At 49.2% G+C, this 230,686-nt stretch carries 214 protein-coding genes, 5 tRNA genes, 8 pseudogenes and 2 CRISPR repeat arrays (1 of these 229 cut by a window edge); of the genes and pseudogenes, 146 read left to right on the top strand and 81 right to left on the bottom strand.

Features of this window, described 5'->3' with window-relative positions; translation table 11 throughout:
- The 5 genes in view from FQZ95_RS17110 to FQZ95_RS17090 are tightly spaced (at most 60 nt apart) and all read right to left on the bottom strand, a layout consistent with a single transcriptional unit that may run on beyond the window.
- On the bottom strand, window positions 1–161 hold the beginning of the coding sequence (locus tag FQZ95_RS17110) for a VOC family protein (protein ID WP_001546974.1). The gene continues 232 nt to the left of window position 1, outside the view; only the first 161 of its 393 coding nucleotides appear in the window; its start codon is at window positions 159–161; the stop codon falls past the left edge of the window.
- Between the two features lie 9 nt (window positions 162–170).
- Window positions 171–1,442 (bottom strand): multidrug efflux MFS transporter MdtM, encoded by a 1,272-nt coding sequence (locus FQZ95_RS17105; protein WP_001546973.1) that lies wholly within the window; start codon window positions 1,440–1,442, stop codon window positions 171–173.
- Window positions 1,443–1,481: 39 nt separating this feature from the next.
- On the bottom strand, window positions 1,482–2,054 hold the full coding sequence (locus tag FQZ95_RS17100) for a DUF1349 domain-containing protein (RefSeq protein ID WP_001546972.1): 573 nt from the start codon (window positions 2,052–2,054) through the stop codon (window positions 1,482–1,484).
- A gap of 40 nt (window positions 2,055–2,094) precedes the next feature.
- The gene (locus FQZ95_RS17095) at window positions 2,095–2,913 is read right to left on the bottom strand and encodes a GNAT family N-acetyltransferase (protein ID WP_001546971.1); all 819 of its coding nucleotides are present in this window, start codon (window positions 2,911–2,913) and stop codon (window positions 2,095–2,097) included.
- A gap of 60 nt (window positions 2,914–2,973) precedes the next feature.
- Entirely contained in the window at window positions 2,974–3,408 is a 435-nt protein-coding gene (locus FQZ95_RS17090) for a VOC family protein (RefSeq protein WP_001756912.1), read from the bottom strand.
- Between the two features lie 865 nt (window positions 3,409–4,273).
- On the opposite strand from FQZ95_RS17090, the gene FQZ95_RS17085 reads away from it, so the two are divergent.
- The gene (locus FQZ95_RS17085) at window positions 4,274–5,083 is read left to right on the top strand and encodes a MerR family transcriptional regulator (RefSeq protein ID WP_001546968.1); all 810 of its coding nucleotides are present in this window, start codon (window positions 4,274–4,276) and stop codon (window positions 5,081–5,083) included.
- A gap of 46 nt (window positions 5,084–5,129) precedes the next feature.
- Here FQZ95_RS17085 and FQZ95_RS26190 read toward each other — a convergent pair.
- Window positions 5,130–5,356 (bottom strand): annotated as a pseudogene (locus FQZ95_RS26190) (hypothetical protein).
- A 300-nt stretch (window positions 5,357–5,656) separates the two neighbouring features.
- On the opposite strand from FQZ95_RS26190, the gene FQZ95_RS17080 reads away from it, so the two are divergent.
- On the top strand, window positions 5,657–6,265 hold the full coding sequence (locus FQZ95_RS17080) for a DUF1062 domain-containing protein (RefSeq protein WP_001546966.1): 609 nt from the start codon (window positions 5,657–5,659) through the stop codon (window positions 6,263–6,265).
- 219 nt (window positions 6,266–6,484) lie between these two features.
- On the opposite strand, the gene FQZ95_RS17075 is transcribed toward FQZ95_RS17080, so the two are convergent.
- Together FQZ95_RS17075 and FQZ95_RS17070 are read right to left on the bottom strand one after the other, a co-directional pair.
- Window positions 6,485–6,694, bottom strand: coding sequence for a helix-turn-helix transcriptional regulator (locus tag FQZ95_RS17075; RefSeq protein WP_001546965.1), 210 nt, complete (start codon window positions 6,692–6,694; stop codon window positions 6,485–6,487).
- Window positions 6,695–6,801: 107 nt separating this feature from the next.
- On the bottom strand, window positions 6,802–7,380 hold the full coding sequence (locus FQZ95_RS17070) for a YagK/YfjJ domain-containing protein (RefSeq protein ID WP_001546964.1): 579 nt from the start codon (window positions 7,378–7,380) through the stop codon (window positions 6,802–6,804).
- A 416-nt stretch (window positions 7,381–7,796) separates the two neighbouring features.
- On the opposite strand from FQZ95_RS17070, the gene FQZ95_RS17065 reads away from it, so the two are divergent.
- Complete coding sequence (locus FQZ95_RS17065; RefSeq protein WP_001546963.1) at window positions 7,797–8,714, top strand: hypothetical protein; 918 nt, start codon at window positions 7,797–7,799, stop codon at window positions 8,712–8,714.
- Window positions 8,715–9,030: 316 nt separating this feature from the next.
- On the opposite strand, the gene FQZ95_RS17060 is transcribed toward FQZ95_RS17065, so the two are convergent.
- The gene (locus FQZ95_RS17060; protein WP_001546962.1) at window positions 9,031–10,812 is read right to left on the bottom strand and encodes an ATP-dependent helicase; all 1,782 of its coding nucleotides are present in this window, start codon (window positions 10,810–10,812) and stop codon (window positions 9,031–9,033) included.
- Window positions 10,805–12,589 (bottom strand): ATP-dependent nuclease, encoded by a 1,785-nt coding sequence (locus FQZ95_RS17055; protein ID WP_001546961.1) that lies wholly within the window; start codon window positions 12,587–12,589, stop codon window positions 10,805–10,807. Before FQZ95_RS17055 ends, FQZ95_RS17060 begins: the two co-directional genes overlap by 8 nt.
- A gap of 344 nt (window positions 12,590–12,933) precedes the next feature.
- On the opposite strand from FQZ95_RS17055, the gene FQZ95_RS17050 reads away from it, so the two are divergent.
- From FQZ95_RS17050 to FQZ95_RS16935, 25 genes and pseudogenes are all read left to right on the top strand, one after another.
- Complete coding sequence (locus FQZ95_RS17050; RefSeq protein ID WP_001546960.1) at window positions 12,934–13,809, top strand: GTPase family protein; 876 nt, start codon at window positions 12,934–12,936, stop codon at window positions 13,807–13,809.
- A gap of 243 nt (window positions 13,810–14,052) precedes the next feature.
- Window positions 14,053–14,769, top strand: a complete 717-nt coding sequence (locus tag FQZ95_RS17045; RefSeq protein WP_001546959.1) for a helix-turn-helix transcriptional regulator — start codon at window positions 14,053–14,055, stop codon at window positions 14,767–14,769.
- A 35-nt stretch (window positions 14,770–14,804) separates the two neighbouring features.
- Window positions 14,805–15,257 carry a hypothetical protein gene (locus FQZ95_RS17040; RefSeq protein ID WP_001546958.1) on the top strand — a complete coding sequence of 151 codons (453 nt, stop codon included), beginning with the start codon at window positions 14,805–14,807 and terminating at the stop codon, window positions 15,255–15,257.
- A gap of 69 nt (window positions 15,258–15,326) precedes the next feature.
- The gene (locus tag FQZ95_RS17035) at window positions 15,327–15,800 is read left to right on the top strand and encodes a hypothetical protein (RefSeq protein ID WP_001546957.1); all 474 of its coding nucleotides are present in this window, start codon (window positions 15,327–15,329) and stop codon (window positions 15,798–15,800) included.
- Between the two features lie 119 nt (window positions 15,801–15,919).
- On the top strand, window positions 15,920–16,741 hold the full coding sequence (locus FQZ95_RS17030; protein WP_001546956.1) for a DUF932 domain-containing protein: 822 nt from the start codon (window positions 15,920–15,922) through the stop codon (window positions 16,739–16,741).
- 30 nt (window positions 16,742–16,771) lie between these two features.
- On the top strand, window positions 16,772–17,215 hold the full coding sequence (locus tag FQZ95_RS17025; RefSeq protein WP_001546955.1) for an antirestriction protein: 444 nt from the start codon (window positions 16,772–16,774) through the stop codon (window positions 17,213–17,215).
- A gap of 12 nt (window positions 17,216–17,227) precedes the next feature.
- The gene (radC, locus tag FQZ95_RS17020; RefSeq protein WP_001546954.1) at window positions 17,228–17,770 is read left to right on the top strand and encodes a RadC family protein; all 543 of its coding nucleotides are present in this window, start codon (window positions 17,228–17,230) and stop codon (window positions 17,768–17,770) included.
- The gene (locus tag FQZ95_RS17015; protein WP_001546953.1) at window positions 17,767–17,988 is read left to right on the top strand and encodes a DUF987 domain-containing protein; all 222 of its coding nucleotides are present in this window, start codon (window positions 17,767–17,769) and stop codon (window positions 17,986–17,988) included. The genes radC and FQZ95_RS17015 overlap by 4 nt, the downstream gene beginning before the upstream one ends.
- Before the next feature lie 25 nt (window positions 17,989–18,013).
- Complete coding sequence (locus tag FQZ95_RS17010) at window positions 18,014–18,370, top strand: type IV toxin-antitoxin system YeeU family antitoxin (protein WP_001546952.1); 357 nt, start codon at window positions 18,014–18,016, stop codon at window positions 18,368–18,370.
- 20 nt (window positions 18,371–18,390) lie between these two features.
- Complete coding sequence (locus tag FQZ95_RS17005) at window positions 18,391–18,714, top strand: TA system toxin CbtA family protein (RefSeq protein WP_001546951.1); 324 nt, start codon at window positions 18,391–18,393, stop codon at window positions 18,712–18,714.
- Between the two features lie 440 nt (window positions 18,715–19,154).
- On the top strand, window positions 19,155–20,765 hold the full coding sequence (locus FQZ95_RS17000; RefSeq protein ID WP_160530455.1) for a glycoside hydrolase family 15 protein: 1,611 nt from the start codon (window positions 19,155–19,157) through the stop codon (window positions 20,763–20,765).
- Window positions 20,766–20,830: 65 nt separating this feature from the next.
- Entirely contained in the window at window positions 20,831–21,010 is a 180-nt protein-coding gene (locus tag FQZ95_RS16995; RefSeq protein WP_001352966.1) for a GhoT/OrtT family toxin, read from the top strand.
- Window positions 21,011–21,355: 345 nt separating this feature from the next.
- Window positions 21,356–22,105, top strand: a complete 750-nt coding sequence (gene eivF, locus FQZ95_RS16990; protein ID WP_000568778.1) for a type III secretion system transcriptional regulator EivF — start codon at window positions 21,356–21,358, stop codon at window positions 22,103–22,105.
- The gene (gene sctC, locus FQZ95_RS16985; RefSeq protein WP_160530454.1) at window positions 22,102–23,805 is read left to right on the top strand and encodes a type III secretion system outer membrane ring subunit SctC; all 1,704 of its coding nucleotides are present in this window, start codon (window positions 22,102–22,104) and stop codon (window positions 23,803–23,805) included. The genes eivF and sctC overlap by 4 nt, the downstream gene beginning before the upstream one ends.
- A 4-nt stretch (window positions 23,806–23,809) precedes the next feature.
- The gene (locus FQZ95_RS16980; protein WP_160530453.1) at window positions 23,810–24,955 is read left to right on the top strand and encodes a YopN/LcrE/InvE/MxiC type III secretion system gatekeeper; all 1,146 of its coding nucleotides are present in this window, start codon (window positions 23,810–23,812) and stop codon (window positions 24,953–24,955) included.
- Window positions 24,948–27,008 (top strand): EscV/YscV/HrcV family type III secretion system export apparatus protein, encoded by a 2,061-nt coding sequence (locus FQZ95_RS16975; RefSeq protein WP_160530452.1) that lies wholly within the window; start codon window positions 24,948–24,950, stop codon window positions 27,006–27,008. The genes FQZ95_RS16980 and FQZ95_RS16975 overlap by 8 nt, the downstream gene beginning before the upstream one ends.
- Window positions 27,009–27,039: 31 nt before the next feature.
- A complete protein-coding gene (sctN, locus tag FQZ95_RS16970) occupies window positions 27,040–28,332 on the top strand; it encodes a type III secretion system ATPase SctN (RefSeq protein ID WP_000734320.1) in 1,293 nt (430 codons plus the stop codon).
- The gene (locus FQZ95_RS16965) at window positions 28,322–28,780 is read left to right on the top strand and encodes a type III secretion protein (RefSeq protein ID WP_001354951.1); all 459 of its coding nucleotides are present in this window, start codon (window positions 28,322–28,324) and stop codon (window positions 28,778–28,780) included. Before sctN ends, FQZ95_RS16965 begins: the two co-directional genes overlap by 11 nt.
- Window positions 28,758–28,988 (top strand): annotated as a pseudogene (locus tag FQZ95_RS26465) (type III secretion system needle length determinant, SpaN/EivJ family); the annotation flags it as partial. The gene FQZ95_RS16965 and the pseudogene FQZ95_RS26465, both read left to right, overlap by 23 nt.
- A 75-nt stretch (window positions 28,989–29,063) precedes the next feature.
- The gene (locus FQZ95_RS26840; RefSeq protein ID WP_001360946.1) at window positions 29,064–29,633 is read left to right on the top strand and encodes a SpaN/EivJ family type III secretion system needle length determinant; all 570 of its coding nucleotides are present in this window, start codon (window positions 29,064–29,066) and stop codon (window positions 29,631–29,633) included.
- Window positions 29,593–30,580 (top strand): annotated as a pseudogene (locus FQZ95_RS16955) (YscQ/HrcQ family type III secretion apparatus protein). The gene FQZ95_RS26840 and the pseudogene FQZ95_RS16955 overlap by 41 nt, the downstream one beginning before the upstream one ends.
- Entirely contained in the window at window positions 30,570–31,235 is a 666-nt protein-coding gene (locus FQZ95_RS16950; RefSeq protein WP_160530450.1) for an EscR/YscR/HrcR family type III secretion system export apparatus protein, read from the top strand. Before FQZ95_RS16955 ends, FQZ95_RS16950 begins: the two are co-directional and overlap by 11 nt.
- A gap of 9 nt (window positions 31,236–31,244) precedes the next feature.
- Window positions 31,245–31,505, top strand: coding sequence for an EscS/YscS/HrcS family type III secretion system export apparatus protein (locus FQZ95_RS16945; RefSeq protein WP_000341004.1), 261 nt, complete (start codon window positions 31,245–31,247; stop codon window positions 31,503–31,505).
- A gap of 1 nt (window position 31,506) precedes the next feature.
- On the top strand, window positions 31,507–32,274 hold the full coding sequence (gene sctT, locus FQZ95_RS16940) for a type III secretion system export apparatus subunit SctT (RefSeq protein ID WP_000503296.1): 768 nt from the start codon (window positions 31,507–31,509) through the stop codon (window positions 32,272–32,274).
- Window positions 32,275–32,282: 8 nt separating this feature from the next.
- Complete coding sequence (locus FQZ95_RS16935) at window positions 32,283–33,395, top strand: EscU/YscU/HrcU family type III secretion system export apparatus switch protein (protein WP_001284723.1); 1,113 nt, start codon at window positions 32,283–32,285, stop codon at window positions 33,393–33,395.
- A gap of 69 nt (window positions 33,396–33,464) precedes the next feature.
- On the opposite strand, the gene FQZ95_RS16930 is transcribed toward FQZ95_RS16935, so the two are convergent.
- Window positions 33,465–33,758: an invasion protein gene (locus tag FQZ95_RS16930; RefSeq protein WP_000060687.1), complete on the bottom strand. Its 294-nt coding sequence runs from the start codon at window positions 33,756–33,758 to the stop codon at window positions 33,465–33,467.
- A 1-nt stretch (window position 33,759) separates the two neighbouring features.
- Window positions 33,760–34,260 (bottom strand): helix-turn-helix transcriptional regulator, encoded by a 501-nt coding sequence (locus FQZ95_RS16925; protein WP_160530449.1) that lies wholly within the window; start codon window positions 34,258–34,260, stop codon window positions 33,760–33,762.
- Between the two features lie 258 nt (window positions 34,261–34,518).
- Between FQZ95_RS16925 and FQZ95_RS16920 the strand changes: the two genes are divergently transcribed.
- The 7 genes from FQZ95_RS16920 (at window position 34,519) to FQZ95_RS16890 (ending at window position 39,137) form a co-directional block, all read left to right on the top strand.
- On the top strand, window positions 34,519–35,700 hold the full coding sequence (locus FQZ95_RS16920; RefSeq protein WP_001354949.1) for a PrgH/EprH family type III secretion apparatus protein: 1,182 nt from the start codon (window positions 34,519–34,521) through the stop codon (window positions 35,698–35,700).
- A 13-nt stretch (window positions 35,701–35,713) separates the two neighbouring features.
- Window positions 35,714–35,953: a type III secretion system needle complex protein gene (locus FQZ95_RS16915; protein ID WP_000796272.1), complete on the top strand. Its 240-nt coding sequence runs from the start codon at window positions 35,714–35,716 to the stop codon at window positions 35,951–35,953.
- A gap of 19 nt (window positions 35,954–35,972) precedes the next feature.
- Entirely contained in the window at window positions 35,973–36,305 is a 333-nt protein-coding gene (sctI, locus tag FQZ95_RS16910) for a type III secretion system inner rod subunit SctI (RefSeq protein WP_000116717.1), read from the top strand.
- The gene (locus tag FQZ95_RS16905; protein WP_000875228.1) at window positions 36,302–37,036 is read left to right on the top strand and encodes an EscJ/YscJ/HrcJ family type III secretion inner membrane ring protein; all 735 of its coding nucleotides are present in this window, start codon (window positions 36,302–36,304) and stop codon (window positions 37,034–37,036) included. Before sctI ends, FQZ95_RS16905 begins: the two co-directional genes overlap by 4 nt.
- Window positions 37,037–37,051: 15 nt before the next feature.
- Window positions 37,052–37,633 carry a type III secretion apparatus protein OrgA/MxiK gene (locus FQZ95_RS16900; protein WP_001389479.1) on the top strand — a complete coding sequence of 194 codons (582 nt, stop codon included), beginning with the start codon at window positions 37,052–37,054 and terminating at the stop codon, window positions 37,631–37,633.
- Window positions 37,575–38,282, top strand: a complete 708-nt coding sequence (locus tag FQZ95_RS16895) for a hypothetical protein (protein WP_160530448.1) — start codon at window positions 37,575–37,577, stop codon at window positions 38,280–38,282. The genes FQZ95_RS16900 and FQZ95_RS16895 overlap by 59 nt, the downstream gene beginning before the upstream one ends.
- A 222-nt stretch (window positions 38,283–38,504) precedes the next feature.
- Entirely contained in the window at window positions 38,505–39,137 is a 633-nt protein-coding gene (locus FQZ95_RS16890; RefSeq protein ID WP_000516283.1) for a LuxR C-terminal-related transcriptional regulator, read from the top strand.
- A 17-nt stretch (window positions 39,138–39,154) separates the two neighbouring features.
- Here the strand turns inward: FQZ95_RS16890 and FQZ95_RS16885 are convergent, their stop codons facing one another.
- The 5 genes from FQZ95_RS16885 to FQZ95_RS16865 all read right to left on the bottom strand — a co-directional run bounded on the left by FQZ95_RS16885 (window position 39,155) and on the right by FQZ95_RS16865 (window position 43,046).
- A complete protein-coding gene (locus tag FQZ95_RS16885; RefSeq protein ID WP_160530447.1) occupies window positions 39,155–39,658 on the bottom strand; it encodes a lytic transglycosylase domain-containing protein in 504 nt (167 codons plus the stop codon).
- Window positions 39,659–39,741: 83 nt separating this feature from the next.
- A complete protein-coding gene (locus tag FQZ95_RS16880) occupies window positions 39,742–39,960 on the bottom strand; it encodes a hypothetical protein (protein ID WP_000184104.1) in 219 nt (72 codons plus the stop codon).
- Window positions 39,961–40,126: 166 nt separating this feature from the next.
- Window positions 40,127–41,503 (bottom strand): HilA family transcriptional regulator YgeH, encoded by a 1,377-nt coding sequence (gene ygeH / locus FQZ95_RS16875; protein ID WP_000362672.1) that lies wholly within the window; start codon window positions 41,501–41,503, stop codon window positions 40,127–40,129.
- A gap of 334 nt (window positions 41,504–41,837) precedes the next feature.
- Window positions 41,838–42,329: a tetratricopeptide repeat protein gene (locus FQZ95_RS16870; RefSeq protein ID WP_000102383.1), complete on the bottom strand. Its 492-nt coding sequence runs from the start codon at window positions 42,327–42,329 to the stop codon at window positions 41,838–41,840.
- Between the two features lie 225 nt (window positions 42,330–42,554).
- Complete coding sequence (locus tag FQZ95_RS16865; protein WP_039020558.1) at window positions 42,555–43,046, bottom strand: hypothetical protein; 492 nt, start codon at window positions 43,044–43,046, stop codon at window positions 42,555–42,557.
- 430 nt (window positions 43,047–43,476) lie between these two features.
- Here FQZ95_RS16865 and yqeK point away from each other — a divergent pair, with 430 nt between their 5' ends.
- Window positions 43,477–43,902, top strand: a complete 426-nt coding sequence (gene yqeK / locus FQZ95_RS16860; RefSeq protein ID WP_160530446.1) for a protein YqeK — start codon at window positions 43,477–43,479, stop codon at window positions 43,900–43,902.
- A 35-nt stretch (window positions 43,903–43,937) separates the two neighbouring features.
- On the top strand, window positions 43,938–44,018 hold the full coding sequence (locus tag FQZ95_RS16855; RefSeq protein ID WP_072132081.1) for a hypothetical protein: 81 nt from the start codon (window positions 43,938–43,940) through the stop codon (window positions 44,016–44,018).
- 32 nt (window positions 44,019–44,050) lie between these two features.
- Here the strand turns inward: FQZ95_RS16855 and yqeJ are convergent.
- The 4 genes and pseudogenes from yqeJ to FQZ95_RS16835 all read right to left on the bottom strand — a co-directional run bounded on the left by yqeJ (window position 44,051) and on the right by FQZ95_RS16835 (window position 47,991).
- Window positions 44,051–44,534, bottom strand: a pseudogene (gene yqeJ, locus FQZ95_RS16850) (protein YqeJ).
- A complete protein-coding gene (locus FQZ95_RS16845; protein ID WP_088542177.1) occupies window positions 44,527–45,336 on the bottom strand; it encodes a winged helix-turn-helix domain-containing protein in 810 nt (269 codons plus the stop codon). The pseudogene yqeJ and the gene FQZ95_RS16845 overlap by 8 nt, the downstream one beginning before the upstream one ends.
- 333 nt (window positions 45,337–45,669) lie before the next feature.
- Window positions 45,670–46,302, bottom strand: a complete 633-nt coding sequence (locus FQZ95_RS16840) for a helix-turn-helix transcriptional regulator (RefSeq protein WP_001305805.1) — start codon at window positions 46,300–46,302, stop codon at window positions 45,670–45,672.
- Between the two features lie 459 nt (window positions 46,303–46,761).
- Window positions 46,762–47,991 (bottom strand): amino acid permease, encoded by a 1,230-nt coding sequence (locus FQZ95_RS16835; RefSeq protein ID WP_000065947.1) that lies wholly within the window; start codon window positions 47,989–47,991, stop codon window positions 46,762–46,764.
- 254 nt (window positions 47,992–48,245) lie between these two features.
- Here FQZ95_RS16835 and FQZ95_RS16830 point away from each other — a divergent pair, with 254 nt between their 5' ends.
- From FQZ95_RS16830 to ygeA, 5 genes are all read left to right on the top strand, one after another.
- The gene (locus FQZ95_RS16830; RefSeq protein ID WP_000656039.1) at window positions 48,246–49,427 is read left to right on the top strand and encodes an acetyl-CoA C-acetyltransferase; all 1,182 of its coding nucleotides are present in this window, start codon (window positions 48,246–48,248) and stop codon (window positions 49,425–49,427) included.
- 286 nt (window positions 49,428–49,713) lie between these two features.
- Entirely contained in the window at window positions 49,714–50,550 is an 837-nt protein-coding gene (kduI, locus tag FQZ95_RS16825) for a 5-dehydro-4-deoxy-D-glucuronate isomerase (protein WP_000383251.1), read from the top strand.
- Window positions 50,551–50,579: 29 nt separating this feature from the next.
- Window positions 50,580–51,341 (top strand): 2-dehydro-3-deoxy-D-gluconate 5-dehydrogenase KduD, encoded by a 762-nt coding sequence (gene kduD, locus FQZ95_RS16820; RefSeq protein ID WP_160530445.1) that lies wholly within the window; start codon window positions 50,580–50,582, stop codon window positions 51,339–51,341.
- A 314-nt stretch (window positions 51,342–51,655) separates the two neighbouring features.
- Window positions 51,656–53,074, top strand: a complete 1,419-nt coding sequence (araE, locus tag FQZ95_RS16815) for an arabinose-proton symporter AraE (protein WP_000256438.1) — start codon at window positions 51,656–51,658, stop codon at window positions 53,072–53,074.
- Between the two features lie 128 nt (window positions 53,075–53,202).
- On the top strand, window positions 53,203–53,895 hold the full coding sequence (gene ygeA / locus FQZ95_RS16810; RefSeq protein ID WP_000848650.1) for an amino acid racemase: 693 nt from the start codon (window positions 53,203–53,205) through the stop codon (window positions 53,893–53,895).
- On the opposite strand, the gene lysR is transcribed toward ygeA, so the two are convergent.
- On the bottom strand, window positions 53,882–54,817 hold the full coding sequence (gene lysR / locus FQZ95_RS16805) for a DNA-binding transcriptional regulator LysR (protein WP_032185040.1): 936 nt from the start codon (window positions 54,815–54,817) through the stop codon (window positions 53,882–53,884). The genes ygeA and lysR overlap by 14 nt on opposite strands.
- Before the next feature lie 121 nt (window positions 54,818–54,938).
- Between lysR and lysA the strand changes: the two genes are divergently transcribed.
- The gene (gene lysA, locus FQZ95_RS16800) at window positions 54,939–56,201 is read left to right on the top strand and encodes a diaminopimelate decarboxylase (RefSeq protein ID WP_160530444.1); all 1,263 of its coding nucleotides are present in this window, start codon (window positions 54,939–54,941) and stop codon (window positions 56,199–56,201) included.
- 6 nt (window positions 56,202–56,207) lie between these two features.
- Here the strand turns inward: lysA and galR are convergent, their stop codons facing one another.
- Window positions 56,208–57,239 carry an HTH-type transcriptional regulator GalR gene (galR, locus tag FQZ95_RS16795; RefSeq protein WP_000201064.1) on the bottom strand — a complete coding sequence of 344 codons (1,032 nt, stop codon included), beginning with the start codon at window positions 57,237–57,239 and terminating at the stop codon, window positions 56,208–56,210.
- A 585-nt stretch (window positions 57,240–57,824) separates the two neighbouring features.
- Here galR and aas point away from each other — a divergent pair.
- Window positions 57,825–59,984: a bifunctional acyl-ACP--phospholipid O-acyltransferase/long-chain-fatty-acid--ACP ligase gene (aas, locus tag FQZ95_RS16790; protein ID WP_160530443.1), complete on the top strand. Its 2,160-nt coding sequence runs from the start codon at window positions 57,825–57,827 to the stop codon at window positions 59,982–59,984.
- Entirely contained in the window at window positions 59,977–61,170 is a 1,194-nt protein-coding gene (gene lplT / locus FQZ95_RS16785; protein WP_000004624.1) for a lysophospholipid transporter LplT, read from the top strand. The genes aas and lplT overlap by 8 nt, the downstream gene beginning before the upstream one ends.
- Window positions 61,171–61,208: 38 nt before the next feature.
- On the opposite strand, the gene FQZ95_RS16780 is transcribed toward lplT, so the two are convergent.
- From FQZ95_RS16780 to mutH, 5 genes are all read right to left on the bottom strand, one after another.
- On the bottom strand, window positions 61,209–62,864 hold the full coding sequence (locus FQZ95_RS16780) for a DUF4139 domain-containing protein (RefSeq protein WP_160530442.1): 1,656 nt from the start codon (window positions 62,862–62,864) through the stop codon (window positions 61,209–61,211).
- A gap of 157 nt (window positions 62,865–63,021) precedes the next feature.
- Window positions 63,022–64,062, bottom strand: a complete 1,041-nt coding sequence (locus tag FQZ95_RS16775) for an NADP(H)-dependent aldo-keto reductase (protein ID WP_001199299.1) — start codon at window positions 64,060–64,062, stop codon at window positions 63,022–63,024.
- Window positions 64,063–64,169: 107 nt separating this feature from the next.
- Window positions 64,170–64,388, bottom strand: coding sequence for a lipoprotein YgdR (gene ygdR, locus FQZ95_RS16770; protein ID WP_000758655.1), 219 nt, complete (start codon window positions 64,386–64,388; stop codon window positions 64,170–64,172).
- Between the two features lie 136 nt (window positions 64,389–64,524).
- The gene (locus tag FQZ95_RS16765; protein WP_000895624.1) at window positions 64,525–65,238 is read right to left on the bottom strand and encodes a TerC family protein; all 714 of its coding nucleotides are present in this window, start codon (window positions 65,236–65,238) and stop codon (window positions 64,525–64,527) included.
- Window positions 65,239–65,306: 68 nt separating this feature from the next.
- Entirely contained in the window at window positions 65,307–65,996 is a 690-nt protein-coding gene (mutH, locus tag FQZ95_RS16760) for a DNA mismatch repair endonuclease MutH (RefSeq protein WP_000082180.1), read from the bottom strand.
- Between the two features lie 185 nt (window positions 65,997–66,181).
- Between mutH and ygdT the strand changes: the two genes are divergently transcribed.
- The 13 genes from ygdT to recD all read left to right on the top strand — a co-directional run bounded on the left by ygdT (window position 66,182) and on the right by recD (window position 85,024).
- A complete protein-coding gene (gene ygdT, locus FQZ95_RS26735) occupies window positions 66,182–66,328 on the top strand; it encodes a protein YgdT (protein WP_269218580.1) in 147 nt (48 codons plus the stop codon).
- Window positions 66,329–66,680: 352 nt separating this feature from the next.
- On the top strand, window positions 66,681–67,211 hold the full coding sequence (gene rppH, locus FQZ95_RS16755) for an RNA pyrophosphohydrolase (RefSeq protein WP_000564486.1): 531 nt from the start codon (window positions 66,681–66,683) through the stop codon (window positions 67,209–67,211).
- 12 nt (window positions 67,212–67,223) lie between these two features.
- The gene (ptsP, locus tag FQZ95_RS16750) at window positions 67,224–69,470 is read left to right on the top strand and encodes a phosphoenolpyruvate--protein phosphotransferase (protein WP_000957914.1); all 2,247 of its coding nucleotides are present in this window, start codon (window positions 67,224–67,226) and stop codon (window positions 69,468–69,470) included.
- A gap of 150 nt (window positions 69,471–69,620) precedes the next feature.
- Entirely contained in the window at window positions 69,621–70,496 is an 876-nt protein-coding gene (gene lgt / locus FQZ95_RS16745) for a prolipoprotein diacylglyceryl transferase (protein ID WP_000204658.1), read from the top strand.
- Window positions 70,497–70,502: 6 nt separating this feature from the next.
- Window positions 70,503–71,297: a thymidylate synthase gene (gene thyA, locus FQZ95_RS16740; protein ID WP_000816232.1), complete on the top strand. Its 795-nt coding sequence runs from the start codon at window positions 70,503–70,505 to the stop codon at window positions 71,295–71,297.
- Between the two features lie 184 nt (window positions 71,298–71,481).
- Complete coding sequence (locus FQZ95_RS16735; protein WP_000857045.1) at window positions 71,482–71,952, top strand: prepilin peptidase-dependent protein; 471 nt, start codon at window positions 71,482–71,484, stop codon at window positions 71,950–71,952.
- Entirely contained in the window at window positions 71,943–72,506 is a 564-nt protein-coding gene (locus tag FQZ95_RS16730; protein ID WP_039020550.1) for a prepilin peptidase-dependent protein, read from the top strand. Before FQZ95_RS16735 ends, FQZ95_RS16730 begins: the two co-directional genes overlap by 10 nt.
- Window positions 72,503–72,910: a DUF2509 family protein gene (locus FQZ95_RS16725; protein WP_001078401.1), complete on the top strand. Its 408-nt coding sequence runs from the start codon at window positions 72,503–72,505 to the stop codon at window positions 72,908–72,910. The genes FQZ95_RS16730 and FQZ95_RS16725 overlap by 4 nt, the downstream gene beginning before the upstream one ends.
- Window positions 72,895–73,218, top strand: a complete 324-nt coding sequence (locus tag FQZ95_RS16720; RefSeq protein WP_001276462.1) for a prepilin-type N-terminal cleavage/methylation domain-containing protein — start codon at window positions 72,895–72,897, stop codon at window positions 73,216–73,218. The genes FQZ95_RS16725 and FQZ95_RS16720 overlap by 16 nt, the downstream gene beginning before the upstream one ends.
- 12 nt (window positions 73,219–73,230) lie before the next feature.
- Window positions 73,231–76,599 carry an exodeoxyribonuclease V subunit gamma gene (recC, locus tag FQZ95_RS16715; RefSeq protein WP_160530441.1) on the top strand — a complete coding sequence of 1,123 codons (3,369 nt, stop codon included), beginning with the start codon at window positions 73,231–73,233 and terminating at the stop codon, window positions 76,597–76,599.
- Window positions 76,600–76,774: 175 nt separating this feature from the next.
- On the top strand, window positions 76,775–79,663 hold the full coding sequence (ptrA, locus tag FQZ95_RS16710; protein ID WP_032185030.1) for a pitrilysin: 2,889 nt from the start codon (window positions 76,775–76,777) through the stop codon (window positions 79,661–79,663).
- Window positions 79,656–83,198 (top strand): exodeoxyribonuclease V subunit beta, encoded by a 3,543-nt coding sequence (gene recB / locus FQZ95_RS16705; protein WP_160530440.1) that lies wholly within the window; start codon window positions 79,656–79,658, stop codon window positions 83,196–83,198. Before ptrA ends, recB begins: the two co-directional genes overlap by 8 nt.
- Window positions 83,198–85,024 carry an exodeoxyribonuclease V subunit alpha gene (recD, locus tag FQZ95_RS16700; RefSeq protein ID WP_032185028.1) on the top strand — a complete coding sequence of 609 codons (1,827 nt, stop codon included), beginning with the start codon at window positions 83,198–83,200 and terminating at the stop codon, window positions 85,022–85,024. Before recB ends, recD begins: the two co-directional genes overlap by 1 nt.
- A 237-nt stretch (window positions 85,025–85,261) precedes the next feature.
- Here the strand turns inward: recD and argA are convergent, their stop codons facing one another.
- Window positions 85,262–86,593 (bottom strand): amino-acid N-acetyltransferase, encoded by a 1,332-nt coding sequence (argA, locus tag FQZ95_RS16695; RefSeq protein ID WP_000237940.1) that lies wholly within the window; start codon window positions 86,591–86,593, stop codon window positions 85,262–85,264.
- A 230-nt stretch (window positions 86,594–86,823) separates the two neighbouring features.
- Here argA and amiC point away from each other — a divergent pair, with 230 nt between their 5' ends.
- The 6 genes and pseudogenes from amiC (at window position 86,824) to FQZ95_RS16665 (ending at window position 93,562) form a co-directional block, all read left to right on the top strand.
- Window positions 86,824–88,077, top strand: coding sequence for an N-acetylmuramoyl-L-alanine amidase AmiC (amiC, locus tag FQZ95_RS16690; protein ID WP_000016907.1), 1,254 nt, complete (start codon window positions 86,824–86,826; stop codon window positions 88,075–88,077).
- Between the two features lie 257 nt (window positions 88,078–88,334).
- Window positions 88,335–89,159, top strand: coding sequence for a PRD domain-containing protein (locus tag FQZ95_RS16685; RefSeq protein ID WP_001352978.1), 825 nt, complete (start codon window positions 88,335–88,337; stop codon window positions 89,157–89,159).
- Window positions 89,160–89,190: 31 nt separating this feature from the next.
- Window positions 89,191–90,771: a PTS transporter subunit EIIC gene (locus tag FQZ95_RS16680; RefSeq protein ID WP_000810571.1), complete on the top strand. Its 1,581-nt coding sequence runs from the start codon at window positions 89,191–89,193 to the stop codon at window positions 90,769–90,771.
- Window positions 90,771–91,946, top strand: coding sequence for a MalY/PatB family protein (locus FQZ95_RS16675; RefSeq protein WP_000382401.1), 1,176 nt, complete (start codon window positions 90,771–90,773; stop codon window positions 91,944–91,946). The genes FQZ95_RS16680 and FQZ95_RS16675 overlap by 1 nt, the downstream gene beginning before the upstream one ends.
- 2 nt (window positions 91,947–91,948) lie before the next feature.
- A complete protein-coding gene (locus FQZ95_RS16670) occupies window positions 91,949–92,545 on the top strand; it encodes a KpsF/GutQ family sugar-phosphate isomerase (RefSeq protein WP_001089172.1) in 597 nt (198 codons plus the stop codon).
- Between the two features lie 70 nt (window positions 92,546–92,615).
- Window positions 92,616–93,562 (top strand): annotated as a pseudogene (locus FQZ95_RS16665) (phosphoglycerate dehydrogenase).
- Window positions 93,563–93,640: 78 nt separating this feature from the next.
- Here FQZ95_RS16665 and FQZ95_RS16660 read toward each other — a convergent pair.
- From FQZ95_RS16660 to FQZ95_RS16650, 3 genes are all read right to left on the bottom strand, one after another.
- Window positions 93,641–93,717: transfer RNA gene (locus FQZ95_RS16660), tRNA-Met, on the bottom strand.
- A gap of 33 nt (window positions 93,718–93,750) precedes the next feature.
- Window positions 93,751–93,827, bottom strand: a tRNA-Met gene (locus FQZ95_RS16655).
- Between the two features lie 33 nt (window positions 93,828–93,860).
- Window positions 93,861–93,937: transfer RNA gene (locus FQZ95_RS16650), tRNA-Met, on the bottom strand.
- Between the two features lie 208 nt (window positions 93,938–94,145).
- On the opposite strand from FQZ95_RS16650, the gene mltA reads away from it, so the two are divergent.
- Together mltA and tcdA are read left to right on the top strand one after the other, a co-directional pair.
- Complete coding sequence (mltA, locus tag FQZ95_RS16645; RefSeq protein WP_000678652.1) at window positions 94,146–95,243, top strand: murein transglycosylase A; 1,098 nt, start codon at window positions 94,146–94,148, stop codon at window positions 95,241–95,243.
- A 76-nt stretch (window positions 95,244–95,319) separates the two neighbouring features.
- The gene (gene tcdA / locus FQZ95_RS16640) at window positions 95,320–96,126 is read left to right on the top strand and encodes a tRNA cyclic N6-threonylcarbamoyladenosine(37) synthase TcdA (protein WP_000117724.1); all 807 of its coding nucleotides are present in this window, start codon (window positions 95,320–95,322) and stop codon (window positions 96,124–96,126) included.
- Between the two features lie 50 nt (window positions 96,127–96,176).
- Here the strand turns inward: tcdA and csdE are convergent, their stop codons facing one another.
- On the bottom strand, window positions 96,177–96,620 hold the full coding sequence (csdE, locus tag FQZ95_RS16635) for a cysteine desulfurase sulfur acceptor subunit CsdE (RefSeq protein ID WP_032185027.1): 444 nt from the start codon (window positions 96,618–96,620) through the stop codon (window positions 96,177–96,179).
- The gene (gene csdA, locus FQZ95_RS16630) at window positions 96,620–97,825 is read right to left on the bottom strand and encodes a cysteine desulfurase CsdA (RefSeq protein ID WP_032185026.1); all 1,206 of its coding nucleotides are present in this window, start codon (window positions 97,823–97,825) and stop codon (window positions 96,620–96,622) included. The genes csdE and csdA overlap by 1 nt, the downstream gene beginning before the upstream one ends.
- Window positions 97,826–98,016: 191 nt before the next feature.
- Between csdA and FQZ95_RS16625 the strand changes: the two genes are divergently transcribed.
- From FQZ95_RS16625 to rlmM, 4 genes are all read left to right on the top strand, one after another.
- Window positions 98,017–98,244: a YgdI/YgdR family lipoprotein gene (locus FQZ95_RS16625; RefSeq protein WP_000750398.1), complete on the top strand. Its 228-nt coding sequence runs from the start codon at window positions 98,017–98,019 to the stop codon at window positions 98,242–98,244.
- 350 nt (window positions 98,245–98,594) lie between these two features.
- Window positions 98,595–99,512, top strand: coding sequence for a glycine cleavage system transcriptional regulator GcvA (gcvA, locus tag FQZ95_RS16620; RefSeq protein ID WP_000044401.1), 918 nt, complete (start codon window positions 98,595–98,597; stop codon window positions 99,510–99,512).
- Between the two features lie 18 nt (window positions 99,513–99,530).
- The gene (locus tag FQZ95_RS16615; RefSeq protein ID WP_000203905.1) at window positions 99,531–99,926 is read left to right on the top strand and encodes a DUF423 domain-containing protein; all 396 of its coding nucleotides are present in this window, start codon (window positions 99,531–99,533) and stop codon (window positions 99,924–99,926) included.
- A complete protein-coding gene (rlmM, locus tag FQZ95_RS16610; protein ID WP_062875741.1) occupies window positions 99,919–101,019 on the top strand; it encodes a 23S rRNA (cytidine(2498)-2'-O)-methyltransferase RlmM in 1,101 nt (366 codons plus the stop codon). Before FQZ95_RS16615 ends, rlmM begins: the two co-directional genes overlap by 8 nt.
- A 43-nt stretch (window positions 101,020–101,062) precedes the next feature.
- Here rlmM and fucR read toward each other — a convergent pair whose 3' ends face one another.
- The 5 genes from fucR to fucP form a co-directional block, all read right to left on the bottom strand.
- Window positions 101,063–101,794: an L-fucose operon activator gene (gene fucR, locus FQZ95_RS16605; protein WP_010378533.1), complete on the bottom strand. Its 732-nt coding sequence runs from the start codon at window positions 101,792–101,794 to the stop codon at window positions 101,063–101,065.
- Window positions 101,795–101,851: 57 nt separating this feature from the next.
- Entirely contained in the window at window positions 101,852–102,274 is a 423-nt protein-coding gene (gene fucU, locus FQZ95_RS16600) for an L-fucose mutarotase (RefSeq protein WP_000920840.1), read from the bottom strand.
- Between the two features lies 1 nt (window position 102,275).
- Window positions 102,276–103,694 (bottom strand): L-fuculokinase, encoded by a 1,419-nt coding sequence (gene fucK, locus FQZ95_RS16595; RefSeq protein WP_032185025.1) that lies wholly within the window; start codon window positions 103,692–103,694, stop codon window positions 102,276–102,278.
- Between the two features lie 108 nt (window positions 103,695–103,802).
- Window positions 103,803–105,578, bottom strand: coding sequence for an L-fucose isomerase (gene fucI / locus FQZ95_RS16590; RefSeq protein ID WP_000724148.1), 1,776 nt, complete (start codon window positions 105,576–105,578; stop codon window positions 103,803–103,805).
- A 32-nt stretch (window positions 105,579–105,610) separates the two neighbouring features.
- Window positions 105,611–106,927 (bottom strand): L-fucose:H+ symporter permease, encoded by a 1,317-nt coding sequence (gene fucP / locus FQZ95_RS16585; RefSeq protein WP_000528581.1) that lies wholly within the window; start codon window positions 106,925–106,927, stop codon window positions 105,611–105,613.
- Window positions 106,928–107,473: 546 nt separating this feature from the next.
- Between fucP and fucA the strand changes: the two genes are divergently transcribed.
- Together fucA and fucO are read left to right on the top strand one after the other, a co-directional pair.
- Window positions 107,474–108,121 (top strand): L-fuculose-phosphate aldolase, encoded by a 648-nt coding sequence (fucA, locus tag FQZ95_RS16580; RefSeq protein ID WP_000440775.1) that lies wholly within the window; start codon window positions 107,474–107,476, stop codon window positions 108,119–108,121.
- Window positions 108,122–108,148: 27 nt separating this feature from the next.
- Window positions 108,149–109,297 carry a lactaldehyde reductase gene (gene fucO, locus FQZ95_RS16575; RefSeq protein WP_032185024.1) on the top strand — a complete coding sequence of 383 codons (1,149 nt, stop codon included), beginning with the start codon at window positions 108,149–108,151 and terminating at the stop codon, window positions 109,295–109,297.
- Between the two features lie 54 nt (window positions 109,298–109,351).
- Here the strand turns inward: fucO and xni are convergent, their stop codons facing one another.
- The 5 genes from xni to queF all read right to left on the bottom strand — a co-directional run bounded on the left by xni (window position 109,352) and on the right by queF (window position 115,814).
- Window positions 109,352–110,107, bottom strand: a complete 756-nt coding sequence (gene xni / locus FQZ95_RS16570; RefSeq protein ID WP_001352986.1) for a flap endonuclease Xni — start codon at window positions 110,105–110,107, stop codon at window positions 109,352–109,354.
- Window positions 110,108–110,218: 111 nt separating this feature from the next.
- Window positions 110,219–111,586: an L-serine ammonia-lyase II gene (gene sdaB / locus FQZ95_RS16565; protein WP_000626401.1), complete on the bottom strand. Its 1,368-nt coding sequence runs from the start codon at window positions 111,584–111,586 to the stop codon at window positions 110,219–110,221.
- Window positions 111,587–111,643: 57 nt separating this feature from the next.
- Window positions 111,644–112,933: an HAAAP family serine/threonine permease SdaC gene (gene sdaC / locus FQZ95_RS16560; protein ID WP_000450486.1), complete on the bottom strand. Its 1,290-nt coding sequence runs from the start codon at window positions 112,931–112,933 to the stop codon at window positions 111,644–111,646.
- Between the two features lie 556 nt (window positions 112,934–113,489).
- Window positions 113,490–114,854, bottom strand: a complete 1,365-nt coding sequence (gene ppnN / locus FQZ95_RS16555; RefSeq protein WP_000627995.1) for a nucleotide 5'-monophosphate nucleosidase PpnN — start codon at window positions 114,852–114,854, stop codon at window positions 113,490–113,492.
- 111 nt (window positions 114,855–114,965) lie between these two features.
- Complete coding sequence (gene queF / locus FQZ95_RS16550; RefSeq protein WP_000100430.1) at window positions 114,966–115,814, bottom strand: NADPH-dependent 7-cyano-7-deazaguanine reductase QueF; 849 nt, start codon at window positions 115,812–115,814, stop codon at window positions 114,966–114,968.
- Window positions 115,815–115,881: 67 nt separating this feature from the next.
- On the opposite strand from queF, the gene syd reads away from it, so the two are divergent.
- From syd to gudD, 7 genes are all read left to right on the top strand, one after another.
- Window positions 115,882–116,427 (top strand): SecY-interacting protein, encoded by a 546-nt coding sequence (syd, locus tag FQZ95_RS16545; RefSeq protein ID WP_000342437.1) that lies wholly within the window; start codon window positions 115,882–115,884, stop codon window positions 116,425–116,427.
- A gap of 621 nt (window positions 116,428–117,048) precedes the next feature.
- The gene (locus FQZ95_RS16540; protein ID WP_032185022.1) at window positions 117,049–117,378 is read left to right on the top strand and encodes a YqcC family protein; all 330 of its coding nucleotides are present in this window, start codon (window positions 117,049–117,051) and stop codon (window positions 117,376–117,378) included.
- A complete protein-coding gene (gene truC / locus FQZ95_RS16535; RefSeq protein ID WP_032185021.1) occupies window positions 117,378–118,160 on the top strand; it encodes a tRNA pseudouridine(65) synthase TruC in 783 nt (260 codons plus the stop codon). The genes FQZ95_RS16540 and truC overlap by 1 nt, the downstream gene beginning before the upstream one ends.
- Window positions 118,161–118,177: 17 nt before the next feature.
- On the top strand, window positions 118,178–118,627 hold the full coding sequence (locus FQZ95_RS16530; RefSeq protein ID WP_160530439.1) for a flavodoxin: 450 nt from the start codon (window positions 118,178–118,180) through the stop codon (window positions 118,625–118,627).
- A gap of 434 nt (window positions 118,628–119,061) precedes the next feature.
- Window positions 119,062–120,414 carry a galactarate/glucarate/glycerate transporter GudP gene (gudP, locus tag FQZ95_RS16525; RefSeq protein WP_160530438.1) on the top strand — a complete coding sequence of 451 codons (1,353 nt, stop codon included), beginning with the start codon at window positions 119,062–119,064 and terminating at the stop codon, window positions 120,412–120,414.
- 1 nt (window position 120,415) lies between these two features.
- Window positions 120,416–121,756, top strand: a complete 1,341-nt coding sequence (locus FQZ95_RS16520; RefSeq protein WP_032185020.1) for an enolase C-terminal domain-like protein — start codon at window positions 120,416–120,418, stop codon at window positions 121,754–121,756.
- Window positions 121,757–121,776: 20 nt separating this feature from the next.
- Window positions 121,777–123,117: a glucarate dehydratase gene (gene gudD / locus FQZ95_RS16515; RefSeq protein WP_032185019.1), complete on the top strand. Its 1,341-nt coding sequence runs from the start codon at window positions 121,777–121,779 to the stop codon at window positions 123,115–123,117.
- Window positions 123,118–123,348: 231 nt separating this feature from the next.
- Here the strand turns inward: gudD and barA are convergent, their stop codons facing one another.
- The gene (gene barA, locus FQZ95_RS16510; RefSeq protein ID WP_000186438.1) at window positions 123,349–126,105 is read right to left on the bottom strand and encodes a two-component sensor histidine kinase BarA; all 2,757 of its coding nucleotides are present in this window, start codon (window positions 126,103–126,105) and stop codon (window positions 123,349–123,351) included.
- A gap of 56 nt (window positions 126,106–126,161) precedes the next feature.
- Here barA and rlmD point away from each other — a divergent pair, with 56 nt between their 5' ends.
- From rlmD to eno, 7 genes are all read left to right on the top strand, one after another.
- Window positions 126,162–127,463: a 23S rRNA (uracil(1939)-C(5))-methyltransferase RlmD gene (gene rlmD / locus FQZ95_RS16505; protein ID WP_032185018.1), complete on the top strand. Its 1,302-nt coding sequence runs from the start codon at window positions 126,162–126,164 to the stop codon at window positions 127,461–127,463.
- Window positions 127,464–127,510: 47 nt separating this feature from the next.
- Complete coding sequence (gene relA, locus FQZ95_RS16500) at window positions 127,511–129,745, top strand: GTP diphosphokinase (protein WP_000226815.1); 2,235 nt, start codon at window positions 127,511–127,513, stop codon at window positions 129,743–129,745.
- A 77-nt stretch (window positions 129,746–129,822) separates the two neighbouring features.
- Window positions 129,823–130,071, top strand: a complete 249-nt coding sequence (gene mazE, locus FQZ95_RS16495) for a type II toxin-antitoxin system antitoxin MazE (RefSeq protein ID WP_000581937.1) — start codon at window positions 129,823–129,825, stop codon at window positions 130,069–130,071.
- A complete protein-coding gene (gene mazF, locus FQZ95_RS16490) occupies window positions 130,071–130,406 on the top strand; it encodes an endoribonuclease MazF (protein WP_000254750.1) in 336 nt (111 codons plus the stop codon). The genes mazE and mazF overlap by 1 nt, the downstream gene beginning before the upstream one ends.
- 71 nt (window positions 130,407–130,477) lie before the next feature.
- Window positions 130,478–131,269 (top strand): nucleoside triphosphate pyrophosphohydrolase, encoded by a 792-nt coding sequence (mazG, locus tag FQZ95_RS16485; protein ID WP_032185017.1) that lies wholly within the window; start codon window positions 130,478–130,480, stop codon window positions 131,267–131,269.
- 227 nt (window positions 131,270–131,496) lie between these two features.
- Complete coding sequence (gene pyrG / locus FQZ95_RS16480; protein WP_000210878.1) at window positions 131,497–133,134, top strand: glutamine hydrolyzing CTP synthase; 1,638 nt, start codon at window positions 131,497–131,499, stop codon at window positions 133,132–133,134.
- Between the two features lie 87 nt (window positions 133,135–133,221).
- Window positions 133,222–134,520 (top strand): phosphopyruvate hydratase, encoded by a 1,299-nt coding sequence (gene eno, locus FQZ95_RS16475; RefSeq protein WP_000036723.1) that lies wholly within the window; start codon window positions 133,222–133,224, stop codon window positions 134,518–134,520.
- A gap of 59 nt (window positions 134,521–134,579) precedes the next feature.
- Here the strand turns inward: eno and FQZ95_RS16470 are convergent, their stop codons facing one another.
- The 4 genes and pseudogenes from FQZ95_RS16470 to FQZ95_RS16455 form a co-directional block, all read right to left on the bottom strand.
- The gene (locus FQZ95_RS16470; protein WP_123057339.1) at window positions 134,580–135,482 is read right to left on the bottom strand and encodes a TPM domain-containing protein; all 903 of its coding nucleotides are present in this window, start codon (window positions 135,480–135,482) and stop codon (window positions 134,580–134,582) included.
- The gene (locus FQZ95_RS16465) at window positions 135,479–136,627 is read right to left on the bottom strand and encodes a TPM domain-containing protein (protein ID WP_032185015.1); all 1,149 of its coding nucleotides are present in this window, start codon (window positions 136,625–136,627) and stop codon (window positions 135,479–135,481) included. Before FQZ95_RS16465 ends, FQZ95_RS16470 begins: the two co-directional genes overlap by 4 nt.
- 248 nt (window positions 136,628–136,875) lie before the next feature.
- A pseudogene (locus FQZ95_RS16460) lies at window positions 136,876–137,547 on the bottom strand (TPM domain-containing protein); the annotation flags it as partial.
- A 13-nt stretch (window positions 137,548–137,560) separates the two neighbouring features.
- Window positions 137,561–138,163 carry a LemA family protein gene (locus FQZ95_RS16455; protein ID WP_032185013.1) on the bottom strand — a complete coding sequence of 201 codons (603 nt, stop codon included), beginning with the start codon at window positions 138,161–138,163 and terminating at the stop codon, window positions 137,561–137,563.
- Window positions 138,164–138,335: 172 nt separating this feature from the next.
- Between FQZ95_RS16455 and queE the strand changes: the two genes are divergently transcribed.
- A complete protein-coding gene (gene queE / locus FQZ95_RS16450) occupies window positions 138,336–139,007 on the top strand; it encodes a 7-carboxy-7-deazaguanine synthase QueE (protein WP_001199973.1) in 672 nt (223 codons plus the stop codon).
- Window positions 139,008–139,345: 338 nt separating this feature from the next.
- Window positions 139,346–140,044: a CRISPR direct-repeat array (repeat unit 28 nt; unit sequence GAGTTCCCCACGTCAGCGGGGATAAACC).
- A gap of 639 nt (window positions 140,045–140,683) precedes the next feature.
- On the opposite strand, the gene FQZ95_RS16445 is transcribed toward queE, so the two are convergent.
- Window positions 140,684–142,162: an FGGY-family carbohydrate kinase gene (locus tag FQZ95_RS16445; protein WP_032185012.1), complete on the bottom strand. Its 1,479-nt coding sequence runs from the start codon at window positions 142,160–142,162 to the stop codon at window positions 140,684–140,686.
- 26 nt (window positions 142,163–142,188) lie between these two features.
- Window positions 142,189–143,466, bottom strand: a complete 1,278-nt coding sequence (locus tag FQZ95_RS16440; protein WP_032185011.1) for an MFS transporter — start codon at window positions 143,464–143,466, stop codon at window positions 142,189–142,191.
- A 317-nt stretch (window positions 143,467–143,783) separates the two neighbouring features.
- Here FQZ95_RS16440 and FQZ95_RS16435 point away from each other — a divergent pair, with 317 nt between their 5' ends.
- From FQZ95_RS16435 to FQZ95_RS16415, 5 genes are all read left to right on the top strand, one after another.
- Window positions 143,784–144,569 (top strand): SDR family oxidoreductase, encoded by a 786-nt coding sequence (locus FQZ95_RS16435; RefSeq protein WP_000021336.1) that lies wholly within the window; start codon window positions 143,784–143,786, stop codon window positions 144,567–144,569.
- 69 nt (window positions 144,570–144,638) lie between these two features.
- Window positions 144,639–146,093: an FAD-binding oxidoreductase gene (locus FQZ95_RS16430; RefSeq protein ID WP_032185010.1), complete on the top strand. Its 1,455-nt coding sequence runs from the start codon at window positions 144,639–144,641 to the stop codon at window positions 146,091–146,093.
- Window positions 146,094–146,114: 21 nt separating this feature from the next.
- Complete coding sequence (locus FQZ95_RS16425; RefSeq protein WP_160530436.1) at window positions 146,115–147,524, top strand: MFS transporter; 1,410 nt, start codon at window positions 146,115–146,117, stop codon at window positions 147,522–147,524.
- Window positions 147,502–148,281 (top strand): electron transfer flavoprotein subunit beta/FixA family protein, encoded by a 780-nt coding sequence (locus FQZ95_RS16420; protein WP_088542146.1) that lies wholly within the window; start codon window positions 147,502–147,504, stop codon window positions 148,279–148,281. The genes FQZ95_RS16425 and FQZ95_RS16420 overlap by 23 nt, the downstream gene beginning before the upstream one ends.
- Window positions 148,278–149,138, top strand: coding sequence for an electron transfer flavoprotein subunit alpha/FixB family protein (locus FQZ95_RS16415; protein ID WP_088542145.1), 861 nt, complete (start codon window positions 148,278–148,280; stop codon window positions 149,136–149,138). The genes FQZ95_RS16420 and FQZ95_RS16415 overlap by 4 nt, the downstream gene beginning before the upstream one ends.
- Window positions 149,139–149,284: 146 nt before the next feature.
- On the opposite strand, the gene FQZ95_RS16410 is transcribed toward FQZ95_RS16415, so the two are convergent.
- The 4 genes from FQZ95_RS16410 to queD form a co-directional block, all read right to left on the bottom strand.
- Window positions 149,285–149,860, bottom strand: coding sequence for a glycerol-3-phosphate responsive antiterminator (locus FQZ95_RS16410; protein ID WP_001130280.1), 576 nt, complete (start codon window positions 149,858–149,860; stop codon window positions 149,285–149,287).
- A 16-nt stretch (window positions 149,861–149,876) separates the two neighbouring features.
- On the bottom strand, window positions 149,877–150,137 hold the full coding sequence (locus FQZ95_RS16405; RefSeq protein ID WP_000109507.1) for a ferredoxin family protein: 261 nt from the start codon (window positions 150,135–150,137) through the stop codon (window positions 149,877–149,879).
- On the bottom strand, window positions 150,128–151,399 hold the full coding sequence (locus FQZ95_RS16400; RefSeq protein ID WP_088542144.1) for an FAD-dependent oxidoreductase: 1,272 nt from the start codon (window positions 151,397–151,399) through the stop codon (window positions 150,128–150,130). The genes FQZ95_RS16405 and FQZ95_RS16400 overlap by 10 nt, the downstream gene beginning before the upstream one ends.
- A gap of 77 nt (window positions 151,400–151,476) precedes the next feature.
- On the bottom strand, window positions 151,477–151,839 hold the full coding sequence (gene queD, locus FQZ95_RS16395; RefSeq protein WP_171766270.1) for a 6-carboxytetrahydropterin synthase QueD: 363 nt from the start codon (window positions 151,837–151,839) through the stop codon (window positions 151,477–151,479).
- 318 nt (window positions 151,840–152,157) lie between these two features.
- Here queD and cysJ point away from each other — a divergent pair, with 318 nt between their 5' ends.
- The 12 genes and pseudogenes from cysJ (at window position 152,158) to cas2e (ending at window position 165,651) form a co-directional block, all read left to right on the top strand.
- On the top strand, window positions 152,158–153,957 hold the full coding sequence (gene cysJ, locus FQZ95_RS16390) for an NADPH-dependent assimilatory sulfite reductase flavoprotein subunit (protein WP_160530435.1): 1,800 nt from the start codon (window positions 152,158–152,160) through the stop codon (window positions 153,955–153,957).
- The gene (gene cysI, locus FQZ95_RS16385; RefSeq protein WP_160530434.1) at window positions 153,957–155,669 is read left to right on the top strand and encodes an assimilatory sulfite reductase (NADPH) hemoprotein subunit; all 1,713 of its coding nucleotides are present in this window, start codon (window positions 153,957–153,959) and stop codon (window positions 155,667–155,669) included. The genes cysJ and cysI overlap by 1 nt, the downstream gene beginning before the upstream one ends.
- Window positions 155,670–155,742: 73 nt before the next feature.
- Window positions 155,743–156,477: a phosphoadenosine phosphosulfate reductase gene (gene cysH, locus FQZ95_RS16380; RefSeq protein ID WP_115187058.1), complete on the top strand. Its 735-nt coding sequence runs from the start codon at window positions 155,743–155,745 to the stop codon at window positions 156,475–156,477.
- Between the two features lie 263 nt (window positions 156,478–156,740).
- Entirely contained in the window at window positions 156,741–156,893 is a 153-nt protein-coding gene (locus FQZ95_RS16375) for a Hok/Gef family protein (RefSeq protein WP_000956457.1), read from the top strand.
- 195 nt (window positions 156,894–157,088) lie between these two features.
- Window positions 157,089–159,789: pseudogene (cas3, locus tag FQZ95_RS16370) on the top strand (CRISPR-associated helicase Cas3').
- A gap of 97 nt (window positions 159,790–159,886) precedes the next feature.
- Window positions 159,887–161,449, top strand: a complete 1,563-nt coding sequence (gene casA, locus FQZ95_RS16365) for a type I-E CRISPR-associated protein Cse1/CasA (protein ID WP_105288363.1) — start codon at window positions 159,887–159,889, stop codon at window positions 161,447–161,449.
- A complete protein-coding gene (gene casB, locus FQZ95_RS16360) occupies window positions 161,446–161,982 on the top strand; it encodes a type I-E CRISPR-associated protein Cse2/CasB (protein ID WP_000029337.1) in 537 nt (178 codons plus the stop codon). Before casA ends, casB begins: the two co-directional genes overlap by 4 nt.
- Window positions 161,983–161,996: 14 nt before the next feature.
- Complete coding sequence (gene cas7e, locus FQZ95_RS16355; protein ID WP_032303665.1) at window positions 161,997–163,052, top strand: type I-E CRISPR-associated protein Cas7/Cse4/CasC; 1,056 nt, start codon at window positions 161,997–161,999, stop codon at window positions 163,050–163,052.
- A gap of 10 nt (window positions 163,053–163,062) precedes the next feature.
- Window positions 163,063–163,809 (top strand): type I-E CRISPR-associated protein Cas5/CasD, encoded by a 747-nt coding sequence (gene cas5e, locus FQZ95_RS16350; RefSeq protein ID WP_160530432.1) that lies wholly within the window; start codon window positions 163,063–163,065, stop codon window positions 163,807–163,809.
- Window positions 163,791–164,441 carry a type I-E CRISPR-associated protein Cas6/Cse3/CasE gene (cas6e, locus tag FQZ95_RS16345; RefSeq protein WP_160530431.1) on the top strand — a complete coding sequence of 217 codons (651 nt, stop codon included), beginning with the start codon at window positions 163,791–163,793 and terminating at the stop codon, window positions 164,439–164,441. Before cas5e ends, cas6e begins: the two co-directional genes overlap by 19 nt.
- Window positions 164,438–165,361 carry a type I-E CRISPR-associated endonuclease Cas1e gene (cas1e, locus tag FQZ95_RS16340; protein ID WP_160530430.1) on the top strand — a complete coding sequence of 308 codons (924 nt, stop codon included), beginning with the start codon at window positions 164,438–164,440 and terminating at the stop codon, window positions 165,359–165,361. Before cas6e ends, cas1e begins: the two co-directional genes overlap by 4 nt.
- Entirely contained in the window at window positions 165,358–165,651 is a 294-nt protein-coding gene (gene cas2e / locus FQZ95_RS16335; protein ID WP_000063171.1) for a type I-E CRISPR-associated endoribonuclease Cas2e, read from the top strand. Before cas1e ends, cas2e begins: the two co-directional genes overlap by 4 nt.
- A gap of 96 nt (window positions 165,652–165,747) precedes the next feature.
- A CRISPR array of direct repeats spans window positions 165,748–166,631; the repeat unit is 29 nt; unit sequence GTGTTCCCCGCGCCAGCGGGGATAAACCG.
- Between the two features lie 82 nt (window positions 166,632–166,713).
- Here cas2e and iap read toward each other — a convergent pair.
- Window positions 166,714–167,751 carry an alkaline phosphatase isozyme conversion aminopeptidase gene (iap, locus tag FQZ95_RS16330; RefSeq protein WP_000490406.1) on the bottom strand — a complete coding sequence of 346 codons (1,038 nt, stop codon included), beginning with the start codon at window positions 167,749–167,751 and terminating at the stop codon, window positions 166,714–166,716.
- Between the two features lie 251 nt (window positions 167,752–168,002).
- Between iap and cysD the strand changes: the two genes are divergently transcribed.
- The 12 genes from cysD to rpoS all read left to right on the top strand — a co-directional run bounded on the left by cysD (window position 168,003) and on the right by rpoS (window position 177,773).
- A complete protein-coding gene (gene cysD / locus FQZ95_RS16325) occupies window positions 168,003–168,911 on the top strand; it encodes a sulfate adenylyltransferase subunit CysD (RefSeq protein ID WP_000372392.1) in 909 nt (302 codons plus the stop codon).
- Between the two features lies 1 nt (window position 168,912).
- Window positions 168,913–170,340, top strand: a complete 1,428-nt coding sequence (gene cysN, locus FQZ95_RS16320) for a sulfate adenylyltransferase subunit CysN (RefSeq protein WP_160530429.1) — start codon at window positions 168,913–168,915, stop codon at window positions 170,338–170,340.
- Window positions 170,340–170,945 carry an adenylyl-sulfate kinase gene (cysC, locus tag FQZ95_RS16315; protein WP_039021008.1) on the top strand — a complete coding sequence of 202 codons (606 nt, stop codon included), beginning with the start codon at window positions 170,340–170,342 and terminating at the stop codon, window positions 170,943–170,945. The genes cysN and cysC overlap by 1 nt, the downstream gene beginning before the upstream one ends.
- A 49-nt stretch (window positions 170,946–170,994) precedes the next feature.
- Window positions 170,995–171,318, top strand: coding sequence for a DUF3561 family protein (locus tag FQZ95_RS16310; protein WP_001246111.1), 324 nt, complete (start codon window positions 170,995–170,997; stop codon window positions 171,316–171,318).
- 193 nt (window positions 171,319–171,511) lie between these two features.
- Entirely contained in the window at window positions 171,512–171,823 is a 312-nt protein-coding gene (ftsB, locus tag FQZ95_RS16305; RefSeq protein ID WP_000517477.1) for a cell division protein FtsB, read from the top strand.
- Window positions 171,824–171,841: 18 nt separating this feature from the next.
- Entirely contained in the window at window positions 171,842–172,552 is a 711-nt protein-coding gene (gene ispD / locus FQZ95_RS16300) for a 2-C-methyl-D-erythritol 4-phosphate cytidylyltransferase (protein WP_032185000.1), read from the top strand.
- Window positions 172,552–173,031 carry a 2-C-methyl-D-erythritol 2,4-cyclodiphosphate synthase gene (ispF, locus tag FQZ95_RS16295; RefSeq protein ID WP_001219242.1) on the top strand — a complete coding sequence of 160 codons (480 nt, stop codon included), beginning with the start codon at window positions 172,552–172,554 and terminating at the stop codon, window positions 173,029–173,031. The genes ispD and ispF overlap by 1 nt, the downstream gene beginning before the upstream one ends.
- Window positions 173,028–174,077 (top strand): tRNA pseudouridine(13) synthase TruD, encoded by a 1,050-nt coding sequence (truD, locus tag FQZ95_RS16290; RefSeq protein ID WP_032184999.1) that lies wholly within the window; start codon window positions 173,028–173,030, stop codon window positions 174,075–174,077. Before ispF ends, truD begins: the two co-directional genes overlap by 4 nt.
- Window positions 174,058–174,819: a 5'/3'-nucleotidase SurE gene (surE, locus tag FQZ95_RS16285; RefSeq protein ID WP_001295182.1), complete on the top strand. Its 762-nt coding sequence runs from the start codon at window positions 174,058–174,060 to the stop codon at window positions 174,817–174,819. Before truD ends, surE begins: the two co-directional genes overlap by 20 nt.
- The gene (gene pcm, locus FQZ95_RS16280) at window positions 174,813–175,439 is read left to right on the top strand and encodes a protein-L-isoaspartate O-methyltransferase (RefSeq protein WP_000254708.1); all 627 of its coding nucleotides are present in this window, start codon (window positions 174,813–174,815) and stop codon (window positions 175,437–175,439) included. Before surE ends, pcm begins: the two co-directional genes overlap by 7 nt.
- Before the next feature lie 184 nt (window positions 175,440–175,623).
- Window positions 175,624–176,718, top strand: coding sequence for a murein hydrolase activator NlpD (gene nlpD, locus FQZ95_RS16275; protein WP_337190675.1), 1,095 nt, complete (start codon window positions 175,624–175,626; stop codon window positions 176,716–176,718).
- A gap of 62 nt (window positions 176,719–176,780) precedes the next feature.
- A complete protein-coding gene (gene rpoS / locus FQZ95_RS16270) occupies window positions 176,781–177,773 on the top strand; it encodes an RNA polymerase sigma factor RpoS (RefSeq protein ID WP_000081550.1) in 993 nt (330 codons plus the stop codon).
- Window positions 177,774–177,893: 120 nt separating this feature from the next.
- Here the strand turns inward: rpoS and FQZ95_RS16265 are convergent, their stop codons facing one another.
- Complete coding sequence (locus tag FQZ95_RS16265; RefSeq protein ID WP_001208080.1) at window positions 177,894–178,301, bottom strand: MarR family winged helix-turn-helix transcriptional regulator; 408 nt, start codon at window positions 178,299–178,301, stop codon at window positions 177,894–177,896.
- A 146-nt stretch (window positions 178,302–178,447) separates the two neighbouring features.
- Here FQZ95_RS16265 and FQZ95_RS16260 point away from each other — a divergent pair, with 146 nt between their 5' ends.
- The 3 genes from FQZ95_RS16260 to FQZ95_RS16250 are packed head-to-tail and all read left to right on the top strand — an operon-like array spanning window position 178,448 to window position 180,715.
- Window positions 178,448–179,041: a non-oxidative hydroxyarylic acid decarboxylases subunit B gene (locus tag FQZ95_RS16260; protein WP_000767723.1), complete on the top strand. Its 594-nt coding sequence runs from the start codon at window positions 178,448–178,450 to the stop codon at window positions 179,039–179,041.
- Complete coding sequence (locus FQZ95_RS16255; RefSeq protein ID WP_088542241.1) at window positions 179,041–180,468, top strand: non-oxidative hydroxyarylic acid decarboxylases subunit C; 1,428 nt, start codon at window positions 179,041–179,043, stop codon at window positions 180,466–180,468. The genes FQZ95_RS16260 and FQZ95_RS16255 overlap by 1 nt, the downstream gene beginning before the upstream one ends.
- 10 nt (window positions 180,469–180,478) lie before the next feature.
- Window positions 180,479–180,715 carry a non-oxidative hydroxyarylic acid decarboxylases subunit D gene (locus FQZ95_RS16250; RefSeq protein ID WP_000562982.1) on the top strand — a complete coding sequence of 79 codons (237 nt, stop codon included), beginning with the start codon at window positions 180,479–180,481 and terminating at the stop codon, window positions 180,713–180,715.
- 38 nt (window positions 180,716–180,753) lie between these two features.
- Here FQZ95_RS16250 and FQZ95_RS16245 read toward each other — a convergent pair whose 3' ends face one another.
- The 5 genes and pseudogenes from FQZ95_RS16245 to ltnD all read right to left on the bottom strand — a co-directional run bounded on the left by FQZ95_RS16245 (window position 180,754) and on the right by ltnD (window position 185,789).
- A complete protein-coding gene (locus FQZ95_RS16245; RefSeq protein WP_000104457.1) occupies window positions 180,754–182,118 on the bottom strand; it encodes a GntP family transporter in 1,365 nt (454 codons plus the stop codon).
- An 88-nt stretch (window positions 182,119–182,206) separates the two neighbouring features.
- Entirely contained in the window at window positions 182,207–182,983 is a 777-nt protein-coding gene (locus FQZ95_RS16240; protein WP_105267249.1) for an HPr family phosphocarrier protein, read from the bottom strand.
- 4 nt (window positions 182,984–182,987) lie between these two features.
- Window positions 182,988–183,626: a 3-oxo-tetronate 4-phosphate decarboxylase gene (otnC, locus tag FQZ95_RS16235; protein WP_160530427.1), complete on the bottom strand. Its 639-nt coding sequence runs from the start codon at window positions 183,624–183,626 to the stop codon at window positions 182,988–182,990.
- Window positions 183,623–184,884, bottom strand: a pseudogene (otnK, locus tag FQZ95_RS16230) (3-oxo-tetronate kinase). The gene otnC and the pseudogene otnK overlap by 4 nt, the downstream one beginning before the upstream one ends.
- Window positions 184,881–185,789 carry an L-threonate dehydrogenase gene (ltnD, locus tag FQZ95_RS16225; protein ID WP_000847985.1) on the bottom strand — a complete coding sequence of 303 codons (909 nt, stop codon included), beginning with the start codon at window positions 185,787–185,789 and terminating at the stop codon, window positions 184,881–184,883. Before ltnD ends, otnK begins: the two are co-directional and overlap by 4 nt.
- 195 nt (window positions 185,790–185,984) lie before the next feature.
- Between ltnD and ygbI the strand changes: the two genes are divergently transcribed.
- A complete protein-coding gene (gene ygbI, locus FQZ95_RS16220; RefSeq protein ID WP_033549717.1) occupies window positions 185,985–186,752 on the top strand; it encodes a DNA-binding transcriptional repressor YgbI in 768 nt (255 codons plus the stop codon).
- A gap of 50 nt (window positions 186,753–186,802) precedes the next feature.
- Here the strand turns inward: ygbI and pphB are convergent, their stop codons facing one another.
- Window positions 186,803–187,459, bottom strand: a complete 657-nt coding sequence (gene pphB, locus FQZ95_RS16215) for a protein-serine/threonine phosphatase (RefSeq protein WP_160530425.1) — start codon at window positions 187,457–187,459, stop codon at window positions 186,803–186,805.
- A gap of 105 nt (window positions 187,460–187,564) precedes the next feature.
- Window positions 187,565–190,126, bottom strand: coding sequence for a DNA mismatch repair protein MutS (gene mutS / locus FQZ95_RS16210; RefSeq protein WP_160530424.1), 2,562 nt, complete (start codon window positions 190,124–190,126; stop codon window positions 187,565–187,567).
- A 75-nt stretch (window positions 190,127–190,201) separates the two neighbouring features.
- On the opposite strand from mutS, the gene FQZ95_RS16205 reads away from it, so the two are divergent.
- A complete protein-coding gene (locus FQZ95_RS16205; protein WP_160530423.1) occupies window positions 190,202–190,381 on the top strand; it encodes a hypothetical protein in 180 nt (59 codons plus the stop codon).
- 31 nt (window positions 190,382–190,412) lie between these two features.
- Complete coding sequence (locus FQZ95_RS16200) at window positions 190,413–190,766, top strand: nitrous oxide-stimulated promoter family protein (RefSeq protein ID WP_032303650.1); 354 nt, start codon at window positions 190,413–190,415, stop codon at window positions 190,764–190,766.
- 38 nt (window positions 190,767–190,804) lie between these two features.
- Here FQZ95_RS16200 and flhA read toward each other — a convergent pair whose 3' ends face one another.
- From flhA to hypA, 6 genes are all read right to left on the bottom strand, one after another.
- A complete protein-coding gene (gene flhA / locus FQZ95_RS16195) occupies window positions 190,805–192,883 on the bottom strand; it encodes a formate hydrogenlyase transcriptional activator FlhA (RefSeq protein WP_032184993.1) in 2,079 nt (692 codons plus the stop codon).
- Between the two features lie 73 nt (window positions 192,884–192,956).
- Window positions 192,957–193,967, bottom strand: a complete 1,011-nt coding sequence (gene hypE / locus FQZ95_RS16190; protein WP_001059968.1) for a hydrogenase maturation carbamoyl dehydratase HypE — start codon at window positions 193,965–193,967, stop codon at window positions 192,957–192,959.
- On the bottom strand, window positions 193,964–195,085 hold the full coding sequence (hypD, locus tag FQZ95_RS16185) for a hydrogenase formation protein HypD (protein ID WP_001212982.1): 1,122 nt from the start codon (window positions 195,083–195,085) through the stop codon (window positions 193,964–193,966). Before hypD ends, hypE begins: the two co-directional genes overlap by 4 nt.
- Window positions 195,085–195,357 (bottom strand): hydrogenase 3 maturation protein HypC, encoded by a 273-nt coding sequence (gene hypC / locus FQZ95_RS16180; RefSeq protein ID WP_000334881.1) that lies wholly within the window; start codon window positions 195,355–195,357, stop codon window positions 195,085–195,087. The genes hypD and hypC overlap by 1 nt, the downstream gene beginning before the upstream one ends.
- Window positions 195,348–196,220: a hydrogenase nickel incorporation protein HypB gene (gene hypB, locus FQZ95_RS16175; protein WP_000337665.1), complete on the bottom strand. Its 873-nt coding sequence runs from the start codon at window positions 196,218–196,220 to the stop codon at window positions 195,348–195,350. Before hypB ends, hypC begins: the two co-directional genes overlap by 10 nt.
- A 3-nt stretch (window positions 196,221–196,223) precedes the next feature.
- Window positions 196,224–196,574 carry a hydrogenase maturation nickel metallochaperone HypA gene (gene hypA, locus FQZ95_RS16170; protein WP_001299100.1) on the bottom strand — a complete coding sequence of 117 codons (351 nt, stop codon included), beginning with the start codon at window positions 196,572–196,574 and terminating at the stop codon, window positions 196,224–196,226.
- Between the two features lie 211 nt (window positions 196,575–196,785).
- Here hypA and hycA point away from each other — a divergent pair, with 211 nt between their 5' ends.
- The 12 genes from hycA to FQZ95_RS16110 all read left to right on the top strand — a co-directional run bounded on the left by hycA (window position 196,786) and on the right by FQZ95_RS16110 (window position 206,336).
- On the top strand, window positions 196,786–197,247 hold the full coding sequence (gene hycA / locus FQZ95_RS16165; RefSeq protein ID WP_000158081.1) for a formate hydrogenlyase regulator HycA: 462 nt from the start codon (window positions 196,786–196,788) through the stop codon (window positions 197,245–197,247).
- Window positions 197,248–197,371: 124 nt separating this feature from the next.
- Window positions 197,372–197,983 carry a formate hydrogenlyase subunit HycB gene (gene hycB / locus FQZ95_RS16160; RefSeq protein WP_001079186.1) on the top strand — a complete coding sequence of 204 codons (612 nt, stop codon included), beginning with the start codon at window positions 197,372–197,374 and terminating at the stop codon, window positions 197,981–197,983.
- Window positions 197,980–199,806: a formate hydrogenlyase subunit 3 gene (gene hycC, locus FQZ95_RS16155; RefSeq protein WP_160530422.1), complete on the top strand. Its 1,827-nt coding sequence runs from the start codon at window positions 197,980–197,982 to the stop codon at window positions 199,804–199,806. Before hycB ends, hycC begins: the two co-directional genes overlap by 4 nt.
- A gap of 2 nt (window positions 199,807–199,808) precedes the next feature.
- Window positions 199,809–200,732 carry a formate hydrogenlyase subunit HycD gene (gene hycD, locus FQZ95_RS16150; RefSeq protein ID WP_000115224.1) on the top strand — a complete coding sequence of 308 codons (924 nt, stop codon included), beginning with the start codon at window positions 199,809–199,811 and terminating at the stop codon, window positions 200,730–200,732.
- A gap of 17 nt (window positions 200,733–200,749) precedes the next feature.
- Entirely contained in the window at window positions 200,750–202,459 is a 1,710-nt protein-coding gene (hycE, locus tag FQZ95_RS16145; RefSeq protein ID WP_001288122.1) for a formate hydrogenlyase subunit HycE, read from the top strand.
- A 9-nt stretch (window positions 202,460–202,468) separates the two neighbouring features.
- Window positions 202,469–203,011, top strand: a complete 543-nt coding sequence (hycF, locus tag FQZ95_RS16140) for a formate hydrogenlyase subunit HycF (protein WP_000493782.1) — start codon at window positions 202,469–202,471, stop codon at window positions 203,009–203,011.
- Window positions 203,011–203,778: a formate hydrogenlyase subunit HycG gene (gene hycG, locus FQZ95_RS16135; RefSeq protein WP_000067390.1), complete on the top strand. Its 768-nt coding sequence runs from the start codon at window positions 203,011–203,013 to the stop codon at window positions 203,776–203,778. The genes hycF and hycG overlap by 1 nt, the downstream gene beginning before the upstream one ends.
- Window positions 203,775–204,185 (top strand): formate hydrogenlyase assembly protein HycH, encoded by a 411-nt coding sequence (hycH, locus tag FQZ95_RS16130; RefSeq protein ID WP_001291919.1) that lies wholly within the window; start codon window positions 203,775–203,777, stop codon window positions 204,183–204,185. Before hycG ends, hycH begins: the two co-directional genes overlap by 4 nt.
- Entirely contained in the window at window positions 204,178–204,648 is a 471-nt protein-coding gene (gene hycI / locus FQZ95_RS16125; RefSeq protein WP_000132961.1) for a hydrogenase maturation peptidase HycI, read from the top strand. The genes hycH and hycI overlap by 8 nt, the downstream gene beginning before the upstream one ends.
- Window positions 204,649–204,690: 42 nt before the next feature.
- Window positions 204,691–205,446 carry a hypothetical protein gene (locus FQZ95_RS16120; protein ID WP_160530473.1) on the top strand — a complete coding sequence of 252 codons (756 nt, stop codon included), beginning with the start codon at window positions 204,691–204,693 and terminating at the stop codon, window positions 205,444–205,446.
- A gap of 162 nt (window positions 205,447–205,608) precedes the next feature.
- On the top strand, window positions 205,609–205,920 hold the full coding sequence (locus FQZ95_RS16115; protein WP_000547560.1) for a type II toxin-antitoxin system HigB family toxin: 312 nt from the start codon (window positions 205,609–205,611) through the stop codon (window positions 205,918–205,920).
- Entirely contained in the window at window positions 205,917–206,336 is a 420-nt protein-coding gene (locus FQZ95_RS16110; protein WP_000126291.1) for a helix-turn-helix domain-containing protein, read from the top strand. The genes FQZ95_RS16115 and FQZ95_RS16110 overlap by 4 nt, the downstream gene beginning before the upstream one ends.
- A 96-nt stretch (window positions 206,337–206,432) precedes the next feature.
- Here FQZ95_RS16110 and ascB read toward each other — a convergent pair whose 3' ends face one another.
- Window positions 206,433–207,857, bottom strand: a complete 1,425-nt coding sequence (gene ascB / locus FQZ95_RS16105; RefSeq protein ID WP_160530421.1) for a 6-phospho-beta-glucosidase AscB — start codon at window positions 207,855–207,857, stop codon at window positions 206,433–206,435.
- 8 nt (window positions 207,858–207,865) lie between these two features.
- The gene (gene ascF / locus FQZ95_RS16100) at window positions 207,866–209,323 is read right to left on the bottom strand and encodes a PTS cellobiose/arbutin/salicin transporter subunit IIBC (RefSeq protein ID WP_160530420.1); all 1,458 of its coding nucleotides are present in this window, start codon (window positions 209,321–209,323) and stop codon (window positions 207,866–207,868) included.
- A gap of 259 nt (window positions 209,324–209,582) precedes the next feature.
- On the opposite strand from ascF, the gene ascG reads away from it, so the two are divergent.
- The 3 genes from ascG (at window position 209,583) to hypF (ending at window position 213,674) form a co-directional block, all read left to right on the top strand.
- On the top strand, window positions 209,583–210,593 hold the full coding sequence (gene ascG / locus FQZ95_RS16095) for a DNA-binding transcriptional regulator AscG (RefSeq protein ID WP_202384162.1): 1,011 nt from the start codon (window positions 209,583–209,585) through the stop codon (window positions 210,591–210,593).
- Window positions 210,594–210,741: 148 nt separating this feature from the next.
- Entirely contained in the window at window positions 210,742–211,269 is a 528-nt protein-coding gene (gene hydN / locus FQZ95_RS16090) for an electron transport protein HydN (RefSeq protein ID WP_001078777.1), read from the top strand.
- A gap of 152 nt (window positions 211,270–211,421) precedes the next feature.
- Window positions 211,422–213,674 carry a carbamoyltransferase HypF gene (gene hypF / locus FQZ95_RS16085; RefSeq protein WP_160530418.1) on the top strand — a complete coding sequence of 751 codons (2,253 nt, stop codon included), beginning with the start codon at window positions 211,422–211,424 and terminating at the stop codon, window positions 213,672–213,674.
- A gap of 126 nt (window positions 213,675–213,800) precedes the next feature.
- Here the strand turns inward: hypF and norW are convergent, their stop codons facing one another.
- Window positions 213,801–214,934: an NADH:flavorubredoxin reductase NorW gene (gene norW / locus FQZ95_RS16080; RefSeq protein WP_160530417.1), complete on the bottom strand. Its 1,134-nt coding sequence runs from the start codon at window positions 214,932–214,934 to the stop codon at window positions 213,801–213,803.
- On the bottom strand, window positions 214,931–216,370 hold the full coding sequence (gene norV / locus FQZ95_RS16075) for an anaerobic nitric oxide reductase flavorubredoxin (RefSeq protein ID WP_000029632.1): 1,440 nt from the start codon (window positions 216,368–216,370) through the stop codon (window positions 214,931–214,933). Before norV ends, norW begins: the two co-directional genes overlap by 4 nt.
- Before the next feature lie 186 nt (window positions 216,371–216,556).
- Here norV and norR point away from each other — a divergent pair, with 186 nt between their 5' ends.
- A complete protein-coding gene (gene norR, locus FQZ95_RS16070) occupies window positions 216,557–218,071 on the top strand; it encodes a nitric oxide reductase transcriptional regulator NorR (RefSeq protein ID WP_088542231.1) in 1,515 nt (504 codons plus the stop codon).
- Here norR and gutQ read toward each other — a convergent pair.
- The 7 genes from gutQ to srlA form a co-directional block, all read right to left on the bottom strand.
- The gene (gene gutQ / locus FQZ95_RS16065; RefSeq protein WP_032184984.1) at window positions 218,068–219,033 is read right to left on the bottom strand and encodes an arabinose-5-phosphate isomerase GutQ; all 966 of its coding nucleotides are present in this window, start codon (window positions 219,031–219,033) and stop codon (window positions 218,068–218,070) included. The genes norR and gutQ overlap by 4 nt on opposite strands.
- Entirely contained in the window at window positions 219,026–219,799 is a 774-nt protein-coding gene (gene srlR, locus FQZ95_RS16060; protein ID WP_000804546.1) for a glucitol operon DNA-binding transcriptional repressor SrlR, read from the bottom strand. The genes gutQ and srlR overlap by 8 nt, the downstream gene beginning before the upstream one ends.
- Window positions 219,800–219,865: 66 nt before the next feature.
- A complete protein-coding gene (gutM, locus tag FQZ95_RS16055) occupies window positions 219,866–220,225 on the bottom strand; it encodes a transcriptional regulator GutM (RefSeq protein WP_000252910.1) in 360 nt (119 codons plus the stop codon).
- A 105-nt stretch (window positions 220,226–220,330) separates the two neighbouring features.
- A complete protein-coding gene (gene srlD / locus FQZ95_RS16050) occupies window positions 220,331–221,110 on the bottom strand; it encodes a sorbitol-6-phosphate dehydrogenase (RefSeq protein WP_001077351.1) in 780 nt (259 codons plus the stop codon).
- Window positions 221,111–221,113: 3 nt separating this feature from the next.
- Window positions 221,114–221,485, bottom strand: coding sequence for a PTS glucitol/sorbitol transporter subunit IIA (srlB, locus tag FQZ95_RS16045; protein ID WP_000216201.1), 372 nt, complete (start codon window positions 221,483–221,485; stop codon window positions 221,114–221,116).
- A gap of 10 nt (window positions 221,486–221,495) precedes the next feature.
- On the bottom strand, window positions 221,496–222,455 hold the full coding sequence (gene srlE / locus FQZ95_RS16040; protein WP_000196932.1) for a PTS glucitol/sorbitol transporter subunit IIB: 960 nt from the start codon (window positions 222,453–222,455) through the stop codon (window positions 221,496–221,498).
- Window positions 222,452–223,015 (bottom strand): PTS glucitol/sorbitol transporter subunit IIC, encoded by a 564-nt coding sequence (gene srlA / locus FQZ95_RS16035; RefSeq protein WP_000573321.1) that lies wholly within the window; start codon window positions 223,013–223,015, stop codon window positions 222,452–222,454. The genes srlE and srlA overlap by 4 nt, the downstream gene beginning before the upstream one ends.
- 255 nt (window positions 223,016–223,270) lie before the next feature.
- Between srlA and mltB the strand changes: the two genes are divergently transcribed.
- The 8 genes from mltB to FQZ95_RS15995 all read left to right on the top strand — a co-directional run bounded on the left by mltB (window position 223,271) and on the right by FQZ95_RS15995 (window position 230,684).
- A complete protein-coding gene (gene mltB / locus FQZ95_RS16030; protein WP_001352999.1) occupies window positions 223,271–224,356 on the top strand; it encodes a lytic murein transglycosylase B in 1,086 nt (361 codons plus the stop codon).
- 459 nt (window positions 224,357–224,815) lie between these two features.
- Window positions 224,816–225,313: a nicotinamide-nucleotide amidase gene (pncC, locus tag FQZ95_RS16025; protein WP_032184981.1), complete on the top strand. Its 498-nt coding sequence runs from the start codon at window positions 224,816–224,818 to the stop codon at window positions 225,311–225,313.
- Between the two features lie 79 nt (window positions 225,314–225,392).
- Window positions 225,393–226,454 (top strand): recombinase RecA, encoded by a 1,062-nt coding sequence (gene recA / locus FQZ95_RS16020; protein ID WP_000963143.1) that lies wholly within the window; start codon window positions 225,393–225,395, stop codon window positions 226,452–226,454.
- A gap of 67 nt (window positions 226,455–226,521) precedes the next feature.
- The gene (gene recX / locus FQZ95_RS16015) at window positions 226,522–227,022 is read left to right on the top strand and encodes a recombination regulator RecX (protein ID WP_032184980.1); all 501 of its coding nucleotides are present in this window, start codon (window positions 226,522–226,524) and stop codon (window positions 227,020–227,022) included.
- Window positions 227,023–227,149: 127 nt separating this feature from the next.
- The gene (gene alaS, locus FQZ95_RS16010) at window positions 227,150–229,780 is read left to right on the top strand and encodes an alanine--tRNA ligase (protein ID WP_160530416.1); all 2,631 of its coding nucleotides are present in this window, start codon (window positions 227,150–227,152) and stop codon (window positions 229,778–229,780) included.
- Between the two features lie 234 nt (window positions 229,781–230,014).
- On the top strand, window positions 230,015–230,200 hold the full coding sequence (gene csrA, locus FQZ95_RS16005; protein ID WP_000906486.1) for a carbon storage regulator CsrA: 186 nt from the start codon (window positions 230,015–230,017) through the stop codon (window positions 230,198–230,200).
- Window positions 230,201–230,514: 314 nt separating this feature from the next.
- A tRNA-Ser gene (locus tag FQZ95_RS16000) sits at window positions 230,515–230,607 on the top strand.
- A gap of 3 nt (window positions 230,608–230,610) precedes the next feature.
- Window positions 230,611–230,684: transfer RNA gene (locus tag FQZ95_RS15995), tRNA-Arg, on the top strand.
- The last annotated feature ends 2 nt before the right edge of the window (window positions 230,685–230,686 follow it).

Below are 230,686 nucleotides of genomic sequence, written 5' to 3'. Positions count from 1 at the left end.
CCGACGCACAATCCGATGGTATGGTTATCGCTGAACGTCCCCCAGGATGCGCCTTCTTCATTCCGGCCTGCCTTAGGATGCCCAAGCAATTCCATCAACGGATCGTAGAATCGGATGGCGCGTGGTAGATCGTTAGTACCCAGCATCACGTAAGAAAACATAAATCCACCTTACTCACTTTTGTATTTTTGTTGCAGACAGCCTGCCGGTGATACTGACTGGCTTTGATGCTGCCCACGCAGTTTAAGCAGGCGGGCAACTGATATGATGACGGCTATACCGGCCAGCTGCGCCGCGCCGTGGAAAGCAATCCTGCCGCCGGCATGGAAGTAAACCCAGCGAGTTATTTCAATGCTAAGGGCAATTATGCCGAGCGCCAGAATATTCAGCGTGGCAGAAACGGTGCCTTTTGGCAGGTTATGAGAAAAGAGCGTGAAGCGAAACAGCACCGGATAGAGTAGTCCAATACCCAGGGCATAAAAGCTCGTTCCCAGTACTGACCATAGCCAGACGTGTGGCCATAGCAGGTTGCCGACAAGCAAAGTCAGCAAGCCAGCAAGCTGTATCGGGACTGTACCCCAGATAAAACGCGGTGAAGTCGGGTCTTTGATAAAATTCGCTACGATCGCACTGGCGATAATGATCCCACTAAACACGGGCACCTGTGTCCAGGCATAGGTACCGGGAGACATACCCCCGTGCTCAATCAGGATCACGGGGGAGAGCGCCACCCAGGTGATGATTGGCAGGTTACCAAAAGCGACTGCCAGTGAGCCGGTCAGCACCACTGGATGGCGAAATGCCGCGATGAAATCTGACAGCACTTCACCCGGTTTGAATTCTCTTCCCTGAGATATAACTGTTTCCGGCATTTTGAAAAGTAGTAAGAACCATGCTACCAGACCAAACACACCGATGATGGCAAAGAGCAGTTTCCAGTGAATGAACGCCATCAGCGCAGCTCCGGCCACCGGCCCGATAACCGGGGCGAGCAGAACAATAGAGGTCAGCGCAGCCATGATCCTGATGGAATCCTTTTCATCAAAGGCCTCCTGTATTGATACATAACCCACGGTGGAGATGAAGCAGATACTGGTTCCCTGTATAAAACGGGCAATAAAATACTGTTCGATCGAGGTGACAAACAGCATGCTCAGGCATGCCAGGGCAAAGATCATTGCACCCGTGAGCAGGACGGGGCGGCGGCCAACCCGGTCGGAGAGAGGACCCAGGAGCCACTGGAGCGCCAGTCCGCCTGCCATATACAAACTGACTGATACTGGAGCCAGCGTAACATCCGCCTGTAACTCATTTATAATGTTAATGACGCCCGGCTGAATAAGGTCCGTTGTCAGGTAAGCTGAAAAATCGTATATGATCATCGCCAGTGGAAATAATAGTACGCTGCCATACCTGCTAAGGCGTCCCGAAAATGGCGTCATAAACGGGTTCTCCGTTTTTTATTATTGAATGGTTATTTATCAACTTAGATCGTGCAGTTCCTTATCCATCGCAGGAGTCAGTCTGAGATCAAGAAATGCTACCTCCAACCCCTTGCGCTGAGGTGTACAACACATGATGCCCGTTTTGACAGGGCCCGTAGGGAAATGGCTTAAGCGAAGTAATGGCCAGTGCTGTCCATCTGAGGAGTACTGCAGTCGTAACGCATCTTTTTTACGGGTCAGACGCAGCCAGAATTCCTTCGGATCCCCAGGAAAGAGTCCTGTAGCCCAGTCGGAATTTCTCATCGTGAGTACACTCCCGATTGCAGGTGCTCCATCGTTAAATTCGATGCCAGCTTTGAGCCAGTGCTGTTCGTCAGAGAGCATTATAATTCCGGCCTGGTCATAGAGTGTGGTGAAGTTTGCGCGGATCCTGACCTGAAAAGTAAAATCACCTGTTACATCAGTAGCGTAGATGTGGCCGGTAAAACGCTCAAACCCGTACCAGGTACGGCACCAGAAATCAGTATGCTCATCAGTGATTACCGACAGGGCGTTATTTTCGTAGCACCATACGGCGGGCTCATTGATCCATTCAAACTTGCAACTCATCATTGTTCTCCTGTCATGCGGAATGCAGCATAACGATAGTTTAAAATGTCAGTTCCATTTCAAACTGGCATAACGGTTCAGCCTGATAACCCGCCGCAGTAAATATTGGTGCCAGCGTTTCTGGGATCGCGGCTGATGTACCTATGCCAGGCCATCTGGCATTGATTTTCTGAAGCATTCTTTTAGCCCGTCCCTGGTAACGATGCACCGGTTCCACAAACAAACAGCGGAGCTGAGGTTGTCCCATGAACTCCGCGACAGCACACCATGCATGTTCGTTATCCCTGAGGATGTCGCAGGGAATAGACAAGAGCTGCAGGGGGCTGGCCAGCCAGGGAAGATCATCATCTGGTGCAGACCAGACGGTACGCAGGAAGTCATCAGCAGACTTGGATTCCATATCCCCTGAAGGTATTTCCAGACGAGACTGTGGATCTCCCCGGTATTTGCACAGATGTCGGCGAACCTGAAAACCGAGCGCGTGATAGAGAGCGATGGCCCGGGTATTTTTGCGCATCACTTCCAGCCTCACGCTGGATAACTTTTTCTCTTTTAAGGAGGTAAACAGAGGAGTAAGCATCTGTTTTGCCAGTCCCTGGCTCCGGTACTCGGGCAACACACCAAATGCTGCCAGACGCGCTTTGTCCATTCTGCGGGTTACGATGGCTATTGCCGCCGGGTTATCATTGACCAGCCAGACAAACGAGTCTTCAAGGCTGAGTCCTTCGGAAATGAAACGTGAGGCAAACATTTCCGGTGGCAACGCAAACGGTGTCAATGATTCATTAAAGCTGTCTGCAAGAATACGGCACAGCTCAGTAATGCTGCATTCAAGGGCTGATACCGGTATAACGGTCATAGATAAAGCTCTCCATTGCGGTTACCGGGAGCTACAGGGGAAAATATGCTCCCTGTTTTCTCAGACGGTGAAGCTGATTTCTACAGAGCGGGCACTGCGATCGCCCTCACCATGGTAAACAGCTTCGATGTTGTTACCGTCCGGATCCAGAACAAAAGCGGCATAGTATCCGGGATGATAGGTTCGTTCGGCAGGTGCGCCGTTATCACGTCCGCCATGATTTAGTGCTGCGTGGTAAAACGCGTTCACCGATTCACGGTCTGCGGCCTGAAAGGCCAGATGGTGCCGTCCTGTAGGCACTCCGCCAGACTCCGAACTTTTTACTGACGAAATGACCAGTTCGTCAGCCCAGATATAATCGTCATCGGTAATAACCATGGGGATCTTAAGTTCCGCCAGAACAGCAGTGTAAAACGCTTTGCTTGCGGCAAAGTCGTTTACCACAAGCTGGATATGGTCGATAAGTCTGCCACGATGCAGCGTATAGTTATCCATGGTTCATTTCCTTATTCAGATTCTGTCAGTCAGGTCTTTACCTGTGAAACTCAACAGAGCACAACTCTACGTAATGATTGTGTTATTGGAAAAAAATACATTAAGTTTTGTGCTCTGAATCCGACAGATATCAGAAAATCATTCCAGATTTGGTCTTTGTACAGGAATTGCTATTCCGTTATTCGCTTATGACCAGGCTCTCAATTGCCAGTTGTAATATAACGAGCAGGGATGAGATAAGAGCAAGCCATTTTAAGGGGCGTAGTTTACGTTCAGGTATAGAGAGCGTGTGGAGTATGGCATGACGCTTCATTTTATTGAGTGGCATGCTGCCTCCTGAAAAAGAGCCGCCTGCACAGGCTGCTACACAATGAAAAAAGAATCATTCCACAAGCAAGGCACTTATGAGCAAGGTTAGTTGCCCTGGTGCTAACGTAACGGTTAAGGCGGTAAGAACAAGCCACTAGCGGCTAAACGTTTTCCTTCCGGGTTGACAGTTTCCTGCTTGAGAGCTGTTCGTTTGTTAGCCAGAACAGGTTAACGGATAAAAACAGTATATCCATATCAAATGAGTGGTTGTTTAGCATTTATTTAAACAATACTAATCGAATAATGTGTGCTCAAATAATAATCAATCAGGAACTATCCAGAAACGCTAATTGATAGGCGCTTATGAGAACTGGAGAGATGACTCCTTCTGATGAGCCACAATGCAATCACACCCCGGTCAGTTGATTCTCAGGTTTAATAAGCGTGATTAACCAGTACTATAATGATGGCTCAACGTAAGACGCGTCAGTTTGTTGTTGACTCTCCTGTAAGGTAAGACTGTAAGGTTCACATACTCATTCAGGGAGATAGTTACATGTATCAAATAGGGCTGTTTTCAAAGATCTGCCGTGTGACGATAAAAACGCTTCATTACTATAATAAAATTGGTTTACTTGTTCCTGCCTATATTAATCCTGAGAATGGTTATCGATTTTATACTTCTGACCAATTAATGAAATTCCATCAGATTGCGAGTTTACGTCAGCTTGGATTTACCATAACAGAAATAGTTACTCTTACTCAGGATGAAAACTCCTGCCACATAATTGAACGGCGACGTCTTGAAATACAGAAACAAATTCGAGACATGGACGATATTCTCTCCCGAATTAACCACTATCTGCAACATAAAAAAAAGGAAGGAATTATGTTATATCAAGCTGTTTTGAAAGAGATCCCGGAATGTATTGTTTACTCCAGGCGTTTCATTGTTCCTGATTTTTCCTCATATCTCAAATTAATTCCGCATATAGGACAAGAGGTTGTGAAGGCAAATCCAGATTTAACTTTAGCAACCCCAGCTTATTGCTTCACTCTTTATCATGATAAAGAGTACAAAGAGAAAAACATGGATGTGGAGTTCTGTGAAGCTGTTGATGATTTTGGTAAGAATGAAGGGAGTATTTTTTTTCAGGTAATCCCTGCCATAACAGCTGTAACTGTAATACATAAGGGACCATATGATTCATTAAGAAATGCTTACATTTACCTTATGCAATGGGTTGAAGATAATGGTTACTTGTTAACAAATTCACCAAGGGAAAGCTACATCGACGGCATCTGGAACAAACAAGACTCCGCAGAGTGGATGACTGAAATACAGTTCCCTGTAGAGAAAGTTTAATCGAGATGCAGGCTGGCCCGGTTAAGGGCCACCAGCTGATAACCATTCAGATTGGAAATTCCCAGGCGGGCATTGCCGTCAGGTAACGTTTTGCCTGCTTTTGTGCCCGACTTTTTGCCAGCAATCAAGGAAACCCTGCATCGCCTATGACCAGTGTTTAAGATTGCCGTTGCCGTCGCTGCGGTACGCACAATATTTATCACTGGCACTGTGTGCATCGGGTGAATACATCGCCATTCCGCAGGCCTGATTAAACCACTTGTTCTGTGTCATCATGTGCTCCTTCAGTCAGTTGATTGTCTGCTAAACATACAAACTTACTGCACTGTCTTTAACGGGTCAGATCAACAGCTCCTGATGGAACGGAACCACTATGAACATTGATTGAGCTCATTTACCAGATAAGTTCCATTTTGATAGGCTCGACTTAACTCGTTGACCATTTACAGGATTGTAACGTTGGAAATCTTTTTTTAACCCGCTGAAAAATATCTCTTAAATATTTTTCATACACAAACATTCATGGTCCGTTCAGTACGGATCCGATTTTGTATGGGTTAAAAAAGGTACGTTATGAAAGTTACATGGACCGTCACGCCTGTGGGATATCAGCGCATCGCGAAACGATGCCCTTCATGCAACATTAAACGGGACTTCACGCCGTCAGGTGCATTTCGGGTTAATTCGCAAAAGAAGCTTCTGGATGTATGGAGTATCTATAAATGCACGCACTGTGATTACACCTGGAATATCTCCCTGTTTTCTCGCCTGCACGTTAGCAAAATTGACCGCCAGCTTTATCATCGGCTAATGACAAATGATGCCGCCACGGTACAGCACTTTGCCTGTGATATCGCGACGCTGAAGCGGAACAACGCAGAGCTATCGGGTCGGCTTGGCTTTACCGTTCAGGAGCGCTGGCCGTTAAGCATCACCGCCCACCAGCGGGTTCGCGTTAGTGTCAGGATCTCCCGTTCATTTCAGGTAAGTCTGCTGTCGATTTTGAAGCAACAGCTCATGCTGAGTGCAGGTGAAATTCTGAAAGGGGTTGAGGTAGGTCAGATCAGCGGCGTTACGATGAAGATGCTTAAATCGAGAAAGCTGAAGGCAGCGGAATATGAATTCCAGCTGTCTGCGGAAACGTTATATGCCAGGCGCAGGATTGTTCTGACGCATCGTTAAAAACATGAAGCTCCCCTGAGGTAATAAACGCCCGTGTGGTAGCGGTTCAACATAATGCCAAATAGGCCGGGGATAGGGGAGCTTCAGTTTTTACAGCTTCAGAATGGAGAACTTTAGTGAATGGGGTGATAAACGATATCGCTTGAATTGAGCCGAGTCTGAATGGTGCTTTAAGGATTGGGGTATCGGCAATGGCGTAGCTTAATTGAATGGGCTGTATCATTGGCCGCGCGAATCCGTAATGCGCTGCTGTAACCATAATTCGACTTCGCTTTGCTTCCAGCGGGAACGGCGGCCCAGCTTAATTGGTCTCGGAAACAGACCATCTTTTATCAGCTTGTAAAACCATTTATCTGTCAGCCCCGTTAGCTTCGTGATGAACCGCATATCCACCAGTTGATCATCGAGCAAAGAAATATTTTCTGTCATGATGCTGTCTTCCATTGTGGGATTAGCCCGAGTTGGTGGGTGATTGCTCGTTACCACCAGCCCTTCCACATCAATGGATTGATACGTAAAAAAGTGCAGAACGTGAGTTATACCGCGCGAGGACGCCCCAGTCCGCTGGGCGACGGTACCTCACTGGCTCCGTAGTGATAGTGACCGTGCTTTTGTTCTTCTTTGGCAAGGTAGCTGAGGATGTAGCGCAGGTTATCAATGGCTTCGGTATCATCGTAGTTCACCGGCTTATCAATACTGACGTCATAAGTAGGTTTGTATTCGCAGCGGTTGTAATAGCCTTCTCGTTGCGTTATTTCCCGCCATATTGTTCCAACTCTCTCAGCTATTGGGTAGGTAGCCTGGTTAAGGTGCCTGTCGAGATAGAACACGATATGAGCATGGCAGCCGTGGTCTACAGAGCTCTCCAGTACCCAGAAATATCCTGACAGATTTGTGTTCTGCAGGGTGCGTTCAACCAGCATACGTACTTCTCGTTCGGTTTCGTTCCATGAATGACGTTTATAACGCTCTGTACCTTTTTGATAGAACAGGTCGAGTCTGAGTGCCTGTATTCGGGAGTACCGGTTCAGTAGCTGATTCAGGTGGTCATTGATCAGAGACAGTAGAAACCAGTTCATCGTGTATCTGGAATTAAAAGGGTAAGGTGTGTGCATTGATTTATCCTTTGTCAGGTGGAGTACAAAGGATTGGGATGAGATGTAATTTTTAAGAGAAGCGGGGATACGGCAGATACAGGGTGCTGTGTATCCGGGGCAATACAGGCAGGGTTGCTTGTTGGGTGAGGGCGCTGTGAACAAAGTGGTATAGAAACAGGGAGTGCCCCCTTAATTATACTAAAAACCCAAATGTTCATATCTGCTGTTGAACGATTCTAATGAGGTGAACAGAGGAGATTCGAAGAGTACAAACCACAGGAATAATGCAGTAATAAGTCAGAGTATTATCACAACAAAATCAGCAGGATATCAGAAAAAAATCAGTCATCCCTCAGCCTGTGACCCGAGTCCCTCTACCTAAAAGATGCTCATGCTAATCTGTGTTCAGGAGCCAGAATTAGAGGGAAGAGACGATGTTGCATTACGATATGATCCGCTACGAGATAATGTATCTAAAAATGCTTGGTGCGCTTTCCAACACTGATTACTCCTTACAGTGGAGTACTTATGATTCGCCGGATCAGTTTCGACGTTTAATCTCTGAGATCCTTGAACGGCATTTCCTGGGCGATCAGGACAGGATCAAAGTTGGCCGGAAAACTCTTAAAGAATGGGCTGAGCTGCTACTGATTGATAAAGATTATTTTGATTGTTTCAAAGGTACACCAAGAGCATTGTGGTTTGCTCACCATTATATTTTTGAATACCCAGTATTATCTGCAGGGCTGACGCTTGGTGGGTTGGGGAATGACCTCGGTTGTTCAGGAAGATTTAATTCTCTTTTAATGGACGATAATATCATCACAAATCTTGATTTCTCTAATTTGAATATCGATTTAGATGATATTGATTGGGACCTGATAACAAATCCACAGGCCACTGCTTCGAAAAAACCGAAACGTGTTTTCTCCCGTTTTTATCTGAACGCGGGAGCAAGTACCGATCGGTACAACCCCACTCCGGTAACTGAGCGTGAACTGATCAACGGTGTGATGAGATACATTGATGAAGCTCCATGCTCACTTGGAGATAAGATCTCTTATTTCAGAAAACTGCATGAGCGTTGGCTTGAGCAATATGACTTTTTTCTGACAGATTTTGACTGGATATCACGTGATGATGAAACTCAGTTAGTCTATCTCTGGGACTATCTCAAGGGAAAAGAACGAATAGCAGGCTATCTTCGCCCATATAACACGTCTATGCGTTATGACATGATTATTGCTGCTATAGATGTGTGGAACGTCCAACCTGAAGAGAAGCTGGAGTTTATTGAGAAGATGAAACATGCCTGGCAGTCATCAAAATCTTATCGGCGATCTGCTAAATAGCTTTGTGTCCCCCGTGGTTTTATCGTCTGATATCTCAATATAGTGATTGATTCTGAGTCGATTCGGGGGCCTCTTACAACTGCCCTCATAGCTCGTTATTTTATAGCTCCTACTCATAAACGATTACCATGGCCATGTTGAGCGGTTGCCAGGCGCTATTGGAGCATCTACCTGTGACACCAAGCGGACAATATGTTAAAGCTTAAGGTCAGCTTTGAGCGAGAAGCAGATATTCATAGTCTTTTACAGCCAGATGGAGGTATCGCTAACTTCGCCGTTTATCAATAAAGTAGGAGCAGGTCAGGTGCATAATGTTCTATATCTGCTGGCTGCGATGATACAGTTCCGCAATCCAAGGTGAATGTTTACCCTTTTCATAAACCATGTGCAGTTCTTTTCGAGGACGGGTGACGCCTACATAAAAGAGGCGACGGGCCTCGCGAAGGGCATTATCTGAAGCTAGATCTCGCTTACTCGGGAAGTCATATTTATTTACCCCAAACATTATGGCTACATCAAATTCTCGGCCTTTTGCACTATGAAGAGTGCTAAGGGTGATGCGTCCAGTTCCTTCTACTTTACCAGCGAATATATCCAGAGCCACATCCAGTCCCCTAAGGGGATCGGTTCGTTTCAGTAACTCAGAGATGACATCCCATTCCTGCTGAGTATTCTGTGAGATAGCCATCCAGTCGGTGATAATCTCATCATTTAAACGTCTCAGCCATTCGTGAGCACTTTCCGCTTTATCAATTCCGTTTCGTAAAAAAGTGATGAGCTGTAAGGTCAGTAATTGTTCTTCAGCACGGCTTGCGCGGCGGCCATAAACAAGAAAGAGCGCCTGACCCAGTAAGAGGTTAAATGGCGGAGAGGCTTCTTTCCATCCCCCAGTTACCCACTGACTGCAGGCTTCGATGAAACGGGCAAGACGAGAATTGCGCTTAATGAGAGCATTACTGTCAGCACGTATTATGGCAATATTTTTGGCCTTGAACTCATCCGCAACTTTATCGCCAAGCCAGGCTGCCCGGTAAAGAACCCCGATACGTTCAGGCTGAAACCCTCTTTCAAACAACGAGGGAATTAGATCATGAGCGATAAAATGCGCCTGTGCGTCATAATCGCCATTAATCCCATGAAATCCTAACTCTCCCTCTGGATTACCATCGGGGCCAACATAATCGCGGTCTTCTCCCAGCGCCCCTAGTGATGCCCTGATAATTTTCGCGCCAGATCGATAGTTGAAGCGAAGACGGAACGGTCTTACATCTGCCCGTGAAACAAGACTATCCAGTAGCCCTGGATTTGCACCATTAAATCCGTAAATGGACTGATCTGCATCACCGACCGCAAATAATCGTATTCCACCATTAAAGCACAGCAGCAGAACCAGCTCATGAAGAGCGTGCCCCAGATCTTGGTATTCATCGACAAATAAAACAGGATAGCGCGACCGAATAGCATTACGTACCCATTCATGCTCGCTAATAATACGAAAAGCGATGAGTGGCATATCATCATAGTCAATCAGTCCTAAGCGCCGAAGTTCTGCCTCATAACCATCAATAAAATCTGCCAGCTCCGGGTTGTTATTCCGCCAAGCCGGTAGGAGCCGGTTCACATCCCGGCGTCGTTTCTCTTCTGCAAATTTCCACCGAGCATGAGGATCTCCGACAGCTCCGAATCTAGCCTGATAAGCCACTTCAACAGCCGCGCGACTCTCATCTCTGGTCGCCACACGAAAACCATCCGGCAGCAAACCAGGTATACATCGTGAGTAGGGGATTAAAACCTGATTTAATGCAAAGCTATGCACGGTACCAATAAAGTTCCGATCATCGCCAATGACGTTAAAGCATGCTAGCCGTCCTTCAAGTTCAGAAGCGCATTCATTGTTGTAAGTAATACAGGCTACGCCTCGGGGGTCAGCGACCTCTTCAATCAGGGCTCGTGCCATTGCGGTTGTAAGTGTTTTGGTTTTCCCGCTGCCTGGCCCAGCAATAACTACGCAGTGGCCGGGGTATGTGGCCGCAGCGTATTGCTCTCTGTTCGGCAATAGCTCATTCAGAGCCTCTGAAAGTGCACGCCGGTCAGACATTCGACACCACATATTGAATAGCTGAAGCAATATACTCCGGCGGCGCAAGCCCAGGTGCTTTTTGCTTCAGCTTGGCAGCCAACCGTCCTTTACCTATGTCAGATATCATCGCGAGAAGTTGCGTCGGGTCTGGAACCATACCGGCACGCCATGAAGCAATCCTTGATGAACGTAACACACCAAATCCCTGCTCATCGAGGATATCCAGCAGCGCTTCTTTGAGGCCAGTCGTATTGGCAACGGCGACCTCAAACGTCTGATCGTTTAAAAAAATACCAATCTTTTCAAATGCAGTCTTACACTCTTCATAAGATCGATTATTGAGCCAATTAATATTCCCAGGAGTTAGTTTTTTTAGTTTTCCCGATACATCGCTAAATGCCTGCCAGATACCAATTGAACGTGTTTTACCCATCGGTTGTTTCGTACCATCCAGTGGGTCCCAGTCGGTTACGACGGAAAAGGGTAGTCCGAGGCTGGCTGCCAGCTTCACGTATGGTTCAAAATTAACTCCCGCTACGTTACATACCGTAATCCCAAGCTGGTCGAGATTGATCCCCATAGCCTGCGCGAAACCTGGAAGTAAAACCTCCTCTGCATCGCCTTCAACAAATATTACACCGTTAGCAAAAAGCAGCTCCGATCTGGTTGCTGTTAGATACCGTTCAATGTCGTCGAGTTCTTCACTGCTTACTGGCAGTTTAGCTAGGGAAAAAGCTCGTGATCGCCCTTCAGGATCCCTGCAAATGCGAACGATAGAACGAAGAGGAGCAATGGTTGCCAGCGTGGGAGAATGGCTCGTTACAATCAATGACTGATCTTTATCGACATTATTGAAGAGTTTGTCAAAAACAGCGCGCTGAAGCTGTGGGTGAAGGTGTGCTTCGGGTTCTTCAATACAAAGCAGGGAGAAATTACGTTCATTCTTTTCACGTCGCCATGCAAACTCTGCTAGCTTGAGTGATATCAGAGCCACGTTCGCAGAACCTAGGCTCGCTTCAATAATGCCTCTCTTTCCATCATCAATGAACATAGAGATAGAACGCATCAATCTGAGCGGGTCAGCAGGTGCAAAACGGAGGCGGGCATCTAAATCGTGAGCAGTTCCAGCTAGGTCAAGAATGCCACCACGCAGAGAATCTTCGAGCTCCTTAATTGATGGGAACTTCTCCATGGTTTCCGTTGCGGTCTGAAGCTCAGTTGCTACGCGATCCAAATCGGCTCGGCTTAGTGAAGAGAAGGCATCTTCCAATAAGGGGCGTAGCGGAGAGCTTCGCCAGGAAGCAAGTTGTGCTTCTGCATCGCGTAACGCGTCCAGCATATCAATGGAGATCCGCCGCCTGACGCGTCCAGGAATGGTTCGCGATTCCTGACCTCCGCCAAAAACAATAAATTCACAGTCATCACCCGAACGTGGAGCCCCACCTACTTCTTCCTTTTTACGAAATATGTAGCTCAACCTTGCTACGGTAGGGTCCTCTGCTATGCGAAAATCGGTCAACAGAGCTGAGAGGGAAGGGTCACTGTCAAAATCGGCAAATTCAAGGTGCACCTCAATTTGAGGGTTTAATTCAAGGCTGCAGCCATCCCAGAAATCTGACAGCTTAAGCTGCCTGGCTGAATCAGGCAGAGTAGGATCAATAACCAGTCGAATTGCGAAAAGCAGATTACTTTTACCGACACGATTTTCCCCCAATAACACAACATTACCTGCTAGGGGAATATCAGCCGCCTCAAAATTTCTAAAGTTGCGGATTCCGAGTTTTGATAAATACATAAAACTCCCTCTAAATGCATTACACAGGCTTTGGAAAGGCGTGTTCTGTCAAAAGCTCATAAAATTTAACAGCGAAGGTTCTGGGCAATCTTACTTCATTTTTTTCTTATCATCGGCTGTTAATTGCAAGAGTTCAACACTTGGATTTATGACTTACTGTAGTGGGTGCAGCTCACTACGTCTGCTTATGGCACGCCAGCGGACATCGTACAGTCCTGGACTGCGCAAGGTTCTTTGCATGTTATCTACAATTCCAAGTCATTTCAGATAGATATTATCTCCGTGAATGCCCGCCTTCCTGACTGGATCGCGGGGTTTTTAATTTTTCACGCTGAGACTATTGTATGAATAAACCTGACGGCCTTCAGGCCTTTGAACAACCGCTTGCGTCGCTTCCGTGCACACTTCGCCAGCTTATTCTTGAACGTATCCAGAACCTGACCCATTACGAGCCGGTGATTGGAATCATGGGCAAAAGTGGTACAGGTAAATCCTCTCTCTGCAACGAACTTTTTCAGGGCGAGGTGTCCCCGGTGAGTGATGTGAACGCCTGTACTCGCGACGTACTGCGCTTCCGGTTGCGCAGCGGTCGTCACAGTCTGGTGATTGTCGATTTACCGGGTGTAGGTGAAAACGGGCGACGGGATCATGAGTACCGGGCCCTGTACCGTCGAATGCTGCCGGAGCTGGACCTGGTGCTGTGGGTCATCAAGGCCGATGATCGGGCGCTGTCGGTGGACGAGCAGTTCTGGCGAGGTGTGATGCAGCCTTACCAGCAGCAGGTGCTGTTCGTGCTGAACCAGGCCGACAAAATCGAACCCTGTCACGAATGGGATACCCGAACCAGCACGCCTTCAGCGCAGCAACGGACAAATCTTCAGGAAAAGCAGACCGCCATTACCGCAATGTTTAAGCCGCATCACCCGGTCTGCGTGGTATCCGCCTGCAGCGGCTGGGGCGTGGAGGAGATGGTGGCAACCATGATGCGCTGTCTGCCTGACCGCGCCACCAGCCCGTTGGTGACACAACTGCAAGGGAGATTCTGCACAGAGCCGGTAAAGTCGCAGGCCCGTGACAGTTTCGGTGAAGCTGTGAGCCGGGTTTTCGATACGGCTGAGTCATCGTCATTCCTGCCTGCGCCATTGAAAACGGTGATTCGTACCGTGCGTGATGCGGTGGTGTCGGTCGCACGGGCCGTCTGGGACTGGATATTCTTCTGATATCGCAATTTTCTCTGCGAACGATGAACTGGTTGTTAATGATGTGTTGATTGTGGACACGTCCTTTCCACTGCGTTTTATCATCAACTAAATCAGGAGAAGCATCATTATTTGTCAGACGAGCGCTCATAAGGCCGGGCTGCTCATAAAAAATAGTTCCGATGTTGTCCATACCCTGTCCACCCCTTCCTTTAAAGTAATCATTATTAATTCAGATAGTTAACTTCTCAGGAGAAATCTTTCATGACGCTTCAGGAGCGGCGACATGACCGGCTTGCCGTCAGGTTGTCGTTGATTATCAGCCGCCTGGTGTCCGGTGAAACTCTGTTTATTCGCAAACTGGCAACTGAATTCGGGGTGTCAGAGCGCACGCTGCGTCGTGACTTTCGGGAACGTCTGATGTATCTCGACCTGGATTACTACCAGGGGCAGTGCAGTCTGCGCTCGGATATTCACAGTACACGGCAGGAAATAGATATTCTGACCTTTGCTCACCGCACGGGGCTGGCCGGGGTTTTCCCAGGCTTTGACCGGCGACTGGTCAGCAGCCTGCTGGACTGTGATGATCGACCCTGTCTGGTATGGCATCAGGACAGACCTCATCCCCCGGCAGGAAAGCTCTCCTTCTACAGGCTGGTCAGAGCTATTTCGGGATGTCAGCGCATCACCGTTCTGACAGAAGGGGAGCGTCATGAGGCCATCGCACCTTACCGGCTAATCGCTCTTGACGGTTACTGGTACCTTGTCGCTGAACATAACAGGCAATTACGTGTCTTCCGGCTGGATGAGATTCATCTGGTAAGGCCATCGCGGGAAACATTTATTCGCAGTGAGCTTCTCTATCAGCTGTCGGAGGATAAGCATTTTATCTCTGCCTTACCTCATTTCCGTTTTATTCAGCAGTCGCTGAATTCATTTTCTCCCTCAGAAAGTCGGGGGCAATCCGGACAAACTGATTAGAGATGGTCTCCATAATTAAATGTAAGGTTAATGCAATGATAAAATTGAACTTATTATCTTTACTGCCAGTCATGTTGTTCCCCTTACTTATCGCAGGTAATGCTCACGCAGCACGTCCTTATAACGGGTTCCTGCCTGCGGCAGTGAATAATAAGAGTGGGAATATATTCTGGTGTGATGCCCACCGCCAGGTCAGAAAACTGTGTACAGCGACGGAAGTGGATTCAATGGGATGGTTTATTGTTGTTCGCTCGAAACCTTCCAGAGATTGTCCGGGTGGCATATGGGGGTGGATCACTCCCAGTAAAGACGATGTGGCAACAGGTTATACCATTACGCCAGGTAAAGAATTCAACCTCACCATGAAGGATATGTGCAGTCCCGATATGAAAGTAACGTTCCGCCCGAATAAAAAGGACCCTCGTTATGACGATCTCGTCGGGATTTATGCCGGGAAAGAAGCGTTTCGCTACAAACAAATAAAATAATCCAACTTTTTTCATTACTTTATTGTTTTAAAGAACAAAAGCTTTATTACATGATTTGAGGACAACATTATGCGACTGCCTTACGTAATAGTTACATTAGCTATGCTGGCTTCTGTATCAACAGCACAGGCTATTCCCAATATGTGGACGAGTGGTTTTGGGATGGGCGTGACCGAATATATCATTACCAGCCCGGATAAGGTGGTGTTTAATCTGAACTGTACTGGCAATCCGGATGCGCAGAATATTCTGCAACACGGCGTTAATCTCACCCTGCCTGATGGAACATCAGTAAGTTCTCATGACGACGGGACGGAAATAACGGTCGTCATGGATAACAGTCAGTTCCCATTACCTTCATCCCTCGGCTGGAGGAATGGCGATAATGCCTGGGTGTCATTTATTGACGCACTGGGGCAGGCAGCTAATTTCGATGTTTATGTCAGCGATAAAAAAGTAGGCACTTTCAGTCCGGGTCTGAAGAATACGCAAAAAGAGCTGTCTGACCTCAGTGAGTGCCGGACCACACACTACAGCGATTAGTTACTTACATTTCAGACCTCTCCACCCCACAACATACCAACACCAGATAGCAACAGGCCATGCTCCTTCGGGAACATGGCCTTTTTGTTTTTAATTCATTATCAGATAAGGAGTTAGCCATGCGATTAGCCAGCCGCTTTGGTCGTATAAATCAGATACGCCGTGACCGGCCTCTGACCCACGAAGAGCTGATGAATCATGTCCCCAGCGTGTTCGGGAGTGACAAGCATGAATCTCGTTCAGACAGGTACACCTACATCCCGACCATCACCATCCTCGAAAACCTGCAGCGTGAAGGCTTTGAGCCGTTCTTTGCCTGCCAGACAAAGGTTCGCGACCAGAGCAAGCGGGAACACACCAAACATATGCTTCGCCTGCGTCGTGCCGGTCAACTGACCGGACATCAGGTGCCGGAAATCATTCTTCTTAACAGCCATGACGGCTCATCAAGCTACCAGATGCTGCCGGGGCTGTTTCGAGGCGTCTGTACCAACGGTCTGGTCTGCGGACAGTCATTTGGCGAAGTGCGGGTACCACATAAAGGGAATGTTGTTGAGAAGGTGATTGAAGGGGCTTACGAAGTGCTCGGGGTCTTTGACCGGGTGGAGGAGAAGCGCGATGCAATGCAGTCACTGGCACTGCCAGAACCAGCCCGTAATGCCCTGGCGAATGCCGCGCTGAAGTATCGCTTTGGTGAAGACCACCAGCCGGTCACGGTATCGCAGTTGCTGACCCCACGTCGCCGGGAGGACTACAGCGATGACCTGTGGACCGTATACCAGCGCGTGCAGGAGAACCTGATGAAAGGTGGATTGTCAGGGCGAACCGCTCAGGGGAAAAGCAGCCGCACCCGTGCTGTTACCGGTATTGATGGCGATGTGAAGCTCAATCGCGCCCTGTGGGTAATGGCAGAAAACATGCTCGATTTTTTCGGGCGTTAAACAACAGTTCCGGCATAAGGAGATAGTTTAATGAATACACAAAACCTTCAGTTCGCTGAGCAGGCAGCAATTATTGCCTCAGTCGTCCCTGACGAGCTACGCATCGGCTTCTGGCCGCAGCACTTTGGCTCCATCCCACAATGGATAACCCTTGAACCCCGCATTTTCGCCTGGATGGATCGGCTGTGTGCCGATTACCAAGGTGGTATCTGGCGCTTTTCGACACTCAGCAACGGCGGCGGTTTTATGGCTCCCGAGTCAGATCATGATGAGAAGTGGACATTGTTCAACAGCATGAACGGCAATGGCGCAGAGCTTACCAGTGAAGCTGCAGGGATGGTCGCCTGTCTGATGGCTTACAACCACCACGCCTGTCGCACCGAGTGTGACGCGATGACTGAGCACTATTATCGCTTACGAGACTTCGCGTTGAACCATCCAGAGTGCAGCGCCATTATGCATCTCATCGACTGAGTCATACCGAACATGAATACCACAATATCCCCACTGTTATCGCAGCCTGAGCTTTTTCCGGTGTCGGTCATGGCTCAGCATGGCTGTTTACTCCCTACGACTTCCGGACTGACACCCTACGCCCAACGGACCATTCGCCGCGCTATCAACCTGCTGGATAAATATCTGCGTCAGCCAGGTATAGCCTTTACCTCAAGCACTGCAGCCCGTGACTGGCTCCGGTTACAGCTGGCCAGACAGGAGCGGGAGGTGTTTATGGTGTTCTATCTCGATAATCAGCATCGTTTACTGGAGAGTGAAACGCTGTTCGCCGGTTCGGTAAACCATGTGCAGGTTCATCCTCGAGAGGTAGTGAAGTCAGCGCTTCGTTTCAATGCCGCTGCTGTCGTGCTGGCGCATAACCATCCCTCCGGTGATCCGGAGCCCAGCCAATGCGATCGCAACATTACTGGCAGGCTTAAAGATGCCCTAGCACTGGTTGATGTGAACACGCTCGACCATCTGGTTATCGGATCAGATGGCATTGTGTCGTTTGCTGAGCGAGGCTGGATATGAAAATCATCAGCAAACGCCAGGCAATGACCCTGTACCGGCAACATCCTGGCTCCCGACTGTTTCGCTTCTGTACCGGCAAATATAAATGGTCCGGCAGTATCTGCCATTATGCTGGCCGGGAAGTTCAGGACATACGCGGCGTTCTGGCTGTATTTGCTGAACGTCGTCAGGACCGCAATGGTCCCTATGTCATTCTTCGAAGCATTACTCTTAATTAATCCTTCCCTTTAATCAGGAACAATAATGAACAATCACTCAGAATCCGGTACAAAGCCGGAGAATCCCGCCTGCCAGCAGTGGGGGCTAAAGAGTACGATTACACCCTGTTTTGGAGCTCGGCTGGTACAAGAAGGCGACCGCCTGCATTTTCTTGCTGATCGGGCCGGATTTAACGGTGCTTTCTGCGACGATGACGCGCTATACCTGGATCAGGCCTTTCCGTTGATTCTCAAACAACTGGAGCTGATACTCACCAGCGGAGAACTCTCCCCCCGCCATCAGCACTGTGTCACCCTCTATCACAACGGACTCACCTGCGAAGCCGATACGCTTGGTAGTTGTGGCTACGTATATATCGCCATTTATCCCACTCAACGTTAATTACTTTCACGAGAAAAAAAATGAAATTTCTACCTACAACAAATATGCGGGCGGCGAAGCCATGCCTGTCGCCCGTGACTATCTGGCAAATGCTACTTAGTCGTCTGCTGGAACAGCATTATGGCCTGACACTAAACGATACACCTTTCTGTGATGAAACCGTCATACAGGAACATATCGATGCCGGTATCACTCTCGCTAATGCCATTAACTTTCTAGTGGAAAAGTACGAACTGGTTCGTATCGATCGCAGAGGGTTTAGCTGGCAAGAACAAACGCCATATCTCACGATTATTGATATCATGAGGGCCCGTCGCGATCTGGGTTTAATGAATCGTAATTAGTCTGATGCTAACGGTATCGCTGCTTTTGAGTATGCCTGCCATTTGGTATCATCTCGCTTCCTGCTGATTTATCGACAAAGGTAATTGCTTGAATTCAAAGCCTCTGTGCTTTGGGGGTATCTTTGGGGGTATAAGTAAAGTTATAACTTGAAAACTTTATATTTTTCAATTTATTGAACGGATTGTTCTAATCCCTTCGCCCGCTCCAATTTATCTTCACCTCATCAACCTGCCATTTTTGTTGTATCTGATTTTCTATATTATCTTAATTCAATCGCTTCAGACTTTTCGCAATCGCCGTAATACTTCCCCATTTTTTTGTAAATAAAAGCGTTTACGCAATGCAATCCATTTGTAACAACCCAGGTAAAATACCTTATTTTCAAGTTGTTAAATAAGTGGTTATCTACGCTTTTAACAAACGATTGATGGAATCTTTTATGAAAGGGAAATCTGCATTAACTCTTCTGCTCGCTGGTATATTTTCATGCGGCACATGCCAGGCGACAGGGGCAGAAGTGACGAGTGAATCTGTATTTAACATTCTTAATTCCACGGGGGAAGCAACAGATAAAAGTTATTTATCGTTAAATCCAGATAAGTATCCTAATTATCGTCTTCTGATTCACTCAGCCAAATTACAAAATGAAATAAAGAGCCACTATACCAAAGACGAAATTCAAGGATTGCTAACATTAACAGAAAACACACGAAAGTTAACGTTGACGGAGAAACCCTGGGGAACGTTTATTCTTGCTTCTACTTTCGAAGATGACAAAACAGCGGCAGAAACCCACTATGATGCTGTCTGGCTGAGGGATAGTCTATGGGGCTATATGGCATTAGTATCAGATCAGGAAAATAGGGTAGCTGCAAAAAAGATTCTGCTCACCCTGTGGGATTATATGTCTACGCCCGACCAGATTAAGCGGATGCAGGACGTCATTAGCAACCCAAAACGACTGGATGGAATTCCCGGGCAAATGAATGCTGTGCATATCCGATTTGACAGCAACTCCCCCGTGATGGCAGATGTGCAGGAAGAAGGCAAGCCGCAGCTGTGGAACCATAAACAAAATGATGCGTTAGGTCTTTATCTTGATCTCCTTATACAAGCAATCAATACTGGTACTATTAACGCTGAAGATTGGCAAAAAGGTGACCGATTAAAATCGGTTGCGCTGCTGATTGCTTATCTGGATAAAGCCAATTTCTATGTTATGGAAGATTCCGGAGCGTGGGAGGAAGATGCCCGATTAAACACATCTTCCGTTGCACTGGTGACCTCTGGACTGGAACGTTTGTCAAACCTACTCTCGAAGAAAGACTCTGTTTTTATCTCTGATTTACTACGCGAAGCTAAAGCCAATGAACTGGATGAACCACTTTCAACAACGAGGTTGAACCACCTCATAGATAAAGGTTATGAAAGAATAACGCTACAGCTTGATTTAGGGGGAGAATCTCCTGGTTATCTGGAAAAAGATAAACATTACAGAGAAGCTGATGCGGCCTTACTTAATGTTATTTATCCTGCAAATCTTTCAAAGATAAATACCAGAAGAAAAGAGCAAGTTTTAAAAATAGTTAAAAAACTAGCAGGTCCGTATGGCATAAAAAGATACGAGAAGGATAATTATCAGTCGGCAAATTTTTGGTTCAATGATATTAAAACTGATACTGATGAAAATTCACATGCGAAAAGAGAAAAGAGCTTCATTCCATCAACAGAAGCAGAATGGTTTTTTGACTCATGGTATGCAAAATCAGCAGCAATTGTTTATAAAGAATCAAGAAAAGAAGAATATTTGAATGACTCAGTGCAATTTATGAATAGATCATTGGCCCAAATAACAGGCGAGAATATGATTGGTGCAAATGGCAGGAGCGTACCTGAAATGGCACTTCCCGAAAGCTATAACTATATCCACAAGTCAGGAACTTTGCATGAAGCGCCAAGCCCTATCATTCCGCTAAACTGGTCGAAAGCCTCAATGACTCTTATGTTGAAAGAAATGTCCAACCTTATCAATGATGAGGGAATTAAATAGTTTTCATAATGAGGCGGTCCTGGATTAAAAGGACCGCTCAAAGAGAAATCGTAAGGGAGGTAAAAGTGATCAATAAATTACTGTTAGCTTACCTGATAGGTCTGGTTGTGACATCGACCTTAATATTTATCTTCTCGGAAGAAAAAGTAACATATCGGTTGTTTGCTGCAGTAATTACAGGGTTGACCTGGCCGCTTAGCCTCATTCCATCCATCATAAGTATCATAATTCGTAAATCCGACTAACAAGAAAATTATATGAACGATTAAGAAAAATATAATCGATAAAGAGAATAAAATATATGCGGGGAGTAACAAAACACTCGCAGTGCGTTAATGTGTAACTAACAAATATGATTTTTTTTGAAAATAGTCACCAAACAAGTGTTATAAGAAATACGGGGTATGTTTAAGTAAAACATATCAACAGTTGCAATTCTGTATATGGACAGGATGACTTACTACTGTAAGTGGCTGATAGCTATTCGCTCATAACAAAATCATTATTTTATAAATAGGAATCATCATTTTTTAATCATGTTTTTATTGCAAGTTTATGGAGAATGAGAATATGGAATAAGGAGATGAAACATGATTGAAGAAGGGCTGTTACTTCCAATGAATGTTTTGCTTCAAGGACAGAAGTTAACCCTACTGGACCCTGAAATGTGGTTCTTACGGGGAAATGAAAACAAGGATGTAACCCTTGTTATTACGATTGGTAATAACCATCAAAAATTAATGGTAGTGGAAGACATATTACTGCTCATTGACCGAAGCCAAATTGAGGTAACTGCAGGGAAAGTAATTTATCATCCACTTCGCATTGATATCCTGAGTAAATTATTAGCTTTTATAGATGAATCAACGGGGAGTGTGGAAAGGGAACACCATGACTTGTTTGCTGATGCCTTGCCCTTTGCATCAGAAGTTGTGCTATTCAGTAAAGTTGCAAGTGAAGCTTGGTTTTTAGCCACTTATCTGAGCAGCGATAATATTAATGAAATTCTGTTTCAGCATCTAAGAAAAACAGAATGCTATAAACTGGTTCGCTATTTATTATCGCAATCGCTCATACAGACTTCACTCTATGATCTTGGTGAGCTTTACGGCGTATCGTATTCACATTTTCGCCGTTTATGTAGTTATGCATTGGGTGGTAAAGTTAAAACGGAATTATGTGGCTGGAGAGTTGCCAGAGCCGTGTTGGAAATCATTGAAGGAAACAGTGATATGACAACTATTGCGCATAAATATGGCTACTCATCCTCATCACACTTTTCAGCCGAAGTAAAAAGCCGGTTAGGAAAAACACCGAGAGAACTATGTAAAAAGTTATGAAAATAAAATTACGTATTACTATTATATTAATTTCAGTCTTATGCATTTTTAATGGATTATTGACTCCTGGTGCATATGCCGCAGCAGCGAATGGATACGTAGCAAATAAAGAAAATCTACGTAGTTTTTTTGAAACGGTTTCATCATATGCGGGTAAGCCTACAATAGTAAGTAAGCTTGCCATGAAGAAACAGATCAGCGGAAATTTTGATTTAACCGAACCCTATGCCTTGATTGAACGCCTGTCGGCGCAGATGGGACTTATTTGGTACGATGATGGCAAAGCTATTTATATCTATGACTCATCAGAGATGCGTAATGCGCTGATTAATCTGAGAAAGGTATCGACGAATGAGTTTAATAATTTTTTAAAAAAATCGGGGCTGTATAACTCTCGTTATGAAATTAAAGGGGGCGGCAATGGTACTTTCTATGTATCGGGGCCACCGGTTTATGTTGACCTGCTCGTTAATGCTGCAAAATTAATGGAGCAAAACAGTGATGGCATTGAGATCGGACGCAATAAAGTAGGTATTATTCACCTGGTCAACACATTCGTTAATGACCGGACTTATGAATTACGTGGCGAAAAGATAGTTATTCCTGGCATGGCAAAAGTACTATCGACGTTGTTAAATAATAACATTAAGCAAAGCACTGGGGTTAACGTACTTTCTGAAATTTCAAGTCGTCAACAACTAAAAAACGTATCACGTATGCCTCCTTTTCCTGGTGCTGAAGAAGATGATGACCTACAAGTAGAGAAAATAATATCGACAGCTGGAGCGCCAGAGACTGACGATATACAAATTATTGCATATCCAGATACCAACAGTTTACTTGTTAAAGGAACAGTATCTCTGGTTGATTTTATCGAGAAGTTAGTAGCTACGCTCGATATTCCAAAGCGACATATTGAATTATCTTTATGGATAATAGATATTGATAAGACTGATCTAGAACAGTTAGGAGCTGACTGGTCGGGCACGATAAAAATTGGATCCAGCCTAAGTGCATCATTTAATAATTCAGGTTCAATTAGTACCCTGGATGGGACACAGTTTATTGCAACAATACAGGCACTTGCGCAAAAAAGAAGAGCCGCCGTTGTTGCTCGTCCTGTCGTTTTAACACAGGAGAATATTCCTGCTATATTTGATAATAACCGTACTTTCTATACTAAATTAGTCGGCGAGCGTACTGCGGAGTTGGATGAAGTAACCTATGGTACGATGATTAGCGTGCTACCACGATTTGCTTCGCGAAATCAAATTGAATTACTCTTGAATATTGAAGATGGCAATGAAATCAATTCCGACAAGACCAATGTTGATGACCTGCCTCAGGTTGGTAGAACGCTTATAAGTACTATTGCGCGCGTGCCTCAAGGGAAAAGTCTTTTGATTGGTGGATATACACGAGATACCAATACCTATGAAAGTCGCAAGATCCCGATATTAGGCAGTATTCCATTTATTGGTAAATTATTTGGATATGAAGGAACAAATGCGAATAACATCGTTCGTGTCTTTCTTATTGAGCCAAGAGAGATCGATGAGCGCATGATGAATAATGCGAATGAGGCTGTGGTTGACGCCAGAGCAATAACACAGCAAATGGCAAAAAATAAAGAAATCAACGATGAATTACTGCAGAAATGGATAAAAACTTACCTGAATCGTGAAGTCGTCGGAGGATAGTGAAATGGCGATTCATGTAGAGCATGTCGGTGTATTAGAAAGAGCCAGAGAAGTTTCTCGCTTAGAGGACATTATCACAGAAGATAATGAAGATATTGAAGCTGAAATGCCTAAAATGGGAGATGATCCCGCCGGTAAAGAAGCTCGATTCTTACAAGCTACTGACGAGATGTCAGCAGCGTTAACGCAGTTTATGAAGAAAAAAATCTACGAAGAACAACTGGCCAACTTTCTGGACGGAGAAGAATATGTCCTGGAAGATCAGCCAATAGAAAAAACCGATAAAATCATGGAGGCGCTTAAGGCAGCAACTACCCATGACTATGAAGTGTATAGCTTTGCTAAAAAATTATTTCCAGATGAAAGCGATCTGGTGGTTGTATTACGTGCAATTTTACGTAAAAAACAAATATCTGAAAATGTGCGGCTAAACGCTGAAGCATTACTTAGAAAAGTTAATCAAGAGACTACTAAAAAATTCATTAATAGTGGCATTAACTCGGCATTAAAAGCAAAGTTATTTGGCCAGGCGTTGTCATTAAATCCAAAATTACTAAGGGCAAGTTATCGACAATTTTTAATGGCAGAAGACGATGCTGTAGATACTTATGTAGAATGGATTGGTAGTTATGGCTATCAAAATAGAATGCTAGTGACAAAATTTATCAAAGAGACGCTTTTCTCAGATATAAATGCACTTGATGCGAGTTGTTCATCATTGGAATTTGGTATGTTTCTCAATAAGTTGTCACAACTATTGTCTCTTCAGTCGGCAGAGGCTTTATTTCTGAAAACTTTAATGAATAACCCAATAATTAAAAAATTTATTAGCGCAGAAGATTACTGGATATTTTTTCTGATATCGTTAATAAAATTTCCTGAGACTGCAGAGGAACTCCTGAAAAATGCACTGGTAACCCTACCCGCAGATGCTAATTATAAAGACAAAACGTTACTCCTGAAGGCGATTTACAGCGGATGTACAAATCTTCCATTTTCACTTTTTATTAATAATGAACAATTATTAGAGATTAGGGAGTGTTGTAAACAGGCAATAAAAGTAACATTTGCAGTAGAGCTCTTTGATACACAAAACAGTAATAAAAAACAAAATAAAAAACCATGGAAGAAGGTAATGTTCAATGTTTAACAAAGTTTTGATAGGGTTAAGGAGTCATCCAGAATTAATAATTCTTGGATTAATGGTGATGATTATCGCCATGCTCATAATTCCATTGCCCACTTACTTAATCGATTTTTTGATTGGGCTGAACTTAACATTGGCAATACTTGTGTTTTTAGGATCATTCTATGTTGATAGGATCTTAAGTTTTTCTTCATTCCCATCAATTCTCCTCATCACAACGTTATTTCGTTTGGCGCTGGCGATCAGTACCAGTCGACTTATACTTCTTGAGGCGGACGCCGGAGAAATTATAACGAGTTTTGGTGAATTCGTTATTGGAGATAGCCTGGTAGTTGGTTTTGTTATTTTCTCCATTGTTACTATTGTTCAGTTTATCGTGATTACTAAAGGTTCGGAACGTGTGGCTGAAGTTGCTGCCCGCTTTTCGCTTGACGGTATGCCAGGTAAACAAATGAGTATTGACGCCGATCTACGCGCCGGGATCATTGATGCAGATTTAGCAAAAGAACGTCGTAGCGTATTAGAACGAGAGAGTCAGCTGTATGGTTCCTTTGATGGTGCGATGAAATTTATCAAAGGTGATGCTATTGCAAACATCATTATTATCTTTGTTAATATTATCGGTGGGCTATCAGTAGGAGTAGGCCAAAATGGAATGGATTTCTCGACAGCGTTGACCGTCTACACAATTCTTACCGTCGGTGATGGTCTTGTTTCTCAAATTCCAGCTTTATTAATTGCTATTAGCGCAGGGTTTATCGTAACGCGCGTGAATGGCGATAGTGATAATATGGGGCAAAATATAATGTCCCAGTTATTAAGTAATTCTTTTGTCATTATTGTGACATGTGTCCTCGCGCTAAGTATTGGGTTGCTTCCAGGTTTTCCCCTTCTTGTTTTTTTATGTTTGGCAGTAATCTTAGGAATTTATTTTTACTTTAAATTCAAAAAGAAAGGGGTTGAAGAAACGGTTGTTAAGGGAGATATCACCGTTGGGTTGGAACCCTATAATCAGGATGATGATATTTCATTAGGTATTATTAATAAACTTGATCAGGTTATTACCGAAACGGTACCCTTGGTTTTGATTATGAATAGTGTACAGGCTAAAAAATACACTGAAATCAATCTTGCTGATAGGATTCGTAGTCAGTTTTTTATTGAGTATGGTATCCGTATTCCCGGTATTGTCATTCGCGAGGGGGAAGGCCTTAATGATGAAGATGTCATATTAATGCTAAATGAAGTCAGAGCCTCGCAATTTAAAATTTATCATGATCTTGTCTTGTTGGTTGAATATTCAGATGAAGTGGTTTCGACTTTGATCAAGAAACCTGTCATCGTAAATAGTAATGGTGAACAATATTATTGGGTTACAAAAAGTGATGCCCAAAAATTAACAAAAATTGGCTGTTATACTCGCACGGCCATGGATGAAATGTACAATCATTTATCTGTATGTCTGGCTCATAATATTAATGAGTATTTTGGTATACAAGAAACCAAATATATTCTTGATCAATTAGAGATGAAGTATCCTGATCTATTAAAAGAAATATTAAGATATATAACCGTGCAGCGCATTTCAGAGGTAATTCAGCGTCTGATCCAGGAGCGAATTTCAGTGCGCAATATGCGTTTAGTTATGGAGGCTTTAGCATTATGGAGCCCACGAGAGAAAGATATAATTACACTCGTTGAGCATGTACGAGGTGCATTAGGTCGCTACATTTGCCATAAGTTTTCATATTCTGGAGAAATTAAAGCAATTGTGATTTCGCCTGAAATAGAGGACAGAATCAGAGATGGTGTCAGGCCTACCGCTGGCGGTACTTTTCTTAATCTCGATGCATCCGAAGCTGAGATGATTCTGGATAATTTTAAACTGGCACTTTCTGGAATCAATATTCCTATTAAAGACATTATTTTACTGGGATCTGTGGATATTCGTCGTTTTATCAAAAAACTTATTGAATCTAGTTATCGAGACCTCGAAGTACTTTCGTACGGGGAACTAACGGAAAATGTTCCCGTTAATATTCTGAAAACTATTTAGGATAATGTCTTGCGATATGGAGCATGCTGGTATGAAAAAATTAAAACTATTAAATAAATACAGCTACTTACATAGCATAAACGGCTCGCTGATTGAAGCAGAGCTTGACGACGTTTCAGTGGGCGAAGTATGCGAAATTTATGCGAGCTGGCAAGCAAATGAACGTATAGCCAGGGCTCAGGTCGTTGGCTTTCGCAATGGAAAGACATTATTAAACCTTATAGGCAGCTCTGTGGGGCTTACACGTACTGCAGTATTGAAACCAACGGGAGAGCAGTTAACCATACAGATCAGTGATGCCTTTCTTGGTTCAGTTTTGAATGCTTCTGGTCAAATTATGGAAAGGTTTGTCCCGGTCACTCCAGGGGATAGGGGAAATTTACGCCTGATTGATGAACTGCCACCGTCGTATCAGGAACGTCGAGTTATTAATACACCACTAGAGACACGGATAAGAGTCATTGATGGCGTACTGACATGTGGCATTGGTCAACGTGTTGGGATTTTCGCATCGGCTGGCTGTGGCAAAACGGTTTTAATGCATATGCTTGTAAACAACACTGAAGCTGATGTGTTTGTTATTGGCTTGATTGGCGAACGTGGAAGGGAAGTTACGGAATGCGCGGAATCGCTGAAAAAATCAGTAAATGCAGCAAAATGTGTTTTGGTTTATGCCACCTCTGATTTTTCGTCAGTAGATCGGTGTAATGCCGCCCTGATGGCGACAACCGTGGCAGAGTATTTTAGAGATCGAGGAAAGAGAGTTGTACTTTTTATCGACTCAATGACGCGCTATGCACGAGCACTACGCGATATGAAGCTGGCAGCGGGTGAACCACCTGCCAGACGTGGTTATCCTGCTTCTGTTTTTGACAGCTTACCTCGCTTACTGGAGAGGCCGGGACCAACACTAAAAGGAAGTATTACTGCCTTTTATACCGTATTACTGGAGGGGGAGGATGAATCAGACCCACTGGGGGATGAAATTCGCTCAATCCTTGATGGCCATATCTATCTAAGTCGCAAACTCGCTGGGCAAGGTCATTATCCGGCAATAGATGTTCTAAAAAGTGTGAGTCGAGTATTTGGTCAGGTCACTGATGAAAAACACAGAGATAATGCTGCACGGGTAAGGAAGATCCTCACCACTTTGGAAGATCTACAGGTGTTTATTGATTTAGGGGAATATCGCGCTGGGCAAAATGCTGAAAATGATTTTGCTATGAATGCCCGGCCTAAACTCACAAATTGGTTAAAACAGTCAGTTAATGAAAAAATGCCAATGAGTGAAACGCTAAAAGAGCTTGAACGAATTGTTAAGTAAAGTTAATCGACTTATCAGAAGAACAGCGCAGAGCCTGGCTGCATGTGAAGCATCATTACAAAAGTTAAATGCAGAAAAAGAAAAGTTAGTCGAAAAGGAACGCCTGTATGATATGCAACTTAAAAACCTACAGTCACTGTTAGATATGAAGGAGTTACTCGGCGAAGTAGTATTTCGCCAGGATATATTTTACTCGTTACGTAAAGTTGCAGTCATTCAGCAGCAGATCGCTGAGATAAATCTTGAAAAGCAAAAAATAGCAGAGCGGCGAAAAATACTTAACAAGGAAATAGTTCAACAGCAAGCACAAAGAAAACACTGGTGGCTAAAAGGAGAAAAGTACGATCTACTAAAGAAGCGCATCAAAAAACAACTTTTAAATCAGATGCTTTATCAAGACGAGCTTGAACAGGAGGAGAAATATAATGGACGAAGTCAAGAAAATTGAACATTATAAAAATTTAAACACAGACACATCCGAGAATTCTGCTGCGTATTTAGACAGTTTCGTAAAGAAAAACAAAAAAAATAAAGAAATGAGTGAGATTGTTGCTGGATCCATTCTCCAGTTATTACGTCAGGCTCAGGATAGCCAATTCCCTACGTTTGGGAAAAAGAATGGGCAAATGAAGTCTATTGATAACAAATCGTCTCTCCAGGTTGACAGGAATTCATCTTTTTCTTTGCAAACAAATGGAATAGAGCAACTTTCTACAAAGAAAGTCCTCAATATGACTTCACGAGATCAGGGTCTTAATTCTGAACTATCTGATAAAACGATACAATTTAAGGGGGGAATCCATAATGGTATCCATACAGAAAAAATCACGGTTCAAAACCACAGTAATAATAAAGAGCGTGAAAAAAAATATCGCGATGGAGACAAAAAAAATGGAGAGCAGGCCCATTTATTAGATATTACTAACGAAAGAAGGTTTGCTGATAACAAAACCATGTTTACTCAACATATCGAAAAGCAAAGGAATGTTCATACGCTCAATCAGAATGATATAAATAATTCTGTTAATAGTGCCAATGTACCCGAAAATGAATTGACATATCAGTTTCAGCGTTGGGGACAGAATCATACAGTTCGGATTCTGGAAAGTAGTGAAGGGATACGACTAAAACCATCAGACACGATTGTCTCCGACAGACTCCATGAAGCCCAACACAATGATGTTACAGCACAACGTTGGGTATTGACTGAGCAAGATGAACGACAAGGACAACGACATCAGCCTCATGATGAGCAAGAAAATGAAGGTAAATTCGAAAACGATCAGAAGGACGAAAGTTAATGTTCGGTCTGAGAAAAGTAAATGGAAACACTCATTCCTTTGAAACCACTTTTCAAAACTGGAAAGAAAATGGTGAAGATGTTGCGTTATTAATGCCCGAATTTAGTGCTAAATGGCTACCGATAGCGGAAGAGAGTGGCAGCTGGTCTGGATGGGTGTTGCTTCGAGAAATATTTCCCTTAATTTCTGCCGAGCTCGCTGGGATGGCTTTAATGCCAGAAACGGAAAGGTTAATAGGGGAATGGCTCAGTTTATCCAGTTCCCCGATAAATCTAAATCATCCTGAACTAAAATATAATCGTTTGTGCGTAGGTAAAGTATTTGATGGAGTATTGAGTCCAGCTCAACCACTGATAAGAATATGGACAGGGGATTTGAATCTTTGGTTGGATAAAGTCACAGTCTGCCAATACGAAAACGCTCTAACGCTAGACAAAAAAACATTATATTGGCCCATTCATTTTGTAATTGGGTTTAGTAAAACATGTTATAGAACCATTGTTGATATTGAAGTTGGTGATGTTTTATTAATTTCAGATAATTTTGCTTATGCGGTTATTTATAATACAAGGATTTGTGATCTGATTTATCCAGAGGAGTTAAAAATGGCTGATCATTTTGAGTACGAGGAAGATTTTGAAACAGATGACTTTGATATCAAAAAAAGCGAGAGTGAGATTTATGATGAAAATGATGAACAGATGATTAATAGTTTTGAAGAGTTGCCTGTAAAAATTGAGTTTGTTCTTGGAAAGAAAATAATGAATCTATATGAAATAGACGATCTCTGTGCAAAAAGAATAATATCTCTGCTTCCTGAATCTGAGAAAAATATAGAGATACGTGTAAATGGCGCGCTAACTGGCTATGGCGAACTTGTTGAAGTGGATGATAAATTGGGCGTAGAGATTCATTCTTGGTTATCAGGGTATAATAATGTCAAATAGCATTTCGCTGATAGCGATACTATCATTATTTACACTTTTGCCGTTTATAATAGCATCCGGGACATGTTTTATTAAATTCTCGATTGTTTTTGTTATTGTCCGAAACGCGCTGGGACTTCAGCAAGTGCCATCAAATATGACACTTAATGGGGTTGCTTTGCTATTGTCAATGTTTGTAATGATGCCGGTTGGGAAGGAAATATATAATAACAGTCAGAATGAGAATCTTTCATTCAATAATGTAGCGTCGGTTGTTAATTTTGTTGAGACAGGCATGAGTGGTTATAAATCATATTTGATAAAATATTCTGAACCGGAGTTGGTTAGCTTTTTTGAAAAGATTCAGAAGGTGAATAGTTCTGAAGACAATGAAGAGATAGTCGATGATGAGAATATTTCAATTTTCTCGTTACTCCCGGCATATGCGTTGAGTGAGATAAAAAGTGCATTTATTATAGGTTTCTATATCTATTTACCCTTTGTTGTAGTTGATCTGGTTATATCCAGCGTTCTGTTAACGTTAGGTATGATGATGATGAGTCCGGTAACCATATCTACACCGATAAAATTAATTCTGTTTGTCGCGATGGACGGTTGGACAATGTTATCGAAAGGACTCATTTTACAATATATTGACCTATCCATTAATCCCTGAGGAAAAAATATGGACGACATTGTTTTTGCGGGGAATAGGGCGCTGTATCTGATTTTAGTTATGTCTGCAGGACCTATTGCAGTTGCGACATTTGTTGGTTTATTGGTAGGGCTTTTTCAAACGGTAACACAGTTGCAAGAACAGACTTTGCCATTTGGCGTCAAATTATTGTGCGTAAGTATTTGCTTTTTTTTAATGAGCGGATGGTATGGTGAAAAATTATATTCGTTTGGTATCGAAATGCTTAATTTAGCATTCGCGAGAGGATAGCATGGGGGAGGCGATACTCTATCAGTTGCATAGTCTGCTGGCTGCTACAGCGCTCGGTTTTTGCCGATTGGCACCAACTTTCTATTTGTTACCATTTTTCGCCAGTGGGAATATACCAACAGTAGTCCGCCATCCAATAATAATAGTGGTATCATGTGCATTAGTTCAGCATTACCACTATGAATTATCTACCCTAAATGAAATAGATATCGCTTTGTTTGCTGCCAGAGAAATTATCATAGGGTTGTTTATTGCTTGCTTATTAGCATCCCCATTTTGGATTTTCCTTGCTATAGGCAGCTTTATCGATAACCAACGTGGTGCAACGTTAAGTAGTACTTTGGATCCGGCTACAGGTGTCGATACATCGGAATTAGCAAGATTATTTAACCTTTTCTCTGCAGCAGTTTATCTTACTAACGGTGGATTGAACTTTATTCTGGAGACTCTATGGCAAAGTTATAACTTATGGCCTTCAGGAAATTTTAATTTTCCTAAATTAGAGCCTTTATTCTCATATATTAATAATATAATGACTCATACTATCGTTTACGCAAGCCCCGTGATTGCGGTTATGCTGGGCGGTGAAGCTGTCCTGGGATTGCTGGCACGCTATGCTTCACAACTAAATGCTTTTGCCATCTCACTGACTGTCAAAAGTGCGCTGGCATTTTTAATATTAATTATTTATTTTGGCCCAATACTCGCTGAACGAGTTATGCCGTTATCCTTTTTCCCAGAACAATTGCAATTATACATTGATAAATAGAGTGTTTCATGGCAAATAAAACTGAAAAGCCAACACAAAAGAAACTCCAGGATGCTTCTAAAAAAGGGCAAATTCTAAAAAGTAGAGACTTAACAGTTTCTGTAATAATGCTTGTGGGTACTTTATATCTCGGATATGTATTTGATGTGCATCATATTATGTCGATTCTTGAATACATCCTTGATCATAACGCTAAACCGGATATTTGGGACTATTTTAAAGCTATGGGGATAGGTTGGTTGAAAACGATCATTCCTTTTTTGCTGGTTTGCATGTTTACAACAATACTTGTCTCATGGTTTCAAAGTAAAATGCAATTAGCAACTGAAGCTATTAAGTTTAAGTTTGATTCATTAAATCCAGTAAATGGCTTAAAACGTATATTTGGCTTAAAAACCGTAAAAGAATTTGTCAAAGCAATACTTTATATTATTTTTTTTGCATTGGCGATCAAAGTATTTTGGAGTAACCATAAATCACTGCTTTTTAAAACTCTTGATGGAGATATCATATCTTTATTATCAGATTGGGGAGAGATGCTATTCCTTCTCATACTATATTGTCTTGGCAGTATGATAATTGTTCTAATATTTGATTTTATCGCTGAGTATTTTTTATTTATGAAAGATATGAAAATGGATAAACAAGAAGTTAAAAGAGAATACAAGGAACAAGAAGGAAATCCAGAAATTAAGTCTAAACGCAGAGAACGCCATCAAGAAATTCTGTCAGAGCAATTGAAATCTGATGTCAGTAATAGCCGTCTGATGATTGCCAACCCTACGCACATTGCCATAGGGATATACTTTAAGCCACATCTGTCACCTATACCATTGATTTCTGTAAGAGAAACTAATGAGGTCGCATTAGCCGTAAGGAAATATGCAAAAGAAATCGGAATACCAATTATTACAGATAAAAAATTAGCACGAAAAATTTATGCTACCCATCGTCGCTACGATTATGTTAGCTTCGAAAATATAGATGAGATCTTGCGTCTTCTGCTGTGGCTTGAAGATGTGGAGAATGCTGGACAACCTATTCCAGATGAACTGCTCCCCTCAGAAGATAAATTCAAAGAAGGTGAAGACACAAAAAGTGAGAATAAAGACAATAATTAAAAAAATTAAACATCTATCATAGTCGGAAATTTATAAGAATCTACACGCAAAAAGCGTGTAGATTCTTATTTAATGTGTTAAACGATCTTGCGAAATGACAAGCAATTGATACATACTCATCTCTTTATAAGCTGGAACAGTCGTAACCTGTGCAAATTCGCGATATAGTTTCTGCTCTAGTTCTGCTGATGATATATATTCCGGGTGTTCGCTAAAGAACTGTCTTGCATCTACTATCGCCTGAGATTCGCCACTTCTTTTATTCTGAGTATCCTTTAATGAATTTTCTCTGGTGCATGCAGAGAGCAACGATATCAGCGCGACAGTTATTATGATTTTACTATTATATCTTACTAATGACATATCAACTTTCTCTTATGCAAGATTGGAGTTTAAAATAATGTTTATCCCATTCACAGAGTGCTATAAACAACTCAACAGTACCTTTTATGTTAAGTTTATTTAGGGCTCTTATTTTGTGATATGATACTGTTTTATAATCAATTCCTTTGATAATGGCTATTTGTTTTAACGAATAAGAAACACATAACCGCAGGATATCTATCTCATCATGGGTAAGTGGTTCTTGAGTGGAATACACATTTCGTGTATGAAGATTCGAAACCAGGAAATGCGTTAAATCAGATAATGTAATATTCTTATTGATCCTGATGAAATTGTTGCTCAAAAGGGTGTTTACAGGTTCTGTATTTGGTTTGAGATTTCGATGTTGGTGCTCATCAATAACAACGAACGAATGTCCAAGATCAACCAACGCAACCAAATCGCTGTAATATTCCTTTTGGGATGCTAATAATGCATTAGTGCCTACAGTGAAGTAGACATCACTGGAAAAGACTTGCATATGCCAACCTGCACTCTAAAATCATTTAGGGTAAATATTACGTGTAAAATTTAAAATAATGGTAATTGTTATATTTGCATATCAATGAGGGAATAGGGTGAATACCTTAAATTGCAAATAAAGTTATGTATGTAGGCATTTAAAATGGTTCTCGAAAATTATAATCTTTTTATTGTGTGTCATCATAATTTGATCATGAAATTTCCGTCTTGTTACACTACTCTAAACTAGAGCTTATGGAATTAGCGGGTGGTATTCATGGGAAATAATGATAAATTCTTATCACAAGACTTATTGGAATCTTATGCCATTCGTTTATTGAGCGGACCATTGAATGGATGCGAGTATGAAATACTTAATGGGCGTGTACTCGTTATCGTTGGTAATGATGTTTCGTTAGGAAGAAGTGATTCTTTTTCTGAGTTACCAGAGAATACGATAGTCATTCCTTATGGAGAGCTTACAGGCAGTTTTGAGGTAATAATCACTACCGACCCTGATCTGGTTGTAACAATCAGAGAATTAACAGCACAAGAACCTGAAGATAGAACGTTAACATTGAATCAGCAAATAGAAGTTTTAGGCCTCAAATTTGCTGTAAAAGGAAAAAATGAAGTTTGGCAGTATTCAATACCAGGTATTGTTGAAAATAACATTACTTCAACAAGACAACATTTCTTTAGTAGTACGCTGTTTAAATATGTAACGCTATTTTTTCTTTTTGCTATCATTTTTATAGCTTTTTATATTGTTAATGCCAGTAATGATCCGCAGCTGAGACATATCGATAAAATTCTTGTAAACAAAAATAGAAATTATGAAATTTTATATGGTAGGGATCATGTCATCTATATCAATACCAATAGTTTGGATGAAGCTGTCTGGGTCAAACAAGCACTGGAAAAAAATCAACCAGGAAAGCCAGTACGGGTGATAAATCCTGATGATGAATCGATACGAATTTTTTCATGGCTTGCTGATAATTTCCCAGATCTACAATATTTTAAACTACAGCTATTAGATGCCAGTAATCCAAGACTGACAGTGAGTAAGCAACGGAATGCTATCACACAGCAACTAATCGATAATCTTATTAAAGGATTACTGCAAACTATGCCATATGCCAGCAATATAAGTATTGCGGTATTAGATGATAATGTATTGGAAAGTCAGGCAATTGAAACATTGTCGGCAATAGGTCTTTCTTATGAAAAATATAAAACAGCTAACAATGTATATTTCAATATCATTGGTACGTTAAGCGACAGTGAATTAAATAAAATTAATAATTATGTTGACGAATATTATAAACAATGGGGTAAACAATATGTAAGATTTAATGTGAATTTGAAAAATCAGGACACAAATAATAGTTCATTTAGCTACGGAGATAACCGATTCGAGAAGTCTCAAGGTAGCAAGTGGACATTTCAGGAATAATTGAGGAGGACTTATGGCAGATTGGAATGGTTATATTATGGATATCAGCAAACAATTTGATCAGGGCGTTGATGATCTTAACCAACAAGTTGAAAAGGCGTTGGAGGATTTAGCAACCAATCCTTCCGACCCGAAATTCCTTGCCGAATATCAGAGTGCATTAGCTGAGTATACATTATATCGAAATGCGCAATCTAACGTTGTAAAAGCGTATAAAGATCTTGATTCGGCAATCATACAAAACTTCCGCTAAACTGGATAAGGATTTTATTATGTCAGTAAGCAATATGCCACCTATTGATAGAGCTGAGCAATCAACTGCTCATGAAATACAGCAAGCGAAAGTTATTGATTTAAATGACCGGGTTCTCAATCTTGATAACCCGGATGATAAAATGATCTCCGCTTTTGCTAACTATGCGGTACAAACTGAAAATTGGCAGCAAAATGCGTTACAAGCATTAAGGTCTGATAAAAAGGGGTTAACTCCTGAAAAATTATTAGTCTTGCAGGATCATGTGCTTAATTATAATGTCGAGGTTTCATTGGTGGGAACATTAGCAAGAAAAATTGTCGCTGCAGTTGAGACGTTGACTCGCTCATGAAATATATATCATTATTCTTGTTTATCCTGCTGTTGTGCGGTTGCAAGCAGCAGGAATTACTGAACCATCTTGATCAACAGCAAGCTAATGATGTCCTTGCTGTTTTACAAAGACATAATATTAATGCTGAGAAGAAGGATCAAGGCAAAACTGGATTTTCAATCTATGTAGAACCAACGGATTTTGCTTCTGCGGTGGATTGGCTAAAAATCTACAATCTCCCGGGTAAGCCTGATATTCAAATATCGCAGATGTTCCCTGCAGATGCACTCGTTTCCTCTCCACGAGCGGAAAAAGCAAGATTGTATTCTGCTATTGAACAGCGTTTAGAGCAATCTCTCAAAATTATGGATGGCATTGTTTCTTCAAGAGTACATGTTAGTTACGATGTTGATACAGGTGATAGTGGCAAAACTGCTTTACCAATTCATATTTCTGTACTTGCTGTATATGAAAAAGATATCAATCCAGAAATAAAAATAAATGACATTAAGAGATTTATTGTTAATAGCTTTGCAAGCGTACAATATGAGAATATTTCAGTCGTATTGTCAAAACGAAGAGATATTATTGAACAAGCACCAACATATGAAATTAACGAACCTGTTTTTGCTTATGATAAGACTATGCCGGTTTCTATCTTACTTGCATTAATGTCCATTGCGACTTGCTGGCTGTTATGGAAGTACAGGGCTATTCTAACTAATTTAATCAGGTTAAAAAATAAGTAGACATATGAGAACGTTATGAATCTTGCCCTAAGAAAGATTATATATGATCCAATTAGTTATATTCATCCTCAACGAGTAAGTTTGAATAATGCACGTATTAGCAATCCGGTACTTAGATCTATTACCAATGAAATGATACTCCTACAGTACAATCTTTCAGTTGAGCATTTCAGTCTGAATAGTTCACTTATTTACTACATAAACAATTGGAAATTATTTCCATTGATCTGTTTACTCAGTGGTTGTCACTTTTATCGAGAAAGGTTTGCAGAACGGGGATTTTTTTACAAGGTTCCTGATGTGCTAAGGAATTATTTATCAGCGATACCGGTGGAAATAAATGAAAAGGCACGATATAAACCTGGCATCGTTAACTATCAGAATATCATCACATGTGGTTTTTCAACGTTGTTGCCCTATGTAAGGCAACAACCGTTGGCAATGCAGCAACGATTTAATTTATTATTTCCTGATTTTGTTGACCACATACAATTGCCGTTACCACTTGCGTCTACTCTTTTGGAGAGAATTACATTTTATGCGAAAAAAAATAGAGATGAGCTTGATAAACTCTCCTGCAAATGGTGTTGTGATTAAAAGAATAATTTCTGATGGATTGAAAGAAATAGTCTCTCTAAAAGAACAGATCCTTCTTGAAACCACCGCAAAAATTCAGAGTATTGAGGAAAAGAGAGAAGAAAAAGTTATTCAAGGTTATTATGATGGCTATGCGAAAGGCATTATTGATGTGATGGATAATTTTATACCCTTGATAAGTTTGCTGAGCTCAGAATTAGAAAAAAACAGAATAAACATGATAAACGATCTGAAGAGCATATTGTTAAAATCTTCAGAGGAAGTTGAAGTTTTTATCAAACTTTTTGAAAGTTGGGTAACAAAATTACCGTCAATATCAGGCCCTTTAAATCTCTATATACCTACCAGTTTCAAAGATAAGTCTATTGAAGTAGAGTCATATTTTGTCGACAAGTCAATATGGAATGTCCATATTTCATATCATGATGACAAACGTTTTATTTTTTTTACAGATCAATTTATTGCTGAATTTAGTCCGCAGGAATTTGTGGATAATTGTGAGCAATATTTAATTAGCAATCACTGTTTTTCCCCTGATAAGGTTAATGAAATCTGTGAACATGCCAGACATTATTTAGTTGAAAGAATGTGTGAAATAGATTCTTTGGCTATAAATAACTCTGATTTGACGAACCCAGAGGACTTATAGATCACTGTCTCCAGTTTAATGACTTGAATATAATCTAATTCTAATATTTTAAACGCCTAATGATTTTTCAACACTGGTCTTATTTTGCTTACACAAAAATTTTATTTTTAATTATATTTCATTATTATTTCATCAATGTATTCTTTGGATTTTGCTTATAATAATAATGGAAGGGATGATTATAAATGAATGCGTTATAGCATTTACACTCAGGATGAATATATGGGAAAGATTAAAATTGTAGTTTCAGATCAGCAGCCGTTTATGATTGATGGGATAATTGGATTTCTCGGACATTATCCCGATTTATATGAGGTTGTTGGGGGCTATAAAGATCTGAAGAAAGCTATAGCGGAGTGTAACAAATCTGCAGCCCAAATATTTATTTTAGGAGAATTTGCAGGTGGAATGATGGGGTCCGAACTCATAAAATGGGTTAAATCGCATAAAATAGATGCTCATATTATTACATTTGTAGCAAAAATGCCGTATATTGATTCAATAAAATTGCTTGAAGCCGGTGCGAAAGGATGCGTATGGAAAACCAGTCACCCGGCGAAACTAAATCGCGCTATTGATTCGATTAGTAATGGTTACACTTATTTTGATAGTGTACATATGGATTGTGAAAAAATATCTTCAAGATATTCCTCTGATAATCAACTTACAAATCGTGAGTCTGAAATACTACAACTCATAGCTGATGGAAAAACAAACAAAGAAATCGCTAATTTCTTGCAGTTAAGCAGGAAAACAGTCGAAACTCATAGACTCAATATCATGAAGAAATTAGATGTTCACAGTGGTATCGAGTTGATCAAAACAGCTTTACGTATGGGTGTTTGCACTATATAAAAAAAGAGGCTTTAGGCTCATTTTGCTAAAGCCTTACGCTTGTCTATTTCATTAAGTCTGGTATATACAACATATATTTTTTTTGCATATTGCAGCCTCTTTTTTTGGTTTTCCATTGCAAAACCCGCGTTATAAGTCCCCAGACATTGCCACGTTACCCCACAACGTGAAAAATGATTATATAAAATCTCGGTCCCTATTTTAATGTTCAGACAGGGGTTATCTAACAAATCTCGTTCATCTTTTATTATTCCACGTTTTTTTAACATGGGAATGTGCATCTGGTTTATCTGCATTAAACCATAATCAAAACTCATTATATTGTTTTTCTTATCCCTGTTCTTGCCGATGCTATCATTTTTTAAATTACTTTCAACAAGAGCGATAGCTTTGATCAAATTTGGTTCGATTCTGAAAATTGATCCTGCTTCATTAAAGCAAGCGCTACTGGCGAAAGACATTTTTGTAATTAATATAGAAAATATGAAGATGGATAAGATTTTAACTTTGGGTAAGCGCATATATTTTTATGTGTAGGATTGAAGGAAAGGAACGAGATACTAATGTAATCAGTATCTCGTTAAACATTTAAGTGGTCAATTGTCTACCATTCAAGTTCATAGTAAGGAGAGATAGGATTATCTTTCGAATACATATCATTTTGAAAAGATGCCATCCATGTTGAAACTATAAATGCTTGTATTTGATCTGTATCAGTAGCACTGGTGGTGATGTGTTTATCTAATGAAACTACTTCATCACCCGTTGCAGTTGCTATATTTAAACTTTGAGAAAAATTATTCATATTGATTGGATTAGTCATAAAGTTCCCTTTTTATTTGTCCAGGCCAATAGCCTATACACAATACTTTTTAATCTAGAGTATTTGATATATATTGCAATAAGGTAAATATCTTAGATATTTTCATCTCTGTTGCTTAAATAACTAGTTGCATACATCTAAACAATAAAATTGCGACAATAAAGATTTATCGCATACAAATTCTCGTCAGTTGCTTTAGTTTCAAAATGTTGTCAATTATAACTCGATGGCTTTCACTCGAAGTTTCTTTATAGTAGAGTTTCATGTTGCTTTTGAGCGGGTTAGGCACATACATATCTACACACTCTTTTATCACAACTGCTTTTCGTCTTCTGGGTTCGAGTTGTAGTGATTTGTCTATACAAATCCTTGCCTCTTCAATTCTTTCATTATGAAAGTTGACAAGTGCTCTATAGTAGTAGAGAGAGGCTATATCAGTTGTGTGTATCTTCGCCTGTTCAAATAAGATATGAGATACTTTTGCTTGTCCAGACAGGCCAGTTATCAGTCCCATAATAGCTAAAATTTTTCCATCGACATTGGTTATTTCTGATACATAATGTAAAAGCTCTAATGCTTTTTGAGCAGCAAGTTCAAGTTCATATTTTCCATGAAGTGCCAAAGACATATGGCATTCCGCTAGCAGACAATAACATTCTGTTTTTAGCGTCTGTATATCACTTTTATTTTGTAATCCATCAAATATAGTCATAGCCCTGTAAATGCTTTCAGGAGTAAACTCGTAAAGTTCTTTCTTACCAGCCAACAGTTCATCTGATAAATAATGATTCTTGTAACCTTGATCCGGTTTAGCTAATCTTACAGAACGCTCTGGATTATGTACCGTTTGAAGGATATTATCTATAATAAATTGTGATGTGTTATGTAGTTCATCAACAGGAAGATGATTACTGGCGATGAGGAAAAGATTTTTAGCGTCGATCAGTTCAATGTATAAAGTTTTCACCGCGTTATTCTGGTTTATTCTTCCTGTAACGAAATAATCTGGCTTGAATCTTCTCAAAAATGAATTTTGCGATATGTGATCATTACAAAAATTTGTCGCAGCCATCGGATAGGTATAAAGGCCCTCGATTTTTTTATTTGAAATGTTTTGCACTAATTCCTGATTAAGTATTAATGGATCCAGGGTATTCAATGAAGTGGTGAAAGGAAATATAGCTATGGAATAGTCTGAAGTGTTATCTTCATTTATTCTAGTTTTGAAAACCTGTCCACTGAAACGATAACCTTTCCGGTAGATTGTTTCTATGCAACGATCATAGCCAATTTTTTCAAAAATGCAGCGCAAAGAATAGATACATCTTGTCAGGGACTCGTCACTTACAATAATATTTTTCCATACTGATTCGATGATCATATCTTTCAGGACAACATGACCAGCGGATTCAAGTAATACGATCAATACTCCTAACTCTTTCGGTGGAATATAAATTTGCTCATTTCCTTGAGTAAGAATTCCATCTTCCGTGAGCGTTAATCCCTCAAGAAAATGATATGAGAATTTATTTTCTAAGTCCATTAGTTAACCTCTATGAAAAAATTGGTTTCTTGCATCCTGCATAAGCAATAGAAATAGTGGCTATTCATATTTATGTGTCATTAATGCTATAGGAGTTTACATTCGACATATCTATGGTTGTGTTCACTAATTTATCTTAGGAATTCAGTGATGTAATCTGAAATAGCCTTATTCAATTTTGATAAAATAGATTGTTCTCTAACGCGTTGAAAAATAATAATTTATAGTGTGTTCTTAACTGTTTTAAGATGTTGATTTAAGAAAACATAAGAGAAGCTGGTCATAGTGGTTAACTGCACTATAACCAGCAATTTTAACCAAAAGATTGTAATGCTTAGCCATTATCTTCTGAATTATCAGTTAAGAGTTCAATATATGCCTGCGCTTTGCTCTTAACACTTTCATCCTCACAATTGTTAATAATATGATAGAAACATTGCATTGCATTATCGATATTTTTAGCCCCAATTTGACATTGACCCATACGATAAATAACTGAATAGTCATCATACGGGGAGTAATTGTAACTTAGTTTGTAAAGGTCATATGCTTGTTGATATTTCTTTTTTGACTGGCATACTGATGCAAAACCTTTTAGATATTCATGATTTTCGAACGCATAAATGCACAGAAATTTATAATAAATTTCTGCGTCCGTTATATTACCTTTTTCATGGTAGTCGAATGCATATGCATATATTCTATCAAGGATATCAGGAGTCAATCCATGTAGTAATGCCAGATTTTCTCCTTGCGATAATGCGTGTTTTAGTTGACTTGCCCATTCATCACTGTTATTGAATATTTCAAGTGTATCTGTGCTCATAATATTCCTCTGTGATGTGTTTCGTGATGCTAAATTATTATTGATTGACTCATTAATTTTTTTGTATTTATCTTTTTTGAATTATGAGTTTTAAGCTTGCATTGCTTATGGGTATATTGGTTCATTATTAGTAAAAATATTGACCACTATAAACCAATAATGTCATTAGTTGTTTTCTAATATTCACCTTATTAGTTATCTTATTTACGATATTTCATAAATGCCTTAATATGCATGACCTTGATTCATATTATCAATTTCCATTTTTTCGATGAAAATTAAAAAGGGGATTTTTGCGAAGGGTAGTAAGTCGTCTGGTTTTTTTTCTTTATTATGTCTGATGACGAGGGGGGATAGTACGTCGGTGCATATAGTAGAGAATTTATTCAGGTCTAAATTATTCTCTATTTTGGCCAGTTTTATGAGTTCATTTGTAGCCATACTCATTAAATCATCTGTTATCGGAAATTTATATATGCTCATAGCAGATAATATTGCTTGCTGAATTATTTCTTCAGAAATATCCGCTATCTTTATTGACAAATCATGTGTTAGATATTTTCCTCCAAGAGATTCTTGTTCAATATAATTTAAACCAGACCTCATCGTAATTTTAACTGGATTCACGAATTTCTCTTCGTTTTTCTTATTTTTGTTCTCCTGATCAGGAACTAATGGTTGCAGTGGTAGGCTATTATTAATATTTCGTGGCTTCATTTTACATTTCTCTCATTTGATTAGAGCAAAATCCGAATTCGCAGCTTCTGATAATGTCAAATATCACCTTTTCTAATGCTTTATTCTATCAAAAATCGCTCATTTTTACTTTTTTTACCATAATGTTACTTAGTAGCATCGGCAATTTACATAACTTACATGTTGTTTTTTATATCCTGAAAAAACAGATAGATAGTGTGCACACTCGAAATGATATTGGTAACATAAATAGCTTTATTCGTGACAAACATCTCAAAAGATTTCCTTTTATTATTTTTGAAATTCATTTGATCAAGGTTATCACCTTATGGAGACGTTACGTAGAATGACTATATTTGTTATCGGCACATTAGGGGTATTAAATTTAGTATTGATGGAAGGTGATTATTGAACAGTAACATCGAGTCACGGTAAAAATGTGAGGTATATAATGGACATTGAGTTTTCGCAGATTCATGAAATGGTCTATATGCATGATATTGTAAATTCGGACTCGAAAAAGAAACCAAGGATTCCGTTAAAAAAAATCCTTAATGCTGAGAAGGTTCTCACGCAAACAACATCATGGGCACTAAATTCAAGATATGTGAATGTTAATTCTGTCAGTAAAGTCAACGTAAAGAGTAAAGTTAAAAACAGTTATATCTCACGATCTGTCAATGATGAGTTTAGTTTAACAGATGATGAAATCAATTCTTTTAAAGAAACGTTAGTCCTTTCCTCTATTGATTCACTAAGTAAACTGGTTCTTAATAATCCTCTTTCTGTATTGTTTACATCGACTGTACGAAGGAATAATAATAGAGCTAAGATGAATGTTGAGTTCGACTCATGGATTTGCACCAGATGTTGTTGATACATGATATTTTACATTGCAAGGTGATGTCTAAAATGAAAGATGTTGATCAAAACTTTGATGCTTTATACTGGCATATACTACAAGCATATTTAATTTTATTGTTTTATGATTAACGAGGTTCCATCTTTTTGTTATCTATTTAAGTTTACCTTGCACAATGCATGATTGCTCTGTTACCAATACTCAAAATAAAAGCATGCTTACCTTGCTTTAGTATATTATAGCTTACACTTTTTTCTGGAAAGACATAAAAATCAGGAATAAGTTCTGCAAGTCTATCATCATCGACTTGATCCATGATCTCAAATTTATTAACTTTCTTTGATGTTAAATGGGCTGTGTCATAGTTTTCAATCCATGTGTATTCAATATTTCGCCGTATTGATTTACTTTCTCTGTTGCCTTGTTGCCAGGTTCCGCTCAACGCAACAGTTCCTGTTTTATTTTTTTTGGTTATACATAAAGTCGATGGTAAGATTTGCTCGCCCCTTGTCATTAAAAATTACCCAATTTGCAGTGCATGTTTCATTATATATCATTTTTTCTGCAGTATAAGAGTAAACAATGAAGAGAATAAACCCACTGATGAAAACTAAAATAAATAATAAGTTTTTTTTATAATCAATCACGATTAACCTCACGGTAAGACAGGGTTAAACAGCCTGCCACTTCATGTTGGTTATAATTTTTATTGCATGCCATAACAATCATCCTTGGTGAGGATTTTGCAAGAGGGAAGTATAACCACGGATATTTTTTACAGTTAATCCCCGAATCCAGTATCCGTGTCTTATATTTATCGAACTCTTTCAACCCATCAATTGTATCTTCTGTCACATTAAAATGGCAGCCATTAATTTCCGCAACAGTCTTGTAATCCTTGAAGAATGGCTTCGGTTGATTATTATTCCATAGCCAATGTGCAGAATATACGCCTATAGCAAATATGCTCAACATAATTAGATAACTTTTTATATGTTTGAGGATTTTGTTATTGAAATTGTTTGCGCTACCAATGCTCTCTTTGTACCCCGCATTACCTTTTACGGCAGGTGGGGTATTGTGTGTATGTGCGTCTGTTGAAGAGTTTATTGCATGATTTTGTATGTTAATGTCATTATGAATCTTGAATCCTCTTCTCGGCACGGTTGCAATAAGCGAGTGGGTGGTATCACCAACAGCGCGAAATCCGCGTCTGATAATGGATATGTTCTGATATAACGTGTTAGTTGGCACACGCATACCTTCTTCTTCCCAGACTCTGGTGAAAAAATCTTGTTGTGCAACCACATCAGGAAAAGCTTCAAGTAGAAGTGATAAACAACGACTGGCTGGCGTTGTCAGAACGACGTTAAGATCGGCGTTATGTACCGATATTAATTTTCGGTGCTCAGGCCAGAACTCGATATTATCGTTAATAATCCAGTACATACGTCAATAGACACTAAATCAATCGAAATGGAAATCACATAGTTTGCTAAGTATATTGGTATTTACGGCATAAATATATATTAATTTTATATTTATCATAATGATTGAAATGAGGCTTTAATGTCGCAACGTAAAACTTTACGTAAATTAACATGATTAACATTTACGCCACTATTGTTTGTAAATTCATATTTCGTAATGCTTCTGAATTTTTCGTGTGATGGTTTTAAATACCATGTTGTTTACTCTTGGGGTTACTGCTTATTTATAAAATACGGGCATTTCAATAGATGCCCGTATAAGCAGAGTATGATTCTGGCAGATTGTTGAGTATCAATGTTGGACCGAATGTGAACGAATAAATAACTCGTTTATTTTACCACCCATTCTCTTTTCGATTCGTTGCTTGTACGCGTAGATGCTACGGATATCCATATCCAGAACTTCAGCAATCTGATATGGATTATAACCAGAAACCATATACCCCATTATGGTGAATTCCATCTGAGTTAATGTGTTCCCTCTGGTAAATGATAAATAACGACCAATAAATAGTTGTCTGATCTTTTCATTGGCAACATCAAGACCATCATCATTATATATGACAGCAGATATTGCAGAGTTGTGTTTTCGCCAGTAGTTAGCTAACGATTGCATATTGCGGTCGCTGACTAAAACAATCCCCATGTCAGTACTTGCAAGATAGTCAATCCAGTCTTTTTCAAGGAATAGACGTAAAAAACTTACTGAAAAATCGACAAAAATATATCCGCTTAATCTCGCATTGTGGTTTTTTGTTAAGATACCTTCCACCACACCACGATTAAAATATGAACTTTCTTCGGGCCACATACAAAAACACGAGTTTGCGCAATACTGCAAACGCGGTGACTCTTCTGGCATTATTTGGCAATGCATTGAGCAACTATTGCATGTAAGACTTTTATAACGACTACAAAGCCCCATGTTAAGAACCTCCCTATCCGTATATAATTGCATAATTTCATTGGTTATTGATGATGTCAATACACCATGATTTTGTAATTTTGCTGGGAAAAATTGCGATTAATCTGTATTTGCTATAATTCTGAGTAAGGCATTTAAAAATGCATTTCTCGTTATCAAATATGATTATGTTTCACTGATTTAATCTTGCATGGTTGAGAACGGTTCAGATAACTATCTCATGGTATAAGAATATCTATATCGCAAATTGTTTTTGAATGACCAGAAGATATCTTGCGAATCTAAGTTATGCATCTTAAATAGTCTTATTTAAGATGTTCAGATCTCTTTGTGTGTTTAACTAACTGATAATACTACGATATGACGAGAGAAGTGATAGAGCGGAATAATAACAAATGAACATTATGAAAACTGGAATGGTTCAAAATTGTAGCAATTTTGAACCATTCACAACGGATATTAGCTAAAGAACATTACCGATACGCACAGGATACCCACGATCAGCGTAATCAGATTTCCGATGGAACGCCAGGGTTTAAGCGCCGGGATGAGATATGTTGACAGCGTAGGCATGATGAAAAGTATCATGGCAATGAGCGGGCCGCTGATCGCGTAAATCATCGAAATCGCGTTCGGGTTAATGCAACAAACAAAGAAGGTAATGAGCGATACCAACATAATTGATAGTGCGCGGTTAAATGCACGACTTTTCTTTACACCAACCTGCTGTAGTGTTGTTTTGACGACCTCCGTGGCACCTTCAATAACGCCAAAGTACGTACCCAGGAATGATTTCGACATCGCAACTACTGCGACAATAATCCCGGAAATTGACAACCATGCTGGGGCGTTCGGCAGCATAGAAAGTGCCGATAAAATGGTAACCCCTTCTTCTTTAGCCGCTTCAATATACGAAGGTGGAATAGAAAGCAGGCAGCTAAAGACAAAGAACAATACACTTATGCAGATGATGAGATAAGCGACTTTCATAATTTTTTTGCATTTATCCATAGCGTGTTCGCCATATTTTTCACGTCTGTCTATGGCAAACGTAGAAATAATGGGCGTATGGCTAAAGGCGAAAACCATCACGGGAATCGATATCCATATCTGGTGAAGGGTATTCTGATTGAACTCTACCTGGGTAGTTAATAGATCAGGTTGCCAACTACCGACCAGGTAAATAGATAGAAATAGGAAATAGGCAATCAATGGGAATACCAAAAATCCCATTACCCGAATAGTGGCATGGCGTCCCATCAGAAAAATGAGATTCAGGATTAATACAACACCCAGACTCACCAACATACGGATGCGAAGATCAATAACCATATGCTTTGCCAGCTGTTCCGTAAGTGAGTTGGTAATTGCCACGGCATATATCAACACGACGACAAAAAAGGCGATGAAGTACAGCGTGGTAATCAGATTACCAATCTTCTTGCCATAGTAGTGTGTTACCGCGCCCGTTATTCCTTCACCTGCTGATGTTTTTGATGAGAGGATGAATTGGCATAAGGCTTTATGTGGCCAATATGTTAAAGGCCAGGCGACCAGAGCAGTAATAAACAGGACCACAGCCCCTGCCGAACCTAACTGAATAGGAAGGAAGAGCGTGCCTGCACCAACGGCTGTGCCGTAGAGCGCGAAACTCCACAGAGTTTCTTCTTTTGACCAAATATTAGACATTATCTGAACGTATCATCTACAAATTAAACAAAATGGAGGGCAATTTACCATAAACCAGGTTAAGTATGGGAGATTAACGCCCTTTCTACCTCTCTATTGGTGGGTTAGTGGTTGCAAACCTTACGTGCCAGTTATGTCTCTGACTGCTGGTCAGGCGTATTTCCTTTGTGATAAAAATCACTTTTTTTAAACAATTAAGATAACTGTAATTAACAATCATTTACTATTGCACTGTTAATTGGTGCGAGGTTGTGATGAAAGACGTTGTGATTGTCGGGGCGTTACGGACACCTATCGGCTGTTTTCGTGGTGCGTTAGCGGGTCATTCCGCCGTGGAACTTGGCAGCCTGGTCGTGAAAGCGTTAATAGAACGTACCGGTGTTTCTGCATATGCGGTGGATGAAGTGATTCTTGGTCAGGTGTTGACTGCAGGGGCAGGGCAGAATCCGGCAAGGCAATCGGCTATTAAAGGTGGTCTTCCTAACAGCGTTTCTGCAATCACTATTAATGACGTTTGCGGTTCCGGGCTTAAAGCACTGCATCTGGCTACTCAGGCGATCCAGTGTGGCGAGGCGGATATTGTCATCGCCGGTGGCCAGGAAAACATGAGCCGCGCACCACACGTTCTTACAGATAGCCGCACCGGTGCACAGCTTGGCAATAGCCAGTTGGTTGATAGTCTGGTGCATGACGGCTTGTGGGATGCCTTCAATGATTATCATATTGGTGTCACCGCCGAAAATCTGGCTCGCGAATATGGCATCAGCCGTCAGTTGCAGGATGCTTACGCACTTAGCTCGCAACAAAAAGCGCGAGCGGCGATTGACGCCGGACGATTTAAAGATGAAATCGTCCCGGTAATGACCCAAAGTAACGGTCAGGCGTTGGTTGTTGATACCGATGAACAGCCACGCACTGACGCCAGTGCAGAAGGCTTGGCCCGTTTAAATCCTTCATTTGATAGTCTCGGTTCTGTGACAGCGGGTAATGCATCATCCATAAACGATGGCGCAGCTGCGGTAATGATGATGAGCGAAGCCAAAGCGCGAGCGTTGAATTTACCCGTGCTTGCCCGCATTCGCGCATTTGCCAGCGTTGGTGTAGATCCGGCATTAATGGGCATTGCGCCGGTGTATGCGACACGCCGTTGCCTGGAACGTGTCGGCTGGCAGTTGGCTGATGTCGATCTTATTGAGGCTAATGAAGCGTTTGCTGCTCAGGCGCTTTCGGTTGGCAAGATGCTTGAATGGGATGAGCGTCGGGTCAATGTTAATGGTGGCGCGATCGCGCTCGGTCACCCAATAGGCGCGTCCGGTTGCCGAATCCTGGTTTCTCTGGTTCATGAAATGGTGAAACGTAATGCCCGCAAAGGACTGGCTACGCTTTGTATCGGCGGGGGCCAGGGCGTGGCATTGACCATTGAACGTGACGAATAGCTCTGCATTTCCTCCTTACCGATAAATATCAGCCGTCATTAATCTGTTGAATAATGGTGGCTGGCGAGTCGACATACATTTTCAGGGCTCCCTGATTTTTCCATTCTCATGACATATTCGTGATCGACACTGCACTTTTTTCAGTCCTTACCTTAAAAATGAAACATTGTTTTATTTTTAATTGAAAACCCTATCCCGTGGGCATATCATCCCCTTATAGAGAAAACGAAACAGCGTTTCACTATCGTTTTCTATTTTCACGCTTCACTGATTATCGGAGGTTGATGTGGACGTAAGACAGAGCATCCACAGTGCGCATGCAAAAACGCTGGATACCCAGGGGTTGCGCAATGAATTTTTGGTTGAAAAGGTATTTGTCGCCGATGAGTACACCATGGTTTACAGCCACATTGACCGTATTATTGTTGGCGGCATTATGCCGGTAACTAAAACGGTTTCCGTTGGCGGGGAAGTTGGTAAACAACTCGGGGTAAGCTATTTCCTGGAACGTCGCGAGCTAGGTGTTATCAATATTGGCGGTGCCGGTACGATTACCGTCGATGGTCAATGCTATGAAATCGGTCACCGCGAAGCCCTGTATGTTGGTAAAGGCGCAAAAGAAGTTGTCTTTGCCAGTATTGATACCGCTACTCCGGCGAAGTTTTATTACAATTGCGCACCTGCGCATACGACGTATCCCACCAAAAAAGTCACACCGGACGAAGTATCTCCAGTCACGTTAGGCGATAACCTCACCAGCAACCGTCGCACGATTAACAAATATTTTGTCCCGGATGTGCTGGAAACCTGCCAATTGAGTATGGGGCTGACGGAGCTGGCTCCGGGTAACTTGTGGAACACCATGCCGTGTCACACCCACGAGCGCCGGATGGAAGTTTATTTCTATTTCAATATGGATGATGACGCCTGCGTTTTCCACATGATGGGGCAGCCGCAAGAAACGCGTCATATTGTGATGCATAACGAGCAGGCGGTGATCTCCCCGAGCTGGTCGATCCATTCCGGTGTCGGAACCAAAGCTTATACCTTTATCTGGGGCATGGTCGGTGAAAACCAGGTCTTTGATGATATGGACCATGTGGCCGTTAAAGATTTGCGCTAGTTGTGGGCATAAACGAATAAGGTATTGTTATGATTTTAAGTGCATTTTCTCTCGAAGGTAAAGTTGCGGTCGTCACTGGTTGTGATACTGGACTGGGTCAGGGGATGGCGTTGGGGCTGGCGCAAGCGGGCTGTGACATTGTTGGCATTAACATCGTTGAACCGACTGAAACCATCAAGCAGGTCACGGCGCTGGGGCGTCGTTTTTTAAGCCTGACCGCCGATCTGCGAAAGATTGATGATATTCCTGGACTGCTGGATCGCGCGGTAGCTGAGTTTGGTCATATTGATATCCTGGTGAATAACGCCGGATTGATTCGGCGCGAAGATGCTCTCGAGTTCAGCGAAAAAGACTGGGACGATGTCATGAACCTGAATATCAAGAGCGTATTCTTCATGTCTCAGGCAGCGGCGAAACACTTTATCGCACAAGGCAATGGCGGCAAGATTATCAATATTGCGTCAATGCTCTCCTTCCAGGGCGGGATCCGTGTGCCTTCTTATACCGCATCAAAAAGCGGCGTGATGGGCGTGACGCGATTGATGGCGAATGAATGGGCTAAACACAACATTAATGTTAATGCGATAGCTCCGGGTTACATGGCGACCAACAATACTCAACAACTACGGGCAGATGAACAACGTAGCGAGGAAATTCTCGACCGCATTCCAGCTGGCCGTTGGGGACTGCCGAGTGACCTGATGGGGCCGGTAGTGTTTCTTGCCTCCAGTGCTTCAGATTATGTGAATGGTTATACCATTGCCGTGGATGGCGGTTGGCTGGCTCGTTAATCCATTCTTCTTACTTTTATGACCCTGCCGCATGGCAGGGTTTTTTATACCTGTAGATCATCATAATCCATATCATGGTTATGAAATAATCCATATCAATTATCAATTAGTGAACTTTATGAATTTTATCTGCTTTAAAATTAGTTGGTTAATAATAATCTCAATAATTCAACTTAATTTGAAAATTGGAATATCCATCACATAACGACATGTCGCAGCAATTTAATCCATATTTATGCTATTTCCGACCTGACACCTGTTTGAATTGTTCACGTATTTTTTCACTATGTCTTACTCTCTGCTGGCAGGAAAAAATGGTTACTATCAATACGGAATCTGCTTTAACGCCACGTTCTTTGCGGGATACGCGGCGTATGAATATGTTTGTTTCGGTAGCTGCTGCGGTCGCAGGATTGTTATTTGGTCTTGATATCGGCGTAATCGCCGGAGCCTTGCCGTTCATTACCGATCACTTTGTGCTGACCAGCCGTTTGCAGGAATGGGTGGTTAGTAGCATGATGCTCGGCGCAGCAATTGGTGCGCTGTTTAATGGGTGGCTGTCGTTCCGCCTGGGGCGTAAATACAGCCTGATGGCGGGGGCTATCCTTTTTGTGCTCGGTTCGATAGGGTCCGCTTTTGCGACCAGCGTAGAGATGTTAATCGCCGCTCGTGTGGTGCTGGGCATTGCTGTCGGGATCGCGTCTTACACCGCTCCTCTGTATCTTTCTGAAATGGCAAGTGAAAACGTTCGCGGTAAGATGATCAGTATGTACCAGTTGATGGTCACACTCGGCATCGTGCTGGCGTTTTTATCCGATACAGCGTTCAGTTATAGCGGTAACTGGCGCGCAATGTTGGGGGTTCTTGCTTTACCAGCAGTCCTGCTGATTATTCTGGTGGTCTTCCTGCCAAATAGCCCGCGCTGGCTGGCGGAAAAGGGGCGTCATATTGAGGCGGAAGAAGTGTTGCGTATGCTGCGCGATACGTCGGAAAAAGCGCGAGAAGAACTCAACGAAATTCGTGAAAGCCTGAAGTTAAAACAGGGCGGTTGGGCACTGTTTAAGATCAACCGTAACGTCCGTCGTGCTGTGTTTCTCGGTATGTTGTTGCAGGCGATGCAGCAGTTTACCGGTATGAACATCATCATGTACTACGCGCCGCGTATCTTCAAAATGGCGGGCTTTACGACCACAGAACAACAGATGATTGCGACTCTGGTCGTAGGGCTGACCTTTATGTTCGCCACCTTCATTGCGGTCTTTACGGTAGATAAAGCAGGGCGTAAACCGGCTCTGAAAATTGGTTTCAGCGTGATGGCGTTAGGCACTCTGGTGCTGGGCTATTGCCTGATGCAGTTTGATAACGGTACGGCTTCCAGTGGCTTGTCCTGGCTCTCTGTTGGCATGACGATGATGTGTATTGCCGGTTATGCGATGAGCGCCGCGCCAGTGGTGTGGATCCTGTGCTCTGAAATTCAGCCGCTGAAATGCCGCGATTTTGGCATCACTTGTTCGACGACGACAAACTGGGTGTCGAATATGATTATCGGCGCGACCTTCCTGACTCTGCTCGATAGCATAGGTGCGGCAGGTACGTTCTGGCTCTACACTGCGCTGAACATTGCGTTTGTGGGCATCACTTTCTGGCTCATTCCGGAAACCAAAAATGTCACGCTGGAACATATCGAACGCAAACTGATGGCAGGCGAAAAGTTGAGAAATATCGGCGTCTGATTTCACGGGCCGGATGTGCTGTACATCCGGCCCTTTTTTCGTTAATAGAGATTGGGCACCTGGCCGTTGAGGCGTTTGTCTCGTTCCTTATTCAGCCTTGTTGCGGTAACACACATCAGGAGAGAGGAATGAAAACAATTGGTTTGCTGGGAGGAATGAGTTGGGAATCCACTATTCCTTATTATCGTCTGATTAATGAAGGTATTAAACAGCGGCTTGGTGGGCTTCACTCTGCGCAAGTGCTGCTACATAGCGTCGATTTTCATGAAATAGAAGAGTGCCAGCGTCGCGGCGAGTGGGACAAAACCGGGGATATTCTGGCTGAGGCGGCGCTTGGCTTACAGCGGGCGGGCGCAGAAGGCATTGTGTTATGTACCAATACGATGCACAAAGTGGCGGATGCCATTGAGTCTCGTTGCTCTCTGCCTTTCTTACATATAGCGGATGCCACTGGACGTGCAATTATCCGGGCTGGGATGACTCGTGTGGCGCTGCTGGGTACACGTTACACCATGGAACAGGATTTTTATCGCGGGCGGCTGACGGAACAATTTTCCATCAACTGTCTCATTCCTGAAGCGGATGAACGGGCGAAAATTAATCAGATTATTTTTGAAGAACTGTGTCTGGGGCAATTTACCGAAGCGTCACGCACTTATTATGCGCAAGTGATTGCTCGCCTTGCAGAACAGGGCGCACAGGGTGTCATTTTTGGCTGTACGGAAATTGGTTTACTGGTGCCAGACGAGCGCAGTGTTCTGCCTGTGTTTGATACCGCGGCGATCCATGCCGAGGATGCTGTCGCTTTTATGCTGTCGTAGCTGACGACAAAATAGCGTCAAGAGAAGTGACCAGTTTCGGTAATCCCGCTTGTAAATGCTCACTAAACGCCTGAACCAGCGCTGATGACGGGCGGTGCAGGGGGCGGATCAGGCTGACGGTGAACGGAACCGCAATACTGAACCGCCGCACTACTAAACCGCTTGCCGCATAATCCAGTGCGGTGAGCGGGTTAACCACCGAAACACCTACCCCCGCCCGTACCATTGCGCAGACTGACGCGGCGCTGTGGGTTTCTACGATCATGCGTCGTTTAACCTGATTCTCAGTAAACAATTGATCCAGCAACTGGCGATAGCTGTCAGTACGGGAAAGGCTGATGTAGTTCTCACCCTGAAAATCTTCCGGCGTTAATATCTCTTTTGCTGACAGCGGATGATCCGGGGGTAACACACATACTTCATCTAAAGAGAGTAATTCGGTACGTTCTGTTCCCGCAGGCGTATGGAGCGTCTCGGTGAGTCCTAAATCATGACGCTGGGCCGAGAGCCACTCTTCAAGTAGCGGTGATTCCTGGGGCACGATATTTAAGCTGACATCGGGATAACGTGCCAGAAAGGGTTGCAGGAGCTGCGGTAAAAAAGATTGCGAAAAGACCGGCAGGCAGGCAATAGACAGTTCTCCCTGGCGAAACTCGCGCAGACTTTCTGCGGCACTGACAATGCGATCCAGTCCGTACCAGGATCGTTGCACTTCTTCAAACAGACGCAGTCCTTGCACGGTAGGATGTAATCGTCCACGTATGCGCTCAAACAATTTCAGCCCGATCACCTTCTCAAAGCGCGCCAGTTCGCGGCTGACGGTTGGCTGTGAGGTGTGTAGCAGGTGTGCCGCCTCAGTCAGGCTTCCGGCGGTCATTACCGCATGAAAAATTTCAATATGACGTAAGTTAACGGCGGCCATTAGCGCTCTCTCGTAATCCGGTAATCCATATCATTTTTGCATAGACTCGACATAAATCGATATTTTTTATTCTTTTTATGATGTGGCGTAATCATAAAAAAGCACTTATCTGGAGTTTGTTATGCCACATTCACTGTTCAGCACCGATACCGACCTCACCGCCGAAAATCTGCTGCGTTTGCCCGCAGAATTTGGCTGCCCGGTGTGGGTCTACGATGCGCAAATTATTCGTCGGCAGATTGCAGCGCTGAAACAGTTTGATGTGGTGCGCTTTGCACAGAAAGCCTGTTCCAATATTCATATTTTGCGCTTAATGCGTGAGCAGGGCGTAAAAGTGGATTCCGTCTCGTTAGGCGAAATAGAGCGTGCACTGGTGGCGGGTTACAATCCGCAAACGCACCCCGATGATATTGTTTTTACGGCAGATGTTATCGATCAAGCGACGCTTGAACGCGTCAGTGAATTGCAAATTCCGGTGAATGCGGGTTCTGTTGATATGCTCGACCAACTGGGTCAGGTTTCGCCAGGGCATCGGGTATGGCTGCGTGTTAATCCGGGGTTTGGTCACGGGCATAGCCAAAAAACCAATACCGGTGGCGAAAACAGCAAGCACGGTATCTGGTACACCGATCTGCCCGCCGCACTGGACGTGATACAACGTCATCATTTGCAGCTGGTCGGTGTTCACATGCATATTGGTTCTGGCGTTGATTATGCCCATCTGGAACAGGTATGTGGTGCTATGGTGCGTCAGGTCCTCGAATTCGGTCAGGATTTACAGGCTATTTCTGCGGGCGGTGGGCTTTCTATTCCTTATCAACAGGGTGAAGAGGCGGTTGATACCGAACATTATTATGGTCTGTGGAATGCCGCGCGTGAGCAAATCGCCCGCCATTTGGGCCATCCTGTGAAACTGGAAATTGAACCGGGTCGCTTTCTGGTAGCGCAGGCTGGCGTATTAATTACTCAAGTGCGGAGCGTCAAACAAATGGGTAGCCGCCACTTTGTGCTGGTTGATGCCGGGTTCAACGATCTGATGCGCCCGGCAATGTACGGTAGTTACCACCATATCAGTGCCCTGGCATCTGATGGTCGTTCTCTGGAACACGCACCAACGGTGGAAACCGTCGTCGCCGGGCCGTTATGTGAATCGGGCGATGTCTTTACCCAGCAGGAAGGGGGAAATGTTGAAACCCGCGCCTTGCCGGAAGTGAAGGCGGGTGATTATCTGGTACTGCATGATACGGGGGCATATGGCGCATCAATGTCATCCAACTACAACAGCCGTCCGCTGTTACCAGAAGTTCTGTTTGATAATGGTCAGGCGCGGTTGATTCGCCGACGCCAGACCATTGAAGAATTACTGGCGCTGGAATTGCTTTAACTGCGGTTAGTCGCTGGTTGCATGATGACTTGCCTCCAGCGACGGAGTTGACACTGAATGGCGACGTACCAGCGTCGGACTAAAGACATTAGTGATTTCCGGGAGAGGGCGATTATCAGCCAGCGCCAAAGCCAGTTCGGCAGCCTGGGTCGCCATCGTCACGATTGGGTAACGCACGGTGGTCAGGCGCGGACGCACATAGCGTGACACCAGCACATCATCAAAGCCAATTAACGAAATCTCACCCGGTACATCAATACCATTATCATTGAGAACGCCCATCGCACCCGCCGCCATTGAATCGTTATAACAGGCTACCGCAGTGAAATTCCTTCCGCGTCCCAAAAGCTCGGTCATTGCCTGTTCGCCGCCGCTTTCGTCTGGTTCGCCAAATGTCACCAGCCGGTCATTGGCCGGAATACCACTTTCAGCAAGGGCATCGTAATACCCTTGCAGACGATCTTCGGCGTCAGAAATAGAGTGGTTAGAGCACAGATAACCAATGCGGGTATGACCTTGTTGAATTAGATGACGCGTTGCCAGCCAGGCACCGTAACGGTCGTCCAGAGCAATACAACGGTTTTCAAAGCCAGGCAGGATACGGTTGATCAGCACCATACCGGGCATTTGTTTCATTAATGAGGCTAAATCGGCATCCGGGATCATTTTGGCATGGACGACCAGCGCAGCGCAGCGATGGCGGATCAGTTGCTCAATGGCCTGACGCTCTTTTTGCTCGTTGTGGTAACCGTTGCCAATCAATAAGAAATTACCGGTGTGATAAGCCACCTGTTCGACCGCTTTCACCATTGCACCGAAAAACGGATCGGAAACATCACCAACGACCAGACCGACCGTTTCAGTGGTCTGTTGCGCCAGCGCACGGGCGTTGGCGTTCGGGTGATAACTAAGAGACTCCATTGCACTATGCACAGCCAGCCGGGAGGCTTCGCTGGCTTTGGGTGAATTATTAATGACGCGGGAAACGGTGGCGACTGAAACGCCTGCCAGTCGGGCTACATCCTTTATGGTCGCCATGAAAATACCTTAGTGGGTAAACGCTTACATTCTGTCAGTGTTACGGAAAATACCTGTTGGTTCAAGTGGCGACGTGTTTTCATCGTGGGAATGTGAGCCAAACGCAAATAAGTAAGACAAAAAAAGAGATTGCAAACCTTTGGTTACACTTTGCGAAACGCTGTTGCGATTGACCGCTGGTTGCGTTTGGCTTCAGGTTGCTAAAGTAGTGGTCCCAGAGGTATTGATAGGTGAAGTCAACTTCGGGTTGAGCACATGAATTACACCAGCCTGCGCAGATGCGCAGGTTTTTTTTTGCCGGTCATCAATCTGTAACAGTAACCGACAATTTACACACCTCGTTGCATTTCCCCTCATTCCTTTGCGTTTTCTCGCTGGCGAAGAGTCGTCGTGCAGACCACAATCAAGATCCCAGAGGTATTGATTGGTGAGATTATTCGGTACGCTCTTCGTACCCTGTCTCTTGCACCAACCTGCGCGGATGCGCAGGTTTTTTTTCGCACCTAATTTACTGTCGCTCGCGTCCTTTATCTCGTGTAATCTCCCTCCATTCGCTTTTACTGAATCAGAGCAAAGGGAGTTGGAATGCTTTTTAGCTTTTTTCGAAATTTGTGCCGTGTTTTGTATCGCGTTCGCGTTACGGGTGACACCAAGGCACTGAAGGGCGAGCGCGTTCTAATTACGCCTAATCACGTCTCTTTTATTGATGGCATACTGCTGGCATTGTTTTTACCCGTACGTCCGGTATTTGCCGTTTACACCTCAATAAGCCAACAGTGGTATATGCGTTGGCTGAAATCATTTATCGACTTTGTTCCTCTCGACCCGACGCAACCTATGGCGATTAAACATCTGGTACGTCTGGTGGAACAGGGCCGACCAGTGGTGATTTTCCCTGAAGGACGCATCACCACCACTGGCTCGCTGATGAAAATCTACGATGGCGCGGGATTTGTCGCGGCGAAGTCTGGTGCAACGGTTATTCCTGTGCGTATTGAAGGGGCGGAACTTACGCACTTCAGCCGCCTGAAAGGTCTGGTTAAACGTCGCTTGTTTCCGCAAATTATTCTGCATATTTTGCCACCAACGCAGGTGGAGATGCCGGATGCGCCGCGTGCCCGTGACCGTCGCAAAATCGCTGGCGAAATGCTGCATCAAATAATGATGGAAGCGCGTATGGCGGTGCGCCCGCGTGAAACGCTGTACGAATCTTTACTGAGCGCAATGTACCGCTTCGGAGCCGGGAAGAAATGTGTCGAAGACGTTAACTTTACCCCGGACTCCTATCGCAAATTGCTTACGAAAACGCTGTTTGTTGGACGCATCCTTGAAAAATACAGTGTTGAAGGCGAACGCATCGGCTTAATGCTGCCCAATGCAGGCATCAGTGCGGCAGTGATTTTTGGGGCCATCGCCCGTCGCCGCATTCCCGCAATGATGAACTACACCGCCGGGGTAAAAGGGTTGACCAGTGCTATTACGGCGGCTGAAATCAAAACCATCTTCACTTCCCGTCAGTTTCTCGATAAAGGCAAACTCTGGCATCTGCCAGAGCAACTTACTCAGGTGCGCTGGGTCTATCTGGAAGATTTAAAAGCGGACGTCACCACTGCTGACAAAATATGGATCTTTGCCCATCTGTTGATGCCGCGTCTGGCCCAGGTAAAACAACAGCCAGAAGAAGAGGCGCTTATCCTCTTTACCTCCGGCTCTGAAGGCCATCCAAAAGGCGTGGTCCATAGCCATAAAAGCATTCTGGCGAACGTCGAGCAGATTAAAACGATTGCCGACTTCACTACCAACGATCGCTTTATGTCGGCGTTACCGCTGTTTCACTCCTTTGGGCTGACAGTAGGCCTGTTTACGCCCCTGCTCACAGGTGCAGAAGTGTTTCTTTATCCAAGCCCGCTGCATTACCGCATTGTGCCGGAGCTGGTGTATGACCGCAGTTGCACCGTGTTGTTCGGCACCTCGACTTTCCTCGGTCATTACGCGCGTTTCGCCAACCCATATGACTTCTATCGTCTACGCTATGTGGTGGCAGGCGCAGAGAAATTGCAAGAAAGTACCAAACAGCTTTGGCAGGATAAATTTGGCCTGCGCATCCTTGAAGGTTACGGTGTGACCGAGTGCGCGCCAGTCGTTTCCATCAACGTACCGATGGCGGCGAAACCCGGTACGGTAGGGCGTATTCTACCAGGAATGGATGCGCGCCTGTTGTCGGTTCCTGGTATCGAAGAGGGCGGACGCCTGCAACTGAAAGGGCCGAACATAATGAACGGCTATCTGCGGGTGGAGAAGCCAGGTGTACTGGAAGTGCCCACCGCCGAGAATGTTCGCGGCGAAATGGAGCGCGGCTGGTATGACACTGGCGATATTGTGCGTTTCGACGAGCAGGGCTTTGTGCAGATTCAGGGCCGCGCAAAACGCTTTGCCAAAATTGCAGGCGAAATGGTATCGCTGGAAATGGTGGAACAACTGGCAATTGGTGTTTCGCCAGATAAAGTCCATGCCACTGCGATTAAGAGCGATGCCAGCAAAGGCGAGGCGCTGGTGCTTTTCACCACAGATAACGAACTGACGCGCGATAAGTTGCAACAGTATGCCCGCGAGCACGGCGTGCCGGAGCTTGCTGTACCGCGCGATATTCGCTATCTGAAACAGATGCCATTACTTGGCAGTGGCAAACCTGACTTTGTCACGTTGAAAAGCTGGGTAGACGAAGCGGAACAACACGATGAGTGAGTCAGTGCACACTAACACTTCGTTGTGGTCGAAGGGGATGAAAGCGGTTATCGTGGCGCAGTTTCTCTCTGCGTTTGGCGATAATGCGCTGCTATTTGCCACTCTGGCGTTACTGAAAGCGCAGTTCTATCCGGAGTGGAGCCAGCCCATCCTGCAAATGGTGTTTGTAGGTGCTTACATTCTGTTTGCGCCGTTTGTCGGGCAGGTGGCGGATAGCTTCGCCAAAGGCCGGGTGATGATGTTTGCCAACGGCCTGAAGCTGCTGGGCGCAGCCAGTATCTGCTTTGGTATCAATCCGTTTCTCGGCTATACGCTGGTGGGTGTTGGTGCTGCAGCCTATTCACCGGCGAAATACGGTATTCTCGGCGAATTAACCACGGGTAGTAAGTTAGTGAAAGCTAACGGTTTAATGGAAGCGTCTACCATAGCGGCGATTTTGCTCGGTTCCGTAGCCGGTGGTGTACTGGCTGACTGGCATGTCCTGGTCGCCCTGGCCGCATGCGCACTGGCCTACGGTGGTGCGGTCGTTGCCAATATCTACATTCCTAAACTGGCGGCGGCGCGTCCGGGGCAGTCCTGGAATCTCATCAGCATGACCCGCAGTTTCCTGAATGCCTGCACATCGCTATGGCGCAATGGTGAAACGCGTTTTTCGCTGGTGGGTACCAGTTTATTCTGGGGAGCGGGTGTCACGCTGCGTTTCCTGTTGGTGCTGTGGGTACCGGTGGCGCTGGGTATTACCGATAACGCTACGCCCACCTATCTCAACGCGATGGTAGCGATTGGTATCGTGGTTGGTGCAGGTGCGGCAGCGAAGTTAGTTACGCTGGAAACCGTGTCACGCTGTATGCCAGCCGGGATTTTGATTGGCGTGGTGGTACTGATTTTCTCCCTGCAACACGAGCTGCTGCCAGCCTATGCTTTGTTGATGCTGATTGGCGTGCTGGGAGGCTTTTTTGTCGTTCCGCTCAATGCGTTGCTACAGGAGCGGGGTAAAAAAAGCGTCGGGGCGGGGAATGCGATTGCAGTACAAAACCTTGGCGAAAACAGCGCCATGTTGTTGATGCTGGGCATTTACTCGCTGGCGGTAATGGTAGGCATCCCGGTCGTGCCCATTGGCATTGGCTTCGGTGCGCTATTTGCGCTGGCAATAACGGCGCTGTGGATCTGGCAGCGCCGTCATTAAGCTTTCACCAGATGGCATATTCAGCCATCTGGTGAAGATCACATTCCCGAAGGGTGCATACCTTTCGGATACTTCACGCTGTATGAGAATGGCAGACTCACGTTCTCTTTGCCTGACAGTTTCAGCGTCCAGGACAGTTCACCCGTTTTCGCATCAAACTGTGCCTGGCCATATTGCATTTTTTCCACCGTAATATCACTGTTAGCACTGACTGGGATCTGGTCGAGTAGAGTGATATCCACCGCTTCGCCGTAGCTGTTCTTTACATTGAGGGTGTAACTGAAGTTGCGTACCGCGCTGTCGTTAAAGATAGATAACGCATTCTCTTTTTTGAGTACGGCTTTACGCTGAATAATCAGCTTAGGATCGCGGTTAAGCTGAATATCCAGCGACTTACCATCTTCTGGCGGCTGCAAATAGCCCACGCCGGTACGGTTGTTACCAAAGAAGATCTGACTTTCGCCGGGGATTAAATTTAACTGTTCCCACTCTTTAATTTGCACCTGGAGATACGCGTCATTACTGATCTTCGGAATAGCAAAGAAGCGATATTTACCGCTGACCGACTCTTCCTTAATGACCACCGTGCGCGCGGTATTATCGCTGTCGATTTGCCACGGCAGCGAAAGCGCATAGCGGACATTTTGCGCAGTGAAACTTTCTGGTCGAGCCGAAGCTGGCACTGCCTGTTCGGCATACTTGCGCCCGGCTTGTCGCTCCCTTGTTTTTTGCATCTCTGCCTTCAGGGTTTTCTGCAATTCTGAGGCATCCTGGTTAGACGAATATTCCGAACGCTGTTCCATCACGGGTGATGCTGAAAGCGAGCCGCTTACACCACCATACTCCGGAACATCCACATACAGGGTTTCCAGGTGTGGCAACGTAAGATGAGTATCAGGTTCACTGGTCGAGAGCACGAGATTAACGCCTTTCCAGGGCAACCCCGTATACTGGCGAATATTAGCCTTGTAAACCAGACGCAGCGGCTGGTTTATGGCAGTGGCGTGAATATCATAGATCGGCGTCCAGGTAGCATCAGGGGTCATATAACGTACCACCGCTTTCGCTGTGACGGCTTTTGGGGCATAGACCTTAGCGATAATAACCTGCTGATCATTGGCTGCCACCGAATCGCCGTTACTCATGCTCTCGCGTTGCTCCAGCTTTTCAATTTCAAGCTGCTTATCAGCAAGTTTCTGCGTCAACTCATTGTCGACTTGTAATAACTCACCATTTTTCTCTTTCACCATTTGCAGATACTTGCCAACTTCGGCGGCACTTTTATTGGTTAATGTGCTATTTGCCTCTAATACCTTAATTTGAGCCGCGATATTGTTTTTCTCGGCGGTCAGTTTTGCCTGTTCCACCTTTGCTGCTTTTAACTGTTGCTGAATATCTGACGGCAGCGCATTCGGCTGTGTTTCCATTAGCGCGATACGTGAGGAAAGCACCGTCACTCCGTTATCGATAGAAATGGCGATGCTGTCGTCGGTTACTGAATTGGCGATATTAGTAAAGATAATTTCGCTTTCACCTGCCGGTAAGTGGAGTATCTCTTCACCTTGCAGGCTGGCACCATGCAGATAAACAGTGACGTCTTTAAGTGTTAGCGGTTGGGTTACCTGCGCCCCCCAAGCGGAGGACAGGCACCCGGTAAGCAACATGGCGAGGGGAATAGGTTTGAAAATCAACATGGTTATCCTTAACAATGGGCACAGACATTGAAACGCGCGCTGGCGTTGACCAAAAGAGTCTATTGCGCTTTGTCAGGAAAGATGCGGAGAAAAGTAGTGAATATATTCTGAAAAGTGGAGAAAAGAGACGCCTGGTGCAAAACACCAGGCGAAAGGATCACGGTGCCGGATAAGTATAAACCTGATGTACCGCTTCAATTTCAGCTAATACGTCTTCGCTTAACTCCAGATGCAAACTTTCGACGTTAGTTTTCAGCTGCTCCATCGTGGTTGCGCCCAGCAGAGTGCTGGCAACAAACGGTTGACGGCGTACAAAAGCGAGCGCCATCTGAGCAGGATCCAGGCCATGACGTCTGGCGATATCGACATACGCCGCGACGGCTTTTTGCGTTTGCTCACCGCTATAGCGAGTGAAGCGGCTAAAGAGCGTATTACGTGCGCCAGCAGGTTTTGCACCGTTGAGGTATTTCCCGGTCAGCGTGCCGAAACCCAGACACGAATAGGCCAGCAGCTCGACCCCTTCATACTGGCTGACTTCTGCCAGACCCACTTCAAAACTGCGGTTTAACAGACTGTAGGGGTTCTGAATGGTGACAATACGCGGCAGATCGTGTTTGTCCGCCAGATGCAGGTAGCGCATTACGCCAAATGCAGTTTCGTTCGACACGCCGATATAACGAATTTTTCCCGCGCGTTGGTACTCTGCCAGTGCGTCCAGCGTATCCAGCAGCGAAACCGCAGGGGCAGAATCTGTCCAGCTATAACCGAGTTTGCCGAAGCAGTTGGTTGGGCGCTGCGGCCAGTGCACCTGATAAAGATCGAGGTAATCAGTCTGCAGGCGCTTGAGGCTGTCATGCAGAGCTTCGCGGATATTCTTCCGATCCAGCGCCTGATCCGGGCGGATGCCCTTGTCATTATTGCGCGACGGTCCGCTCACTTTGGAAGCGATAATTAACTTTTCGCGGCTGCCATGTTTTGCCAGCCAGTTACCGACGTAGGTTTCGGTTAACCCTTGCGTTTCGGGGCGCGGCGGCACTGGGTACATTTCGGCAACGTCGATAAGGTTAATGCCCTGAGCGACGGCATAGTCGAGTTGTGCGTGGGCGTCGGCTTCGCTGTTCTGTTCACCAAACGTCATCGTGCCAAGCCCCAGCGTGCTGACTTCCAGCGAACTGTGGGGTATACGGTGATATTGCATAGCCGTTTCCTTTTTATAATCACGACATAAGGAATATAAAAATGGCAGAGGGAAGGGAAAAGGGAAAGCGAAAAATCTTAAGGCCAGCCGGATGCTGACCTTATTTTTTAACGTTCAATAATTTGCGAAACATCATCACGGTTAATTTGCATCGCGTTACCTTGCTGATCGTGATAACTCACCAGCCCGGTATCATCATCAATTTCAGGTTTTCCATCGGTCAAAATCATACGGCCATCTTTGGTCGCCATGACGTAATCACTGGAACACCCGGAAACAGCAAACGCCAGTCCGACTGCAGAAATTATTACTGCCCATTTTTTCATCCGGTTATCCTCATTTGGCCCACCTATGATAATAGTCTTTTTATAAACCGACGTTATATATCTTGAAAGCAGGAAAATCTTAAATTGTGAGGCTAACAGGAGTGAGTACGCTCTCCTGCAGGAGAGCGTACGGATATCAAAGTGGATTTTTTTTGTTGCGAATCAGGTTGAGGCTTTCAACCGCAATAGAGAAGAACATCGCGAAGTAGATGTAACCTTTCGGTACGTGGATGTCGAAACTTTCCAGAATCAGGGTAAAGCCCACCAGAATCAGGAAAGAGAGCGCCAGCATTTTTACCGAAGGATGGCGTTCGACAAAATCACCAATCGAGCGCGCGGCAAACATCATCACGCCTACGGCAATCACCACGGCTGCCATCATAATAAACAGGTGATCTGACAGACCCACAGCGGTAATCACCGAGTCGAGGCTGAAGATAATATCCAGCAGCATAATTTGCACGATAGCGCCGAGGAATGATGAAACGCGTGTTTTCAGCCCTTCTTCTTCACCTTCGATGGATTCGTGGATTTCCTTGCTGGCTTTCCAGATAAGGAACAGACCTCCCAGCAGCAGAATCAAATCACGGGCGGAAATTTCCTGACTGAATATTGTAAAAAGTGGATTCGTCAGGCGCGTTACCCAGGCTATTGACGCCAGCAGCGCCAGACGCATAACCATGGCTCCCGCCAACCCCAGACGGCGCGCATGTGCACGTTGTGCCGTGGGGAGCTTTGCCACCACCAGAGAAAGGAAAATAATATTGTCGATCCCAAGAACGATCTCCAGCAGCGTCAGCGTACCGAGCGCAAGCCAGGCGTTAGGATCGGTTATCCATGCAAATAACATCTAAAAAGCCCTGCCAAAAAAATGAAGCGGTAATTATATGCCCGGAAAGCGGCAGGTCAAAGCGATGGCTACTGGATCAGAAAATGACGGGCCAGCAGCGCACTGGTGAAATTCTTCTTCAAATAAAAGCCACGCGGCAGCGTCAAAATCCGTTCGCCCCGGGCACCAATGGCTTCGGTAAGCGCTTTCGCATTCGCTGCTTTCGGGCGTATCTGTAAATACTCCCCGTGACGAGCGGTGATCCGCTCAACCTGACCGAGAACAATCATATCCATTAATTCTTCCCAGTCTTCGCGCAGTTGCCGGTCTTCCTCTTCATTTGGGCTCCATAGCAATGGTGATCCTACGCGACGCTGCGCCAGCGGGATGCTACGTTCGCCTTCAACCGGTATCCACAGCACGCGTTTGAGCTTGTGGCGCACGTGGCTGGTTTCCCAGGTCACTCCACTATTGCCCGTTAATGGGGCAACACAAACGAATGTTGTTTCCAGCGGACGCCCAAGACTATCCACAGGAATAGTTTTAAGTTCCACACCCAGAGCAGCAAAATCTTGTTCTGGTTTACTCCCTGCACTGGCACCTAGCCAGATCTCCAGCAACACGCCGATCCAGCCCTTATCGCGTTTTAAATTCTCCGGCGTCACCAGCCCAGCAAGTGCCGCCAGTTCACCCAGTGTATAACCGGAAAGTTGCTGTGCTTGCGCTAACAACTGTGCTTCTGTTTCGGGAGGAGAAAGCAGTGGGCGAGGTTGGGACATGTCATGATACCTTGGTTAAAAAACAAACAGCTGTTCTTTGCCGAATATTCGCAGTGTAACTTTTTCCACATGCGTTATTCAATTCTATGATTTATATTGCTTTTTAGATTGTCGGTAATCGAGTTGCGCAACACTGCAACGGGTTTTCCAAATCTGGTCACTGAAAATAAACAGGATCTTACACCATGTTATCCACAGAAAGCTGGGATAACTGTGAAAAACCTCCACTACTGTTTCCATTTACAGCCTTGACGTGCGACGAAACTCCAGTTTTTAGTGGTTCAGTGCTTAACTTAGTGGCACATTCTGTGGATAAATACGGCGTTGGTTGATCTTTCGCCAACCTGTAAATGAGAGGTGTGACCTGGGTCACGAATTACTCCTTTTTATTACTTAAATTACATGTAATGCATTGACTAGTAATGATTATTTTAAAGTGTCGATATCAGGCTTATTCAGAATGCTCCGGGTTTTCCCGTAGTAATTCCGTAGTTCTTCACAACTCTATCCACAGAAAAGGTGAATAAAAACGGCTATCCACCCCTTCCTCTGTTTATAACTCTGCACATAACTGTGAGTTATTCAATTGTTATTAGTGTGTAATGCCCTGCAGAGAGTGGTTTACCGTCTTCATGGAGTATGAAACAATCATTCGTATATAAAGCTTTATTTTGAGGTAGTCCGGTGATTGATGACGATGGCTACCGCCCAAACGTAGGTATCGTGATTTGTAATCGCCAGGGGCAGGTAATGTGGGCCCGGCGATTTGGTCAGCACTCCTGGCAATTTCCGCAAGGCGGAATTAACCCAGGAGAATCCGCAGAACAGGCGATGTACCGTGAATTGTTTGAAGAAGTAGGATTAAGCCGCAAAGACGTTCGAATCCTTGCTTCAACGCGTAACTGGTTGCGCTACAAATTACCGAAACGTTTGGTGCGTTGGGACACGAAGCCGGTTTGTATCGGCCAAAAACAAAAATGGTTTCTCTTGCAGCTGGTGAGCGGCGATGCAGAAATCAATATGCAAACCAGCAGTACACCAGAGTTTGATGGCTGGAGATGGGTAAGTTACTGGTATCCGGTCAGACAGGTGGTGTCATTTAAACGTGATGTCTACCGTAGGGTAATGAAAGAGTTCGCGAGTGTTGTGATGGCGCTGCAGGATAATACGCCAAAACCACAAAACGCATCTGCTTATCGACGTAAAAGAGGTTAAGTCACGCCAATTATGCTCACTCGCCTGCGCGAAATAGTCGAAAAGGTAGCCAGTGCACCACGCCTGAATGAGGCGTTAAATATTCTGGTTACCGACATCTGTCTTGCGATGGATACCGAGGTCTGTTCGGTCTACCTGGCCGATCATGACCGACGTTGTTACTACCTGATGGCGACCCGGGGGCTGAAAAAACCACGCGGTCGCACTGTAACGCTTGCGTTTGATGAAGGGATCGTCGGCCTGGTTGGCAGGCTGGCGGAACCGATAAACCTTGCGGACGCGCAAAAGCACCCCAGCTTCAAATACATCCCCTCCGTAAAAGAAGAACGTTTCCGCGCGTTTTTAGGCGTACCAATTATTCAACGTCGCCAGTTGCTTGGTGTACTGGTGGTACAGCAACGAGAGTTGCGCCAGTACGACGAAAGTGAAGAATCCTTCCTGGTGACGCTTGCCACCCAGATGGCCGCTATTCTTTCTCAGTCGCAGTTGACTGCCTTGTTTGGGCAATATCGCCAGACGCGAATCCGTGCATTACCGGCAGCGCCCGGTGTAGCAATTGCCGAAGGCTGGCAAGATGCCACGTTACCTTTAATGGAACAGGTGTATCAGGCATCAACGCTGGATCCGGCTCTGGAACGCGAACGACTGACCGGGGCGCTGGAAGAAGCGGCAAACGAGTTTCGCCGCTACAGCAAACGCTTTGCCGCCGGTGCACAAAAAGAAACGGCGGCTATTTTCGATCTTTACTCGCACCTGCTTTCGGACACCCGGCTGCGTCGCGAATTGTTTGCCGAGGTTGATAAAGGCTCGGTGGCAGAGTGGGCGGTAAAAACGGTCATTGAAAAATTTGCCGAACAGTTTGCCGCGCTAAGCGATAACTATCTCAAAGAGCGGGCTGGCGATTTACGTGCGCTGGGTCAGCGATTGCTGTTTCATCTTGATGACGCTAATCAAGGGCCGAACGCCTGGCCGGAACGTTTCATTCTGGTGGCAGATGAACTGTCAGCGACAACGCTTGCTGAGCTGCCCCAGGATCGCTTAGTCGGTGTTGTCGTGCGAGATGGCGCAGCCAACTCCCATGCTGCGATCATGGTACGTGCGCTGGGGATCCCTACCGTAATGGGCGCGGATATTCAGCCTTCGGTGCTGCATCGTCGGACGTTGATCGTCGATGGTTATCGCGGTGAATTGCTGGTCGATCCGGAGCCGGTACTGCTGCAAGAATATCAGCGGCTAATTAGTGAAGAGATTGAGCTTAGCCGTCTGGCGGAGGATGACGTCAATTTACCCGCGCAGTTAAAAAGCGGTGAGCGTATAAAAGTCATGCTCAATGCCGGTTTAAGCCCGGAACATGAAGAAAAACTGGGCAGCCGTATTGATGGCATCGGTCTTTATCGCACTGAAATCCCATTCATGCTGCAAAGTGGTTTTCCGTCGGAAGAAGAACAGGTGGCGCAGTATCAGGGGATGCTGCAAATGTTCAATGATAAACCCGTCACCTTGCGTACGCTGGATGTCGGAGCAGATAAGCAGTTGCCTTACATGCCGATCAGCGAAGAGAATCCATGCCTGGGTTGGCGTGGGATTCGCATTACGCTCGATCAGCCGGAGATCTTCTTGATCCAGGTGCGTGCGATGCTGCGTGCTAATGCCGCTACGGGCAACCTGAATATTCTGTTGCCGATGGTCACCAGTCTCGATGAAGTTGACGAAGCACGCCGTCTGATTGAACGTGCCGGACGTGAAGTCGAGGAGATGATCGGTTACGAAATTCCCAAACCACGTATCGGTATCATGCTGGAAGTGCCGTCAATGGTATTTATGCTGCCGCATCTGGCAAAGCGGGTCGATTTTATCTCTGTTGGCACCAACGATCTGACTCAATACATCCTGGCCGTTGATCGCAACAATACCCGGGTGGCGAACATTTATGACAGTCTTCATCCTGCAATGTTACGAGCTCTGGCGATGATCGCCCGGGAAGCGGAAATACATGGAATCGATCTCCGTTTGTGCGGTGAAATGGCAGGCGATCCCATGTGCGTGGCAATCCTCATTGGGCTTGGGTATCGCCATCTGTCTATGAACGGACGTTCTGTAGCGCGCGTAAAATACCTGCTGCGGCGCATTGATTATGCCGAAGCAGAAAATCTTGCGCAGCGTAGTCTGGAAGCGCAACTGGCGACCGAAGTTCGCCATCAGGTTGCAGCCTTTATGGAGCGTCGCGGCATGGGCGGGTTGATTCGCGGAGGGTTATAGCGCGGATCATATACATATCTTTTAACGGTATCCGGCAACCAGCCAGGTCCCCTTGTGCTATTATTCGCACCTTTGGAGCGCCTGAAACCTGCGGCGCGCATTTCAATCGCTGTTCTCTTTCAGCGAAATAACAAGAACTTGTGGTGACAGATGACCAGTAGCTATCTGCATTTTCCGGAGTTTGATCCGGTCATTTTCTCAATAGGACCCGTAGCGCTTCACTGGTACGGCCTGATGTATCTGGTGGGTTTCATTTTTGCAATGTGGCTGGCAACACGTCGGGCGAATCGTCCGGGCAGCGGCTGGACCAAAAATGAAGTTGAAAACTTACTCTATGCGGGCTTCCTCGGCGTCTTCCTCGGTGGACGTATTGGTTATGTTCTGTTCTACAACTTCCCGCAGTTTATGGCCGATCCGCTGTATCTTTTCCGTGTCTGGGACGGCGGCATGTCCTTCCACGGCGGCCTGATTGGCGTTATCGTGGTGATGATTATCTTCGCCCGCCGTACTAAACGTTCCTTCTTCCAGGTTTCTGATTTTATCGCACCACTCATTCCGTTTGGTCTTGGTGCCGGGCGTCTGGGCAACTTTATTAACGGTGAATTGTGGGGCCGCGTTGACCCGAACTTCCCGTTTGCCATGCTGTTCCCCGGCTCCCGTACAGAAGATATTTTGCTGCTGCAAACCAACCCGCAGTGGCAATCCATTTTCGACACTTACGGTGTGCTGCCGCGCCACCCATCACAGCTTTACGAGCTGCTGCTGGAAGGTGTGGTGCTGTTTATTATCCTCAACCTGTATATTCGTAAACCGCGCCCAATGGGAGCTGTCTCAGGTTTGTTCCTGATTGGCTACGGCGCGTTTCGCATCATTGTTGAGTTTTTCCGCCAGCCCGACGCGCAGTTTACCGGTGCCTGGGTGCAGTACATCAGCATGGGACAAATTCTTTCCATCCCGATGATTGTCGCGGGTGTGATCATGATGGTCTGGGCATATCGTCGCAGCCCACAGCAACACGTTTCCTGAGGAACCATGAAACAGTATTTAGAACTGATGCAAAAAGTGCTCGACGAAGGCACACAGAAAAACGACCGTACCGGAACCGGAACGCTTTCCATTTTTGGTCATCAGATGCGTTTTAACCTGCAGGATGGATTCCCGCTGGTGACAACCAAACGTTGCCACCTGCGTTCCATCATCCACGAACTGCTGTGGTTCCTGCAGGGCGATACTAACATTGCTTATCTACACGAAAACAATGTCACCATCTGGGACGAATGGGCCGATGAAAATGGCGACCTCGGTCCGGTGTATGGTAAACAGTGGCGTGCCTGGCCAACGCCAGATGGTCGTCATATTGACCAGATCACTACGGTACTGAACCAGCTGAAAAACGACCCGGATTCCCGCCGCATTATTGTTTCAGCGTGGAACGTTGGTGAACTGGATAAAATGGCGCTGGCACCGTGCCATGCATTCTTCCAGTTCTATGTGGCAGACGGTAAACTCTCTTGCCAGCTTTATCAGCGCTCCTGTGACGTCTTCCTCGGCCTGCCATTCAACATTGCCAGCTATGCGTTACTGGTACATATGATGGCGCAGCAGTGCGATCTGGAAGTGGGTGATTTTGTCTGGACCGGTGGCGACACGCACCTGTACAGCAACCATATGGATCAAACTCATCTGCAATTAAGCCGCGAACCGCGTCCGCTGCCGAAGTTGATTATCAAACGTAAACCCGAATCCATCTTCGACTACCGTTTCGAAGACTTTGAGATTGAAGGATACGATCCGCATCCGGGCATTAAAGCGCCGGTGGCTATCTAATTACGAAACATCCTGCCAGAGCCGACGCCAGTGTGCGTCGGTTTTTTTTACCCTCCGTTAAATTCTTCGAGACGCCTTCCCGAAATTTTGCAACCTCCTGCAACGGCGTAAATAGTCCGGAAGATGCGCCGAAGAAATAGAAACTGGCCCTCGTCTTTTTTTCTCCTCGCTCCATACTGCCGGCATGAAAACACAACGTGGTTATACGCTGATTGAAACGCTGGTCGCGATGCTGATTCTGGTCATGCTAAGCGCAAGTGGACTCTATGGCTGGCAATACTGGCAGCAGTCGCAACGGCTATGGCAAACCGCCAGCCAGGCGCGGGACTATTTGCTCTATTTACGTGAAGATGCCAACTGGCATAACCGCGACCACAGTATCAGCGTTATCAGGGAGGGGGCGTTATGGTGCCTTGTGAGTTCCGCGGCTGGGGCCAATACCTGTCATGGCAGTTCACCATTGGTCTTTGTGCCACGCTGGCCCGAAGTCGAAATGAGCGACCTGACACCTTCGCTTGCTTTCTTTGGCCTGCGCAATACCGCATGGGCCGGGCATATTCGCTTTAAAAACTCAACGGGCGAGTGGTGGCTGGTGGTTTCGCCGTGGGGAAGACTCCGGCTTTGTCAGCAAGGAGAAACAGAAGGATGCCTGTAAAAGAGCTAGGTTTTTCTCTGCTGGAAGTGTTGATTGCTATGGCGATCAGTAGCGTATTGTTGCTGGGGGCAGCACGCTTTCTGCCTGCGTTACAGCGTGAAAGTTTAACGAGCACCCGTAAGCTGGCGCTGGAAGATGAAATCTGGCTGCGGGTATTTACCGTCGCGAAGCATCTCCAGAGGGCGGGTTATTGTCATGGCAGCTGTACCGGCGAAGGGCTGGAAATTGTCGGACAGGGGGACTGTATCATTGTGCAGTGGGATGCGAACAGTAACGGTATCTGGGATCGCGAACCGGTAAAAGAGTCCGACCAGATTGGATTTCGTCTGAAGGAGCATGTGCTGGAAACGCTACGCGGTGCGACATCCTGTGAAGGTAAGGGCTGGGATAAAGTCACTAATCCGGATGCCATCATTATCGACACTTTTCAGGTCACCCGACAGGATGTCAGCGGTTTCTCGCCGGTGTTAACGGTTAATATGCATGCTGCCAGTAAGTCTGAACCGCAAACCGTGGTGGATGCCAGCTATAGCGTGACAGGATTCAACCTGTGAACCGCGAAAAGGGTGTTTCGTCACTGGCTCTGGTCCTAATGCTGCTGGTTTTGGGTAGCTTGCTATTACAAGGAATGAGCCAACAGGATCGCAGTTTTGCCTCTCGCGTGAGCATGGAAAGTCAGTCATTGCGCCGCCAGGCCATCGTTCAGTCGACGCTGGAGTGGGGAAAAATGCACGCCTGGCAGACGCAGCCCGCAGTTCAGTGCTTACTGTACGCTGCCACCGGTGCCCGGGTTTGTCTGCGTTTATTGGCAGATAATGAAGCCTTATTGATTGCCGGTTATGAAGGCGTTTCGTTGTGGCGTACAGGCGAAGTCATCGATGGAAACATTGTTTTTTCGCCACGCGGCTGGAGCGATTTTTGTCCGCTGAAAGAGAGGGCGTTATGTCAGCTTCCCTGAAGAATCAACAAGGCTTTAGCCTGCCGGAGGTAATGTTGGCGATGGTGTTGATGGTGATGATTGTCACTGCGTTATCGGGTTTCCAGCGAACATTAATGAACAGTCTTGCCAGCAGAAACCAGTACCAACAGCTCTGGCGGCATGGCTGGCAGCAAACGCAACTGCGCGCGAATTCGCCACCTGCCCACTGGCAGGTCAACCGAATGCAGACATCGCAGGCGGGATGTGTCAGCATCAGCGTTACGCTAGTTTCACCCGGGGGCAGAGAAGGCGAGATGACCCGCCTGCATTGCCCGAATCGTCAGTAGTCAGGAGCCGCTATGTTAAGGGTCTACCATTCCAATCGTCTGGACGTGCTGGAAGCGTTGATGGAGTTTATTGTCGAACGCGAACGGCTGGACGATCCTTTCGAACCCGAGATGATTCTGGTGCAAAGTACCGGTATGGCGCAGTGGCTGCAAATGACCCTGTCGCAAAAGTTTGGTATTGCGGCAAACATTGATTTTCCGCTGCCAGCGAGCTTTATCTGGGATATGTTCGTCCGGGTGTTACCGGAGATACCCAAAGAGAGCGCCTTTAACAAACAGAGCATGAGCTGGAAACTGATGACTCTGCTGCCGCAATTGCTGGATCGCGAAGACTTTACCCTGTTGCGGCATTATCTGACTGACGATAGCGACAAGCGAAAACTGTTCCAGCTTTCCTCTAAAGCGGCGGACCTGTTTGACCAGTATCTGGTCTATCGCCCGGACTGGCTGGCACAGTGGGAAGCCGGGAATCTGGTAGAAGGACTTGGAGAGGCGCAGGCCTGGCAAGCGCCGTTGTGGAAGGCGCTGGTGGAATATACCCATCAACTCGGGCAACCGCGCTGGCACCGCGCCAATCTCTATCAGCGCTTTATCGAAACGCTGGAGTCCGCGACGACCTGCCCGCCGGGGTTACCTTCGCGCGTCTTTATATGCGGTATTTCCGCGTTACCGCCTGTTTATCTCCAGGCGCTACAGGCGCTGGGTAAACATATTGAAATCCATCTCCTGTTTACCAACCCCTGCCGTTATTACTGGGGCGACATTAAAGATCCTGCTTATCTGGCGAAACTGCTGACTCGCCAGCGCCGACACAGTTTTGAAGATCGCGAATTACCGCTATTTCGCGACAGCGAAAATGCCGGGCAGCTCTTTAACAGCGATGGTGAACAGGATGTCGGCAACCCGCTGCTGGCCTCATGGGGCAAGCTTGGGCGCGACTACATTTATCTCCTTTCTGATCTGGAGAGCAGCCAGGAGCTGGACGCTTTTGTCGATGTGACGCCAGATAACCTGCTGCATAACATTCAGTCTGACATTCTGGAACTGGAGAACCGCGCCGTTGCGGGTGTGAACATCGAAGAGTTTTCCCGTAGCGATAACAAACGCCCTCTTGATCCACTGGATAGCAGTATCACCTTCCACGTTTGCCATAGCCCGCAGCGTGAAGTTGAAGTTTTACACGATCGCTTGCTGGCGATGCTGGAGGAAGACCCGACACTGACTCCGCGCGACATCATCGTGATGGTGGCCGACATCGACAGCTACAGTCCGTTTATTCAGGCTGTGTTTGGTAGCGCACCTGCGGATCGTTACCTGCCTTACGCCATTTCCGACCGTCGGGCGCGGCAGTCGCATCCGGTACTTGAAGCGTTTATCAGCCTGTTATCGTTGCCAGACAGCCGATTTGTGTCGGAAGACGTGCTGGCATTACTGGATGTGCCGGTGCTGGCGGCGCGGTTTGACATCACCGAAGAAGGGCTGCGTTATTTACGTCAGTGGGTCAACGAGTCCGGCATTCGTTGGGGGATAGATGACGATAACGTTCGCGAGCTGGAACTCCCCGCCACCGGTCAACACACCTGGCGGTTTGGCCTGACGCGCATGTTGCTGGGCTACGCGATGGAAAGCGCGCAGGGCGAGTGGCAATCGGTTCTACCTTATGATGAATCGAGCGGCTTAATTGCAGAACTGGTGGGGCATCTGGCTTCACTGCTAATGCAGCTAAACATCTGGCGTCGCGGGCTGGCGCAGGAGCGTCCGCTGGAAGAGTGGTTGCCGGTTTGTCGCGATATGCTCAACGCCTTCTTCCTGCCGGATGCGGAAACCGAAGCGGCGATGACGCTGATCGAACAACAATGGCAGGCGATTATCGCCGAAGGTTTAGGTGCGCAGTATGGCGACGCGGTGCCGTTGTCACTATTGCGTGATGAACTGGCACAACGTCTGGATCAGGAACGTATCAGCCAGCGTTTTCTCGCCGGACCGGTTAACATTTGTACTCTGATGCCAATGCGTTCCATCCCATTCAAAGTGGTTTGCCTGCTGGGAATGAACGACGGCGTTTACCCACGCCAGCTTGCGCCATTGGGCTTTGACCTGATGAGTCAGAAACCGAAGCGTGGCGACCGTAGCCGTCGCGATGATGACCGCTATCTGTTCCTGGAAGCGTTAATTTCCGCGCAGCAAAAACTCTATATCAGCTATATCGGGCGTTCCATTCAGGATAACAGTGAACGTTTCCCGTCGGTACTGGTGCAGGAACTGATCGACTACATCGGGCAAAGCCATTATCTACCGGGCGATGAAGCGCTCAACTGTGATGAAAGCGAGGCAAGGGTAAAAGCGCATCTTACTTGCCTCCATACCCGAATGCCGTTTGATCCACAAAACTATCAGCCAGGTGAACGACAAAGCTATGCACGTGAGTGGTTACCTGCGGCAAGCCAGGCTGGTAAGGCACATTCTGAATTTGTTCAGCCGCTGCTGTTTACCTTGCCGGAAACCGTGCCGCTGGAGACGCTACAACGATTCTGGGCGCATCCGGTGCGGGCGTTTTTCCAGATGCGCTTGCAGGTGAACTTCCGTACCGAAGATAGCGAAATTCCCGACACCGAACCTTTTATTCTGGAAGGGCTTAGCCGTTATCAAATCAATCAGCAGTTATTGAATGCACTGGTTGAGCAGGATGATGCCGAACGCTTGTTCCGTCGCTTCCGGGCGGCAGGGGATTTACCGTATGGCGCTTTTGGTGAAATTTTCTGGGAAACACAGTGCCAGGAGATGCAGCAGCTTGCCGACAGAGTCATTGCCTGTCGCCAACCGGGGCAAAGTATGGAAATTGATCTCGCCTGCAACGGTGTGCAAATAACGGGTTGGTTGCCGCAGGTGCAGCCGGATGGCCTGTTACGCTGGCGTCCCTCTTTATTAAGTGTGGCGCAGGGAATGCAACTTTGGCTGGAACACCTTGTCTACTGTGCCAGCGGTGGTAATGGTGAAAGTCGCCTTTTTCTACGCAAAGACGGCGAGTGGCGTTTTCCGCCGCTTGCAGCCGAACAGGCTTTACATTACCTCTCAGAACTGATTGAGGGGTATCGTGAAGGGATGTCCACGCCGCTGCTGGTGTTACCTGAAAGTGGCGGCGCGTGGCTAAAAACCTGTTATGACGCGCAAAACGATGCCATGCTGGATGACGATTCCACGTTGCAGAAAGCCCGTACGAAATTCCTTCAGGCTTACGAAGGCAACATGATGGTGCGTGGAGAAGGTGATGATATCTGGTATCAACGGCTCTGGCGGCAATTAACACCAGAGACAATGGAAGCCATCGTTGAACAGTCGCAACGTTTCCTGTTACCGCTGTTTCGCTTTAATCAGTCATGAGTGCTGTATAAAAATTGCGCAATTCATCTGCTTACTTTATGATGCGCACCAGTCACGGACTGATGGTTATATAGACATAGGCTGACTCGTGCAGCACAAGATTAAATTCTGCCGGATAATTTTCGTTAACGTATTGAATCTGGTTAGAAAATAAAGTTGATAATGAGGTCCGTGAATGCCCCGCAGCACCTGGTTCAAAGCATTATTGTTGTTTGTTGCCCTTTGGGCACCCTTAAGTCAGGCAGAAACGGGATGGCAGCCGATTCAGGAAACCATCCGTAAAAGTGATAAAGATAACCGCCAGTATCAGGCTATACGTCTGGATAACGGTATGGTGGTTTTGCTGGTTTCTGACCCGCAGGCGGTTAAATCGCTCTCGGCGCTGGTGGTGCCCGTTGGGTCGCTGGAAGATCCCGAGGCGTACCAGGGGCTGGCACATTACCTTGAACATATGAGTCTGATGGGTTCGAAAAAGTACCCGCAGGCTGACAGTCTGGCTGAATACCTCAAAATGCACGGCGGCAGCCACAATGCCAGCACGGCACCGTATCGCACGGCTTTCTATCTGGAAGTTGAGAACGACGCCTTACCCGGTGCGGTAGACCGCCTGGCCGATGCTATTGCTGAACCCTTGCTCGACAAGAAATACGCCGAACGTGAGCGTAATGCGGTGAACGCTGAATTAACCATGGCGCGTACGCGTGATGGGATGCGCATGGCACAGGTCAGCGCAGAAACCATTAACCCGGCACACCCAGGTTCAAAGTTTTCTGGTGGTAACCTCGAAACTTTAAGCGATAAACCCGGCAATCCGGTACAGCAGGCGCTGAAAGATTTCCACGAGAAATATTACTCTGCCAATCTGATGAAGGCGGTTATATACAGCAATAAACCGTTGTCGGAGTTGGCAAAAATGGCGGCGGACACTTTTGGTCGCGTGCCGAACAAAGAGAGCAAAAAACCGGAAATCACCGTGCCGGTAGTCACCGACGCGCAAAAGGGCATTATCATTCATTACGTCCCGGCGCTGCCGCGTAAAGTTCTGCGCGTTGAGTTTCGCATCGATAACAATTCAGCGAAGTTCCGTAGTAAAACGGATGAATTGATTACCTATCTGATTGGTAATCGCAGCCCAGGTACACTTTCTGACTGGCTGCAAAAGCAGGGATTAGTTGAGGGCATTAGCGCCAATTCCGATCCTATCGTCAACGGCAACAGCGGCGTATTAGCGATCTCTGCGTCTTTAACCGATAAAGGTCTGGCGAATCGCGATCAGGTTGTGGCGGCCATTTTTAGCTACCTCAATCTGTTACGCGAAAAAGGGATTGATAAACAATACTTCGATGAACTGGCGAATGTGCTGGATATCGACTTTCGTTATCCGTCAATCACCCGTGATATGGATTACGTCGAATGGCTGGCAGATACCATGATTCGCGTTCCTGTTGAGCATACGCTGGATGCAGTCAATATTGCCGATCGGTACGATGCTAAAGCAGTAAAAGAACGCCTGGCGATGATGACGCCGCAGAATGCGCGTATCTGGTATATCAGCCCGAAAGAGCCGCACAACAAAACGGCTTACTTTGTCGATGCGCCGTATCAGGTAGATAAAATCAGCCCACAAACTTTCGCTGACTGGCAGAAAAAAGCCGCCAATATTGCGCTCTCCTTACCGGAGCTTAACCCTTATATTCCTGACGATTTCTCGCTGATTAAGTCAGAGAAGAAATACGACCATCCAGAGCTGATTGTTGATGAGTCGAATCTGCGCGTGGTGTATGCGCCAAGCCGTTATTTTGCCAGCGAGCCTAAAGCCGATGTCAGCCTGATTTTGCGTAACCCGAAAGCCATGGACAGCGCCCGCAATCAGGTGATGTTTGCGCTCAATGATTATCTTGCCGGACTGGCGCTTGATCAGTTAAGCAACCAGGCGTCGGTTGGTGGCATAAGTTTTTCCACCAATGCTAACAACGGCCTTATGGTTAATGCCAATGGTTACACCCAGCGCCTGCCGCAGCTGTTCCAGGCTCTGCTGGAGGGCTACTTTAGCTATACCGCTACGGAAGATCAGCTTGAGCAGGCGAAGTCCTGGTATAACCAGATGATGGATTCCGCAGAAAAGGGCAAAGCGTTCGAGCAGGCGATTATGCCCGCGCAGATGCTCTCGCAAGTGCCGTACTTCTCGCGAGATGAACGGCGCAAAATTTTGCCTTCAATCACTTTGAAAGAGGTGCTGGCCTATCGCGACGCCTTAAAATCAGGGGCTCGACCAGAGTTTATGGTTATTGGCAACATGACCGAAGCCCAGGCAACAACGCTGGCACGCGATGTGCAAAAACAGTTGGGCGCTGATGGTTCGGAGTGGTGTCGTAACAAAGATGTCGTGGTCGATAAAAAACAATCCGTCATCTTTGAAAAAGCCGGTAACAGCACCGACTCCGCACTGGCAGCGGTATTTGTACCGACTGGCTACGATGAATACACCAGCTCAGCCTATAGCTCTCTGCTGGGGCAGATCGTACAGCCGTGGTTCTACAATCAGTTGCGTACCGAAGAACAGTTGGGCTATGCCGTGTTTGCGTTTCCAATGAGCGTGGGACGTCAGTGGGGCATGGGCTTCCTGTTGCAAAGCAATGATAAACAGCCTTCATTCTTGTGGGAGCGTTACAAGGCGTTTTTCCCAACCGCAGAGGCAAAATTGCGGACGATGAAGCCAGAAGAGTTTGCGCAAATCCAGCAGGCGGTAATAACCCAGATGCTGCAGGCACCGCAAACGCTCGGCGAAGAAGCATCGAAGTTAAGTAAAGATTTCGATCGCGGCAATATGCGCTTCGATTCGCGTGATAAAATCGTGGCCCAGATAAAACTGCTGACGCCGCAAAAACTTGCTGATTTCTTCCATCAGGCGGTGGTCGAGCCGCAAGGCATGGCTATTCTGTCGCAGATTTCCGGCAGCCAGAACGGGAAAGCCGAATATGTGCATCCTGAAGGCTGGAAAGTGTGGGAGAACGTCAGCGCGTTGCAGCAAACAATGCCCCTGATGAGTGAAAAGAATGAGTGATGTCGCCGAGACACTAGATCCTTTGCGCTTGCCCTTACAGGGCGAGCGCCTGATTGAAGCCTCTGCCGGCACAGGCAAAACCTTTACGATTGCGGCGCTCTATTTGCGCCTGTTACTTGGACTAGGCGGTTCTGCCGCCTTTCCCCGCCCGCTGACCGTTGAAGAACTGCTGGTGGTGACCTTTACCGAGGCTGCCACGGCAGAATTGCGCGGTCGTATCCGTAGCAATATCCACGAGTTGCGCATCGCCTGTCTGCGTGAAACCACCGACAATCCACTGTACGAACGCCTGCTGGAAGAGATCGACGATAAAGCGCAAGCCGCGCAGTGGTTGTTGTTAGCCGAACGGCAGATGGATGAAGCGGCAGTCTTTACTATTCACGGTTTTTGCCAGCGCATGCTCAACTTGAATGCCTTTGAATCCGGCATGCTGTTTGAGCAGCAGCTGATTGAAGATGAGTCTCTGCTACGCTACCAGGCCTGCGCCGATTTCTGGCGTCGCCACTGCTACCCGCTGCCGCGTGAAATTGCCCAGGTGGTCTTTGAAACCTGGAAAGGGCCGCAGGCGTTGCTGCGCGATATTAATCGTTATCTGCAAGGCGAAGCACCGGTTATCAAAGCACCGCCGCCCGATGATGAAACGCTGGCTTCCCGCCACGCGCAAATTGTGGCGCGTATTGATACGGTAAAACAGCAGTGGCGCGACGCAGTGGGTGAACTGGATGCGCTGATCGAATCTTCTGGTATTGATCGACGCAAGTTTAACCGTAGCAATCAGGCTAAATGGATCGAGAAGATCAGTGCCTGGGCAGAAGAAGAGACCAACAGTTATCAGTTACCGGAGTCGCTGGAAAAATTCTCTCAGCGTTTCTTAGAAGATCGCACGAAAGCCGGGGGGGAAACCCCGCGACATCCACTGTTTGAGGCGATCGATCAACTGCTTGCAGAACCATTGTCGATCCGTGATCTGGTGATCACCCGCGCATTGGCTGAGATCCGCGAAACAGTAGCGCGTGAAAAACGCCGCCGTGGCGAATTGGGTTTTGATGACATGTTAAGTCGGCTCGATTCCGCGCTGCGTAGCGAAAGCGGCGAGGTGTTGGCAGCGGCGATCCGTACGCGATTCCCGGTGGCAATGATTGATGAATTTCAGGATACCGACCCCCAGCAGTACCGAATTTTTCGCCGTATCTGGCACCATCAGCCGGAAACCGCATTGTTGCTGATTGGCGACCCGAAACAGGCCATATATGCATTCCGGGGTGCGGATATCTTCACTTATATGAAGGCGCGTAGCGAAGTTCACGCCCACTACACCTTAGATACCAACTGGCGCTCCGCACCAGGAATGGTGAACAGCGTGAATAAGCTTTTCAGTCAGACTGATGACGCGTTCATGTTTCGCGAAATACCATTTATTCCAGTGAAATCAGCCAGCAAAAATCAGGCGTTACGTTTTGTATTTAAAGGTGAAACGCAGCCTGCGATGAAAATGTGGCTGATGGAAGGCGAAAGCTGCGGCGTTGGCGACTATCAAAGTACCATGGCGCAGGTATGTGCTGCGCAAATCCGCGACTGGCTACAAGCCGGACAGCGGGGCGAAGCGTTGCTGATGAACGGCGACGACGCGCGTCCGGTGCGTGCTTCGGACATCAGTGTGCTGGTGCGCAGCCGCCAGGAGGCCGCTCAGGTGCGCGATGCCTTAACGCTGCTGGAAATCCCTTCCGTTTACCTTTCGAATCGCGACAGTGTTTTTGAAACTCTGGAAGCGCAGGAGATGCTTTGGCTGTTGCAGGCGGTGATGACACCAGAACGTGAGAACACCCTGCGCAGTGCGCTGGCAACGTCAATGATGGGGCTGAATGCGCTGGATATTGAAACGCTGAATAATGACGAACATGCGTGGGATGCGGTAGTCGAAGAGTTCGATGGTTATCGGCAAATCTGGCGCAAACGTGGCGTTATGCCGATGCTGCGGGCGCTGATGTCGGCGCGTAACATTGCAGAAAACTTGCTGGCAACAGCAGGCGGTGAGCGGCGTCTTACCGATATCTTGCATATCAGCGAATTGCTACAAGAAGCCGGAACGCAGCTGGAAAGTGAACATGCGCTGGTACGCTGGTTATCGCAACATATCCTCGAGCCAGACAGTAATGCCTCCAGCCAACAAATGCGTCTCGAAAGTGATAAACATCTGGTGCAGATTGTCACGATCCACAAATCGAAAGGGCTGGAATATCCATTGGTCTGGCTGCCGTTTATCACCAATTTCCGCGTCCAGGATCAGGCGTTTTATCACGATCGCCACTCGTTTGAGGCTGTTCTGGATCTTAATGCTGCGCCAGAAAGCGTCGACCTCGCGGAGGCCGAACGTCTGGCGGAAGATCTGCGTTTGCTTTACGTTGCGCTGACGCGTTCGGTTTGGCATTGCAGTCTCGGCGTTGCACCGCTGGTGCGCCGTCGTGGCGATAAAAAAGGTGACACCGACGTCCACCAAAGTGCGCTCGGGCGTTTGCTGCAAAAAGGGGAACCGCAAGATGCGGCAGGGCTTCGCACCTGTATTGAAGCGTTATGCGATGATGATATTGCCTGGCAAACGGCACAAACTGGTGATAACCAGCCCTGGCAGGTTAATGATGCTTTAACTGCAGAACTGAATGCGAGGACGCTACAACGATTGCCCGGCGATAACTGGCGTGTCACCAGCTACTCCGGTTTGCAGCAGCGTGGTCACGGTATCGCTCAGGATCTGATGCCACGGCTGGATGTTGATGCCGCAGGCGTGGTCAGCGTCGTTGAAGAACCGACGTTAACACCGCATCAGTTCCCGCGCGGTGCGTCACCAGGGACATTCTTGCACAGTTTGTTTGAAGACCTCGATTTTACCCAGCCGGTTGACCCGAACTGGGTACAGGAAAAACTGGAACTCGGCGGCTTTGAATCGCAGTGGGAACCAGTGTTGACCGAGTGGATCACGGCTGTCCTCCAGGCACCTCTCAATGAAACGGGTGTTAGCCTGAATCAGCTTTCCGACCGCGATAAACAGGTGGAGATGGAGTTTTACCTGCCGATTAGTGAACCGCTCATCGCCAGCCAGCTTGATGCACTAATTCGCCAGTTTGATCCGCTATCCGCTGGCTGCCCGCCGCTGGAGTTCATGCAGGTACGCGGCATGTTAAAAGGCTTTATCGACTTGGTATTCCGCCACGAAGGGCGTTATTACCTGCTCGACTATAAATCCAACTGGCTGGGTGAAGACAGTTCGGCTTATACCCAACAGGCTATGGCAGCGGCGATGCAGGCACACCGCTATGATCTGCAATATCAGCTTTATACCCTGGCGCTGCATCGTTATCTGCGCCATCGCATTGCTGATTACGACTATGATCGTCACTTTGGCGGCATTATCTATCTGTTCCTGCGTGGCGTTGATAAAGAACATCCGCAACAAGGGATTTACACAACCCGACCCAACGCCGGGTTGATTGACCTGATGGATGAGATGTTTGCCGGTATGACCCTGGAGGAGGCGTAATGAAATTGCAAAAGCAATTACTGGAAGCTGTGGAGCACAAACAGCTACGCCCGCTGGATGTGCAATTTGCCCTGACCGTGGCGGGAGATGAACATCCTGCCGTCACCCTCGCGGCAGCCCTGTTAAGCCACGACGCCGGGGAAGGGCATGTCTGTTTGCCGCTCTCACGACTTGAGAACAACGAAGCCTCGCATCCACTGTTGGCGACCTGTGTCAATGAAATCGGTGAGCTACAAAACTGGGAAGAGTGCTTACTAGCTTCACAGGCGGTCAGTCGAGGTGATGAGCCTACGCCAATGATCCTCTGTGGCGATCGCCTTTATCTCAATCGCATGTGGTGTAACGAGCGCACAGTGGCACGCTTTTTCAACGAAGTGAATCATGCCATTGAGGTTGATGAAGCTCTACTGGCGCAAACCTTGGACAAACTTTTTCCAGTAAGCGATGAAATTAACTGGCAAAAAGTGGCGGCGGCAGTGGCGCTGACGCGGCGGATCTCGGTGATTTCCGGCGGCCCTGGCACCGGTAAAACGACCACCGTAGCGAAGTTGCTGGCAGCGTTAATTCAAATGGCAGACGGCGAACGCTGCCGTATCCGCCTGGCTGCGCCAACGGGGAAAGCTGCCGCGCGCTTAACCGAATCGCTTGGCAAAGCTTTGCGCCAGTTACCGCTGACCGATGAACAAAAGAAACGCATTCCGGAAGATGCCAGCACTTTGCACCGATTGCTGGGTGCGCAGCCGGGTAGCCAGCGTTTACGTCATCATGCCGGTAACCCGCTGCATCTTGATGTGCTGGTGGTAGATGAAGCGTCAATGATCGATCTGCCTATGATGTCGAGACTGATCGACGCCTTGCCCGATCATGCGCGAGTGATCTTTCTCGGCGATCGTGATCAACTGGCCTCGGTTGAGGCTGGGGCTGTGCTGGGCGATATCTGCGCTTATGCCAATGCCGGCTTTACCGCCGAGCGTGCCGGGCAGCTAAGCCGCCTGACGGGAACTCACGTTCCGTCAGGAACTGGCACAGAAGCGGCATCTTTGCGCGACAGTCTCTGCCTGCTGCAAAAAAGCTATCGTTTCGGCAGCGATTCTGGCATTGGTCAGTTAGCTGCGGCGATCAACCGTGGTGATAAAACGGCAGTGAAAACCGTTTTTCAGCAGGATTTTACTGATATCGAAAAACGGCTCTTACAGAGCGGCGAAGACTATATTGCGATGCTTGAGGAGGCTCTTGCGGGTTACGGGCGTTATCTGGATCTGCTGCAAGCGCGTGCCGAGCCGGATTTAATCATTCAGGCGTTCAATGAATACCAGCTTTTGTGCGCCCTGCGGGAAGGGCCGTTTGGTGTGGCTGGATTGAATGAGCGAATTGAGCAGTTTATGCAACAGAAGCGCAAAATTCATCGTCATCCGCACTCACGCTGGTACGAAGGCCGACCGGTAATGATTGCCCGTAATGACAGCGCGCTTGGGTTGTTTAATGGCGATATCGGTATTGCGCTGGATCGCGGGCAGGGGACGCGCGTCTGGTTTGCGATGCCGGATGGCAATATTAAGTCTGTGCAACCGAGCCGCCTGCCAGAACACGAAACCACGTGGGCGATGACGGTACATAAATCGCAGGGATCGGAGTTTGACCATGCGGCGTTGATTTTACCGAGCCAACGCACGCCAGTTGTAACGCGAGAGCTGGTTTACACTGCGGTGACCCGCGCGCGTCGCCGTCTGTCGTTGTATGCCGATGAGCGCATATTAAGTGCGGCAATCGCCACTCGTACTGAGCGGCGCAGTGGTCTGGCGGCGTTGTTTAGTTCGCGGGAATAAACGTGATTGCCTGATGCGACGCATGCGCGTCCTGTCATGCCTCCGGGCATTGCGCATATGCGCATCTGGCGATTTCCGTCGCTTACCCTAAATCCGCCATCAACACCTTTGATTTGATGTAGGTCGGATAAGGCGTTCACGCCGCATCCGACGATGAGCGTCAATACCTGATGCGATGCTAGCGTGTTTATCATGCCTCCAGGCATTGCGCATGTCGCATCTGGCGATTTCCACCACTTACCCCAAATCCGCCATCAACACTTTGGATTTACGCTGGTAGTTGTACAACTGCTTTTTGCTCTCGGGCAGTAAATCAATATCCACCGGGGTAAATCCACGTTCCTGGAACCAGTGAATACTGCGCGTGGTCAGTACAAACAATTTGCTTAATCCGCTTTGCTTCGCCTGAGCGGCAATGCGCTCCAGCAAAACCTCGCCCCTTGATGAGCTGCGGTAATCCGGGTGAACGGCCACACAGGCCATTTCCCCAATCTTCTCTTCCGGGAACGGATAGAGTGCTGCGCAGGCAATAGTCGTGTTATCGCGCTGAATAATGGTGAATTTGTCGATTTCCATCTCCAGTTGCTCGCGAGAACGGCGTACCAGAATACCTTGCTGCTCCAGTGGGCGAATCAACTCCAGAATGCCGCCAATATCGTTGATTGTTGCGCGACGAATTTGCTCGGCGCTTTCCATCACAATCTGCGTACCGATACCGTCACGTGAGAACAACTCTTGCAACAGCGCGCCATCTTCCTGGTAACTAATTAAATGACAGCGACGTACGCCGCTGCGGCAGGCTTTCACCGCACCACGCAAAAAGCGCACCGTACCGGAGTTGTAATCGCCTTTCTCTTCCTGAGCTTCTACCCGTGCTTGTGCTTCGTTAGGGAAAAGCTCGGAGACAATATCGCCGTCGTCATTAGTGACGCCCTGTGAAGAGCAAAAACCAATCATCTTTTCAGCTTTCAGTTTGATGGCCAGTTGAGTGGCGATCTCTTCCGAGGTCAGATTAAAGCTCTCGCCAGTGACTGAAACCGCGACCGGCCCCAGCAGCACTATCGCACCGCTGTCCAGTTGACGATGAATCGCATCTTCGTCAATCCGCCGGATACGCCCGCTATGGCAGTAATCCACACCGTCATCCACGCCCAGCGGCTGGGCAATAATAAAATTGCCACTGACGACGTTGATATGCGCGCCCTGCAGCGGCGTGTTATTGAGACTCATCGACAGGCGAGCAGTAATGTCCAGTTGCAATGTTCCCGCAGCCTGCTTCACCAGTTCTAGTGTTTTGGCGTCGGTCACGCGTATATTTTTGTGATATAGCGGTTCGTGGTGATGCGCTGCCAGATTCGCATCGATCTGCGGGCGCGCTCCATAGACCACGACCAGACGGATGCCGAGGCTGTGCAGCAACCCGATATCATTAACGATACTGGAGAAATTCTCATGCTCAATGGCTTCACCGCCGAGCATGATGACAAACGTTTTTCCCCGGTGGGTATTGATATAAGGAACCGAATGGCGGAATCCCTCGACCAACTCGGTTTTACGTTCCTTCACCACGGCACACCTCTTTGCATGATTATTCGTAATTATTGTATTTTTATTCTGTTTTTTCACTGGGTGCAAGTGCAAATTTTACGCATGAGCAACTTTTTTATCAGTAATGCCGTGAATATAAAAAGAATGTTTACCGTTTATTAGATGACAGATTATGCGTCTTTCGCTAAAGTTTCCGGTCAAATTAGTCGTTTATTTGTTACACAGCTTAGATTTTTTTGCTCGGGAGATGCATGTCGGGATCCAACACAGCAATCAGCCGTCGTCGTTTACTGCAAGGCGCGGGTGCCATGTGGCTATTGAGCGTAAGTCAGGTCAGTCTGGCTGCGGTCAGCCAGGTCGTGGCGGTGCGCGTCTGGCCTGCGTCCAGCTACACCCGTGTGACGGTAGAATCTAATCGTCAGCTGAAATATAAGCAGTTCGCGTTGAGTAACCCTGAACGCGTGGTGGTGGATATCGAAGATGTAAACCTGAACTCAGTGCTCAAGGGGATGGCGGCACAAATTCGTGCTGATGACCCGTTCATCAAGTCGGCGCGCGTCGGGCAGTTTGACCCGCAAACCGTGCGGATGGTTTTTGAGTTAAAGCAAAACGTAAAACCGCAGCTGTTTGCCCTTGCTCCGGTCGCCGGGTTTAAAGAGCGTCTGGTGATGGATCTCTATCCTGCCAATGCTCAGGACATGCAGGACCCGCTGCTGGCGCTGCTGGAGGATTACAATAAAGGCGATCTCGAAAAGCAGGTGCCGCCTGCGCAGAGTGGCCCGCAGCCAGGCAAAGCAGGGCGCGATCGTCCGATTGTCATTATGCTTGACCCTGGCCATGGCGGCGAAGACTCCGGTGCGGTGGGGAAATACAAAACGCGTGAAAAAGACGTGGTATTGCAAATTGCCCGCCGTTTGCGCTCTCTGATTGAGAAAGAGGGCAATATGAAAGTTTACATGACCCGTAATGAAGACATCTTCATTCCGTTGCAAGTGCGCGTAGCAAAAGCACAGAAACAGCGTGCTGACTTGTTTGTCTCTATTCATGCCGATGCCTTTACCAGTCGCCAGCCGAGCGGTTCCTCTGTGTTTGCGCTCTCTACCAAAGGTGCAACCAGTACCGCGGCAAAATATCTGGCGCAAACTCAGAACGCCTCGGACTTGATTGGTGGCGTGAGTAAGAGCGGCGACCGTTATGTCGACCATACTATGTTCGATATGGTGCAGTCGCTGACCATTGCCGACAGTCTGAAGTTTGGTAAAGCTGTGTTGAATAAGCTCGGTAAAATCAACAAGCTGCATAAAAATCAGGTTGAACAAGCCGGGTTTGCCGTGCTGAAAGCGCCTGATATACCCTCCATTTTGGTCGAAACGGCGTTTATCAGTAACGTTGAGGAAGAACGTAAACTGAAAACGGCAACCTTCCAGCAGGAGGTTGCGGAATCAATCCTCGCAGGGATAAAAGCGTATTTTGCCGATGGGGCGACGCTGGCGAGAAGGGGATAATGTTTTTATTTATTCAATGAATTTATATTTCGTTGAATAGATAATATTTACCTGAATATTAGACGTTGGTTTTGTGACTGATGTCGAATATTTGAATGTCGGCTTGAAAAATAAGCCGACCATCTCTTTAATTAAGCACAATTCCGTGTAATGTATATGCATTAGTTAATCATCTTGTAACTGTTAAATCAGGCAAGGCAATGTTTGAAGTAATTATTACTTCTGACGTGCCTTGCCTTTTTTTTTGGAGCTATGGAATGATCATCGAAAAAGTCATGAACAATAATTGTGTACAGGCATCGATGAATGGACAGGAGGTTATCATTTCTGGGCCTGGCGTCGGTTACAACAAAAAATATGGAATGTCGGTCCCTGAGCATCCGGCTAACCGGATTTTTTATGTCAGAAATGAACAAAAAAATAAACTCTACAAATTGATTGAGCATGTGGATATTGAGTATGTTTTTGTTGCCGAAAAAATAGTGCAATATGCGGAGAACAATCTCGAAAAAAATCTCAATCCATCGCTACTATTGATTCTTGCTGATCACATTTCGAATGCAATATCCCGAGTCGCTTCAGGCATACAAATTAATAATGTTTTCCTTGATGAAATCAAAGCGTTGTACAAAGCAGAGTATGCGATAAGTCGCGATGCATTAACTATCATTAATGAGCAATTCAGCGTTCAACTTCCTGATGATGAGATTGGTTTTATAGCATTGCATATCTTAAATAATTATGAAAATTCAGTTGATTATGAATCAGTACGGATTATTGAGTTGTCGCAAATAATCACGGGGCTTATTGAAGTTGTTTATAACAGAAAGGTGGACAGAAGTTCATTTAATTATTCCAGGTTCATGATACACCTTAAATATTTTTCAAATCGCGTATTATGCAATGAAAAAATAAAACAGAAAGATATTGGTGATCTCTATGAACAGTTTCTTGAGAAAGACATTCTGTTACAGCGCGCAATTCATGAAATTGAAAGGTATTTGTACGCCACTTTTAAATATGAATTGATTTTGGAAGAAAAACTATATCTCTCTATTCGCACCAAAGTATTAATGGACTAATTATATATAACATTTATATGAGATAACCCGCATGAAACAAAAGAAAGCCTGGAGTTTTTTTCAGAGCCTGGGAAAGGCATTTATGTATCCCATCGCTCTGCTAAGTGTATGTGGCATGATGTTAGGGCTAGGAAGTGGTTTAGCCAGCGATGATATGGCAAAATTAATTCCACTACTGGCTATTCCCGTAATTAAAACCATTCTTGATTTTATTGTTAGCCTTGGTTTGTTTGCCTTTGTCAATTTACCTGTATTGTTTGCGATAGCTATACCTCTGGGGTTATTAAAAGAGAAAGAGGATAAAGCCTATGGCGCTTTTTCTGGCTTAATTGGTTTCATGGCGATGCATCTGGGAACGAACTTTTATCTTAAACAACATGACTTATTGGTCGCTGCTGATCAAATGTCGACACATGGGCAAACCATTATTCTGGGAATCCAGTCCTACAATACCAGTGTGTTGGGTGGGATTATAGCAGGATTATTAGTCGCCAGTATGTATAAAAAGATCGTTAACTTACGTATTCCTGAATCATTAGGATTTTATAGTGGCCCACGCCTGGTGCCTATTATTACACTGATTGTGATGAGCGGATTTGGTCTGATCATCCCTTTTATCTGGCCGCCATTTTTCAATCTTTTCATGCTCATTGGCCACTGGATTTCAACTTCCGGTCCTGTTGGCTATTTTTTCTATGCAGTCGCCGAACGCGTGACGATACCTTTTGGTTTAAATCACCTGGTGACGTCAGTTTTCCGCTTTACCCCCATCGGCGGATCGGCAGTGATCGGCGGCGAAGAGTATTATGGCACCCTGAACATGTTTATGGCGTACGTCAAAGAGAATGCGGTCATTCCGCTGGATTTGGCGGGGAAAATGGAACAGGGCAAACTGATGATTCAGTATGGTCTGGCTGGTGCCGCGCTGGCGATGTATCGCACTGCTCATGCTCAAAACAGAAAAGCTATCAAAGCATTGCTTATTTCCGGGGTGCTTACAGTCATTATTGGTGGCGTCAGCGAACCGATTGAATTTCTGTTCTTATTTGTCAGTCCACTGCTGTTTGTCTTCCATGCCTTTATGAATGGATTCGCCAACATGGTCTTGCCATATATGGGCGTGAAGATGGGATTTACTGGCGATCTGATTCAATTTATTAGCTTTGGCGTATTGCGTGGCACAAGAACAGGTTGGCCAATAGCGGTGTGTGTCGAAGTGGCCTATTTCTTTATTTATTACTTTGTGTTCCGTTGGACTATTCTCAAATTTAACCTGATGACGGTAGGCCGTGAAGAGTCCAGTCCTGTCACGCTGAACGCTCATGAGGATACGGCTATAGCGGATATCCCAACGCTTGATAAATCAGAGCTGCAAGCAGCGGAGCAGATGGTTAAGGCACTTGGTGGTAAAGAGAATATTAAATCCCTGGATAATTGCGTAACTCGTTTACGTTTAACAATCGCAGATATGGGATTGATTGACGAGGCAGCAATAAAAAGAGCTGGCGGAATTGCGGTTGTTAAACTTGATCAAAATACCCTACAAGTCATTATCGGTACTAAAGTCATCGCCTTGCGTCGGGATATGGATAACTACATGGGGATATGCTGATGGATGTTTTTAATACTCCTATTTCCCGTAAAGGAACATATTGTACCCAATGGGACTTTTGCGAGGACAGATTTGGTGTAAAAGATGTATTACCATTCTCTATTTCAGATATGGATCTTCCGATACCGGAAGCTATCATCAGGGCATTAAAAAAACGTCTGGAACACCCGATTTTAGGGTACAGCCGTTGGCAGCATGATGACTATCTGAATGCGATAGTCAATTGGTATCATCAACAATATAAAACTGAAATCAAACCAGAATGGATCACCTATAGCCCAAGCGTGATGTACTCCATTGCTAAAGCAATAGAGTTATTGACATCGCATGGTGATAATATTCTCGTTTTTACACCTGTCTATAATGCATTTTTTGATATAATTAAACATAGCGAGAGAAATATTCTGACAGCCTCTTTGATTATAAAAAATGAGGGGGGCTACGCTATCAATTGGCAAGATTTTGATCTTAAGATTCAAAGCGCAAAGATGGTGTTATTATGTAATCCTCATAACCCGACAGGAACCGTCTGGTCGGAAGAAGATCTGCATAAAATCGCTGCAAGCTGTGCAAGACATAATGTCTGGTTATGTTCAGATGAAATTCACAGTGATTTTGTTTTTAATCGTAGCTTTACATCTGCGCTTAAAATAAAAAAAGAAAAAGTAGTGGTGTTTAATTCGATATCGAAGACATTTAATGTTCCTGCGCTAACAGGATCGTATATGATTTCAACTGACGATAATTTTAATCATAAGTTCAGAACGATATCAAGATATCGCGATTTTGTAAACTCCCCATCCGTACTGAATATAATTGCAACTATTATTGCCTATAACGAATGTGAGGGATGGTTAAAGTCATTAAAGGCACATATTGCCTCTAACATTCAATTCACCCAGCAGTATCTGAACGAAAATACTCCAGAATTGATCGTAAGGCCTGCTGATGGTTGCTATTTTTCGTGGATAGATTGCTCTGCTATTGGTTATCCCTTTGATGAATTCTACAGTCGATTAATTCATGAAGGCAAAGTGGGCATTATGGCGGGGAATGTCTATGGAACGGAGGGGGAGGGCTACCTTCGTCTGAACCTGGCCTGCGGTCGAGAAAAATTATATATGGGGCTTACGCGTCTTGCGAGTGTAATTAAAAATATTAATCAAGGAAAATAAAAATGAACAGTACGGATCTTATCCATCTCATTAAACATTTTATGCGTAACGAACATAAAGCAGTTGAAGAAGTTATTGATTCCCCCCTTTCGGAGGTCGCAAATTTAATTAAAGTATTACAGTCTTGTCAGGGGAAAGTTGTTTTTATTGGTGTCGGTAAGTCCGGTATTATTGCCCGAAAACTCGCCGCAACATTTGCCAGCACTGGAACTCCCTCGTTTTTTGTTCACGGTACTGAAGCCGTACACGGCGATCTTGGGATGGTGGCGAAAGATGATGTTGTTATTCTTATTTCAAACAGTGGTGAGACGACAGAAATCCTGGCAACACTACCTAGTCTGAAAAAAATGGGTAATTATTTGATCTCCTTTACCCGCAGTCATCGCTCATCGCTTGCGATAAGTTGTGATTTATCCGTTGAAATTCCCGTAAAAAGTGAGGCGGATAATTTAGGTTTAGCGCCGTCATGCTCATCAACAGTCGTTCTGGTTGTTGGTGATGCGGTGGCGCTTGCGCTCTCCGAATTGAAAAAGTTTACTCGTGCTGATTTCGGCTTATATCATCCAGGAGGTGCGCTCGGTATTAAAGCAAACTCATAATTTTAGAATATAAAACAGTAACCGGTCACGCCATCTTTTGGGGTGGCGTTCATTGATGTGAGTGTCAGCTATGAAAAACGTTCTGGTCACCGTTCCCAGCTTTTCAGCGCGTTGTGTTTCTGCCAGCAAGCTGCTAAGAGAAAATCATTTTAACCTTATTATCAAGAATAATGTGGAGCATCTGGTTAAATCAGAATCCACAGTATTACGAGAATCTATTTGCGCAGTCATTGCCGGAAAAGATTGTTATCAAGCGGATACGTTATCGCGACTACCAGGAGTGAAAATAATATCGAGATTCGGGACAGGGATTGATAATATTGATCTTCATACGGCTCGACAATCAGGTATTGTGGTCAATAATGCTGTTGGGATTAATTCAAATGCAGTCGCGGAATTTATCATCGGTCTTATTTTTGCGAGCATGAGAAATATCCCCGGTAGCTATCATGCAATGCAAAATGGTTATTGGGGCGAGTCGCATGGGTGCGAGTTACAAGGTAAACGTATTGGCCTGCTTGGCTACGGCAATATTGGCAAAACACTGGCGAAAGGTTATCTGGTTTTGATGTTGAGCTTTTAGCTTTTGACAAACAACCCGATTTCCAGGCCGCAGGCAAAGATGGAGTTCAGTTCGTATCAATTGAAGATATCTTTATGCAGTCTCATGTCATCATCGTTCTTTTGCCATTTTCTCCGGAGCTGGAGAACTTCATTAGTCATAAATATTTGTCGATGATGCGCAATGGTGCTCTTATCATCAACGCCGCAAGGGGAAAGTTGCTGGATGAGGGTGCTTTACTTCAGGTAATTGAAGAACGAAATGTTTTTGCAGCGCTGGATGTGTTTAGCTCTGAACCGCTAGCGCAATTTAGCCCATTGCTACATGCCAGGAATATCATTACAACGCCGCATATTGCGGCCGCCACCGTTGAGTCATACCAGCAAACCGGGATATACGTTGCCAGGTCGATAATAGATTTCTTTGCAGGAAGGGAGATAAAAAACGTGCTGTGAGTTCAGCTAAGGAAGATTTCAGGTACAAAAAAACCGCAATTTGTGAAACACATTGCGGTTTATCAGCATCATAAGTGTTGGTTGCGGGGGCCGGATTTGAACCGACGACCTTCGGGTTATGAGCCCGACGAGCTACCAGGCTGCTCCACCCCGCGTCACCGTACTGCTTTACTTCATCAAATTTTGATTGGTTGCGGGGGCCGGATTTGAACCGACGACCTTCGGGTTATGAGCCCGACGAGCTACCAGGCTGCTCCACCCCGCGTCACCGTACTGCTTTACTTCATCAAATTTTGATTGGTTGCGGGGGCCGGATTTGAACCGACGACCTTCGGGTTATGAGCCCGACGAGCTACCAGGCTGCTCCACCCCGCGTCCGTGGATGCGCACTATACTCCGCTCGCGTTTTCATGCAACCTTTTTTTTACCCAGATCACGGATTTGGTATGATTTTGAGCAAAAACAAATCACTAAAGCCTGTTTTTTGTGCAAAATTTGCGTCAGGGAGAGGCTGCTCATTTCATTAAACGCAGCGGTTTGTTATCTTCATTGCGCCTTATTTTTTAAACTGAAGAAGAGAACAATGAAAGGACGTTGGGTAAAGTACCTTCTTATGGGCACGGTTGTGGCAATGCTTGCCGCCTGCTCTTCCAAACCAACCGATCGCGGACAGCAATATAAAGACGGGAAATTTACCCAGCCTTTCTCTCTGGTAAACCAGCCAGATGCCGTTGGCGCGCCAATTAACGCCGGTGATTTTGCCGAGCAAATTAACCATATCCGTACTTCGTCACCGCGTCTGTATGGCAACCAGAGTAATGTTTATAATGCGGTGCAGGAGTGGCTACGCGCAGGCGGTGATACCCGCAATATGCGTCAGTTCGGCATTGACGCCTGGCAGATGGAAGGTGCCGACAACTATGGCAACGTGCAGTTTACGGGCTATTACACGCCTGTCATTCAGGCGCGCCATACCCGTCAGGGCGAGTTCCAGTATCCTATTTACCGTATGCCGCCAAAACGTGGTCGTCTGCCGTCTCGTGCGGAGATCTACGCGGGAGCATTGAGCGATAAATACATCCTCGCTTACAGCAACTCTCTGATGGATAACTTCATTATGGATGTGCAGGGTAGCGGGTATATCGATTTTGGTGATGGCAGTCCGCTTAACTTCTTCAGCTATGCCGGAAAGAATGGTCATGCCTATCGCAGTATTGGTAAGGTGCTGATTGACCGTGGCGAAGTGAAAAAAGAAGATATGTCGATGCAGGCGATTCGTCACTGGGGTGAAACACACAGTGAAGCCGAGGTTCGCGAGCTGCTGGAACAGAACCCGTCTTTCGTCTTCTTTAAACCGCAATCTTTTGCTCCGGTGAAAGGGGCAAGTGCGGTGCCGCTGGTTGGTCGCGCTTCAGTTGCGTCCGATCGTTCCATTATCCCGCCTGGTACAACCTTACTGGCAGAAGTGCCGCTGCTGGATAATAACGGCAAATTTAACGGTCAGTACGAACTGCGGCTGATGGTGGCGCTGGATGTCGGTGGTGCAATCAAAGGCCAACACTTCGATATTTATCAAGGTATCGGGCCGGAAGCCGGACACCGCGCAGGTTGGTACAACCACTATGGACGTGTTTGGGTGCTGAAAACCGCCCCGGGCGCAGGTAACGTCTTTAGCGGCTGATGTGTTATTCTGTATACCGTTTTGACGGATACGACAGGGTGAGGGATAACCTCGCCCTTTTTAATTCTGAGGTGCTATGTCTGTGGTAATTAGTGATGCATGGCGTCAGCGTTTTGGTGGCACTGCGCGTCTGTATGGTGAAAAAGCGTTGCAACTGTTTGCTGATGCGCATATTTGTGTGGTCGGTATCGGTGGCGTTGGTTCCTGGGCGGCGGAAGCGCTGGCGCGCACGGGTATTGGCGCAATCACACTTATCGATATGGATGATGTGTGCGTCACTAATACCAATCGGCAAATTCACGCGCTGCGAGATAACGTCGGGCTGGCCAAAGCGGAAGTCATGGCCGAACGTATTCGCCAGATTAACCCGGAGTGCCGTGTAACGGTGGTGGATGACTTCGTGACGCCGGATAACGTAGCGCAATATATGAGTGCCGGTTATTCGTACGTGATTGATGCCATTGATAGTGTGCGACCCAAAGCGGCGCTGATTGCTTATTGTCGGCGCAACAAAATCCCTCTGGTCACGACTGGTGGTGCTGGTGGGCAGATTGATCCGACGCAGATTCAGGTTACCGATCTGGCGAAAACGATTCAGGACCCGCTGGCGGCGAAGTTGCGCGAGCGCCTGAAAAGCGATTTTGGCGTAGTGAAAAACAGCAAAGGTAAGCTCGGCGTGGATTGCGTGTTCTCTACCGAAGCGCTGGTGTACCCGCAGTCAGACGGTACGGTGTGCGCGATGAAAGCCACGGCAGAAGGGCCGAAGCGGATGGATTGTGCATCTGGATTTGGTGCGGCGACGATGGTGACCGCCACCTTTGGTTTTGTTGCGGTTTCTCATGCGTTGAAGAAGATGATGGCGAAAGCGGCGCGTCAGGGGTAAACAATCAGGTCGGATGCGACGCGAACGTCTTATCCGACCTGGTTTTGTGCTTAACCCTGCTTTGCCGCCGCGATAATCGCCTCGCTTAACGCATTCAACCCCTGACTGCGAGAGGCGCTAAGTTGCGCACGCAATCCCAGCTCATCAAACAATGCCAGCGGCGACTGTGCTTGCAATTCGGCGGCGGTTTTCCCCTCAACGGCAGTCAACAACACCGCCAGCAGGCCGCGCACAATGCGTCCTTCGCTGTCGCCAAAGAAATGCATCGTGCCGTTTTCAGCCACGGTATACCCCAGCCAGACGCGGTTTTCGCATCCGGCAATCTCTTTAGCCTGCGCTTTTAACTCGTCTGGCAAAGCTGGAAGCTGTTTCCCCAACATAATTAGCTGACGATATTTGTCTTCCCATTGAGTCAACGGCGCGAAAGTTTCGTGTAACGTCTTTACGGTAACGGTTGTGCCGAACGGGTGTCCGGCGTATTGCGGGTTCGTCATTAATCCACCAATAATTCCAGCGCGCGGTCAACGGCGTTCACCAGCGCATCCACATCATTCTTTGTATTATATGGCGCAAACGAGGCGCGCAGAGTGCCGGTTACGCCTAATTCTGCCAGTAGCGGCTGCGCGCAATGCTGCCCGGCGCGCAGGGCAATACCGTACTCTGCCAACAGCGTCACCATATCGCTGTGATGAACTCCCGCGAAATCAAAGGCCAGCAGGCTGGAATCCTGGCAGCGGAATGAACGAAAACCTGGACGTTTCGTCAGCGCATCTTCCGCCAGCGTTGCTAAGCTACGGCTCCAGCTTTCGGCCTGGTTGATATCGTAATCTGCCAGCCATTCCAGCGCCGCGCTTAATCCTATGACACCAGCGACATTTGGCGTTCCAGCTTCCAGTTTCCACGGCGCAGATTGAGTCGTGAAGCCGTCAAAACTCACTTCGTGAACCATTTTGCCGCCGCCCAGCCAGGGCGACATCGCTTCCAGCAGTTCTGATTTGCCATACAGCACGCCGATACCTGTCGGTCCATACAGTTTGTGACCTGAAAAAGCATAGAAATCAATATCCAGTTGCTGAACATCCGCGGGGAAATGCACCGCCCCCTGAGCACCATCAACCATCACCACCATCCCGGCTGAATGAGCAAAGGTAATCGCTCGCGCCAGATCCGGGCAACCGCCAGTAACGTTCGACATCTGACCCAACGCCAGAATCCGACTACGAGGTGTGATCAGTTCTGGCAACAAATCGACATCCGGCAGTCGCTGTGCATTCAGCGGCAATTTCACCACTTTGGCTCCAGTTTGTTGGGCGACCATCAGCCAGGGGACGAGGTTGGCGTGGTGCTCTGCCACACTGACAATAATTTCATCGCCCGGTTGCAGACGCGGACGCGCATAGCATTGTGCCACCATGTTGATGGATTCAGTGGTGCCGCGCGTCCAGACGATATTTTTGTCATCTGATGCATTCAGTAATTGCGCCACTTTCTCCCGCGCAGCTTCATAACGCGCGGTCAGGCGTTGGGCTTCGGCAAACTGGCTGCGATGGACGTTTCCGGCGCTCAGGCTGTAAAACTGTCGGGTTGCTTCAACCACGGCTTCAGGTTTAAGCGCGGTCGCGGCACTGTCGAGATAGACGCCCGCATCCTGTAGCGCGGGAAACTGGGCGCGAAATTGCGCGGGATTAAAAACGTTCATGGTACTCCTCGGCTTGATGCACCGATCGTGACGCAAAATTCACTTTGATACAAGGAGAGTGCTAACCATCAGAATTATCTGGATATCCTGGCGAAGCCGCGTAAGTAACATATGCTAAATAGTGTTAGGCGTTAATTTTAGCCTGTTAATCAATACTATTAAGATTTATTAATCGCTTTAAGGAGAAGATGATGAAAAAGACTGCCGCAATTATTTCTGCCTGTATGCTGACTTTTGCCCTGAGCGCCTGTTCCGGTTCGAACTATGTGATGCACACCAATGACGGACGTACCATCGTCTCTGACGGCAAACCACAGACTGATAACGATACCGGTATGATTTCGTATAAAGACGCTAATGGCAACAAACAGCAGATCAACCGTACCGACGTGAAAGAGATGGTCGAACTGGATCAGTAATTCGCGATCGCAAGGTAAAAAAAAGCACCGCAATTAGGCGGTGCTACATTAATCACTATGGACAGACAGGGTAAATGTACAGGAAGTGAAAAAAGGTAGCTTTGCTACCATGGTCTGAATCGCAGACCAATTGCAAACACAACAACACAACATCACAACCGTAAGCCAAAAGTTCACCAGAACACGCATTCCGATAAAACTTTTCGTTCCGGCTCAGGAAGTGCCGCCACTATAGGTATTTGCTGGTAGAAGCTCAACGGACAATTTATAATGGCTCAGATTAAAAAAACTAATAGGTTACACAGAGTGATCTAATTGTTAAATTCATTTAACATCAAAGTTTAAAAGCCATGTCTAAACGATTACCACCGCTAAATGCCTTACGAGTTTTTGATGCCGCAGCACGCCATTTAAGTTTCACTCGCGCAGCAGAAGAGCTTTTTGTGACTCAGGCCGCAGTAAGTCATCAAATCAAGTCTCTTGAGGATTTTCTGGGGCTAAAACTGTTCCGCCGCCGTAATCGTTCACTCCTGCTGACCGAGGAAGGGCAAAGCTATTTCCTCGATATCAAAGAGATATTTTCGCAATTAACCGAAGCGACACGTAAACTCCAGGCCCGTAGCGCCAAGGGGGCGTTGACGGTCAGTTTACTCCCCAGTTTCGCCATTCATTGGTTGGTTCCACGACTTTCCAGCTTTAATTCAGCTTATCCGGGAATTGACGTTCGAATCCAGGCGGTTGATCGTCAGGAAGATAAGCTGGCGGATGATGTTGATGTGGCGATATTTTATGGTCGGGGCAACTGGCCGGGGCTACGGGTGGAAAAACTGTACGCCGAATATTTATTGCCGGTGTGTTCGCCGCTACTGCTGACTGGCGAAAAACCCTTGAAGACCCCGGAAGATCTGGCTAAACATACGTTATTACATGATGCGTCTCGCCGTGACTGGCAGACATATACTCGCCAATTGGGGTTAAATCATATCAACGTTCAGCAAGGACCAATATTTAGTCATAGCGCCATGGTGCTGCAAGCGGCTATCCACGGGCAGGGAGTGGCGCTGGCAAATAACGTGATGGCGCAATCTGAAATCGAGGCCGGACGTCTTGTTTGCCCGTTTAATGATGTTCTGGTCAGTAAAAATGCTTTTTATCTGGTTTGTCATGACAGTCAGGCAGAACTGGGTAAAATAGCCGCCTTTCGTCAATGGATCCTGGCGAAAGCCGCTGCTGAACAAGAAAAATTCCGCTTTCGTTATGAACAATAATTTACGTAGGGTACGACCATGACCAGCCGTTTTATGCTGATTTTTGCCGCCATTAGCGGCTTCATTTTTGTGGCTCTGGGCGCTTTTGGCGCGCATGTGTTAAGTAAAACCATGGGTGCCGTTGAGATGGGCTGGATCCAGACCGGCCTCGAATACCAGGCGTTCCATACGCTGGCGATCTTAGGTCTGGCGGTGGCAATGCAGCGTCGCATCAGTATCTGGTTTTACTGGAGTAGCGTTTTCCTTGCGTTAGGCACGGTGCTGTTCAGCGGCAGCCTTTATTGCCTGGCGCTGTCCCATCTGCGTTTGTGGGCATTTGTCACACCGGTTGGCGGCGTGAGCTTCCTCGCGGGCTGGGCGTTAATGTTAGTTGGTGCTATCCGTTTAAAGCGCAAGGGCGTAAGTCATGAATAAGGTTGTATTGCTGTGCCGTCCGGGCTTTGAAAAAGAGTGCGCCGCAGAAATTACCGATAAAGCCGGCCAGCGGGAAATTTTCGGTTTTGCCCGCGTGAAAGAGAATGCGGGTTATGTCATTTATGAATGTTATCAACCTGATGATGGCGATAAGTTAATCCGTGAGCTGCCGTTCAGTTCATTAATTTTTGCCCGCCAGTGGTTTGTGGTCGGGGAACTCCTGCAGCATTTGCCGCCAGAAGATCGTATTACCCCCATTGTCGGCATATTACAGGGCGTAGTAGAGAAGGGCGGTGAACTGCGTGTTGAAGTTGCCGATACCAACGAAAGCAAAGAGTTGCTGAAATTCTGCCGTAAATTCACCGTGCCGCTACGCGCTGCCTTGCGCGATGCCGGGGTGCTGGCGAACTATGAAACGCCGAAGCGTCCGGTTGTGCATGTATTCTTTATTGCACCAGGTTGCTGCTATACCGGTTACTCATACAGCAACAATAATTCGCCGTTCTATATGGGCATTCCGCGCCTGAAATTTCCGGCAGATGCGCCGAGTCGTTCCACGCTCAAACTGGAAGAGGCATTTCATGTGTTTATTCCGGCGGATGAGTGGGATGAACGTCTGGCGAACGGGATGTGGGCGGTGGATTTAGGCGCTTGCCCAGGCGGCTGGACCTACCAACTGGTGAAGCGCAACATGTGGGTTTATTCCGTCGACAACGGCCCGATGGCGCAAAGTCTGATGGATACCGGACAGGTGACGTGGCTGCGGGAAGACGGTTTCAAATTCCGTCCGACACGCAGCAATATCTCCTGGATGGTATGCGATATGGTTGAAAAACCGGCGAAAGTTGCGGCATTGATGGCGCAGTGGCTGGTTAATGGCTGGTGCCGTGAAACAATCTTCAACCTCAAACTGCCGATGAAAAAACGCTACGAAGAAGTGTCACATAATCTGGCGTATATTCAGGCACAGCTTGATGAACATGGCATAAATGCTCAGATTCAGGCGCGACAGTTGTATCACGATCGTGAAGAAGTGACGGTGCACGTCCGCCGTATCTGGGCTGCGGTGGGTGGTCGTCGCGACGAGCGATAACAGGCAAGGCCGGGGCGTCGTCTCCGGCCTGCTACCCTTTCCGTCAGGCTGTTACCAAAGAAGCCGCAACCTGGCGCTCATCAGAAATAATGTGCGTGACCTCATCCAGATGCCCGATGCGGGCTTCCCCTGAACGATTAAATTTACTTTTATCAATCAATAACAACGATTGCGCGGCACGTTTTAATAGCATCGATTTGTAATCAGCGTTGATGGCATTGGAGTCCCACAGTGCACCGCTGCTATCGATCCCTTCACAAGAAAAAATAAACAGATCGATTTCCAGCGATTTAAGTTGGGAAATCAGCGAGGGATTGACGTAACAGCCATATTTGCGCTCAAGTGTGCCGCCGGAACTGATCAGTTGAATGCGTTCACGTTTACCGAGTTCATGGCAAATCGGATGGCTATTGGTGAAGACCTGAATGTCGATGTCAGGCAACTGGCGTGCCAGATACCAGCAAGTTGAACTGGCGTCTAAGGCTATCACCATCCCTTCTTCAATCCACGCGAGCGCTTCGCGCGCGATATCTGCTTTATGCGCATAATGGCTTTTCAGCCGGATGTGAAAGGGATCGCCACTGTCTTGATTTTGACGGTGGATATATTTAGCGCGCCCATGATTGCGCAGAATTTTACCCTGCGTCTGTAATTCATTGAGATCGCGACGAATGGTTTCTTTACTGACCTTTAGCTGTTCAGAGAGAGCTTCCGTGGTCAGGCTGGTATGGTTCAGCAGCAGGTCGACTATCGCTTGCTGGCGTGCCGCTTTCATATTTTTCACCCCATCATTCGATAACCGCCCGCGTCATGCGGGCGTACCGGTATGAGATTACGGTGTTACCCCTTTTTTTAAAAGAATATTCCCGTACTTCGCTCGTTCGCCTGTGATAACGATCGCAAAGGCTTTTTGCGCCCGCTCATAAAACGCAAAACGATTGATGCGGATGATGTCAGGACAGGGGGCTTGTAGTGAAAGCGCATTACGATAACGTCGTTCTACTTCAGGATCGAGAGTGTCACCTTCTACCGCCGCCATCATCACCAGCGGCGGTGCATAACTGTCCAGTTCAAATAACGGGATAATCGCCTGGAGTAAGTCGCTCACCAACAGGCCATCAGCACGGATCACCTGCGGTCCCATCGAATGGGCGGGAAAGTGAGCATCGGAAAAAATAATTTCATCTCCATGTCCCATCTCTGCCAGCACTTTCAATAGTTCGGGAGAAATTAACGGCGAAATTGTTTTCAGCATTTCACACTTCCTCTATAAATTCAGGTTCAGTTTGTGGGTAGAAATAACGGTACTGATAATGAATCTGCGCGCGAGCTTCTTCCGGGCTGTTAAATTCCCCTACGCCATACCAACCGAACAGCGCAGCTCCTGCGACGGTCGTTTCGGCGTCGTCGAGAACTTTTACCGGAATATCAAGCATATTGGCTTTAATCTGATTCCACAATGTGTTGCGACTTCCTCCACCTACTAACAATAATTCAGAGGCTTTAAAGTGCCCGATTTTTTCCAGCATCTGTAGATTGCGCTGTAATTGCGCGGTTAACCCTTCCAGCGCCGCGCGATAGAAATGTCCGCGCGTGGTATTGAGCGTCACTCCTTGCCAGCCAGCGTTCTGACACGACAATAAATCACACTGCATTTTCACGCCATCCGCGCCAGGCGCGATCAGACGAGCCTCTTCAATCAACATTTGCCAGGGCGTTTCAGTAGTCCAGAACAGTTTTCTCACCCATTCCAGCACGCCGGATGCCAGCCATTGCATACCGGGGTTATACAATCCTGCCTGGCTATCCAGTTCGCAGGTGGAACCGGCGTACTGACTTAGCAGTGAAGTATCAACCTGCGTACTGCGGACCATTAAAATTTCCCAGGTACCGGAAGAGAGCACGGGTTCATTTTGTTCGGCACCAGCACCAAAAAGGGCGAACTGGGTATCATGACCTGCAGAAATTACCGGTATGCCAACGGGTAAGCCGAGCATTGCTGCGGCGCTGTTCTGTAGCGTACCAATCTGTTCACCCGCTTCCACCAGACGAGGGAAGAGTCGGCGTGGAATACCGGTGGCTTGTAAAATTTGCGGACTGAAATCGCGTTGCTGGATATCCAGCATCTGGCTGGTTCCGGCCATCGTGATATCAGTAGTGAATTCGCCGGTTAAACGGTGGTTAATCAGCGACGAAATAAAGAGCCAGGCGTGCGCGCGTTCCAGCAGTTGTGGATGATTTTCTTTCAACCACACCAATTTATATAACGTATTGAAACTAAAGGCTCCGACGCCAGAAATAGCCTGCAACTGCTGTGCGGAGATCAACCGTTCAATATTGTCCATTACCGCTGCTGTTCGCGGACATTTCCAGCTAATGATCGGATAGAGCAAATCGCCTTGCTTATCTACCAGAGCGCCATCCACACCAAAGGTGGTGACGGCGATACCGCGGATGTGGCATTCAGTCAGTTCACTATTGATTTGCCGACAGCAATCAGCAAAGCGTTGCAAAATGGCGTCTAAAGACCACTGGTGCCAGGTGTTGTTTTCCATCGCGATATCGCTGGCATTAGGCGTTGAGGCGCGGGCAACAATTTTTCCCTGCCGATTAACCGCGATGGCCCTGACATTGGTTGCGCCACAGTCGAGTACCAGGATAACTTCTTGTTTCATAATCGCTCCTGCAATATAGCCGGATAACATTGTTTATCCGGCTAACCACTCTTGCTTGTTCAGGCCCGGTAGCCGGAGCGACCGGGCATCACATCAGGGAGTAATGTATTAACGCTTGTACAACGGACCGTAGTTCTGGCAAGCGCGGTAATCTTGGCCTTCAATATCCATGCCGTGCGCAGCCCAGGCAGAAGGACGATACACTTTGGTCTCTTCAACGTTGTGCATACATACCGGGATACGCAGCATGGAGGCGAGAGTGATAAAGTCTGCGCCAACGTGGCCGATGGTCAGAACCCCATGGTTAGCGCCCCAGTTCGCCATTACCGAGTACACATCCGTAAACGGCCCTTTACCGGTGAGGCGCGGTGCAAACCAGGTGGTTGGCCAGGTTGAGTTGGTGCGTTTGTTGAGGATGTCATGCACATCCTTCGGTAACTCAACGCTCCAGCCTTCCGCGATTTGCAGTACCGGTCCCAGGCCTTTGATGATGTTGACACGGGTCATGGTGAACGGGACACCGCCTTCAGTAAGGAAGCGGGAAGAGTAACCACCGCCACGGAAATATTCGTGGATAGCCGGGCACCATTCGGTCGCGGCGAGGCAAGCGTCAGCCTCTTGCTGAGAGATTTCCCAGTGCGGCTTCATCGTCGGTTTACCTTCGCTGTCGCGTTGTTTACAGGATCCGTCCAGCGCAGCAGAACCGGAGTTGATCAAGTGGATGATGCCGTGTTCTGCCAGTCCGTCCAGTTTATGCCCCGTTACTCGCTCAATTGCTTCTGGTGACCAGTAGGTACGCACATCGGCAAATACCTGAGCGGTACCGGTGAGCTGGTGGCCCATTAGCATAGCCACGCCGTTAAGACTGTCGTTTTCGGTCGCCACGACGAAGGGTTCACGCACGCCATTCCAGTCAAATGAACTGTTAAGGATCGCTTCGGCGGTGTCGCCATTGGGATATTGATCGGTCCAGTGACGTTGTCCCTGGAAGCCCGCAGCGATGGCGTTGTAGCCAAGTGATTCTTCCACGCGACCAATATCGGCCAGTTTGCTGTTGCCTTGCATCATGTCGCGGATACACATCGCCATCAGTAAACTTTCGCGTAGAACTGCGCGGCTTTGCTCGGCATTGCGTTGATACTGTTTGTTATTTTCATCTTCGCCATAGCGGAAGTTTTTATCAGCCCAGGCCAGCGCCATTTCCAGTTCTGCTTCGTCGTAAATCTTCTGATCAATACGGCGACGCAGTTCGGTCATATCCACCGCCTGGACTTTCATTCCCAGCCAGGATTCAAAGAAGTTGTGGTCAACGATGGAACCGGCGATCCCCATCGAAACGCCGCCCAGCGACAGATAGCTTTTACCTTTCATACTGGCGACTGCCAAACCGGCGCGGGCAAAGCGCAGCAGTTTTTCTTCAACGTCGGCAGGAATCGATGTGTCATCGGCATCCTGAACGTCATGACCGTAAATGGAGAATGCCGGGATGCCTTTCTGGCTGTGAGCTGCCAGAGCTGCGGCGAGGTAAACCGCACCTGGGCGTTCAGTGCCGTTAAAGCCCCAAATGGCTTTCGGGCGGGTAGGGTCCATGTCAATGGTTTCACTGCCATAGCACCAGCAAGGCGTTACGGTAATGGTGAGGCCTACATTCTGGCTGCTGAATTTTTCTTCGCAAGCAGCAGCTTCAGCCATACCCGCGATACAGGTATCGGAAATGACACACTCGACGGCAGCTCCGCAGGCATGGCGCAGTTTCTCGGTCAGCAGAGCGGCCGTGGCTTTCGCCATATTCATTGTTTGTTCTTCAAGCGACTCACGAACACCCATGCGACGACCGTCAATAACCGGGCGGATACCAATTTTCGGTAAGCTGATTTTTTTCATTACTGATTCCTCACTTTATTCGGAAAATATGTTCAGTTAGTTGCCGTTTGAGAACGGAAACGGGCAAAGATAAAGATGACTGCGAAGCAGAGTGCCGGAATCAGTTCGGCAGTGGGGATGTTGCCCGCTGCGTCACTGACAAACCCCATGACCGGAGTGACAATACCGCCGCCAATAATGGTCATAACGATGAAGGACGAGCCGTATTTGGTGTCCTGGCCGAGATTCTTTATGCCCAGCGAGAAGATTGTTGGGTACTGAATCGACATAAAGGCGCTGCATAAAGTCAGGGCTATTAAACCCACATGACCGCCAGCGAAGGCTGAGATCAGGCACAGTGCCATAGCGATTAATGCGTAGGCTGCCAGGACTTTGTGTGGTGCGAAGCGACTGATGAGCCAGGTGCCGGTGAAACGACCAATAAAGAAGCACACCATGGTTCCGGTTAAATAGTTAGCGGCAAAGCCTGCGGTCATACCTGGAATTTCTTCTACAGCGTAGCGAATCAAATAGCTCCAGCAGGCCGTTTGCGCGCCGACGTAGCAGAATTGCGCTAATACTGCCCAGCGCCAGTGGCGAATACGCGCCAGGCGAGAAAGCGATGCGGAGAACGATCCTTGTTTGGCGTCACTGTGATTATCACTCTGCAATGCCGGGAATTTCGTCAGCATGATCAGCAGGGCGACCAGTAACACGATAGCCACGATGATCATATAAGGTGTCTGTACCGATAATACCAGGCTGTGTTTATACGCACTCAATTGCTCTGGTGACATTTTATCGAGAACGTCTTGCGATTGATGTGGCACGTTAGACAAAATAAGACTTTGCCCAAAGACAACCGCAATAATTGCGCCAAATGAGTTAAATGTTTGCGCAAGATTTAAGCGAAAGTGACCGCTGCTTTCTGGTCCTAATACCGTAACGAAAGGGTTTGCGGCAGTTTCCAGACAACCTAATCCGGCTGCAATAATAAATAGGCCAATTAAAAATAAGGTGTAGTTCATTATTTCTGCGGCGGGCCAGAATAATGCAGCGCCGAAGGCATATAAAAACAATCCGGTAATAATCCCTGCTTTATAACTGAGTTTTTTCATCAATATCCCGGCAGGGATTGGGATAATGAAATAACCAAAGTAAAAGGCCGATTGGATCAGACCTGCCTGAAAGTTTGTCAGCGTAAAAGCCTGCTGAAATTGAGGCAATAAAATGTCGTTAAGGTTATTGGCTACCGCCCAAAGAAAAAACAGTGAGCACAGCAGCGCGAATGGAATAATGTAACTTCTGCTTTGCCCTGCATCTTTATCTACCGCACGGTAACTCTGCGTTTGTATTGATGTGTTTCCCATAGCATCCTCTTAGGTTCAGAAGCTTAAGCACGTAATCGGTTATGTTTTCAAAAGTGCAAAACCAGCGAGTTCGGGCTTCATATCAGTGAATATTTGCCTGTCTGAAATGAACTCATGGATTCATTTTCAAATAAAAAACGCTCTGTAATATGACGGCGGTCACACTTATTAGCTGGAAGGTGACTTTATGTGACTACCATCACTTTAATAATCGAAATTTCATGCCCGTTTCAGAAAATAAATCATAAAAAACACAAACCCGATGACCGTATTAATTGTTTGTGCCGAAAACGGGCATTTCTGGCGAGGGGGAATGGAAAAATGACCGTTTTAATAAATATTTTTAAGAGCGGTCATTTTTAACGGGGTTATAAAAAGAGAACTTGCAGTTATTTACTGTGATTAGTTGAGCCAGGTCACAAAATATAAGCTTGTGAATTTCTTTCCGGTTAATCAGGAAGAAGATGGTGGGTAATTAAACGGCTAATTCAATAGTGTGAAAGGAACAACATTATTGTCCTGTTTTGAATCAGAGAGAGGTAGCTAATGGAACGAAATAAACTTGCTCGTCAGATTATTGACACTTGCCTGGAAATGACCCGCCTGGGACTGAATCAGGGAACAGCGGGTAACGTCAGTGTACGTTATCAGGATGGGATGCTGATTACGCCTACGGGCATTCCGTATGAAAAACTGACGGAGTCGCATATTGTCTTTATTGATGGCAACGGTAAACATGAGGAAGGAAAGCTTCCCTCAAGCGAATGGCGTTTCCATATGGCGGCCTATCAAAGCAGACCGGATGCCAACGCGGTTGTTCACAATCATGCCGTTCATTGCACGGCAGTTTCCATTCTTAACCGACCGATCCCTGCTATTCACTACATGATTGCGGCGGCTGGCGGTAATTCTATTCCTTGCGCGCCTTATGCGACCTTTGGAACTCGGGAACTTTCTGAACATGTTGCGCTGGCTCTCAAAAATCGTAAGGCAACTTTGTTACAACATCATGGGCTTATCGCTTGTGAGGTGAATCTGGAGAAAGCGTTATGGCTGGCGCATGAAGTTGAAGTGCTGGCGCAACTTTACCTGACGACCCTGGCGATTACGGACCCGGTGCCAGTGCTGAGCGATGAAGAGATTGCCGTAGTGCTGGAGAAATTCAAAACCTACGGGTTACGGATTGAAGAGTAATTTCGTAAAGCAACAAGGAGAAGGATGATGGCTAACAGAATGATTCTGAACGAAACGGCATGGTTTGGTCGGGGGGCTGTTGGAGCTTTAACCGATGAGGTGAAACGCCGTGGTTATCAGAAGGCACTGATCGTCACCGATAAAACGCTGGTGCAATGCGGCGTGGTGGCGAAAGTGACCGATAAGATGGATGCTGCAGGGCTGGCATGGGCGATTTACGATGGTGTAGTGCCCAACCCGACAATTACTGTCGTCAAAGAAGGGCTTGGTGTATTCCAGAGTAGCGGTGCGGATTACCTGATCGCTATTGGTGGTGGTTCTCCACAGGACACGTGTAAAGCGATTGGCATCATCAGCAACAACCCGGAATTCGCCGATGTGCGCAGTCTGGAAGGGCTTTCCCCGACCAATAAACCCAGTGTACCGATTCTGGCAATCCCCACCACAGCAGGCACTGCGGCAGAAGTGACCATTAACTATGTGATCACTGACGAAGAAAAACGACGCAAGTTCGTTTGTGTTGATCCGCATGATATCCCGCAGGTGGCATTTATTGACGCTGACATGATGGATGGTATGCCGCCTGCGCTGAAAGCCGCGACGGGTGTCGATGCGCTCACTCATGCTATTGAGGGGTATATTACTCGTGGTGCGTGGGCGCTAACCGATGCGCTGCACATTAAAGCGATTGAAATTATTGCTGGGGCGCTACGAGGATCGGTTGCTGGTGATAAGGATGCCGGAGAAGAAATGGCGCTCGGGCAGTATGTTGCGGGTATGGGCTTCTCGAATGTTGGGTTAGGGCTGGTGCATGGTATGGCGCATCCGCTGGGCGCGTTTTACAACACTCCACACGGTGTTGCGAACGCCATCTTGTTACCGCATGTCATGCGTTATAACGCCGATTTTACCGGCGAGAAGTACCGTGATATCGCGCGCGTTATGGGCGTGAAAGTGGAAGGTATTAGCCTGGAAGAGGCACGTAATGCCGCTGTTGAAGCGGTATTTGCTCTCAACCGTGATGTCGGTATTCCGCCACATTTGCGTGATGTTGGTGTACGCAAGGAAGACATTCCGGCACTGGCGCAGGCGGCTCTGGACGATGTTTGTACCGGTGGCAACCCGCGTGAAGCAACGCTTGAGGATATTGTAGCGCTTTACCATACCGCCTGGTAATTGCGCTGATGTGACGATGCCGGATACGACGTTTGCGCCGTATCCGGCACGCCGTTACCGTACCAACCGCAATTGCTGTAAATTGCCGTCGATATGCAAATCAGTCTGTAAGCGGGCAATATCGCGGCACAGAAATGCCATCTCTTTATGCATTTCTAATTTTTTGCGCCACTTTTCGGCAACCGCATCCAGATTCTCATATATCCCTTCCAGACTCTGAAACTCGACCAGTAGCTGCGTGGCGCTTTTTGGTCCGATCCCCGCAACACCCGGTACCTTTGAACTGCTGATCCCCGCAAGCCCCCAGTAATCGGGCAACTGCTGTGGTTGAACGCCAAATTCTTTATCGATAAATGGCGCATCCAGCCAACGTTTCTGGAAGTAATCACGAATACGTAATGTCGGTGAAAGTAACTGACAGTAGCCTTTATCTGTCGAAACAATCGTTGCCTGATGCCCGGCCTGAGTTACTTTGACCGCCAGCGTGGCGGCTAAGTCATCGGCTTCGTTGCCGCTGGCTGACCAGCACGGGACGCCTCGTTGCTCAAAGGCGGCGCGTAATGCAGGCATTTCGTTGTGCAACTCTTCCGGCATTGGCGGTCGACCCGCTTTGTAATCTGGTAAACGCTGATGACGCCAGCCGCTACTGCGGTTTTCATCATCAAAAACGGCGACCGCGTGGGTTGGCTGGCTGTGCATAATGAGCTGATCGAGCGCGTGCTGGCAGGTTTCGACACAGGGCGAACCCTGAACGGCATGAATGCGACGGATAAGATTCAGTGCATCGACAATAAGCAAATGAACAGCCACGATAACCCCCTTAAAGATCAGGTGATAAGGGTAACATTCACTACTGGAAGAGGCTACGGCTGGATGAGAAAACGGGAAGAGGCCTCGCAAATCGAGGCCTCTGGAGAGCGATTAATCGCAGGCAACGATCTTCATCGCCAGGCCACCACGAGAGGTTTCGCGGTACTTGGCATTCATATCTTTACCTGTTTCGTACATGGTTTCGATAACTTTATCGAGGCAGACACGTGGTTCGCTGGTACGGCGTAGCGCCATACGTGCAGCGTTCACCGCTTTTACTGCCGCAATGGCGTTACGCTCAATGCACGGTACCTGAACTTGCCCAGCAACCGGGTCACAAGTCAGACCGAGGTTGTGTTCCATGGCGATTTCCGCCGCGATGCACACCTGCGCCGGGCTTGCGCCTAACAGTTCTGCCAGACCAGCTGCCGCCATAGAGCACGCCACGCCAACTTCACCCTGGCAACCCACTTCGGCACCAGAAATCGAGGCGTTCATCTTATAAAGAGAACCAATCGCGCTTGCTACCAGCAGGTAACGAGCCAGTGAGTTAGCGTTCACTTCGCGGATAAACTTGTCGTAGTACGCCAGCACTGCCGGGATAATCCCGCACGCACCGTTAGTCGGCGCAGTCACCACGCGACCGCCCGCAGCGTTCTCTTCGTTCACTGCCAGCGCAAACATGTTGATCCAGTCAACAACTGCCATCGGATCAGTGGTGGTTTTATCCTGGCTAACCAGCATCCGGCGCAGTGCCGCAGCGCGGCGTGGAACGCGCAGTTTGCCTGGCAACACGCCTTCGGTGGCAATACCGCGCTCAATACCGCCACGCATTACTTCCCAGACGTTCGCCAGGTGCTGTTCCAGTTCTTCTTTGCTGTGCAGCGCCAGCTCGTTTTTCATCATCAGACCAGAGAGTGACAGCCCGGTCTCCTGACAATGTTTTTGAAGATCGGCAGCGGAACTGTACGGATAAGGAACTTCAACCGGTGCGCTATCCTGCTGGCCAAAATGTTCTTCATCAACGATAAAGCCACCGCCGATAGAGTAGTAAGTCTGGCTGTAAACGACTTTATCGCCCGCCAGCGCGGTAATGCGCATGCCGTTTTCATGCAGAGAAAGGTTATCGGCATGGAAGTTCATGCACTGATCAACCGGGAACTCCACTTCGTGCTGACCGTTTGCCAACATCAGGCGACCATGAGTATTCACATCCTGAATAAAACCAGGGATGGAATCGATATCCACGGTATCCGGCAGGTTACCCGCCAGACCCATAATTATGGCGATATCTGTGTGGTGGCCTTTACCGGTCAGAGAGAGCGAGCCGTACACGTCAACCACCACGCGGGTCACGTCTTTAAGCAGGTTACGGGCAATCAGATCGTCGGTAAATTGCTTACCCGCTTTCATTGGTCCAACGGTATGAGAACTGGAAGGGCCAATGCCGATTTTGAAAATATCGAATACGCTAATCATAGGAAATACATCGCGTTAAAACGGAGGAAGCGCCGCCCGAAAGCGGCGCGAAAGGACTTAGCTGAACAGAGAGTAGAAGATTGCGGAGATTGCAATCAGACCCATCACGACAACGAATACGTTGCTGATGTGACCGCTGTATTTACGCATTGCCGGTACTTTCTGAATTGCGTACATCGGCATCAGGAACAGGATCATCGCGATGATTGGGCCGCCCAGGGTTTCAATCATACCCAGGATGCTCGGGTTCAGGGTGGCAACAATCCAGGTCGTTACCAGCATGAACAGCGCAGTGATACGGTTCAGCTTGTTGATTTCGATAGACTTACCTTTACCACGCAGAGATTTAATCACCATACCGTTGAAGCCTTCACGTGCACCCAGGTAGTGGCCGAGGAAGGATTTGGTGATAGCGATAATCGCGATAATCGGTGCCATCCACGCGATAACCGGTGCGTTAAAGTGGTTAGCCAGGTAAGACAGAATCGAGATGTTCTGCTCTTTAGCCGCAGCCAGGTCTGCCGGAGTCAGGCTCAGTACGCAGCTGAATACGAAGAACATTACGGTCAGCACCATCATGATGTGTGCGAATGCCAGGATCTTCGAGCATTTCTGTTCTGCCATATCGCCGTACTCTTCACGCTTCGCAACGGCGAAAGAAGAGATGATTGGAGAGTGGTTGAACGAGAACACCATGACCGGAATCGCCAGCCACAGGGTCATCCACAGACCGTTGCCGGTTGCCGATGCAGTGTCCAGAGACAGCGTTTCCAGTGCTGCGCCGTTCCACTGCGGGATCAGGTACAGAGCCAGCAGCATCAGTACACCAACAAACGGGAATACCAGAATACTCATCGCCTTCACGATCATCTGCTCACCGAAGCGAACAATGGTCATCATACCCACGATCAGGATCAGAGACAGAATCGCACGCGGCGGCGGCGTCATACCCAGCTGGTGAGACATGAAGCTTTCAACCGTGTTGGTGATTGCCACACTGTAAACCAGCAGGATCGGGTAGATAGCAAAGAAGTAGAGCAGGGTAATCAGTTTACCTGCACCAATACCAAAGTGTTCTTCTACAACCTCGGTGATGTCTTCGCCCGGGTTTTTACCAGACAGTACGAAGCGAGTCAGGCCGCGGTGAGCAAAAAACGTCATCGGGAACGCAAGGATAGCCATGATGATCAGCGGGATCATACCGCCAACACCGGCGTTGATTGGCAGGAACAGCACGCCCGCGCCGATTGCCGTGCCGTAAAGGCCCAGCATCCACATGGTGTCTGTCTTGCGCCATGCACTACGTGAGTCTTTCGACACAATCGTGCTGGTTTGAGTCGTTTCCATCAATTTCTCCTGGAGGAATGCAAATAATTCAGCTTTTAGCCAGTTCAGCCCGGGAAGGTGCCTGACCGTAAAAATGAAATCTGTCTATCGGCGATGGCTTAATCATTTTCCGCCGTAATAATTTGAGGGCGGAAAGATACACACAAGTTATGTATCTATCAGTGATCTTGATCTCAAATACAATAATCTACTTGGAAGATAGATAATCTCAACGCTTTACTCTGTAAATCAAAAGTAAAAGAGAATTTAAGGGCAATATTTGCCCATTAAACGACATCTGACCTCTTCCGGGGCGCGCAATATATGTAGGTTGAGCTGAAAAAATCAATACTTTTAGTGAATAATGGGGATAATTTATTTTTCATAGCGATAAAATGTGGTTTGTGAAAACAGGGAAACGTTTGCGTTGCAATATAAATTGTATGACATATTAACTGTGATGATATTTATCGCGTGAGGATGGTAAGAAACATTTATATAACAAATGAAATGAATTGATGAGTAAGTAACCAAAAACGAGAAAACCCGGCAACAAACGTCACCGGGGAAGGGGAGATTACGTGCAGATTTCGTAGCAAGGGATGTAGGCTGAGCCTGGCAACTTCATACGATGCTGGGCAACAAAACCCTGTAGCAGGTCGTCCATACGACGCATAATCTCTTTATCGCCGTTGATTTTGTAAGGACCAAACTCTTCAATGGCGCGAATACCGACTTCTTTTACGTTACCCGCCACAATACCGGAGAACGCACGACGCAGATCAGCGGCCAAAACTTCTACTGGCTGATCCGGATACAGTTTCAGATTAGCCATGTTCTCGTGAGACGGCTCAAACGGCATTTGCAGATCGGGCGCAATGCGCATTGACCAGTTAAAGCTGTAGGCATCGCCCGTATCGCGACGGTTTTCTTTCACCAGCGGCATCGATTTTTTCATCTGACGAGCGACTTCAGCGGCGTCATCAATGATGATGCGATAATGGCGTCGCGCGTTTTCTCCCAGCGTATGCACGACAAACTCGTCCAGTACGCGGAAGTAGTCTGCGCTCTCTTTCGGGCCGGTGAGGATCAATGGTAAAACCTGATCTTTGTTGGCCGGGTTCATTAAAATTCCCAGCAAATACAGCAACTCTTCTGCCGTACCCACACCGCCAGGGAAGATAATGATACCGTGAGCGATACGGACAAACGCTTCCAGACGTTTTTCGATATCTGGCATGATGATCAATTCGTTGACCAGCGGGTTAGGCGGTTCAGCGGCGATAATCGACGGCTCTGTCATACCAATAAAACGACTGTCTTTGTAACGCTGCTGTGCGTGTCCGACCGCAGCACCTTTCATCGGCGCTTCCATCGCTCCCGGACCACAGCCGGTGCAGATATTCAGCTCACGCAGGCCCAGCTGATTCCCGACGCGACGGGCATACAAATACTCGTTTTCGTTAATTGAGTGCCCGCCCCAGCAGACCACCATATTTGGCGCTTCACCGACATGCAGTGCGCGAGCGTTACGCAAGATGGAAAAGACCAGGTTAGTGATGTGGACGGAGTTGTCGAGATTCAGGTTGGGAAAACGAACGGTGTTATGGATTTGCCCGTAAACGAAGAGAATGTCACGCAGAACCGCGAACAAGTTGGCCTGCAAAGCGCGGATAATACGCCCATCGACAAAAGCTTCTTCCGGGGGATTAATCAGTTCCAGCTTTACGCCGCGTTCACGGCGCAGGACGTTAATATCGAAATTTTCAAAACGAGACAGCAATTCTTTGCTGTTATCGGTCAAACTACCGGAGTTCAGTACGGCAAGTGAACAGTTGCGAAACAGTTGATAGAGGTCGCTGCTGGCGGTGCGTTTAAGCATATCCACTTCCAGCTGCGACAACATATCCATGGAGCCAAGCGGGCTAATATGTGTAATCAAGAAAAACTCCTTATGGGACGAATATCGTCATTCCCTTTGATTACAATAGCCCTGCCTGATGACCTTTCACAACCTTCTGCGTGAATCCAGCACGCAAAATTGAGAAAAAATTTATTGCCGAACCAGTCTTGTGGTCGATGGGACAAAATCGCTATTACTGCGCCACGGGTTAATGTCCAGACCGCCACGACGGGTATAACGTGCGTAAACGCTCAATTTCTCTGGCTGGCAGAAGCGTAACAGGTCATTAAAGATGCGTTCCACGCACTGTTCGTGGAACTCGTTGTGATGACGGAATGAGACCAGGTAACGCAGCAGTTTTTCTCTGTCAATTTGGCGTCCACGATACTGAATTTGGATCGAACCCCAATCTGGTTGATGGGTGATCAGGCAGTTTGATTTCAGCAGGTGGCTGACGAGCGTCTCTTCTACTACTTTTTCACCACTGGTGGCATTCTCAAGATAGTCAGTAGTGAATTCATAGTTATCGATAGTGATATCCTGGTCATCAATGCAGGTGCCATTGAAATGACCTATCGGCTGGCCTTCCAGTTCATCAAGACGATATAACGCCACGCTAACCTTACCCTGAGCGCAAGTGCTTAAGTCGCGCTCCAGCGTCTGGCGCACCTCATCCCAGTTATTAAAACGCGTCTGGTTAAAACTGTTGAGATAAAGCTTAAAACTCTTCGACTCAATCAGATTTACGCTGGTGTAATCAAGTTCAACATGACCGACAGCGACCTGCGGCAAACCTTTCGCATTCAGCCAGGAAAGTTCATACAGCGTCCAGATATCCGTACCGTGAAAAGGCAGGTTATCCGCTTTCAGACCCAGCGGGTCGCGATTCAGGCTGCGTGGAACGCCTTGCAGTAGGCTGGCGTCATAGGTATCCCGGTAATCGGTTGATTTTCCAAGAGTCAGGCCCGCAAGTGCCTGATGGTTTGCATAAGAAGACATGTTTCACCGTCATAAACCAGATAAACTAAACGACAAGTGTATCTGGTTTAAGTGAAGAGAGAAATTAGTGGACGATTTGACCGCACAAGCCCTGAAAGATTTTACTGCACGCTACTGCGATGCGTGGCATGAAGAGCATAAAAGCTGGCCGTTAAGTGAGGAACTGTACGGCGTTCCTTCACCGTGCATTATTTCAACCACCGAAGACGCTGTATACTGGCAACCCCAGCCGTTTACCGGTGAACAAAATGTAAACGCGGTTGAACGTGCTTTTGATATTGTGATACAACCCACGGTTCATACTTTTTACACGACCCAGTTTGCCGGGGATATGCACGCGCAGTTTGGCGATATCAAACTGACATTGCTGCAAACCTGGAGTGAAGACGACTTCCGTCGGGTGCAGGAAAATCTGATTGGTCATCTGGTGACTCAGAAAAGGCTAAAACTGCCGCCCACGCTATTTATCGCGACGCTGGAAGAAGAGTTAGAGGTCATCTCGGTGTGTAATCTCTCCGGTGAAGTGTGCAAAGAGACGCTGGGAACACGTAAACGGACGCATTTAGCCTCAAATCTTGCGGAATTCCTTAATCAACTTAAGCCTCTTCTGTAATCCAAATACCCCATCTTGTTGTGAGAGATCTCTTACAGACTCTGTAGGAGATCGCTAGGAAATAAGCGAATACTTAAAAAGATAAGAATCGTTATTTTCATTTAAAATCAATATATTGCTTGTTAATTCCTAACTTTCATATGAAATTTTCCTTAAGGCATTGTCTGTAAGCGCCTTGTAAGACTTCGCGAAAAAGACGATTCTATCTTCGTCGACAGGGAGTCAGACAACGAAGTGAACATCAGGATGATGACATTTCTGAAGGACACACCAGGAGGGTGTTTCAGGGAAAGGCTTCTGGATGAAGCGAAGAGGATGACGCAGGACGCGTTAAAGGACACCTCCAGGATGGAGAATGAGAACCGGTCAGGATGATTCGGTGGGTCAGGAAGGCCAGGGACACTTCAGGATGAAGTATCACATCGGGGTGGTGTGAGCAGGAAGCAATAGTTCAGGATGAACGATTGGCCGCAAGGCCAGAGGAAAAGTTGTCAAGGATGAGCAGGGAGCAACAAAAGTAGCTGGAATGCTGCGAAACGAACCGGGAGCACTGTGAATACAGTGCTCCCTTTTTTTATTCCTGCTATCCTTCGCGGCAGTTTTTCTTATTGAGGTTGCTTTATGACCACTCATGACCGCGTTCGTCTCCAGTTGCAGGCGCTTGAAGCGTTACTGCGTGAACATCAGCACTGGCGAAACGATGAACCCCAGCCGCATCAATTTAACAGTACCCAACCGTTCTTTATGGACACCATGGAACCACTGGAGTGGTTGCAGTGGGTGCTGCTCCCGCGAATGCACGATTTGTTAGATAATAACCAGCCATTACCGGGCGCTTTTGCTGTTGCACCCTATTATGAAATGGCGCTGGCGACGGACCATCCGCAACGCGCGCTTATTCTGGCTGAGCTGGAAAAACTGGATGCTCTTTTTGCGGATGATGCGAGCTAATGCTGGAAATACTCTATCAGGATGAATGGCTGGTTGCGGTAAATAAACCCTCCGGCTGGCTGGTTCACCGCAGCTGGCTGGATCGCGACGAGAAAGTAGTGGTCATGCAAACCGTGCGTGACCAGATTGGTCAGCATGTATTTACCGCGCATCGGCTGGATCGACCGACGTCCGGCGTATTGCTGATGGGACTATCCAGCGAGGCCGGACGGCTGCTGGCACAACAGTTTGAACAGCACCAAATCCAGAAACGTTACCATGCGATTGTGCGCGGCTGGCTGATGGAAGAGGCTGTGCTGGATTATCCGCTGGTGGAAGAACTGGACAAAATCGCTGATAAATTCGTCCGCGAAGATAAAGGCCCGCAGCCAGCTGTGACGCATTATCGCGGTCTGGCGACCGTAGAAATGCCGGTAGCGACCGGACGTTACCCGACTACGCGCTACGGTCTGGTGGAACTGGAGCCGAAAACAGGACGCAAGCATCAGCTCCGTCGCCATCTTGCCCACTTGCGCCATCCGATTATTGGCGACAGCAAACATGGTGATTTACGTCAGAATCGTAGCGGTGCTGAACATTTTGGCCTTCAGCGGTTAATGCTGCATGCCAGTCAGTTGTCATTGACACATCCATTTACTGGCGAGCCGCTGACTATTCACGCGGGCCTGGACGGCACCTGGATGCAGGCGTTATCACAATTTGGCTGGCGGGGTCTGCTTCCTGAAAATGAAAGGGTTGAGTTCAGTGCGCCATCGGGTCAGGATGGAGAGATAAGTTCCTAATCCAGGGAGAAAACGGTATGGCGGAAATTGGTATTTTTGTGGGCACAATGTACGGAAATTCGCTGTTAGTGGCGGAAGAAGCGGAAGCAATTCTGACCGCGCAGGGCCACAAAGCAACGGTATTTGAAGATCCTAAATTAAGCGACTGGCTGCCCTATCAGGATAAGTATGTTCTGGTGGTTACGTCCACGACCGGGCAGGGCGACCTTCCTGATAGCATTGTGCCGCTCTTTCAGGGAATTAAAGATACCCTGGGCTTCCAGCCGAATCTGCGTTATGGCGTGATTGCGCTCGGCGACAGTAGTTATGTGAATTTCTGCAATGGCGGCAAACAGTTCGATGCCTTGTTGCAGGAACAGAGCGCTCAGCGAGTTGGCGAAATGCTGTTGATTGACGCCAGTGAGAACCCGGAACCGGAAACGGAATCAAATCCGTGGGTCGAACATTGGGGCACGCTGTTGTCCTGATACGTTCAGCGAGCGGTAAAGGCCATTTTAGCGGTGCTGAATCGAATCTTTTCAGGCAAATGCCAGTAAAAACTGCTTCATAGCGCGGATTTTTACTGGCGTTTGCCTGGAGTCAAGCGATCCATTTCATACTCTTCTTTATTTCTTCGTTTTAACCCTTCCTTTCTTGTTCTTGTTTTCATTTCCGTGAAGTGGATTCCACCGTCCAGGGCTAATGCCAAAATCGGGCCTCATTGAACGCATTAATGTTGTGTTGTTGCACGGTGAGCCGCTATGGCGCGCTTTTTATACTGTTATTGCCAGATATAAACACGCGCCGTATTCGGCGAACGACCTATAAAAACGGCAAAAAACACCCTACGTCACCTCTGATTTCCTGGCGATGTCGCAGTCCAGAGTGAGCGTGGCTAACGCGAATTTTCAGGAGTGCAACAATGAGTTCTTTAAGTCAGGCTGCGAGCAGTGTGGAAAAACGCACGAATGCTCGTTACTGGATAGTGGTGATGTTGTTTATCGTCACATCCTTCAACTACGGCGACCGCGCTACGCTCTCTATCGCCGGTTCGGAAATGGCCAAAGATATCGGCCTTGATCCAGTGGGAATGGGTTATGTGTTCTCAGCTTTCTCATGGGCTTATGTTATCGGGCAGATCCCTGGTGGCTGGTTGCTGGATCGTTTTGGTTCAAAACGCGTCTATTTCTGGTCGATCTTTATCTGGTCGATGTTTACTTTGCTGCAAGGTTTCGTCGATATCTTTAGTGGATTCGGCATTATCGTTGCCCTGTTTACTCTCCGCTTCCTGGTAGGGCTTGCCGAAGCGCCTTCTTTTCCTGGCAACAGCCGAATCGTGGCAGCCTGGTTCCCGGCGCAGGAAAGGGGAACTGCAGTGTCTATTTTTAACTCCGCCCAATACTTCGCAACGGTGATCTTCGCGCCGATTATGGGCTGGCTGACTCATGAAGTGGGTTGGTCACATGTCTTCTTCTTCATGGGCGGTCTGGGCATTGTCATCAGCTTTATCTGGTTGAAAGTCATCCATGAGCCAAATCAACATCCGGGCGTAAATCAGAAAGAGCTGGAGTACATCGCCGCGGGTGGCGCGCTGATCAATATGGATCAGCAAAACACCAAAGTTAAAGTGCCGTTCAGCGTGAAGTGGGGGCAGATCAAACAGCTGCTCGGGTCACGGATGATGATCGGCGTTTATATCGGTCAGTACTGTATCAACGCCCTGACTTACTTTTTCATTACCTGGTTTCCGGTTTATCTGGTGCAGGCGCGTGGGATGTCGATTCTGAAAGCGGGCTTTGTGGCTTCCGTTCCGGCGGTTTGCGGTTTTATCGGCGGTGTGCTGGGTGGGATTATTTCCGACTGGCTGATGCGCCGCACGGGATCGCTGAACATTGCGCGTAAAACACCGATCGCAATGGGCATGTTGCTGTCGATGGTGATGGTGTTCTGCAACTACGTCAACGTTGAGTGGATGATCATCGGCTTTATGGCGCTGGCCTTCTTCGGTAAGGGCATCGGGGCGCTGGGTTGGGCAGTAATGGCAGATACCGCGCCAAAAGAGATCAGCGGTCTTTCCGGTGGCCTGTTCAACATGTTCGGTAACATTTCTGGCATCGTCACGCCAATCGCAATTGGTTATATCGTTGGCACGACTGGCTCGTTTAATGGGGCGCTGATTTATGTTGGTGTTCATGCCCTAATCGCGGTACTGAGCTACCTGGTGCTGGTGGGCGATATCAAGCGTATCGAGCTGAAACCTGTTGCGGGGCAATAAGATGGCGACACAATCCAGTCCTGTTATTACTGATATGAAAGTCATTCCGGTGGCCGGGCATGACAGCATGTTGCTTAATATTGGTGGGGCACATAACGCATATTTCACCCGCAATATTGTGGTACTCACCGATAACGCCGGGCATACCGGTATTGGTGAAGCGCCCGGCGGAGAGGTGATTTATCAGACACTGGTCGATGCTATTCCGATGGTGCTGGGCCAGGAGGTCGCACGCCTGAATAAAGTGGTTCAGCAGGTGCATAAAGGTAATCAGGCAGCCGATTTTGATACCTTCGGCAAAGGTGCCTGGACTTTTGAATTGCGCGTTAATGCCGTGGCGGCGCTGGAAGCCGCCTTGCTTGACCTGCTAGGTAAGGCGCTGAATGTTCCGGTCTGCGAACTGTTAGGGCCAGGCAAGCAACGCGATGCTATTACTGTCCTCGGTTATCTGTTTTATATCGGTGATCGGACTAAAACCGATCTTCCTTATCTGGAAAATACGCCGGGCAACCATGAGTGGTATCAATTGCGGCATCAGAAAGCGATGAACAGCGAAGCCGTTGTGCGTCTGGCGGAAGCCTCACAGGATCGCTACGGCTTTAAAGATTTCAAACTTAAGGGCGGAGTGTTACCTGGCGAGCAAGAAATCGACACTGTTCGTGCATTGAAGAAACGCTTCCCGGATGCGCGGATTACCGTTGATCCCAACGGTGCATGGCTGCTTGATGAAGCCATTTCTCTGTGCAAAGGGCTGAATGATGTTCTTACCTATGCCGAAGATCCATGCGGAGCAGAACAGGGCTTCTCCGGACGTGAAGTGATGGCGGAGTTTCGGCGGGCGACCGGCTTGCCCGTCGCGACTAATATGATCGCCACCAATTGGCGCGAAATGGGCCATGCGGTGATGCTCAATGCGGTAGATATTCCACTTGCCGATCCGCACTTCTGGACGCTTTCCGGTGCAGTCCGCGTGGCGCAGCTTTGCGACGACTGGGGGCTGACCTGGGGCTGCCATTCCAACAACCATTTCGATATCTCTCTGGCGATGTTTACCCATGTGGGTGCGGCGGCACCGGGTAATCCTACCGCTATCGATACCCACTGGATTTGGCAGGAGGGAGATTGTCGCCTGACCAAAAATCCGCTGGAGATTAAAAACGGAAAAATTGCCGTTCCTGATGCGCCCGGTCTGGGCGTGGAACTGGACTGGGAGCAGGTACAAAAGGCGCATGAGGCCTATAAACGTCTGCCTGGCGGTGCGCGTAACGACGCAGGCCCGATGCAGTACCTGATCCCCGGCTGGACCTTTGACCGTAAACGTCCCGTTTTCGGCCGTCATTGATTTTGAAAAAGGACATAAAGATGGGTTCTCAATTTACGACGCCTGTTGTTACTGAAATGCAGGTCATCCCGGTGGCGGGCCATGACAGTATGCTGATGAATCTGAGTGGTGCACACGCACCGTTCTTCACGCGTAATCTTGTGATTATCAAAGATAATTCTGGTCACACTGGCGTAGGGGAAATTCCCGGCGGCGAGAAAATCCGTAAAACGCTGGAAGATGCGATTCCGCTGGTGATGGGTAAAACGCTGGGTGAATACAAAAACGTTCTGACGCTGGTGCGTAATACTTTTGCCGATCGTGATGCTGGTGGGCGCGGTTTGCAGACATTTGATTTGCGTACCACTATTCATGTAGTTACCGGGATAGAAGCGGCAATGCTGGATCTGCTGGGGCAGCATCTGGGGGTTAACGTGGCATCCCTGCTGGGCGATGGTCAACAGCGTAGCGAAGTCGAAATGCTCGGTTATCTGTTCTTCGTCGGTAATCGCAAAGCCACACCGCTGCCGTATCAAAGCCAGCCGGATGACTCATGCGACTGGTATCGCCTGCGTCACGAAGAAGCGATGACGCCGGATGCGGTGGTGCGCCTGGCGGAAGCGGCATATGAAAAATATGGCTTCAACGATTTCAAACTGAAGGGCGGTGTACTGGCCGGGGAAGAAGAAGCTGAATCTATTGTGGCACTGGCGCAACGCTTCCCGCAGGCGCGTATTACCCTCGATCCTAACGGTGCCTGGTCGCTGAACGAAGCGATTAAAATCGGTAAATACCTGAAAGGTTCGCTGGCTTATGCAGAAGATCCGTGTGGTGCGGAGCAAGGTTTCTCCGGGCGTGAAGTGATGGCAGAGTTCCGTCGCGCGACTGGCCTGCCGACCGCAACCAATATGATCGCCACCGACTGGCGGCAGATGGGCCATACGCTCTCGTTACAATCCGTTGATATCCCGCTGGCGGATCCGCATTTCTGGACGATGCAAGGTTCGGTACGTGTGGCGCAAATGTGCCATGAATTTGGCCTGACCTGGGGGTCACACTCTAACAACCACTTCGATATTTCCCTGGCGATGTTTACCCATGTAGCCGCTGCTGCACCGGGTAAAATTACTGCTATTGATACGCACTGGATCTGGCAGGAAGGCAATCAGCGTCTGACCAAAGAACCGTTTGAGATCAAAGGCGGGCTGGTACAGGTGCCGCAAAAACCAGGATTGGGCGTAGAAATCGATATGGATCAGGTGATGAAAGCCCACGAGCTGTATCAGAAACACGGGCTTGGCGCACGTGACGATGCCATGGGAATGCAGTATCTGATTCCTGGCTGGACGTTCGATAACAAGCGTCCGTGCATGGTGCGTTAAGACAGAAAACCAAAACCGGCTCTGTCAGGAGCCGGGTTGAGTCTGATGCCAAACGCAAAATTGCCTGTTGCGCTACGTATCAGGCCTACATTATTTTTTTAATTCATTGAATTTAATTGGTGTTTATGCCGGATAAGGCATTAACGCCGCATCCGGCATAAACATAGGCACCTTGTCACCAGTCTGAAACCAGCGTTATAAAAAGCCGATTGCTACTCGACAAGACGTCCATTACCCGAGAATTTTGCTGGCTTCGCGCGCTACATTATCCATCTCGTCCAACAGTTCCAGCAGCTCTGGCTCCAAATCTTCTTCTTTAGTACCGCTGCGTAGCTGTTGTTCAATCAGTTGGCAGAGATTCTTCATACGCGGCACACCGCTATAGCCGCAACTGCCATGCAGTTTATGAATCAAATCAACCAGGCCTTCCGGGTTTTCTCCAACCAGCTGTTCCTCAACTTTGTTGCGAACTTCAGGCAGGAAATCGAGTAACATTTGCAGCATATCGCGCGCTAAATCGGTTTTTCCTGCTGCCTGGCGTAGTGCCAGTTGCCAGTCGAGGGTCGCATTCGGGTTCACCACAATTTCATTGACTTCGGGGGTCACGACGCGAGAGGAAATACCGCTGCCAGGCTTGTAGCGCAACAGCAAATTATGCAATCGTTCTTCTTCAATCGGTTTCGCCAGATAATCGCTCATCCCTGCGCCAAGCAGCTTCTCTTTTTGCCCGGCCATTGCATGCGCCGTTACCGCGATAACCGGCGTTTGTTGCTGATGGGGGAGCTGGTGGATGAGTTCGCAGGCCCGAATTCCGTCCATGTCCGGCATTTGAATATCCATTAAGATCAGATCGAACGGCATCTGTTTCGCCCGTTCAACGGCCTGATGCCCGCTATCGCAAAGCTCTACATGTTGCACCATATCTTCCAGTAACGCGCCGATAAGTTTCAGGTTAGCGGGGTTGTCATCAACCGCCATGACTGTCATTGCCAGCTTACTTTCATCGGTTACAGGCAAAAGCGTGTTTTGTTTGTGATGACAAAATTCCGTCAGGGCAGGGAACAGGCGCGTAGGTGTTAATGGTTTCAGCAGACACGCGCCGATACCATCTTGCTTAAGTTTTTCAGCATTGACTTGTGCATGGCAAGGAAGTGCCAGCATCAGAAAATCGGTCATCGATACCGCTTTCGCTAATCGCTCATGTTGCATTGTTAGCGGCTCGCGGAAGGTCACCGCAATGCCTAATAACATCATGTCGTAATGCGCGGGAGGCAGCGCGGAGAACGTTGGGCTATAAACCACTTCCAGCGGCGTTTCACTTAAAATATCCAGCGTGCATTGCGCTGCTGCGGAGTTTGGTTCGACATAGGCCAGGCGCTTGCCGGCGAGGCACTGGGTGGATGGCCCTTCGATAATAATGTTCGGATTCAGATCGAGATTAATGTGGAACCAGAAAGTTGAACCGCGATTCGGCTGGCTATGGAACGAAATATCGCCGCCCATTTCATTAACCAGTTTTTGTGTAATCACCAGCCCCAGCCCGGTGCCACCATGACGGCGGGAAATACTGGCATCAGCCTGTCGGAAGGCCTGGAATAAGCGCGATTGATCGCGTTCCGGAATACCAATGCCGGTATCCCGAATCTGTACTTCAATCTGCACTTTGGTATTACTCAGCGCACGTTTTTCTACCAGAATATCAATGTTGCCATTCTCGGTGAATTTAATTGCATTCCCTACCAGGTTAGTGATGATTTGCTGTAATCGCAGTGGGTCGCCAATTACGTTATCGGGCACGTCGCTCTTAATATTGAGCGTCAGTTCCAGCCCTTTATCGTGAGAAGAATGTGCCAGCAGGGTAACGACTTCATCCAGCGTGCTGCGTAGTGGGAATGGAATACTTTCCAGAATCAGCTTACCTGCTTCCAGTTTCGAAAAGTCGAGAACATCATTAATAATTGCCAGCAAATTATTTGCCGAACGTTCAATCGTATTCAGGTGGTCGCGCTGCGTTGGCGTTAATTCTGTTTTCAGCGTCAGGCGGGTAAAGCCAATAACGCCATTGAGCGGAGTTCGCAGCTCGTGGGACATATTTGCCAGAAACTCAGACTTAATCCGCGCCGCTTCCTGGGCACGTTTTTTCGCCAGATCCAACTCAACGTTCTGAATTTCCATCTGCTCCAGCGTTTCACGTAGATCGGACGTCGCCTGGTCGATATTGTGCTGCATCTCTTCGTGATAAGCTGCCAGCGACATTGCCATCGAGTTGATGCCATTTTTCAGCATATCCAGCTCGCCGAGCATAAATCCTTCCACTCGGCTGTCGAGTTGTCCGCGACGGATACGGTCGACGGTATTCACCATGTTGCGAATCGGACCGGTTACATCGCGCATTAAGCGCCAGCCAAAAATAAGCGCAATACCGATACAAAACAGCATCATCACGCTGGAAATAAAGATCTCTTTATATTGCTGCAAGCGAACCGATTTAAGATCCAGCTCAAGCGCAATATATCCCAACATATTTTGACTATTTTTGGCATCGCTACTGGGCGATTCGTCGGGGGAGTAACTCTCAGAAATAATCGGCGTGCGGAGAATCATAATATCGCCGTCACGAGTGACAGTGAGCTGGCGAGGAAACGGCACGTTGCTGCCGAGCTGCATTGATGAGGGATCAAGATGAAAATTGGAGGTGACAAAGAGTCGGTTATTTTCATCATAAACCGAAATCGCGCGAACAATATCGGAATGGCGACGATGCAGTACGCTTATTAACTGACCGATAGATTCGCGATTTTGCAGGCTCATGCCATATTCAGTAGAAACTGCAAGCGGCTCAATAATGCTGGCTCCGGCATCTTCCAGTTGACGCTGCAAGTCGTTATAGCGATGCACGACGAAAAAGATACTCAGCAATAAACCAATAAGGACGGTCGGTGCCAGGATCAGAATCATCATGCGTGCGCGCAGGCTGTAGTTGGTCATGGAGTTCCGTTATGGGACAATTAAGGTCACACTGTTAAATTGAGAAAGTCTCGCCAATGGCGCAATTCTACTCTGCAAAACGACGCACGACGACGCGTCAGATCATAACTGTTTCAGTCAACGACCTCGACTCTTTTGGTCAGGGCGTGGCACGACATAACGGCAAAGCGTTATTTATTCCTGGATTATTGCCACAGGAAAACGCGGAAGTTACTGTTACTGAAGATAAAAAACAGTACGCCCGCGCTAAAGTCGTGCGCCGGTTAAGCGATAGCCCGGAACGCGAAACGCCACGCTGCCCTCATTTTGGCGTATGCGGTGGCTGTCAGCAACAACACGCCAGCGAGGATTTACAGCAGCGAAGCAAAAGTGCGGCACTCGCCCGATTAATGAAACACGATGTCTCTGAAGTGATCGCCGATGTTCCCTGGGGCTATCGCCGTCGTGCGCGTTTAAGTCTGAACTATCAACCTAAAACACAGCAACTTCAGATGGGGTTTCGCAAATCGGGCTCCAGTGACATTGTTGACATTAAACAATGCCCCATTTTAGTGCCCCAACTTGAAGCATTGCTGCCCAAAGTCAGGGCATGCCTGGGCAGCTTACAAGCTATGCGCCATCTTGGTCATGTTGAACTGGTACAAGCAACCAGCGGTACGCTGATGATTTTGCGCCATACCGCACCGCTAAGTTCGGCAGATCGCGAAAAACTGGAACGCTTTTCGCATTCTGAAGGCCTGGATCTGTATCTCGCCCCCGATAGTGAGATACTCGAAACCGTCTCTGGTGAGATGCCCTGGTATGACTCAAACGGGTTGCGCTTAACTTTTAGCCCGCGCGATTTTATTCAGGTCAATGCGGGTGTGAACCAAAAAATGGTAGCGCGTGCGTTGGAATGGCTGGATGTACAACCTGAAGATCGCGTACTGGATCTGTTCTGCGGTATGGGCAACTTTACACTGCCATTGGCGACACAAGCTGCCAGTGTGGTGGGTGTAGAAGGCGTTCCGGCGCTGGTTGAAAAAGGCCAGCAGAATGCGCGTCTTAATGGCTTACACAATGTGACGTTTTATCACGAAAATCTTGAAGAAGATGTCACAAAGCAGCCGTGGGCGAAAAACGGCTTCGATAAAGTGTTGCTGGACCCGGCGCGAGCAGGTGCAGCAGGTGTTATGCAGCAAATTATAAAACTGGAACCTATTCGTATAGTTTATGTATCCTGTAATCCTGCAACGCTGGCTCGGGATAGCGAAGCGTTATTAAAAGCAGGATATACCATTGCGCGACTGGCGATGCTGGATATGTTCCCACACACGGGACATCTGGAATCGATGGTACTTTTCTCGCGCGTTAAATAGTTACGATTTGCCGATTTCGGCAGGTCTGGTCCCTAAAGGAGAGGACGATGGTTGCGGTAAGAAGTGCACATATCAATAAGGCTGGTGAATTTGATCCGGAAAAATGGATCGCAAGTCTGGGTATTACCAGCCAGAAGTCGTGTGAGTGCTTAGCCGAAACCTGGGCGTATTGTCTGCAACAGACGCAGGGGCATCCGGATGCCAGTCTGTTATTGTGGCGTGGTGTTGAGATGGTGGAGATCCTCTCGACATTAAGTATGGACATTGACACGCTGCGGGCGGCGCTGCTGTTCCCTCTGGCGGATGCCAACGTAGTTAGCGAAGATGTGCTGCGTGAGAGCGTCGGTAAGTCGGTCGTTAACCTTATTCACGGCGTGCGTGATATGGCGGCGATCCGCCAGCTGAAAGCGACGCATACTGATTCTGTTTCCTCCGAACAGGTCGATAACGTTCGCCGGATGTTATTGGCGATGGTCGATGATTTCCGCTGCGTGGTCATCAAACTGGCAGAGCGTATTGCTCATCTGCGCGAAGTAAAAGACGCGCCGGAAGATGAGCGCGTACTGGCGGCAAAAGAGTGCACCAATATCTACGCGCCGTTGGCGAACCGTCTTGGGATTGGACAACTGAAATGGGAGCTGGAAGATTACTGCTTCCGTTATCTCCACCCGACCGAATACAAACGCATCGCAAAACTGCTGCATGAACGCCGTCTCGACCGCGAACACTATATCGAAGAGTTTGTCGGTCATCTGCGCGCTGAGATGAAAGCTGAAGGCGTTAAAGCTGAAGTGTATGGTCGTCCGAAACACATCTACAGTATCTGGCGCAAAATGCAGAAAAAGAACCTCGCCTTCGATGAGCTGTTTGATGTGCGTGCGGTACGTATTGTCGCCGAGCGTTTACAGGATTGTTATGCCGCACTGGGGATAGTGCACACTCACTATCGCCACCTGCCGGATGAGTTTGACGATTACGTTGCTAACCCGAAACCAAACGGTTATCAGTCTATTCATACCGTGGTTCTGGGGCCGGGTGGCAAAACCGTTGAGATCCAAATCCGCACCAAACAGATGCATGAAGATGCAGAGTTGGGTGTTGCTGCGCACTGGAAATATAAAGAAGGCGCGGCAGCTGGCGGCGCACGTTCGGGACATGAAGACCGAATTGCCTGGCTGCGTAAACTGATTGCGTGGCAGGAAGAGATGGCTGATTCCGGCGAAATGCTCGACGAAGTACGCAGCCAGGTCTTTGACGACCGGGTGTATGTCTTTACGCCGAAAGGTGATGTCGTTGATTTGCCTGCGGGATCAACGCCGCTGGACTTCGCTTACCACATCCACAGTGATGTCGGACACCGCTGCATCGGGGCAAAAATAGGCGGGCGCATTGTGCCGTTCACCTACCAGTTGCAGATGGGCGACCAGATTGAAATTATCACCCAGAAACAGCCGAACCCCAGCCGTGACTGGTTAAACCCAAACCTCGGTTACGTCACAACCAGCCGTGGGCGTTCGAAAATTCACGCCTGGTTCCGTAAACAGGACCGTGACAAAAACATTCTGGCAGGGCGGCAAATCCTTGACGACGAGCTGGAACATCTGGGGATCAGCCTGAAAGAAGCAGAAAAACATCTGCTGCCGCGTTACAACTTCAATGATGTCGACGAGTTGTTAGCAGCGATTGGTGGCGGGGATATCCGTCTCAATCAGATGGTGAACTTCCTGCAATCGCAATTTAATAAGCCGAGTGCCGAAGAGCAGGATGCCGCCGCGCTGAAGCAACTTCAGCAAAAAAGCTATACGCCGCAAAACCGCAGTAAAGATAACGGTCGTGTGGTGGTAGAAGGTGTCGGCAACCTGATGCACCACATCGCGCGTTGCTGCCAGCCGATTCCTGGAGATGAGATTGTCGGCTTCATTACCCAGGGGCGCGGTATTTCAGTACACCGCGCCGATTGCGAACAACTGGCGGAACTGCGCTCCCATGCGCCAGAACGCATTGTTGACGCGGTATGGGGTGAGAGCTACTCCGCCGGATATTCGCTGGTGGTCCGCGTGGTGGCTAATGATCGTAGTGGGTTGTTACGTGATATCACGACCATTCTCGCCAACGAGAAAGTGAACGTGCTTGGCGTTGCCAGCCGTAGCGACACCAAACAGCAACTGGCAACCATCGACATGACTATTGAGATTTACAACCTGCAAGTGCTGGGCCGCGTGCTGGGTAAACTCAACCAGGTGCCGGATGTTATCGACGCGCGTCGGTTGCACGGGAGTTAGGCCGAAATTAGCTCGTATCTACAATGTAGATTGATATATACTGTATCTACATATGATAGCGGTTTGAGGAAAGGGTTATGATCCACAGTAGCGTAAAGCGTTGGGGAAATTCACCGGCGGTGCGGATCCCGGCTACGTTAATGCAGGCGCTCAATCTGAATATTGATGATGAAGTGAAGATTGACCTGGTGGATGGCAAATTAATTATTGAGCCAGTGCGTAAAGAGCCCGTATTTACGCTTGCTGAACTGGTCAACGACATCACGCCGGAAAACCTCCACGAGAATATCGACTGGGGGGAGCCGAAAGATAAGGAAGTCTGGTAATGGTAAGCCGATACGTACCCGATACGGGCGATCTGATTTGGGTTGATTTTGACCCGACAAAAGGTAGCGAGCAAGCCGGACATCGTCCGGCTGTTGTCCTGAGTCCGTTCATGTACAACAACAAAACAGGTATGTGTCTGTGTGTTCCTTGTACAACGCAATCAAAAGGATATCCGTTCGAAGTTGTTTTATCCGGTCAGGAACGTGATGGTGTAGCGTTAGCTGATCAGGTAAAAAGTATCGCCTGGCGGGCAAGAGGAGCAACGAAGAAAGGAACGGTTGCCCCAGAGGAATTACAACTCATTAAAGCCAAAATTAACGTGCTGATTGGCTAGGTGTTACTAACTCACTTCTATTCTGGTCACAGGTTTCCACCTGACAGACCCGCAATTTTCAGGACATTCTAATGAATCAAATCGACCGTTTGCTCACTATTATGCAGCGTCTTCGCGACCCGGAAAACGGCTGCCCGTGGGATAAAGAGCAGACATTTGCCACCATTGCACCTTACACCCTTGAAGAAACCTACGAAGTGCTGGACGCCATCGCCCGCGAAGACTTTGACGATCTGCGCGGTGAACTCGGCGATCTGTTGTTCCAGGTGGTGTTTTACGCGCAAATGGCTCAGGAAGAAGGGCGCTTTGACTTTAATGATATTTGCGCTGCGATTAGCGATAAATTAGAGCGTCGCCATCCGCATGTTTTTGCTGACAGTTCTGCCGAAAACAGTAATGAAGTGCTCGCCCGTTGGGAGCAAATCAAAACCGAAGAGCGCGCGCAGAAAGCGCAGCATTCGGCGCTGGACGATATTCCTCGTAGTTTGCCGGCTTTAATGCGTGCGCAAAAAATCCAGAAACGTTGCGCCAACGTTGGCTTTGACTGGACGACGCTCGGCCCGGTAGTCGATAAGGTCTACGAAGAGATCGACGAGGTGATGTACGAGGCGCGGCAGGCTGTTGTCGACCAGGCTAAACTGGAGGAGGAAATGGGTGACCTGCTGTTTGCCACGGTCAATCTGGCTCGTCATTTAGGGACAAAAGCGGAAATCGCATTGCAAAAAGCCAATGAAAAATTCGAGCGCCGTTTTCGCGAAGTGGAGCGTATTGTTGCCGCGCGTGGACTGGAAATGACAGGTGTTGACCTCGAAACAATGGAAGAAGTCTGGCAACAGGTAAAACGGCAGGAAATTGATCTCTAAGGGAATTACGCGGTCAAGCGCGATTTGTGTCATTTTTTAAATGACAAGCGCTTGATTTGCGTCAAAAACATTTACCCCAAAGGGGCTATTTTCTCACTCCTGATTTCAATAGTGCGCTGGCGAAGAGGAGGGATAATGAAAGTTTGTGGCACAGGTCATGTTCGGGTATACTGCTTTCCCGTCCTGGTTATTCCATCGTCTTTTCAACCTAACTTCTCAGGTTCAGCATGACAACGAACTATATTTTTGTGACCGGCGGGGTCGTATCCTCTCTGGGTAAAGGCATTGCCGCAGCCTCCCTCGCAGCCATTCTTGAAGCCCGTGGCCTCAATGTGACCATCATGAAACTGGATCCGTACATCAACGTCGATCCAGGTACTATGAGCCCAATCCAACACGGGGAAGTGTTCGTTACTGAAGACGGCGCTGAAACCGACCTGGACCTGGGGCACTACGAGCGTTTCATTCGTACCAAAATGAGCCGCCGCAACAACTTCACCACGGGTCGTATCTACTCTGACGTTCTGCGCAAAGAACGCCGCGGCGACTACCTCGGCGCAACCGTACAGGTTATTCCGCACATCACTAACGCTATCAAAGAGCGCGTGCTGGAAGGCGGCGAAGGTCATGACGTGGTACTGGTAGAAATCGGCGGTACTGTAGGTGATATCGAATCCCTGCCGTTCCTTGAAGCGATTCGCCAGATGGCTGTTGAAATTGGCCGTGAGCACACCCTGTTTATGCACCTGACGCTGGTGCCGTACATGGCAGCGTCTGGTGAAGTCAAAACCAAACCGACTCAGCACTCTGTAAAAGAACTGCTCTCCATCGGTATCCAGCCTGACATTCTGATTTGTCGTTCAGATCGCGCTGTTCCGGCGAACGAACGTGCGAAGATTGCATTGTTCTGTAATGTTCCGGAAAAAGCGGTTATTTCTCTGAAAGACGTCGATTCCATCTATAAAATTCCGGGCCTGTTGAAATCGCAGGGGCTGGACGATTATATTTGTAAACGATTCAGCTTAAACTGCCCGGAAGCGAATCTGTCCGAATGGGAACAGGTTATCTTCGAAGAAGCGAATCCGGTAAGTGAAGTCACCATTGGTATGGTCGGCAAGTACATTGAACTGCCGGACGCCTACAAATCCGTGATCGAAGCACTGAAACACGGTGGGCTGAAGAATCGTGTCAGCGTCAACATCAAACTGATCGATTCACAAGATGTTGAAACGCGCGGCGTTGAAATCCTTAAAGGTCTGGACGCAATCCTCGTACCTGGCGGTTTCGGCTATCGTGGCGTAGAAGGCATGATTACGACCGCGCGTTTTGCGCGTGAGAACAATATTCCTTATCTGGGCATTTGCCTGGGTATGCAGGTGGCGTTAATTGATTACGCTCGCCATGTTGCCAACATGGAGAACGCCAACTCTACGGAATTTGTGCCAGACTGTAAGTACCCGGTTGTGGCGCTGATTACCGAGTGGCGCGATGAAAACGGCAACGTTGAAGTTCGTAGCGAGAAGAGCGATCTCGGCGGTACCATGCGTCTCGGCGCACAGCAGTGCCAGTTGGTTGACGATAGCCTGGTTCGCCAGCTGTACAATGCGCCGACAATTGTTGAGCGTCATCGTCACCGTTACGAAGTCAACAACATGCTGTTGAAACAGATTGAAGATGCAGGTCTGCGCGTTGCGGGCCGTTCCGGGGATGATCAGTTGGTCGAGATCATCGAAGTTCCGAATCATCCGTGGTTCGTGGCTTGTCAGTTCCATCCGGAGTTTACTTCTACTCCACGTGATGGCCACCCGCTGTTTGCAGGCTTTGTGAAAGCCGCCAGTGAGTTCCAGAAACGTCAGGCGAAGTAAGTAAAAAAGTTAGAACGGCAACGCGTACCCAGGGTACGCGTTGTTTGTCTGGAGTTTCAGTTTAACTAGTGACTTGAGGAAAACCTAATGTCCAAAATCGTAAAAATCATCGGTCGTGAAATCATCGACTCCCGTGGTAACCCGACTGTTGAAGCCGAAGTACATCTGGAGGGTGGTTTCGTCGGTATGGCAGCTGCTCCGTCAGGTGCTTCTACTGGTTCCCGTGAAGCTCTGGAACTGCGCGATGGTGACAAATCCCGTTTCCTGGGCAAAGGCGTAACTAAAGCTGTTGCTGCAGTTAACGGCCCGATCGCTCAGGCGCTGATTGGCAAAGATGCCAAAGATCAGGCTGGCATTGACAAGATCATGATCGACCTGGACGGCACCGAAAACAAATCCAAATTCGGCGCGAACGCAATCCTGGCTGTATCTCTGGCTAACGCCAAAGCTGCTGCTGCCGCTAAAGGCATGCCGCTGTACGAGCACATCGCTGAACTGAACGGTACTCCGGGCAAATACTCCATGCCGGTTCCGATGATGAACATCATCAACGGTGGTGAGCACGCTGACAACAACGTTGATATCCAGGAATTCATGATTCAGCCGGTTGGCGCGAAAACTGTGAAAGAAGCCATCCGCATGGGTTCTGAAGTTTTCCATCACCTGGCAAAAGTTCTGAAAGCGAAAGGCATGAACACTGCTGTTGGTGACGAAGGTGGCTATGCGCCGAACCTGGGTTCCAACGCTGAAGCTCTGGCTGTTATCGCTGAAGCTGTTAAAGCTGCTGGTTATGAACTGGGCAAAGACATCACTCTGGCGATGGACTGCGCAGCTTCTGAATTCTACAAAGACGGTAAATACGTTCTGGCTGGCGAAGGCAACAAAGCGTTCACCTCTGAAGAATTCACTCACTTCCTGGAAGAACTGACCAAACAGTACCCGATCGTTTCTATCGAAGACGGTCTGGACGAATCTGACTGGGACGGTTTCGCATACCAGACCAAAGTTCTGGGCGACAAAATCCAGCTGGTTGGTGACGACCTGTTCGTAACTAACACCAAGATCCTGAAAGAAGGTATCGAAAAAGGTATCGCTAACTCCATCCTGATCAAATTCAACCAGATCGGTTCTCTGACCGAAACTCTGGCTGCAATCAAGATGGCGAAAGACGCTGGCTACACTGCAGTAATCTCTCACCGTTCTGGCGAAACTGAAGATGCTACCATCGCTGACCTGGCTGTTGGTACTGCTGCAGGCCAGATCAAAACGGGTTCTATGAGCCGTTCTGACCGTGTTGCTAAATACAACCAGCTGATTCGTATCGAAGAAGCTCTGGGCGAAAAAGCACCGTACAACGGTCGTAAAGAGATCAAAGGCCAGGCATAAGCCTGACTTTATCTGATTTAAAAATGCCAGCCTTCGGGCTGGCATTTTTTATGGTTGAGTTACCAGCGGCCAGACGCGCCGCCACCGCCAGAAGAACCGCCACCTCCGCTAAATCCGCCGCCACTTGAGCCGCCACCGGAAGAGGATGAAGAAGAACCTTTTCTTGAAGCTCTTTCTTTACCGAGCGTCTTGTATTTGGCTCGTAGCTTTTTATTAACGATAAGCCAAAAGATAAGCAGCGCTACGATCGCAAAAGGCGTTAACATACCGCAGGCAACGATTAAATTCGTCCATGGTCCTGGCTCGGCAACATAGAGGAATACCATCCCGTAAATTGCGGCAGTGAGAGTTATCCAGGGTAAATTCGACGGATCGGTAAAAACAATAAAATATGAAAGCACTGCCAGCAATATAATTACAGCAAGCGAAAATGGGATAGGGGGATTGATACTGTAATAATTCCCCCTGCCTTCCGGTAATTCACCATTCATCAGAAGTGCGCCGATATTTTCGCTTGCCAGTGTTAACCCCCCCATCAGGTCATCACTTTTGAAAGCAGGGATTAATATATCACGGATAATCTTTGCCGCTTGCAGGTCGGTAACCACCCCTTCCAGCCCATAGCCGACTTCTATACGAACAGCATGATCTTCCCAGGCAACCAGAAGTAAAATGCCATCGTTTCGCTGCTTATCTCCCAGTTTCCAGCTATCAAAAACGCGTGTTGCATATTGTTCAATGGTATCGTCTCCGGTGGATGGCACTATTAATACGGCAACCTGTGCCCGTGTTTTTTGTGTAATATCCTGCAGCTGTTGTGTCAGTGATTGTTGTTCAGACGTGCTTAAGGTACCAGTAATATCGGTCACCTGTTGGCGCAGCTCCGGCACAGCAATTTGCTGGGCAAGCACAGGAAGGCACCATAAAGTGAGTAGAAAAAGGATTATACGCATAACGATCACCAACGGTCGGATGAACCGCCACCGCCAGAAGAACCGCCGCCACCGCGGAAAGAGTTTTTCGACGAAGAACGAGAATGAGCATTACGATTCCCCGTTTTCTTGTTGCTTTTATGCCCTGATCCCAGTTTAAGATTGCCAGTAGATTTGGCCACAATGATCAGCAGAACGATGCCAGCAATGGTTATTGGGCCGATAAAATGATCAATTAGCCCAATAATTGTTGAGATGAACGCAATATCTTTATTACTGGCAAATACCAGGCACCATCCCACAACAATTATCAGCAGCACGACAAACAATGAATTTCGTCCTGATTCACGAACCTGCGGAGCCTTCTTTTGTTTTTTCACTTTAGCGTTTTTATTTTGGGGGGCCAGCATCATAGGAAATGCGCGGCATATATTAAAAACTACCGCGAGACGCTGCCAGCAGATTGCTGCGAAAAATAAACTAAAACAAACGACCGATATCCGTCGAATGATGACATCGTTCTGAAAGCAGAAAAACCAGACCATAGGGGTAATCATCGATATCATCCATATGCCAGGCCCTGGATGGGTGGTAAATCGCCAGAGGACAACGATGGCAACGATCATCAGCAGTGTCCAGGCAAGACATGGCAGAGAGCGTTGCGGATTAGCAAACAGATGATTGGCTAAAGCATCCAAAGGGCTAAGATTCGCTTTTATATAGGTAAACTGTGCGATGCCTTCAATTCCCTGCGTTAACCCGGAGAAGAGATTATTTTTTTTGAATTCCGGTTGCATATGGTAATGAACAATTTGCGCAGCTTGTTCCGGTGGCAGCATCTCTTCCAGTCCATGCCCAATCTTCATTGACGCCAGCCCTTCCGGCCAAACGACGAGAATTAAGATACCTTCGCCGTACCGCTTCTCTCCAACAGGTTTCCAGTGATATAACCCGTAGCTTTGCGAGGCTGCAAGTTTAATGTCTTTACCCCCAGTGGTCGGCGTTACCAACACGGCCACCTGAAAGTGGTTTTGCTGCTCGAGAGTCTGTAATTGTTGAGTTAAAGCAGTTTGTTCTTCTGTCGTTAATGTCCCGGTTAAGTCAGTTACTGAAGGCAATTGTTCAGCGAATGCCTGGAAACCACATAGCATCAGAAGTAAGAGAAAAATACGCATTTCAATTCCTTTTGTTACCAGCGCCCGGAGGCGCCACCGCCGCCAGATGAACCGCCGCCGCTGAAATTATCATTGTCAAAAGAGGATGAAGAGGAAGATGACGACGATGATGAAGAACGCCAGGAGGCCGAGTTACTTCTTTCGTAGCGTGACGGTCGGTTGGCACTGCGCATCGAATCCCGAACCTTTTTGCCGAAGGGGGTAAAAGCGATAGCGACAGCCAGGAACGGTGTGGCGAAGCAGAGTAATGTTGCGAGTACTCCCCAGCTTCCGCCGAAACCTGCTATAGGTAAAACAAAGGCCAGTACAATAGCTGTGAAGCAAATTAGTCCCAGCGTTTTGAAATATCCTCTGGCGGAAATAAAGGTCAGTACTATTGCCCAGACTAACAAAGCCCACCAACCGCTAAAGGGCAAAGGGTGATCGGTCGGTGTTATCGTTGCTAAATTATTCCCCGTCAGACGATTATCAATATCGCTTATTCCCTTTTGCAAGCCGCCAGCAAGGTCGCCATTTTTAAATGCCGGAATAATACTGTTGCGAATAATTTTCCCGGACTGCGCATCCGTAATAACGCCTTCCAGTCCGTAACCGATTTCAATACGCACGGTATGATCCTGCCAGGCGACTAACAGTAGAACGCCATCATCGCGGTCTTTATCACCCGGTTTCCAGCTATCGAATACCCGCGTAGCGTACTGCTCGATGGTTTCATCGCCCGTTGTTTCAACCACTAACACGACCAGTTGTGCGTGGCTTTTTTGCGTCAGCTCTTTAATCTGATTGGTCAAAGTATTTACTTCATCGTTCGTCAATTTACCGGTTAAGTCATTCACATACCTGGGTGATTCAGGCACTGGAATTTGTATGGCAAACACAGATGAACAAAAGAAAGCCATAAGGAAGATAAAATTTCGCACAGGACTTCCTCGCTTAATGAGCATTAGTATTCTGGCTAAAATCTATTGTCGGGGCTTTACTCACAGCGGCGACATCATCCGGCAAATAATTTTTCTTTGGTGTGTAATCCATGACTTTTGCGGTTAACACTGCGGGGAATTTGCGGATAGTGACATTATATTGTTCGATGGCTTTAATATATCTTCCTCGCGCAACGGCAATTCGATTTTCACTTCCTTCGAGCTGTACCATCAAATTTTGATAGAGTTCCTGGGCCTTTAGCTCAGGGTAACGTTCACTAATTATCGTTAACTGACCGAGAGTGCGAGACACCTGCGCCTGAGCTTGTTGCCAGGTTTGTAATTTTTGTTCATCTCCCGGAGTTTGCTGAAGAGCGTTACTGGCGCGATTAGCCTGACTACGTGCCAATGTTACGGCTTCCAGTACCTCTTGTTCATGGCTGGAATAACCTTTAATACTGGCGACAAGATTAGGAATAAGATCGGCGCGACGTTGATATTGATTTAATACCTCAGACCAGGAAGCGTTAACCTGCTCATCATAGGTTTGAATATCGTTATATCCACAGCCTGATAAATTGAAAATAAATATAATTACGATGAATGTTCTGAGCATGGTTAAATCCCTTTTAATTAATTCCTTAAAACATAATACGCCACTTCATTTTATTCTTTATGATCTAATCCACTTTTTGCCTTAAACCTGCCTGTAACAGAATGTTAATAAGGCATGATTGTTGTGGCAGGATCTGCAATAATTAACAATTATCCACTTCACAGAGAATGCTATGCAGTACCCGATTAACGAGATGTTCCAGACCCTGCAAGGTGAGGGTTACTTTACCGGCGTCCCCGCCATTTTTATTCGTTTACAGGGATGCCCGGTCGGCTGTGCCTGGTGCGACACCAAACACACCTGGGAAAAGCTTGAGGATCGGGAAGTCTCCCTTTTCAGCATTCTGGCGAAGACCAAAGAGAGTGATAAGTGGGGGGCGGCGAGCAGTGAAGATTTGCTGGCTGTCATTGGTCGTCAGGGATACACCGCGCGGCATGTGGTGATTACGGGTGGTGAGCCTTGCATTCATGATTTGCTGCCACTGACTGACCTGCTCGAAAAGAACGGTTTTAGCTGCCAGATCGAAACCAGCGGTACTCATGAAGTACGCTGCACGCCGAATACCTGGGTTACCGTATCGCCAAAGCTGAACATGCGCGGCGGCTATGAAGTGTTGTCACAGGCACTGGAGCGAGCCAACGAAATCAAGCATCCAGTGGGACGCGTACGTGATATTGAAGCACTGGATGAACTACTGGCAACGCTGACCGATGATAAACCACGAGTCATTGCACTGCAGCCGATTAGCCAAAAGGATGATGCCACACGTTTGTGCATTGAAACCTGCATTGCGCGCAACTGGCGTTTGTCGATGCAAACACATAAATATTTAAATATTGCCTGATTAAACATTTATAAGCGTTATAAATGGGTGGAACCTGTAAAGACTTCTGCTCATTTATATTCTTTGTCGCCTCTGAAAAACCTCCATTTTGCCCGTCCTAAACTAATCATTATCATTCTCTATAAATTCTATGGCGTTAATTTTTCGTTGGAGTGAAAATTATTGCGGTAAAGTTTGGTGGATTTTAGTCGGTATAGGATTACTTTAAATATTTAGCTTTTCAATCAATGAATTAAGTGCTCTTTAACATAATGGGTGTGTTGTTTGTGTGATCCTGTAAAGTTGGTAGATTGTGACTGGCTTAAAAAATCATTAATTAATAATAGGTTATGTTTAGAGAGTTCCCCACGTCAGCGGGGATAAACTGTGACCAAACTTGTGATGAGGAAAGACCAACGAGAGTTCCCCACGTCAGCGGGGATAAACTTTGCAGGGAGTAGATCAACAGTTATTAAAATCCGAGTTCCCCACGTCAGCGGGGATAAACTGATTTTTTCCGTTAGTTGGTGAGCGTGATGACAGAGTTCCCCACGTCAGCGGGGATAAACCGCGTTTCGGCTGATTTGTTCGCCGCGTCGGTGCGAGTTCCCCACGTCAGCGGGGATAAACCGGCGAAAAAATACGGCTGGATGCGACAAAAAAAGAGTTCCCCACGTCAGCGGGGATAAACCGTCTGACCAACTTCAGCCGCAGAACGGCCCCGCGAGTTCCCCACGTCAGCGGGGATAAACCTGAAATCGCGGGAGAGAGTTCGCGCATTATCAGGAGTTCCCCACGTCAGCGGGGATAAACCGCCGCGTTTCAATTGATGTAGAGACGGTTCTTGGAGTTCCCCACGTCAGCGGGGATAAACCGCTGGGGCAGGCGACAGGAACGCAGTCTGAACCGAGTTCCCCGCGCCAGCGGGGATAAACCGTAAGATGATCTCACGGAATTGAACGAACTACGGAGTTCCCCGCGCCAGCGGGGATAAACCGGACACAGAGCGCCGCTATAGCGCCTATGCCAAGAGTTCCCCACGTCAGCGGGAATAAACCACCATATAACCCGTTATCTCTTTCTCAAGTTTTTATATTAGCAGTACTCGAATTAAGCAACATATCCACGTAACACCTCATGTTCAAAATAGCTCTCCATATATGAAAAGTTCACAATTATCGATACAAAAAATCAAATTTAATTAAAGTGTTAGTTGTATGATACTTAAATCATTAAGAAATTATCATATATTATTTTTTTAATATTGAATTGATATTTGTTAATTTTTTCTTTAGGGTAATAGTTTGTTTTTTAAGCTTATTATTCATTGATTAAGTAATAAATCTGGAAATTTGTCTTTGTTTTGAGGCTAATGAGTGGTTTTACATAACCGCCTCTATAGGCTGTTGATGAATAGTTCTTATGAATAAAGATATCCAGTTCATACTTTAAATGAAAATTGATAAAGTACGGTTTGCGTTGTCTTTTATTCTAAGGACATCGAGTGTAGTTAATATTCCTTGTAACAACAGGGATAAACCGAACTAGTTAAAGTTTTTATTATGTTCCCTGCATCAGCGGGGATAAACCGGACTTGTTATCATTTTTTAAGTTGTCGAACTTATGTTCCCCGCGTCAGCGGGGATAACCATTCAGGTATGTTCAGGCCGGGCAGTTTCCCGCCCGGTCTTCCTCACTTACGCATTCGACCAGCTCTGGATCGAATCAGCATTCCTCAACTCACCATGCATCACTTCATACGATTTTTTCAGGATCACATCAGTGTGTTTGGTTAGGTCTTTGAAAATGCCTTTATTCATCGCGTCGTAGCGTTTGGCATTGCTCTCAATCGGCATAAAGATATCTTTCACGCGAACCATTTTGTCGACAGCCGTTGCGTAATCCGGGTATAGCCCCAGACCTACCGCCGTATTAATCGCTGCCCCCAGGCTTGCACAACCGTTAATGGCGTTACGGCGTGCCGGAAGGTTGAACACGTCGGCAAAAATCTGCATAAACAGATCGCTGTTCGAACCACCGCCAGTAATGATCACATGTTTCGCAAAGTGATTCATTTCATGACACATATTGTCGTAATTGTTCTTCAGCGTCAGCGCCACGCTTTCCAGTATCGAACGATAAATCCATGCGTAATCCATGCTGGAATCAAAGCCGATCATAATTCCGCGTTTGTACGGTTCCCACGGATTGGTCAGCCAGTCCAGCACCGTCATCAGACCATTACAGCCAGGCGGCACACAACAAGCTTTTTTGTTGAGCAAATCTTCCGGTGAAAGATCCTGCGCCCTGGCATCCTGAATTAACGATTCGCCTAGCATGTCGCGCAGCCAACTCACCGTCCACATACCTTTTCGAATACCATAACCTTCATACAGCAAGGTTTCCGGAATAGAAGACATGATCGGCCAGTACGCAACCGGATCTTTCGGCAGTGCTTTGCCGTTCATCATCAACGCGATGTAGGTACCAAGAGAAATTACCGCCGTTTCATCATCCAGTAACCCTGCTCCCAGTGCTTCTACCGGTTTATCACTGGTGGTACAAACAACGGGCAGTCCAACCGGGAAATGTGTCGCCAGCGCGGCTTGTGGTGTGATATGCCCAAGTACAGTGCCCGGCATTTGCACATCAAAAAGCATCTGTCGGGGAATATTAAACTTCTCCATTACCGCGGTATCTTCGCTCCATGCCCAGGTCTTATAATCCACCGGCCACTGACCAAAATAGTTGGCGATATTGTCTTTAAACTCGCCGGTTAAACGGTGTGTCAGATAACCTGAAAAAGAGGTGACATATGCCACGTCAGGATTCGTATGTTCGTAAGGGCGTGTAACGCGTGCATCCTGCCAGCTAATCAACGGCGCAGCTGGCGTGCCATCGGCTTTCAATAACGCACGGCAGCAACGGATGGATCCCAGACCAATACCGACAATATCTTCTTTATTCCCGGCAAACTGGCTCATCAAATCGTGACCAGCAAAACATAATGATGCCCATAAATCATCGTCAGGATGTTCTGCGGTATCGGCATCTGGAGTGTGCATCGGTTGTAATAAGCCTTTGCCTTCGCAAACCACGTTACCTTCCAGATCGTACATCACCACTTTTGTGCTCTGACTTCCGCCATCAATCCCTATGATGTATTTTTTCGACATGATTTTTCTCCTGTAATTTTCCTGGCTTACTTGCTGCTAGCCATTGCGGGGGTGCTATCAGCAGTACGAATTTTTTGGAACAGCAAAAAGGTAAAGACGATCACCATGCCAAGCGCCGCCATGCCCATCAGCCACATATTGCGGTAGGCTTCTGCAGCGGGCAGGGTGTCTTGCCAGTAGCCGATAATTGGGTAAACGAAGACATCCGGCAGGAATCCAATCACCGAACAAATACCTACCGTGGTGCCCATAATGTAAGACGGTGTTCTCGCTTCGCCGGGGCAGGCCCAGTACAGCCCGCGGGAGGCGTAGCAGGTGAATCCCAGTAGTAAAATCAGGCCAATCCCCATCGCGACCGATTGCGGGTTAGAGTTTGTGACGAGCAGGGCAGTCAACGCCAGCAGGCCGATTACGGAAAGTATTTGAATCACGCGGGTAGGAGATTTCACTTTACTGTAGGTGGTGATAATGCCGCCAAGTGGACCACACAGCGCGCGAAAGATTTTGTTGATCACAATCCCCATGTAGCTTGCTGCCACCAGCGACATGCCGTACATTTCGGTCAGATAGTTGGTGGAGTAACTCAGAATGGCGTAGATGGTGAAGACGCCAAAAATCACCATGCTGCAGTACCATGTGGTGCTGATGCGCAAAACGGCCAGGATGTCGCTAAGCTGGAATGACTGTTTTTCTTCGTTATTGGCATTGCGCAGGTTGTTGTTATCGCTAACAAAAAACCAGCACAGAATCCCCAATAAAATGTAGACCACACTGTAGATGATAATGACCGTTTTCAGGCTGGCGCTGTCCTCCGGTGCAAAGCGAGAAAAGACCCACATAGTAAACACTGCCAGCGACATTACACCGACACCGCGCAGCCCTTCCATCCAGCCCATAATTTTCCCCTGCTCGCTATGATCGCCAAGCAACGAGGCGGCTTTAATCGACACCGACCACAGCATTAAAATCGTCGTTATTGCAAACGCGACCTGAATACAGAGCATTACCCACAGCGGTGGATAAGTTGCCATTAACAAACCCAGTAATCCGGTAATGACCATTGCAGAAGTAATCATTTTGCGGTGTGAAAATTTATCGGCAATAACGCCGCTGGGGGCATAAAGAATAATAGCCGCAATACCAAAGGTACTCATTATTAAACCTATCTCGGTATTGCTGAATCCCATAAATTTCGCCATGGGAATTTGATAAATATAACGTAAATAAGCCAGGTCAAAACTAACGCCGCCGCTAAAACTAATTATCGCGAGGGTTATCCAACGGCGATATGAGTTGTGTTGCATATCGTATTCCCATTTGTAATAGACAAAAAAAAGAGAAAAGTAAGCCGCCCTTTCAGGTGGATTACTTTTCTCAGGTCTCTAGTAATTGCAATAAGAAATAACATGGAAAGCAGGGGTGTTGTGTGAGAGTAGTCACGCTTCTGCTTTTTAAAATTATTTGATAATACGAATATCACACTGTGATTACGATCACATTAGCGCTTATGCCCTTATGCTAAAAATTATCTCCAGTTACCAGAGATAATGAGAAAGGTAACTTCCCTCTCGCGGGGGAAGTTACCTTTCTTTTTTTTGCCTTACGGAAATTGGAGCTAACTATGTCAATCGAATCTCTCAATGCGTTCTCAATGGATTTTTTCTCCCTGAAAGGTAAAACCGCAATTGTTACTGGTGGGAATAGCGGTTTAGGCCAGGCATTTGCCATGGCACTGGCAAAAGCAGGCGCAAATATCTTTATTCCTAGTTTCGTTAAAGATAATGGCGAAACAAAGGAAATGATTGAAAAACAGGGGGTTGAGGTGGGCTTCATGCAGGTGGATATCACCGCAGAAGGCGCGCCGCAGAAGATAATTGCCGCCTGTTGTGAACGTTTCGGCACCGTCGATATTCTGGTTAACAATGCCGGTATATGTAAGCTGAATAAGGTGCTGGATTTCGGTCGTGCCGACTGGGACCCGATGATTGACGTGAACCTGACCGCCGCATTCGAGTTAAGCTACGAAGCGGCAAAAATTATGATCCCGCAGAAAAGCGGTAAAATCATTAATATCTGTTCACTGTTTTCCTACTTAGGTGGTCAATGGTCTCCTGCTTATTCTGCCACTAAACACGCCCTTGCCGGATTTACCAAAGCCTATTGCGATGAATTAGGTCAATATAATATTCAGGTAAATGGTATTGCCCCAGGATATTACGCTACCGATATCACCCTGGCGACACGCAGTAATCCAGAAACCAATCAGCGCGTTCTTGATCATATTCCAGCAAACCGTTGGGGCGATACTCAGGATTTAATGGGCGCAGCCATATTTCTCGCAAGTCCGGCATCGAATTATGTCAACGGGCATTTATTGGTGGTCGATGGCGGTTATTTAGTGCGCTAATCCATAACGGTGGTTTCTGTTTTCTCTTATTAATGATTATTCCATTTTTATTATCAGGAAGGAATTACTATGTCTTTATCTCGCGCAGCGATTGTCGACCAGCTAAAGGAAATTGTTGGTGCAGATCGCGTAATTACCGATGAAACAGTATTAAAGAAAAACAGTATTGACCGTTTTCGCAAATTTCCGGATATTCATGGCATTTATACTTTGCCGATTCCGGCAGCGGTCGTAAAACTCGGTTCCACAGAACAAGTATCCCGTGTGCTGAATTTTATGAATGCGCACAAAATTAACGGTGTGCCGCGTACCGGTGCTTCCGCTACCGAAGGTGGACTGGAAACTGTTGTGGAAAACTCGATAGTGCTTGATGGCTCTGCAATGAATCAAATCATTAATATTGATATAGAGAATATGCAGGCGACGGCGCAATGTGGCGTTCCGCTGGAAGTGCTGGAAAACGCGTTGCGTGAAAAAGGTTACACCACGGGGCATTCTCCGCAGTCAAAACCGTTGGCGCAGATGGGGGGACTGGTGGCGACCCGTAGTATCGGGCAGTTCTCCACACTCTACGGCGCAATCGAGGATATGGTCGTTGGCCTGGAAGCAGTACTGGCTGATGGCACCGTGACACGCATTAAAAACGTGCCACGACGCGCGGCGGGTCCGGACATTCGTCACATCATCATCGGCAACGAAGGCGCATTGTGCTATATCACTGAAGTCACTGTGAAAATCTTTAAATTCACCCCGGAAAACAACCTCTTCTACGGCTATATCCTGGAAGACATGAAAACCGGCTTCAACATCCTGCGTGAAATCATGGTGGAAGGATATCGTCCGTCGATCGCTCGTTTGTATGACGCTGAAGATGGCACCCAACACTTCACCCATTTTGCCGACGGAAAATGCGTGCTGATCTTTATGGCTGAAGGTAACCCTCGCATTGCGAAGGCGACGGGCGAAGGGATTGCAGAAATCGTGGCACGTTACCCGCAATGCCAGCGCGTGGACAGTAAGCTGATCGAAACCTGGTTTAACAACCTGAACTGGGGACCGGATAAAGTGGCTGCCGAACGTGTGCAGATCCTCAAAACCGGCAACATGGGCTTTACCACCGAAGTGTCCGGCTGCTGGAGTTGCATACACGAAATCTACGAAAGCGTTATTAACCGTATTCGTACCGAGTTCGCGCACGCCGACGACATCACCATGCTGGGCGGTCACTCCTCTCATAGCTATCAGAACGGCACCAACATGTACTTCGTCTACGACTACAACGTTGTTGACTGTAAGCCGGAAGAGGAAATCGACAAATACCACAATCCGCTCAACAAAATCATCTGCGAAGAAACCATTCGCCTCGGCGGTTCGATGGTACACCATCACGGTATCGGTAAACATCGTGTTCACTGGAGCAAACTGGAACACGGCAGCGCGTGGACATTGCTGGAAGGGCTGAAAAAACAGTTCGATCCTAACGGTATTATGAATACGGGTACTATCTATCCGATTGAAAAATAATGTGTCAGGCAGCGTTTCGCGATGACGGGGCGTTGTCTTTTCGGCTTCTCAACCGGGAAGCCGTTCTTATTACCGGACAATGAAGGGGTAAAGATGAACACTTCACCGGTGCGAATGGATGATTTACCGCTTAACCGTTTTCACTGTCGAATTGCTGCGCTGACTTTCGGCGCACACCTGACCGACGGTTATGTTCTCGGCGTCATTGGTTACGCCATAATTCAGCTTACTCCAGCCATGCAACTGACGCCGTTTATGGCGGGAATGATCGGCGGCTCGGCGCTACTTGGCCTGTTTATCGGCAGCCTGGTTTTGGGCTGGATCTCCGACCATATCGGGCGGCAAAAAATCTTCACCTTCAGCTTTATGCTGATTACACTCGCCTCGTTCCTGCAATTTTTTGCCACCACGCCAGAGCATCTTATTGGACTGCGCATTTTGATCGGCATTGGGCTGGGAGGCGATTACTCAGTAGGCCACACCTTGCTGGCTGAATTTTCTCCGCGCCGCCATCGCGGTATTTTGCTGGGCGCATTCAGCGTGGTGTGGACCGTAGGTTATGTGTTGGCAAGTCTTGCCGGACATCACTTTATTAGCGAAAGCCCCGAAGCCTGGCGATGGTTACTTGCATCGGCGGCATTTCCTGCCCTGTTGATTACGTTGTTACGTTGGGGAACGCCAGAATCGCCACGCTGGCTACTGCGCCAGGGGCGTTTTGCAGAAGCTCACGCTATCGTGCATCGCTATTTTGGTCCCCATGTTTTACTGGGCGATGAAGTGGCAACGGCGACCCATAAACACATCAAAACCTTGTTCTCTTCGCGCTACTGGCGGCGCACGGCGTTTAACAGCGTCTTCTTTGTCTGCCTCGTAATCCCATGGTTTGTGATTTATACCTGGCTGCCAACTATCGCCCAGACTATTGGACTGGAAGATGCGCTGACTGCCAGCCTGATGCTTAATGCGTTGTTAATTGTGGGCGCGCTGCTGGGATTATTTCTGACGCACCTGCTGGCACATCGCAAATTTTTACTTGGCAGTTTTTTGTTGCTGGCGGCAACGCTGGTAGTGATGGCCTGTTTGCCTTCTGGCTGTTCATTAACGCTGCTGCTTTTTGTTCTCTTCAGTACCACCATTTCGGCAGTCAGTAATCTGGTGGGCATTTTGCCTGCGGAAAGTTTTCCTACTGACATTCGCTCGCTGGGTGTCGGTTTTGCCACCGCCATGAGTCGGTTGGGCGCGGCGGTAAGTACTGGCCTGCTGCCGTGGGTGCTGGCGCAGTGGGGAATGCAAGTCACCTTATTGCTCCTGGCGACAGTGTTGTTGGTTGGTTTTGTTGTGACCTGGCTATGGGCGCCAGAAACCAAAGCACTCCCGCTGGTGGCGGCGGGAAATGTAGGAGGTGTGAATGAACATTCTGTTAGCGTTTAAAGCCGAACCGGATGCCGGAATGCTGGCAGAAAAAGAGTGGCAGGTGGCGGCTCAGGGTAATTGCGGACCGGATGTTTCGCTGCTGCGAAGTTTACTCGGTGCTGATGAACAGGCCGCTGCCGCGCTTCTGTTAGCGCAGAGAAAAAACGGTACGCCGATGTCTTTAATCGCGTTGAGCATGGGGGATGAACGGGCGTTGCACTGGCTGCGCTATCTTATGGCGTTGGGGTTTGAGAAGGCAGTATTGCTGGAGACGGCGGCAGATCTGCGCTTTGCACCGGAATTTGTCGCCCGGCATATTGCCGAATGGCAGTGCCAGAATCCGCTGGATCTGATAATTACCGGCTGCCAGAGCAGCGAAGGGCAGAACGGGCAAACGCCATTTTTGCTGGCGGAAATGCTGACCTGGCCCTGTTTTACTCAGGTGGAGCGTTTTACTCTCGACGCACCGTTTATCTCGCTCGAACAGCGTACTGAACATGGATTACGCTGTTGTCGGGTTCGCTTGCCTGTGGTGATTGCCGTACGCCAGTGTGGCGAGGTGGCCTTGCCAGTACCGGGAATGCGCCAGCGTATGGCGGCGGGGAAAGCTGAAATTATCAGCAAAACTGTTACTGCTGAATCGTCAGCGATGCAGTGCCGGCAACTGGAAAGGCCAGAGCAACGACGCGGTGCAACGCTTCTTGATGGGCCAACGGTAGCAGAAAAAGCGCAAAAACTGTGGCGGGATTATTTGTGCCAGAGGATGCAGCCATGAATATCGCAATTGTGACAATAAATCAGGACCATGCCGCAATAGCGAACTGGCTGGCGGCGCAGGATTTCAGCGGTTGTGCCCTGGCGCACTGGCAAATAGAACCACAGCCGATGGTCGCAGAGCAGGTACTGGATGCGCTGGTGGAACAGTGGCAGCGAACGCCTGCGGACGTTGTTCTCTTTCCGCCGGGAACGTTTGGCGATGAACTGTCGACACGGCTGGCCTGGCGTTTACATGGTGCAAGCATTTGCCAGGTGACTTCATTAGATATTCCAACCGTAAACGTACGCAAATCCCACTGGGGAAATGCGCTAACGGCGACGCTGCAAACAGAAAAACGCCCGCTATGCCTCTCCCTGGCGCGTCAGGCGGGAGCAGATAAAAACGCCTCGTTGCCCCCGGGTATGCAGCAACTGAACATTGTCCCAGGTGCGCTTCCCGACTGGCTGGTTAGCATAGAAAACCTGAAAAATGTTACCCGCGACCCATTAGCTGAGGCCAGACGGGTGCTGGTGGTGGGGCAGGGCGGAGAGGCAGATAACCAGGAAATCGCTATGCTGGCAGAAAAGCTGGGAGCCGAAGTGGGCTACAGTCGGGCACGAGTGATGAACGGTGGCGTTGATGCTGAAAAAGTGATTGGTATTTCAGGACATCTGCTGGCACCTGAGGTGTGTATTGTTGTTGGTGCTTCCGGCGCAGCAGCGTTAATGGCGGGCGTCCGCAATAGCAAGTTTGTGGTGGCGATTAATCATGACGCCAGCGCGGCGGTATTTTCACAGGCAGATGTTGGCGTGGTTGATGACTGGAAAGCGGTGCTGGAGGCACTGGTGACAACCATTCACGCAGATTGCCAATAACGTGCTGCCGGATGATCCTGCCTACGGTTCTGGGCTGGGGACTTGTAAGCCTGATAAGACGCGTCAAGCGTCGTATCAGGCGCTGAATGTCGGATGTGGCGTGCAGCCTACAAATCACACAAATTCAACTCGTTACGAGTATCCCGTCAAAGCAATTTTTTCGCTAACGTCCAGACCCCGGTATTCGTGGTGGAAAGCGCCACAACACCCGCGTTAATCGCATTACGCGCATCTTCTTCATCGCACACCAGCCCGCCAGCAATCAGCGGCTGGTGGATTTTCTCCGTTACCCAGCCCAGTACTTTAGGCATACAGCCTGGCAGAATTTCAATACAATCCGGGTTCGATTGCGCAACCTGTTTATCAATGTTGTGAAATGAAATCGAATCAACAATAAACAAGCGATGAATACAGAAAAAGCCTTCCGCTCTCGCCGCTTTTAGCATTGACGCTTTGGTACTGATAATGCCGTCCGCCTCGGTCACCAGTTTCAGAAACTGAATTACTACTTCTTTATTTGACGCGCCTTCCAGCAAATCGACATGAATAAAAGCATATTTTCCGGCGTTCTTAATCTTTTTGACGATATGACTGATGGTGCAAATATTGCCGTACAACACGGAAATAAACCGGCATTCAGAGTCGATTGCCAGTTGCAGGCTGGCATTGTCTTTAACGGCAGCAATCACCGGATTCTGGCGGAGCAGGTGTAAGAGAGGCATAAATTATCCTTATTATTTATCCAAAGCGGTAGGTGATGCCGAATCCGGAAGGCGGATAGCGCCACTGTTGTAGGGTTTTTTCATCACACAGTAAACGGCAGGTGCCACACTCCAGGCAGCCGCGATAATCAACGCGTAAGTCGCCTTCCGGCGTGAGCGAAAAAAGACCAGCCGGACAAGCGTTAATCAACCGTTCTGCCGTCTGGCGCTCAACGGAGTCTGCCGGAACAATATGTGGCGCATCAGCAGCGCGCCAGAGATTACGGGCTACAGACATCGCAGACTCCTGATAACATCGCCCGCCAGATGCCACAGGCCGTGACGACGTAAATGACGCCAGAATAACTGGCGCAGCGGTGGAACAGGTTTATCACCCTGATCCCATAAATCGCGGGAAATATCCTGCATTAACGCAGGCCACGCACGGTACCATCCAGGGCGTTGCAAAAGCGCCGGAACATGCTGATAACGTTGTAGAACATCCCACAACATGCTGTGCTCTACATTGTGATGATAAAGCGGAAACAGATTTTGCGGCTCGCGGTGCTGACAGGCGCTTATCAGCGTGTGTGCCGCCGCCTGCGCGCCAGTCAGCGCCATATCCATGCCGCGCACGGAAATTCCGGTATTGACGCAACTGCGCAACGTATCGCCCACCAGCAGCCAGCCGTTACCGGCGTATTGCACCGGCATACTGTGCAAGCCACCTTCTGGCACCAGATGCGCACCATACTCCAGTGATTCCGTGTTTTTGATAAGCGGGCGCACTGCCGGATGCGTTTTAAAGCGAGCCAGCAGCTCGCTTGCCGGAACACGATTTTGCGTAAGGGAAGAGAGCGGGCAAACAATCCCTAACGAGAGCGTTTGTTGATTAGTATAAAGAAATGCGCCGCCGGGTAAGTCATCACAGATTCCGCCGCTGAACAGCAACGCTGCGCCTTCGTTATTCTCCAGATGAAAACGTTCTTCAATAGCGGATGTTTCCAGCGCCAGCACTTCTTTGATCCCCAACGCCATCGCTTCGCCAGCAGGACGAGTCACTAACCCGTGACGCTCAGCCAGGACGCTGTTGGCACCTTCTGCCAGCACCACATAACGGGCGCGGAGAATATCGTCACCACAAATGACACCACACACCCTGCCGTTTTCTTCATACAGCGCATCTACCGTCGCACCAGGGATGCATTCGACACCTTCTTTTTCGGCTTCGGCAACCAGCCACGGATCGAATCGCGCACGTAATACACTCCAGGATTCACCGCCGGGCTGTAAGCTGGAAAACGTCGTTGCGCCATCCGGCGTTAGCAGAGAAAGACTTTCGTGAGTGATGCGTCGTTCAAGAGGCGCGGTCAGGTGAAACTGAGGGAGGAGTTCCGCAAGTGCATAGGTATATAACCGCCCGCCGGAAAGATTTTTGCTGCCGGGAATTTCAGCGCGTTCCAGTAACAAAACGGATAAACCCGCTCGCGCGCAGCGTAAAGCACAAGCGGTGCCTGCTATACCCGCACCAATAATAATAATGTCGCAGTCGTCTTCCATGTCATGCCCCAGATATCCAGAACACAACACCCTAACATAGCGTTACTTAAGGGAAATTGACCGCCGACACACTCTTATCATTCGCCGCGATAGATGCAACCTGCGGTGCAGGTTTCTTTTACCATCACCGCACTTAACAGCGGCACAACGGGTTTAACCTGATCCCAAATCCATTTTGCTAAAACTTCGCTGGTTGGGTTTTCCAGGCCAGGAATATCATTGAGATAATGGTGATCGAGACGCTCGTAGGTTGGTTTAAACGTCGCTTTCAGTTCAGCGAAATCGATAATCCAGCCCGTATGCGGATCGACTTCCCCGGTAATTTCCAGTCGCACCATAAAGGAATGCCCGTGCAGGCGACCACATTTATGTCCTTCCGGGACGTGTGGTAAGCGGTGAGCAGCTTCGAAGGTGAAATCTTTAAATAACGTGGTGGACATCATAATTTCTCTACATGACGATAAAACCGCCGTAGAGTACCGGAAAGGCTGTTTTTTCGCATTATCTAAAACGACTTTGTTGCGCAAAATCGCTGATTTATCTTAATGATTGGCTAAATTCATTTGTTTTTCATTGGGTTGATTAATCTATTTTGTTGTTAAAGACTATTGCTAAAACAGGTTAGTCGATTTGGTTATTAGTTATCGCTATCCCGTCTTTAATCCACACCGTTCACCCCGTTAACCTTACCTTCTCTTCTGTTTTATGGGCGCTGACAGGGCGCAGAAACAGCTTTGCTTACTGGAACATAACGACGCATGACGACACAGGTCCCACCTTCCGCGTTGCTTCCGTTGAACCCGGAGCAACTGGCACGCCTTCAGGCGGCCACGACCGATTTAACTCCCACCCAGCTTGCCTGGGTTTCTGGCTATTTCTGGGGCGTGCTCAACCAGCAGCCTGCTGCGCTTACAGCGACGCCAGCGCCCGCCGCAGAAATGCCGGGTATAACTATTATCTCCGCTTCGCAAACCGGCAATGCGCGCCGGGTTGCTGAAACATTACGCGATGATTTATTAGCGGCAAAACTGAACGTTAAGCTGGTGAACGCGGGCGACTATAAATTCAAACAAATCGCCAGCGAAAAACTGCTCATCGTGGTGACGTCAACGCAAGGTGAAGGGGAACCGCCGGAGGAGGCCGTCGCGCTGCATAAGTTCCTGTTCTCCAAAAAAGCGCCGAAGCTGGAAAACACCGCGTTTGCCGTGTTTAGTCTCGGCGATAGCTCTTATGAATTTTTCTGCCAGTCCGGGAAAGATTTCGATAGCAAGCTGGCGGAACTGGGCGGTGAACGCCTGCTCGACCGTGTCGATGCCGACGTTGAATACCAGGCCGCTGCCAGCGAGTGGCGCGCCCGCGTAGTAGATGCTCTTAAATCGCGTTCGCCTGTCGCGGCACCTTCGCAATCCGTCGCTACTGGCGCGGTAAATGAAATCCACACCAGCCCGTACAGCAAAGACGCGCCGCTGGTGGCGAGCCTCTCTGTTAACCAGAAAATTACTGGGCGTAACTCTGAAAAAGACGTTCGCCATATCGAAATTGACCTGGGCGACTCTGGCCTGCGTTACCAGCCTGGCGATGCGCTGGGCGTCTGGTATCAGAACGATCCGGCGCTGGTGAAAGAACTTGTCGAATTGCTGTGGCTGAAAGGCGATGAACCTGTCACCGTCGAGGGCAAAACGTTGCCTCTGAACGAGGCCCTACAGTGGCACTTCGAACTGACCGTCAACACCGCCAACATCGTTGAGAACTACGCCACCTTAACGAGCAGTGAAACGCTGCTGCCGCTGGTGGGCGATAAAGCGAAGTTGCAGCATTACGCCGCGACGACGCCGATTGTCGACATGGTGCGTTTCTCTCCGGCGCAGCTTGACGCTGAAGCCCTGATTAACTTGCTGCGCCCGCTGACCCCGCGCCTGTATTCCATCGCCTCCTCGCAGGCGGAAGTCGAGAACGAAGTACACGTCACCGTTGGTGTCGTTCGTTATGACATTGAAGGCCGCGCCCGTGCCGGTGGTGCCTCCAGCTTCCTCGCGGATCGTGTGGAAGAAGAGGGCGAAGTTCGCGTCTTTATCGAACATAACGACAACTTCCGCCTGCCAGCCAACCCGGAAACCCCGGTTATTATGATTGGTCCGGGCACCGGTATTGCGCCGTTCCGCGCCTTTATGCAGCAACGTGCTGCTGACGAAGCGCCGGGTAAAAACTGGCTGTTCTTTGGCAACCCACACTTTACGGAAGATTTCCTCTACCAGGTGGAGTGGCAGCGCTACGTCAAAGAGGGCGTGCTGACACGTATCGATCTTGCCTGGTCGCGCGATCAAAAAGAAAAAGTTTACGTACAAGACAAACTGCGCGAACAGGGCGCAGAGCTGTGGCGCTGGATCAATGACGGTGCCCACATTTATGTCTGCGGCGACGCTAATCGCATGGCGAAAGACGTTGAACAGGCACTTCTGGAAGTGATTGCCGAATTTGGTGGCATGGACACCGAAGCGGCGGATGAATTTTTAAGTGAGCTGCGCGTAGAGCGCCGTTATCAGCGAGATGTCTACTAATGAACGAAAAACATCCAGGGCCTTTAGTGGTCGAAGGAAAACTGACAGACGCCGAGCGCATGAAGCTTGAGAGCAACTACCTGCGCGGGACCATTGCGGAAGATTTAAACGACGGTCTGACCGGCGGCTTTAAGGGCGACAACTTCCTGCTGATCCGTTTCCACGGTATGTATCAACAGGATGACCGCGATATCCGCGCCGAACGTGCTGAACAGAAGCTGGAACCGCGTCATGCGATGCTGCTGCGCTGCCGTCTTCCGGGGGGCGTGATCACCACTAAACAGTGGCAGGCAATTGATAAGTTCGCCGGTGAAAACACCATTTATGGCAGCATTCGCCTGACCAACCGCCAGACGTTCCAGTTCCACGGCATTCTGAAAAAGAACGTCAAACCGGTGCACCAGATGCTGCATTCGGTCGGTCTTGATGCGCTGGCGACCGCCAACGACATGAACCGTAATGTACTCTGCACCTCGAACCCATTTGAATCTCAGTTGCACGCGGAAGCGTATGAGTGGGCGAAGAAAATCTCTGAACATCTGCTGCCGCGTACCCGCGCCTACGCGGAGATCTGGCTCGATCAGGAGAAAGTCGCCACCACCGATGAAGAACCGATCCTCGGTCAGACCTACCTGCCGCGTAAATTCAAAACCACGGTAGTGATCCCACCGCAGAACGATATCGATCTGCACGCCAACGACATGAACTTTGTGGCGATCGCGGAAAACGGCAAGCTGGTGGGCTTCAACCTGCTGGTGGGTGGTGGGCTTTCTATCGAACACGGCAACAAGAAAACCTACGCCCGCACGGCGAGCGAGTTTGGCTATCTGCCACTGGAGCATACGCTGGCGGTGGCGGAAGCGGTCGTTACCACTCAGCGTGACTGGGGTAATCGTACTGACCGTAAAAACGCCAAAACCAAATACACGCTGGAGCGCGTGGGGGTCGAGACGTTTAAAGCAGAAGTGGAACGTCGCGCGGGGATCAAGTTCGAACCGATCCGTCCGTATGAATTTACCGGGCGCGGCGATCGTATCGGCTGGGTAAAAGGGATCGACGACAAATGGCACCTGACGCTGTTTATCGAAAATGGCCGAATTCTTGATTATCCGGGACGTCCGCTGAAAACCGGCCTGCTGGAGATCGCAAAGATCCACAAAGGTGATTTCCGCATTACGGCGAACCAGAATCTGATCATCGCCGGTGTACCGGAAAGCGAGAAAGCGAAGATTGAGAAGATCGCCAAAGAGAGCGGATTGATGAATGCCGTCACGCCGCAGCGCGAAAATTCAATGGCCTGCGTGTCATTCCCGACTTGCCCGTTGGCGATGGCGGAAGCGGAGCGTTTCCTGCCGTCGTTTATCGATAACATCGATAATTTAATGGCGAAACATGGTGTCAGCGATGAGCACATCGTGATGCGTGTAACAGGCTGCCCGAACGGTTGTGGTCGCGCGATGCTGGCGGAAGTGGGCCTGGTGGGTAAAGCGCCGGGTCGCTACAACCTGCATCTTGGTGGCAACCGCATTGGAACACGTATCCCGCGTATGTACAAAGAGAACATCACCGACACTGAAATTCTTGCGGTGATAGATGAACTGATTGGGCGCTGGGCGAAAGAGCGCGAAGCGGGTGAAGGCTTCGGCGACTTTACGGTGCGTGCGGGCATCATTCGCCCGGTGCTCGATCCGGCGCGTGATTTGTGGGATTAACCATCAGTCCAGTCTTGTAGGCCTGATAAGACGCGTAAGCGTCGCATCAGGCAAGGCAAACAGTGAGGAATCTATGTCCAAACTCGATCTAAATGCCCTGAACGAACTGCCGAAGGTAGATCGCATTCTGGCGCTGGTGGAAACTAACGCCGAGCTTGAAAAACTGGATGCTGAAGGCCGCGTTGCCTGGGCGCTGGATAATCTGCCCGGTGAATATGTGCTTTCTTCCAGCTTCGGTATCCAGGCGGCGGTTAGCCTGCATCTGGTGAATCAGATTCGCCCGGATATTCCGGTGATCCTCACCGATACGGGTTATTTGTTCCCGGAAACCTACCGTTTTATCGATGAGTTAACGGACAAACTCAAGCTCAACCTGAAAGTGTACCGCGCTACCGAAAGCGCCGCCTGGCAGGAAGCACGCTACGGCAAACTGTGGGAACAGGGCGTTGAAGGCATTGAAAAGTACAACGATATCAACAAAGTCGAACCGATGAACCGGGCGCTGAAAGAACTGAACGCACAAACCTGGTTTGCTGGCCTGCGCCGTGAACAATCCGGCAGCCGCGCTAATTTACCGGTGTTGGCAATTCAGCGTGGCGTATTTAAAGTGCTGCCGATTATCGACTGGGATAACCGAACTATTTATCAGTATCTGCAAAAACATGGCCTGAAATATCACCCATTATGGGACGAAGGATATTTATCGGTTGGTGATACCCATACAACCCGTAAATGGGAACCTGGTATGGCGGAAGAAGAAACGCGTTTCTTTGGCTTAAAAAGGGAATGTGGGCTGCACGAAGGGTAAATATTGCCGGATAAAATAAACGCCTCTGTCAGAAATGATGGGGCGTTTTTATTTTGCGAGCAGCATTCCGGCATTTAAACGTGAATATAGCAGGGGAAATCAACAGTTATAGAATGGCGTCGGGTGCTTGAGGCTGTCTGGCGTTAAGCATTCGCGAGGTTCCAGATGGACAAAAGCCCCAGGCGATATATCTATCAACCTGAGGCTTACGTTCGAACCCAAACAATTCGAATGTTAGTCTCTTCTTTGCAGGGAGGCAAGACATGCTGACAAAATATGCCCTTGTGGCAATCATCGTACTGTGTTGTACAGTACTGGGATTCACGCTGATGGTAGGCGACTCGTTGTGTGAGTTGAGTATCAGAGAACGTGGTATGGAGTTTAAGGCAGTTCTCGCTTACGAACCGAAGAAGTAGCCACCACGCGGGGGTAAAACCCCGCGTATTGAATTGTGATGGTTTGGTCTCCTGCACCCTTTTTTTCATTTATATTGTTTTTGTGAATATTATGCCTGTGTTTATTATTTATATATATCACAGATGAAAATCATTGAATTATTCATAATGTAAATATTTTATTGAACGATATATATCACAGATAATTTTTAATATATGCGTAAATATCCTTTAAGTTTTACTGAAGGATAAAAACATTGTGACTTTCTTTGATTTCTGGGGAAAAACCCGACGTGGTGAGAAAGAGGGTGGCGACGATTATCACCTTCTTTGCTGGCATTCGCTGGATGTAGCCGCGATAGGCTATTTAATGGTCAAAAACAACTGTTTCGGGCTGGCTGACTATTTTCGTCAATTAGGTTTCGCTGACACGGATCAGGCAGCACAATTTTTCGCCTGGTTGTTGTGCTGGCACGATACTGGAAAATTTGCCCGCTCATTTCAGCAACTTTACCTGCACCCACAACTCAAGGTTCCGGAAGGCGCAAGAAAGAATTACGAAAAGATCTCTCATTCAACGCTGGGTTACTGGTTGTGGCATCATTATTTAATTGAATGTGAAGAGTTGCTTCCTTCATCTTCACTCTCTTTGCGCAAACTTAAACGGGTAATAGATATGTGGATGCCCGTGACGACCGGGCATCATGGTCGGCCTCCTGACCGTATCGATGAACTGGACAACTTTCTGCCTGAAGACAAAGCTGCCGCACGAGATTTTCTCCTTGAAATCAAGGTACTGTTTCCGCTCATCGAGATCCCTACATTCTGGGATGATGACGAGGGCGTTGAACTTATAAAACATCTTTCCTGGTATATATCTGCAACCGTCGTACTCGCAGACTGGACGGGATCGTCAACGCGGTTTTTTCCACGCGTTGCACAGGTAATGGATATTAAAGAGTACTGGCAGAAGGCTTTAGTTCAGGCTCAAAACGCATTAACCGTCTTTCCTCCAAAAGCAGAAACCGCACCTTTCACTGGAATTAACACGCTGTTTCCTTTTATTGAGAACCCAACACCGTTACAGCAAAAGGTGCTGGATCTGGATATCAGCCAGCCAGGACCACAGTTGTTTATTCTGGAAGATGTGACTGGCGCAGGTAAAACAGAAGCGGCGCTTATCCTGGCGCACAGGTTGATGTCTGCGGGTAACGCTCAGGGGCTGTTTTTTGGTTTGCCGACAATGGCAACGGCCAATGCCATGTACGATAGGCTGGTCAAAACCTGGCTTGCTTTCTATTCGCCGGAATCCCGCCCCAGCCTGGTGCTGGCACACAGCGCTCGTTCGCTAATGGATCGCTTTAACGCATCGCTGTGGTCTGGTGATTTTGTGGGGTCAGAAGAACCGGATGAACAAGCGTTCAGTCAGGGATGTGCGGCCTGGTTTGCTGACAGTAACAAGAAGGCGTTGCTGGCTGAAATTGGCGTCGGCACGCTGGATCAGGCGATGATGGCGGTGATGCCGTTCAAACATAATAATCTGCGGCTTCTGGGGCTGAGTAACAAAATCCTGCTAGCCGATGAGATCCACGCCTGTGACGCTTATATGTCGTGCATTCTTGAAGGGCTGATCGAGCGGCAGGCGCGTGGCGGAAACAGCGTTATTTTGCTTTCTGCTACGTTGTCTCAACAGCAGCGTGACAAACTCGTCGCCGCCTTTGCGCGTGGTGCAGAGGGCCAGCAAGAAGCTCCGTTGCTGGAAAAAGATGATTATCCCTGGCTGACGCATGTCACGAAATCCGATGTGCATTCGCACCGGGTTGCGACGCGCAAAGACGTTGAGCGCAGCGTGAGTGTGGGTTGGCTTCATAGCGAACAAGAGTGTATTGCGCGTATCGAATCGGCGGTAAGCCAGGGGAAATGCATCGCCTGGATTCGGAATTCTGTCGATGACGCCATCCAGGTTCATCGTCAGTTACTTGCCCGCGGCGTCATTCCTGCTTCCAGCCTTTCACTTTTTCATAGCCGCTTTGCTTTTAGCGATCGCCAGCGAATTGAAACGGAGACGCTGGCACGCTTTGGTAAAGAAGACTGTTCACAGCGTGCCGGAAAAGTCCTCATTTGTACTCAGGTCCTGGAGCAGAGCGTCGACTGCGACCTGGACGAAATGATTTCCGACCTTGCCCCTGTTGATTTACTGATCCAGCGAGCAGGGCGATTACAGCGACATATCCGCGATATTAATGGTCAGTTAAAGCGTGACGGTAAAGACGAGCGTCACCCTCCTGTATTGCTGATTCTGGCCCCCGTCTGGAACGACTCTCCGGGTGAAGAATGGTTTGGCTGTGCCATGCGTAACAGTGCATTTGTCTATCCCGATCATGGGCGAATCTGGTTGACGCAGCGTGTGCTGCGTGAACAAGGCGCGATTCAGATGCCACACTCAGCCCGGCTTCTGATTGAATCAGTCTACGGTGAGGACGTGGTAATGCCGGAAGGGTTTGCCCGCAGCGAGCAGGAGCAAGTGGGCAAATACTACTGCGATCGTTCAATGGCTAATAAGTTTGTGCTGAACTTCAGGCCCGGCTATGCCGCCAATATCAACGATTACCTTCCGGAAAAACTGTCGACACGTCTGGCTGAGGAGTCTGTTTCCTTGTGGTTGGCTACCTGTATTGACGGTGTGGTGAAGCCTTATGCCACTGGCGCTCACGCATGGGAAATGAGCGTTGTCAGAGTGCGCCAAAGCTGGTGGAAAAAACATCGGGATGAGTTTTCTTTACTGGAAGGGGATGCGTTCAGGCAGTGGTGCGTTGAACAGCGGCAAGATCCGGAGATGGCAAATGTGATTTTAGTTACCGATGACGAAAGTTGCGGGTATTCGGCTACGGAGGGATTGATTGGCAAGGTTGGTTGAGATGCCTGCGACAGGATTCTCTGAATAGTTGATACACAAAAAAGGATGGAAGGATGGATAACCGACCTGGGATGGTCTTTTTTACGAGAGGATGCGTATGAACTCGTTTTCACTTCTGACAACCCCGTGGTTGCCCGTTCGTTATAAAGACGGAACGACAGGCAAACTGGCGCCAGTCGATCTGGCGGATGAAAATGTTGTCGATATCGCTGCGCCGCGGGCAGATCTCCAGGGGGCGGCATGGCAGTTTTTGCTGGGACTACTACAAACCAGCTTCGCGCCCAAAAATCACGGTCGTTGGGATGATATATGGGAAGACGGACTGGAAGCTGAAAAGCTAAGGGAAGCATTGCTGTCTTTAGAACATGCTTTCCAGTTTGGCCCAGATTCCCCTTCATTTATGCAGGATTTCGAGGCGCTTACGGGAGATAAAGTTCCTGTCGCTTCGTTACTGCCTGAAATTCCCGGCGCTCAAACAACGAAGTTCAATAAAGACCACTTTATTAAGCGTGGCGTGACTGAACACATATGCCCTCATTGTTCCGCGTTAGCGCTGTTTTCCCTACAGTTAAATGCGCCGTCAGGCGGCAAAGGCTATCGCACCGGTTTGCGCGGCGGTGGGCCAATGACGACGCTGATTGAATTACAGGAATATCAGGGCAATCAACAAACACCCTTGTGGCGCAAACTGTGGCTCAACGTGATGCCGCAGGATGAATCTGACTTACCGCTACCCAAAAAATTTGGCGATCTGGTTTTCCCCTGGCTTGGCCCGACGCGTACCAGTGAACTGGCCGGTGCGGTGGTAACTGATGATCAGGTCAACAAACTCCAGGCGTACTGGGGAATGCCTCGGCGCATACGTGTTGATTTTAATACCACGACAGTCGGCAACTGCGATATTTGCGGTGAGCAGAGCGACGCGCTCCTGAGCCTGATGACGACCAAAAATTACGGTGCGAATTATGCCATGTGGCAGCATCCCTTAACGCCCTACCGTATACCACTTAAAGAGGGCGGCGAGCTTTACTCGGTTAAACCACAACCGGGCGGTTTAATCTGGCGCGACTGGCTAGGACTTATCGAAACGGGTAAGTCAGAAAACAATACGGAACTTCCCGCGCTGGTGGTGAAACTCTTTAATGCCAGCAGTCTGAAACAGGCAAAAGTGGGCCTGTGGGGATTTGGCTATGATTTCGACAACATGAAAGCGCGCTGTTGGTACGAACACCATTTCCCGCTACTGCTCAATAAAAAAGAAGGCCAGATACCAAAGCTGCGGCTGGCTGCGCAAACGGCTTCACGGATTCTAAGTCTGTTACGGAGTGCATTGAAAGAAGCATGGTTCTCCGATCCAAAAGGTGCACGGGGTGATTTCAGTTTTGTGGATATCGACTTCTGGAACAAAACTCAGCATCGCTTCCTGAGGTTAGTGCGTCAAATTGAAGAAGGTCAGGAGCCGGATGAATTACTCAGCAAATGGCAAAAGGAAATGTGGTTATTCGCGCGTCAGGATTTTGACGAGCGGGTATTCACTAATCCTTATGAGCCCGTTGATTTGAAACGCGTCATGACCGCGCGCAAGAAATATTTTACAACATCGGCGGAGAAGCAAAGTGCTAAAGCCGCCAGGGAGAAAAAGCAGGAGGCTGCTGAATGAGTATTGTAAAAGAGGAGCACAAAGCCACGCTGCGCAAATGGCACGAGGAATTGCAGGAAAAACGCGGCAATCGTGCCAGTCTGCGGCGTAGTACGACGGTTAATGATGTTTGTTTGTCAGAAGGGTTTCGTTCTCTGCTGATGCAGACCCACACGTTGTGGAAAGTTGAAGCGCAAGAGTGGCGTTTTACCGCACTGGCACTGGTCGCTGCAGTTAGCGCCAATGTAAAAGCCATTGATGAACGGCAGCCTTTTGCCGCGCAGCTGGCGGCAGTAATGTCAGAAGGGCGGTTTTCGCGCCTGTCGGCAGTAAAAACGCCGGATGATTTACTGCGCCAGTTACGTCGCGCGGTCAAATTATTAAACGGTTCCGTCAATCTTATCTCTTTGGCAGACGATATTTTCCGCTGGTGCCAGGAGAGTGACGACCTGCTCAACCATCACCGCCGTCAGCAGCGGCCAACAGAATTTATCCGTATCCGCTGGGCGCTGGAATATTACCAGGCTGGCGACGCCGATAACGAACAAAATTAATAAAGGACTATCTCATGACGACATTTATTCAGCTCCATTTGTTAACCGCTTACCCTGCAGCCAACCTTAACCGTGATGACACCGGTGCGCCGAAAACCGTGGTGCTGGGTGGAGCAACGCGTCTGCGCGTTTCCTCGCAAAGTCTGAAACGTGCGTGGCGCACTTCTGCACTTTTTGAACAGGCGCTGGCGGGCCATATTGGTATTCGTAGTGGGCGTATCGCGCGCGAGGCAGCAACTATCATGATTGAGAAAGGAATCGAAGAAAAAAAAGCCATCGAATGGGCGGCAGATATTGCCGATTATCTTGGTAAAGCCAAAAAAGACAAAAAAACAAAAGATCCGCTCACTAACGCTGAAACTGAACAGCTCGTCCATATCAGCCCTGCAGAATTTGACGCCGTAAAAGCGCTGGCCCATCAACTGGCAGAAGAAAAGCGCGCGCCAAAAGAGGACGATCTCGCTTTGTTACGTAAAGATCGTATGGCGGTAGATATCGCCATGTTTGGTCGTATGCTGGCGAATAAACCCGAGTTTAATGTTGAAGCCGCCTGTCAGGTCGCGCACGCGTTTGGTGTCAGTGAAACGATTGTCGAAGATGATTTTTTCACCGCCGTTGATGATTTGCGCCAGGCCTCTGAAGATGCTGGTGCAGGGCATCTTGGTGAAACTGGGTTTGGTTCTGCGCTGTTCTACACCTATATCTGCATTGATAAAGATCTGCTGGTCGAAAACCTCGGCGGTGACGAAGCATTAGCTAATCAGACCCTGCGCGCCTTTACGGAAGCAGCGTTTAAAGTTTCCCCAACCGGTAAACAAAACAGCTTTGCCAGCCGTGCCTACGCCTCCTGGGCGCTGGCAGAAAAAGGCACCGAACAACCGCGTTCTCTGGCGGCGGCTTTCTATGAACCCATTAATGGCACACGTCAGTTAGATGTGGCAGTGCAGCGTATTACAACGCTTCGCGAAAACATGAATACGGTTTACGAACAGAAGACCGAATGCGCAAGTTTTGACGTGATGAACAAACAGGGAAGCATGAAGGACGTGCTGGACTTTATCTGCGCGTAAGGGGCGGCTTATGAGCCAATATCTGATTTTTCAGCTTCATGGGCCAATGGCATCCTGGGGCGTTGATGCACCCGGTGAGGTGCGTCATACCCATGAACTGCCTTCGCGTTCAGCATTGCTGGGGCTGCTGGCTGCCGGGTTAGGGATACGGCGTGATGACACCGAATGCTTAAACGCGTTTAATCGCCACTATTCACTGGTGGTTTGCGCCAGCCGTAACCAGCGCTGGGCACGGGATTATCACACGGTCCAGATGCCAAAAGAGGTGCGTAAAGCGCGTTATTTCAGCCGTCGCGAAGAGTTGAGCGACCCTGATCTTCTAAGCGCGATTATCTCCCGGCGCGACTACTACACCGATGCCTGGTGGATGGTGGCCGTGGCAACAACAGCTGATGCGCCTTACAGCCTCGAACAGTTGCAGGAAGGTTTACGCCATCCGGTTTTTCCGCTTTATCTGGGGCGAAAAAGCCATCCGCTGGCGTTACCCCTTGCGCCGTTACTGCTCGAAGGCAACGCGTCTGATGCCTTACGTACCGCATATCAACAGTATCAGGATCGTTTCCACGAACTAAAAGTCTCACTCCCGAAACTTCAGGATGAATGCTGGTGGGAAGGGGAGCACGATGGCCTGGTCGCGAGCAAAATATTACGCCGCCGGGATGTTCCTTTAAATCGTCAGCAGTGGCTGTTTGGGGAACGCACCGTCAATCAGGGGCCGTGGCTCAGCAAGGAGGAACCATGTACCTCTCAAGAATAACCTTACATACCGGCCAGCTTTCGCCTGCGCAGTTACTGCATCTGGTGGATCGCGGTGAATATGTGATGCATCAGTGGCTGTGGGATCTTTTCCCTGGCGGCAAAGAAAGGCAATTTCTTTATCGTCGGGAAGAACTCCAGGGCGCGTTTCGCTTTTTTGTCCTGTCGCAGGAACGCCCGGCGGAAAGTGAAACGTTCACCATCGAATGCCGGTCATTTGCGCCGGAACTGCGTACCGGACAATCCCTTTTTTTCAACCTGCGAGCGAATCCAACAGTCTGTAAAGCGGGTAAGCGCCACGATCTGCTGATGGAGGCGAAACGGCAGGTGAGGGGGCAGGCGGAAGGAAGAAATGTCTGGTTGCATCAACAACAGGCGGCGCTGGACTGGCTGGCAGCGCAGGAGGAGAGAAGCGGTTTTACACTGCTGGATACCTCGGTCGATGCCTACCGACAACAGCAACTGCGGCGGGAAAACTCCCGGCAACTGATCCAGTTCAGTAGCGTGGATTATACAGGGATGCTTACAGTCACCGATCCAGGGTTATTTCTGCAACGTCTCTGCCTGGGGTATGGCAAAAGCCGGGCGTTCGGCTGTGGTCTGATGTTAATCAAACCCGGAGCAGAGGCGTGACGTTTGTACCACTGAGTCCGATCCCGTTAAAAGATCGCACCTCCATGATCTTCCTCCAGTACGGTCAAATCGACGTACTGGACGGGGCTTTCGTGCTGATCGACAAAACAGGGATCCGCACGCATATTCCGGTGGGATCGGTCGCTTGCATTATGCTCGAACCAGGAACGAGAGTTTCCCACGCGGCGGTGCATCTGGCCGCCACGGTGGGAACACTGCTGGTCTGGGTCGGTGAAGCGGGCGTTCGCGTTTACTCCTCCGGACAACCCGGTGGAGCGCGTGCTGATAAATTACTCTACCAGGCAAAGCTGGCTTTAACGGAAGATTTACGCTTGAAGGTGGTGCGCAAAATGTATGAATTACGTTTTCGTGAACCTCCGCCAGCTCGCCGTTCAGTGGAGCAGTTACGGGGAATTGAGGGATCCCGTGTTCGCCAGACCTATGCATTACTGGCGAAGCAATATGGTGTGAAATGGAATGGTCGCAAATACGATCCTAAAGACTGGGAAAAAGGCGATGTTGTGAATCGCTGCATCAGTGCTGCCACATCATGTCTGTACGGTATATCTGAAGCGGCGGTATTAGCCGCGGGATATGCGCCCGCTATTGGATTTATCCATAGTGGCAAACCGCTTTCATTTGTTTATGACATAGCCGATATCATTAAATTTGATACGGTTGTGCCAAAGGCATTTGAAATAGCGGCAAGACACCCGGCAGAACCTGATAAAGAAGTGAGACTGGCCTGCCGTGATATTTTCCGTAGTAGTAAATTAACGGGCAAATTAATTCCGTTAATTGAGGAAGTCCTTGACGCCGGTGAAATTGAACCACCACAACCTGCGCCGGATATGTTACCGCCAGCTATCCCGGAACCTGAAACGCTGGGTGATAGTGGTCACCGGGGGCGCAGCGGATGAGCATGGTCGTGGTTGTTACAGAAAATGTTCCGCCGCGCTTACGTGGACGGCTCGCGATCTGGCTACTGGAAGTGCGTGCTGGTGTTTATGTTGGTGATACATCCAAACGTATTCGGGAGATGATCTGGCAGCAAATCTCCCAACTGGCAGGTTGCGGAAATGTGGTCATGGCCTGGGCGACCAATACCGAGTCGGGTTTTGAATTTCAGACCTGGGGTGAAAACAGACGTATTCCGGTGGATTTGGATGGGTTACGGTTGGTTTCGTTTCTTCCTGTTGAGAATCAATAAGTTACCCGTTCTTTAAAAATAAGGAAATGTTTGAATTTAGTTGGTAGATTGTTGATGTGGAATAAAATTGTTTAAAAACAGATACGTATGCTTAGTGTGTTCCCCGCGCCAGCGGGGATAAACCGCTGGCAGCACTGCGGGAAATATTGTTGCTGCTGTGTTCCCCGCGCCAGCGGGGATAAACCTTAAATGTTAAGTATTCTGACCCGCCTCACGCCGTGTTCCCCGCGCCAGCGGGGATAAACCGATACCCGGTAGCAATTTACTCAACGTGGCGTTGTGTTCCCCGCGCCAGCGGGGATAAACCGCGGGCCAACTCCCGCAGGTTTTCGCTATACGGGTGTTCCCCGCGCCAGCGGGGATAAACCGAGACATACCGCATTTTCAATTGTCTCCGCACCGTGTTCCCCGCGCCAGCGGGGATAAACCGCGAAACCCGCCCCGGTTGAAAAAGTCGCCAGTGTGTTCCCCGCGCCAGCGGGGATAAACCGAGTTGACGGGTAAAGCGGCGGTATACGGCGACGTGTTCCCCGCGCCAGCGGGGATAAACCGACTGTTGAACATGGATTTCGTGCCGTCCAGTTGTGTTCCCCGCGCCAGCGGGGATAAACCGAAAATAGTGAATGATGTATTTTTTCTCTATCGGTGTTCCCCGCGCCAGCGGGGATAAACCGCACGGTTAAAATTTGCCGCCGTTATTGCTGGGCGTGTTCCCCGCGCCAGCGGGGATAAACCGGGTCAATTGTCCGCGTTCGTCGGCCAGTCCATGTGTTCCCCGCGCCAGCGGGGATAAACCTTTCAGTGATGCGTTTTCACTTTCCAGTGCTGCGTGTTCCCCGCGCCAGCGGGGATAAACCGTGGTCATTATAGGTTAACCTATAATTTAAGCAGTGTTCCCCGCGCCAGCGGGGATAAACCGTCGACAATGGATAAGTTGACTTCAGGTCTGGGGAGTTCCCCGCGCCAGCGGGAATAAACCGTGCAGTACGCCTGATGACAAACCAAGCATCGGGAGTTCCCCCGCGTCAGCGGGGGAACTCCCAGCTCCCATTTTCAAACGCCTCATGACGCCTTCGCCAGTTCCTTCACCAGCGGTAGCATTATCCGCATAACGTCACGGCAGCGACGTTCTATTCTTCCAGGAAGCGCCTTATCAATATGCTGTTGATTATCAAGCCTTACATCATGCCAGCTATTTCCCGCCGGGAAGGCCGGTGTTTTTGCGCGTTGCTGATAACCATCTTTATTTCCCAGATTCCAGTTTGTTGCCTCCACCGAAAGTACCGCAATACCGGCTTTGTCGAAAACTTCTGCATCGTTACAGCACCCGGTGCCTTTCGGATAGTTTTTATTCAAACCTGGATTTGTTGTCGCTGCAATCCCATGATTATGCGCAATTGCCAGCGCTCGATCACGGGTTAATTTCCTGACAGCCTCTGGTGTATTTACACCACTATTAAAATACAATTTATCGCCAACAATTAAGTTATCGAGATTAATCACCAGCAGCGTATTTTTCTTTTCAGTATCGCTCATGCGCTTGAGTAAATTCTCAGCGCCTAATTTCCCTTCTTCTTCTCCACTGGTTGCCACAAAACGAATACCATACTCGGTAGGCGTATTTTTCAGACGTTCAGCCAGTTCCAGCATGACACCTAAACCTGCGGCGTTATCATCCATTCCTTGTAATGTCAGCCCGCCGAGATTGGCATCGGCGTCGGCATCGCTCAGTGGAGCGTACGTATCAAGATGCGCCATAATAATGATCTGCTGCGGCGCTTTGCCTTCATGAGCGGCAATCACCGTACTTCCCGTCACGTTGTGCCAGTTTTTGCGGTTATCGCGGGCGGTGTAAATATATCGGCTATTAAATGTCCGAATATCACTGCGATAACCCATCTGTTGAAACTGTTGGCGAATATAATCGGCAGATAACATTTCTGCAGGAGTTCCGGTCATGCGTCCCGGAAAGAAAGTAGCAATATGTCGTGCCTGTGTATTAGCAAAATCACCAGGTTTAGGTGACGAGGCGTGTACGGGGAGAATAAAGCATACGCCGAGCGCCAGGGCAGCGGTACGGTGGCGCAATGCGGAAAACATAGTGAGTCCTTAAATACCATGCAAATTTTTTTACCGCCATAGTATGAAACTGCCGCTGCGCTAAAACAATTTCAAATCTTCCTAAACGCCCGAAATCCGGTGCCTTAAGCACTTTTTGATATTAGCTTTGCCAAATCGTTATTCCGTTAAGGAACTACTCATTCTAATTGGTAATTTCATTCGTTCTCTTACGCTCCCTATAGTCGAAACATCTGATGGCAAGAAAATAGCGGTATTGCAAAGGAACGGTTATGGATCAAAAACGACTTACTCACCTGCGGCAACTGGAGGCGGAAAGCATCCACATTATTCGCGAGGTGGCGGCAGAATTCTCAAATCCGGTGATGCTCTACTCTATCGGTAAAGATTCCAGCGTCATGCTGCATCTGGCGCGCAAGGCGTTTTATCCGGGTACGCTGCCTTTCCCTCTGCTGCATGTTGATACTGGCTGGAAATTCCGCGAGATGTATGAGTTCCGCGATCGTACGGCTAAAGCCTATGGCTGCGAGTTGCTGGTGCATAAAAACCCGGAAGGCGTGGCGATGGGGATTAATCCATTCGTACACGGCAGCGCAAAACATACCGATATTATGAAAACCGAAGGTTTGAAGCAGGCGTTGAACAAGTACGGTTTTGATGCCGCCTTCGGTGGCGCACGTCGTGACGAAGAGAAATCCCGCGCTAAGGAGCGAATCTACTCTTTCCGTGACCGCTTCCATCGCTGGGACCCGAAAAATCAGCGCCCGGAGTTGTGGCACAACTACAACGGGCAAATTAACAAAGGCGAAAGCATCCGCGTTTTCCCGCTCTCTAACTGGACCGAGCAGGATATCTGGCAATACATCTGGCTGGAAAATATCGACATTGTCCCGCTGTATCTCGCTGCTGAACGTCCGGTTCTGGAACGCGACGGTATGTTGATGATGATTGATGACAACCGTATCGACCTGCAACCGGGCGAAGTGATTAAAAAACGGATGGTGCGTTTCCGTACGCTGGGCTGCTGGCCGCTGACCGGCGCGGTGGAGTCAAATGCGCAAACACTGCCGGAAATCATCGAAGAGATGCTGGTTTCCACCACCAGTGAACGTCAGGGGCGCGTGATTGACCGCGACCAGGCAGGTTCTATGGAGCTGAAAAAACGTCAGGGGTATTTTTAAGATGAACACTGCACTTGCACAACAAATTGCCAATGAAGGCGGCGTTGAAGCCTGGATGATTGCGCAACAACATAAAAGTCTGCTGCGTTTTCTGACCTGTGGTAGCGTCGATGACGGCAAAAGTACCCTGATTGGTCGCCTGCTGCACGATACCCGCCAAATCTACGAAGATCAGCTCTCATCGCTGCATAACGACAGTAAACGTCACGGTACCCAGGGCGAAAAACTGGATCTGGCACTGCTGGTGGATGGCCTGCAAGCTGAGCGTGAACAGGGCATCACCATTGATGTGGCTTACCGCTATTTCTCCACCGAGAAGCGTAAATTTATTATCGCCGACACCCCAGGACACGAGCAGTACACCCGCAATATGGCGACTGGCGCATCGACATGCGATCTGGCGATCTTACTGATCGATGCCCGTAAAGGCGTGCTCGATCAAACCCGTCGTCACAGTTTTATCTCCACACTGTTGGGGATCAAACATCTGATCGTGGCGATCAACAAAATGGATCTGGTGGATTACAGCGAAGAGACGTTCACCCGTATTCGTGAAGATTATCTGACTTTTGCCGGGCAGCTGCCGGGTAATCTGGATATCCGCTTTGTGCCGCTCTCCGCACTGGAAGGCGACAACGTGGCTTCGCAAAGTGAAAGTATGCCGTGGTACAGCGGTCCGACACTGCTCGAAGTGCTGGAAACCGTGGAAATCCAGCGAGTGGTGGATGCTCAGCCAATGCGCTTTCCGGTGCAGTACGTTAACCGCCCGAATCTCGATTTTCGTGGCTATGCCGGAACGCTGGCATCCGGTCGCGTGGAAGTCGGACAACGTGTCAAAGTGCTGCCCTCTGGTGTGGAATCAAACGTCGCGCGGATCGTGACCTTTGATGGCGATCGCGAAGAAGCCTTTGCCGGAGAAGCGATCACCCTGGTGCTAACGGATGAGATCGACATCAGCCGTGGTGATCTGCTGCTGGCGGCAGACGAAGCGCTACCGGCAGTGCAGAGCGCGTCGGTGGATGTGGTGTGGATGGCGGAACAGCCACTTTCCCCTGGACAAAGCTACGACATCAAAATTGCCGGTAAGAAGACGCGTGCCCGTGTTGATGGTATTCGCTATCAGGTTGATATTAATAACCTTACTCAACGCGAAGTTGAAAATCTGCCGCTAAACGGCATTGGTTTGGTGGATCTCACTTTTGACGAGCCGCTGGTGTTAGATCGTTATCAGCAAAACCCGGTTACTGGTGGTCTGATTTTTATCGATCGCCTGAGCAATGTGACCGTGGGTGCCGGTATGGTGCACGAGCCAGTTAGCCAGGCTACTGCTGCGGCATCTGAATTCAGTGCATTCGAACTGGAATTGAATGCCCTGGTCCGTCGTCATTTCCCGCACTGGGGCGCTCGCGATTTACGGGGAGATAAATAATGGCGCTGCATGACGAAAACGTCGTCTGGCATAGCCATCCGGTCACAGTGCAACAACGCGAGCAACACCACGGTCATCGTGGTGTTGTGTTGTGGTTTACCGGCCTATCCGGGTCCGGTAAATCCACGGTCGCCGGGGCGCTGGAGGAGGCGTTACATAACCTTGGTGTCAGTACGTATTTGCTGGATGGCGACAACGTCCGCCACGGCTTATGCAGCGATCTCGGTTTTAGCGATGCCGATCGTAAAGAGAATATCCGTCGCGTCGGTGAAGTGGCGAATTTAATGGTTGAAGCTGGACTGGTGGTGCTGACCGCTTTTATCTCGCCACACCGCGCCGAACGCCAGATGGTTCGCGAACGCGTAGGAGAAGGGCGTTTTATCGAAGTGTTTGTCGATACGCCGCTGGCGATTTGCGAGGCCCGCGATCCAAAAGGCTTATATAAGAAAGCACGTGCCGGTGAACTGCGTAACTTTACGGGAATAGATTCCGTTTACGAAGCACCTGAATCGGCAGAAATTCATCTCAATGGTGAACAATTAGTAACAAATTTGGTACAGCAATTATTAGATCTGTTGAGACAGAACGATATTATCAGATCCTGAGACACCACCGGGTTTCCATGCCCGGTCCGTCAAAGTTACAGGATCAAATATGCGTAATAGCCATAACATTACACTAACAAATAACGACAGCCTTACTGAGGATGAAGAAACCACATGGTCACTGCCAGGTGCTGTGGTTGGTTTTGTCTCCTGGTTATTTGCGCTGGCGATGCCGATGTTGATTTATGGCTCTAACACGCTGTTCTTCTTTATCTACACTTGGCCTTTCTTTCTGGCACTGATGCCTGTCGCGGTGGTGGTGGGGATTGCACTGCATTCATTGATGGACGGAAAGCTACGCTACAGTATTGTTTTCACCCTGGTGACAGTCGGCATTATGTTTGGCGCACTGTTTATGTGGCTACTGGGCTAATTTGTACTTTCCCGTCTCCTCTGTTCATAATTCAAACCGTAACGAATAATGAGATTATGTTCTGCACGCCCTGGGTATACGTAACAATGGACAAATGTGGTACATTTGCCCGCGTTGTCGCGGTATCCCCAACAGAGGATGTAGAGTCGTCTTCGGATGCATGGGATGAAGATGCCGTTTTTCAGGGGGCAGGATGGGTAAACTAACGCTGCTGTTGCTGGCTATTCTGGTCTGGCTACAGTATTCGCTGTGGTTCGGTAAGAACGGTATACATGACTATACCCGCGTCAATGATGATGTGGCGGCACAGCAAGCTACAAACGCGAAACTTAAAGCGCGAAACGATCAACTTTTTGCCGAAATTGACGATCTCAATGGCGGCCAGGAGGCGCTCGAAGAGCGTGCGCGTAATGAACTCAGCATGACCAGGCCGGGCGAAACTTTTTATCGTCTGGTGCCTGACGCGTCGAAACGCGCACAGTCTGCGGGGCAAAACACTCGATAAATCAGCCCGGGAATTAACATGGCAACCACTCATTTGGATGTTTGCGCCGTGGTTCCGGCGGCCGGATTTGGCCGTCGAATGCAAACGGAATGTCCTAAGCAATATCTCTCAATCGGTAATCAAACCATTCTTGAACACTCGGTGCATGCGCTGCTGGCGCATCCCCGGGTGACTCGTGTCGTCATTGCCATAAGTCCTGGCGATAGCCGCTTTGCACAACTTCCTCTGGCGAATCATCCGCAAATCACCGTTGTAGATGGCGGTAATGAGCGTGCCGATTCGGTACTGGCAGGTCTGAAAGTCGCTGGCGATGCGCAGTGGGTATTGGTGCATGACGCCGCTCGTCCTTGTCTGCATCAGGATGACCTCGCGCGATTGTTGGCGTTGAGCGAAACCAGCCGCACGGGGGGGATCCTCGCCGCACCAGTGCGCGATACGATGAAACGTGCCGAACCGGGCAAAAATGCCATTGCTCATACCGTTGATCGCAACGGCTTATGGCACGCGCTGACGCCGCAATTTTTCCCTCGTGAGCTGTTACATGACTGCCTGACGCGCGCTCTAAATGAAGGCGCTACCATTACCGACGAAGCCTCGGCGCTGGAATATTGCGGATTTCATCCGCAGTTGGTCGAAGGCCGCGCGGATAACATTAAAGTCACGCGCCCGGAAGATTTGGCACTGGCCGAGTTTTACCTCACCCGAACCATCCATCAGGAGAATACATAATGCGAATTGGACACGGTTTTGACGTACACGCCTTTGGCGGTGAAGGCCCAATTATCATTGGTGGCGTACGCATTCCTTACGAAAAAGGATTGCTGGCGCATTCTGATGGCGACGTGGCGCTCCATGCGTTGACCGATGCATTGCTTGGCGCGGCGGCGCTGGGGGATATCGGCAAACTGTTCCCGGATACCGATCCGGCATTTAAAGGTGCCGATAGCCGCGAGCTGCTACGCGAAGCCTGGCGTCGTATTCAGGCGAAGGGTTATACCCTTGGCAACGTCGATGTCACTATCATCGCTCAGGCACCGAAGATGTTGCCGCACATTCCACAAATGCGCGTGTTTATTGCCGAAGATCTCGGCTGCCATATGGATGATGTTAACGTGAAAGCCACTACTACGGAAAAATTAGGATTTACCGGGCGTGGGGAAGGGATTGCCTGTGAAGCGGTGGCGCTACTCATTAAGGCAACAAAATGATTGAGTTTGATAATCTCACTTACCTCCACGGTAAACCGCAAGGTACCGGGCTGCTGAAAGCCAATCCGGAAGACTTTGTGGTGGTGGAAGATTTGGGCTTTGAGCCTGATGGTGAAGGTGAGCATATTCTGGTTAGAATCCTCAAAAACGGCTGTAATACCCGTTTTGTGGCGGATGCACTGGCGAAATTCCTGAAAATTCATGCCCGTGAAGTCAGCTTCGCTGGGCAAAAAGACAAACATGCTGTTACGGAACAGTGGTTATGCGCTCGCGTGCCAGGCAAAGAGATGCCCGATCTCAGTGCTTTTCAACTGGAAGGCTGCCAGGTGCTGGAGTATGCGCGGCACAAGCGCAAGCTGCGTTTAGGCGCGCTGAAAGGTAACGCCTTTACCCTGGTTCTGCGCGAAGTGAGCAATCGCGATGACGTTGAACAACGTCTGATCGATATTTGCGTAAAAGGTGTACCGAACTACTTCGGTGCCCAACGTTTTGGGATTGGCGGTAGCAACTTGCAGGGCGCGCTGCGCTGGGCGCAAACCAATACTTCGGTGCGCGATCGCAATAAACGGAGTTTTTGGTTGTCGGCAGCCCGCAGTGCGTTGTTTAATCAGATTGTTGCTGAGCGCCTCAAAAAAGCAGACGTTAATCAAGTTGTTGACGGCGATGCGCTACAATTAGCCGGACGTGGCAGCTGGTTTGTTGCCTCCAATGAAGAACTGGCGGAATTACAGCGTCGCGTCAACGATAAAGAGCTGATGATTACTGCTGCATTGCCGGGCAGTGGCGAATGGGGAACTCAGCGTGAAGCGCTGGCATTCGAACAAGCAGCTGTCGCCGAAGAAACTGAATTGCAAGCCTTACTGGTGCGAGAAAAAGTTGAAGCCTCGCGCAGAGCGATACTGCTGTATCCGCAACAATTAAGCTGGAACTGGTGGGATGACGTCACCGTAGAAATCCGTTTCTGGCTTCCGGCAGGCAGTTTTGCGACCAGCGTTGTCAGGGAACTTATCAACACAACAGGTGATTATGCGCATATTGCTGAGTAATGATGACGGGGTACATGCACCCGGTATACAAACGCTGGCGAAAGCCTTGCGTGAGTTTGCTGACGTTCAGGTGGTCGCCCCCGATCGTAACCGCAGCGGCGCTTCAAATTCTCTGACACTGGAATCCTCCTTGCGCACGTTTACCTTTGAAAATGGTGATATTGCTGTGCAAATGGGAACCCCGACCGATTGCGTCTATCTTGGCGTGAATGCTCTGATGCGTCCGCGCCCGGACATTGTTGTGTCGGGGATTAACGCCGGGCCGAATCTGGGGGATGATGTTATCTATTCCGGTACGGTAGCCGCCGCGATGGAGGGCCGTCATTTAGGCTTTCCGGCGCTTGCTGTCTCGCTTGACGGGCATAAACATTACGACACTGCCGCGGCGGTAACCTGTTCCATTTTGCGAGCTCTGTGTAAAGAGCCGCTGCGCACCGGGCGTATTCTCAATATTAACGTACCGGATTTACCGTTGGATCAAATCAAAGGTATTCGCGTGACGCGCTGCGGTACCCGACATCCGGCAGATCAGGTGATCCCGCAGCAAGATCCGCGCGGCAATACGCTGTACTGGATTGGCCCGCCGGGTGGTAAGTGCGATGCCGGTCCGGGGACCGATTTTGCTGCGGTAGATGAGGGCTATGTCTCTATCACGCCGCTGCATGTGGATTTAACTGCGCATAGCGCGCAAGATGTGGTTTCAGACTGGTTAAACAGCGTGGGAGTTGGCACGCAATGGTAAGCAGACGCGTACAAGCACTTCTGGATCAATTACGTGCGCAAGGTATTCAGGATGAGCAGGTGCTGAATGCACTTGCCGCCGTGCCGCGTGAAAAATTCGTTGATGAAGCGTTTGAACAAAAAGCCTGGGACAATATCGCCTTGCCGATAGGTCAGGGGCAGACAATTTCGCAGCCGTATATGGTGGCGCGAATGACCGAATTACTCGAGCTGACGCCGCAGTCGCGGGTGCTGGAAATTGGCACCGGTTCGGGATATCAAACGGCAATTCTGGCGCATCTTGTTCAGCATGTTTGCTCGGTTGAACGTATTAAAGGCTTGCAGTGGCAGGCGCGTCGCCGCCTGAAAAACCTTGATTTACATAATGTTTCAACCCGTCATGGCGATGGATGGCAAGGTTGGCAGGCACGTGCGCCGTTTGACGCTATCATTGTTACGGCGGCACCGCCGGAAATTCCAACTGCGCTAATGACGCAGCTGGACGAAGGCGGGATTCTCGTCTTACCCGTAGGGGAGGAGCACCAGTATTTGAAACGGGTGCGTCGTCGGGGAGGCGAATTTATTATCGATACCGTGGAGGCCGTGCGCTTTGTCCCTTTAGTGAAGGGTGAGCTGGCTTAAAACGTGAGGAAATACCTGGATTTTTCCTGGTTATTTTGCCGCAGGTCAGCGTATCGTGAACATCTTTTCCAGTGTTCAGTATGGTGCCTTGCACGGTAATTATGTCACTGGTTATTAACCAATTTTTCTTGGGGGATAAATGAGCGCGGGAAGCCCAAAATTCACCGTTCGCCGCATTGCGGCATTGTCACTGGTTTCGCTATGGCTGGCAGGCTGTTCTGACACTTCAAATCCACCGGCACCGGTCAGCTCCGTTAATGGCAATGCGCCTGCAAATAGCAATTCTGGTATGTTGATTACGCCGCCGCCGAAAATGGGGACGACGTCTACAGCGCAGCAACCGCAAATTCAGCCGGTACAGCAGCCACAAATTCAATCTGCACAACAACCGCAAATCCAGCCTGTGCAGCCAGTAGCTCAGCAGCCGGTACAGATGGAAAACGGACGAATCGTCTACAACCGTCAGTATGGGAACATTCCGAAAGGCAGTTATAGCGGCAGTACATACACCGTGAAAAAAGGCGACACGCTTTTCTATATCGCCTGGATTACTGGCAATGATTTCCGTGACCTTGCTCAGCGCAACAATATTCAGGCACCATACGCGCTGAATGTAGGTCAGACCTTACAGGTGGGTAATGCTTCCGGTACGCCAATCACTGGTGGAAATGCCATTACCCAGGCCGATGCAGCAGAGCAAGGAGTTGTGATCAAGCCTGCACAAAATTCCACCGTTGCTGTTGCGTCGCAACCGACAATTACGTATTCTGAGTCTTCGGGTGAACAGAGTGCTAACAAAATGTTGCCGAACAACAAGCCAACTGGGACCACGGTCACAGCGCCTGTCACGGTACCAACAGCAAGCACAACCGAGCCGACTGTCAGCAGTACATCAACCAGTGCGCCTATCTCCACCTGGCGCTGGCCGACTGAGGGCAAAGTGATCGAAACCTTTGGTGCTTCTGAGGGGGGCAACAAGGGGATTGATATCGCAGGCAGCAAAGGACAGGCAATTATCGCGACCGCAGATGGCCGCGTTGTTTATGCCGGTAACGCGCTGCGCGGCTACGGTAATCTGATTATCATCAAACATAATGATGATTACCTGAGTGCCTACGCCCATAACGACACAATGCTGGTCCGGGAACAACAAGAAGTGAAGGCGGGGCAAAAAATAGCGACTATGGGTAGCACCGGAACCAGTTCAACACGCTTGCATTTTGAAATTCGTTACAAGGGGAAATCCGTAAACCCGCTGCGCTATTTGCCGCAGCGATAAATCGGCGGAACCAGGCTTTTGCTTGAATGTTCCGTCAAGGGATCACGGGTAGGAGCCACCTTATGAGTCAGAATACGCTGAAAGTTCATGATTTAAATGAAGATGCGGAATTTGATGAGAACGGAGTTGAGGTTTTTGACGAAAAGGCCTTAGTAGAAGAGGAACCCAGTGATAACGATTTGGCCGAAGAGGAACTGTTATCGCAAGGGGCCACACAGCGTGTGTTGGACGCGACTCAGCTTTACCTTGGTGAGATTGGTTATTCACCACTGTTAACGGCCGAAGAAGAAGTTTATTTTGCGCGTCGCGCACTGCGAGGAGATGTTGCCTCCCGCCGCCGGATGATCGAGAGTAACTTGCGTCTGGTGGTAAAAATTGCCCGCCGTTATGGCAATCGTGGTCTGGCTTTGCTGGATCTTATCGAAGAGGGCAACCTGGGGCTGATCCGCGCGGTAGAGAAGTTTGACCCGGAACGTGGTTTCCGCTTCTCAACATACGCAACCTGGTGGATTCGCCAGACGATCGAACGGGCGATTATGAACCAAACCCGTACTATTCGTTTGCCGATTCACATCGTAAAGGAGCTGAACGTTTACCTGCGAACCGCACGCGAGTTGTCCCATAAACTGGACCACGAACCAAGTGCGGAAGAGATCGCAGAGCAGCTGGATAAGCCAGTTGATGACGTCAGCCGTATGCTTCGTCTTAACGAGCGCATTACCTCGGTAGACACCCCGCTGGGTGGAGATTCCGAAAAAGCGTTGCTGGACATCCTGGCCGATGAAAAAGAAAACGGCCCGGAAGATACCACGCAAGATGACGATATGAAACAAAGCATCGTCAAATGGCTGTTCGAACTGAACGCCAAACAGCGTGAAGTGCTGGCACGTCGATTCGGTTTGCTGGGGTACGAAGCGGCAACACTGGAAGATGTAGGTCGTGAAATTGGCCTCACCCGTGAACGTGTTCGCCAGATTCAGGTTGAAGGCCTGCGCCGTTTACGCGAAATCCTGCAAACGCAGGGGCTGAATATCGAAGCGCTGTTCCGCGAATAAGTAAGCATCTGTCAGAAAGGCCAGTCTCTTATGAGGCTGGCTTTTTTCTTTTGTATGGGGAGTTGGTGTGTTTCGTCGCCTGGATAAGACACGTCAGCGTCCCATCCGGCAATCAACATCCTATTTGCTCATCATCTTGCGCACCAGCTGCATAAACAGCTCCTGCTCTTCTCCACTCAAACGCCCCAAAAATTCCTCATCCACACTGTCGCCAATCGGTATCGCCGCAGCAAGTACCTTTTCTCCTTCGGCAGTCAGCCAGACAAAGCGTCGCCGCTTATCAGCGGTGTCATGTTCACGTCTGACTAAGCCACGATTTTCCATTCTTGCCAACATTTCTGCCAGCGTTGCTTTGGTGCTGACGGCTGCTTCCATCAGTGCCACCTGTTCGATACCAGGTTTATCAGCAATGGCGCGCATCACCGCGTACTGTGGTTTAGTCAGGTCAGGTAACTCGTGCTGCCAGCGGGCCGTATGCTGCTGAAAAAGCTGTCGTAACTGATGGAACGCTTTATTTCGTAACGCCATGTAAACTCCGGGCTAATTCTCTGTCGCTATCATAGCGGTTTTTCAGTGACGAAGAAGATGTTGTTACTTTTCAATCCTTGCCGCTGTGGAAATGAAGGAGTATGTTAATAATAACGTTCGTATACGAACAATTAAGAGAGTAAGCAATGAAACTGATCGTCGGGATGACAGGGGCTACCGGTGCGCCTCTTGGTGTGGCATTACTGCAAGCGCTGCGGGAGATGCCGAATGTCGAGACTCATCTGGTGATGTCGAAGTGGGCGAAAACCACTATTGAACTGGAAACGCCTTACAGCGCTCGCGATGTTGCCGCCCTCGCTGACTTCAGCCATAACCCGGCGGATCAGGCTGCGACCATCTCTTCCGGCTCCTTTCGTACCGACGGCATGATCGTTATTCCATGTAGTATGAAAACGCTCGCCGGTATCCGCGCTGGTTACGCCGACGGCCTGGTAGGGCGCGCGGCGGATGTCGTGCTCAAAGAGGGCCGCAAACTGGTGCTGGTGCCGCGTGAAATGCCGCTTAGCACCATCCATCTCGAAAATATGCTCGCACTTTCGCGCATGGGCGTGGCGATGGTGCCGCCCATGCCTGCCTTTTATAACCATCCCGAAACGGTAGATGACATTGTCCACCACGTGGTAGCCCGCGTGCTGGATCAATTTGGCCTCGAACATCCTCACGCCAGGCGCTGGCAAGGGTTGCCGCAGGCCCGGAATTTTTCTCAGGAGAATGAATAATGGCATTTGATGATTTACGCAGCTTCTTACAGGCGCTTGATGACCACGGCCAGTTACTGAAAATCAGCGAAGAGGTGAATGCCGAGCCGGATCTGGCTGCCGCTGCCAACGCCACCGGGCGCATCGGTGACGGTGCACCGGCGCTGTGGTTTGATAATATTCGCGGCTTTACCGATGCGCGCGTGGCGATGAACACCATCGGCTCCTGGCAGAACCACGCGATTTCCCTCGGGCTGCCACCGAACACACCGGTTAAAAAACAGATTGATGAGTTTATCCGCCGCTGGGATAACTTTCCCATTGCCCCGGAACGCCGCGCCAATCCTGCCTGGGCGCAGAACACCGTCGATGGCGACGAGATCAACCTGTTCGATATTCTGCCACTGTTTCGTTTAAACGATGGCGATGGCGGTTTCTATCTCGACAAAGCGTGCGTGGTTTCCCGCGATCCGCTTGATCCGGATAACTTCGGCAAGCAGAACGTCGGCATCTACCGTATGGAAGTGAAGGGTAAGCGTAAGCTCGGCCTGCAACCGGTGCCGATGCACGATATCGCCCTGCATCTGCATAAAGCGGAAGAACGTGGTGAAGATTTGCCAATTGCCATCACGCTGGGTAACGATCCGATCATCACCCTGATGGGCGCCACCCCGCTGAAATACGATCAATCAGAGTACGAAATGGCGGGCGCGCTACGCGAAAGCCCGTACCCGATCGCCACCGCCCCGCTGACCGGTTTTGATGTGCCGTGGGGCTCGGAGGTGATCCTCGAAGGGGTAATCGAAAGCCGCAAACGTGAAATCGAAGGGCCGTTCGGTGAGTTTACCGGGCACTACTCCGGTGGGCGCAACATGACCGTAGTGCGCATCGATAAAGTCTCTTACCGCACCAAACCGATTTTTGAATCGCTCTATCTCGGTATGCCGTGGACCGAAATCGACTACCTGATGGGGCCAGCCACCTGTGTGCCGCTGTATCAGCAACTGAAAGCCGAGTTCCCGGAAGTGCAGGCGGTGAACGCCATGTACACCCACGGCCTGCTGGCGATTATCTCCACCAAAAAACGCTATGGCGGCTTTGCCCGCGCAGTGGGCCTGCGTGCGATGACCACGCCGCACGGTCTGGGTTATGTGAAGATGGTGATTATGGTCGATGAAGACGTTGACCCGTTCAACCTGCCGCAGGTGATGTGGGCGCTCTCGTCGAAAGTGAACCCGGCAGGGGATCTGGTGCAGTTGCCGAATATGTCAGTACTGGAACTCGACCCTGGCTCAAGCCCGGCGGGGATCACCGACAAGCTGATTATCGACGCCACTACGCCTGTCGCCCCGGACAACCGTGGTCACTACAGCCAGCCGGTGGTGGACTTACCGGAAACCAAAGCCTGGGCTGAAAAACTGACCGCTATGCTGGCCGCACGTAAATAAGGAGAACAAGATGATTTGTCCACGTTGTGCCGATGAACAGATTGAAGTGATGGCGAAATCGCCGGTAAAAGATGTCTGGACGGTCTACCAGTGCCAGCATTGCCTCTATACCTGGCGCGATACCGAACCGCTGCGCCGCACCAGCCGCGAACATTATCCCGAAGCGTTCCGCATGACGCAGAAAGATATTGATGACGCGCCGATGGTGCCGAGCATCCCGCCGCTGCTGGCGGAAGGTAAGCGCTAAATAAAAGGTCCGATGCCCATCGGACCTTTTTATTAAGGTCAAATTACCGCCCATACGCACCAGGTAATTAAGAATCCGGTAAAACCGAGAATGGTCGTTAACACTGTCCAGGTTTTCAGACCGTCTGCTACCGACAACCCCAGATATTTGGTCACAATCCAGAACCCTGAGTCATTAATATGTGACGCGCCAAGCCCACCAAAGCAGGCTGCCAGCGTCACCAATACGCACTGAATCGGATTCAATCCCATCACCGCTTCTGAGAGTAACCCGCCGGTTGTCAGGATTGCTACGGTTGCTGACCCCTGCGATGCACGCAGCGCCAGTGAAATAATAAATGCGGCTGGTAACAGAGGCAGGTCAATCATTTGTAGCATGTTGGCAAGGGCTTTGCCGACGCCCGATTCCACCAGCACTTTGCCAAATACCCCTCCAGCACCAGTAACCAAAATCACTACCGCCGCAGTGGGAAGGGCTGAGCCCATAATGTCGCTGGTGTGTTGTAAGCTCCAGCCGCGACGTAAAGCCAATAACCAGAATGCCAGCACCAGCGCAATCATTAGAGCTACCATTGGTGAGCCGATCAGCTGTAGCGTACCAAGCAGGGGATGCGAAGGCGGCATCAGTGTTGCGGAAACCGTACCCGCCATGATAATCGCGATAGGAATAACAATTAGCGAGGTGACCAGCGCGACGCCCGGTGGATTTATTTTATCGCTTAATTTTGTCGCGCCTTCCTCACTGGCCGGAGCCAGTTGCATCTGTTCCAGTACTTCCACCGACATCGCATATTGGCGCTTATTGATTATTTTCGCTGCAAAGTAGCCAACAATCCCTACGGGAATAGAAATCGCAATACCGATGATGGTTAGCCAGCCGATGTCTGCGTGGAGTAACCCCGCTGCGGCGACAGGGCCTGGATGCGGCGGTACCGCCACATGAACAGTTAGCATGATTCCAGCGACAGGCAGGCCAAATTTGAGTGGCGATATTTTGGCAACCTTGGCAAAACCGTAAATGATTGGCGCAAGAATAATAAAGCCGACATCAAAGAAGACGGGAATACCGAGGAAGAACGCTGCCAGAGTCAGCGCAGCGATAGTTCGTTTGTCACCTAACTTGCGACTGAAATAATTAGCCAGTGACTCTGCACCACCAGAGTGTTCGATCATACGCCCCAGCATAGCGCCCAGACCAATAATAATAGTGACGGAACCAAGCACACCGCCCATCCCGGCGATCATCACTTTACCCACTTCGCCCGCCGGTATACCCGCCGCAAGTGCGACTAACAGGCTGACGAGGAGCAGAGCAACGAATGGTTGTACCTTTGCCTTGATGACCAGCAGCAACAGCATGATTACGCCAGTTAACGCAATGCATAACAATGTAATTGTGGACATGGGAAACCCTGTCTGAAAGTTATAGTTAACCTACCCCATCCGTAGATGGGGGGATGTATGGGTACGTTGTAATTAGGGATTTAACGAATTAGCGCCAGGCGTCAAACCAGCCAAGCCCTTCTTCGGTGAGGCCACGAGGTTTATATTCACAACCGATCCAGCCCTGATATCCCACCTCATCGAACAGGCGGAACAGCCACGGATAGTTGATTTCTCCATCGTCCGGTTCATGTCGATCAGGTAGTCCGGCAATTTGTACGTGCGCATATTTCCCGGCGTAGTCGCGGATTAAATGCGTCAGGTTGCCATCTACTTTTTGCGCATGAAAAGTATCTAGTTGAATAAACACGTTATCTCGCGCAACTTCTTCAACAATAGCCAGTGCCTGATACTGGCTGGAGAAGAGATAATGAGGCTTAACGCCGGGGCTGAGTGCTTCAACCAATATTCGCTTGCCGTGTGGCGCAAAGCGGTCGGCAGCGTAGCGGAGATTATCAATAAATACTGCCCGGTACCGTTCAGCATCTTCGCCAGCGGGCACGACGCCTGCCATCACATGGACTTGTTCACAATTGAGCGCCAATGCATATTCCAGTGCCAGGTCGATGTCTGCGCGTGCTTCGTGCTCACGTCCGGGAAGGGCGGATAATCCCCATTCTCCCGCATTAATATCTCCGGGAGCGGTATTGAACAGCGCCAGTGTCAGATGGTTTTGCACCAGTTGCTTTTGGATTTGCAGGGGGGAGTAGTCATAGGGAAACAGAAATTCCACAGCATCGAACCCGGCTTTTCGCGCTGCGGCGAAGCGTTCAATAAAAGGCACTTCGGTGAACATCATGGATAAATTAGCTGCAAAACGAGGCATTGCATTAACTCCTTAATTCCGCAATTTCACCTGCGGTCAGATAACGGATCGGGCGGTCACCGAGAATAAAAATCAGCTTTGCCGTTTCCTCCAGCTCTTCCATATTGTTGGCGGCTTCTTGCAGGCTTTCACCGCAAACCACTGGGCCATGATTTGCCAGTAAAAAAGCCTGATTGTCTGCTGCCAGTTCCGCCAGATCCTGTGCGATACGTTTATCGCCCGGTCGGTAATAGGGCACCAGCGGGACATTACCCATCCGCATCACCACGTATGGTGTGAACGGACGAATAACGTTATTGCTGTTCAGCCCTTCCAGGCAGGAAAGCGCCGTCGACCACGTACTGTGCAAATGCACCACCGCTTTACAGCGCGGATTGTTGCGATACAGCGCCAGATGAAAGAGCACCTCTTTCGAGGGTTTGTCACCACTTAACCATTCGCCATCCGCGGTGACTTTGGAAAGCCGCTGCGGATCGAGATTGCCCAGGCATGAACCTGTCGGTGTCGCCAGTAAATTCCCGTCAGGTAAAAGCAGCGACAGATTGCCAGCCGAACCGGTTGCATATCCGCGCTGAAAGAATGAACTGGCAATCCGCGTCATCTCCTCTCGCAAAGACTGCTCTACTTTTGCGAAATCGCTCATGATAAAAACTCTCTTTGGGCTCGTGAAAAAAAGGCTTCATCACCGAAGTTGCCAGATTTAAGGGCGAGTGAGACAGGCTTATCCAGTGCGTTTACCCACGGCACGCCGGGGGAAATGGTTGGGCCAATATGAAACCCTTTTATGCCCAGGCTCTGTGTGACTACGCCGGAGGTCTCACCGCCTGCGACAATAAAGCGTGTCACGCCTTCCGCTGCTAACTGCGCCGCTAGTTGAGAAAACAGTGTTTCTACTGCCTGACTGGCTTTTTGTGCACCGTATTGCTGTTGAATTGCTGCCAGTGCGTCAGTGCTGGCGGTGGCAAAAACCAGTGGAGCAAGTACACTTTCCTGGCCCAGAACCCACTCTGCCAGCTCGTGTGCATAAGCGGCCAGAGTTTCGGTTGAGAGGCAGCGTGCCACATCAACTTCACGGGCTGGTGCAATTTGACGGTAATGTGCCACCTGGCGGTTGGTCATTTGAGAGCATGAACCGGAGAGCACTACGCCGCGCCCTGCGAGCGGACGCCCTGCTTCGCGAGCCTGGTTACCATTTTCTTGCGCCCACTGCCGGGCCAGGCCAATTGCCAGACCAGAACCGCCCGTTACCAGTGGGGCATCGCGCAAGGCTTCCCCCTGAATTTCCAGATGGTGTTCGGTCAGCGCATCAAGCACCGCGTAGCGATAGCCCTCTTGCTGTAAGCGAGCTAGCTCCTGACGAACGGCTTTCACACCTTGTTCGAAAACATGTGCTGAAACGACGCCGCAGCGCCCTGTGGATTGCGCTTCAACCAGACGGGGAAGATAGCTGTCGGTCATGGGATTTACCGGGTGATGGCGCATCCCGGATTCGGCCAGCAGTTGATTCATTACGAACAAATACCCCTGATAAACCGTACGTCCGTGACCGGCAGGGCCGGAGAGAAGACCGTAAACGGCGTGTCGAGAGCATCCATTAATGCATCGGTAACCGGGCCGATATTACCTTTCGCCGTACTGTCGAAAGTAGAGCAGTATTTGAAATAGATCTGTTTGCAACCTTGCTGTTGCAACCAGCTCAGAGCCGCCAGCGATTGCTGTGTGGCTTCAACCACCGGACAGGAACGCGTTTTCAGGCTGATCACCAGTGCGTCGATTGCTTCCGGCATTTTACCTGTTGGAACACCGTTAATTTGTACCGTTGGTAGACCGTTTTCCACCAGAAAACTGGCGATATCCGTCGCGCCGGTAAAATCATCAGCGATAACGCCAATCTTGATCATGATTTTGCTCCCGGTAGAGTGATGCCAGAGAAAATCTTGATAACTGCGCTATCGTCTTCTTTCCCGTAACCCGCGTTACTGGCGCTGGTGAACATATTCAATGCTGTTGAGGCCAATGGCAGCGGGAAGTGCAGGGCTTTGGCGGTATCGGCAACCAGACCAAGATCCTTAACAAAAATATCGACGGCTGAATGCGGGGTGTAATCGCCATCCACCACATGACGCATCCGGTTTTCGAACATCCAGGAATTTCCGGCGGCATTGGTCACGACGTCATACATCACATCCAGCGGGATCCCCGCACGGGCTGCAAGTGCCATCGCTTCGGCTCCGGCAGCAATATGTACGCCCGCTAACAACTGGTGAATAATTTTTACGGTCGAACCTAGTCCCGGTTCTGCACCTATGCGATAAACTTTTCCGGCAACGGCTTCCAGCACGGGTGCCAGTCGTTCAAAGGCAATATCGCTACCGGAGGCCATGACAGTCATTTCACCGTTAGCGGCTTTTACTGCACCACCAGAAACTGGCGCATCCAGCATTTCCAGATCGAATCCAGCTAGAGCGGTAGCAATTTCTTGCGCATCAGCACTAGCGATAGTGGATGAAACCATTACTGCCGTACCGGGTTTCAGATGTTGTGCAACGCCTGTTTCACCAAACAGCACCTGTTTAACCTGGGCCGCATTGACCACCAGCACCAGCAGAGCGTCCAGTTTTTCGGCAAACGTCGCGGCGTTATCAGAAACCCCGCAAGCACCTGCCTCTTTCAACGTAGCGCAGGCATTGCTGTTCAGGTCTGCGCCCCAGGTAGAAAGACCTGCGCGGACACATGACAGTGCTGCTCCCATTCCCATTGACCCTAAGCCAACGATACCGACATGAAACTCAGATCCCGTTTTCATCTGCTCTCCTTGTTAATTTAAGTGATATTTTGTTTGATAATGTGAATATAAGCGCTGGAAGATAACGATATGGTGAGCTGATTCACAAAAATTAACATTGTGTGTTATTTTATGTGAACTAAGCGTTAGTTGCGCCGCGCACGTTTCGCAGGCAAATAGCGTAGAATGTCAGCAGGACAAAGGAAGGAGCAAAAGTTGATACCCGTAGAGCGTCGCCAAATCATCCTTGAGATGGTAGCTGAAAAAGGCATTGTCAGTATTGCTGAACTAACGGACAGAATGAATGTGTCACATATGACCATTCGTCGGGATTTACAAAAACTGGAGCAGCAGGGAGCCGTTGTGCTGGTGTCCGGAGGCGTCCAGTCTCCGGGACGCGTGGCGCATGAACCTTCTCATCAAGTAAAAACTGCGCTGGCAATGACGCAAAAAGCGGCTATTGGCAAGCTGGCGGCAAGTCTTGTTCAGCCGGGAAGTTGTATCTATCTGGATGCGGGAACGACCACGCTAGCGATAGCACAGCATCTGATTCACATGGAGTCACTGACTGTGGTCACAAACGATTTCGTTATTGCGGACTACTTGCTCGACAACAGTAATTGCACAATTATTCACACTGGCGGCGCAGTGTGTCGGGAAAACCGTTCCTGTGTTGGGGAAGCCGCTGCGACCATGCTGCGTAGCCTGATGATTGATCAGGCTTTTATTTCTGCATCGTCATGGAGTGTGCGGGGGATCTCTACGCCAGCAGAAGATAAAGTTACGGTGAAACGGGCGATTGCCAGTGCCAGCCGCCAGCGAGTTCTGGTCTGTGATGCCACAAAATATGGCCAGGTGGCGACATGGCTGGCGTTACCATTAAGCGAGTTTGATCAGATCATTACTGACGACGGTCTGCCGGAGAGTGCCAGTCGCGCGCTGGCGAAGCTGGATCTCTCTTTGCTGGTAGCGAAAAATGAATAATGACCTGCAATAACACCGGGTTACTCATGCTTCACAGAAGAAGCATGAGACTACTTTATTTTATAAAATGACAGGCGCCCGCTTTCCGGCGAACCGGTATCAATATAAACCTGGTTGGCGAATGTCTGGATGTTATCAAACATCATATGTCCGAAGATAAAGCAGTCGGCGCCGTTTATTTCCTGTAACTCGCCTTTGAGCGATTTCAGTACGCGATCAACAGGCCAGAGTAATTCTCTCTCCGCTATTTCTTTGCCAAAGAGATATTCATTCCCCGGATAATCTGCATGCGCGATGACATATTTTATTATGTCGTTAGTGATTTCAACAATATGTGGAAGATTATGAAAACGTAGCAACAGGTCTATTGCTTCTTTTTGTTCCGTATCACTTAACTCAAAGAACCAGTCGCCACCGCTGGCAAGCCACATATTGCCATCGCCGGTCGCGAACGCATCCAATGCCATCGCTTCATGGTTGCCTTTAACCGATGTAAACCAGGGGTGGTTTAGCAGGCGCAGCACGTTAAGACTCTCCGGCCCACGATCAATATTATCGCCGACAGAAATAAGTAAGTCGGTTTCAGGGCAAAAAGAGAGTTGATGTAAGCGGGATTGTAATAATTGATAGTCACCATGAATATCACCAACGGCCCATATATGGCGATAGTGATGGGCATTAATTTTTTGATAGCGTGTAGATGGCATGGTTTTACCCTGTAAAATAAGATTTCCTATTATACAGGGTATTTTTATTTGATTCGTCAGTTGTCGTTAATATTCCCGATAGCAAAAAACTATCGGGAATTGTTATTACACCAGACTCTTCAAGCGATAAATCCATTCCAGCGCCTGACGCGGGGTAAGTGAATCCGGGTCAAGATTTTCCAGCGCTTCGACCGCTGGCGACGTTTCTTCTGGCGCAGAAAGCAGGGACATCTGCGTACCATCAACCTGTGTAGCGGCGGCGTTCGGCGAAATGCTTTCCAGCTCACGCAGTTTTTGCCGTGCGCGCTTAATCACCTCTTTTGGCACGCCCGCCAGAGCGGCAACCGCCAGGCCGTAGCTTTTGCTCGCCGCGCCATCCTGCACGCTGTGCATAAAGGCAATGGTGTCGCCGTGCTCCAGTGCATCGAGATGCACGTTGGCGACGCCTTCCATTTTCTCCGGCAGTTGAGTCAGTTCAAAGTAGTGGGTAGCAAACAACGTCAACGCTTTAATCTTATTCGCCAGATTTTCAGCGCACGCCCATGCCAGCGACAGACCATCGTAAGTGGACGTTCCGCGCCCAATCTCATCCATCAACACCAGGCTGTACTCCGTGGCGTTATGCAGAATATTGGCGGTTTCGGTCATCTCCACCATAAAGGTTGAACGCCCGGATGCCAGATCGTCAGCCGCGCCCACACGGGTAAAGATACGGTCAATCGGGCCAATCTCGACTTTTTGCGCCGGTACGTAGCTGCCGATATAGGCCATCAGCGCAATCAGTGCGGTCTGGCGCATATAGGTACTTTTACCGCCCATGTTCGGACCGGTGATGATCAACATGCGACGCTGCGGCGACAGGTTTAGCGGGTTAGCGATAAACGGCTCATTCAGTACCTGTTCAACTACCGGATGGCGACCTTCGGTAATGCGAATACCCGGTTTATCAATGAAGGTCGGGCAGGTGTAGTTCAGGGTATAGGCCCGTTCCGCCAGGTTCACCAGTACGTCGAGTTCTGCCAGTGCGCTCGCGCTCTGTTGCAACGCCTCCAGATGCGGCAACAGCAGGTCGAACAACTCTTCATAAAGCTGTTTTTCCAGTGCCAGCGCTTTACCTTTCGAGGTGAGTACTTTGTCTTCATACTCTTTTAGCTCTGGAATAATGTAGCGTTCGGCGTTTTTCAGCGTCTGACGACGCATATAGTTGATGGGTGCCAGATGGCTTTGTCCACGGCTAATCTGAATGTAATAACCATGCACCGCGTTAAAGCCGACTTTCAGCGTGTCCAGGCCGGTACGTTCACGCTCGCGAACTTCCAGACGCTCCAGATAATCTGTCGCGCCGTCAGCCAGCGCTCGCCACTCATCCAGCTCTTCGTTATAGCCTGATGCGATAACACCACCGTCGCGTACCAGCACCGGCGGTGTGTCGATGATTGCTCGCTCCAGCAGATCGCGCAGCTCTGCAAACTCGCCCATTTTCTCACGCAGCGCCTGTACCGGTGCACTAGCGACATTTTCTAACTGCGCACGCAGCTCCGGCAGTTGCTGGAAAGCGTGACGCATACGGGCCAGATCGCGTGGGCGGGCAGTCCGTAAAGCCAGACGTGCCAGAATACGTTCCAGGTCGCCGACCTGACGCAGTACCGGCTGCAGCTCAGCGGTGAAATCCTGCAATGCGCCAATAGTTTGCTGGCGCTCAAGCAACACGCGGGTATCGCGCACTGGCATATGCAGCCAGCGTTTCAGCATTCGACTCCCCATCGGCGTTACAGTGCAGTCGAGCACGGAAGCCAGCGTGTTTTCCGCACCGCCCGCCAGGTTCTGGGTAATTTCCAGGTTACGACGCGTCGCGGCATCCATAATGATGCTGTCCTGCTCACGTTCCATAGTGATAGAACGAATATGCGGCAGAGTCGTACGTTGAGTATCTTTCGCATACTGCAACAGACAACCGGCGGCACAAAGTCCGCGCGGCGCGTTCTCGACGCCAAAACCGACCAGATCGCGAGTGCCAAATTGTAGATTCAACTGCTGGCGCGCGGTGTCGATTTCAAACTCCCACAGCGGGCGACGGCGCAAGCCGCGACGACCTTCAATCAGCGACATTTCAGCAAAATCTTCTGCATACAGCAGTTCCGCCGGATTAGTGCGTTGCAGTTCTGCCGCCATCGTTTCGCGGTCAGCCGGTTCGCTCAGGCGAAAACGACCAGAACTGATATCCAGCGTCGCATAGCCGAATCCTTTGCTGTCCTGCCAGATAGCAGCCAGCAGGTTGTCCTGACGTTCCTGCAACAGCGCTTCATCGCTGATGGTGCCCGGCGTAACGATACGCACAACTTTGCGCTCGACCGGCCCTTTGCTGGTCGCCGGATCGCCAATCTGTTCACAAATAGCAACGGACTCGCCCTGATTCACCAGTTTGGCGAGATAGTTTTCCACCGCATGGTAGGGAATCCCCGCCATCGGGATCGGCTCTCCCGCTGAAGCGCCGCGTTTGGTCAGTGAAATATCCAGCAGTTGTGACGCACGTTTTGCGTCGTCATAAAACAGTTCGTAAAAGTCACCCATCCGGTAGAACAGCAGGATCTCGGGATGCTGGGCTTTCAGCTTGAGATACTGCTGCATCATTGGCGTATGGGCGTCAAAATTTTCTATTGCACTCATGGGGTTATGTCCGGTTCCCTGATATTAAATGGGGTGTGATGGTTTTTATTTTCGTTGTAATCACATAAGGCGCACATGATACCGGAGTTAATCATTTCAGGGGAAGAAGTGAACGGCGAGTTCTTGATGGTGATTCCGGGAAAGATGCTGTTTTGCAGCTTTTGCGTGATGCTTATGAAGCAAGTACGCAAAATTGTATCAGTTGGCGACCCCTTCTTCTTCAGAGCCATAGTCCCCTTTCAAATTAAGTTGTAATATAAATACATCTTAATGAGGTGGAGGCAGCATGTCCGGCAAGCGTATCTCTCGTGAAAAACTGACGATTAAAAAAATGATCGATCTTTATCAAGCGAAATGCCCGCAGGCGTCAGCAGAGCCGGAGCATTACGAGGCGTTGTTTGCTTACGCGCAAAAGCGGCTGGATAAATGTGTGTTCGGCGAAGACAAACCCGCCTGTAAGCAGTGTCCGGTGCACTGTTACCAGTCTGCAAAGCGTGAAGAGATGAAACAGATTATGCGTTGGGCCGGGCCGCGCATGCTGTGGCGTCATCCGATCCTAACCGTACGCCATCTCATTGATGACAAGCGTCCGGTGCCGGAGTTGCCAGAAAAATATCGCCCGAAAAAAAATCGTGAATAGTATACCGGACAGGCAGATCTGTCCGGCACCTCATGCAGTTAAACCAATGCCGATTTATCAATCCCCAGTCGTTTCATCCGTGATAGCAGTGTGGTGCGTTTTAGTCCCAGACGTTGCGCCGCGCCTTTCGGCCCGGCAACCACGCCGTTAGTCTCTTTTAATACACGCACAATTAGCTGATATTCATCTTCGCCCTCCTGAGCGACGACCGTTGCAGTCGGCGGCGTTTTAGGTTCCGGTAAAGCAATATCAGGCAATGACAGCTGCAGCACGTTGCCACGTGTCAGCAATACCGCGCGCTCAATGACGTTTTCCAGCTCGCGTACGTTACCTGGCCACTCCATATTGCTCAACGCGCGCAATGTTTCGGCAGGAATGCTGTCGATATTACGCCCCAGACGGCGGGCAATTTTAAAAGTAAAGGCTTTCGCCAGCAGCGGAATATCTTCCGGACGCTCGCGTAGTGGCGGCAGGTGGATCGGGAATACGTTCAGACGGTAATAGAGATCGCTACGGAACTCGCGGTCGGCAACCATTTTTTTCAGATCGCGGTTAGTCGCGGCAATTAAACGCACGTCCGTCTGTATAATTTTATTACTGCCGAGACGTTCAAACTCCTGTTCCTGTAATACACGCAGCAACTTCGGTTGTAACTCCAGCGGCATATCACCCACTTCATCGAGGAACAGGGAGCTTTTATCCGCCAGTTCAAAACGACCGATACGCTGGGCGCTGGCTCCGGTAAACGCACCACGCTCATGGCCAAACAGATCGCTTTCCAACAATCCGGCAGGCATCGCCGCGCAGTTCATTTTTACCATGCGGCGATTATTACGCCCACTGAGATTATGGATCGCGCGGGCAATCAGCTCTTTACCAGTGCCAGTTTCACCGAGGATCAGAACTGTACTGTCACTTTGTGCCACCATTTCAACTTGTTTAAGCACGCTGTACATGGCTTCACTGCGACCAATAATCTCGCCAAATTCACTATCAACATTGTTGAGCTGCTCGGTCAGGGCGAGATTTTCATCAACCAGTCGTTCTTTCAGACGATGAATTTCCTGATAGGCAAGGGCGTTATCGACAGCGATTGCCACACGTTCAGCAATCTGGCGCAGTAAATTCAGATTGGTCGTGGTAAACACTTTCTCTTCGCATTGCGCCAGTTTCAGCACGCCCAGCATGGTGTCGCCAGACATCAGCGGTAACAGGCACAAGGTTTGAATCTGGTTGCCCCAGGTGTCGAACAACATGCGTTCGTAAGGGGCTAAATTATCTCGCTCGTGGAGATTAATCAGCAGCATCTCTTTGCTTTTAAACACGCGTTCGGTGAGGGTTCCTGCTTCATCGACTTCGCTCTGTTCGTGAGCGGGATGCTGTTTATCAAGATAGTGAGTGGAGTAGATGTTGAGTTTGTTTTTACGGTGGCTGCGTAAGACGATGCTGATATCGTCAATGTCGAAATAGTAATGGATTTCTTTGGCGACTTCGCTGACCAGTTCGTCCATATCCAGGCGAGAAAGCACCGCGTTGGTGATGGCAACCAGGATGCGGAAGTTATCGCGTTCCCGGCATAACAACTCATAGTCGACATTATTGACGACGCGGCTCTGGATTTGTTCGGTGACGACAGAAATGATCTGCGTAAAAGTTTGCAGGCGATTGAACTCTTTTTCACTCCACGGGCGATCGTCATAACGAATAAATTCACAGCCACCAAAAATATGCCCTTCCGCCGCCAGTGGCATCAGGCAATAGTGACCAAATTTGGGGTATAGCCCACCAGCGGCCAGCTGCGGCCAGGTTTCACAAAATTCTTCGTAACTGCAATGCAGTGTATCAGGGCGCGACAAAATGCTGCGCACCGGACCGTGTGCCAGAACAGTTTCGTCTTCATAATTTATGGGGGTGTCTTTTTCACGCGACGCGTAATAAGACGCACGTTGAGTCTGCGCTTGCCACAACACAATAGCTGCATTGTCGGCGAGCGCAGAACGCTTTACCAATTGCGAAAGAGCCTCACACAGCGAGGCCAGATCGGGCTGCTGCAATAGTGTCCGAGTGATGTCGAACAACCCTTGTTGTCCGAGATCACTCATCGGTGTATATGACATTTTGTTCTTCCAGGAAAGCACCGCAAAGCGGTGCAAAAGGTCATTGACTAACTATAGGAGATTTAGAATTTTATTAGCATATACGCGGAAGCGGTTCGGCGTGTGGTAAATCGAGGGTTCGTTTCACGCCATACAGACCGGCAAGACGAACACCTTTACGTTCCACCACTTCACCAATCAGCGCCGCGTCTTTCCCCAGTGGATGGGAATGTAACGCCGCCAGCACTTGCTCTGCTGCGTTGCGTTCAACGGCGATCACCAGTTTGCCTTCGTTGGCAAAGTTAAGGGCGTCCAGCCCCAGCAGTTCGCAAACGCCGCGCACGGCAGGTTTAACCGGCAGTGCCGCTTCTGAAATTTCAATACCGCAACCGCAGGCTGCCGCGAACTCATGAACCACTGCGTTTACACCACCACGGGTGGCATCACGCAGCGCTTTCACGCCGGGAATATCACGCAGCGTCTGGATGAGCGGCGTCAGCACTGCGCAGTCGCTGACCAGTTCGCCATCCAGCCCCAGTTGCTCGCGCAGATTAAGAATAGTTGCTCCGTGGTCGCCGAGAGTTCCACTCACCAGCAGAACATCGCCTGCGGTTAGCGTCTGTGCGCCCCAGTGAATATTCGCCGGGATCGCGCCCATGCCAGCGGTGTTGATAAACAGTTTATCTGCCGCGCCGCGTTGCACCACTTTAGTGTCGCCAGTAACGATGGCAATGCCTGCCGCGCGGGCGGTTTCTGCCATGCTGGTCACCACGGCTTTTAGCGTCTCCATCGGCAATCCCTCTTCGAGGATAAAGCCACAAGAGAGATAGCGCGGAATAGCGCCACTGACCGCAACGTCATTCGCGGTGCCACAAATCGCCAGCTTGCCAATATTGCCACCAGGAAAGAACAGCGGGTCGATGACGTAGCTGTCGGTGGAGAACGCCAGACGGTCGCCTTCTGCCACCAGCTGCGCCAGCTCAAGGCGCGCCTGGTCTTCCTGTTCTGCCAGCCACGGATTGGCAAAAGCTTCCATAAACAGGCTGTTGATTAATTGCTGCATCGCCTGGCCGCCGCTGCCGTGGGCGAGTTGGATATTATTCACGCTTCACTCTCCTGCTGACGATACTGATACCACGCGGCGCATGCTCCTTCGGAGGAAACCATCAGCGCGCCAAACGCGGTTTGAGGATTACAGGTGTTACCAAACAGCGGGCATTGATGCGGCTTACATTTGCCCGTCAATACTTCGCCACAACGTGCGCGCGGGTCATCGCAAACCTGCTGCGGTGCCGGGCGGAAATGCGCTTCGGCGTCAAATCGTTGATAGTCTGGCGTCAGGTGTACACCAGAAGATTCAATCACGCCTAAGCCGCGCCATTCGCTGTCGCCGTTGACGCAGAAGACATCCGCAATCGCCTGTTGCGCCAGCAGGTTACCGGCATCCGGCACCACGCGCCGATACTGATTTTCTACCTTGCTGTGGGCCGCTATTTTCTGCTCCACCAGCATGACCACACCTTGTAGTAGATCAAGCGGTTCGAATCCAGCAACCACCAGAGGACGATGAAAATCACTGGCGATAAAATTATAGGCGTCGGTGCCGATAACCATACTGACGTGGCCCGGCGCGAGGAACGCATCGATACCGTTATCCGGCTGTTCCAGCAAACTGCGTAGCGTTGGGATCAGCGTAATATGCTGGCAGAAAAAGTAAAAATTTTGCACATCGCGGGCTTTCGCCTGTTGCAGAGTGATGGCCGTCGTCGGCATGGTGGTTTCAAACCCTAAGCCGAAGAACACCACTTTACGAGTTGGATTCTCCTGCGCCAGTTTTAACGCATCCATTGGCGAGTAAACGATGCGAACATCGGCACCGCGCGCTTTTGCCTGTAACAGCGACCCTTGTTTCCCTGGTACGCGCATGGCGTCGCCAAAGGTACAGAAGATGACTTCCGGATGGCTGGCAATCTCCACGCAGGTGTCGATTCTTCCCATCGGCAGTACACATACCGGGCAACCCGGACCGTGGATAAACTCAACGTTTTCCGGCAGTAACTGGTCGAGGCCGAATTTAAAAATGGCGTGGGTATGACCGCCGCACACTTCCATAATTCGCAGAGGGCGTTCAGCGGTGTAAGAGAGATGTGAAGCACGTTCGCGCAGATGCTCAATTAACTGCATCACCTGTTCCGGCGCGCGATATTCATCAACAAAACGCATTATTTTTCCTCGCCATACAACAGCGCGCCGACATCCGGCTCAACGTCAAACATGTTTTGTAAGGCGTCGAGGGTGTCGCGCGCTTCGGCTTCATTAATTACGCTCATGGCAAAGCCAACGTGAACCAGTACCCACTGGCCCACTCGTGGCTGACCGTTTTCATCGCAGCTGCCGACTAACGTTAGATCGACGTCGCGCTGAATACCGCAGACGTCGACTTTCGCCTGGTTGCCGTCAATGGTGCGGATCTGGCCGGGAACGCCTATGCACATCGCTGTGTCTCCAGCCAGTTCAGCCACTGGTCCATCCCTTCGCCGCTGGTGGCGGAAATAAGGATGATTTCAATTTCTGGATTGACTTCGCGGGCGCAGGCGATGCACTTCTCAACGTCGAAATTGAGATACGGTAGCAGGTCAACTTTGTTGAGCAGCATCAGTGAGGCGGCGGCAAACATATGTGGATATTTCAGCGGTTTGTCTTCACCTTCGGTAACGGAAAGCACCGCCACTTTGTGTTTTTCACCGAGATCGAAGCTCGCCGGACATACGAGGTTGCCAACGTTTTCGATAAACAGAATACCGTTATCGTCCAGTGGCAGGCGCGGCGCGGCGTCGGCAATCATCTGTGCGTCAAGATGGCAACCTTTACCGGTATTCACCTGAATCGCTGGCGTGCCGGTAGCGCGAATGCGCGCGGCATCGTTCACGGTTTGCTGGTCACCTTCAATAACTGCGCACGGAACGCTGTCTTTCAGGCGCATCAAGGTTTCCGTCAGCAGGGTGGTTTTACCGGAACCAGGGCTGGAAACCAGGTTGAGCACCAGTTGCTTACGGGCAGCAAAGCGCGCGCGGTTGCGTTCAGCCAGACGGTTGTTTTTGTCCAGCACGTCAATTTCGACTTCCAGCATCCGACGCTGGCTCATGCCCGGCGCGTGAGTGCCCGCTTCGCCATGACCGTAATGCAGGTCGCCTTCTTCAGTCTGGCTGGGGGTAAATTCAGGCGCTTTAATGCCGGTGATTTTCATCTTCGGGCGTGCCGCCGGGGCAAATGGCGCGCTACGAAACGCGGAATGAGGGTTATGTTCATCACCCTCGATATACAGGTTGCCTTCACCGCAACCGCATGTTGTACACATCGCTCACTCCTGGTCTATTTCTATCCGCCGAATCTGTAAACCGTCGTCTGCCACAATTTGTAGCATGTCGCCATGACACTGTGGACAGCGCCGGACGCGCTGGGTTAATAGCGTCACATATTGTTGGCATGTTTCGCACCAGCATTCGGCCTCTTGTTCTTCGAGGTGCAGTTTACAACCTTCCGCTACGCTGCCGCGGCAAACCAGATCAAAACAAAAGGCAAGAGAGCTGGTTTCGACACAAGAAAATGCGCCAATTTTGAGCCAGACCCCAGTTACGCGTTTTGCGCCGTGTTTTGCGGCCTGCTGTTCGATCAATTCCAGTGCCCGTTGGCAGAGGGTTATTTCGTGCATATCGCCTCCCATTAACTATTGCCAGCTACAAGCAATAATTGTGCCAGTGTTGATTATCCCTAAAGTGAATAATGTCGATGATGTCGAAATGACACGTCGACACGGCGACGAAATTCACCAGAATCCTAAAAATCTCTTTTATAACAATAAATTAAAAGTTGGCACAAAAAATGCTTAAAGCTGGCATCTCTGTTAAACGGGTAACCTGACAATGACTATTTGGGAAATAAGCGAGAAAGCCGATTACATCGCACAGCGGCATCGTCGCCTACAGGACCAGTGGCATCTCTACTGCAATTCGCTGGTTCAGGGGATCACGTTATCGAAAGCGCGCCTGCATCACGCCATGAGCTGTGCGCCAGACAAAGAACTCTGTTTCGTCCTTTTTGAACATTTTCGTATTTACGTCACCCTGGCGGATGGCTTTAACAGCCACACCATCGAGTATTACGTCGAAACGAAAGAGGGTGAAGAAAAACAGCGGATTGCGCAGGCACAATTGAGCATTGACGGAATGATAGATGGCAAGGTCAACATCCGCGATCGCGAACAGGTACTGGAACACTATCTCGAAAAAATCGCTGGCGTTTACGACAGCTTATACACCGCCATTGAAAACAATGTACCGGTGAATTTAAGCCAACTGGTAAAGGGACAAAGCCCGGCGGCATGAGCTGAGGCTTTGCCCGTTTTGCAGGCGTTACGCCTGTTTGGGGATGGGCGTGTCGATGAGTGTCGAAAATGACATTTCATCGGCATGTTTTCGTCAAAAATGACAATCACCTGAGGAATGCCTGGTGAATCGTTTTGTAATTGCTGACTCCACGCTCTGTATCGGCTGCCACACCTGTGAGGCCGCCTGTTCAGAGACGCATCGCCAGCACGGCCTGCAATCAATGCCGCGCCTGCGAGTGATGCTAAATGAAAAAGAATCTGCGCCGCAGCTCTGTCACCACTGTGAAGATGCACCCTGTGCGGTGGTCTGCCCGGTTAACGCTATCACCCGCGTTGATGGGGCAGTGCAGCTGAATGAAAGCCTGTGCGTAAGCTGCAAACTGTGCGGCATCGCCTGCCCGTTTGGCGCAATCGAATTTTCCGGCAGCCGTCCGCTGGATATTCCGGCAAACGCCAATACTCCGAAAGCACCACCGGCACCGCCTGCTCCGGCGCGTGTCAGCACGTTGCTTGACTGGGTGCCGGGTATTCGCGCGATCGCCGTCAAATGTGACCTCTGTAGCTTTGATGAACAAGGTCCAGCCTGCGTGCGGATGTGCCCAACCAAAGCCCTGCATCTGGTGGATAACACCGATATCGCCCGCGTCAGCAAGCGTAAGCGTGAGCTGACCTTTAACACGGACTTTGGCGATCTCACCTTGTTTCAGCAGGCTCAAAGTGGAGAGGCTAAATGAGCGCAATTTCCCTGATCAATAGCGGCGTGGCGTGGTTTGTTGCCGCCGCTGTTCTGGCATTTCTCTTTTCTTTTCAAAAGGCGTTAAGCGGCTGGATTGCCGGAATTGGCGGCGCGGTGGGTAGCCTGTATACGGCAGCCGCAGGCTTCACTGTGCTGACTGGCGCGGTTGGCGTGAGCGGCGCGTTGTCGCTGGTAAGCTACAATGTGCAAATCTCTCCGCTTAATGCGATTTGGCTGATAACCCTCGGCCTGTGCGGCCTGTTTGTCAGCCTTTACAACATTGACTGGCATCGCCATGCGCAGGTGAAATGCAACGGTTTGCAAATCAATATGTTGATGGCTGCTGCCGTCTGTGCCGTCATTGCCAGCAATCTGGGCATGTTCGTGGTAATGGCAGAAATCATGGCCCTGTGTGCGGTGTTCCTCACCAGCAACAGCAAAGAGGGCAAACTGTGGTTTGCGCTGGGGCGTCTTGGCACTTTGCTGCTGGCGATTGCTTGCTGGCTGCTGTGGCAACGTTACGGCACGCTGGATCTGCGCCTGCTGGATATGCGCATGCAACAGCTGCCGCTTGGTTCCGATATCTGGCTGCTCGGTGTGATTGGTTTTGGCCTGCTTGCCGGGATTATCCCGCTGCACGGCTGGGTGCCACAGGCTCATGCTAACGCCTCTGCGCCAGCTGCCGCGCTGTTTTCCACGGTGGTGATGAAAATTGGCCTGCTGGGTATTTTAACCCTGTCTCTGCTGGGCGGTAATGCGCCGCTGTGGTGGGGAATTGCACTTCTGGTACTCGGCATGATCACCGCGTTCGTCGGCGGTCTGTATGCGCTGATGGAGCACAACATTCAGCGTCTGCTGGCTTACCACACTCTGGAAAATATCGGCATCATCCTGCTGGGGCTGGGCGCTGGCGTAACGGGTATCGCGCTTGAACAACCGGCGCTGATTGCCCTTGGCCTGGTCGGTGGTCTGTACCATCTGCTTAACCATAGCCTGTTCAAGAGCGTACTGTTCCTCGGGGCTGGGAGCGTCTGGTTCCGTACCGGTCATCGCGATATCGAAAAACTCGGCGGTATTGGCAAAAAAATGCCGGTTATCTCCATCGCCATGTTGGTCGGTCTGATGGCAATGGCTGCGCTGCCACCGCTGAACGGTTTTGCCGGGGAATGGGTTATCTATCAATCCTTCTTCAAACTGAGCAATAGTGGCGCGTTTGTTGCTCGTCTTCTCGGGCCGCTGCTCGCCGTGGGGCTGGCAATTACCGGTGCGCTGGCAGTGATGTGTATGGCGAAAGTTTATGGCGTTACTTTCCTTGGCGCGCCGCGTACCAAAGAAGCCGAATACGCCACCTGTGCGCCGCTCCTGATGAGCGTAAGCGTAGTGGCACTGGCGATTTGCTGCGTGATTGGCGGTGTTGCTGCGCCGTGGCTGCTGCCGATGTTGTCTGCTGCCGTACCTCTGCCGCTGGAGCCTGCTAATACAACCGTTTCTCAACCAATGATCACGTTGCTGCTGATTGCCTGCCCGCTGCTGCCATTCATCATTATGGCGATTTGCAAAGGCGATCGTTTGCCGTCGCGTTCCCGCGGCGCGGCCTGGGTGTGCGGCTACGACCATGAAAAATCAATGGTGATTACCGCTCACGGTTTTGCCATGCCGGTGAAACAGGCATTTGCGCCAGTGTTGAAACTGCGCAAATGGCTGAATCCGGTGTCGCTGGTACCAGGCTGGCAGTGCGAGGGGAGTGCGTTGCTGTTCCGCCGGATGGCGCTGGTTGAACTGGCGGTGCTGGTGGTGATTATTGTTTCACGAGGAGCCTGAGAATGAGTGTTTTATATCCGTTAATTCAGGCGCTGGTGTTATTTGCCGTTGCGCCGCTGCTCTCCGGTATTACCCGCGTGGCGCGCGCCCGCTTGCATAACCGTCGCGGGCCGGGCGTGTTGCAGGAGTATCGCGACATTATCAAACTGCTGGGTCGTCAGAGCGTTGGTCCCGATGCCTCCGGCTGGGTGTTCCGCCTGACACCGTACGTAATGGTTGGCGTCATGTTGACTATCGCTACCGCGCTGCCGGTAGTGACTGTCGGTTCTCCGCTGCCGCAACTGGGGGATTTGATCACTTTACTGTATCTCTTCGCCATTGCGCGTTTCTTCTTTGCCATTTCTGGTCTGGATACCGGTAGTCCGTTTACTGCTATTGGCGCGAGCCGTGAAGCGATGCTGGGCGTGCTGGTTGAACCGATGTTGCTGCTTGGTCTGTGGGTCGCCGCGCAGGTGGCCGGTTCCACCAACATCAGCAACATCACCGACACCGTTTATCACTGGCCGCTGAGCCAGAGCATTCCGCTGGTGCTGGCGCTCTGTGCCTGCGCATTCGCCACCTTTATCGAAATGGGCAAACTGCCGTTCGACCTGGCGGAAGCCGAGCAGGAGCTGCAGGAAGGTCCGCTCTCTGAGTACAGCGGCAGCGGCTTTGGCGTCATGAAATGGGGTATCAGCCTGAAACAGCTGGTGGTGTTACAGATGTTCGTCGGGGTGTTTATTCCGTGGGGACAAATGGAAACCTTCACTGCCGGTGGGCTGCTGCTGGCGCTAGTGATTGCCATCGTCAAACTGGTGGTCGGCGTACTGGTTATCGCGCTGTTCGAAAACAGCATGGCCCGTCTGCGTCTTGATATTACACCACGCATTACCTGGGCTGGTTTTGGCTTTGCATTTTTAGCGTTCGTCTCCTTGCTGGCGGCGTGATTAAAGAGAGTTTGAGCATGTCTGAAGAAAAATTAGGTCAACATTATCTCGCCGCGCTGAATGAGGCATTTCCGGGCGTCGTGCTGGACCACGCCTGGCAGACCAAAGATCAGCTGACTGTCACCGTGAAGGTGAACTATCTGCCGGAAGTGGTGGAGTTCCTCTACTACAAGCAGGGGGGCTGGCTGTCGGTGCTTTTTGGTAACGACGAACGCAAACTGAATGGTCATTACGCCGTTTATTACGTGCTGTCGATGGAGAAGGGCACCAAGTGTTGGATTACGGTTCGCGTCGAAGTTGACGCCAACAAACCAGAATATCCGTCCGTGACGCCGCGCGTTCCGGCGGCGGTGTGGGGCGAGCGTGAAGTGCGCGATATGTACGGTTTGATTCCGGTAGGGCTTCCGGATGAACGCCGTCTGGTGCTGCCGGATGACTGGCCGGATGAACTCTACCCTCTGCGTAAAGACAGCATGGATTATCGTCAACGTCCGGCACCAACTACTGATGCTGAAACCTACGAGTTCATCAACGAACTGGGCGACAAGAAAAACAACGTCGTGCCGATTGGTCCACTGCACGTCACTTCTGACGAACCGGGCCACTTCCGTCTGTTCGTCGATGGCGAAAACATTATCGACGCCGACTACCGCCTGTTCTATGTCCATCGCGGCATGGAAAAACTGGCGGAAACCCGCATGGGTTACAACGAAGTGACCTTCCTCTCTGACCGAGTTTGTGGGATCTGCGGCTTTGCCCACAGCACCGCTTACACCACATCGGTGGAAAACGCGATGGGTATTCAGGTGCCAGAACGTGCGCAGATGATCCGCGCCATTTTGCTGGAAGTGGAACGCCTGCACTCGCATCTGCTCAACCTTGGCCTTGCCTGCCACTTTACTGGCTTTGACTCCGGTTTTATGCAGTTCTTCCGCGTGCGTGAAACCTCCATGAAAATGGCGGAGATCCTTACCGGTGCGCGTAAAACCTACGGCCTGAACCTGATCGGCGGGATTCGTCGCGATCTGCTGAAAGACGACATGATCCAGACCCGTCAACTGGCGCAACAAATGCGTCGTGAAGTACAGGAGCTGGTGGATGTGCTGCTGAGTACGCCAAACATGGAACAGCGCACTGTCGGCATTGGTCGTCTGGACCCGGAAATTGCCCGCGACTTCAGTAACGTCGGCCCGATGGTCCGCGCCAGTGGTCACGCCCGCGATACCCGCGCCGATCACCCGTTTGTTGGCTATGGCTTACTGCCAATGGAAGTTCACAGTGAGCAGGGCTGCGATGTGATTTCCCGTCTGAAAGTGCGTATCAACGAAGTCTATACCGCGCTGAACATGATTGACTACGGTCTGGATAACCTGCCGGGCGGCCCGCTGATGGTGGAAGGCTTTACCTACATTCCGCACCGTTTTGCGCTGGGCTTTGCCGAAGCGCCGCGTGGCGATGATATCCACTGGAGTATGACCGGCGACAACCAGAAGCTGTACCGCTGGCGCTGCCGTGCCGCGACCTACGCGAACTGGCCGACCCTGCGCTACATGCTGCGCGGCAACACCGTTTCTGATGCGCCGCTGATTATTGGTAGCCTGGACCCTTGCTACTCCTGTACCGACCGCATGACCGTGGTCGATGTGCGTAAGAAGAAGAGCAAAGTGGTGCCGTACAAAGAACTTGAGCGCTACAGCATTGAGCGTAAAAACTCGCCGCTGAAATAAGGAATCGCCATGTTTACCTTTATCAAAAAAGTCATCAAAACCGGCACGGCGACCTCGTCTTACCCGCTGGAGCCGATTGCGGTTGATAAAAACTTCCGTGGTAAGCCAGAGCAGAACCCGCAGCAGTGCATCGGCTGTGCAGCCTGCGTCAATGCCTGCCCGTCAAACGCCTTAACGGTTGAAACTGACCTCGCCACCGGTGAGCTGGCGTGGGAGTTCAATCTTGGACGCTGCATCTTCTGTGGACGCTGCGAAGAAGTCTGCCCGACGGCGGCGATCAAACTGTCGCAAGAGTACGAACTGGCGGTGTGGAAGAAAGAAGATTTCCTGCAACAGTCTCGCTTCGCGCTGTGCAACTGCCGCATCTGTAATCGTCCTTTCGCCGTCCAGAAAGAGATCGACTACGCCATTGCGCTGCTTAAGCACAATGGTGACAGCCGTGCGGAAAACCACCGCGAAAGCTTTGAGACTTGCCCGGAATGTAAGCGCCAGAAATGCCTGGTGCCGTCCGACCGTATTGAACTGACTCGCCATATGAAAGAGGCCATCTGATGAGCAATTTATTAGGCCCCCGTGACGCCAACGGCATTCCGGTCCCGATGACGGTGGATGAATCCATCGCCAGTATGAAGGCGTCGTTACTGAAAAAAATCAAACGTTCTGCCTACGTTTACCGCGTGGACTGCGGCGGCTGCAACGGCTGCGAAATTGAAATTTTCGCAACCTTATCGCCGCTGTTCGATGCAGAACGCTTCGGCATTAAAGTCGTTCCGTCTCCGCGTCATGCGGATATTTTACTGTTTACCGGCGCGGTCACCCGTGCAATGCGATCCCCTGCGCTGCGTGCGTGGCAGTCCGCGCCGGACCCGAAAATCTGTATCTCCTACGGTGCCTGCGGTAACAGCGGCGGGATCTTCCACGATCTCTACTGCGTGTGGGGGGGTACGGATAAAATCGTCCCGGTGGATGTCTACATTCCGGGGTGCCCGCCAACGCCAGCCGCCACGCTGTACGGCTTTGCAATGGCGCTCGGCCTGCTGGAGCAGAAAATTCACGCCCGTGGGCCGGGTGAACTGGATGAACAACCGGCAGAGATCCTGCATGGCGATATGGTGCAGCCGCTGCGTGTAAAAGTAGATCGCGAAGCACGCCGCCTGGCGGGTTATCGTTACGGTCGCCAGATTGCCGATGATTTCCTGACGCAGTTAGGGCAGGGTGAAGAGCAGGTTGCACGCTGGCTGGAAGCGGAAAACGATCCGCGTCTGAACGAGATTGTCAGCCATCTGAATCATGTTGTTGAAGAGGCGCGTATTCGATGAGTGAAAAGGTGGTGTTCAGTCAACTGAGCCGTAAATTTATTGATGAGAACGATGCTACGCCCGCCGAGGCGCAGCAGGTGGTCTATTACAGCCTGGCGATTGGTCACCACCTTGGGGTTATCGATTGCCTGGAAGCCGCGCTCACCTGCCCGTGGGATGAATATCTGGCATGGATTGCCACTCTGGAGGCGGGCAGCGAAGCCCGCCGCAAAATGGAAGGCGTGCCAAAATATGGTGAGATCGTTATCGACATTAACCATGTGCCGATGCTGGCCAACGCATTCGATAAAGCCCGGGCAGCGCAAACTTCGCAGCAGAAGGAATGGAGTACCATGCTGTTAAGTATGCTGCATGATATTTATCAGGAAAATGCCATCTATTTGATGGTGAGGAGACTGCGTGACTGACGTTTTACTCTGTGTTGGCAATAGCATGATGGGCGATGATGGCGCAGGTCCGCTGCTGGCGGAAAAGTGCGCCGCCGCGCCGAAAGGTAACTGGGTGGTGATTGACGGCGGAAGCGCACCGGAAAACGACATTGTCGCCATCCGCGAACTGCGCCCGACGCGACTGCTGATTGTCGACGCTACGGATATGGGGCTAAACCCCGGCGAGATCCGCATCATCGACCCGGATGACATCGCTGAGATGTTTATGATGACTACCCATAACATGCCGCTGAACTACCTTATCGACCAGTTAAAAGAAGACATTGGCGAAGTGATTTTCCTCGGCATCCAGCCGGATATCGTCGGTTTTTACTACCCGATGACCCAGCCGATTAAAGATGCGGTAGAAACCGTTTATCAACGACTTGAAGGCTGGGAAGGGAATGGTGGATTTGCGCAGTTAGCGGTGGAAGAAGAGTAGTTTTTCAGTAAGGAATTCAGGGAATTGAAAATCAGAACAGGGATGTGCGCTTTTTTATTTTGCTTAGTGCTTCCTACGCAGGCTACCAGCTTTACCGAATATCTGCCAATGAGTGACAGCGAATACGCGCAAAAGCGGGCGCTGAAACCTCTCCTGACTATGCCTTATTATACCGAGCAAACCTGGCATTTTAGAAAAGTGGGCGTTGCTGGCGTGACGCTTGAGAAGATGCCAAATGAAGAGGATTACTGGCAATTAACTGCTAAAGACCGCGCCGGTAAATCCTGGAAGGTGCCTGTGGGTATGCTGGCAAATATGGCGGGCAAAGGGCAACTCTATCGCGCCGATCTGGATCGTAACGGCATTCAGGATCTGGTTATCTGGTTACCAAGTGCTGGTAATGGTCTGGCTCCTTATGCACATTTAATCCTTATGGCGTTCACGCGCGATGGTCGTCCCTGTGTCTTTGAACCCTGGGGATTCTACACCGCAAGCAAAACTGGCGTAGATGATTTGCTGGATTTGCAAGGCAATGGCCACACACAATTGCTGGATATGCAGTTTAATTCTGGTTACTGGATAACCAGTCTGTATCAGGTAAAAGACGCCAAATGGCAACGTGTTCACGGCTGGTTTGGCAAGTTAAGCTATCCCGCGCTCACGCGTTTCACTTATACCCCCAACCGTAAACTCGTCCTCAAACCCATTGCCGGGCGTGACCCGCAAACGGAAGATTTAGCGCTGACGCAGCGTTGTTTGATAACAGGGGATGTGCTTGATGGGGTGAATCAGAACTGACTTTTTGCAGAGTGGGTATGAGGATTTTGGGGGAGAATTATATCGCGCGCAAGTGTTTACATATTGTGAACTTGGATTTGGTGAGCTATAGTTTCTGAACACATAAGGATAGAACTTGCAGATGTGGCTGTTTACTTACTATAAGGAAGTTAAAACTTAAAAATGCACATCATTTCGAAAGCGCCATTTGAAGAGTCTGCGCGCAAATATCCTAACGACGCTCTGGCTCTACACTCATTGTATCGGGTTATTAAGGAAACGGATTTTTCTACGCCAGAAGAAATGCGAACGGCGTTTCCCAACCTCGACAATTTTAAATATCGCAACAAATGGTACGTTCTGGATGTCGGCGGGAACAATCTTAGGGTTATTGCCTACATAAACTTTGTTAATAAGCGGTTCTTTGTGAAGCACATAACGAATCATGCCGAGTATGACAAACTGACACGTTACTACAGAGAGAACAAAGAATGACTGCTAATGCTGCACGCGCTGTTAAAGCAACAAGAGAACTGGTCAATGCAGTCCCCTTTCTGGGAGGCAGTGACTCAGAAGATGATTATCGTGAAGCACTGGAACTGGTCGAATATTTGATTGAAGAAGATGACACCAATCCACTTATCGACTTTCTGGCGAGCCGCATTGCAGAGTATGAAAACAACCACGAAAAGTTTGCAGAGTTCGACAAAGCCGTTGCTGCAATGCCGGTTGGCGTGGCGTTACTTCGCACGTTGATTGATCAACATAATCTGACCTATGCGGATTTGAAGAACGAAATCGGCTCTAAATCCCTGGTCAGTCAGATTTTGTCTGGACAAAGATCCCTGACGATATCCCACATTAAGGCACTTTCAGCCCGATTTGGCGTTAAGCCGGAATGGTTTCTTTGATTTTGACTGATGCCAAACGCCAGATTGCCCGATGCGCAACGCTTATCGGGCCTTGTAGGCCGGATAAGGCGTTCACGCCGCATCCGGCACGGTTACTTACTCTAAATCCTCACCGTTACTGGCAATCACTTTTTTATACCACCAGAACGATTTCTTACGCGTGCGCGCCAGCGTGCCGTTGCCTGCATCGTCACGGTCTACATAGACAAAACCGTAGCGTTTGCTCATTTCACCCGTTGACGCGGAAACTAAATCAATACAGCCCCAGGTGGTGTAGCCCATCAGCGGAATGCCGTCTGCAATCGCTTCGCCCATTGCGCGGATATGTTCGCGTAAATAGCTGATGCGATAGTCGTCGTTAATCTCGCCATTGGCAGCAAATTCATCTTTTGCGCCCAGGCCGTTTTCCACCAGAAACAGCGGCTTCTGATAACGGTCATACATCATGTTCATAGTGATACGCAGACCGAGTGGATCAATACCCCAGCCCCAGTCGCTCACCTGTAGATACGGGTTACGCAGCGATTTCACTACGTTCGCCGCACTGCTGTTGTTGGCGTTCATCTCCGCCGAGGCGCAGCGCGAGGCGTAATAGCTGAAAGAGACAAAATCGACGGTGTTTTTCAGGATTTCATCATCGCCCGGTGCTTTGTCGATGGTTACCCCTTTTTCGCGGAATACGCGGGCAGAGTAAGCCGGATACGCGCCCCGCGCCTGCACATCGATAAAAAACAGGTTTTCCCTGTCTTTCTCCAGCGCTGCCCAGACATCTTCCGGCTTGCAACTGTAAGGGTAGAAGTTGCCGCCCGCCAGCATACAGCCCACCTGATTTTGCGGGTTAACCTCATGAGCGATTTTGGTGGCTAGCGCACTGGCAATCAGTTGGTGATGCGCAGCCTGATATTTCACCTGATCCTGATTTTCCCCTTCTTCAAACACCAGACCCGCGCCGGAGAACGGGCTATGCAACATAATGTTGATTTCATTGAAGGTGAGCCAGTATTTCACCAGGCCATCAAATGCTTCAAAGCAGGTCCGGGCGTAGCGGCTGAAAAACTCCACCAGCTTGCGGTTACGCCAGGAGCCATATTCAGTGACCAGATGCATCGGCACGTCGAAGTGACACAACGTGACCAGCGGTTCGATACCGTACTTTTTACACTCTTCAAATACCGCGCGGTAAAAAGCAATGCCCTGCTGGTTGGGCGTCAGTTCATCGCCCTGCGGAAAGAGGCGGCTCCAGGCAATCGAGGTGCGAAAAACCTTGAATCCCATCTCTGCCATCAGGGCGATATCTTCTTTATAACGATGATAAAAATCCGTCGCCTCATGGCTGGGATAAAACTCGTCATCGCGCAACTGAAAACGTTTTTCCAGCCCCAGTTTCACCGCCATTCGATGTTCGCCGTGCGGGATCATATCGACCGTGGTCAGCCCTTTGCCACCTTCACGGTACGCACCTTCAGATTGGTTGGCGGCAAGCGCGCCGCCCCATAAAAAATCTTGCGGAAATACTGACATTTTCATCCTCAATTAAGACTTACTTCTTTGGCGACGGTCGGTTGTACGCTCTGATGCTTTCGCGTCTGGACAGCCGCTTCCTCAACAGGAATATCCTCAAAGCCGAGCAACAGTGTGAGGATAAATGACAGCACGACCGCCAGCGCCATGACGGCGAACACCCAGACGATGCTCATTGGATTCGCCGGATCGAAGAACTGCACGCTGGTAAATAATCCCGGCGCTGCCATTGAGTGGCTGGCAAGCCCCGCCATACCGGCAACCGCGCCGCAAATAAAACCGCTGATAAGACTGGCGATAAGCGGACGTTTCAGGCGGATCGCCACGCCGTATAATGCCGGTTCGGAAATCCCCGCCATAATGGCCGATGCCGCCGCCGCCAGCGCCGTCTGGCGCAGTTCCGGGTTTTTCGTTTTCCACGCCACCGCCAGTGATGAACCGCCCAGCGACAGGTTAGCGCCGATCTCTGATGGCATGACCATTCCTTCTTTGCCGGTTTCGGCAATAGTTTGAATGATGGTTGGCGTAAAGACGCGGTGCATTCCAGTCATTACCAGCAGAGGCCACAGTGCGCCCATAATGGCGACTGAAAGCCAGCCCAGATAACCATGAATGGTGTAAACCAGCGCCGAAATGGCGCTACCGATCCAGATACCAATCGGGCCAATCAGCAGGATTGCCAGCGGTGCGGCAATCAACACAATCAGCATCGGCTTGAGGAAGTTTTTCGTCACCGCTGGCGTAATGCTGTCCACCCAGCGTTCGATATATGACAGGCACCAGGTCATCACCAGCGCCGGGATCACTGTGTAGGTGTATTTCACCGCGGTGACCGGAATCAGGGCAAATTCAACATGTTCACCCTGGGCCGCTTTCGCCATCAGCTCAATAAAACTCGGATGTACCAGCACACCCGCAATGGCAATCGCCAGCGACATATTGGTTTTAAATTTGATGGCGGCAGAAGCAGCGACCATCAGCGGCAGGAAGAAGAAAGCACCATCACCAATCACATTGAGAATAGTTAAGGTCGGCGATCCTTTTGTCAGCACGCCGCTCATCTCGAGGATCATCGCCAGCAGTTTGACCATCGATCCGCCGATGATCGCCGGGATCAGCGGTGACATGGTGCCGATCAGCGCATCCAGGATCCCCGCACCAATGCGACGTAGCGTGAGTTTGGGTTTCCCCACGGGCTGCGTGGGCTGCATATCTCCAGGTAACAAGCTGACAACTTCCTGAAAGGCCTGCGAAACCGTATTACCGATAATCACCTGACACTGGTTGTCACTACGTACCACACCGAGCACGCCGGAGATAGTTTTTAACGTTGGGCTGTCGATCAGTGCATCATCTTTGATAACAAAGCGTAAACGCGTCATACAGTGCGTGACTGCCGAGATGTTATCAACGCCGCCCAGTGCCGCTATCACCGAGCGTGCCAGCGTCGCATAATTTTTGGCCATCGGATTTTATCCTGTTATCAGTAGGGTAGAGGTAGTTGTTATCAGTCGACGTGACGGGAAATTGCCGATGCTGAAACGGAATTAAGAAACCGGTTTCACAAAATCATGAATAGTTGATACTGATTAAGCAAGAGAGTTAATTGCTCATTTTTTATATTTGTGAAACCGGTCACCTGAATATTTTTCCCGCTGCTTGCGCAAGGACAATCAGCCAACGGTGCAGTACACTGCGTTCATTGCGTGTAAAGGGATGAAAATGATGACGACGATGCTGGAAGTGGCGAAGCGCGCCGGGGTTTCAAAAGCGACCGTTTCCCGCGTGCTTTCAGGTAATGGCTACGTCAGCCAGGAGACTAAAGATCGCGTGTTTCAGGCGGTAGAAGAGAGCGGTTACCGCCCAAATTTGCTGGCGCGCAATCTGTCAGCGAAGAGTACCCAGACGCTAGGGCTGGTAGTGACCAACACGCTTTACCACGGCATTTATTTTAGTGAATTACTGTTTCATACCGCGAGAATGGCGGAAGAGAAAGGGCGTCAGCTGCTATTGGCAGATGGCAAACATAGCGCCGAAGAAGAACGCCAGGCGATTCAGTATCTACTGGATCTGCGCTGCGACGCCATTATGATTTACCCGCGCTTTTTAAGCGTGGATGAGATTGATGACATCATTGATGCACACAATCAGCCGATAATGGTGCTCAATCGCCGCCTGCGCAAAAACAGTAGCCATAGCGTCTGGTGCGATCATAAACAGACCAGCTTTAACGCCGTGGCAGAGTTGATAAACGCCGGACATCAGGAGATTGCTTTCCTTACTGGTTCGATGGATTCCCCCACCAGCATTGAACGCCTTGCCGGATATAAAGACGCGCTGGCGCAGCATGGTATTGCACTCAATGAAAAACTTATCGCTAACGGTAAATGGACGCCTGCCAGCGGGGCCGAAGGGGTAGAAACGTTGCTCGAACGTGGGGCTAAATTTAGCGCGTTAGTTGCCAGTAACGACGATATGGCGATAGGTGCGATGAAAGCGTTTCACGAGCGCGGCGTAGCGGTGCCAGAGCAGGTGTCAGTTATCGGATTTGATGATATCGCAATTGCTCCCTACACCGTTCCGGCGCTATCCAGCGTAAAAATTCCGGTGACTGAGATGATTCAGGAAATAATTGGGCGGCTGATATTTATGCTCGATGGTGGTGCTTACACACCGCCGAAAACCTTCAGCGGAAAACTGATCCGCCGCGACTCCCTCATTGATCTTTCGCGATAAGCATTGTCATCACATGTCATCGTCACTAGTGTCGATGACATCGTTTTTTCTGCATTGCAGAATTTAATTTCTTTAAATAACAATCAATTAAAAGTTGGCATGATTTGTGAATGTATCGGCGCATTAACTGTCATTGCTGGAGAATTTGATGAACCGTTTCATCATTGCTGACGCGAGTAAATGTATTGGTTGTCGTACCTGTGAAGTGGCGTGCGTGGTTTCTCATCAGGAGAATCAGGACTGTGCATCGCTGACCCCGGAAACTTTTTTACCGCGAATCCATGTCATTAAAGGTGTGAACATTTCCACGGCGACAGTCTGCCGTCAGTGTGAAGATGCACCGTGCGCTAACGTCTGCCCGAATGGTGCTATCAGCCGTGATAAAGGGTTTGTTCATGTCATGCAGGAACGTTGCATTGGTTGCAAAACCTGCGTTGTGGCTTGCCCGTATGGTGCGATGGAAGTGGTAGTGCGTCCGGTGATTCGCAACAGCGGCGCAGGGCTTAACGTACGCGCTGACAAAGCCGAAGCCAATAAATGCGACCTCTGTAACCATCGTGAAGACGGCCCGGCCTGTATGGCTGCTTGCCCGACCCATGCGCTGATTTGTGTCGATCGAAATAAACTTGAACAACTGAGCGCAGAAAAACGCCGCCGCACGGCGCTGATGTTCTAAAAATCTTACAGAACTGTTCTGGCATCAAAGGAATTCCCGGAAATATTCGTAGAATACGGAGCGGGCGGTATCGCCAACCTGTGACTACCGGATGCGACGCGGTCGTGTCCGGCTGGGCGGGTTACGCAATTCATGATGGCGGGAATAACTCAATGGCAAAAAACACATCTTGCGGTGTCCAACTGCGTATTCGTGGCAAAGTGCAGGGCGTCGGTTTTCGTCCCTTTGTCTGGCAACTGGCACAGCAATTAAATCTTCACGGCGATGTCTGTAATGACGGCGATGGCGTAGAAGTCCGGTTGCTGGAAGATCCGGAAACGTTTCTTGTTCAATTGCATCAGGATTGTCCGCCGCTGGCGCGTATTGATAGCGTCGAATGTGAGCCGTTTATCTGGATGCAGCCGCCCACTGAGTTCACCATCCGCCAGAGCGCGGGCGGCGTCATGAATACGCAAATTGTTCCCGATGCCGCAACTTGCCCTGCCTGTCTTGCCGAAATGAATACCCCAGGCGAACGGCGTTATCGTTATCCGTTTATCAACTGTACCCACTGCGGCCCGCGTTTCACCATTATTCGCGCGATGCCTTACGACCGTCCGTTTACCGTGATGGCGGCGTTTCCGCTATGTCCGGCCTGCGATAAAGAATATTGCGACCCGCTCGATCGTCGCTTCCACGCCCAGCCGGTGGCCTGCCCGGAGTGTGGCCCACATCTTGAATGGCTAAGTCATGGTGAACATGCGAAACAAGAGGCGGCATTACAGGCGGCTATCGCTCAGTTAAAAATGGGCAACATTGTCGCTATCAAAGGGATTGGCGGATTTCATCTCGCCTGCGATGCGCGTAACAGTAACGCGGTGGCGACACTACGGGCGCGCAAACATCGCCCGGCGAAACCGCTGGCGGTTATGTTGCCAACGGCAGAAGGTTTGCCCGACGCTGCCCGTCAGTTGCTCACCACGCCCGCCGCGCCGATTGTACTGGTGGATAAAATATATGTTCCGGAACTTTGTGACGATATCGCCCCTGGCCTTAACGAAGTCGGGGTGATGTTGCCTGCGAATCCGCTCCAGCATTTGCTGTTACAGGAACTGCAATGCCCGCTGGTGATGACCTCCGGCAACCTGAGCGGTAAACCACCGGCTATCAGCAACGAACAGGCGCTGGAGGACTTGCAGGACATTGCCGACGGATTCTTGATTCATAACCGCGACATCGTGCAGCGGATGGATGATTCAGTGGTGCGCGAAAGTGGCGAAATGTTGCGCCGCTCGCGGGGGTATGTACCGGATGCGCTGGCTTTGCCTCCGGGCTTTAAAAATATTCCTCCTGTGCTGTGTCTCGGTGCGGATCTGAAAAATACCTTCTGTCTGGTGCGTGGTGAACAGGCGGTGTTGAGTCAACATTTGGGCGATTTAAGTGACGATGGCATTCAGATGCAGTGGCGCGAAGCGTTGCGTCTGATGCAAAACATCTACGATTTTACCCCGCAATACGTTGTGCATGACGCGCATCCGGGCTATGTCTCCAGCCAGTGGGCGCGCGAAATGAATCTGCCGACGCAAACGGTGCTGCATCATCATGCTCATGCGGCGGCGTGTCTGGCAGAACATCACTGGCCGCTGGATGGCAGTGATGTCATTGCTTTGACGCTCGACGGTATTGGTATGGGCGAAAACGGCGCTTTATGGGGCGGCGAGTGCTTGCGGGTGAACTATCGCGAATGCCAGCACCTGGGTGGCTTGCCTGCGGTGGCGCTTGCTGGTGGCGATTTGGCGGCAAAGCAGCCGTGGCGAAACCTGCTGGCGCAGTGCCTGCGCTTTGTGCCGGAGTGGCAGAATTACCCTGAAACGGCAAGTGTGCAACAGCAAAACTGGAGCGTGCTGGCGCGGGCCATTGAGCGTGGAATTAACGCGCCGCTGGCGTCATCGTGCGGGCGTTTGTTCGATGCTGTGGCGGCGGCACTGGGCTGTGCGCCAGCCACGTTAAGTTATGAAGGTGAAGCGGCTTGCGCCCTCGAGGCGCTGGCGGCTTCATGCCAGGGAGTGACGCATCCGGTGACGATGCCGCTGGTGGACAATCAGCTGGATCTCGCCACTTTCTGGCAGCAGTGGCTGAGCTGGCAGGCACCGGTTAATCAACGCGCGTGGGCGTTTCATGATGCGCTGGCGCAGGGTTTTGCCGCGTTGATGCGTGAGCAGGCCACAATGTGCGGTATCACTACGCTGGTATTTAGCGGTGGGGTTATTCATAACCGTTTGCTGCGTGCACGTCTGGCGCATTATCTTGCTGATTTTACGTTGCTCTTCCCGCAGAGTTTACCGGCGGGGGATGGCGGGTTGTCTCTGGGGCAGGGGGTTATTGTTGCGGCCCGTTGGGTGGCGGGTGAAGTCCAGAACGGATAAACGTGTTGCATTTGGACGCAGTGCCGGATGCGGCGTGAACGCCTTATCCGGCCAACACATGCGCTCCCCGTAGGTCGGATAAGACGCGCCAGCGTCGCATCCGACATTTTGGGCACAGTAGTCCGCCTACATCGGCAAGGTTTTCAACAATCCAAACGCCTCTTTCATCCGATCCTCACTGACTACAAAGGCGCGAAGCTGGTCGGCATCGTCAACGCCGCGCGCCACCATTCCCTGGCTTTCGGTACAAATCTGCCAGCGCAAATCCCGACGCTGGGTTTCCCCTGCCAGATGCAGCGGTAATTCCGGCGTTTTGATTTTTACCAGCATGGCGGGAAGTTTCAGCGGTGCGTTTCCACCGAGCAAGTTCTTCGCCAGCACCATCGCGCTAAGTTGAATCGGCTGGAGGAACGGCAACACCTGACCGTTAATTTCTGCGCAATCGCCCAGCGCGTAAATATCGGCATTACTGGTTTGCAGATAACTATCGACGCAAACGCCGCGATTAATCGTCAGCCCTGCACGTCGTGCCAGGGCGGTTTCCGGGCGCAGTCCGGTGGCGGCAATTACCGCATCCACTTCGGTGCTGCGCTGGCGGTCCAGCGTTGCCAGAATGCCAGAATTCGTTTTTTCCAGCCCCTGCAACTGAGATTTCAACAGCAGATGAACGCCCATCTCCGTCAGCCGATGCTGTAAGCGACTGCTTACTTCCGGTGGCATTAACGACGCCAGAATACTGGCAGCATTGTCGATTAGCGTGACTGCTTTGCCTGCCCGACAAAAATCCATCGCCAGTTCGCTACCAATCAAACCACCGCCTACAATCAACACCCGTCGGGCATCCCGCAGTTGTGTTTCACAGGCGCGATACTCTTGCTGACTATTTAACGTCAGCATTAACTCACGCCCAGGCACCGGCGGGACAAAGGCGCTGGCTCCGGTAGCCAGCACTAGCTTGTCGTATTGCCACTGATTATTCTGGCTTTTCACCACATGGGCTTCGGCATCGATATCCGTCACCCAGGTGTGCGGAAACAGGCGCAGATTAAACTGCTCGGCAAATTCACCCGCCGTCTGGCGGGTAAGGTCGTCGGCACGTTGCCCCTGACTGATCACATGGCTAAGATCAGGTTTGTTGTACTCATCCATGCTGTCGGCGGCAATCAGGGTCAATGGAATACCGGTATCCTGTTTACGAATATTTTTCACCAGTTGGCGGGCGGCGAAGCCTGAACCAATGATCACAATGCCGTTGCTCATTTTGCCTCCGATGCCAGTTCGTCAAAGACGTCTTTGCCGAGGGAGCATTCCGGGCACAGGAAGTTATCCGGGACTTCACTCCACGGCGTTCCTGGCGCAACGTCCTGCATTGGCTCGCCTTTTGCCGGATCGTAAATCCACTGGCAGACACTGCACTGCATCCGCGGACCGAGATCAGCCGTCGTGGCGGCACAGGTTTCTTCTTTAACCACCGTATTCACCGTGCTCTGTGGCAGCGGCGAAAGCGCCCACTGACGGGCGATTTCACGACCATGTTCACGGCATAACTCCAAAGCGTCCTGGTCCGGTCGCCATTTGGCTTTCAGGCTAAGTGACATTTCGAAGCCAGCATCTTGCAAACGCGTGGAAAGACGATCCACCGCACCACCGCTCCAGCCGTGAGAGCCGAAAGCACTGGCGCGTTTGTTACGGAAGCGTAATCCGGTCATCTCCTCCACCAGCCCGGCGATTTTCGGCATCATCACGTTATTCATCGTCGACGTGCCGACCAGCACGCCTTTTGAGCGGAAGACATTGGTCAGAATTTCGTTTTTATCGCTTCGGGCGACGTTGAAAATTTTCACCGCTACGCGCGGGTCGGTTTCCGCAATCCCCTGGGCGATAGCGTCAGCCATCATGCGGGTGTTATTCGACATGGTGTCGTAGAAAATGGTGATTCTGTCTTCCTGATAATCCGCCGCCCATTTCAGGTACAGCTCGACAATTTGCGTTGGGTTATCGCGCCACACCACACCGTGAGAGGTGGCAATCATATCGACCGGCAAGTTAAAGCCCAGGATCTCGGTGATTTTCGGCGTTACCAGGCGGCTGAACGGTGTCAGGATATTGGCGTAGTAACGCTGACACTGCTCGAAAAGCTCGGTCTGATCCACTTCATCGTTGAAGAGATGCTCGTCGCAGTAGTGCTGACCGAAAGCATCGTTACTGAACAGCACCGCGTCGCCCGTCAGGTAAGTCATCATGCTGTCCGGCCAGTGCAGCATTGGCGTTTCGACAAAAATGAGCTGTTTGCCGTTGCCGATATCCAGCGTGTCACCAGTTTTCACCACATTAAAATTCCACTCCGGATGATGGTGATGACCATTTATTGAGTCGATAGCGTTGGCAGTACAATAGATCGGCGTATCGGGAATTTGCGCCATCAGTTCGGTCAGCGCCCCGGCGTGATCCTCTTCAGCATGGTTAATTACGATGTAATCGATATCCGCCAGATCGATTTCATTCCGCAGGTTCTGTACAAATTCGCGGCTGAATTTATGGTCGACGGTGTCGATCAGCACGTTTTTTTCTTCGCGAATGAGGTAGCTGTTGTAGCTGCTGCCGCGCAGCGTTTTATATTCCGTGCCGTGAAAATCACGCACTTCCCAGTCACGTTGACCAACCCAATGAATGTTATTTTTCACCACAATAGACATAGCAACCTCAATTTATTCAGCGTGTTCTAAAAAGATGTCTTGTTAATTGCAGATTGCGTGCCAGTTTTTTATCTAATTGTTTTTAATCTATAAATTAATTTATGCTCATTAGTGAGTAGTCAAAATGACTATCAATCAAATGGTCGATATGACAATATCTATAGTCAAATTGACAGTGAGGCAAAGATGAGTTTTTCCGTTGATGTGCTGGCGAATATCGCCATCGAATTGCAGCGTGGGATTGGTCATCAGGATCGTTTTCAGCGCCTGATCACCACGTTGCGTCAGGTGCTGGAGTGCGATGCGTCTGCGTTGCTACGTTACGACTCGCGGCAGTTTATTCCGCTTGCCATCGACGGACTGGCAAAGGATGTACTCGGTAGACGCTTTGCCCTGGAAGGTCATCCACGGCTGGAAGCGATTGCCCGCGCCGGGGACGTGGTGCGCTTTCCCGCAGACAGCGAATTGCCCGATCCCTATGACGGTTTGATTCCCGGGCAGGAGAGTCTGAAGGTTCACGCCTGCGTTGGTCTACCGCTGTTTGCTGGACAAAACCTGATTGGCGCATTGACGCTCGACGGGATGCAGCCCGATCAGTTCGATGTTTTCAGCGACGAGGAGTTACGGCTGATTGCCGCTCTGGCGGCGGGGGCGTTAAGCAATGCGTTGCTGATTGAACAACTGGAAAGTCAGAATATGCTGCCGGGCGATGCCGCGCCGTTTGAAGCGGTGAAACAGACGCAGATGATTGGCTTGTCGCCAGGCATGACGCAATTGAAAAAAGAGATTGAGATTGTGGCGGCGTCCGATCTCAACGTCCTGATCAGCGGTGAGACGGGAACCGGTAAGGAGCTGGTGGCGAAAGCGATTCATGAAGCCTCGCCAAGGGCGGTGAATCCGCTGGTCTATCTCAACTGTGCCGCACTGCCGGAAAGTGTGGCGGAAAGTGAACTGTTCGGGCACGTGAAAGGGGCGTTTACTGGCGCTATCAGTAACCGCAGCGGGAAGTTTGAAATGGCGGATAACGGCACGCTGTTTCTGGATGAGATCGGCGAGTTGTCGTTGGCATTGCAGGCCAAGCTGCTGCGGGTGTTGCAGTATGGCGATATTCAGCGCGTTGGCGATGACCGTAGTTTGCGGGTCGATGTGCGCGTGCTGGCGGCGACTAACCGCGACTTGCGCGAAGAGGTGCTGGCAGGGCGATTTCGTGCTGACTTGTTTCATCGTCTGAGCGTGTTTCCACTTTCAGTGCCGCCGCTGCGTGAGCGGGGCGATGACGTCATTCTACTGGCGGGGTATTTCTGTGAGCAGTGCCGCCTGCGGTTGGGGCTTTCCCGCGTGGTGTTAAGTTCCGGGGCGCGGAATTTATTGCAACATTATAGTTTTCCGGGAAACGTGCGTGAACTGGAACATGCTATTCACCGGGCGGTAGTGCTGGCGAGAGCGACCCGCAGCGGCGATGAAGTGATTCTTGAGGCGCAACATTTTGCTTTTCCTGAGGTGACGTTGCCGCCGCCAGAAGCGGCGGCGGTGCCTATTGTTAAGCAAAACCTGCGTGAAGCGACAGAAGCGTTCCAGCGTGAAACTATTCGCCAGGCGCTGGCACAAAATCATCACAACTGGGCTGCCAGCGCACGGATGCTGGAAACCGACGTCGCCAACCTGCATCGGCTGGCGAAACGTCTGGGGCTGAAGGATTAAATAATCCCGGCCTGATAGAAATCCTGCAGGTTAATTGCGCCGGTAAGTTTGCCATTTTCATCCACCACTGGTGCGGCGGTGATTTTGCGCTTCATCAGGATCTCTTTGGCGTCGATGGCGCGACTTTGCGATAGCAACGTCGTGCCGCCTGCCGTCATCGCTTCATTAACTGGCGTGGTGAGTGCACCGCCGCCAACCAGCCAGCGACGTAAATCCCCATCGGTAAAGACGCCTTTCACCAGCCGTTGATCGTCGCACACGGCTACCAGTCCCAGACCGGTGCGACTGAGTTCCAGCATCGCATCCATCACGCTGGCGGTTAACGTCACCTGCGGGATGGCGTCATCACGGCGCATCAGATGATGCACTTTGTTCAGCAAGCGAGCGCCCAGTGCCCCAGCTGGGTGGGAGCGGGCAAAATCTTCTTCATTAAATCCACGCGCCTGCATGACCGCCATCGCCAGTGCGTCGCCCATCATCAGGGTATTCACAGTGCTGGAAGTCGGCGCAAGGTGCATCGGGCAGGCTTCGCGTTCTACCGAAATATCCAGCACCGCTTTCGCCGCCAGGCCCAGCGGTGACGTCAGTTTGCCGGTCATCGCCAGCAGCGCGATAGATTTATCTTCCAGACGCGGAATAATCAGATCCAGTTCCTTCGCGCCACCGGAGTAAGAGATAAACAGCATCACATCGCGGCTTTCAATCATCCCAAGATCGCCGTGCAGTGCTTCTGCCGGATGGACAAAAAAAGCCGGTGTGCCGGTACTGGCAAGTGTTGCGGCGATTTTCTTACCAATGTGGCCCGATTTGCCAATTCCCGAAACCACCACTTTGCCTTCGCAGTGCAGGATGATATTGGCGGCGCGAACAAAATCATCGCCCAGACGTTCTGGTAAACGGCTTGCTTCCTGCAACTCCAGCATTAACGTCTGACGTCCCGCGTTCAGTAGTGCTTCACTCATTGCTCTCTCCGGTTATGATCACATCGATCCCTTTCTCTTCCAGCGCCTGACGAAACGCCGGATCGATACCTGCGTCGGTAATTAGCTTATCGACGCTTTCAAGACTGCAAACTACGTTGGGGCTTTTACGGCCAAACTTTGATGAGTCCGCCATCAAAATCACTTCGCGCGCGGCATTGCACATTGCCTTACTGACGGTATAAACCTCGTTGAACGTGGTTACGCCCGCATTGAGATCGATGCCGTCGGTGCCCATAAACAATTTATCGAAGCTGAAATGTTCGAAGGCGTTCTCTGCCAGCTGCCCGTGAAATGAGGCCGATTTTTTACGAAATGTGCCGCCCGGCATCAGGATAGTTTGTTCGTTATCCAGTTCGGATAGCGCATTGACGATGTGCAGGCTGTTGGTCATCACCGTGATGTTATTAAAGCGCGAGAGCAGGGGCACCATCTGTAATACGGTACTGCCAGCATCAAGAATGATTGAATCGCCATCATGAATAAAACTGACGGCAGCTTCTGCAATCAGCTCTTTCTTGTGGGTGTTGATGAGCGTTTTATGATCGATAGGTGGATCGGATTCCTCTTTATTTAACACCACGCCGCCATAAGTACGAATGACGGTTCCTGCATGTTCCAGAATGACCAGATCTTTGCGAATGGTTGTGCCTGTGGTGTCAAAGTATTGCGCCAATTCTTCAACCGAGCATTTCCCCTGCTTTTGCAGGTACTCCAGAATGGCGGCCTGACGCTGACGAGGTTTCATGGGCGTGATTACCTGATTTAGGTTTCAAAATGATAACTTCGCAAGCTAGTAACATTCACAACGAAATTATCCACGTTTCAGTTTAAGCGCCAATGATAGAGCATTCTGTGATAGTGGATCATGGGGAAAGATCACATCGGGCTGTAAATCAGCAGAATGCATGCCTGTAATTGCGGGAATTTTTTGCGGTCGGGCGAAGACGGTCAGTCCTTTCATAAACAAGGTATCGACGATGCGCTGCTGATCGTCCAGGGCGATGGCGACCACGACCCGCGGTTTAAAGCGCCCGCTGGAACGGCCCACGCCAACCCGCCCTTGCTGGCATAGTGTGTCGAAGGCACGGTTAAAACGAGAAATTTGCCAGCCGCCTAAGGCCAGTTGCGCACACCAGGCGATAACGGCGACGGTGATGAGTGCGGATACCATAACTTTTCCTTAATGTAGTGGCGGAAGTCCTGTAGGCCTGATAAGCGTAGCGCATCAGGCATTCTATTAGTCTCGCGGAGATCCTTAACGGATCTCCGCTGTTGATCAGAACATCACCTGACCGCCGGTGACATTAATCGACTGTCCAGTGCAGTACGATGCCTTTGGACTGGCGTAGAACAGCAGCATATTCAGCACATCCTGATAATCGCAGCCGCGTTTGAGCGGTACTTTGTCGATGTAATACTGCTCGACTTGATCCGGTTTGATACCCAGCTTGGTCGCGTATTGCGGCAACAATGACTGGAACATCGGTGATTTCAGCAGGTTACCGAGCATCAGCGAATGGACCGTAATGCCATACTCAGCCAGATCCAGTGCCAGTGATTGAGTCAGCCCTACGCCACCAAATTTCGCTGCACTGTAACCAGAGTTATGCTTACTACCCACTTTGCCGGATTTCGAGTTGATCTGAATAATACGTCCCTGAATACCGTCGCGGATCATCAAACGCGAGAATTCACGCGCACACAGGAAATAGCCCACTAGGTTAACTTGTAGCGAACGATCAAAATCGCCGAGCTGGAAGTCGCTGATAAAGGCTGCTTTTGCTATTCCGGCGCTGTAGACCAGTAAATCCACGCGACCAAAGATTTCATCTACCCCACGAGAGAGCGCCAGAACGCTCTGCTCGCTGGTGGCGTCAGCACCAAAACCGTACGCTGTTCCTTCACCATATTCGGCGTTAATTTCTTGCGCCACATTTGCGGCTTTGTCGCTCTGAATATCGACAACCGCGACGCGATACCCCTCGGCAGCCAGACCGTGGCACAGGAACGCGCCTAAGGTTTGCCCACCACCGATGACAACGGCAACCTGATTCATTTTTTACTCCTTAACAGATTCAAACTTCAAAACCGATCCCGGCGCGATATCGTCGGGTACAGGGCCTGCCACATGGACAGTGCCCGGAAATTCCGCTTCGTTTAAACCATCGAAGCGCAGGGTGACATGACCCAGTTCGCGAAGGTTGTCTTCCGCCACGCTGCCAACGGCGGTCACCGGATAGCGATGCTGCCCGAGCGAAAATTGCAAACCGGGATGGAGTGCACCTTTCAACTCGCCGTGGCAATGAATGAAGCAATACTCTTCGAGATCCGCAGGCGCGCCTTCACGAAAGGTGATGAGCATCTGGTCGCTGAGGGCGTCAGTGGCACTCGCGCCGATACGGGTGATGGTGGTCTGATAAATAACGGTCATGTTTCAGCCTCTATTGATAGATAAAACCGGAGACAAACCAGGCGATCAGTACAGTCGGCGCGCCGGTTAAAAAGCGGCTCACCAGTACAGAAGGGACACCGACGCGAACCGTGTCCTGACGGGCTTCCGCCAGCGACAAACCGACCGGGATGAAGTCGCAGGCCGCCTGCGCGTTGATGGCAAACAGTGCAGGTAAAGCCAGATGCGGCGGAATATTGCCGAGACCAATCTGCACGCCAATCAATACGCCGATAACCTGTGCGATAACTGCGCCTGGGCCGAGGAAAGGTGAAAGCAGCGGGAAGGAGCAGATGAGCGCCAGCATGACCAGACCCAGTGGATGGCTCGCCAGCGGAGCAAGACCGTGGGCAATCCAGTCACCAAGGCCAGAAGCCATAATGATGCCAATGAGCGCCGAGACGAACGCCATAAACGGCAGAATGGTTTTTAATACAGTGTCGATGGTGTCACGGCCAGATTGAAACAGCACGGCAACGGCAGAACCCATGCCCATTCCTACCTTCGCCAGTAAACCATCGCTTTGTTCGGTGATTTTCTTGCTGGTGTCATAGTCACGCCCTACGGAGGAGAGGGGGGGGGTCGCATCACCCACTACAGTGATGTTTTCTTCTTTCACGCCAGAGACATAAATATCTTCCACAATGTACTGCGCCAGCGGGCCGGACTTGCCCGTCGAGTGGATATTAATGGTGGGAATACGCCGTTTTGGATAGATGCCGCAGCGTAATGTGCCGCCACAGTCGATTACTGCGACACCAATTTCTGCCTCCGCGGGTTCACCTTCTTTAAATCCGTCGATAGCCTGCCAGCCAGTAAGCTGTGCCAGTTTGTCGACAATTGCAGGACGTGTACCGGCGGTGATATAGACGATTTTTTTGCCCGGTGTGGCTTCCAGCTCAAGCGGGCCGCCCCAGCCACCCGTTCCTTTTTCGATCCGAATACGTGTCATGATGTTGCTCCTGCCAGGTGAACTTTTTGTTCAAGTTGAATGCCCATCTTTTTCTCAAAAATAGCGGTGGTCAGATCGGTTACCCAGCCGCGGAAGAAGTTGGTCACCAGACCAACCAACAGATAGCTCACCGCCAGTGGGCCAAGTGGCAGGTTCAGCGTTGTCAGACCGCTGGCAATGCCAAGATAAACAAACAGTTCGCCAGGGTTGATATGGGGGAAGAGGCCATTCATTGAGTGGCAGCTATAAGAGGCCGCCGCATAATAGCTGGGTTTGTACTTTTCCGGCATAAAGCGACCCAGGCTTAAGGTCATCGGATTGCAAAAGACAAACGTGCCAATGCACGGTAACAGCAGGTAACGGGAAACAGGGTTACCGGCGCAACGTTGAGCAAAACGTTCAATACGATGCTGACCGATAAAATTAATCAGTGCGTTCATGATAACCAGCAGGCTAATCAACAGCGGAAGAATGCCGGTCACCATCCCGGTAAACACCTCTCCGCCCTTTTGGAACAGCCCGATAAACCACTCTGCACCATGAGTAATGGTTTCTATCATTGTTCTCTCCTTCAGGATTTATTGTTTTATTACCAAACGGCAACCTAATCTAATCAGATTGAAAGATTTAAAAGTGTTATTTTGATCGCAAAATGAAAGATAAATATTTTAACTTGAAAGTTTAAATGAAAGGATAGCGAGGAGAATGAGTTGAGTTATGTAAAGTCCGTATCGGGCAGTGACTACCGCTTCCTTGTGCGGGGCGTGATGCTTTACCATACTTGCCCCTGGTTGAATCTGTTAAATGGACCCCTCATGTTCAAGCGTCGTTATGTAACATTGCTTCCCCTTTTTGTGTTGCTTGCCGCCTGTAGCAGCAAGCCAAAACCTACTGAGACTGAAACGACCACCGGAACGCCGTCTGGCGGCTTCCTGCTTGAGCCGCAGCACAATGTGATGCAGATGGGCGGCGATTTCGCTAACAACCCGAATGCCCAGCAGTTCATCGACAAAATGGTGAGCAAACACGGTTTCAATCGTCAGCAGTTGCAGGAAATTCTCTCCCAGGCGAAACGTCTGGATTCGGTATTGCGGCTGATGGATAACCAGGCACCAACCACATCGGTGAAACCGCCATCAGGTCCGAACGGCGCATGGCTGCGTTATCGCAAAAAATTTATTACGCCGGACAACGTGCAAAACGGCGTGGTTTTCTGGAATCAGTATGAAGACGCGTTGAATCGTGCGTGGCAGGTGTATGGTGTACCGCCGGAAATTATCGTCGGGATTATCGGCGTCGAAACTCGCTGGGGACGCGTGATGGGGAAAACCCGTATCCTCGATGCGCTGGCAACGCTGTCATTTAACTACCCACGCCGCGCGGAGTATTTCTCTGGTGAGCTGGAAACCTTCTTGCTGATGGCGCGCGACGAGCAGGACGATCCGCTCAATCTGAAAGGCTCTTTTGCCGGTGCGATGGGCTACGGTCAGTTTATGCCATCGTCTTATAAACAATATGCAGTGGATTTTAGCGGCGACGGGCATATCAACCTGTGGGATCCGGTTGATGCCATCGGTAGTGTGGCGAACTATTTTAAAGCGCACGGCTGGGTGAAAGGTGATCAGGTTGCGGTGATGGCAAACGGTCAGGCTCCAGGCTTACCGAATGGCTTCAAAACCAAGTACAGCATTTCACAACTTGCTGCAGCTGGACTAACGCCACAGCAGCCGCTGGGCAATCATCAGCAGGCCAGCTTACTGCGCCTGGATGTTGGCACCGGTTATCAGTACTGGTACGGTTTGCCGAACTTCTACACTATCACCCGTTACAATCACAGCACCCATTACGCAATGGCCGTCTGGCAGTTAGGACAAGCCGTGGCACTGGCGCGCGTGCAGTAACTATTTGCAAGAGGGGGGTTAAACTTCCCTCTGTTTTCTTACTGTTTATTCGAATGACGTAATTGCTTGATTTTTTCGACAGCGATATCGCATATCCCAGGCAGACAACGCCTAACGCAGCCTGACCGAAGTCGAAAGGTTCAAGGTAGCCAGAAGATAAAATTTTACATATCACTGAAACCAGTGCGCCGATGCCACCAATGATGACCCAAATACGCATTTGCGTGGTTTGTTTAAGCACGTTTTGTGGCGTGTTATCCGTTTTCTTTGTTGCCATTGCTATTCTCTCCCTGTGAATACATATCAATGTGAACGCGGCATGGTAGCGCTTTTTCTTTACCGACTGGTCGCAACAGTCTTTTTCCGGAACGCAACTCGTAAAATCAATCGCTCGTCCCCATCTTCTGCGGGAAAGTGCTATCTTGTCCGGCATATATTTTTTGACTGACTGAGGTTGTGATGATTGACAGTGAACTGATGCAGTTAAGCGAACAGGTAGGGCAGGCGCTGAAAGCCCGTGGCGCAACCGTAACAACTGCCGAGTCTTGTACCGGCGGTTGGGTAGCGAAAGTGATTACCGATATTGCCGGTAGTTCCGCCTGGTTTGAACGCGGATTTGTCACCTACAGTAACGAAGCCAAAGCGCAGATGATCGGCGTACGCGAAGAGACGCTGGCGCAGCACGGCGCGGTGAGCGAACCCGTCGTGGTGGAAATGGCGATAGGCGCACTGAAAGCGGCTCGTGCTGATTATGCCGTGTCTATCAGCGGTATCGCTGGGCCGGATGGCGGCAGTGAAGAGAAACCTGTCGGCACTGTCTGGTTTGCTTTTGCCACTGCCCGCGGCGAAGGCATTACCCGCCGGGAATGCTTCAGCGGTGACCGTGATGCGGTGCGTCGTCAGGCTACTGCGTATGCATTGCAAACCTTGTGGCAACAATTTCTACAAAACACTTGATACTGTATGAGCATACAGTATAATTGCTTCAACAGAACATATTGACTATCCGGTATTACCCGGCATGACAGGAGTAAAAATGGCTATCGACGAAAACAAACAGAAAGCGTTGGCGGCAGCACTGGGCCAGATTGAGAAACAATTTGGTAAAGGCTCCATCATGCGCCTGGGTGAAGACCGTTCCATGGATGTGGAAACCATCTCTACCGGTTCGCTTTCACTGGATATCGCGCTTGGGGCAGGTGGTCTGCCGATGGGCCGTATCGTCGAAATCTACGGACCGGAATCTTCCGGTAAAACCACGCTGACGTTACAGGTGATCGCCGCAGCCCAGCGTGAAGGTAAAACCTGTGCGTTTATCGATGCTGAACACGCGCTGGACCCAATCTATGCACGTAAACTGGGCGTCGATATCGACAACCTGCTGTGCTCCCAGCCGGACACCGGCGAGCAGGCACTGGAAATCTGTGACGCTCTGGCGCGTTCTGGCGCAGTAGACGTTATCGTCGTTGACTCCGTGGCGGCACTGACACCGAAAGCGGAAATCGAAGGCGAAATCGGCGACTCTCACATGGGCCTTGCGGCACGTATGATGAGCCAGGCGATGCGTAAGCTGGCGGGTAACCTGAAGCAGTCCAACACGCTGCTGATCTTCATCAACCAGATCCGTATGAAAATTGGTGTGATGTTCGGTAACCCGGAAACGACTACCGGTGGTAACGCGCTGAAATTCTACGCTTCTGTTCGTCTCGACATCCGTCGCATCGGCGCGGTGAAAGAGGGCGAAAACGTGGTGGGTAGCGAAACCCGCGTGAAAGTGGTGAAGAACAAAATCGCTGCGCCGTTTAAACAGGCTGAATTCCAGATCCTCTACGGCGAAGGTATCAACTTCTACGGCGAACTGGTTGACCTGGGCGTGAAAGAGAAGCTGATCGAGAAAGCAGGCGCGTGGTACAGCTACAAAGGTGAGAAGATCGGTCAGGGTAAAGCGAATGCGACTGCCTGGCTGAAAGACAACCCGGAAACTGCGAAAGAGATCGAGAAGAAAGTACGTGAGTTGCTGCTGAGCAACCCGAACTCAACGCCGGATTTCTCTGTAGATGACAGCGAAGGCGTAGCAGAAACTAACGAAGATTTTTAATCGTCTTGTTTGATACACAAGGGTCGCATCTGCGGCCCTTTTGCTTTTTAAGTTGTAAGGGTATGCCATGACAGAATCAACATCCCGTCGCCCGGCATATGCTCGCCTGTTGGATCGTGCGGTACGCATTCTGGCGGTGCGCGATCACAGTGAGCAAGAACTGCGGCGTAAACTCGCGGCACCGATTATGGGCAAAAATGGCCCGGAAGAGATTGATGCCACGGCAGAAGATTACGAGCGTGTTATTGCCTGGTGCCATGAACATGGCTATCTCGATGACAGCCGATTTGTGGCGCGCTTTATCGCCAGCCGGAGCCGCAAAGGTTACGGTCCGGCGCGTATCCGTCAGGAACTGAATCAGAAAGGTCTTTCCCGCGAGGCGACAGAAAAAGCGATGCGTGAATGTGACATCGACTGGTGTGCACTGGCGCGCGATCAGGCGACGCGAAAATATGGCGAACCTTTGCCAACTGTCTTTTCAGAAAAAGTTAAGATCCAGCGTTTTCTGCTCTATCGCGGCTATCTGATGGAGGATATCCAGGATATTTGGCGAAATTTTGCCGACTGAACGCATACGGTATTTTACTTCCCAGTCAAGAAAACTTATCTTATTCCCACTTTTCAGTTACCAGCCCAGCGGTTAAGACACGCTGTCGCTGGTGGCGATATTTCGTTAGCTTGATTTCAGGATAATTATGAGCAAGAGCACCGCTGAGATCCGTCAGGCGTTTCTCGACTTTTTCCATAGTAAGGGACATCAGGTAGTTGCCAGCAGCTCCCTGGTACCCCATAACGACCCAACTTTGTTGTTTACCAACGCCGGGATGAACCAGTTCAAGGATGTGTTCCTTGGGCTCGACAAGCGTAATTATTCCCGCGCTACCACTTCCCAACGCTGCGTGCGTGCAGGTGGTAAACACAACGACCTGGAAAACGTCGGTTACACCGCGCGTCACCATACCTTCTTCGAAATGCTGGGCAACTTCAGCTTCGGCGACTATTTCAAACACGATGCTATTCAGTTTGCATGGGAACTGCTGACCAGCGAAAAATGGTTTGCCCTGCCGAAAGAGCGTCTGTGGGTTACCGTCTATGAAAGCGACGACGAAGCCTACGAAATCTGGGAAAAAGAAGTAGGGATCCCGCGCGAACGTATTATTCGCATCGGCGATAACAAAGGTGCGCCATACGCATCTGACAACTTCTGGCAGATGGGTGACACTGGTCCGTGTGGCCCGTGCACCGAAATCTTCTACGATCACGGCGACCACATTTGGGGTGGCCCTCCGGGAAGTCCGGAAGAAGACGGCGACCGTTACATTGAGATTTGGAACATCGTCTTCATGCAGTTCAACCGCCAGGCAGATGGCACGATGGAACCGCTGCCGAAGCCGTCTGTAGATACCGGTATGGGTCTGGAGCGTATTGCTGCGGTGCTGCAACACGTTAACTCTAACTATGACATCGACCTGTTCCGCACGCTGATCCAGGCGGTAGCGAAAGTCACTGGCGCGACCGATCTGAGCAATAAATCGCTGCGCGTAATCGCTGACCACATTCGTTCTTGTGCGTTCCTGATCGCGGATGGCGTAATGCCGTCCAATGAAAACCGTGGTTATGTACTGCGTCGTATCATTCGTCGCGCAGTGCGTCACGGTAATATGCTCGGCGCGAAAGAAACCTTCTTCTACAAACTGGTTGGTCCGCTGATCGACGTTATGGGCTCTGCGGGTGAAGACCTGAAACGCCAGCAGGCGCAGGTTGAGCAGGTGCTGAAGACTGAAGAAGAGCAGTTTGCCCGCACTCTGGAGCGCGGTCTGGCGCTGCTGGACGAAGAGCTGGCGAAACTTTCTGGCGATACGCTGGATGGCGAAACTGCTTTCCGTCTGTATGACACCTACGGTTTCCCGGTTGACCTGACGGCTGATGTTTGTCGTGAGCGCAACATCAAAGTTGACGAAGCTGGTTTTGAAGCAGCAATGGAAGAGCAGCGTCGTCGCGCGCGCCAAGCCAGCGGCTTTGGTGCCGATTACAACGCAATGATCCGTGTTGATAGTGCATCTGAATTTAAAGGCTATGACCATCTGGAACTGAACGGCAAAGTGACCGCGCTGTTTGTTGATGGTAAAGCGGTTGATGCCATCAATGCAGGCCAGGAAGCTGTGGTCGTGCTGGATCAAACGCCATTCTATGCGGAATCCGGCGGTCAGGTTGGTGATAAAGGCGAACTGAAAGGCGCTAACTTCTCCTTCGCGGTGGAAGATACGCAGAAATACGGCCAGGCGATTGGTCACATCGGTAAACTTGCTGCGGGTTCTCTGAAAGTGGGCGACGCGGTGCAGGCTGATGTTGATGAGGCTCGTCGCGCCCGTATTCGTCTGAATCACTCCGCAACGCACCTGATGCACGCTGCGCTGCGCCAGGTTCTGGGTACTCATGTATCGCAGAAAGGTTCACTGGTTAACGACAAGGTGCTGCGCTTCGACTTCTCACACAACGAAGCGATGAAACCAGAAGAGATTCGTGCGGTCGAAGACCTGGTGAACGCACAGATTCGCCGTAACTTGCCGATCGAAACCAACATCATGGATCTCGAAGCGGCGAAAGCGAAAGGTGCGATGGCGCTGTTCGGCGAGAAGTATGATGAGCGCGTACGTGTGCTGAGCATGGGCGATTTCTCCACCGAGCTGTGTGGCGGTACTCACGCCAGCCGCACTGGTGATATTGGTCTGTTCCGCATCATCTCTGAATCGGGTACTGCTGCAGGCGTTCGTCGTATCGAAGCGGTAACCGGAGAAGGCGCTATCGCCACCGTTCATGCAGACAGCGATCGCTTAAGCGAAGTCGCACATCTGCTGAAAGGCGATAGCAATAATCTGGCTGATAAAGTGCGTTCAGTACTGGAACGTACGCGTCAGCTGGAAAAAGAGTTACAACAGCTTAAAGAACAGGCTGCCGCACAGGAGAGCGCAAATCTTTCCAGTAAGGCAATTGATGTTAATGGTGTTAAGCTGTTGGTTAGCGAGCTTAGCGGTGTTGAGCCGAAAATGTTGCGTACCATGGTTGACGATTTAAAAAATCAGCTGGGGTCGACAATTATCGTGCTGGCAACGGTAGCCGAAGGTAAGGTTTCTCTGATTGCAGGCGTATCTAAGGACGTCACAGATCGTGTGAAAGCAGGGGAACTGATTGGTATGGTCGCTCAGCAGGTGGGCGGCAAGGGTGGTGGACGTCCTGACATGGCGCAAGCCGGTGGTACGGATGCTGCGGCCTTACCTGCAGCGTTAGCCAGTGTGAAAGGCTGGGTCAGCGCGAAATTGCAATAATATAAGCGTCAGGCAATGCCGTGGACTCGCTTTGCGGCATTCGCATTAACGCTATCGACAACGATAAAGTCAGGTTGAAGTTGTGTATATCGGCTAAACTTAGGTTTAACAGAATGTAATGCCATGACTGCTTACATGTAATGTGTTTGTCATTGCTTACTTTTTGGCGTTATATGATGGATAATGCCGGGATACAGAGAGACCCGACTCTTTTAATCTTTCAAGGAGCAAAGAATGCTGATTCTGACTCGTCGAGTTGGTGAGACCCTCATGATTGGGGATGAGGTCACCGTGACAGTTTTAGGGGTAAAGGGCAACCAGGTACGTATTGGCGTAAATGCCCCGAAGGAAGTTTCTGTTCACCGTGAAGAGATCTACCAGCGTATCCAGGCTGAAAAATCCCAGCAGTCCAGTTACTAATCTTTCCGCGTCTCATCTTTATCGGTGAGACGCACCCTCAAAATTCCTCCTTCACTCCATTGTTTTTTCGCTTTACTCCCGTTCATTCAACTTTAGTCTCCATTTTTTGCATTACTGCTATCTGTCAGACCTCCGTTTTTCTGTTGATAAAACACTCTTTTTGACGTTTTTACAGACTAATTGAGCGTGAAGTGTGCAAACGATAAAAGTGTGGGAAAAATTGTTTGACTTATAAGTCTCAGAAAGTAATATGTGCGCCACGCAGCGACGATGAGCGATAAACAAGTTCTTCGAAGCACTCGTAAGAGGCGTGTGGTGAGGTGGCCGAGAGGCTGAAGGCGCTCCCCTGCTAAGGGAGTATGCGGTCAAAAGCTGCATCCGGGGTTCGAATCCCCGCCTCACCGCCATTTGCATCCGTAGCTCAGCTGGATAGAGTACTCGGCTACGAACCGAGCGGTCGGAGGTTCGAATCCTCCCGGATGCACC

Source organism: Escherichia sp. HH41S, assembly GCF_009820115.1.
Lineage (GTDB): Bacteria > Pseudomonadota > Gammaproteobacteria > Enterobacterales > Enterobacteriaceae > Escherichia > Escherichia coli_F.
The sequence above is the reverse complement of the archived record's forward strand: the minus strand, read 5'-3'. Positions and strand labels throughout refer to the sequence as shown.

Coding starts and splice junctions, on each gene's coding strand:
- FQZ95_RS17105 (WP_001546973.1), bottom strand. CDS start 1,442: ATGACGCCATTTTCGGGACGCCTTAGCAGGTATGGCAGCGTACTATTA.
- FQZ95_RS17100 (WP_001546972.1), bottom strand. CDS start 2,054: ATGAGTTGCAAGTTTGAATGGATCAATGAGCCCGCCGTATGGTGCTAC.
- FQZ95_RS17095 (WP_001546971.1), bottom strand. CDS start 2,913: ATGACCGTTATACCGGTATCAGCCCTTGAATGCAGCATTACTGAGCTG.
- FQZ95_RS17090 (WP_001756912.1), bottom strand. CDS start 3,408: ATGGATAACTATACGCTGCATCGTGGCAGACTTATCGACCATATCCAG.
- FQZ95_RS17085 (WP_001546968.1), top strand. CDS start 4,274: ATGTATCAAATAGGGCTGTTTTCAAAGATCTGCCGTGTGACGATAAAA.
- FQZ95_RS17080 (WP_001546966.1), top strand. CDS start 5,657: ATGAAAGTTACATGGACCGTCACGCCTGTGGGATATCAGCGCATCGCG.
- FQZ95_RS17075 (WP_001546965.1), bottom strand. CDS start 6,694: ATGACAGAAAATATTTCTTTGCTCGATGATCAACTGGTGGATATGCGG.
- FQZ95_RS17070 (WP_001546964.1), bottom strand. CDS start 7,380: ATGCACACACCTTACCCTTTTAATTCCAGATACACGATGAACTGGTTT.
- FQZ95_RS17065 (WP_001546963.1), top strand. CDS start 7,797: ATGTTGCATTACGATATGATCCGCTACGAGATAATGTATCTAAAAATG.
- FQZ95_RS17060 (WP_001546962.1), bottom strand. CDS start 10,812: ATGTCTGACCGGCGTGCACTTTCAGAGGCTCTGAATGAGCTATTGCCG.
- FQZ95_RS17055 (WP_001546961.1), bottom strand. CDS start 12,589: ATGTATTTATCAAAACTCGGAATCCGCAACTTTAGAAATTTTGAGGCG.
- FQZ95_RS17050 (WP_001546960.1), top strand. CDS start 12,934: ATGAATAAACCTGACGGCCTTCAGGCCTTTGAACAACCGCTTGCGTCG.
- FQZ95_RS17045 (WP_001546959.1), top strand. CDS start 14,053: ATGACGCTTCAGGAGCGGCGACATGACCGGCTTGCCGTCAGGTTGTCG.
- FQZ95_RS17040 (WP_001546958.1), top strand. CDS start 14,805: ATGATAAAATTGAACTTATTATCTTTACTGCCAGTCATGTTGTTCCCC.
- FQZ95_RS17035 (WP_001546957.1), top strand. CDS start 15,327: ATGCGACTGCCTTACGTAATAGTTACATTAGCTATGCTGGCTTCTGTA.
- FQZ95_RS17030 (WP_001546956.1), top strand. CDS start 15,920: ATGCGATTAGCCAGCCGCTTTGGTCGTATAAATCAGATACGCCGTGAC.
- FQZ95_RS17025 (WP_001546955.1), top strand. CDS start 16,772: ATGAATACACAAAACCTTCAGTTCGCTGAGCAGGCAGCAATTATTGCC.
- radC (WP_001546954.1), top strand. CDS start 17,228: ATGAATACCACAATATCCCCACTGTTATCGCAGCCTGAGCTTTTTCCG.
- FQZ95_RS17015 (WP_001546953.1), top strand. CDS start 17,767: ATGAAAATCATCAGCAAACGCCAGGCAATGACCCTGTACCGGCAACAT.
- FQZ95_RS17010 (WP_001546952.1), top strand. CDS start 18,014: ATGAACAATCACTCAGAATCCGGTACAAAGCCGGAGAATCCCGCCTGC.
- FQZ95_RS17005 (WP_001546951.1), top strand. CDS start 18,391: ATGAAATTTCTACCTACAACAAATATGCGGGCGGCGAAGCCATGCCTG.
- FQZ95_RS17000 (WP_160530455.1), top strand. CDS start 19,155: ATGAAAGGGAAATCTGCATTAACTCTTCTGCTCGCTGGTATATTTTCA.
- eivF (WP_000568778.1), top strand. CDS start 21,356: ATGATTGAAGAAGGGCTGTTACTTCCAATGAATGTTTTGCTTCAAGGA.
- sctC (WP_160530454.1), top strand. CDS start 22,102: ATGAAAATAAAATTACGTATTACTATTATATTAATTTCAGTCTTATGC.
- FQZ95_RS16980 (WP_160530453.1), top strand. CDS start 23,810: ATGGCGATTCATGTAGAGCATGTCGGTGTATTAGAAAGAGCCAGAGAA.
- FQZ95_RS16975 (WP_160530452.1), top strand. CDS start 24,948: ATGTTTAACAAAGTTTTGATAGGGTTAAGGAGTCATCCAGAATTAATA.
- sctN (WP_000734320.1), top strand. CDS start 27,040: ATGAAAAAATTAAAACTATTAAATAAATACAGCTACTTACATAGCATA.
- FQZ95_RS26840 (WP_001360946.1), top strand. CDS start 29,064: ATGACTTCACGAGATCAGGGTCTTAATTCTGAACTATCTGATAAAACG.
- FQZ95_RS16950 (WP_160530450.1), top strand. CDS start 30,570: ATGTCAAATAGCATTTCGCTGATAGCGATACTATCATTATTTACACTT.
- FQZ95_RS16945 (WP_000341004.1), top strand. CDS start 31,245: ATGGACGACATTGTTTTTGCGGGGAATAGGGCGCTGTATCTGATTTTA.
- sctT (WP_000503296.1), top strand. CDS start 31,507: ATGGGGGAGGCGATACTCTATCAGTTGCATAGTCTGCTGGCTGCTACA.
- FQZ95_RS16935 (WP_001284723.1), top strand. CDS start 32,283: ATGGCAAATAAAACTGAAAAGCCAACACAAAAGAAACTCCAGGATGCT.
- FQZ95_RS16930 (WP_000060687.1), bottom strand. CDS start 33,758: ATGTCATTAGTAAGATATAATAGTAAAATCATAATAACTGTCGCGCTG.
- FQZ95_RS16925 (WP_160530449.1), bottom strand. CDS start 34,260: ATGCAAGTCTTTTCCAGTGATGTCTACTTCACTGTAGGCACTAATGCA.
- FQZ95_RS16920 (WP_001354949.1), top strand. CDS start 34,519: ATGGGAAATAATGATAAATTCTTATCACAAGACTTATTGGAATCTTAT.
- FQZ95_RS16915 (WP_000796272.1), top strand. CDS start 35,714: ATGGCAGATTGGAATGGTTATATTATGGATATCAGCAAACAATTTGAT.
- sctI (WP_000116717.1), top strand. CDS start 35,973: ATGTCAGTAAGCAATATGCCACCTATTGATAGAGCTGAGCAATCAACT.
- FQZ95_RS16905 (WP_000875228.1), top strand. CDS start 36,302: ATGAAATATATATCATTATTCTTGTTTATCCTGCTGTTGTGCGGTTGC.
- FQZ95_RS16900 (WP_001389479.1), top strand. CDS start 37,052: ATGAATCTTGCCCTAAGAAAGATTATATATGATCCAATTAGTTATATT.
- FQZ95_RS16895 (WP_160530448.1), top strand. CDS start 37,575: ATGCGAAAAAAAATAGAGATGAGCTTGATAAACTCTCCTGCAAATGGT.
- FQZ95_RS16890 (WP_000516283.1), top strand. CDS start 38,505: ATGGGAAAGATTAAAATTGTAGTTTCAGATCAGCAGCCGTTTATGATT.
- FQZ95_RS16885 (WP_160530447.1), bottom strand. CDS start 39,658: ATGCGCTTACCCAAAGTTAAAATCTTATCCATCTTCATATTTTCTATA.
- FQZ95_RS16880 (WP_000184104.1), bottom strand. CDS start 39,960: ATGACTAATCCAATCAATATGAATAATTTTTCTCAAAGTTTAAATATA.
- ygeH (WP_000362672.1), bottom strand. CDS start 41,503: ATGGACTTAGAAAATAAATTCTCATATCATTTTCTTGAGGGATTAACG.
- FQZ95_RS16870 (WP_000102383.1), bottom strand. CDS start 42,329: ATGAGCACAGATACACTTGAAATATTCAATAACAGTGATGAATGGGCA.
- FQZ95_RS16865 (WP_039020558.1), bottom strand. CDS start 43,046: ATGAAGCCACGAAATATTAATAATAGCCTACCACTGCAACCATTAGTT.
- yqeK (WP_160530446.1), top strand. CDS start 43,477: ATGGACATTGAGTTTTCGCAGATTCATGAAATGGTCTATATGCATGAT.
- FQZ95_RS16855 (WP_072132081.1), top strand. CDS start 43,938: ATGAAAGATGTTGATCAAAACTTTGATGCTTTATACTGGCATATACTA.
- FQZ95_RS16845 (WP_088542177.1), bottom strand. CDS start 45,336: ATGTACTGGATTATTAACGATAATATCGAGTTCTGGCCTGAGCACCGA.
- FQZ95_RS16840 (WP_001305805.1), bottom strand. CDS start 46,302: ATGGGGCTTTGTAGTCGTTATAAAAGTCTTACATGCAATAGTTGCTCA.
- FQZ95_RS16835 (WP_000065947.1), bottom strand. CDS start 47,991: ATGTCTAATATTTGGTCAAAAGAAGAAACTCTGTGGAGTTTCGCGCTC.
- FQZ95_RS16830 (WP_000656039.1), top strand. CDS start 48,246: ATGAAAGACGTTGTGATTGTCGGGGCGTTACGGACACCTATCGGCTGT.
- kduD (WP_160530445.1), top strand. CDS start 50,580: ATGATTTTAAGTGCATTTTCTCTCGAAGGTAAAGTTGCGGTCGTCACT.
- araE (WP_000256438.1), top strand. CDS start 51,656: ATGGTTACTATCAATACGGAATCTGCTTTAACGCCACGTTCTTTGCGG.
- ygeA (WP_000848650.1), top strand. CDS start 53,203: ATGAAAACAATTGGTTTGCTGGGAGGAATGAGTTGGGAATCCACTATT.
- lysR (WP_032185040.1), bottom strand. CDS start 54,817: ATGGCCGCCGTTAACTTACGTCATATTGAAATTTTTCATGCGGTAATG.
- lysA (WP_160530444.1), top strand. CDS start 54,939: ATGCCACATTCACTGTTCAGCACCGATACCGACCTCACCGCCGAAAAT.
- galR (WP_000201064.1), bottom strand. CDS start 57,239: ATGGCGACCATAAAGGATGTAGCCCGACTGGCAGGCGTTTCAGTCGCC.
- aas (WP_160530443.1), top strand. CDS start 57,825: ATGCTTTTTAGCTTTTTTCGAAATTTGTGCCGTGTTTTGTATCGCGTT.
- lplT (WP_000004624.1), top strand. CDS start 59,977: ATGAGTGAGTCAGTGCACACTAACACTTCGTTGTGGTCGAAGGGGATG.
- FQZ95_RS16780 (WP_160530442.1), bottom strand. CDS start 62,864: ATGTTGATTTTCAAACCTATTCCCCTCGCCATGTTGCTTACCGGGTGC.
- FQZ95_RS16775 (WP_001199299.1), bottom strand. CDS start 64,062: ATGCAATATCACCGTATACCCCACAGTTCGCTGGAAGTCAGCACGCTG.
- ygdR (WP_000758655.1), bottom strand. CDS start 64,388: ATGAAAAAATGGGCAGTAATAATTTCTGCAGTCGGACTGGCGTTTGCT.
- FQZ95_RS16765 (WP_000895624.1), bottom strand. CDS start 65,238: ATGTTATTTGCATGGATAACCGATCCTAACGCCTGGCTTGCGCTCGGT.
- mutH (WP_000082180.1), bottom strand. CDS start 65,996: ATGTCCCAACCTCGCCCACTGCTTTCTCCTCCCGAAACAGAAGCACAG.
- ygdT (WP_269218580.1), top strand. CDS start 66,182: ATGTTATCCACAGAAAGCTGGGATAACTGTGAAAAACCTCCACTACTG.
- ptsP (WP_000957914.1), top strand. CDS start 67,224: ATGCTCACTCGCCTGCGCGAAATAGTCGAAAAGGTAGCCAGTGCACCA.
- lgt (WP_000204658.1), top strand. CDS start 69,621: ATGACCAGTAGCTATCTGCATTTTCCGGAGTTTGATCCGGTCATTTTC.
- thyA (WP_000816232.1), top strand. CDS start 70,503: ATGAAACAGTATTTAGAACTGATGCAAAAAGTGCTCGACGAAGGCACA.
- FQZ95_RS16735 (WP_000857045.1), top strand. CDS start 71,482: ATGAAAACACAACGTGGTTATACGCTGATTGAAACGCTGGTCGCGATG.
- FQZ95_RS16730 (WP_039020550.1), top strand. CDS start 71,943: ATGCCTGTAAAAGAGCTAGGTTTTTCTCTGCTGGAAGTGTTGATTGCT.
- FQZ95_RS16720 (WP_001276462.1), top strand. CDS start 72,895: ATGTCAGCTTCCCTGAAGAATCAACAAGGCTTTAGCCTGCCGGAGGTA.
- recC (WP_160530441.1), top strand. CDS start 73,231: ATGTTAAGGGTCTACCATTCCAATCGTCTGGACGTGCTGGAAGCGTTG.
- ptrA (WP_032185030.1), top strand. CDS start 76,775: ATGCCCCGCAGCACCTGGTTCAAAGCATTATTGTTGTTTGTTGCCCTT.
- recB (WP_160530440.1), top strand. CDS start 79,656: ATGAGTGATGTCGCCGAGACACTAGATCCTTTGCGCTTGCCCTTACAG.
- recD (WP_032185028.1), top strand. CDS start 83,198: ATGAAATTGCAAAAGCAATTACTGGAAGCTGTGGAGCACAAACAGCTA.
- amiC (WP_000016907.1), top strand. CDS start 86,824: ATGTCGGGATCCAACACAGCAATCAGCCGTCGTCGTTTACTGCAAGGC.
- FQZ95_RS16685 (WP_001352978.1), top strand. CDS start 88,335: ATGATCATCGAAAAAGTCATGAACAATAATTGTGTACAGGCATCGATG.
- FQZ95_RS16680 (WP_000810571.1), top strand. CDS start 89,191: ATGAAACAAAAGAAAGCCTGGAGTTTTTTTCAGAGCCTGGGAAAGGCA.
- FQZ95_RS16675 (WP_000382401.1), top strand. CDS start 90,771: ATGGATGTTTTTAATACTCCTATTTCCCGTAAAGGAACATATTGTACC.
- FQZ95_RS16670 (WP_001089172.1), top strand. CDS start 91,949: ATGAACAGTACGGATCTTATCCATCTCATTAAACATTTTATGCGTAAC.
- mltA (WP_000678652.1), top strand. CDS start 94,146: ATGAAAGGACGTTGGGTAAAGTACCTTCTTATGGGCACGGTTGTGGCA.
- tcdA (WP_000117724.1), top strand. CDS start 95,320: ATGTCTGTGGTAATTAGTGATGCATGGCGTCAGCGTTTTGGTGGCACT.
- csdE (WP_032185027.1), bottom strand. CDS start 96,620: ATGACGAACCCGCAATACGCCGGACACCCGTTCGGCACAACCGTTACC.
- csdA (WP_032185026.1), bottom strand. CDS start 97,825: ATGAACGTTTTTAATCCCGCGCAATTTCGCGCCCAGTTTCCCGCGCTA.
- FQZ95_RS16625 (WP_000750398.1), top strand. CDS start 98,017: ATGAAAAAGACTGCCGCAATTATTTCTGCCTGTATGCTGACTTTTGCC.
- gcvA (WP_000044401.1), top strand. CDS start 98,595: ATGTCTAAACGATTACCACCGCTAAATGCCTTACGAGTTTTTGATGCC.
- FQZ95_RS16615 (WP_000203905.1), top strand. CDS start 99,531: ATGACCAGCCGTTTTATGCTGATTTTTGCCGCCATTAGCGGCTTCATT.
- rlmM (WP_062875741.1), top strand. CDS start 99,919: ATGAATAAGGTTGTATTGCTGTGCCGTCCGGGCTTTGAAAAAGAGTGC.
- fucR (WP_010378533.1), bottom strand. CDS start 101,794: ATGAAAGCGGCACGCCAGCAAGCGATAGTCGACCTGCTGCTGAACCAT.
- fucU (WP_000920840.1), bottom strand. CDS start 102,274: ATGCTGAAAACAATTTCGCCGTTAATTTCTCCCGAACTATTGAAAGTG.
- fucK (WP_032185025.1), bottom strand. CDS start 103,694: ATGAAACAAGAAGTTATCCTGGTACTCGACTGTGGCGCAACCAATGTC.
- fucI (WP_000724148.1), bottom strand. CDS start 105,578: ATGAAAAAAATCAGCTTACCGAAAATTGGTATCCGCCCGGTTATTGAC.
- fucP (WP_000528581.1), bottom strand. CDS start 106,927: ATGGGAAACACATCAATACAAACGCAGAGTTACCGTGCGGTAGATAAA.
- fucA (WP_000440775.1), top strand. CDS start 107,474: ATGGAACGAAATAAACTTGCTCGTCAGATTATTGACACTTGCCTGGAA.
- fucO (WP_032185024.1), top strand. CDS start 108,149: ATGGCTAACAGAATGATTCTGAACGAAACGGCATGGTTTGGTCGGGGG.
- sdaB (WP_000626401.1), bottom strand. CDS start 111,586: ATGATTAGCGTATTCGATATTTTCAAAATCGGCATTGGCCCTTCCAGT.
- sdaC (WP_000450486.1), bottom strand. CDS start 112,933: ATGGAAACGACTCAAACCAGCACGATTGTGTCGAAAGACTCACGTAGT.
- queF (WP_000100430.1), bottom strand. CDS start 115,814: ATGTCTTCTTATGCAAACCATCAGGCACTTGCGGGCCTGACTCTTGGA.
- FQZ95_RS16540 (WP_032185022.1), top strand. CDS start 117,049: ATGACCACTCATGACCGCGTTCGTCTCCAGTTGCAGGCGCTTGAAGCG.
- truC (WP_032185021.1), top strand. CDS start 117,378: ATGCTGGAAATACTCTATCAGGATGAATGGCTGGTTGCGGTAAATAAA.
- FQZ95_RS16530 (WP_160530439.1), top strand. CDS start 118,178: ATGGCGGAAATTGGTATTTTTGTGGGCACAATGTACGGAAATTCGCTG.
- gudP (WP_160530438.1), top strand. CDS start 119,062: ATGAGTTCTTTAAGTCAGGCTGCGAGCAGTGTGGAAAAACGCACGAAT.
- FQZ95_RS16520 (WP_032185020.1), top strand. CDS start 120,416: ATGGCGACACAATCCAGTCCTGTTATTACTGATATGAAAGTCATTCCG.
- gudD (WP_032185019.1), top strand. CDS start 121,777: ATGGGTTCTCAATTTACGACGCCTGTTGTTACTGAAATGCAGGTCATC.
- barA (WP_000186438.1), bottom strand. CDS start 126,105: ATGACCAACTACAGCCTGCGCGCACGCATGATGATTCTGATCCTGGCA.
- rlmD (WP_032185018.1), top strand. CDS start 126,162: ATGGCGCAATTCTACTCTGCAAAACGACGCACGACGACGCGTCAGATC.
- relA (WP_000226815.1), top strand. CDS start 127,511: ATGGTTGCGGTAAGAAGTGCACATATCAATAAGGCTGGTGAATTTGAT.
- mazE (WP_000581937.1), top strand. CDS start 129,823: ATGATCCACAGTAGCGTAAAGCGTTGGGGAAATTCACCGGCGGTGCGG.
- mazF (WP_000254750.1), top strand. CDS start 130,071: ATGGTAAGCCGATACGTACCCGATACGGGCGATCTGATTTGGGTTGAT.
- mazG (WP_032185017.1), top strand. CDS start 130,478: ATGAATCAAATCGACCGTTTGCTCACTATTATGCAGCGTCTTCGCGAC.
- pyrG (WP_000210878.1), top strand. CDS start 131,497: ATGACAACGAACTATATTTTTGTGACCGGCGGGGTCGTATCCTCTCTG.
- eno (WP_000036723.1), top strand. CDS start 133,222: ATGTCCAAAATCGTAAAAATCATCGGTCGTGAAATCATCGACTCCCGT.
- FQZ95_RS16465 (WP_032185015.1), bottom strand. CDS start 136,627: ATGCGTATTTTTCTCTTACTTCTGATGCTATGTGGTTTCCAGGCATTC.
- FQZ95_RS16455 (WP_032185013.1), bottom strand. CDS start 138,163: ATGCTCAGAACATTCATCGTAATTATATTTATTTTCAATTTATCAGGC.
- queE (WP_001199973.1), top strand. CDS start 138,336: ATGCAGTACCCGATTAACGAGATGTTCCAGACCCTGCAAGGTGAGGGT.
- FQZ95_RS16445 (WP_032185012.1), bottom strand. CDS start 142,162: ATGTCGAAAAAATACATCATAGGGATTGATGGCGGAAGTCAGAGCACA.
- FQZ95_RS16440 (WP_032185011.1), bottom strand. CDS start 143,466: ATGCAACACAACTCATATCGCCGTTGGATAACCCTCGCGATAATTAGT.
- FQZ95_RS16435 (WP_000021336.1), top strand. CDS start 143,784: ATGTCAATCGAATCTCTCAATGCGTTCTCAATGGATTTTTTCTCCCTG.
- FQZ95_RS16430 (WP_032185010.1), top strand. CDS start 144,639: ATGTCTTTATCTCGCGCAGCGATTGTCGACCAGCTAAAGGAAATTGTT.
- FQZ95_RS16425 (WP_160530436.1), top strand. CDS start 146,115: ATGACGGGGCGTTGTCTTTTCGGCTTCTCAACCGGGAAGCCGTTCTTA.
- FQZ95_RS16420 (WP_088542146.1), top strand. CDS start 147,502: ATGAACATTCTGTTAGCGTTTAAAGCCGAACCGGATGCCGGAATGCTG.
- FQZ95_RS16415 (WP_088542145.1), top strand. CDS start 148,278: ATGAATATCGCAATTGTGACAATAAATCAGGACCATGCCGCAATAGCG.
- FQZ95_RS16410 (WP_001130280.1), bottom strand. CDS start 149,860: ATGCCTCTCTTACACCTGCTCCGCCAGAATCCGGTGATTGCTGCCGTT.
- FQZ95_RS16405 (WP_000109507.1), bottom strand. CDS start 150,137: ATGTCTGTAGCCCGTAATCTCTGGCGCGCTGCTGATGCGCCACATATT.
- FQZ95_RS16400 (WP_088542144.1), bottom strand. CDS start 151,399: ATGGAAGACGACTGCGACATTATTATTATTGGTGCGGGTATAGCAGGC.
- queD (WP_171766270.1), bottom strand. CDS start 151,839: ATGTCCACCACGTTATTTAAAGATTTCACCTTCGAAGCTGCTCACCGC.
- cysJ (WP_160530435.1), top strand. CDS start 152,158: ATGACGACACAGGTCCCACCTTCCGCGTTGCTTCCGTTGAACCCGGAG.
- cysI (WP_160530434.1), top strand. CDS start 153,957: ATGAACGAAAAACATCCAGGGCCTTTAGTGGTCGAAGGAAAACTGACA.
- cysH (WP_115187058.1), top strand. CDS start 155,743: ATGTCCAAACTCGATCTAAATGCCCTGAACGAACTGCCGAAGGTAGAT.
- FQZ95_RS16375 (WP_000956457.1), top strand. CDS start 156,741: ATGCTGACAAAATATGCCCTTGTGGCAATCATCGTACTGTGTTGTACA.
- casA (WP_105288363.1), top strand. CDS start 159,887: ATGAACTCGTTTTCACTTCTGACAACCCCGTGGTTGCCCGTTCGTTAT.
- casB (WP_000029337.1), top strand. CDS start 161,446: ATGAGTATTGTAAAAGAGGAGCACAAAGCCACGCTGCGCAAATGGCAC.
- cas7e (WP_032303665.1), top strand. CDS start 161,997: ATGACGACATTTATTCAGCTCCATTTGTTAACCGCTTACCCTGCAGCC.
- cas5e (WP_160530432.1), top strand. CDS start 163,063: ATGAGCCAATATCTGATTTTTCAGCTTCATGGGCCAATGGCATCCTGG.
- cas6e (WP_160530431.1), top strand. CDS start 163,791: ATGTACCTCTCAAGAATAACCTTACATACCGGCCAGCTTTCGCCTGCG.
- cas2e (WP_000063171.1), top strand. CDS start 165,358: ATGAGCATGGTCGTGGTTGTTACAGAAAATGTTCCGCCGCGCTTACGT.
- iap (WP_000490406.1), bottom strand. CDS start 167,751: ATGTTTTCCGCATTGCGCCACCGTACCGCTGCCCTGGCGCTCGGCGTA.
- cysD (WP_000372392.1), top strand. CDS start 168,003: ATGGATCAAAAACGACTTACTCACCTGCGGCAACTGGAGGCGGAAAGC.
- cysN (WP_160530429.1), top strand. CDS start 168,913: ATGAACACTGCACTTGCACAACAAATTGCCAATGAAGGCGGCGTTGAA.
- cysC (WP_039021008.1), top strand. CDS start 170,340: ATGGCGCTGCATGACGAAAACGTCGTCTGGCATAGCCATCCGGTCACA.
- FQZ95_RS16310 (WP_001246111.1), top strand. CDS start 170,995: ATGCGTAATAGCCATAACATTACACTAACAAATAACGACAGCCTTACT.
- ftsB (WP_000517477.1), top strand. CDS start 171,512: ATGGGTAAACTAACGCTGCTGTTGCTGGCTATTCTGGTCTGGCTACAG.
- ispD (WP_032185000.1), top strand. CDS start 171,842: ATGGCAACCACTCATTTGGATGTTTGCGCCGTGGTTCCGGCGGCCGGA.
- ispF (WP_001219242.1), top strand. CDS start 172,552: ATGCGAATTGGACACGGTTTTGACGTACACGCCTTTGGCGGTGAAGGC.
- truD (WP_032184999.1), top strand. CDS start 173,028: ATGATTGAGTTTGATAATCTCACTTACCTCCACGGTAAACCGCAAGGT.
- surE (WP_001295182.1), top strand. CDS start 174,058: ATGCGCATATTGCTGAGTAATGATGACGGGGTACATGCACCCGGTATA.
- pcm (WP_000254708.1), top strand. CDS start 174,813: ATGGTAAGCAGACGCGTACAAGCACTTCTGGATCAATTACGTGCGCAA.
- rpoS (WP_000081550.1), top strand. CDS start 176,781: ATGAGTCAGAATACGCTGAAAGTTCATGATTTAAATGAAGATGCGGAA.
- FQZ95_RS16265 (WP_001208080.1), bottom strand. CDS start 178,301: ATGGCGTTACGAAATAAAGCGTTCCATCAGTTACGACAGCTTTTTCAG.
- FQZ95_RS16260 (WP_000767723.1), top strand. CDS start 178,448: ATGAAACTGATCGTCGGGATGACAGGGGCTACCGGTGCGCCTCTTGGT.
- FQZ95_RS16255 (WP_088542241.1), top strand. CDS start 179,041: ATGGCATTTGATGATTTACGCAGCTTCTTACAGGCGCTTGATGACCAC.
- FQZ95_RS16250 (WP_000562982.1), top strand. CDS start 180,479: ATGATTTGTCCACGTTGTGCCGATGAACAGATTGAAGTGATGGCGAAA.
- FQZ95_RS16245 (WP_000104457.1), bottom strand. CDS start 182,118: ATGTCCACAATTACATTGTTATGCATTGCGTTAACTGGCGTAATCATG.
- FQZ95_RS16240 (WP_105267249.1), bottom strand. CDS start 182,983: ATGCCTCGTTTTGCAGCTAATTTATCCATGATGTTCACCGAAGTGCCT.
- otnC (WP_160530427.1), bottom strand. CDS start 183,626: ATGAGCGATTTCGCAAAAGTAGAGCAGTCTTTGCGAGAGGAGATGACG.
- ltnD (WP_000847985.1), bottom strand. CDS start 185,789: ATGAAAACGGGATCTGAGTTTCATGTCGGTATCGTTGGCTTAGGGTCA.
- pphB (WP_160530425.1), bottom strand. CDS start 187,459: ATGCCATCTACACGCTATCAAAAAATTAATGCCCATCACTATCGCCAT.
- mutS (WP_160530424.1), bottom strand. CDS start 190,126: ATGAGTGCAATAGAAAATTTTGACGCCCATACGCCAATGATGCAGCAG.
- FQZ95_RS16205 (WP_160530423.1), top strand. CDS start 190,202: ATGATACCGGAGTTAATCATTTCAGGGGAAGAAGTGAACGGCGAGTTC.
- FQZ95_RS16200 (WP_032303650.1), top strand. CDS start 190,413: ATGTCCGGCAAGCGTATCTCTCGTGAAAAACTGACGATTAAAAAAATG.
- flhA (WP_032184993.1), bottom strand. CDS start 192,883: ATGTCATATACACCGATGAGTGATCTCGGACAACAAGGGTTGTTCGAC.
- hypD (WP_001212982.1), bottom strand. CDS start 195,085: ATGCGTTTTGTTGATGAATATCGCGCGCCGGAACAGGTGATGCAGTTA.
- hypC (WP_000334881.1), bottom strand. CDS start 195,357: ATGTGCATAGGCGTTCCCGGCCAGATCCGCACCATTGACGGCAACCAG.
- hypB (WP_000337665.1), bottom strand. CDS start 196,220: ATGTGTACAACATGCGGTTGCGGTGAAGGCAACCTGTATATCGAGGGT.
- hypA (WP_001299100.1), bottom strand. CDS start 196,574: ATGCACGAAATAACCCTCTGCCAACGGGCACTGGAATTGATCGAACAG.
- hycA (WP_000158081.1), top strand. CDS start 196,786: ATGACTATTTGGGAAATAAGCGAGAAAGCCGATTACATCGCACAGCGG.
- hycC (WP_160530422.1), top strand. CDS start 197,980: ATGAGCGCAATTTCCCTGATCAATAGCGGCGTGGCGTGGTTTGTTGCC.
- hycD (WP_000115224.1), top strand. CDS start 199,809: ATGAGTGTTTTATATCCGTTAATTCAGGCGCTGGTGTTATTTGCCGTT.
- hycE (WP_001288122.1), top strand. CDS start 200,750: ATGTCTGAAGAAAAATTAGGTCAACATTATCTCGCCGCGCTGAATGAG.
- hycF (WP_000493782.1), top strand. CDS start 202,469: ATGTTTACCTTTATCAAAAAAGTCATCAAAACCGGCACGGCGACCTCG.
- hycG (WP_000067390.1), top strand. CDS start 203,011: ATGAGCAATTTATTAGGCCCCCGTGACGCCAACGGCATTCCGGTCCCG.
- hycH (WP_001291919.1), top strand. CDS start 203,775: ATGAGTGAAAAGGTGGTGTTCAGTCAACTGAGCCGTAAATTTATTGAT.
- FQZ95_RS16120 (WP_160530473.1), top strand. CDS start 204,691: ATGTGCGCTTTTTTATTTTGCTTAGTGCTTCCTACGCAGGCTACCAGC.
- FQZ95_RS16115 (WP_000547560.1), top strand. CDS start 205,609: ATGCACATCATTTCGAAAGCGCCATTTGAAGAGTCTGCGCGCAAATAT.
- FQZ95_RS16110 (WP_000126291.1), top strand. CDS start 205,917: ATGACTGCTAATGCTGCACGCGCTGTTAAAGCAACAAGAGAACTGGTC.
- ascB (WP_160530421.1), bottom strand. CDS start 207,857: ATGTCAGTATTTCCGCAAGATTTTTTATGGGGCGGCGCGCTTGCCGCC.
- ascF (WP_160530420.1), bottom strand. CDS start 209,323: ATGGCCAAAAATTATGCGACGCTGGCACGCTCGGTGATAGCGGCACTG.
- ascG (WP_202384162.1), top strand. CDS start 209,583: ATGACGACGATGCTGGAAGTGGCGAAGCGCGCCGGGGTTTCAAAAGCG.
- hydN (WP_001078777.1), top strand. CDS start 210,742: ATGAACCGTTTCATCATTGCTGACGCGAGTAAATGTATTGGTTGTCGT.
- hypF (WP_160530418.1), top strand. CDS start 211,422: ATGGCAAAAAACACATCTTGCGGTGTCCAACTGCGTATTCGTGGCAAA.
- norW (WP_160530417.1), bottom strand. CDS start 214,934: ATGAGCAACGGCATTGTGATCATTGGTTCAGGCTTCGCCGCCCGCCAA.
- norV (WP_000029632.1), bottom strand. CDS start 216,370: ATGTCTATTGTGGTGAAAAATAACATTCATTGGGTTGGTCAACGTGAC.
- norR (WP_088542231.1), top strand. CDS start 216,557: ATGAGTTTTTCCGTTGATGTGCTGGCGAATATCGCCATCGAATTGCAG.
- gutQ (WP_032184984.1), bottom strand. CDS start 219,033: ATGAGTGAAGCACTACTGAACGCGGGACGTCAGACGTTAATGCTGGAG.
- srlR (WP_000804546.1), bottom strand. CDS start 219,799: ATGAAACCTCGTCAGCGTCAGGCCGCCATTCTGGAGTACCTGCAAAAG.
- gutM (WP_000252910.1), bottom strand. CDS start 220,225: ATGGTATCCGCACTCATCACCGTCGCCGTTATCGCCTGGTGTGCGCAA.
- srlD (WP_001077351.1), bottom strand. CDS start 221,110: ATGAATCAGGTTGCCGTTGTCATCGGTGGTGGGCAAACCTTAGGCGCG.
- srlB (WP_000216201.1), bottom strand. CDS start 221,485: ATGACCGTTATTTATCAGACCACCATCACCCGTATCGGCGCGAGTGCC.
- srlE (WP_000196932.1), bottom strand. CDS start 222,455: ATGACACGTATTCGGATCGAAAAAGGAACGGGTGGCTGGGGCGGCCCG.
- srlA (WP_000573321.1), bottom strand. CDS start 223,015: ATGATAGAAACCATTACTCATGGTGCAGAGTGGTTTATCGGGCTGTTC.
- mltB (WP_001352999.1), top strand. CDS start 223,271: ATGTTCAAGCGTCGTTATGTAACATTGCTTCCCCTTTTTGTGTTGCTT.
- pncC (WP_032184981.1), top strand. CDS start 224,816: ATGATTGACAGTGAACTGATGCAGTTAAGCGAACAGGTAGGGCAGGCG.
- recA (WP_000963143.1), top strand. CDS start 225,393: ATGGCTATCGACGAAAACAAACAGAAAGCGTTGGCGGCAGCACTGGGC.
- recX (WP_032184980.1), top strand. CDS start 226,522: ATGACAGAATCAACATCCCGTCGCCCGGCATATGCTCGCCTGTTGGAT.
- alaS (WP_160530416.1), top strand. CDS start 227,150: ATGAGCAAGAGCACCGCTGAGATCCGTCAGGCGTTTCTCGACTTTTTC.
- csrA (WP_000906486.1), top strand. CDS start 230,015: ATGCTGATTCTGACTCGTCGAGTTGGTGAGACCCTCATGATTGGGGAT.